The organism is Lysobacter korlensis (assembly GCF_042434515.1).
This window is the reverse complement of record NZ_JBHLTG010000008.1, coordinates 114,118-289,808: the sequence shown is the minus strand read 5'-3', so window position 1 is coordinate 289,808 and position 175,691 is coordinate 114,118. Positions and strand designations below refer to the sequence as shown.

Here is a 175,691-nt window from a genome sequence, read left to right as displayed (position 1 = left end):
GCGGTGATGACCAGGCGAGCTTTCGACACCTGCCGAGACTGCCGCGGAGTTTCCTATGTCTTGAGACATGCGTTTCCTATGTCCTGAGACCACACACTGTCAGCCCGACGAACGTGATGTCTTCAGACATAGAGGACAGATGTCGCGAGACATCCAGGACGCCCTCACCTTTGTGGTGGGGACGCCGGAGTCGTCGATGCGGTCTTCGCGGATGCGCCAGTGTCCGCCGACGGTGCCGGCTGGGCCTGCTTTGCTGCGGGCGGTGTAGGCCTCGGCGGGTGTGCGGCGTTGCAGTGAGCGGTGCGGCCGTTGCTCGTTGTAATAGGTCTGGAAGATGTCGAGTTGGGTCTGGAGGGCCTCGACGGTCAGCGCGGGTGCCTGTGCGGCGAGCCACCGCTTCAGGGTCTGCTGGAGTCGCTCGACCTTGCCTTGGGTTTGTGGGTGGTTGGTCGGCCGTTCTTCTGGGTGATGTTCAGCAGCCGCAGCTAGTTCTCGAACGCGTTCATGCCGCCGCGGACGCGGGTGGTGAACACCAGCCAGTTGCCGTCAGCCTGGATGCTGGAGGCCCGTCGTTCTCAGTGTTTCGGCAGAACTGGGCCAGCACGACCGGGCCGGTGACCACCGGATGCGCGGTGATCGAGATCGCGAGGCGCGAGTGGTCGTCGAGGAAGGTGAGGACCTCGACGCCCGTTCCGTCGGCGAGCTGTCCGCATTTGTTTCCCATTTATCCGTGGCGGAACGGCGGCTGAGCGGGCCTCCGGACGGGTTGGCTCTTCGAGCACGTGAGCGATGTCCGCTGCGATCGCTGGCTTCGAGATGTAGAACTCGCGGGTGATGGCTGGGGAGGAGTGGCCGAGCTGCTGGGATGCAGTCTCGGCGCGGAGGGGTACGTGGGCACGTCCCCGGCCGGCACGTTCCGAGCCAACGGCTACGGCCTCTTCGATGTGACGGGCAACGTTTGGGAGTGGACGACCGACTACACGCCCCGTCACTTCCCCCCGGATGCAGCCGACCGGGCGGTCGAGTCGGCCGCCCGGCCGAGCCTGCTCGCTCCTGGAAGGCCCAACACTAGGGTCGGCCGCACAGACCGTGATCGCAGATCAGGGTCTGCTTGGCCGATCGGTCGGTCGTTCGTCCTCCGATGATGTCTCACGCCGTGCCCGTAGAGAATCTGAGCTGTCCCGGCGTCCGAGACGTCGACGATCTTGCCTTCACCTGCTCGTCGGCGAGATCGTCGACACAAGTTCGGAGGGATGCGGCCTGAGGCCTCCGCGTCCGACTCAACGTGCCGCCCTTATTCCCTATCGCGTCCCCGATGCGGTGGCAACGTATGTCGCGATGTCGTCATGCACCTGCCCTGATCAGAGCAGGGCGAGGAACCGCTCTGCGTCGCCTACGCGGGGCAGGTTGTTGAACATGACGTAAGGCGACACTCGGCCGTCGACCATATCCCGCAGCCGGCGCAGCTCATCATCGGTGTGGACGTGCCGCGAGCCGGCAGTGCCGTGCAGGCGGTAATAGGTTCGCTCGGGCGTCACGGTCTCGGTCTGCATGGGGTCGACGACGTGAACAAGATCCAGCTCGGCGCAGAGTTCCGTGAGCAGCTGCGTGGGCCATTCACCACGGGGTTCCCACAGCAGCCGCCCGGCTGGCCGCTTCACCTGCGCCATGAAGTTGCGCAGCCGTTCAACGTTGTCGGGCGTCGGGCGAAAGCTTCTCGGACACTGAAGCAGTACGGCGGTGGCCTGCAGGATCTGGGCGCACTCGAGGGTCCGCTGCCATCCCGCAAGGACTGGAGGCGAGGTGCGGAACGCTCCGACCTGGCCACGCGCGCTGTCCGGCAGAGGCAGCTTCAGCCGCCGGTAGGTGGGGCTGTTGGACTCGTGGGTGACGATCTGCCACGCCTTGATCGTGAACTCGAAACTGGCCGGCACCTGGGTTCGCCAGCGCGACAGGACGACGTCGGACGGCGGTTCGTAGAAGGTGTGCTGCACCTCGACGACGGGGAAGCGACGTACATAAGAAGCCTGGGAGACCGTCCAACCACACAGCCCTACGAGAACTCCCACCCGTCTCTCCCTCCCCGGTGTAGCGAGCACGAACCAACGCCCGGCGCAGCATGACCGAGTTGGCCATGCAGTCGAGTCTCCTTCAAGAGACGCCTGCGGAGCGGCCACACCATCGGCAGTGTGTCATACCGCCACGGATCGACCGGCCGCTCCGTGGCATGTGCGGACGCCAACAGTGAGATTGGTTCGTGCGCACCGGACAGCGCCCAATTCGGAGCCTGGGAAAAAAGTCGCAGGGACTGGGAAAGGCGCCACGTTGAGCTACTGGCGATCCGCGCCACTCCAGGTTGTCTGGACAGCCCACGAATGTGATGTCTCAAGACATCGAGGACACCCCGGACCTGCAGCAGGTCCGGGTTCTTCGTGCTGCGAGTGGGTCGATGATTCTTTGGCGTCGGTGTCGGCGTCGGGGTCGAGGTAACGCCACTTGATTCCTTGGAGGCTCTGATCCACTCCAAGAAGTACGAGTCCATGCCAGCGAGCTATGAGCGTCGACTCGCGAGTTGCCTGGAGGAGTCGCATGCGGCGTCGGCGTTGAAGATGGCGAGGTTCCACGTGGCGACGCATACTCGGATTCCGGCCGGGGCGTCCAAGGCAGGGTGTCGGAACAGCTGCTGTTAGTTGCTCTGGTACTGTTTCGGCTAGTTTCAGAGCCGACTTGAATTAGCGAATGATGATCCGACCGAGACGCAGGACCGGATGCTTGACCTCCTGAAGTCGGCCCAAGCCCGTCGGGTGCTCATGGTCGTCACGATCATCTCCGCCATCACCCTGTTGATCGTGCAGGGCCTCGCCGCGTGGGGTCTTGACGAGGAAAAGGACCTGGGACGTGCGGCACTCGTAACGCTTCAGGTCGTCGCCTCGGGCCTCTTCGGCGGTGTTGCTGCCGCAGCGTTCATCGCCTTCGTTACGCGTTTCCTTTTCCGTCAGGATCGTAAGCTCGAGCAGACGACGGTCATCGATTCGCTCACATCTCGCCACATGCACTTAGCAGCGATTGAGGAGAGCGGCTTCTGGCTCCACAACGGGCACATCGGAAGGTGGGTCCGGACGGAGGTTCTTCCCCGATTTGCCATGGCGGCGCGTTCCGGAGCGCCGAAGACCGTCAAGTTCCTCTTGATCGACCCACGTAACAACTGGCTTGTGAAGGCGTACGCGGCGCATCGTGATCAGGTCGACGGCAACCCCCACGGCATCGACACGGTCATCGATGCGCGAGTCGAAGTGCTCGCAACGATCTTGCGGGCCGCCCATTATCAGCAACACGTCGCAGGTGTGCGAGTTGAGGTGTATCTGCGCTCCAATCTTGACTTGTTTCGAGTCGATACCTCGCAAAACCATGCCTTTGTCACGTTGACGCGAGATAAGGCGCCCTCGATCCACTTCTTCCACGATGCCGCAGACGGGGACCATTACTGGGCCGCGAAGTTGAACTTCGATCATGCGCAAGCGTTAGCTGACCGTGTCGATCTCGAGGTGCCGCTCGCAATTGAGCCGACGGAGCAAGACGTCGAGAGTTTCCTTGAATCCCTCGGCTTCGACGCCTACGCGCATCTGTCGAAGGACGTCCTCGCCCGCTCCCATTCCCCGTTCAATCGCACGCGGTGAGCGGAATCGCCTTCGAAATCACGCGAGAAAGCGGGTCGCGGCGCTGTTCGACCCCGCTTCCGACTTCGTCTGCAAGCAGGTCAATCCGACGGTCCTCACCTGGGGCAACCGGATGCCGGCGCACCACCGTGACATATCGTTATTGAATCGCGGATCCGCAGCCCGTCTGTATTTCTGTGAGGAGAACGCAACAATGCTCACTGCTCGCACAACGGCGCTCGCGGCCGCCCTCGAGAAGTTGTACCGCGACCGCAGCGCGGATATACCATTCCACGGTTGGCACCACGTTCACTTCGTGGCGAAGAAAGCAGTGGAGTTCGCCCGTGAACTCGATGTGGACGGTGAGCTGGTTGAGGCGGCCGCCTTGACCCACGATCTGAATTATCTGGTGGTGACGAACAGCGCCCCGGAAGTCGGGAGAGATCTGAGGATTTCCCACCTCGAGCGAGCGGGATTCTCCGCGGATGAGGTGGAGGACGTGGACAGCGTCGTCATGCAGCAGGACATGGCCAGACGTACCGCTGACATATCCGATGCCGCTAAGGCGCTCAGCGATGCGGACACCCTCTTCAAGGCATTACCGGTGACGCCAATCGTGCTCGCGAATCACTACCTCATCGAGAACGGTATCGAAATCGGCGAACTCGCAAGCCGGGTGGTCACTCAACAGCGGCCTTTGCTGGAACAGGGCATCTACTTCTATACCGACAGCGCCAGATCGAAGTACCTGAACTGGGCGCACACGAACGTTGAGCTCTGGGAGAACGTGCGTTCAGCACTAGGTGACGAAGACGTCAAGGAGATGTTGGAGATCGCGCGGCGCATGGGGGTGATTCACGGAGGCAGTGTGGCTGTCATCGACGCATCCGCTGCAGACAACGGGCCCACACCAGGCGACCGCGGGCTGTAGAGCAAGCGCCACCACGAACACGTTCGCATCCCTCACTCCGGCCGGATCTGCTCACCGGGTCGACACGAGAGCCGCTCAAGCCGACAGCCAGGGGCTGGTCAATACGTGGCGCGGAGCGTTGCCTCGCCGGGCATAGCGGTCAGCGCGCAAAGCCAGCGCCACGGAGCAATAGTGTTGCTCGGTCGGGAGGCACGTATGGCCTTCCGCCGTCGATCGTGAAGCTGCCAGGCCGGCCTACGAGATGGTCTTCCTGACCCTGCACATGTGTTCCGGTGATGGCGAGGGTCACACACGTTGACCACATGGGAATGGCGGTGGAGTGATAGGTTCCCGCCTCCTGCGTGTGTACGGATCCGAGCTCGTCCCTCGTTCGTCGCCCGTTCTGCCGCACCGAGTATCGCCAATCGGGTTCCTCGCATAACCGGTCCACGTTGTCCGGCCGGGGCGGCTCCACCTTGAAACCGTGCAAGGCGCGCGGTTCGGCGACGCTCGCGGCGGCGATCCGCGCGACATCGTAGCGGACCTCCGAATAGGTCCCGGCGACTACTGTCGAGTACAAGTGGAACCCGTGGCAGTGGATCATCGGATGGCCCGGTTTGGCTACACGCACTCGAGCTGGCCAAATGTGCAATCGGACGAGACCGAAGCTGCGGATTTCGAGGAGCTGCAAGATCAAGAACCCCGTCGGGTGCCAACGAGCACCAGATGGGAGGGCGAGTTCGACCAGCCGGCCGAGCCGTTCGCGCACGACTTCGGTCATCACCGCGGCGTACGACGTGAACGACTCGAAGTCGTGTGGAGGACGCTCGGTGCGCGGGGCGGGAAGTTCGTCTTCCACAGGTTTCAATCCATTCGGCGCTGCAGTAACCGCGCACCGACCCGTGACCACGCCTGCGCCCTGTTTCCTGGGGGCGAAGCAACGTGCGGTGCCGGCGCTGTCAATATCCAGGCCACGGTTGCGGCGTGACGTACGCCCTGACGTCGTTCTCCACTATCACCCTTCTGAGCACGCTCTTTCTTGGACCTTGTTCGAACTCGTAAAGCACTCCGTCGGCGGTCAGTTCGTCTCCAACCGATGCGTCGCCACGCAGTCTGAGGCCGGGAAACACCACTGTCGTCCGGCCAAGCGAACGGTCGTCGATCTCCACAACGCACGGTGTGAGGGATGCTCTCGTCACATCCAGTACGAGGCCGTGACATGTCACGGACGTAGCGCGGTCGGGCTGCCTGTCCCAATCCATGACATCCAAGAGCGGTGCCGGTGTCCGGAAGAAAAGGCAGATCAGCCCGAGTGGTGACCGTATTCGGATTCTCCACCCCTTGCCGTATTCGTGCACCCTGAGCGGGGGTGAGGTGGTGACCAGGAGCCCGGCACTCTGCACGACACGGTCGATTGTCTCTACTGGGGCCTCGATCACGATGTCGAAGTCATGTGGTTCGGCGAGGCTCTCGCACCGTTCGTCGACCAAGCCAACGGAACCCGTCAACCCGAACCTGACCGAAGAACCGTCCGGGACGACATGGTTCGAAATCCAATCAAGAAGACCCTGCACGCGTCGAGCCAGTGGACCATCGAGCCGCCGACTGAGCATGTCATGACAGTTCGCGGTCGCTACGGCGTCCGCTGTGGCGACTATGGATTTGGCAGCAATCAGCTGCCACCCCAGCGGCGCGCTCGCCGCCAGTACGTCGCGGCGAAAGGGGTGCGGCTGAGAGCGTCCGTGCACCCTCGAGTAGCGACGACCGTCTATCAGGTATCTGCCCCGGGTGTCGGGGAGGTAGGCGAGATCGCCGATCAGATGCCCGGATTCGGTCGCCGCGTGCACGGCGAGAAGGGCGCCATCGGAAAGGACGGCGTAGTCATAGACGTGGAGCAGTTCGACCGGAACATCACTGAAAGCCTTCACGGCATCGCCTGTCGCCTCACTCCCGGTGCAAGGGGTTCACGCACCACGCCCGTCCGAAAATACACTTACGCCGGTTCGGCAGGAGGACTCAAGGTTTGCCAGCGGGGTCACAGCGCCAGCCCTCCGCTCACCTTGGCGCGTGAACGCACGGGTGAACGTCTCGTCGGTCTCAACGCCGCTTGCAACGCGATCTCCTGCACGTTGGTGTGCGCTGCCGCGAGGCGATGGTGGGACTGATCCGGGCTCAGGCGGCGACATGATCTTCAAGGCAGTTCGCCGGGTCACATCCTGGGATACCCGACGAATCGATGCTCGCATCCGGCAATCGCGGCCAGCTCTTCGAGTTGCGACGCTCCACGACATTCGCCTCACAGTGGGCGAACCACGCTTCGGCCGTCGACCGTCGGCACGTCCCGGCGACCGGGGCTCGTCGCGGTTCACTAGGCTCGGGTGATGCCGATCCGGGTCCCAGAGACGATCAGAACATTTCTGCAGCAGCCGCATCCGGCCGTCATGGCGACCGTGACGAAGGACGGGCATCCGGTGACCGTCGCCACGTGGTACTTGCTGGAACCCGATGGCAGGGTGATGATCAACCTCGACGCCGGTCGCCTTCGGCTGAATCACCTGCGGCGCGACCCGCGCTTCGCGCTCGATGTGATGGACGGCGCGGACTGGTACTCGCATGTCGCGCTGCAGTTGGAGGTGGTGGATATCACCGACGACGCCGGGCTGGCGGACATCGACGCGCTTTCCCGGCATTACCGCGGGTCCGACTACCCGAACCGGCATCGCCCGCGGGTGAGCGTCCGTGCTGACGTGACGAAATGGATGGGCTGGGGAGCGCTCGGCGAACGATAAGCGGCCGTTCCCCGAACGCCCAGGTCATCCGGGCTCACCTCGGGACGATGGGGGTTCGGCGACACATCGGCGGCTGACACGGCCGCCATGTCTACGCTCAGAACATGAAGCCTTTTCTCCTGCTGGCCACCCGGGCAGAGGATCGGGCCGCGGATGAGGAGTACGAGGCGTTCCTCCGGTTCGGTGGCCTGCGCGAGTCTGAGCTGCGCCGCGTCCGGCTGGAGCAGTGCCCACTGGGCCGCGTTCGGCTCGAGGACTACTCGGGGCTGATCATGGGCGGCAGCCCGTTCAACTCGTCCGATCCGCCCGAAACGAAGTCGGACGTCCAGCGCCGAGTCGAAGGAGAGCTCGCCGGGCTGCTCGACGAGGTGGTGGCCGCCGACTTCCCGATGCTCGGAGCGTGTTACGGAGTGGGCACGATCGGAACGCATCAGGGTGCGGTGGTCGACCGCACCTACGGCGAACCCGTCGGACCCGTGTCGGTGACGCTGACCGACGACGGCCGAAGCGACCCGGTCTTCGGCGTGCTTCCACCGGTGTTCGAGGCGTTCGTCGGGCACAGGGAGGCCGTGCGCGAGCTGCCGCCCCACGCGGTGCGGCTGGCCTCCTCCTCCGACTGCCCGGTACAGGCGTTCCGGATCGGCTCGAACGTCTACGCCACCCAGTTCCACCCGGAGCTGGACATCGCCGGCATCCTGACCCGGATCGACGTGTACAAGTACGCGGGCTACTTCGCGCCGGAGGAGGCGGAGGCGCTCAAGGAACGGGTGGGCTCCAGCGCGGTCCGCCACCCGCCGGGAATCGTGCGGCGGTTCGTGGAGCGCTACGCGGTGTAGTTCGGCGACTGTCCCCGTGGGAGGGAACTAGAACCGGGAGAACTCGTCACCGAAGTCGACGATCACATCGTTGGATGTCGCCGTCACGAGGCCCGTCTGGAGGTCCTGAGTGACCGTGCCGCCCTCGAACTCGTTGGTCGGGTTCCCGCTCGCATCCGGGAACTCGTCGCTCGTCGGGTAGCCGAGCGAGCCGGACGGGCCGCCTGCCGAGTCGCGGTAGAAATCGTCGATATCGCCGCTCACCAGGAAGGCGCCGGTCTCTTCCCGGAAGTAGAGGTGTCCGAAGGGCTCACCGTCGAGCATCACCTGCCACGTCGCGCCGGCCGTGCCGACGACGGGACGCGTGTGCGGATGCTGCGGGTCGGGGTACCGCACCAGCGTGATCGCGAGCCCGCCCGCTTGGAGTTCGGACAACTTGTTGTACAGCGCAGGTGTTGCCCGGTCGAGCACGACGCAGTGCCGGTCGAGCCGGCGGAACGTGCGGGGTCCTGCGAAGTGGTCGATGAAGCCGGTGGGTACCTCCGGCGGGAAGTGGATGCCGTAGCGCGTCTTGTAGGCGATCACGGCCGCCTGCGTCCTCGGGCCGTAGATGCCGATGACGAAGTCCTGATGCATCGTGCCCGGCGACGTCGCGAATACCCAGTGCAGATCGAACAGCGCCTGCTGCAGCAGCTTCACGCTTTCGGGTGGGCTGCCCGGGCCGAGCTTGACCGCACCGGTGTCCGGGTCGTTGAGGATGTCATGGAGCAGCGTGTCCCTTGTGAATCTGGGCGATTCGAAGTCCATCTGGCACCCCCGGGTCGGTTCGGGACCCGCACACTGTATTTCCATCGGTGCGTCCACCGACAGGGGCTTTCGGCACGTGCTGCCCCTCGCGACGTCACCGCTCGAGCGGAATCGCCGCGGGTGACGAACCCGTCGCTGCCTCCGACCCGGGCAGACCGGCCACCGTGCTCCGCCGAGGCAGCACCTCCACCCACAGGGCGATGACCACGACGATGATGAGCGCCGTGCCGAGCAGCAGGTCACCGGCGCCGGCGAACTGGTCGAGGTCGATGACGACGTCCAGGTCGCGCGCCAGGGCGGCGAACGCGAGGGCCGTGACCCCGAAGACGTTGTTGGCCAGGAACAGCAGCACCCGAGCGGGCACCGGGTACTCGGGGGAGCCGGAGCGGGTCGGCTCCGCACCGGCGACGAATCCCCACACGAAGCCGAGGAGGATGAAGGCGACGGCGCTCGCGCCGAGCAGCACGCTCAGGGGGTTGGCGAGCACCTCGCGCCAGGCCGCGGCCTGGGCGAGCAGGAGCGCGACGCAGAGCGCCGCCAGCTGTGCGGCGCCGAGCCGGCGCTGGACTGCCAGCACGATCGCAAGGGCGACCGTGCCCACCCCCACCGCGACCGAGATGGCCTCAGACGACCACTCGATCGAGAAGGCAGCGATGTTGGGCGCGTTCGAGAGGACCACGATCACCCCGAACGCCAGCAGCAGCTCCGGCACCGCCCGCCGCCCGCGGGCGGCGCCCACCACGGCGAAGAGAAGGAACGCGATGCCGGCGAGCGTGCGGACGACGGTCGTCACGACGCTGCCACTGAGGGCGTCGATCGCGACGAACCCGATCGCCGCGACCTCCGCGCTGAGCGCCCACTGGGTGAGCACCTGCGCGCCGAGCAGCAGCACCACGACGGGTCCGAGCAGCGCCGTGAAGGCCGCCGCGACCGGGAAGAGGATGGCGTTCAGCCGGCCGAGCAGGTCGGCGGTCGTGACCGACGCGGTGTCCACGATTCTTGTCCTCCGGCCCGCGCGGCGGAGCATCGCCAGCCCGGCCCACCCCGCGGCGATGAGCGCGATCAGCCCGACCGAGCCGGGGTATGCGGACGGCGGCGGGGCCGTGGCCGCGTTCGACGCGTACCGGGTGACGATGTCCGCGGCGAGGAGCGCCGCGAGCGCCAGGAACGCCCACAGCAGGATCCCGGGCCGGCCACGGCGCTCGGAGAGCTGAGCCGGGCCGTCGGACGCGGTCGACTCGCCGGCGGTGACGTGCACGCCGGCGGCGCTGTCGGCGGCGAGTTCCGGTGCGTTCCCGCGGCGACCGGCCGACAGCTCGGGGAGCAGCCCGGCGCCGTCGTCCGCGGCGGACCTGCGCACCCGGAGGGCTCCCACGACGGCGAGCGCCGCCGTGACGGCGAGCTCAGCCACGGCCACCCCGGCCGCCAGCGCAGCCGGCGCCGCCAGCGAGCCCAGCGACGACATCATCAGGCTCGCGGTGGTCGGGCCGAAGTCGATTCCGAACGGGAGGCTCTGGGCGGCCGTGCGGGCGATCGACACGGTGGCTGACACCCCGACCAGAGTCAGCACGACGGCGAACTCGCCCCAGGCGAACCCGCGACGTCGTCGCACAAGCAGCAGGGCGATGATCCCAGCGACAGCGAGGAGCGCCACCAGCTTGCCTGGCACGAAGAGGCCGCCGCCCATCCCGTCGCCGCGGTCGAGGCCGCCGAGGAAGAGCAGCAGCAGCGCCGTGATCAGCGTCACGGGGATCGCGACCAGCCATCTCACGTGCAGCACCGCGGTCTGCACGAGCGCGACGGACACCACCACAAGCAGGAAGAACAGCGGCAGCAGGATCCGGGGGAGGGACAGGGTCACCGCCCCGGTGCTCACGGTCAGCGGAAGCAAAGCGCGCAGGAATGGCGACGCGACGATGATGGCGACGGCAAGGGTGAACGCGACCGTCGCGCAGACCACCACCGTCTTCAACCCCGCCGGCCAGCCGGTGTCGCGCAGTCGGCCCGCCCGGATCGGCTCAACGAGCAGCATCCCCAGAAAGCGGGAAAGGCCGCGCGCGACCCGGCTGTTCCGGATGCGGTTCATCGGCCCTCCATCCGCCAGAACAGCAGGAACGAGTCGACCAGCACGACGTCGGAGCCATCGCGAATCACGTGCCCGCCCTCAACCGTGGCCTCGTCGGGCAGGTGCCACTCGCCGGCGTCCTCGCCGTCGGCGGAGCGCAACGCCGCGCGACGGTCTCGGAGCGACACGGTGGCGCCCGCTTCCGGGGCCTCACCGACGATCGGCAGCCCCCCGCCACCGGCCGCTGCCCAGACTTCGGCGCCGTCGGCGTCGTAGCCGACCGTCTCCTCATCGGTCGCGAGCACCACACCGGCGGGCGTCACAGTCATCGAGCGGAGGATGCCGGCGAAGCCGTCGTCCCATCGCACCTCGCCGCTGGCCGGGTCGATCGCGAGCAGCTCGTTGTCGAACGTCGCCGCGTAGACGGCGGTGCCGTCCGCCGCGGCGGAGAGGGCTTCGATCATGCCGGCATCCTGCCGCCAGCGGAGCTCGCCCGTGGCGATGTCCAGGCCGCTCAGGCGTCCGCGCTCATCGGCGAGGACGACGACGGTCCCGGCGATGACGAACCCGCCGCGGGTGTCGGCGCCGAGGTCGGCGGACCACTGCTCCGCACCGTCTTCGGCGGCAAGCAGGGCAACCCTGCCGTCCCGCGTCGCGACCAGCGGATTCGAGCCGGCTGTGGAGGCGCTTCGGGGCGGTGCGAGGGCCAGCTCGTCGCCGCGCCAGGTCCATAGACGGCGACCGAGCGCATCGTATGCGTGCACTGCCCGCTCCGAGGTGGCGGCGAGCACGAGATCGCCCACGGCGGCGACACCGACGATCACGCCACCTGGATGCGCGGCCCACTCGAGCGTCGCCCGCGAGGGGCCGAGCCGCCACGCGTGCAGATCGTCCCCCCGGTCGTTCGCCACCAGCACGAGGCCCGCGTCGGAATGCGCGGGCGGGATGGTCACCGCGCCCTGCTTGACCGATTCGCCGAAGAACGGGTCGACGGCGACCGCATCGAGCGGTGTCACGTCCCCGGGCTGCACGGCCGGGGCATCCTCCGGGGCCGCCGGGTCGGCGGCCGGCGCCGCGGGCGCAAGCGGTGCGCTCGGGTCGGTCACCGCGCTCGTGACGGGCTCGCCGTTCTGCTCGCCGGTGGTCAGCACACGCCCTTCGCCCGGGCACCAGATGGAGGTGCCGGTCGACTCCAGCAGCGGACCCGACTCAGGCTCCTCCACGAGCAGGCTGCCGTCGACCTGCAGGCAGTCCTGCGCGATCTTCAGCCGCCCGCCGGCTGCGGTCTCCATGCTGGCGGGCGGCTCGCTCGCCCGGTATTCCGCGCGATAGGTCAGCACGCCGTCGCCGAATGCCGAGCCGCTGCTCGACCACTCGTCGCCGGCGGCGGCTCCGGCCGGCATCAGCAGCAGCGCGGGCTCGAAGGTGAAGCCGACCGGTCCGCCCCACGCGGCCACCTCGCTGATGCCGGAGTCGTCGAGCAGGTACAGGTCCGAGTACTGGGAGCCGTCCGCCGTGGTCAGCGTCTCGCGCCAGAGCTGCGCTCCGGTGACGCCCGCCTCCCCGAGCGAGCCGAGCACCGCCGAGGCGACGGCGTCGGGCGCGGTGAAGAGTCCCTCCACCCCGATGAGCCGGGCGTTCTCGACCGCGTCGACTGTGCCGTCCGCGTCCTGATACCGGGCGGCGTGGCCGTCGGGTGGGACAAACCGTGCCGCGTCGCCGCCGGCCAGGGCGGGCGCCGACCGGTCGACGACGAACAGGCTGCCCGCGAGGACCGCGAGCAGCAGGGGCAGGACGACCGCGGGTGCGACGCTTCGGCGCCGCCGGACGCTCGGGGGCTGCGCGCCGGCCGCAGGCACGGTGGGAGTCGCGCCGGGAGCCGATGCGCCGGGCGCTTCCGGGTCGCCGAGGTCGTCGTCCGATCGCACGACCGAAAGTGTATGGGGAACCTCGGGCGGCGGACGAGGGACCGCGGTCCCGAATCCACGGGACCCCTCGCACGGGGGATCCCAGAAGTGGGAATCGCCTAGGTCAACCCTCGGGGCTAGATTCAGCGCGGGGGGAATCAATGACCACGAGTCGCCGAGCGCCGTATGAGGGCACTCGCGCAGGAAAGCGCGCACACCGCTGGGGGATCGCGACGATCGGGGGCGTGCTCGCCGCAGCCATGACGATTCCCGCGCTCGTGCCGGTACAGGCGGCTGCCGCAGCCGAAGCCGAGGAATACCTCGTCAGCGTCGCAGGGGACGCCGAAGACTTCCGGCGCACCGTCACTTCCGTCGGGGGCGTGGTGGAAGACGTGTTCGGGCGGCTCGACGTGCTCGCCGTCACCATGCCGCCCGCTGCCGCGGCATCCCTGGACCGGCGTCCCGACGTCGAGGTCGAACCCAACGTCACCTTCCACGCACTGGACACTCGCGTGAACCCGCCCAGCTACGGCCTCGACCGCGTCGACCAGCGCAGGCTGCCGCTGTCGGGCAGCTACTCCTACCCGTCGACCGCTCGCGGCGCCGGCGTGCACGTCTACATCCTCGACTCCGGCATCCGGGCGGACCACGCCGAGTTCGGCGGCCGTGTGGCCGGCGGGTTCGGCGCGGTCGCGGACGGGCGCGGCACCTCGGACTGCAACGGGCATGGCACCCATGTGGCAGGCACCGTCGCGGGCTCGACCGTCGGCATCGCCCCGGCGGCCACCCTCATCCCGGTGCGGATCCTGGACTGCTCCGGGCGCACCAGCTCCGGGTGGGAGTTCATGGACGGAATGGACTGGATCCTCGCGCATCACCGGCCCGGTAAGCCAGCCGTGCTCAATATGAGCATCGGTGCGCAGGCGAGTTCCATGATCGACTCCGTCGTGGCCGACGCGGTGGCTGACGGGATCGTCGTCGTGGCCGCCGCCGGCAACTCCTCCACCAGCGCCTGCTACAGCTCCCCGGCGCGCGCGGCCTCGGCGATCACCGTCGCCGCGACCGGCATCACCGACGCCCGCGCCTCCTATTCGAACTACGGATCCTGTGTCGACATCTTCGCGCCGGGCGGCGACAACGGCGCCGGCATCCGCTCCGCCTACTCCACCAGCTCCACCGCGCTCGCATCTCTGATGGGCACGTCGATGGCCACGCCCCACGTCGCGGGTGTCGCTGCCCGCTATCTGTCGGCGTACCCGGCGGCGACACCCGCGCAGGTGACCTCGGCCCTCCTCGGCACCGCCACGACTGGCGCAGTCGCCTCCGCGGGCAGCGGGTCGCCGAACCGGCTCCTCTACGCCGACCCGGCCGGCTTCCCGGGATCCACCGGCGCGCCGTCCGACGGCTCGGCGGACACGCAGCTCACCGCGCCTGCCGCGCCCACCGGCGTCACTGCGGCCGCCACCGGCAACGATGACGAGGCGCTGGTGTCGTGGACCGCGCCTTCGAGCACCGGCGGCGCTGCGATCACGGACTACGTCGTCACCATCTCGCCGAAGCTGGCCACCGGTGCCAGCTCCCGCTCGGCGGGCACGGCCACGAGCCTGGTGTTCCCGGGCATCGACGGCGGACCGCACACCTTCACCGTGACCGCCTCCAACGGCTCCGCGGTCTCCGCCCCGAGCGTGAAGAGCAACGCCATCACGCTGAGCCCCGGCACCCTCACGTCGCCGGTCCCGGTCGTGAAGGGCACCGCGGCCGCCGGGCACCTGCTCGCCGCCGCGCCCGGCACCTGGGGTCCGGCGCCGGTCGCCCTCACATTCCAGTGGCTCCGCGACGGTGTCGCCATTCCCGCCGCCACCTCCTCGACGTACCGCGTCAGCCGCGCCGACGCCGGACGGCTGATCGCCGTGACGGTCACCGGCGCCAAAGCCGGGTACACCACCACCTCGACCACCAGCCCCGCCCGGGCGATCGCCCACCTGCTCACCGGCACACCCACCCCGGCGATCTCCGGATCGAACCGGGTGGGCCACACCGTCACGGCCAGCCCCGGCGAATGGGGCCCGGCTCCGGTGACCCTGCGCTACCAGTGGAACCGCTCCGGCAAGCCCATCCCCGGCGCAACGTGGTCGACGTACCGACTGACGTCGGCGGATGCCGGGCGCACGGTCACCGTGACGGTCCGCGGCTCGAAGAGCGGATACTCGTCAGCTTCGAAGACGAGCGCCGGCAAATACGTCACCAAGGTGCTCACCAAGAAGCCGACCCCGACGATCACCGGCAGCGCCCGGGTGGGCTCGACGCTGCGTGCGGACGCCGGCACCTGGGGCCCCAGTCCCGTCACCCTGCGCTATCAGTGGAACCGGTCGGGGAAGCCGATCGCCGGAGCGACCTCGAAGTCGTATCGGCTGACCGCCGGCGACGCGGGGAAGCGCATCACCGTGAAGGTGACCGGGGTGAAGTCGGGCTACGGCTCGGTGTCGAAGATCAGCGCGAGCCTTTCGGTGCCGACGGGCTGGCGCTGAGCCGCCCGCCCCGCCGACCCGACCGCGCCTCCGGGAAGGTGTGTGCGCACATCTGGCATCCAGCAGACATTCAGCCGGTTCCTGGCTTCTCGCAAGCGCATCCCAGCCTGCGCGCCTAGTGTGACGGGAGTTGACGCGCGAGGGAAGCAGGAAGCATGACTCCATCCCGACGTGGCGGGCTGCTCGACGTCATCGATGAGATCACGCTGACGCAGGTCATCGAGAACTTCTATGACCGCATGCTCGCCGACGAACGACTGGCGCACTTCTTCGCCGGCGTCAACCTGGTGCATCTCCGGGCACACCAGCGATCCTTCCTGCTGGCCGCGCTGAGCGGGCCCGAGCTGTTCAACGAACTCACGCTCGCCGCATCGCATCTGCCGCTCGGCTTGACCGACGACGACTTCGACCGCGCCCTGGGCCACCTGATGGGCGCGATGGCCGACGCGGGCGTTCCCGGCACCGCCGTCGCTCCGATCGCGGAGCGCCTGGAACCGCTGCGGGCGCACATCGTGGCGGCCGCGACACGGGGCCGGACCGCCTGAGCCGGACGGCGCGAGGAATCGGCCGGTCCTCGCGCGCGGATGCCATGTTCGGGCATACTGCCGACGAGGCATCGCGCCGCCGGAAACCCGAATCCGGCACAGGCCGACGGTGCGCTCGCCCGAGCCGAAGGAGCCGTCGTGCCCCCGTTCCTCCCAGATCTCATTCCTCCGCTGCTGATCGGCGGCGTCGTCCTGCTGGTGCTGCTGATCGCGCTCGTCGCGCTGCTGCGCGGCATCAAGGTGGCGAAGCCGGACGAGGCGATCATCGTCACGTCGAAGCAGAAGACACTCGGACCCGGCGATCCGGAGAACGCCGGCCAGCGGGTCGTCTTCGGCTCCCGCGTGTTCGTGAAGCCCATCGTGGAGGCGCACTTCAAGCTGAGCCTGCGCAGCCGCCAGCTGAACGTCCAGGCGACCGCGCAGACGCGCGACGCCATCACCATCCGCGTCAACGCGGTCGCGGTCGTCAAGGTCGGCGGCTCCGAGAGCATGGTCCGCGCCGCAGCCCAGCGGTTCCTCGACCAGCAGGACCAGATCGAGTCGTCCACCGAAGAGGTCCTGAGCGGATCGGTGCGTTCGATCGTCGGTCAGCTGACGGTCACCGAGATCATCACCAACCGGTCGGCGCTGCAGGAGCAGGTGCTCGAGGCGGTGCGGGAGGCGCTCGACGTGCAGGGGTTGCAGATCGACACGCTGCAGATCAAGGAGATCGACGACGACAACGGCTACATCCGCGACCTGGGACGCGCCGAGGCCGCTCGGGTGAAGCAAATCGCGGAGATCGCCGAGTCGCAGTCCCGGCAGGCCTCCGAGGAGGCGAGGATTGCGGCCGATCAGGCGGTCGCCGAGCAGCAGCGCAAGCTCGACCTGCGCAACGCGGAGATCCAGAAGGAGACCGACAAGGCCCGCGCCGAGGCCGCTGCCGCCAAGCCGCTCGCCGAAGCCATCGCTCAGCAGCAGGTCATCGCACAGGAGGAGATCAACGCCGGCAAACGCGTGGGGGTGCGCAAGCAGGAGCTCGACGCCGAGATCCGGGCGGTAGCCGACGCCGAGTCCTACGCCACGCAGAAGAACGCCGAGGCTCGCGCCGTCGCTGCGGTCGCGGCGGCGAACTCCGACCGCGAGGCGCGCACGTCGCTTGCCCAGGCGGTCGAGGCGGAGGGTCTCGCTGAGCGCAACCGCCGTATCGCGGCCGCGGAGGCGGTGCGCGCAGAGGGTGAGGCGGAAGCCGAGGCGATCCGCGCCAAGGGTACCGCCGAGGCCGACGCGACCCTCGCTCAGGCCGAGGCGCTCGAGGCCCGCGCCGCCGACCTGCTCCGCCAGCAGGTCATCGGTCAGCTGCCCGACATCGTCCGGGCGGCATCCGAGCCGCTCGCCGCCATCTCGAATATGACGGTCATCTCGTCCGACGGCAACGGCGCCGGCCAGGTGGGCGACGGCGTGGCCGCGCAGCTCGCCACGGCGACGAAGATCATCAGGGACTTGGTCGGCATCGACATCGCGGAGATCGTCACCGGGAGGGCGGCGGGCACCGCCGTCGGACAGGCCATCAATGACAGCAGACACAGTGGGGCGGGCCAGGCCGGCGGGAACGGGAGCGGCGACCGCAGCGGGCGATGACCGAGCGCGCCGCTCCCCGCGCTCACTTGCGGACTTCCGCCGCCGGCTCGCGCTCCGAAGCGGCAGAAGTCCGCAGATCATGGAGGCGCGTTCAGCGCAAAAGGCGGCGGACCACGGCCACCCCGCCGGCCAGCAGGGCGACCGTGCCGACGCCGACCCGCACCGCCGTCTTGCGGCCGCCATCCCAGCCCCCGTGCAGCGAACCGCTGGTCGATGCGGATGACGGTGCGAAGAGGTTCCCGGAGGTCCGCGCCACCGGCTCGTTCTTGGACAGGTGCGTGTTCTCCACCATCGCCGCCATGGAGCGCTCCATCATGCCGGGCGCGAGTTTGCCCTGCTGCACGAAGGAGCTGCCGATCGCTCCGACGATCACCTCACGCCGCGGCATCCGGGACAGGCGGAGGATCGTGCGGGCCACCTTCTCCGGCGGGTACACCGGCGGCATCGCCCGCGCCCTGCGGCCGGTGTAGTTCGCGGCATTGTCGAAGAACGGGGTGTCGATGGCGGGCGGCATCACCGTGCAGACGCGCACTCCGGCGTGTCCGCCGAGCCGCAGCTCCGACCGGACGCTCGCGCTCAGTGACCGGACCGCAGCCTTCGACATGGAGTACGGGGCGGTGTACGGCTGCGGGATGGGGGCGGTCAGGGACGAGACGTTGATGATGACGCCGGTACCCTGCCGCTTCAGCTGCGGCAGCACCGCCCTGACGCCGTACACGTAGCCGAGGATGTTGACGTCGAGCACCCGGCGGATTGCCTCGGTCGGCAGCTCGTCGATCGGTCCGAACACCCCGACCGCGGCGTTGTTGACCCAGACGTCGATCCGCCCGAAGCGCGCGACCGTCTGCTGCGCCAGTTCCAGCATCGCGTCCTCATCAGTGACGTCCACCGAGCGGGTCTCGGTCTCGGCGCCGAGCTCGGCGCACTCCGCCGCCACCGAGTCCAGGCCGTCCTGACCGCGAGCGGCCAGCATGAGCGCCGCGCCCGACTTCGCGAACCGAAGCGCCGTCGCGCGTCCGATCCCGCTCGATGCTCCCGTGATCACGACGACTGGCTTCCCGAACGACTCGCTCATCTCCTCACGCTAAGAAGCGGCCCCGGGAGGCTCAACACCGTGTCCGGAACGCTCAGCCAACGGCGAGGCCGTGCGCAGAATCGTTATCCGCGCCTTCGCGCCGTCCGGCGGAGCCGCCAATACGCTGTCGCTGTCCGCACCCGAAGGAGAGCCGTGCTCCGCACACCCGCCGTTGTCCTCGCCCTGCTCATCGCCGCCGGCCTCGGCGGCTGCGGGGTGGTCCCCGCCTCGGCGCCGCAGCCGTCGGCGGAGGAGGGCACTTGGACGGTGCTGACCTACTCCATCGCCGACACCGACCTCGAACCGTTCATGATGGACGATGTCGACGAGATGGGCGAGGTGGGCAGTTCCGAGCACCTCAACGTGGTGGCACTCGTCGACCGCGCCGAGGGTTACGACGACGAGCCGGTGCTCGGCCTCGAGGAGTGGGTGGGAGCGAAGACGCTCGAAGTGGTGCCAGGTGGTGCCGTGGTCCAGAACGATCACGGCGACCTCAACACGGGGGATCCGGCCGTGCTGGCCGACTTCCTGGCCGACGGCATCCGGGCGTATCCGGCGGACCACTACGCTCTCATCCTCTCCGACCATGGGGCGTCGTGGCCCGGCGTCGGTGGCGACGAATCCGCCGGGGCCGACACGCTCACGCTGGAGGAGCTCGACCGCGCGCTCGGGGACGGTCTGGCCGAAGCCGGAGTGGGGAAGCTCGACCTGCTGGGCTTCGACGCGTGCCTGATGGCCACCTACGAGGTCGCGAGCGCGCTGGCGCCGCGTGCCGACCGGCTGCTGGCGTCGCAGGAGCTTGAGCCCGGCCACGGCTGGGACTACGCCGCGCTGAGCGTGCTGACCGAGCCCGGCACGTCGGTGGATGAACTCGGGGCCGCGATGATCGACGGCTTCGAGGCGCAGGCGGTCGAGCAGGGCACCGAGCCGGAGATCACCCTCTCGCTGGTCGACCTCACGGCGCTCCCGTCGCTCGACTCGGCGGTCGCCGACTTCACGGGCGCCCTCATCGAGCGCGCCGGATCCGTTTCGCCGGCCGTCGGCCGAACCCTTGCCGAGACGCTCGGCTTCGGCCGCAGCCCCGACCCGGCCGAGGACAGCCACCTGGCGGACCTCGGCATGCTCGCCGCGGAGATCGGCGTCGACGCGCTCGACGTCGCGGACCAGGCGGACGCGGTGGTGCGTGCTCTCAACGACGCGATCGTGGACAAGGTGAACGGCCAAGCCCTCTCCGGCGCTACCGGGCTGTCCGTGTACTTCCCGCCCGTCTCGGATTACTTCGACCCGGAGTACGCGGGTGTCGAGTCGAACGGCGGCTGGGGTGATTTCCTCGCCGCCTACTACTCGGCTGGGCGGCAGATCCCGCTTGCCGAGCAGGCGCAGTTCCTTCCACGGGAGGCGGAGGTGGTCTTCGAGGAGGAGGGGCTGAGCATCACCGGCTACTTCGAGCTCGCTGCCGAGGACAACCTGGCCGAGGCGTTCATCCGCTACGGGATGGTGGAGTACGACGACTCGATCACCTTCCTCGGCGAGGAGCCGGCCGACATCGCGGAGGACGGCTCCGGGTATGCCTCCGGTCTCTACGACCTGAGCGCCCTCGTCCTGACCGACGGCGAGGACGAGGCGCTCGCGTACTTCGAGCTGCTCGTCGACGACGAGACGGGACTCGCCACCATCGATGTGCCGCTCGGCTACTCCGCGCCTGACGACAGCGCGGGGGACACCTACCAGGACGCGCTGCTGTCGCTGCTCATCGACCCGGAGGGCGCGGGGCTGCTGAGCGAGACGTACTACGCCTACCAGGAGGAGCTCGGCACGTACGGCGAGCTGACCGCGGATCCTTCGGGGCTGATCGCCCCAGAGGTGCTCAACGTGCTGGACGACGGCACGGAGGAATGGATCGCGACCACCGACGTCGGCCTCTGGGCGGATCTGCCGTCACTCCAGTACGAGTTCCGTCCGCTCGATTCCGCCACCCGGGTCTACATCGAGCTGTGGGTGCGCGACTTCGGCGGCAACACCGATGTGGTGAGCGCCGTGGTGCAGGTCCCCTAGCGGCTCAGGCGCGGGCCGCCAGCGCGCGGCCGGCCTCCTCCAGCCAACGCTCCGGCTCCGCCAGCGCCGCCTCCAGCGAACCGGCGTGGTCGATGAGGGACGTGGCGAGGCGCACGGATGCCGGCGGTTCGCCGGCGAGCGAACCGGCGACGATGCCGACCGGCACCCCGGCTGCCGCAGCCAGATCGATCACGCCGCCGACGACCTTGCCGCTGAGCGATGTGCGATCGAACCGGCCCTCACCGGTGAGCACGAGGTCGCACTCGGTCAGCGCGGCAGGGAGCCCGGCGAGCTCGGCCACCGTCCGTGCACCGGGTGCGATCGTCGCCCCCCAGGCGGCCGCCAGCCCGTAGGCGGTCCCGCCGGCGGCTCCCATGCCGGGCGTCGCCGGCTCCCCGCGAAGCAGGCCGGCGAGCCTCGTCAACGCCTCGTCGAGCAGCCCCACCTGCGCCGGGGAGGCGCCTTTCTGAGGCCCGAACACGTGCGCGGCGCCTGCTGGGCCGAGGAGTGGGGCGGTGACGTCGCAGAGCAGCGTGACGCCTCCCGGCGGCGGCGGTGTCAGCCCGTCGAGGTCCACCTCGGCCAGGTCGAGGAGCGCGCCGCCTCCGGGGAGGAGCTCCCGCCCGTTCGGCCCGAGGAATCCGGCACCGAGCGCTCGGAGCGCCCCGGTGCCGCCGTCCGTCGACGCGGATCCGCCGAGCCCGACCACGATCCGCTGCGCGCCGGCTTCTCGCGCCGCCGCGAGCACTTCGCCGAGCCCGACAGTCGAGGAGCCGAGCGGGTCGGGCGCGGCCATCAGTGGCAATCCGGACGATTCCGCGAGCTCGGTCACCGCGGTGCCGTCCGGCAGCAGCAGCCAGGATGCGTCGACGGCGCGTCCGTCAGGGCCGCTCACCCGGGTGACGCGCAGCTGCGCGTTCGGGGAGGCCGCCGCGAACGCGTCCACGGTGCCCTCGCCGCCGTCGGCCAGTGGCAGCAGCGACACCTCGTCGCCCGGCCGCACGGCGCTCCAGCCGCGAGCGAGCGCGACGGCCGCGTGCCGGGCGCTCACCGTGCCCTTGAAGGAGTCGGGGGCGACGATCACTCGCACGAGCTGGTCCTTTCCTGGAATGCGCACATCGTCAGTGGCCACGGAGGCGTTCTAGGTCGCGCCGCTCCCGCTTCGTCGGCCGCCCCGCCCCGCGGGTGCGGAGCACCGGTGCGGCGGTCTCCTCGCGCGGCGGGATCGGTGGGCTGCTGTCGATCAGCGCCGCGGCGGCGGCCGGCGCTCCGGCGCGCTTCCGCAGGATGCCCGCGACCGTCAGGATCCGCTCGCGGTCCGTGCGCACCCGCACCTCGTCGCCCACCTTCAGTGCCTGCGCCGGCTTCGCCCGTTCGCCGTTCACGCGGACATGCCCCGCACGGCACGCGGCCGTCGCGAGGCTGCGGGTCTTGTAGATCCGCACGGCCCACAGCCAGACGTCCACCCTGACCTGTGAGTCCTTGGCCTGCGCCTCCATCCTCCGACTCTAGCGACGCCGCCGGGACTCGCCGGCGGCTCAGTCCTCAGGTCCCTGGCCGCGGGCGAAGCGCTCTTGGTAGACCCGTTCGGCCTCGGAGAGGAGCGAGTCGGAGAGCTGGTCGACCTGCTCGACGTCGGCGAGCAGCGGCTCGCAGTCCGGGCCGCGGGCGACCATCCTTCCCCGCAGCACCCACGCGTGCCGGTGCGGGTTCTGCTCCTGCAGGTGCTTGTACTGGCACAGCTGCCGCGCCAGCCAGTCGCGGACCGGCCGGGTCCACCACGGCTCGGGATTCAGCGGGTTCACGGACAAGCCGGGCAGCTGCAGGCCGCTCTCGGTGTCGAGGCTGCCGGAGCCCACGTCCTTCTCGAACCCCTCGGAGTAGCGAACGTGGAGATCCGGGTTCGCCGCAACCAGTTCCTCGAGCTGCTCCAGGCGGTCGAGCATGCCGGCTACCTGTCCGTCCGGTCCTCCCGTGCGAGATCCGGGCCCTCGCGCTCGGTGATGTCGACCCCGGCGAACTCGGCGTCACCGCTCGTCGGCGACCGATCGTCGGTTCGGGCATCGTCGTCGGTGAGCGCGTCCTCGGTCAGCGCATCGTCGAAGCTCGCGGCCTCATCTGCGCCCGCGGGAACATTGGATCCACTCATCGGTCTTCCTCTCTCTGGTGCGGCTGGTCGGTGCCGGGATGATCGCGGAGGGTCGCGAGCACCTCGTCATCGCTGGTCTGTCCGAAGCGTTCGTACCACTGGCCCACCGCGAAGAACGGGGAGGGCGTTTGGAGCGCGATGAGCTCATCCGCCACATCCGCGAGGCCGTCGGTCCAGTCGCGTGGGGCCACCGGGACTGCGAGCACCGTCCGGCGAGCGCCGATCGCGCGGCTGACGAGACACGCGGCCCGGGCCGTCGCGCCGGTGGCGACCCCGTCGTCCACCAGCACAGCGGTCCTGCCGGAGAGGTTCAGCGGTAGGCGCCCCGCACGGTAGAGCGCGGTGCGCCGCTGCAGCTCCCGGAACTCCTGCCGCTCGATCGCCGCAAGCGAGCGCTCCGTGACACCGGTACCACGGAGACCCTTGGCGTCCACGACGCGGACGCCGCCCTCGCCGATCGCACCGACCGCGTATTCAGCATTGGCGGGGGAACCCAGCTTCCGGATCACCAGCACATCCAGGGGTGCGCCGAGCGCCCGGGCGACGGGTCCGGCGACCACGACACCGCCGCGGGGAAGACCGAGCACGATCGGAGCCGCGCCAGGCTCGGCGCGCGCCAGGCGCTCCGCGAGCTGCTCGCCGGCGTCGGTCCGATCCCGGAATCGCATGATGCCGTCCTCCAGTTCGAGCGTCGCCCGGCCCAGTCGGGTTTGCAACAGAACGGCGCCTCGCTCAGGCGATTGGAAGATGGCGGACGTCTTGGCGCGCCTCCAGGATTCGGGCGTACCGTGCGGAGCACCCGACCGGAGGAGGAATCATGCCGGCACGAGATGAGATGCCTTCCACCGTCGCCCGCTCGTCGGAGCGTGCCCAGGAGATCTGGGCGAAGACCCACGACTCGGCCGTGGGAACCTACGGCGAGGGAGAGCGAGCCCATCGCACCGCCTTCTCGGCCCTCAAGCACGAGTTCGAGAAGGTCGGCGACCATTGGGAGCCCAAGGAGCAGTGGGGACCGAGCGATCAGGGTGCCACCGATCGCAGTGGCCGCACCGCGGGAGGCGTGGACGCCAACGCTTCGAAGCGCCACCTGTACGACCTCGCGAAGCGCCTCGAGGTTCCGGGGCGGAGCCGGATGAGCAAGGACGAGCTGGTGGCGGCGATCCAGCGGGCCAACGCCCGGGAGACGCGGCGCGCAAGGGAGTAGGCGCGCCTCAGCGCGCTGGACCGCCGGCTCGTTCGGCCGCGTCTCGCACCCGGTCGGTCAGGGCACGCCACGGGCCGATTGCGCTTTCCGGCACGGTCACGGTGCGGTCGTTGACCGTGATGCGGTACACGAACCGGTCGGGCTTCGCCACGTCCGGCGCCGCATCCCACGGGCAGTCCTCGATGAGAGAGCGCCACGACTCGGCATCGTCGGCGGAATCGTCCAGATGCACATCCCAGGCCGTGCGCATCCCGGCGATTCCGCCACTGCGGACGACCGAGATCGTGAGCTCCATGGGAACCGCTAGCGCTTGAGGTCCCGCATCAGTGCAGGGAGGAAGGCGTCCACTTCGGCGCGGTTGCGCTCGCTGGCATCCTCGTCCCCCGGAAGCGACAGCTGGAACGTCGGATAGCTCGCCACGATCTTCACGGTGCCCTCGAAGGTGCCCGGCTGCCGGCCACGCATGAAGTTCGGCGCCGAGAGCACCTCGAGCAGCAGCAGCGCACCACGGCCAACGACGGATGTCGTGATGTGGTCCACGGCCGGGTCGTAGACGAGGTGGAACACGTGGTCGTCGGTGAACGCGGAGATCGTGAACGTCTCGCGCGTCGCCAGCAACGAGAAATCGACGGCCACGTACCGGATGGGGTCGGCCCGCACGCAGTAGGTGAGTTTCGAAACCAGGCGGTCCAGCAGCCCAGGGTGCGACTCGAAGAAGGGGTTGTCCCGGAACCGTTCATGCGACTCGAACAGCTGTGCCTTCAGCGCCGTGCCGAGGTCGTACAGTTCCACGGGTGCGTGTCCTCCTGTTTCCGGGACGATTCCCGTTCCCTTTACGATAAGGAGGGCGCGGTCGGCGCGCCAGTCGAGCTGAGCGGGAGACGGAACGGTCGAATGGGGAACCTGCTGTACGGCCTCGGGCTTGAGATCCCGTTCGAGGACCGGGCGCTGGCGCACCTCCAGCTCGTCATCACCGCGAAGCTGCGGCGTGGCGAGAGCTTCGTGTTCTCCTGGCGCGACGAGGCGTCCGGCGGCCGCAACACCATCTGGCTCGACCGGGCCGTTCCGTTGCAGTTCTCCTACGACGGCGGAAAGATGCCGGCGATCAACCGGCTCTGGATCGATGAGCTCGCCGTGTCGGCGTCGAGCGCGCAGGGGCTTTTCCTGACCCCCGAGCCGTCGCCGGACGATCGCTAGCGGGGGTCGCGTCCCCAGGAATCAGACGACGCCGACTTCCGCCCAGCCGTCGGACACCGCGAGGTGCTCGGCCGAGCCCTCACCGAAGCGCAGGGCGGCCGCATGGCGTGTGGCCTCGGCGAACCGGGCGAACCCGGCGTTCGCAGGGATCCTGGACAGCAGCGCGTCGTACCAGATCCGCCCCGCCCGCTCCCACGCGAACCCGCCCAGCGCCGTCGCAGTGAGGAAGAACGCCCGGTTCGGGATGCCCGAGTTGATGTGCACTCCGCCATAGTCGTCTTCCGTCTCGACGAATTCCCGCAGGTGCGCCGGTTGCGGGTCGCGGCCGAGCACGTCGTCGTCGTACGCCGTCCCGGGCGCCGCCATCGATCGCAGCGCCGCCCCCTGCACCTGGTCGGTGAAGAGACCGGCCCCGATGAGCCACGACGCCTGATCCGCGGTCTGGCCGGACTCGTGCTGCTCCACCAGCGCCCCCACCACGTCCGACACGGACTCGTTCAGTGCACCGGACTGGCCCTGGTACACGAAGTTGGCGCTGTGCTGCGTGACGCCGTGGGCCAACTCGTGGCCGATCACGGACAGGGACGCGGTGAAGCGGTTGAACACCACACCGTCACCGTCGCCGAACACCATCCGGGCTCCGTCCCAGAATGCGTTGTCATAGGCCGTGCCGTAGTGCACGGTCGCGTCGAGCGGCAGGCCGCGCCCGTCGATCGACCGCCGCCCGAACCCATCGCGAAGCAGGCGGGAAGTCGCGCCGAGGCCGTCGTAGGCCTCGTCGACGGCTCGGTCTCCGGTCGGGTCGTCACCCTCCCTCCGCACGATGCGCCCCGGCAGCTCCTCCGAGCCGACGGCGTCGGAGATGGTCCGCTCCGGAGTGTCCCGCTCCAGCTCGACCAGCAGGGATCCGGACCACCCATCCAGGGACAGGGAGATCCGGGCCGCGCGCAGCGGCACGTCGAGCGCCAAGGCGCGACGGGCGGAGCGGGCCGCCTCACGCAGCTCGGGCCGCTCGGCCGACGCGATTTTGGCCAGCAGGTACGGGGGGACGATGGAGTGCCGCATGCGTTCGACCCTAGGATCGCCCTCCGACGAGCGGCCGTCCCGCCCCGTGCGTTCGGCGGTTCAGGAGGTCGTCTGCAGGGACGCCTTCCAGCGCACCAGGCTGCGGACGGTGTCACTGACGTCGTCGGCGAGCCGCTCCATGACGTCCTCCGGCACGAAGTAGTTCACCGCGAGCCAGCCACGGACCCGCTCGGACTCATCGTCGGCGAGGCTCCGCAGCACGTCGCACGGTGTCGCCTCGTTCTTCGCCACGCACGCCCGCACGCCCTCGTCGGGATCGGCGGCGAGCGCGGCGTAGAGGTCGTCCGGTGCATGCAGGCTGCTGGCGACACTCTCCCGGATCTTCGGGTTCGCGTGCCGGGCGAGCAGGCGCAGGCGCGAGAGCTTCGTCTCGGTGATCTCGGGTGAGCGGTGCAGGGCCGCCGCTTCCTCGGCGTTCAGCATCGGGGGCGCGAGACGCTTCATGGCGGCCCGCTGCGCCGGCGTGTTGAAGCGGATGCACGACATGCCTCAACGTTAGGACGCGCGCCTCTGAGCTCGCCGGGCGACACGGCATCGTCGCGAATCGCGCCGGTCCATCACCAGGCGACGGAGGTCATCTCGCTGCGGTGCAGTGTCCTGGTTGCGGCGATCCTGCGCCGGAGCGCCCGCAGCAGCGGGTGCCGCTCCACCAGCGGAAGCGGCTGCGCCGCGCGGCGCATGTCCGCCTGGAACGCCGACAGCTCCTCGTCCAGCTCCTCAGCGGAGAGGGGAAGCGCGGCCAGCACGGGCAGCCGCAGGTAGGCGCGCCCGAGCAGCTGCGTGCTGAGGCTGCGGAACATGTCGGCGACGAGCCCCTCGGTCTCCCTTCGGCGCTCCCCGCCACCCGCCGATGCGGGCGCCTCCCCGGTCACGACGCCGGGCACACTGAGGCGATGGAGCCGCGCGGGGGACAAGGCGAGGCGAAGCGCAAGGTCGTATTCGGCCAGGGCGGTGTCGCGGTATCCGCCGACGGCGGCCAGCGCGCTCCTGCGGGCGACGAGTGTGCCCGACGTGATCCGCGAGCTCAGCATCAGGTGCAGCCGCAGCGTCGCTGTGCGGAGGGGCGCGGTGCCGGTGGGATCCGAGAAGGTGAATCCGCGCGGCGTCGTTCCGGCACCCATCAGGGGCGCGAACATGACGTCGGCGTTCCGGTCGAGTGCGCCGAACGCGCTGCGAAAGCGCCAGGGGAGCGCCGCGTCGCCGGGGTCGGCGCGCGCCACCAGTTCGCTGTCGGTGTGTTGCAGAAGCCAGTTCATGGCCTGCTGCCCTGAGACCGGTCCATCCGTGGCGTGGACCTCGACCCTGCGGTCATTCCCGGTCGCAGGGTCGACGCCGTCGCCCGCGATGATCACGAGCCGGCTGTCGCGGGGGAGCGCGGCGAGCGTGGAGCGCAGGGTCCGGGAGGCTCGGCCGGGATCGTGGCCGAGAGCCAGGATCACACTGAGGCGCGGCATGGCAGCTCCATCGGTGCGGTCCGCCGGGACGGGCGAAGCCGCCGATCGAGGATGCGGGTGCTCACGCGTCACGCGCCGTCGCCGCGGTGAGCGCATCGAGCGCGCCTCGCAGCTTCGTGCTCGAGGTCGACATGGTGTACGGGAAGTACTCGACCCGCACGCCGACCTCGGCGAAGCGGCGCTCCAGCTCCGCCCCCTTCGCGGTGCCCCGCCAGTCGTCGCCCTTGAAAAAGACGTCGAAGCGCAGCTCCCGCCAGACCTCCAGCTTGTCCGGCACGTCTTCGCAATGCACGTCATCGACGAAGTCGATATGGCGGACGATCTCCATCCGCTCCGCGATCGGGACGACCGGTGAGATGCCCTTCGTCAGGCGAAGCATCTCGTCCGAGACGACTCCGGCGATCAGCCGGTCGCAGCGGCGCTTCGCGTGCTTCAAGATGTTGAGGTGGCCGATGTGGAACAGGTCGAACGCTCCGGGCGCGTACCCGACGATCTCGCGCATCAGTACGCTCCCTCCGGCTTCAGCACCACGCGGATCGTCCGCCAGATGATCATCAGATCCACGGTCAGCGACCAGTTCTCCACGTAGTAGAGGTCGAGGCGCACGCTCTCGTCCCAGCTGAGCTCGCTGCGGCCACTGACCTGCCACATGCCGGTGAGGCCGGGCTTGATGTACAGGCGGCGGTGCACGTCGCGTTCGTAGGCGTCGACCTCGCGAGGCAGCGGCGGGCGCGGCCCCACGATGCTCATGTCGCCTCGCAGCACGTTCCACAGCTGCGGCAGCTCGTCCAGAGAGAACTTGCGCAGCACCCGGCCGAGCGGCGTGACCCGCGGGTCGTGCCGAATCTTGAACAGCACCCCGGCGCCCTCGTTCTGGTCGAGAAGCCCGGCCAGGTCGTGCTCAGCGGTCGCGACCATGGAGCGGAACTTGACCATCGAGAAGGTGCGCCCGTTGCGGCCGACCCGCTCCTGCCGGAAGAACACCGGGCCGGGGGAGTCGAGCTTGATCAGCGCGGCGATCACGCCGAATGCCGGCAGCAGCACCAGGAGGCCGAACGCGGACGCCACGATGTCGAGTCCGCGCTTCAGCATGTGCTTTCGGCCCTCGAACTGCGGCAGCTCGACGTGCATCAGCGGGAGGCCCTCGACCGGACTGAACGAGATGCGCGGACCCGCGACGTCGGTCAGCCGGGAGGCGAGCACCAGCGATGCGCCGGTGCGCTCGAGTTCCCAGGAGAGGCTGCGCACGTAGTCGTCGCTGCGGTGACGGGGACGGCCGGCCACGATGACGGTGTCGGCCTGATACTCCAGCACCGCATCCGCAACGTGGTCCAGCCCGCTGACGGTGCTGACGATCCGGCTTCCGAAACGGCGGGTCGGGAAGTCGCCGTCGTCGGCGGCGACGCCCACGATGTCGTACGGAGAGCAGGCGAGCCGGCCGATCTGCCCGAGCACGTACTCCACATCGGCGGAGTCGCCCACGAGGATCGCACGGGAGAGGTATGAGCCGTTGTCCCGCTGGCGGATCAGCCACCTGCGCCAGAGCCAGCGGTTGACGAGGAGCCCGAGCAGCCCGATCGGCAGTGCGAGGAGGAAGAACCCGCGGGTGGCCTGGGTCTGCAGCACGAGGAACGCCATGGCGAGCATGCCGAAGGCGAGCATCGTTGCGGACGCCACGCGCTTGTACTCCAGCGCGCCGGCGCCGATCACGCGGGTGCCCCGGGTCTGATGGGCGCCGAGCACGGCCATCCAGGCCAGCGCCACGACGGCCGACAGGGTCGCGTAGGCCACGGGGGAGGGAAGCCCCACCAGGCTCGGCCCGTCCAGGCGCCAGCCGATCGCCCCGCCCGCGAAGACCGCGGCCGTGATCACGGCGGCGTCGCTGGCGCGCAGCATGGCACGGTAGTGCTTGGCCCACCGCGCACCCGAGTGGATGCGGGGGGCATCCACCCGGGTGGGCGGGGTCTCAACGAGTCTGAGCGTCGTCCGTCCGCTGCGCGGTGCGGGTCGCTCGTGGGTCAGCCTGCTCATCGGGCAGCAGGCACAGCAGTGCTAGGCATCTCGAAAAACCTGTTCGGGTCAGGTTTGAAAAAAGGGTCCACAGGACTTACACGCAGGGGCTCGTGCAGTGTCTGTGTCGGGTTCACAGACTTCGCTCCTGGGTAAGGGGAGCGAGCTGAGTTGTGGGCCGTCCTCCGCCGTTCGATCCCGGATCCGCAGGTCCGCAGAAATGCCGACTTGCGAAAACCGATCCTGAGTGGCTTCGGTGTGTAGCCCAAAGATATCGGAGCGTCGGCCGAGGGGGGCCACCCCCACTTGGGGGGACAGTGCGCCACCGGGGGTGTCCAGGGGGGCGCTGGCTAGACTCGGAACGTGGATCCGTCGACCCCGGCAGCAGTCTCCAGCCGGGTGTGGACGGTGCCGAATCTGCTGAGCATGCTTCGGCTCGCGCTGGTGCCGGTGTTCCTCGCGCTGGTGCTCCTGGAGCGGGACCTGCTGGCGCTGCTCGTGCTGATCTTCTCGGTGGTGACCGACTACCTGGACGGGGTGATCGCTCGCCGCTTCGGGCTGGTGACGAGGCTGGGGCAGCTGATCGACCCGGCTGCGGACCGGCTGTTCATCTTCGCGACCATCCTCGGACTCGCCTTCCGAGACGTGATCCCGTGGTGGCTGTTCTTCGTCATCCTCGGCCGGGACGTGCTGCTCCTGGTGCTCGGCATCGCCCTCGCGAATGCGGGCTACGGCCCGCTGCCGGTGCATCACCTCGGCAAGGTGGCCACGTTCTGCCTGTTCTACGCCCTGCCGCTGCTCATGCTGGGGCGCGCTGTTCCGGCGGCGGCACTCGTCTCGGATCCGCTCGGCTGGGCCTTCGTGCTGTGGGGTGCGTTCCTGTACTGGTGGGCAGGGGTCATCTACGTCATCGAGGCCATCCGGGTGATTCGGCTTCCGGGAGGTGCTGGGGGTCCGGCATCCGATAGTCTGAATCGCTAAGGAGGTTCTCGATGGTCGATCCCCAGAGCCCGGCCGCCGGTCGTCCCCGCGAAAGCACGGACACGACCGCGCACTACAACCACGAGTTCGCGGCGCAGCTCGCGGCGATGCAGGGCGAGGCGACCACTGAGGAGCATGAGGCCGTCGCGGCCCTGCCCTCCGGGTCGGCGCTGCTCGTGGTCCGGCGCGGACCGAATGCCGGCTCCCGGTTCCTCCTCGACACCGACTCGACGACGGTCGGACGACACCCGGACGCCGGGATCTTCCTCGACGACGTGACGGTCTCGCGGCGGCATGCGGAGTTCGTGCGTCACGGGACCGCGTTCGAGGTGCGTGATCTCGGTTCGCTGAACGGGACCTACTTCGACGGCGTGCGCATCGACAACGCGCTGCTGCATGACGGCGCGGAGGTGCAGATCGGCAAGTTCCGGCTCACCTTCTACGCCTCGCGGGCCGACCGCACCCGCGGGCCGGCGCAGTAGTGGCCGGCACCTCCGCGGCGCGCGTCGCTCCTTCGGCGCCCGCCCAGAACGGCAATTCCCACCCGCTGAGCATCGGCCAGGTGCTGGCGCGGCTGAACCCTGAGTTCCCGGACCTCAGCCCGTCGAAGCTGCGGTTCCTCGAGGAGCGGCAGCTCATCACACCCGCCCGCACCGAGTCCGGCTACCGCAAGTTCTCCATCGCCGACGTGGAGCGGCTGCGCTTCATCCTCTCGGTGCAGCGCGACCATTACCTCCCGCTGAAGGTGATCCGCGGATTCCTCGACGACATCGACGCGGGCCGCGAGCCGAAGCTGCCCGGCGGCGCACCCGCCAACGTGCCGTCGATGCTGCCGGCTGAGCGGCGGTACACCCGCGACGAGCTCGTGCGGGAGGCCGGTGCGACCGTTCTGCTGCTCGGTGACGCGATCAGCGCGTCGCTGATCGCCCCGTCGGATCACTATGGCGAGGACGCGCTGACCGTGCTGAAGGCCTTGGTGGATCTGAAGCGCAGCGGCATCGAGCCCCGTCACCTGCGCGGATTCCGGGCTGCGGCGGAACGCGAGCTCGGGCTCATCGAGAGCGCACTGCTGCCGATGGCGCGCCGCAAGGACGCCGGCAACTCGGCGAAGGTCGCGGAGCTTGCTCGGGAGATCGCGGGTCAATTGGAAGTGGTGAGGAGTAGCCTGATCCGATCGGCACTCACCAAGATCCGTTCCTGACGACACGCCGAATCCGTATCCGGATGTGTTTGGCCGGAGCGGGCGGGCTGGGTACCGTGTCTCCAGCGGTTACATTAACCGTCAACTGAAACATGAAGGTTAGGAAGAGCAATGAGCGAACTCCGTTCCCCCGAGGATTCGCGCTACGACCTCGGGCTGCTCTTCACCGACGGACTTCCGGAGCTCGATGACTCCACCGGCTTCCGCGGCGCCGTCGCCGCGCGGGCCGCGGGGATCAGCTACCGCCAGTTGGATTACTGGGCTCGCACGGGCCTGGTCGAGCCGACCATCCGCGGTGCGGCCGGGTCCGGCTCGCAGCGCCTCTACGGCTTCCGCGACATCCTGGTGCTCAAGCTCGTGAAGCGGCTGCTCGACACCGGCATCTCGCTCCAGCAGATCCGGATCGCGGTGAACCAGCTTCGTGAGGCCGGGATCAACGACCTCGCGCAGACCACGCTCATGAGCGACGGCGCGAGCGTCTACCTCTGCACCTCGAACGACGAGGTCATCGACCTCGTCAGCCAGGGCCAGGGTGTGTTCGGCATCGCTGTCGGCAAGGTGCTTCGCGAGGTGGAGTCCAGCCTCGTCGAGTTCGAGGCGACCCCGGCGAGCGACCCCATGGACGAGCTCGCCGCCCGCCGCGCCACCCGCGCCTCCTGATCCTTCCGCGAGTCGCGGACTTCGGACGCGACTTTACGTCGACTCGCGTCCGAAGTCCGCGACTCGACGATGGGTCAGCCGGCGGTGATGGCCGCCGCGTGCGGATCCGGGATCTTCGCGGTGCGCAGCACGCGCTCGAGCAGCTGGTCGAAGTGCCGCGCCATCTCCTGGGCGCTGTCGCCCGGCCAGACGTGCAGGGGCTTCGCCGCGCCCTGCGCCTGCTGCAGCGACGTGCGCTCCGGCAGCTGCGGGCTCAGCACCAGCGGGCCGAACATGTCGCGCAGCTCCTTGATGCGGAACTGATGCTCCAGCGACTGCACTCTGGCGCGGTTCACGATGATGCCCAGCGGCTGCAGGCGCGGGGAGAGGCCGCGGCGGATCTCCTCGATCGCACGCAGGGCACGGTCGGCGGCGGCCACCGAGAACAGTCCCGGCTCGGTCACGACGGTCACCCGGTCGCTCGCAGCCCACGCGGTGCGGGTCAGCGCGTTCAGCGACGGCGCGCAGTCGATGAACACCAGGTCGTAGTCGTTCTCGACGACCGCGAGCGCCTCTTCGAGCTTCCAGATGTCCCGGATGCTGGGATGCGGCCCGTCGAAGTTGATGGCGGACGGTGAACCGATCAGCACGTCGATCTTGCCGCTGCGCCCTCGGGTCCAGCCGCTCGGCGCGATGGCGGCCCGGACGGTCTTCTCCTTGGGGCTCGCCAGCACGTCGGCGACGTTCAGATGACCGGCGACCTGGATGTCCATTCCGGTCGACACATCCGACTGCGGGTCCAGGTCGACGACGAGTGTCCGAAGGCCTTTCGCGAACGCGGCGGACGTCAACCCGAGCGTGACTGTCGTTTTCCCCACGCCCCCCTTGAGGGAGCTCACGCTCAGTACATGCACGAGTACGACGATACCTTCACTAGTCTGGAACGGCTAAACACCGCGCTCGGTGCGAGCCGACATTTCGAACGGTTGCGCTCACGCCGTCGCGGAACGTCGGAAGGACCGGATGTTCAAGAAGATCCTCGTAGCGAACCGCGGCGAAATCGCCATCCGTGCGTTCCGTGCCGCATATGAGCTCGGCGCGAAGACCGTTGCGGTGTACCCACACGAGGATCGCAACTCGCTGCATCGGCTGAAGGCCGACGAGTCATATCGGATCGGCCAGATCGGTCATCCGGTACGGGCGTACCTCGACGTGTCGGAGATCATCAGGGTGGCCAGGGAGAGCGGCGCCGACGCCATCTATCCGGGCTACGGGTTCCTCTCCGAGAACCCCGACCTCGCCGCCGCCGCGGCGGAGGCAGGCATCACCTTCATCGGCCCGAAGAGCGACGTGCTCGAGATGGCGGGCAACAAAGTCGAGGCGAAGAAGAAGGCCATCTCCGCCGGTGTTCCGGTGCTCGCCTCCACCCCCGCCACCCGGGATCTCGACGAGCTGATCAGCGGCGCGGAGGAGATCGGCTTCCCGGTGTTCGCGAAGGCCGTCGCCGGCGGCGGCGGGCGCGGCATGCGCCGCGTCAACACGCGGGAGGAGCTGCGGCCGGCGCTCGAGGCCGCGATGCGGGAGGCGGACAGCGCGTTCGGCGACCCGACGATGTTCCTCGAGCAAGCGGTGCTGCGCCCCCGCCACATCGAGGTGCAGATCCTGGCCGACGCCACCGGTGAGACGGTGCACCTCTTCGAGCGGGACTGCTCGGTGCAGCGACGCAACCAGAAGGTCGTCGAGATCGCGCCGGCGCCGAACCTCGACGAGGAGCTCCGCTCAGCGCTGTACCGCGACGCCGTCGCGTTCGCCAGGTCGATCGGCTACGTCAACGCCGGCACGGTCGAGTTCCTCGTCGACACGGTGGGGGAGCGGGCCGGCAAGCACGTCTTCATCGAGATGAACCCCCGCATCCAGGTGGAGCACACGGTGACCGAGGAGGTCACCGATGTCGACCTGGTGCAGTCGCAGATGCGGATCGCCTTCGGCGAGTCCCTGAAGCAACTCGGCCTCCAGCAGCAGCAGATCCAGCTCCGGGGTGCCGCTCTGCAGTGCCGCATCACCACGGAGGACCCGGCGGCCGGCTTCCGGCCGGACACCGGCAAGATCACCACGTACCGCTCGCCCGGCGGCGCCGGCATCCGCCTGGACGGCGGCACCGTGGCGTCTGGCGCGCAGATCAGTCCGCACTTCGACTCGATGCTGGCGAAGATGACCTGCCGCGGCCGCGACTTCAAGGCGGCGGTCGCGCGCGCCAGGCGCGGCCTCGCGGAGTTCCGCATCCGGGGGGTTTCCACCAACATCCCGTTCCTGCAGGCGGTGCTCGACGACCCGGCGTTCATCGCCGGCGACCTCAGCACCTCGTTCATCGACGAACGACCCGAGCTCGTGCGCGGGCGGGAGTCGAAAGACCGCGGCACCAAGATCGTCACCTGGCTCGCCGACGTCACCGTCAACAAGCCCAACGGCGACGGCGCCGGCGTGGTCGCGCCGGCCCTGAAGCTGCCCGAGGTGGACCTCACCGCCGAGCCGCCCGCCGGGTCCCGCCAGCTGCTGCAGAAGCTCGGCCCCGCCGGCTTCGCGAAGGAGCTCCGCTCCCGCACGTCGCTCGCGGTCACGGAGACCACCTTCCGCGACGCGCACCAGTCGCTGCTCGCCACCCGCGTGCGCACCAAGGATCTCGTCGCCGTGCTGCCGCACGTCGGCCGCCTCACCCCTGAGCTGCTCTCCATCGAAGCGTGGGGCGGGGCGACGTACGACGTGGCCCTGCGCTTCCTCGGCGAGGACCCCTGGGAGCGCCTGGACAAGATGCGCGAGGCGCTTCCGAACATCGCGATCCAGATGCTGCTGCGGGGCCGGAACACCGTCGGCTACACCCCGTACCCGACCGAGGTGACGAGCGCCTTCGTGCGTGAGGCGGCCACCTCCGGTGTCGACATCTTCCGCATCTTCGACGCGCTGAACGACGTGTCGCAGATGCGGCCGGCCATCGACGCGGTGCTCGAGACCGGCACCGCAGTCGCGGAGGTCGCCGTCTGCTACACCGGCGACCTGCTCGACCCGGCCGAGGACCTCTACACCCTCGACTACTACCTCCGCCTCGCGGAGCAGATGGTGGATGCCGGAGCCCACATCCTGGCCATCAAGGACATGGCGGGGCTTCTCCGCGCCGGCGCCGCCGAGAGGCTCGTGGCGGCCATGAGGGAGCGCTTCGACCTGCCGGTGCACGTGCACACGCACGACACCGCCGGCGGTCAGCTCGCGACGCTGCTCGCGGCCAGCCGTGCGGGCGCCGACGCGGTCGACGTCGCCAGCGCGCCGATGGCCGGGACCACGAGCCAGCCGTCAGCGTCGGCCCTCGTCGCCGCGCTCGCGCACACCGAGCGTGACACCGGCCTGTCGCTGCAGGCCGTCAGCGACCTCGAGCCGTACTGGGAGGCCGTCCGCGGCGTGTACCGGCCGTTCGAGTCCGGCCTGCCGGGCCCCACCGGCCGTGTGTACCGCCACGAGATCCCGGGCGGGCAGTTGTCGAACCTCCGGCAGCAGGCCATCGCGCTCGGCCTCGGCGACCAGTTCGAGAAGGTGGAGGACTGGTACGCCGCCGCCAACCGGATCCTCGGGCGGCCGCCGAAGGTGACCCCGTCCTCGAAGGTCGTCGGCGACCTTGCGCTGCAGCTCGCCGCCACGAATGCCGACCCCGCCGACTTCGAGCAGAACCCGGACAAATACGACATCCCGGACTCGGTGATCGGCTTCATGGCGGGCGAGCTCGGCGATCTGCCGGGCGGCTGGCCCGAGCCGTTCCGCACCAAGGTGCTCACCGGCCGCAAGGTGAAGCTTGGTGTCGAGCCGCTCACGGACGAGGACCACACCGCGCTGGCGGGCACTCCGGCCGAGCGCCGGGATGCGCTGAACCGGTTGCTCTTCGCCGGTCCGACGAAGCAGTACGCGGCGTTCCGGGAGCAGTACGGCGACCTGTCGCCGCTCGACACCGTCGACTACCTCTACGGCCTGAAGCAGGGCAGCGAGCACATCGTCGAGATCGCGCGTGGGGTCAGCCTCTACGTCGGGCTGGAGGCGATCGGCGAGGCCGATGACAAGGGCATCCGCACCGTGATGACGACCCTGAACGGGCAGCTCCGCCCGGTCTTCATCCGCGACACGAGCATCAAGGTGGAGGCCAAGGCCGCCGAGAAGGCCGACCCGACCGACAAGGCGCAGGTCGCCGCCCCGTTCGCGGGCGTCGTGACGCTCCAGGTGGCCGAAGGGGACGCCGTGACGGCCGGCGCCGGCATCGCCACGATCGAGGCGATGAAGATGGAGGCCGCCATCACCACCCCGGTCTCGGGCCGCGTCAAGCGCCTCGCCGTGCCGAAGACCCAGCAGGTCGACGCCGGGGATCTGCTGGTCGTGATCGAGCCCGCGTCAGGCTGACGGGCGCCGGTCGAGGAGCGGCACATCCGAAGGGGCCGAACTTCGCCGCCGATCCGCCGTCTTAGCGCTTCCTCACCGCAAATCCGCTGTGAGCTCGCTGTGATCCCAGCGTATTCACGGCGTCGACCACCAAGGTTCCTGAGGGGGCGCCCGATAGAATCTGACTGTTCGCTTTACGAAAGGGTCCTCCTTGCCGATTGCCAAGCGCAAGCGTCCCGAGTATCCGGGACAGGTTCTCGAATCCGACGCCGCACTCGAAGCCGACGCGGAACTGCCCGAGGATGATCACCACGGGGAGCTGATCGGCGGCTCAGACGCCCTCGCGACCACACTGCCGGAGAGCCTCCGGATCAGCGTCGACCTCCCGCCCGCAGTGCACGACGCGCCAGAGGACGAGGCCGCCGTAGCGATCCCCGACGTGCCGGTGGACCCGGTGTTCCTCGATTCCAAGCCCGACACGATGTCCGTCCCGATCATCCAGCCAACGGTCGCGGCCCCGGAGCCCACCGCGTCGCTGTCGACCGAGTCGTCGAAGCCGACTCACCTGGCGAAGCCGGCTCACCTGGCGAAGTCGGCCGAGTCGTCGAAGCCGGCCGAGTTGTCGAAGCCGAGCGATGCGGTCGCCGTCGAAGCGCCCGCCGCGGCGAAGACGAACCGCTCGCCCGAGCCGGCCGCCATGCTCACCCCCGACCGGCTGCTCGACCGCCGGAAGCGCGCCCGTCACGCTCCGGAGGGCGCCTGGCAGCGTTTCGTGTACGAGTCCACGTTCCGTTCCGTCCACCTCGGCGACTCCCGCAAGGCGCGAGAGCGGAAGGCGATCGAGGCTCGCATCGACAAGGTGCTCGAAGGCGGCACTCGGTTCGTGCCGGTGCTCACCCGGAAGGGCGGGGTCGGCAAGACCACCATCACGACCCTGCTCGGTATGGCCCTCGCCCACGTGCGCGAGGACCGGATCATCGCCATCGATGCGAACCCGGACCGCGGCACGCTCGCCGAGCGCGTCAACAAGCAGACGCGCAACACCGTACGCGACGTGGTGACCAAAGCCTCGTCGGTGCACAACTTCAGCGACTTCTCCATGCTCGTCTCGCGCGACGAGACCCGGCTCGATGTGCTGGCCTCGGACACCGACCCGCTGCTCTCCGAAGCCTTCGACGAGAATGACTACAACGTCGTGGCGGACCTCTGCGCCCGCTATTACTCCATCGCGCTCACCGACTGCGGCACCGGCATCGTCCATTCGGTGATGCGGGCGACGCTGCAGCGCGCCGATTCCATCGTCATCGTCTCCGGCGGCAGCGTCGACGAGGCGCGGCTCGCGTCCGAGACCCTCACCTGGCTCGAGGCCAACGGCTACGGCGACCTCGTCCGGAACGCCATCGTGGCGGTCAACACCGCCACGCAGGGGACCAACATGGTGAAGCTCGAGGAGATCGAGGACCACTTCCGCTCCCGGGTGCGCGACATCGTGCGGATTCCGTACGACCCGCAGCTCGCGGCCGGATCCGTCGTGAACTACCAGGACCTCAAGCCCTTCACGAAGGAAGCCGCGCGCGAGCTCGCCGCCCTGGTCGTCGACGGCCTGCCCAGCCGTCGCACCGCCTGACCGCATGGCAGTCCGGCCCATCCGCTTCTTCGGCGACCCCATCCTCCGCTCGAAGTGCGACCCCATCGCCCTGAGCACGCCGGCTGCCCGCGCCCTCGCCGAGGACCTCGTCGACACCGTCCGCGAGCCCGGCCGAGCGGGCGTCGCCGCCAACCAGATCGGCGTCGGCCTCCGCGCGTTCAGCTACAACGTCGACGGCGATGTCGGCTACATCCTGAATCCGACGCTCGTCGAGGTGCGCGGCGAGCCTGAGCCCGTCGATGAGGGCTGCCTCTCCGTCCCGGGCTTCAGCTTTCCCCGTCTCCGCTATCCCTTCGCCCGCGTCACCGGCACCGACGTCGACGGCAACGAGATCGAGCTTCATGGGGACGGTCTGATGGCCCAGGCCCTCCAGCACGAGCTCGACCACCTCGACGGCAAGCTCTACATCGAGGGCCTCGAGCCGGACGTCAAGCGCGACGCTCTGCGGGCCATCCGCCAAGCCGACTGGTTCCGGGTGTGACCTAGGCTCGACCCGTGCCTCGAATCCTGCTCACCGGGATGTCGGGGGCCGGGAAGTCCACACTGCTCGCTGAACTCCGGAGGCGCGGCCATGACACCGTCGATACGGACTACGACGGCTGGACCCTGCCCGACGGCACCTGGGACGAGGCGAGGATGAGCAGCCTGGAACTCGCCGGCCGCAGACCCGTCGATCAGCTTGCGGACGCGGTCGAGGCGCTCCCGGCGAGCTGAACGCCGACCGGATATCCCAGGGCCGGCGGGTCGCGCCGAACGGTCAGGGCCCGGTGCGGGGCCAGCCGGTCACCTCGAGGATGAGGTGCGCCACCTGCAGCGGGCGGAGTCCGTCCGTTGCGATCCGATGCGTCTTCGGCGGAGCGAGGTCGGCCAGACGCCTGGCGGCGGCATCGCTGCGGCGGACGTGCTCCTCCAGCTCGCGCCCGCTGTGTCGCATGCGCAGTCTGCCCCGCGCCACCGCATCGCTCGCGGTGAGCAGCACGCGGATGACCCGTGGATCGTCGCCCATGGCGGCGGTGAGCACGTCTGCCTCCAGCACGCTCACCGTGTTGGTGTAGATCACCCGCCGGTACCCGAGCGCCCGGTAGTTCGCCACACCGCGGCGAGGTTCCGTTCCGCGAGTCCGTGCTCCCACGGCGCCGGATGCGCGAGGTCGAGCGCGTCGCCCTCGATCACCGCGTGCGTGATCCCGCGCTCGGCGAGCACGGAGTGGAGCGCGAGTGCGGCCGTCGACTTTCCGACCCCCGAGCGGCCCCCGACAAGGACCACCTCGCTGCGGGCAGCGGGGCCCGTATCGGCTCGGTCCGCATGGGACCACGAAGAGTTCACGTTCCGGTCTCGCGCGCCCGCGGAACGGGCGCATGAGACCGGAACGGTGACTCTGTCGCGCTCAGTGGATGACCGACTGGCTGCCCGTCACGTCGGAGACGTTGGCGTACATGTCGTCGATCACGGACGCGAAGTCGGTCACGATGACGTTGCGCTTGATGCTCATCTTCGGGGTGAGGTGGCCCGTCGCCTCGGTCAGCTCGTGGTCGAGGATGGTGAACTTGCGCACCGATTCGGCGCGGGAGACGGTGGCGTTCGCCTCGTCGATGGCGCGCTGGATCTCCGCGACCACCTTGGGGTGCTTGGCCGCGTCGGCGACGGCCATGTCGGCCGCCTCGCCGTTGTTGTTCAGCCAGACGGGGAGCATCTCCGGATCGAGGGTGATCAGCGCGGAGATGAAGGGCTTTTTGTCGCCGACGACGATGACCTGGCCGACCAGCGGGTTGGCGCGGATGGGGTCCTCGAGTGCCGCCGGCGCGACGTTCTTGCCGCCGGCGGTGACGATGATCTCCTTCTTGCGGCCGGTGATCTTGAGATAGCCGTCCTCGTCGAGGGTGCCGATGTCGCCGGTGTGGAACCATTCCCCGGCCATCGCCTCCGCGGTCGCCTCGGGGTTGTTCCAGTAGCCGCCGAAGACGTTGACGCCCTTGACGAGGATCTCGCCGTCGTCGGCGATCTTGATCCCCACCCCTGGCAGCGCCGGGCCGGTGGTGCCGATCTTGAACTTGTCGACGAGGTTCACGGTCGCGGGCGCCGTGGTCTCGGTGAGCCCGTAGCCCTCGAGGATGCGGAGGTTGAGGCTGCGGAAGAAGTGCGCCAGGTGCAGGCCGAGCGGGGCCGAGCCGGAGACGGCGTAGACGACGTTGCCGCCCATGGCGTGCTTCAGCTTCGAGTACACCAGCTTGTCGAACAGCGCGAACTGCACCTTGAGCCCGAACGGCACGTGGCCGGCATCGAGCGCCTTCGAGTGCTCGACCGCCACGTGCGCGGCCTTGCGGAAGATCTTGCCCTTGCCGCCCGCTTCGGCCTTCTGCTCGGCGGAGTTGTACACCTTTTCGAACACGCGGGGGACCGCGAGCAGGAACGTGGGCTTGAACGAGCCGAGGGAGGGCAGCAGCTGCTTCGTGTCCGCCTGGTGCCCGACCTTCACGCCCGCGTGGACGCAGAGGATCGCGATGAACCGGGCGAAGACGTGGGCCGTGGTGATGAAGAGCAGCGTCGACGACCCCGGTGCGAGCACGTCCTTCATCGCGACCGCCGCGTTGCGGGAGGTCTCCACGAAGTTGGAGTGGCTGAGGATGACACCCTTCGGGCGGCCGGTGGAGCCGGAGGTGTAGATGAGCGTGGCGAGGTCGGAGCCCTTGGCGAGCTTCCGGCGGCGGTCGATCTCCGCGTCCTCGACGGAGGCGCCGGATGCGGCGAGCTTGTCGAGGTCGCCGAGGTCCACCTGCCACGCCTTCGTGACAGCGGGCACGTCGGAGGCGATCTCGTCGAAGCGGATGAAGTGCTCCGCGGTCTCGACGATGATCGCGGTCGCGCCGGAGTCGGTCAGGTTGTAGAGCACCTGGGACGGCGACGACGTCTCGTAGATGGGCACGAGCACCGCGCCGGCGAAGGCGGTCGCGAAGTCCACCAGCGTCCACTCGTAGCGGACCTTGCACATGAAGCCGATCTTCTCGCCAGGCTGGATGCCGGCGGCGACGAGGCCCTTCGCCAGGGCGCGCACCTGCGCGAGGAACTCGGCGGACGTGATGTCGCGCCAGCCGCCGGAACCGTCGGGCACCGAGAACAGGGCGGCGTCGGGGGCGACGGCGACGCGATCGACCAGGAGGTCGGTGATGTTCGCGTCCGGGTCGGCTTCAACAACGGGTGGGGTGAATGATTCGTTCACGGCATCTCCTTCGAAACCGGCTGTGGTTCCGCCAGTCTACCGGCGGCACCCCCTGCGGGGGCGGGCGGCGGCGTGAAGAGACCTTCTCCGATCGGGATGATCGGCGCCGATAGACTTCTCCATCGTGCAAGCCATCGGGATCGACATCGGCGGAACCAAGATCGCCGGGGCGGTGGTCACCGAGCAGGGTGAGATCGTCGCTGAGCAACGGGTCGCGACGGTCGCCGAAGATGCCGAAGCGATCGTCGACGCCGTCGTCGGCATGATCCAGTCGCTCGGCGCCGGCCGGGAGATCATCGCGGCGGGCGTCGCGGCGCCCGGCTTCATCGACGCGGCGCAGTCCGTCGTCTACTACACGCCGAACATCCCGTGGCGGAACGAGCACCTGCGCGACCGGCTGCTGGCGCGGCTCGGGATCGACGTGACCATCGACAACGACGCGAACGCCGCCGGCTGGGCGGAGTTCCGCTTCGGCGCCGGACGGTCGGTGAGCGACATGACGATGCTGACCATCGGCACGGGTGTCGGCGGGGCGATCGTGAGCGAGAACCGGCTGTTCCGCGGCGGGTTCGGCGCGGGTGCAGAGATCGGCCACCTCCGGGTCGTGCCCGATGGGCTGCCCTGCGGCTGCGGGGCCCGCGGCTGCATCGAGCAGTATGGATCGGGCCGCGCCCTGATGCGGATGGCGAACGAGATCGCGGACGCCGGCGGCATCGTCGGGGCCTCCCTGGCGGCGGAGCGGACGCGCGCAGGCGCGCTCACCGGCGACGTCGTCGGCCGCCTGATCGCAGAGCAGGATCCGGGAGCACTCGCCGCACTGCGGCAGCTCGGCTCGTGGCTGGGCCAGGCGTGCGCCTCCCTCGGCGCCGTGCTCGACCCGCAGCGGTTCGTCTTCGGCGGGGGCGTCGCCGCAGCGGGGGAGCTGCTGCTGGAGCCGATCCGCGAGGCGTACCTCGCGAACCTCCCTGCCCGGGGCTTCCACCCGGAGCCGGAGTTCGTGATCGCGGAGCTCGTCAACGACGCCGGGGTGGTGGGCGCCGCCGACCTCGCCAGGCTCCACGCGCTCGCGGGCTAGACTTCGAAGGTTCGCGGGAGGAGCGTCGTTGTTCTACTGGTTCATGAAGAACCTCATCGTCGGGCCGCTCCTGCTGAGTGCGTTCCGCCCGTGGGTGCGAGGCCTCGAGAACGTGCCGAAGAACGGCGCCGTGATCCTCGCCAGCAACCACCTCTCGTTCATCGACTCGGTGTTCCTGCCGCTGGTCATGGAACGACCGATGGTGTTCCTCGCCAAGAGCGACTACTTCACCGGCAAGGGGTTCAAGGGCTGGATCACCCGGGTGTTCTTCAACGGCACCGGCATGCTCCCGATCGACCGTTCCGGTGGGAAGGCGTCAGAGGCGTCGCTCAACACCGGCCTCCGCGTGCTGGCCGAGGGCAAGGTGCTCGGCATCTACCCGGAGGGCACCCGCAGCCCGGATGGGCGGATGTACCGGGGTCGCACTGGCGTCGCGCGCATGATCCTGGAGGCCCACGTGCCCGTGGTGCCGGTCGCGATGATCGACACCGAGAAGGTCATGCCGATCGGCCGCAAGCTGCCCAAGGTGCGGCGGGTCGGGGTCGTGTTCGGGGAGCCGCTCGACTTCTCGCGGTTCGAGGGGCTCGAAGGCGACCGCTTCATCCTGCGCTCGATCACCGACGAGATCATGTACGAGCTCAATCGCCTGAGCGGCCAGGAGTACGTGGACATGTACGCGACGAGCGTCAAGGAGAAGTCGAAGCCCCGGAGGGGTGGCGCGACGGCCGTCCGTCCCTGAGTGCCACGCTCCAAGGGCTCGGCGACCGGGCGGTCATCTGCCAGCGCGGCGAGCGGTCGGGCGATAGGCTCGCTCCTTGGGCGCGGCCGCGTCCGATGAAGCGAAATGCAAGGAATCCTTGAAGTGGTAGACCCGTCAGAGACCGTCGTACAGGCAGATCCCGCAGTGATCGCCGGTCTCGACTATTGGCGGACCCTGCCCATCAAGCAGCAGCCGGCCTGGCCGGACCCGGAGGCGGTGGGCGCCGCCTCCGCCGAGATCGCCACGATGCCGCCGCTGGTCTTCGCCGGTGAGGTCGATCTGCTCCGCGAGCGGCTGGCGAAGGCCGCGAGCGGTCAGGCGTTCCTGCTGCAGGGCGGTGACTGCGCCGAGACGTTCGCAGGGGCGACCGCGGATGCGATCCGCAACAGGGTCAAGACGATCCTGCAGATGGCGGTCGTGCTGACCTACGGCGCCTCCATGCCGATCGTCAAGATGGGCCGGATGGCGGGGCAGTTCGCGAAGCCCCGCTCGAGCGACACGGAGACCCGGGGCGAGGTGACGCTGCCGGCGTACCGCGGCGACATCGTCAACGGCTACGATTTCACGCCGGAGTCCCGCCAGGCCGACCCGCGGCGGCTCGTGCAGGGGTACCACACCTCCGCGTCGACCCTCAACCTCATCCGCGCCTTCACCCAGGGCGGGTTCGCGGACCTGCGGATGGTGCACAGCTGGAACCGGGGGTTCGCCGCGAACCCGGCCAACCAGCGCTACGAGGGCCTCGCCCGCGAGATCGACAAGGCCATCCGGTTCATGGAGGCGGCAGGGGCCGACTTCGACGAGCTGAAGCGGGTGGAGTTCTACTCCAGCCATGAGGGGCTGCTGATGGACTACGAGCGGCCGATGACCCGCATCGACTCGCGCACCGGCACGCCGTACAACACGTCGGCGCACTTCCTCTGGATCGGTGAGCGCACCCGTGACCTGGACGGCGCGCACGTCGACTACTTCTCCCGGGTGCGCAATCCCATCGGCATCAAGCTCGGTCCCTCCACCACCCCGGAGGCGATGGAACAGCTCATCGACAAGCTGGACCCGGAGCGCGAGCCCGGCCGGCTGACCTTCATCACCCGGATGGGCTCCAGCAAGATCCGGGACGCGCTGCCGCCGCTGCTGGAGGCCATCAAGGGCATGGACGCGAACCCGCTCTGGGTGACGGACCCCATGCACGGCAACGGCGTCACGACTCCGACGGGATACAAGACCCGCCGCTTCGACGACATCGTGGACGAGGTGAAGGGCTTCTTCGAGGCACACCGCGAAGCGGGCACCCACCCGGGCGGCATCCACGTGGAGCTCACCGGCGACGACGTCACGGAGTGTCTCGGCGGCTCCGAGATGATCGACGAGGCGACGCTTGCGACGCGCTACGAGTCGCTCTGCGACCCGCGACTGAACCACATGCAGTCGCTGGAGCTCGCATTCCTGGTGGCCGAGGAGCTCTCGAACGGCGCCGGCTGACACCGCGTCCGCGACTGCGCTGGTTCGGCAGGCTCGACCGGCCGCGCCGGGCGGCCTCAGGCGCCCGGCGGCCGGTACTTCACATCCGCGGCCTTCCGGAGCGCCTCCATGGCCTCGTCCACGGTGATCAGGACGGTGGTCTCGATCGAGCTGAGTGCGCCTCCGCTGCCGATCGCCACGGTCACCGCAGCCATGGAGACGTTGTCGGGGGCTTCCCAGAGGTTGTAGCCGTCGTGGGTTCCGAAGGCATACCAGAACCCGTGGAGCTTTCCGCCGACGGACTCGATGTATGTCTGCGCGGCGGCCCGGCGATCCTCGGGTTTGGCGATCAGCCGGGCCCAGGTCTCCGGCGTGTAGCTGAACTTGGTCAGGTAGAGCGGCATGGCAGACCCTTTCGCGAGGTTCCGGCGCCTTCGCCGACAGGGTAGACCGGTGGAGCGATGGGGGAGAGGGTATTTCGTCCCGTCCCGCGCAGGCCCGAGTCAGCCGAAGAGCTGCAGGTAGATCGCGACGTTGCTGCCCTTGGCCACGACGGCGCCCGCCTGCGGGTCGCTGCCCGTGACCTCCGCAGCGGGGAAGGGCGTGAAGATGGGGTTGTAGCTCACGGTGAGCCCCAGCTCGCCGAGCGTCGCCTCCGCCTGCTCGCGCGTGAGGCCGGCGAGCTCCGGGACGGTGACCGGTGCGGGACCCGCGGAAGCGACGAGCGTCACCTCCCCGCCGGGGCGGAGGCCATCGGGGATGTCCATCGCGAGGATCCGCCCCTTCTCCACCTCCTCGGAGTACTGCTCGTCGACGACCTCGCCGGTCAGCTCGAACTTCTGGAGGTTGGCGATCGCCTCTTCGATGGTCTGGCCGCGCACGTCCGGGACCTTGCCGGCCGAGACGACCAGCGTGATGGGCTGGAGCTCGCCGTACACTTCGTCGTCCGAGAGCGTCTTGCCGTCGGCTCCCAGCGCGTCGATCACGGTGCCCTGCGGCACGTCGCCGGAGAACTGCCGCTCCACCGGGTCGGCGAGCGTCCACCGTCCGTCGATCGCGGCCTCCGCCTCGTCCTGCGTCATCCCGCGGAAATCGACAAGCTGGATCGGCTCGGGGCCCGTCGACAGCAGCAAGGTCACCCGCGACCCCTTGACGACCGCGGTGCCCATCGCCGGGGTCGTCTCGACCACCTTTCCCACCTCGATCGTGGGGTGGGACGCCTCGCCGGTCTGCTCGCGCACCTCGATGCCCAGTCGGCTGAGGGTCGCTCGGGCCTCGGCGACCGACGTGTCCTCGAGCGACGCGGGGATCGTCACCTGTGCTCCGGGCCCGCTGCCGAAGTACCAGCCGGTGCCGCCCGCGACGGCGGCCAGCAGCAGCACGAGCGCGAGCAGCCAACGGCCGCGCCCTCGGCGCTTCGCGCTCTCGTAGGCCAGCGACGCCGTCGCGCCCGATGAGACCGCGCCCGTCTCGGAGCTGGCGACCGGCTTCGCGCCCAGCACCTGCGTCTCCGCGGTGGCCGCCTGCACCACCGGAAGCACCCGGGTGCGCTGGGCGGCCGGGATCGGCCCGGTCGGGGGTGAGGTGCGCAGCAGGTTCTGCGTCTCATAGAGCCGCTCCAGCATGACGCGGGCGTCGCGCGGGCGCTCCTCAGGGTCGCGGGCGGTGGCCCAGAGCACCAGCTCATCCAGCTCGACGGGCACCTTGGGGTTCTTCGAGCTCGGCGTCGGCACCGAGTCGTTGGCGTGCTGGTAGGCGATCTGCATGGGCTGCTCGCCCTTGTACGGCTGCTCGCCGGCGAGCATCTCGTACATCATGATGCCGACCGCGTAGATGTCGCTGCGCGTGTCCGCGATGCCGCGGGTGACGAGTTCCGGCGCCAGGTACGCGATGGTGCCGAGGAGCGCTGCACCGGTCGCCGTGTTCGCCGTTGCAGCGCGGGCGAGGCCGAAATCGCCGATCTTGATCCGGCCGTCGTCGGCCAGCAGCACATTCTCAGGCTTCAGGTCACGGTGGACGATGCCCGCTTTGTGCGCAGCGGCAAGACCGGACAGCACCGCTTCGACGATGTCCATCGTCTGCTCCGGAGTGAGCGTCTCGTACTCCTGCAGCAGGTCCCGAAGCGTGATGCCGCGCAGGTACTCCATCACCAGGTATGCGGACTCGCCGTCCTGGCCCTGGTCGAAGACGTTCACCACGTTCGGGTGGGCCAGTCGTGCGGCGCTCCGTGCCTCCTGGATGAACCGGTCGCGGAACTGCGTGTCGTCGGCGAGGTGGGCGTGCATCACCTTGATCGCAACGCGGCGCTCCAGTCGCAGATCGGTCGCCACGTAGACCGTCGCCATCCCACCGCGGGCGATCCGCGAACGCACCCGGTACCGGCCGTCGATGAGACGGCCGATCATCGGGTCCGTGGTGCTGGTGGTCACCTTCCGAGTCTAAAGTTCTCACCCGCTGATGCTGGACGGCACACGGCGGATCCGAGAACCCGGCGGCGTCAGCGGAGCTCGGCGTACCAGGCGCGGGCCGAAGCCGCCCACTTGGCGTAGGCGTCCGGATGCGCGGAGACCTGCACGGCCTGCGCGGCCTCCGTGAGGGCCATCGACTGCCAGCCCGGAACGTCGAGCAGTCCGCGGGTGATGCCGCGGTTGGGGTTCGACGGGCCGCCGAAGAACAGTCGCGCGGCGTGCGTCACGTTGAGCAGATCCTCCGCGACGCCCCAGCCGGCGCTCGGCCGCTGCTGGAAGACGCCGACCGAGTCCCGGTCGCCGTGGTTGATGTTGCGGAGGCTCGACTCCTGCATCGCGGCGGCCAGGGCGATGACGATGCCGTATTCGGGCACGCCGAGCTCGCGGCCCATCGCCACGATCAGCCGGGCGTTGGCGCGCATCTCGTCGCTGAGCGGCGTGATGCCGGCTTCCGCCGCGGCGACGTCGATCCCTGGGATCGTCAGCCTGCGGCCGACGTAGATGGTGCTCGACCACCCGAGCCCATTGGCATCGAGCACAGCCTGCGGGCTCACCCCGAAGCGGGAGGCGATCCCGGAGACGGTGTCACCGGCGCGGATGACGTACTGGCTGGCGATCGGCGGCGCGGGGCTCGCGACCACCGGCGTGGTCGGGCCCGACGGCGCGGGCGAGACGGAGGAGGCGGGCACCGGCCTGCCCGGGATGACGATCGTCTGCCCGGGATAGATGATGCTCGTCCATTTGAGGTTGTTCGCCGCGAGCAGCGTCGCCGCGGAGAAGCCGAAGCGCGCCGCGATGCTCGTGATCGTGTCGCCGGCGACGATCGTGTACCGGCCGGCCTTCACGGGGGAGGAGACCGGAGCGCCCGGAGCGGCCTGAGTGAGCCGGAGCACCTGTCCGGGGAAGATCAACGACTTCCAGCCGAGCCCGTTCGCCGCCAGGACCGATGCCGTGGAGACGCCGAAGCGGCCGGCGATGTCGGAGACGGTGTCGCCGCTCTGCACCCGGTAGGTGGACGGAACGGCCGCGGGGCGGAGATCGGCGCGCGTCGTTCCCGCCTCGGTGCGGTCGGCGGTTGCGGGGCGAATCGTGGTCGCCGGCTGCGTTCCGCCGGGCTCCGAGCGATCGTCGTCGGCCGCGATGGACGCCGGCTGGGGCGCGACGGCACCCGTGAGCGCCATCGACCCGGCGAGCACGACGGGCAGCGTGGCGAGCACGCCTTTCGCGGCGGCACGGCCGGCGCGGCGTGCCTCGGCGTCGGCGGTGTCGAATCCGGTGGGCGCGAGGCCGACGAAGATCTCCGCCGCCGTCGGGAAGGGCTGCGCAGTCGGAAGGCCGTGGTCCTCGGTCGCGGAAGCAGTCATGTGGATCCCCATTTCCACTCGGTGTTCCGCGGCATGCCGTTTCCCCCGGGCACGCCGCGCGGTCCACGCTGACACAGGCGCGTGCGGGTGTCAACCATTGAGGCTTGTGTGAGACGTGTGACGACGGAACAGCGCCACGCCGACGCGGCCGTCCTGCTCTCGCCTCCTCCGCCGCTGTTCTGGCACCCTGGAGGGGTGAACGCATCCGCTGAGCCCGTGTGGCTGACGGTTCCCGACCTCGTCGAGCGGCTCGGCGTCGGCCCGGGCAGAATCCACCGCCTCTTCGAAGACCGTGCCCTGCTCGCCGTCCGCCGGAACGGTGTGCTGCAGGTGCCCGAACTGTTCCTGTCGGAAGGGATGCCGCTCAGTGAGCTGCGCGGCACCCTCATCGTGCTGGCGGACAGCGGGTACTCCGACGATGAGGCCATGAACTGGCTGCTGGAGGAGGACGAGATGCTCGGCACCGCGCCGATCCACGCGCTCCGTGCCGGCCGTAAAGCGGAGGTCCGCCGCGTGGCCCAGACACTCGGCTTCTGAGCGCACTCGGATTCTGAGCCGGCTCGGATTCGAGCGCGCTCGGGATTCTCAGCGCTCGCATTCTGAGAACCGAGGCACGGCTGATGCCTGACTCGGTGCCGCGCCCCCGCGGGTGCGGTCAGCTGGTGCGCTGCGTGACGCGCTCGGCCAGGCGGCTGAGCTGCTCCCGCGCGGCCCGCGTGAGGGGCGCATCGGCCACGGCGCTCTGCGCCAGCGAGACGTTGTGCTCGATGATCCGCTCCACCTGCTCGACCGCGCCGCTGTCCCGGATGGTGGACTGGAGCATCGTGACCTGCTGCCCGTCGAGCTCCGGGTCGCCGAGCAGTTCGTCGAGCGCCCGGCGGGCGCCGCCCGAGAGTCGTGAGCGGGCCAGAGCGATGAGGACGGTCCGCTTGCCCTCGCGCAGATCGTCCCCGGCCGGCTTGCCGGTCTGCGCTGGGTCGCCGAAGACCCCGAGCAGGTCGTCGCGCAGCTGGTACGCCACCCCGAGCGGCCGTCCGAACGACCGCAGTGACTCGAGCTGGGGGAGCGAGGCGCCCCCGAGCGCGGCGCCGAGCGCGAGCGGCGCCTCGATCGAGTACTTCGCCGACTTGAAGAGGATCACGCGGTGGGCACGGCTCAGCTGGTCGGTCTCTGAGTGCTCGGCCCAGGCGGCCTCTTCGAGGATGTCGAGGTACTGGCCGACGGTCACCTCGGTGCGCATCCGGCCGAACTCCACCCGCGCCGCACGCGCCACCGACGGGTCGGCGAGCAGGGCCAGCCCGGCATCCAGCAGCTCGTCGCTCCAGCCGAGCAGCAGGTCGCCCAGCAGCAGTGCGCCGGAGCGTCCGAATCTCGCCGAACGGCCCGACCAGCCCGCCTTGGCGTGGAGCGACTCGAACCTGCGGTGCACCGACGGCAGTCCGCGCCGGGTGTCGGAGTTGTCCATCAGGTCGTCGTGGACCAGCGCGGCGGCGTGGAAGAACTCGAGCGCCGTGCATGCCTGGATCACCGCCTCGAATTCGCTCGAGCGGTCGTCGGTCGGCAGCGGATCGAGCGGGTCGACGAGGCTCCGCACCGACTGCCACCCCCAGTAGCAGAAGAGGGCGCGGAATCGCTTGCCGCCGGCCAGCAGATCCCGTGCGAACCCGCCGAACGGCTGCAGTTCGTCCGCGATCTCCGCGAGCTCCGACTCCCGGTCTGCGAGGAATCGATCGGCGGCCGTCTGCACCAAGTCGACTAACCGGGTACTCTCAGCCACCCGCCTAGCCTAGCGAGGAGCGGGGACCCTAGAATTGAGAGCTACCGGCCGGGTGGATGAAGGGTGAAAGAGGGAACGAAATGCCGTTGTCCGAACAGGAGCAGCGCCTCCTCGACGAGATGGAGCGCAGCCTCTACCACAACGATGCCGACTTCGTCGCGACGATGGGCGCTCGCTCCGGTGCGCGACCGAACTACACCTCGCTGGTCGTCGGCATCCTGGTGGCAGTCCTCGGGATCGCCACGCTGGTGACGGGTGTCATCGTGCAGCAGCCGCTCGTCGGTGTGCTGGGCTTCGCCATCATGTTCGCCGGCGTCCTCGTCGCGATCACGCCCCGACGCTCGGGCGGCAAGGCCCAGGCCAGAGGCCCCGCCCGGCCCACCAAGGGCACCCGCCGCAATTCCGGCGGGTTCATGGACTCCCTCGGCGAGCGGTGGGACCGCCGCCAGGACGGCCACGACCGCTGATCCGGGGCCGCTGATCCGGGCGCAAGCACCCGAGTTGCGGCGATCCGCCGCTTCTCTGCGATCCATCCAGCGACTTGCCGCAATTCGCGCGCCCGCGATGGGCGCGAGGTGGTCGCCGCTCCTCCACCGGCCTCCACCTGCAGCGCTGATCCTCCACCTCGCTCCGCCGCCGCGCCGTTTCCAGGGCTGACCCGACCGGGTCGGCCCTTTTTAGTGCCCTGACAGCTCCGGAACTCCCGTACCGCCCACCCGGGGCCGATGGTCCGGCCTGGGTCGGCTTCCGTCCGGGCAAGTGGCGGGGGAGGGGCTGTGGCCCCAGTTGGGGGGATGTGGGGCCGATTTCCAGGCTTCAGGGGTGGAAAGTGGTGCTGAGTGGAGTAAAGTGGAGGCATAACCCACCACCCGGGCCGGGAAGTGAGGGAGACACGACGTGTTCCTCGGTACTTACGCGCCCAAACTCGACGAGAAGGGGCGGATCATCTTGCCGGCGAAGTTCTGGGACGAGCTCTCCTCAGGGGTCGTCCTGACCCGCGGGCAGGAACGCTGCGTCTACGTCTTCAGCTCGGCCACGTTCCAGCAGCAGCTGGAGCACCTCCGGAACGCGCCGCTCACCAACAAGGCCGGCCGCGACTACCTGCGCCTGTTCCTCTCTGGGGCGAGCGACGAGGTGCCGGACAAGCAGCGCCGAGTCACCATTCCGCCGATGCTCCGCGAGTACGCGGGGCTCGACCGTGAGCTCACCGTGATCGGGGCGGGCAACCGCGCCGAGATCTGGTCCACCGAGGCGTGGAACGCCTACTACGCCGAGAAGGAAGAGGCGTTCGCGAACACCGAGGAGGAGGTGATCCCGGGAATCTTCTGACGCCTGACCGCTGACTCCCAGCCGATTCCGCCCTGACGCAACTTCCCCTGCGGCAGGTCAGATCCGGATGGGGATCAGCAGGCAGGGGTCGGGCGCCTGGCACCTCATGCAGAACGACATCCACATCCCGGTGCTGCTGGAGCGCTCGATCGAGCTGCTCGCCCCCGCCCTCGAACGGCAGGGCGCCGTGCTGGTCGACGCCACCCTGGGCCTCGCCGGTCACGCCGAGGCGTTCCTGCGTCGCTTCCCGGACCTCACACTGGTCGGTCTCGACCGCGACCCGCAGGCCCTGGAGCTCGCAGGCAAGCGCCTCGAGGAGTTCGCCGGCCGCGTCCACCTGGTCGGCGCCGTCTACGACGAGCTGCCCGAGGTGCTCGAGCGGCTCGGCATCGCCGGTGCCGCCGGGATCCTCTTCGACCTCGGCGTCTCGTCCCTGCAGCTCGACCGAGTGGAGCGCGGGTTCTCGTACTCGCAGGACGCCCCGCTCGACATGCGGATGGACGGCACCTCGCCGCTCACCGCGGAGCGCGTGCTCGCGGACTACAGCGAGGCCGAGCTGCGCCGGATCTTCTACGAGTACGGCGAGGAGAAACTGGCACCCCGGTTCGCCCGCAAGATCGTCCAGCGCAGGCAGGAGCATCCGCTCACCCGCTCCGGCGAGCTGGTGGAGCTGATCGCCGCCGCGACGCCGGCAGCCGCCCGCCGGTCCGGCCACCCCGCGAAGCGGGTGTTCCAGGCGCTGCGCATCGAAGTGAACGCCGAGCTCTCGGTGCTGGAGCGTGCCATTCCCGCAGCCCTCGACGCACTCGAGCTCGACGGCCGAATCGTCGTGCTGGCATACCACTCCCTCGAGGACCGCATCGTCAAGCGTGAGCTGGCGGCCCGCTCCGCCTCGACCGCCCCGCGCGGCCTGCCGGTGGAGCTTCCGGAGCATCGACCCGAATACCGACTCCTCGTCCGCGGCGCCGAGCTCGCGAGCGAGGAGGAGCGCGAGCGCAACCCGAGAGCGGCGTCCGTCCGCTTGCGCGCCGCGCAGAGACTGAGGAGAGCGGCATGAGCGCTGCACCGGTCCTCGCGCCTGCCGTCGACACGCTGCCCCTGACCCCGCAGCGCGCCCCCGAGCAGCCCGCACGCCCAAGCCCGACCCCCGTCCGGCCCGCGCCGGTCGAGGCGGCGCCGCGCGAGAAGCGCGCCGCCCGGCCGCGGATCCGCTACGCCATCGTGGCGGTGGCCGGCATCTTCGGCATCCTGCTGGCGCAGCTGCTGCTCAGCATGGTGGTGTCGGAGGGCGCCTATGAGATCCAGGCGCTGCAGAGCGCCAACAAAGAACTCGGTCGCGACGTGCAGCAGCTCACCGAGGCGCAGCAGCGGCTGAGCTCGACCCAGAATCTGGTGGCGAACGCCGCGGCCCTCGGCATGGTGAACGACCCGAACCGGGTGTTCCTGCGCCTGTCCGACGGTGCCGTGCTGGGCAGCCCGGTTCCGGCGAGCGCCGACAACGCCGCCGTCACGAACTCCGACCTGGTATCCAACGTGCTGGTCGAGGACCTCCCCGTCGCAGCGGCCGTGGCTGAGGACGGCAAGAAGGCGGCGGCTGACGATCCTGCCGTCCCGGGCGCGGCGGACGGACAGTCCGCGGACGGCGGCCTAGCCTCGAGCGAAGAGGGGCTGCCCTCGCCCGTCACCCGCTGATCCCGGCCCTGGGATCGCGCCGGCTGGAAGGACTCGCGTGAACGAACGGCGCCGTGCACAACGTCGTCTCACCGTCACGCTGCTGGCGCTGTTCGCGATCGTCGCCGTGTTCTCGGTGCGGCTCGTCGACATCCAGGTGGTGCAGGCCTCCACCCTGAACGCCGACGCCGCCGGGAAGCGGAGCATCAACGAGATCACCTACGGCACACGGGGCAGCATCGTCGACAGCGACGGGACCGTGCTGGCCTACAGCGTCAATCGCTACGACATCAAGGTCGCCCCGAACATCCTGCTGAAGCGCGGCGTGACGGAGCGGCTCACGAACAACCTGGCCGACATCGCCGAGCTGACCGGTCAGGATCCGGACGACCTGCTGAAGATCCTCACGGACGACCCGGAGTCGAACTTCGCGTACCTCGTGAAGGGGATCGACACCGAGACCTTCCGCGCGGTGCGCAACCTGAACATCGCAGGCCTCGCCTTCGAGCCGCGGCCGACCCGGCTCTATCCGAACGGAGCGATCGCGGGGAACCTCGTCGGATTCGTCGGCACCGACGGCGCCCAGGCAGGCACCGAGCTGATGGAGGACGAGTGCCTCGCCAGCACCAACGGCACCTCGATCTACGAGCGGAGCGCCGACGGGGTGCGCCTGCCGAATAGCACCGTGACGCTCGAGGAGCCCATCGACGGCGGCACCGTGCGACTCACGATCGACAGCGATCTGCAGTGGTTCGTCCAGCAGGCCCTCGCCGAGCAGGCGATCGCCACGAAGTCCGACTGGGCCACCGCGTGGGTGGTGCGAGTGAAGGACGGGCACATCATGGCGGCAGCCGACTGGCCGACCGTCGACCCGAACGACGTCAGCAGTGCCCCGCGCGACGCGCTCGGCGCCCGGGCGTTCACCACCCCGTACGAGCCGGGCTCCACCTTCAAGGCGATGAGCATGGCGATGCTGCTCGACGCCGGTGTGGCCGCGCCCGATACCCAGATCGTCGCGAAGGGACGCTTCGAGCTGCCCACGGGCGAGGTGATCAGCGACGCGTGGGACCACCCGGACCTCAACTACACCCTGGCGGGCACGCTCGTGAACTCGTCGAACACCGGTGTCGCCGCGCTGGTCGACCGGCTGTCGCAGGAGGCGCGCTATGAGTACATGGAGCGATTCGGGGTCGGTTCCCGAACGGCGGTCGGGTTCGCCGGCGAGTCGGCCGGCATCTCCCGCCCGGTGAGCGACTGGCAGGGCTCCGACCGGTACAACATCATGTTCGGCCAAGGTGTCTCTGCCACGACGGCGCAGGTCGCCGGGATCTACCAGACGCTCGGCAATGGCGGGGTGCGGATGCCGCTGACCCTGATCGAGGGATGCGAGCTGCCAGACGGCACCGTCCAGAAGGCGGAGCCGGTCGAGCCGGTCCGCGTCGTCTCGGAGTACGCAGCGGACAGCATCGTGCAGATCCTCGAGAACACGGTCACTCAGGGCGGACTCTCGCAGACGGTGCAGATCCCCGGCTACCGCATCGCCGCGAAGACCGGAACGGCCGAGGTCGCGCAGCCGGGAATCGGCTACGGCAGCGACCGGATCGTGTCCGTCGCGGGCGTCGCACCGGCCGAGGATCCGCAGTACGCGGTTATCGTGACCCTCGGTCTGCCGGATACGATTAAGACTTCGGCGGCGGCAGCCCCGACCTTCAGCAAGATCATGAGCCAGACGCTCACGACGTTCCGTGTGACACCCTCCACGGAGCCGGCGCCACAGATTCCCCTGACCTGGTGAGGCGAGCCAGGAGAGAATGAGGACATTGTGACCGACCGGATCCCTCCGGTTCTCCGTCCCGAACATCCTTCAGCAAGGCCACTCGCCGAACTCGTCTCCGAATTCGGGCTCGAGTATCTCGGCACCCTGGGCGGTGTCGACCTGACCGGGATCTCGATCAACTCCGAAGAGGTGGAGCCGGGCGACCTGTACGTCGCCGTGGCCGGGGCCCGCCGGCACGGCGCCGAGTTCGTCGATCGTGCGAAGGAGCGCGGCGCCGTCGCGCTGCTCACGGATCCCGCGGGCGCGGAGCTCGCGAAGGACTCCGCGCTTCCCATCATCGTCGTCGACTCACCGCGCGAAGCGCTCGGCGCGATCTCCTGCTGGGTGTACCGAACGCAGGAAGAGCAGGAGGACCCGGCGAAGATTTTCGGCGTCACCGGCACGAACGGGAAGACGTCCACCTCCTACCTGCTCGCCGGCATTCTGCGGCAGCTGGGCCTCGTCACCGGCCTCAGCACCACGGCGGAGCGGCACATCGGCGACCTCAAGGTCGTCAGCCGGCTCACCACGCCGGAGGCGAGCGAGATCCATGGGCTCCTCGCCCGGATGCGGGAGAGCGGCGTGCGGGCGGTCGCCCTCGAGGTGAGCGCCCAGGCGCTCAGCCGGCACCGGGTCGACGGCATCGTCTTCGACGTCGTCGGTTTCACCAACCTCAGTCACGACCACCTCGACGACTACGCCGACATGGAGGAGTACTTCTGGTCGAAGCTGCCGCTCTTCGACCCGGATCGCGCCCGCCGCGGCGTGGTGTGCCTCGACTCGGAGCCGTGGGGCCAGCGGTTCGCCGACGAGGTGCGCATCCCGTTCACGACCATCTCGTCGCGTCCCGAGGTCGAGGCCGACTGGCGGGTCGAGGTGCTGGACGAGCAGGCGACCCACACGGAGTTCCGGCTCACCGGCCCGGAGGGCCGCTCCATCACGACCCGAGTGCCGCTCATCGGCTGGCACATGGCGGCGAATGCGGGGCTGGCGATCGTCATGCTGGTCGAGGCGGGCTTCGACCTGTCCGCCATCGGACAGGCGCTCGACGACGACGGCGGCATCGTCGCCTACCTCCCCGGCCGTACCGAGCGGGTCTCCGGCGACCGCGGCCCCGCCGTCTACGTCGATTTCGGGCACAGCCCAGACGCGTTCCTGAACACGCTCGCCGCGGTCCGCCGGTTCACGCCCGGCAAGGTCATCATGCTGTTCGGCGCCGACGGCGACCGAGATGCGACGAAGCGGCACGACATGGGCCGAGTCGCGGCCGAAGGGTCCGACGTGCTGATCATCACCGACCACCACCCCCGGTTCGAGGACCCCGCCTCGATCCGCAAGACTCTGCTGGACGGGGCCCGGCTTGCCGAGCACGAGCCCGAGACCCACGAGGTGAGCCCGCCCGAGGCGGCGATCCGCTTCGCGGTGTCGCTGGCGGGCGAGGGCGACTCGATCCTGTGGGCGGGTCCGGGACATCAGGACTACCGCGACATCGAGGGGGTACGCACGCCGTACTCGGCGCGTGATCTCGCCCGCGAGGCGTTGCGCGAGGCCGGCTGGTGATCCCGCTGCAGCTCGAGGAGCTGGCCCGCATCACCGAAGGCCGGCTTCTCCTCCCGGCGGGGATCTCGGGCACGACCGAGGTCGCCGGATCGGTGCAGACCGACTCGCGGCTCGTCGAGCCGGGCTCGATCTTCTTCGCGCTTCCCGGTGAGCACACCGACGGCGCCCTGTTCGCCACGTCCGCCGTCGAGAACGGCGCGGCGGTCGTGGTTGCCGAGCAGGAGCTCGACCTCGCCGCTCCGGTGCTCGTCGTGACGGACGGCGTCGAGGCCCTCGCGAGACTCGCCTCCGCTGTCGTCGCCAGGGTGCGCGACGCGGGCCGGCTGAAGGTCGTCGGCATCACCGGATCCAACGGCAAGACCACCACGAAGAACCTCCTCGGCGCCATCCTGTCGGCGGAGGGTCCCACCGTGGCCCCGCGGGAGTCCTTCAACAACCACGTCGGCGCTCCGGTGTCGATGCTCCGGGTCGAGGCGGACACCAGACACCTGATCGTCGAGATGGGCGCCAGCAAGGTCGGCGACATCGCCCGGCTCGTCCGCATCGTCCGGCCGGATGTCGCCATCGTGCTGAAGGTCGGCCTGGCGCACGCCGGCGAGTTCGGCGGGGTGGAGGCGACGCAGCGGGCGAAGTCTGAGCTCGTCACCGACCTCGGCCCCGCTGACGTCGCCATCCTCAACGCCGACGACAGTCGGGTCGCCGCGATGGCGGAGCTCACGCGGGCGAAGGTGCGCTGGTTCGGGCTCGGCGAATCCGCGGACGTCCGTGCGGAGAACGTGCAGGCGAGCGCCGAGGGCACCACGTTCACCGTGGTGGCCGGCGCCGAACGCGCCGAGGTGCGTCTGAAGATCCTCGGCGAGCACCACGTGATGAACGCACTCGCCGCGCTCAGCGCCGCGACCACCCTCGGCGTGCCGCTGCAGCGCGCCGTCGCCGCCCTTCAGGAGGTGGCCCGCGCGGAGCGCTGGCGCATGGAGGTGCTGCAGCCGGGCGGCGGGATCACCGTGATCAACGACGCCTACAACGCAAGCCCCGACTCCATGGCGGCGGCGCTGAAGACGCTCGCGCAGATCCGCCGGCCGGGGGAGCGCACCGTCGCCGTGCTCGGGGAGATGGCGGAGCTCGGCGAATACGCCCGCGAAGAGCACGACCGGATCGGCCGGCTCGCCGTGCGACTCAACATCGACCGGCTCATCGTGGTCGGTGAGGCCGCCCGTGCCATCCACCTGGGAGCGGGCCTTGAGGGCTCGTGGAACGGCGAATCGGTCCAGGTCGCGGACACCGACGCGGCCTACGATGTGCTGCGTGAGGAACTGCGGGCAGGCGACGTCGTGCTCGTGAAGTCCTCCAAGTCGGCGGGCCTGCGCTTCCTCGGGGACCGGATCGGAGGCGCCACTTCGTGATCGCCCTCCTCGTCGCTGCAGCGTTCGCGGCCCTCTTCACGCTGCTGCTCACGCCGTTGTTCGCGCGGCTGTTCCGGCGTTTGCGGCTGGGTCAGTTCGTGCGCGCCGACACCCCGTGGGACCACGTCGTGAAGCGCGGCACGCCCTCCATGGGCGGCATCGTGTTCATCACCGGGGCGATCCTCGGCTACGTGGTCGGCAAGCTGACGGCGGCGCTCGTCGGGCGGAGCATCAGCACGCCCGAGTTCACCCTCTCCGCCGGGCTGGTCATCCTCATGATGGTGGGGCTCGGGGCGGTCGGCTTCGTCGACGACTTCCTGAAGGTCCGCAAGCAGAACAGCCTCGGTCTCGCCGGCTGGTACAAGATCATCTTCACGGTGATCGTCTCCGCGCTCTTCGGCTGGATCGCCATCTTCGGCAACGACGGGAACGGGCTCGCGCCGGCGTCGACATCGATCTCGTTCATCCGAGACGTCACGCCGAGCCTGATCAGCATCTTCGGCGTGACCGCCGGAACCATCGCGCTGCTGCTCTGGATCTCGCTGATCACGGTCAGCACCACCAACGCCGTGAACCTGACGGACGGGCTCGACGGACTCGCGGCCGGCGCCTCGATCTTCTCTATCGGGTCGTACATCATCATCGGGTTCTGGCAGTTCAACCAGTCGTGCCTCAGCGTCCGCGACAATGTGATCGCCGAGCGCTGCTACACGGTCTCCGACCCCCTCGACCTCGCCACCATCGCGGCCGCCATCGTCGGGGCCCTCATCGGGTTCCTGTGGTGGAACACCTCGCCGGCGCAGATCATGATGGGCGACACCGGCTCCTTCGCGCTCGGCGGCGCCCTCGCGGCGCTCGCAGTGCTCACCCGCACGGAGCTGCTCCTGCTCCTCATCGGCGGCCTCTTCATCCTGGGGCCCGCCTCCGTGATCCTGCAGCGGGCATACTTCAAGGCCACCAAGGGCAAACGGATCCTGCGCGCCAGCCCACTGCACCATCACTTCGAGATGAAGGGATGGGCGGAGGTCACGATCGTCGTGCGGTTCTGGCTGATCGCGGGCCTCTTCGTCGCCACGGGTGTCGGCCTGTTCTATCTCGAATGGCTGTCGAGCTGAGCGGCCGGCACGAGCACGGGCGCCGTCCGGAGAACCTGACCAGCTGGCACGCCGACTGGTCGAGTCTCCGCGTGGTCGTGCTCGGCGCGGGCGTCACCGGGTTCGCCGCAGCCGACACCCTCGCCGAGCTCGGCGCCCGAGTGCTGGTGGTCGCCGACCAGGTGGACGAGCGGACCGCCACGCTGCTCGAGGTGATCGGCGTCGCGACGGCGACGGTTCCCGAGGCTGAGCAGTTCGATCCCGAGCTGGTGATCGTCTCGCCCGGCTTCCGGCCCGGCCATCCGTTCCTCCGCTGGGCGGAGCGCAACGACGTCGCCATCTGGGGCGACATCGAGCTGGCCTGGCGGCTGCGCGACAAGGTCGGTCAGCCCGCCGAGTGGATCCTCGTCACGGGCACCAACGGCAAGACCACCACCACCCAGCTGGCGGCGACGATGATCCTCGCCTCCGGCCGTCGCGTTGCGCCCTGCGGCAACATCGGCATCCCGGTGCTGGACGCGATCCGCGACCCCGCCGGCTTCGACGTGCTCGTCGTCGAGCTGTCCAGCTTCCAGCTGCACTGGGTCAACCGGAACCCTGGCGGTCAGCTGGTCCCGCACGCGAGCGTGTGCCTCAACATCGCCGACGACCACCTCGACTGGCACGGCGGCGCGGAGGCGTACCGGGCGGCGAAAGGCAAGGTCTACGACAACACGAAGGTCGCCTGCGTCTACAACCGCGACGACGACGCCACGAGGATCCTGGTGGAGGAAGCCGACGTGGTGGAAGGGGCCCGCGCCATCGGCTTCACCCTCGGCGTGCCCGGACCGAGTGACTTCGGCATCGTCGAGGGCATCCTCTGCGACCGCGCCTTCCTCGAGGACCGGCGCAACTCCGCGCTCGAGCTCACCACGGTGCAGGCACTCGCGGCGTCCGGCCTCGCCGCCCCGCACTTCGTGGCGAACGTGCTCGCCGCGGCGGCGCTCACGCGATCGATCGGAGTCGAGCCGGCCGACATCCGGCGGGCGCTCGAGGGGTTCAGGGTCGACGCGCACCGCACCCAGCAGGTGGCGGAGACCGACGGCGTCCGCTGGATCGACGACTCGAAGGCCACCAATCCGCACGCGGCCGACGCCTCCCTGCGCGCCTTCCCGAACGTGGTGTGGATCGTCGGCGGGCTGCTGAAGGGCGTGGAGATCGGGCCGCTCGTGAAGACCCACGCGGCGCGGCTCACCGCAGCGGTCCTCATCGGCGCCGACCGCACCGCCGTGCTGGAGGCGTTCGCGCGACACGCGCCCGCACTCCCGCTCTTCGAAGTGAGCCAGGCGGAGACTGGGGACGTGATGCGCGAGGCCGTGCGGCTCTCCGCCGCCGTCGCCAAGCCGGGCGACGTGGTGCTGCTGGCCCCGGCGGCCGCGTCAATGGACCAGTTCACCGACTACGCCGATCGCGGCAACCGCTTCGCCGAAGCAGTGCGGCTGCACCTGGAAGGACCGGATGACGACGACGACCCGACCCGTCCGTCGACCGGCGGCCAATCGTCCGGCGGCCGGCCGCCCGGCGCCTGACCGCAGCGCGCAGGCCGCCGGTGGCACGCCTGTCCTCGAGGACGTGAGCGCGCCGGTCGCCGTCGTCCGCGTGCGGCGGCTGTTCTCGCCGGACACCTCCAACTACGTGCTGCTGCTCAGCACGACGGTGTTCCTCGTCATCTTCGGCCTCGTCATGGTGCTGTCCTCCTCGGCGATCGAGGACTTCCGCGACGCCGGCGCGGATCGCGGGCTCGGCAACTTCTTCAGCTCGTTCTCCCGGCAGGGCCTCTTCGCCGCCATCGGCATCCCCATCATGCTGATCGCCTCCCGGATGCCGGCCGCATTCTGGAAGAAATGGGCGTGGGCAGCTCTCGCGCTGGGGGTGCTGCTGCAGCTGTTCGTCGTGGTCGCAGGGGTCGGCGACTACAACCGGAACTGGATCGCGATCGGCCCGGTCACCGTGCAGCCGTCCGAGTTCGTGAAGCTCGGTCTCGCGCTCTGGCTCGCGATGATCCTCGTCAAGCGGCGCGAGTCGCTGACCAGCTGGAAGCCGCTGCTGGTCCAGGTCGGCCCGGTCGCGGCCGTGGCGATCGGCCTCGTGCTGGTCGGAAACGACCTCGGCACGACGATCGTGCTGCTGGCGATCGTGCTCGGCGCGCTGTTCTTCGCCGGCGTGAAGCTGCGCTACCTGACCGTCGCGGTGATGATCATGGCCGCCCTCGGCGCCATGGCGTCGATGGTCAGCAGTTCCCGCATGGAGCGCATCCTGCTGTGGGTCCACGGCTGCAGCGCTGACGACTACTCCAGCCTCTGCTGGCAGCCGCAGCACGGTCTCTTCGCGCTGGCGGCGGGCGGCTTCTTCGGCGTCGGGCTCGGCAACTCGAAGGCCAAGTGGTCGTGGCTGCCTGCGGCGCACAACGACTTCATCTTCGCCATCATCGGCGAGGAGCTCGGCATGCTCGGCGCGCTTGTCGTGCTGCTGCTGTTCGTCGTGCTCGCGGTGGCGTTCGTGCGGATCATCCGCTCCGCGCGCGACCCGTTCGCCAGGATCGCCGCGAGCGCCGTGATGGTCTGGGTGGTCGGGCAGGCGTTCGTGAACATCGGTGTGGTGCTCGGCCTGCTGCCGGTGCTCGGCGTGCCGCTGCCGCTCATCTCCGCCGGCGGGTCCGCGCTCATCTCGACGCTCCTCGCCATCGGGATCGTGCTCTCCTTCGCGAGGACCAAGGAACCAGTGTGACGGGCTATCTCCTCGCCGGCGGAGGGACCGCCGGCCATGTGAACCCCCTGCTCGCCGTCGCCGACCGGCTTCGCGAACAGCAGCCGGACGACACCGTGCTGGTGCTCGGCACCCGGGAGGGGCTGGAGGCCCGGCTCGTCCCGGAGCGGGGCTACGAGCTCGTCCCCATCCCGAAGGTGCCGTTCCCGCGGCGGCCGAACGCTGCCGCGCTGAAGTTCCCCGGAACCTTCGCCGGAGCGGTGAAGTCGGTGCGGCGGACGATCCGGGAGCGCGGCATCGACGTCGTCGTCGGCTTCGGCGGGTACGCCGCGGCGCCCGCCTACGTCGCGGCGCGCCGTGAGGGGATCCCCATCGTGGTGCACGAGCAGAACGCGAAACCCGGGTTCGCCAACCGTCTGGGTTCCTGGTTCACCCGATTCGTCGGCGTGACCTTCGACGGCACCCCGCTGAAGCACGCCCGCGTCGTCGGGATGCCGCTGCGCCGCGAGGTCGCGACCGTCGACCGGGCGGAGGCGCGGACGCTGGCCGCCGGCCTGTTCGGCCTCCAGCCCGCGAAGCGCACCCTGTTGGTCACCGGCGGTTCGACGGGAGCCCGGCGGATCAATGCCACGGTCGTCGACTCGCTGGAGCGCCTGCTCGCCACGGGCTGGCAGGTGCTGCACATCGTGGGGGAGCGGTCCGAGGTTCGCAATCCCGCCGTTCCCGGGTACGTGCAGCTGAACTACTGCGACCGCATGGAGGTCGCGATCGGCGCGGCGGACTTCGCCGTCTCCCGGGCCGGAGCGACGACCGTGAGCGAACTCGGCGCGGTGGGCGTCCCGGCGGTCTACATCCCGTACCCGGTCGGCAACGGGGAGCAGCGTTTCAACGCGCAGGGCGCGGTCGCCGCCGGCGCGGCAGTGCTCGTCGACGACGCGGCCTTCACCCCGGAGTGGGTCGACCGCTCCCTCGTGCCGCTCCTCGGCGACGCTGAGGCGGTCGCCCGGATGGCAGAGCGGGCGCGTGGGATCGGCGTCCGCGACGGAGCCGCGCGGGTCGTCGAGCTCATCGCCGAGGCCCTCCAGGATCGCCCGGCCCGGCCGAACTAGGATTGCTCGAATGATCACGCCCGACCTCTCGCTCGTGCTGCCGGAGACGATCCGGGCGGCGCATTTCATCGGCATCGGCGGATCCGGCATGAGCGCCATCGCACACATGTTCCTCGACGCGGGGATCGAGGTGAGCGGCTCGGACAAGAGCGAGAACCCTTACCTCGACCGACTGCGCGAGCGCGGCGCGACCATTACCGTCGGCCACGACGCCGCCAACGTCGGCGACGCCGACACCGTCATCTTCACCACGGCGCTGTGGGCCGACAACCCCGAATACACGTTCGCCATCGACCATGGCCTGACCGTGCTCCACCGCTCCCAGGCGCTCGCCTGGCTCGTGCGCGGGCGGCCGCTGATCTCGGTCGCCGGTGCCCACGGCAAGACCACCTCCACCGGCATGATCGTGACCGCCCTGCGCGGCCTCGGCGCCGACCCGAACTTCGTCAACGGCGGCGTTATCAGCTCGCTCGGCGTGAGCTCCTCGGCCGGCTCCGACGACCTGTTCGTGATCGAGGCCGACGAGTCGGACGGGTCCTTCCTGCTCTACGACACGTCCATCGCGCTCATCACCAACGTCGACGCCGACCACCTCGACCAGTACGGCAGTCAGGATGCGTTCGAGCGCGCCTTCGTCACCTTCGCCGAGCGGGCGCGCGACTTCGTCGCGATCTCCGCCGACGACCCGGGTGCGAAGCGCGTCACCCAGGCGCTCCGCGAGGCGCCCGCGGCACCGCGCATCCTGACCTTCGGCGAGGCGGCAGACGCCGACGTCCGCCTGCACTCGGTCGAGACCGACGGGCCGGTCAACTTCGCCATCACCTGGCAGGGCAGCGACTACGCCGGGGCGCTCACGGTGCCCGGCCTCCACAACGCGGTGAACGCCGCGGGCGCCGTCACCGTGCTCGTCGGTCTCGGGCACGAGCCGCAGGCGGTGCTCGATGCGCTCGGCGACTTCGGCGGCACCAAGCGCCGATTCGAGCTGAAGGGTGTGGCGCGCGGCGTGCGCGTCTACGACGACTACGCGCACAACCCGACCGAAGCCGCGGCCGCCGTCTCCGCGGCCCGCACGGTGGTGGGTTCCGGCAGGATCATCGCGGTGCACCAGCCGCACCTGTACAGCCGCACCAAGCTGATGTCGGGCGAGTTCGCGAAGGTCTACGAGTCGCTCGCCGACTACACCGTCGTGCTCGACGTCGACGGCGCGCGCGAGGACCCCGTGCCTGGCGTCACGGGCGCGCTCGTGGCGGAGCAGTTCAGCGACCCGTCGCGCGTGGCCTACCGCCCGGACTGGAACGAGGCGGCGCAGGAGGTCGCGCGGGTGGCCAGGGAGGGCGACCTGGTGATGACGCTCAGCTGCGGCGACGTCTACAAGATCGTGCCGCAGCTGCTCGACACCCTCGAGTCCACCGCCTCCTGACCCTCCCGGCCGGTCGCGAGCCGCAACCGTGGCCGAACGTTGCTCCGTGTCGGCTGGTTGCCGGTGCGCCGCGCCGGGGGCCGGAAGGTGCGGTGTCATCATGCTTCGGTGGACACCCGATCGCCCGCGCTCGTCAGGGCCGCGCCGTGAAGCGGCCGGAGGGCTTCGACGCGCCCGCCCGCACGTCGCGGCCGGCTCCGTCGCGGACGACGCGCGATCCGAACCGCAGCAGCGGGAAGGCCGGGCAGGCGGTGCCGGGCGCCACGCCGCGGAAACCGGCCGGAACCGAGCAGCCGGCCGGCCGGCCGAAGGGCAGGCAGTCCGCGCACCATCCAACGGGAACCCAGAAGCCCGACCCCGGCGCGAGCGGCGCGGCCTCCTCCAAGAAGCGGCAGGAGAAAGCCGGCGCGCCCGTCACCCGCACGACCTCCGGGCGGAAGCCGCACCCGCCGGCGCCGCGGAGACCGCGAAAAGCGGATCTCACGCCGATGTCCGGTCCGGCGGTCGGGCCGGCCGACGACGCCGCGGAGGAGCGGCGGCGGTTCCCGCGCCGGGCGCTCAGCACGCAGGCTCAGGCACGACGCGCCGCCCGGCAGCGGCGCCGCTTCGAGAAGGGCGAGATCCGGCGCTTCACCCGCCGCTCGCGCAATCGCAGGCTCGCCGTGATGGCCGGCCTCGTGCTCGTCGTCGGCATGTTCGGCGGCGTGGCGGCCGCGGTGTTCTCGCCGTTGTTCGCGCTGCAGCAGATCCAGGTCCGCGGCGTCGAGCGTGTGAACGCCGAAGAGGTGCACGGCGCGCTCGAGAGCCAGCTCGGCACCCCGCTCGCGCTGCTGGACGAGGGAGCGATCCGCGAGCGTCTGTCGGAGTTCCCGCTCATCCGGAGCTTCATCACCGAGCTGGTGCCGCCTGACACCCTGGTCGTCCGGATCACCGAGCGTGCGCCGGTCGGCGCCATCCCCTCGGACTCGGGCTTCGAGCTCACCGATCCGGCCGGGGTCGTGGTGCAGACCGTGCAGGAGCGCCCGGAGGGCATACCGGTGATCGACGTCGGCGATGAGGGCGTGCCGAGCACGGCGTTCCGGTCGGCGGCGGAGGTGCTGCTCGCGCTTCCGGACGATCTGGCTGCCCGCGTCGACACCGTGACGGCGCGCACGAAGGACGACGTCACGCTGGTGCTCAGTGGATCCGACCAGCGGGTGCTGTGGGGCAGTGCCGAGCAGTCGGTGCTGAAGGCGCAGGTGCTCGCCGCTCTGGTCGCCGATCAGGGCAACAGCGGACCGGGACAGTACGACGTGTCGGCACCGTCCATCGGGGTGTTCCGCCGGGACTGAAACGGTGAGTTTGGGATTTCCCCGAGTTCATTCCGACACGCGGCGCGCCTCAGTGCACCAGCCCGAAGCGATGCATACCTTCGGACTCAGCACATTGCATACTGAGTATAACTTTACACCTCAAGTAGAGGTTGAAAGTATCCAGCGGAGGCCGACGTGACAACCAACCAGAACTATCTCGCCGTCATCAAGGTCGTCGGCATCGGCGGTGGTGGCGTCAATGCCGTCAACCGGATGATCGAGCTCGGCCTTCGCGGCGTCGAATTCATCGCCATCAACACCGATGCACAGGCGCTGCTGTTGAGCGACGCGGACGTCAAGCTCGACGTCGGGCGCGAGCTCACCCGGGGTCTCGGCGCGGGCGCCGATCCCGAGGTCGGTCGCCGCGCAGCCGAGGACCACGCGGAGGAGATCGAGGAGGCGCTTGCTGGCGCCGACATGGTCTTCGTCACGGCGGGTGAGGGCGGTGGCACCGGAACCGGCGGCGGCCCGGTCGTCGCACGCATCGCGAAGTCGATCGGCGCGCTCACCATCGGTGTCGTCACCAAGCCGTTCGGCTTCGAGGGGCGGCGCCGGCAGGCGCAGGCCGAGGCCGGGGTCGCGGCGCTGAAGAACGAGGTCGACACCCTCATCGTCGTGCCGAACGACCGGCTGCTCGAGATCAGCGACCGGGGCATCTCGATGCTCGAGGCGTTCGCCACCGCGGACCAGGTGCTGCTCGCCGGTGTGCAGGGCATCACCGACCTGATCACCACCCCTGGCCTCATCAACCTCGACTTCGCGGATGTGAAGTCCGTCATGCAGGGTGCAGGCTCCGCGCTGATGGGCATCGGCTCCTCGCGGGGCGCCGACCGTGCCATCAAGGCGGCGGAGCTCGCGGTGGCCTCGCCGTTGCTCGAGGCCAGCATCGATGGCGCCCATGGTGTGCTGCTGTCGATCCAGGGTGGCTCGAACCTCGGCATCTTCGAGATCAACGACGCCGCGCGGCTCGTTCAGGAAGCGGTCCACCCCGAGGCGAACATCATCTTCGGTGCGGTCATCGACGACACTCTCGGCGACGAGGTGCGCGTCACAGTCATCGCGGCAGGCTTCGACGGCGGCGAGCCGGCGCCGAAGGTCAAGGAGCGCCGCTCGAACTTCGTCGAGAGCAAGCCGAAGCAGCTGGCGTCGGTCGCCGCCGGTTCGGCATCCGTCGCGATCCCAGAGAGCGCCGACCTCGCCGGCGCCACCGTCTGGCAAGAAGCGGAGATCCCCGCGCCGCTCGACCGCGACTTCGACGAGGACGACGACGAGCTGGACATCCCGGACTTCCTGAAGGGACGATGACCACTCGAACCGGCCGGCGCGCCCGCTCATGAGCGAGCTCGCCGACCGGTTGCACCAGGTCGACGAGCGCATCGCTGGGGCTGCGCGCGCGGCCGGGCGCGACCTGTCGGACATCACCCGGATCGTCGTCACGAAGTTCCAGCCCGTGTCGATGATCCGCGAGCTGCATGGGCTCGGAGTGCGCGACTTCGGCGAGAACCGCCACCAGGAGGCGGCGGAGAAGGCGTCAGAGGGCTCGGGTCTCGACCTGACGTGGCACTTCGTCGGTCAGCTGCAGAGCAAGAAGGCGCGCCAGGCGCTCGGCTACGCGCGCGTGGTGCATTCCGTCGACCGTGAGTCCCTGATCGCCGCGCTCGCGGGCGAGCACCCTGTGGTCGACTGCTTCGTCCAGCTGAACCTCACGGACGACCCGAACCGTGGCGGCGTGCGCCCGGACGAGGCGCCGCGAATGGCGGAGCTCGTCGCCGGCGCCGACGGGCTGCGTCTGATCGGCGTGATGGCGGTGGCACCGCTCGGCGTGGACCCCCGGCGTGCGTTCGCGCGGGTGCGGGAGACCTCCGACCGGGTGCGCGCGATCGTGCCGGAAGCCGATCGCATCTCGGCGGGCATGTCCGGAGATTTCTGGGAAGCTGTTGAGAGTGGCGCGACACACCTCCGTATCGGGACCGCAATCACGGGAAACCGCCCCGACCCGGCTTAATCTCGCAGAGGACGAACTGCACGGCCGGAGGAGAACGATGACGAACCCGCTGCGAAAGACGATGGTCTACCTGGGCCTCGCCGACGAGGAGCTGGAGTACGACCAGGCTCCGGAGACCCATGCCGCGCCTCCGGCGCCGGCGCAGCCGGTCGCGGTTCCCTCCGCCAACCGCGCGCCGGTGACGCCGTTGCGCCGCGCCGCCCCGACGAAGGCGGTTCCGGTCAACGACATGAACGAGATCCTGACGGTGCACCCGCGCCAGTACAAAGACGCGCAGGTCATCGCCGAGAGCTTCCGTGAGGGCGTTCCGGTCATCATCAACCTGTCGCAGATGACCGAGCCCGACGCGCGTCGGCTGATCGACTTCGCGAGCGGACTGTCCCAGGGGCTCTACGGCAAGATCGAGCGGGTCACGAACAAGGTCTTCCTGCTGTCGCCGGCACACGTCGCCGTGAGCGGCGAGAGCGCCGAGCTGGAGCCCGACGTGGACGCATCTTTCTTCGGGCAGTAGTAGCCTGCCTGAGTGCTCTTGACGCTCATCTCGAACGTCCTTCTGTTCGTTCTCACCGTGTTCCTCATCGCCATGTGGGCGCGGTTCATCCTCGACTGGGTGCGGCTTCTGGCGCGCCGTTGGCGTCCCAGGGGTTTCGCGCTGGTGCTGGCGGAGGCCAGCTACACCGTCACGGACCCTCCGATCCGGCTCGTCCGGCGTGTCGTGCCGCCGTTGCGCATCGGCGGCGCAGCCCTTGATTTCGCTTGGAGCATCGTTCTCCTGCTGGTGCTGATTCTCATGGCCGTGGTGCGTTCGATCGGTTGAGGCGCGGTCGCACGCTAGGCTCTCGTCAGGGAAGTGACACGTGCTCGGGCGATTGCTACGGTTAGCTATTCGTTCGCACACGGTGGGCCGAAAGTAGGGGTGTGGTAATGGCTTTGACGCCGGAAGATGTGGTCAACAAGCGGTTTCAGCCGACGAAGTTCCGCGAGGGATACGACCAGGACGAGGTCGACGATTTCCTCGACGAGGTCGTCGTAGAGCTGCGACGGATCAACGCGGAGAACGAGGAGCTGCGCCAGCGCCTCGCCGCGAGCGAGGCGCGCGTCGCTGAGCTTCAGCGCAACGCCTCCTCGCAGCAGAGTGCGCCGGCCCCCGCCCCGGCTCCCGCCGTTGCGGCCGCCGCTCCCGCGCCCGCCGCATACGCGCCGCCCGCATCCGACCGGGACTTCGACACCAACAGCACCAACAACCTGCTGCAGCTGGCCCGCCGCCTCCACGAGGAGCACGTCCGCGAGGGCGTCGAGAAGCGCGACGCGCTGATCGCCGAGGGCCACGCCACCGCCGCGCGCATCGTCGCCGAGGCGGAAGCCAAGCAGCGGGCCCAGCTCACCACCCTTGAGCAGGAGCGCTCGACCCTCGAGCGTGAGATCGACAAGCTGCGCACCTTCGAGCGCGAGTACCGCCAGAAGCTGCGCGGCTACATCGAGAGCCAGCTGCGCGAGCTCGAGACCTCCAAGGGCCAGAACCTCGGCTCGAACGGGGCTCAGGCAGGCGACAAGGCCGCCCCGGCCCCGACGCACGCCGCCTCACCGACCCCGGCTCCCGCCGGCGCCGGCGTGTTCGGCGGATCGACCCCTCCGGCGAACTACGCGGGCTTTGGCGGAGGCAGCTGAGCCGCGAGCGGAGTCTTCCGCAGAACGAGCACGGACACGTGTGTCCGTGCTCGTTCTGCTGATCTCTGTCGCTCTCGCGGTCTACGCGCTCGACCAGCTGTCCAAGTACTTCGTCGTCGAATCCCTGACCCCCGGCGAGGCCGTGCCGGTGCTGGGGGAGCTGCTTCAGTTCCGCTTCGTCCGCAACTCCGGCGCCGCATTCTCGCTCGGCGCCGGCTACACGTGGATCTTCTCCATCGTGGCGGCCGCCGTCACCGTCTTCATCGTGATCTTCGCCGGCCGGATCAGGTCGCTCGCCTGGGCGACGGTGTTCGGACTGCTCCTCGGCGGCACGGTGGGGAACCTCACCGACCGGCTCTTCCGGGAGCCGGGCTTCGGCACCGGGCACGTGATCGACTTCCTGCAGCTCTACGCGTTCCCGGCGATCTTCAACGTCGCCGACATCGCCGTGGTCTCGAGCATGGGCCTCTTCATCCTGCTCACACTCCTCGGTGTCGGGCTGGACGGCAGCCGGCATGGGAAGGCTCCGGCCCAGTCCGGCCCAACCGAGTCGAGTCCCGCCGAACCGGGCCCGGCGGCATGAGCCGCGGGCGCCGATGAGCGAGACCCGCAGCCTGCCGGTCCCGGACGGCCTCGCGGGCGAGCGTGTCGACAGCGCCCTCGCGAAGCTCCTCGGCTTCTCACGCAGCTTCGCCGCCGAGGTCGCCGAGGCGGGCGGGGTCGCGCTGGACGGGCGGGTGCTCGGCAAGTCCGACCGGCTGCTGCCGGGCGGCTGGCTCGAGGTGTCGTGGGAGCCGAAGCAGGCGCCGTCCGTGGTGCCGATCGCCGTGCCGGAACTCACCATCGTGCACGATGACGACGACCTCGTCGTGATCGACAAGCCGATCGGCGTGGCCGCTCACCCCTCCGTCGGGTGGGACGGCCCCACCGTGCTCGGCGCCCTCGCCGCGGCCGGCTTCCGCGTCAGCACCTCCGGCGCCGCAGAACGCGCCGGCATCGTGCACCGCCTCGACGTCGGCACCAGCGGCCTGATGGTGGTCGCGAAGTCGGAGCGCGCCTACTCGTCGCTGAAGCGGGCGTTCCACGACCGCGAGGTGGAGAAGGTCTACCACGCGGTCGTGCAGGGGCACCCGGACCCCCTCGCCGGCACCATCGACGCCCCCATCGGGCGCCACCCGAGCGCCGACTGGAAGTTCGCAGTCGTCGCCGACGGCAAGCCCTCGGTGACCCACTACGAGACCCTCGAGGCGTTCCCAGGAGCGTCCCTGCTGGAGGTTCATCTCGAGACCGGCCGCACCCATCAGATCCGCGTGCACATGGCCGCGCAGCGGCATCCCTGTATCGGCGACCTCACGTACGGGGCGGACCCCACCGTCGCCGCGAAGCTCGGCCTCACGCGGCAGTGGCTGCACGCCGTCCGGCTCGGCTTCCGGCATCCGGCGACCGGCTCCCACGTCGAGTTCGAGACCCGCTATCCCGACGACCTGCAGCTGGCGCTCGATCGGCTCCGCGGGGATTGAGCCGCCCGGCTCGTCATCGCGTCCGCGTCGTCGGCACGGCTTACGATTGACGCGCGGACGGTGGCGGGCCCGTCCGGCGCGACGGAGGACCTGTGGCATCGAACGACTCATTCGTGCATCTGCATGTGCACAGCGAGTACTCGATGCTCGACGGTGCCGCGCGCGTCAAGCCGCTGATCGCCGCCGCCGTCGAGCAGGGGATGCCGGCCATCGCGGTCACCGACCATGGCAACACGTTCGGCGCATACGACTTCTGGAAGACCGCGAAGGGTGCCGGAATCAAGCCGATCATCGGCACCGAGGCATACCTGACACCGGGCACGCACCGCAGCGACAAGACGCGCGTGCGCTGGGGGAACGGGGGAGAGGACGACGTCTCCGGCGCCGGCGCCTACACCCACATGACGCTCCTCGCGGCGACCACCGAAGGCATGCACAACCTGTTCCGGCTGTCGTCGCTGGCATCGATCGAGGGCTACTACTTCAAGCCCCGCATGGATCGCGAGCTGCTCAGCAGGTACGGCAAGGGGCTCATCGCCACAACGGGCTGCCCCAGCGGTGAGGTGCAGACCCGGCTGCGGCTCGGGCAGTACGAGGAGGCCAAGAAGGCCGCAGCCGACTACCGCGACATCTTCGGCAAGGAGAACTTCTTCGCCGAGATCATGGACCACGGGCTCGGCATCGAGCGCCGCATCATGGCCGACCTCATCCGCCTCGCGAAGGAGCTCGACCTGCCGCTGGTCGCCACGAACGACCTCCACTACACGCACGCAGCGGACGCGGCGTCCCACGCGGCGCTGCTGTGCGTGCAGTCCGGCAGCACCCTCGACGACCCCAACCGGTTCAAGTTCGACGCGGACGAGTTCTACCTCAAGTCCGCGACCGAGATGCGGCATCTGTTCCGCGACCACCCCGAGGCGTGCGACAACACCCTGCTCATCGCCGAGAAGTGCGACGTCGCGTTCAACGAGAGCGCCAACTACATGCCGCGGTTCCCGGTGCCGCCGGCGGAGACCGAGGACTCCTGGTTCATCAAGGAGGTCGACGCCGGACTGGAGCGCCGCTACCCGAACGGGATCAGCGCGGAGGTGCGCGCTCAGGCGGAGTACGAGAAGGGCGTCATCACCCAGATGGGGTTCCCCGGCTACTTCCTCGTGGTCGCCGACTTCATCAACTGGTCGAAGCGGAACGGCATCCGCGTCGGTCCCGGGCGCGGATCGGGCGCCGGATCGATGGCGGCATACGCGATGGGGATCACCGACCTCGACCCGCTCCGGCACGGTCTCATCTTCGAACGGTTCCTCAACCCGGACCGCGTCTCGATGCCAGACTTCGATGTGGACTTCGACGAGCGCCGGCGCGGTGAGGTCATCCGCTATGTCACCGACAAGTACGGCGACGAGCGGGTCGCGCAGATCGTCACCTACGGCACCATCAAGGCGAAGCAGGCGCTGAAGGACTCCTCCCGCGTGCTCGGCTTCCCGTTCGGCATGGGGGAGAAGCTCACCAAGGCCATGCCGCCCGCGGTGATGGGCAAGGACATCCCGCTGTCCGGGATCCTCGACAGGAACCACGAGCGCTACAAGGAGGCCGCGGACATCCGCGCGATCCTCGAGACCGACGCCGAGGCCAAGCAGGTCTTCGAGACGGCGCTCGGCATCGAGAACCTGAAGCGCCAGTGGGGTGTGCACGCCGCCGGTGTCATCATGTCGAGCGAACCGCTGATCGACATCATCCCGATCATGAAGCGGGAGCAGGACGGCCAGATCGTCACCCAGTTCGACTACCCGGCGTGCGAGTCGCTCGGCCTGATCAAGATGGACTTCCTGGGTCTTCGGAACCTGACCATCATCGACGACGCCCTCGACAACATCCAGGCGAACCGGGGATTCCGGCCGGTGCTGGAGGACCTCGAGCTCGACGACCAGCCGGCATACGACCTGCTCGCCCGCGGCGACACGCTCGGCGTGTTCCAGCTCGACGGCGGGCCGATGCGCGGCCTGCTGCGCCTCCTGAAGCCCGACAACTTCGAGGACATCTCCGCCGTCATCGCGCTGTACCGTCCCGGCCCGATGGGCGCGAACTCGCACACCAATTACGCCCTCCGCAAGAACGGGCTGCAGGAGATCACGCCGATCCACCCCGAGCTCGAGGAGCCGCTGGCTGAGATCCTCTCGACGAGCTACGGCCTCATCATCTACCAGGAGCAGGTGATGGCGATCGCGCAGAAGGTCGCAGGCTTCTCGCTCGGCCAAGCCGACATCCTTCGCCGCGCGATGGGCAAGAAGAAGAAGTCGGAGCTGGACAAGCAGTTCGAGGGCTTCTCAGGCGGCATGAAGGCGAACGGGTTCTCCGACGCCGCCGTCAAGACGCTGTGGGACATCCTGCTGCCGTTCTCCGACTACGCGTTCAACAAGGCGCACTCCGCCGCATACGGGGTGCTGTCCTACTGGACCGCGTACCTCAAGGCGCACTACCCGGCCGAATACATGGCGGCGCTGCTGACGAGCGTCGGCGACGCCCGCGACAAGCTCGCGGTGTACCTCAACGAGTGCCGCAGGATGGGCATCAAGGTGCTTCCGCCTGACGTCAACGAGTCGATCGGCTTCTTCGCCGCCGTCGGCGAGGACATCCGCTTCGGCCTCGGCGCCGTTCGGAACGTCGGCTTCAACGTCGTCGAATCGATCCGGGCTGCACGGGAGGCGAAGGGGCGCTTCGAGTCGTTCCACGACTTCCTGAAGAAGGTGCCGCTGCCGGTGGCCAACAAGCGGACGGTGGAGTCGCTGATCAAGGCCGGCGCGTTCGACTCGCTCGGCGCGACCCGGCGGGCGCTGCTCGAGATCCACGAGGACGCGGTCGAGGCCGCGGTGAGCGAGAAGCGCGCCGAGGCGAACGGTCAGGTCGGCTTCGACTTCGACAGCCTGTGGGACGAGCCGCAGGCGGCGCAGAGCGTGCCCGACCGGCCGGAGTGGAACAAGCGCGACAAGCTGGCCTTCGAGCGCGAGATGCTCGGCCTCTACGTCTCCGACCACCCGCTGGCCGGACTCGAGCTGCAGCTGGCGAAGCACGCGACCATCTCGATCGAGAACATTCTCGAGTCCGACGCCTCCATCGACGGCGAGACCGTCACGATCGCGGGACTCCTCACCAGCGTGCAGCACCGCACGGCGAAGAACTCGGGCAACCAGTACGGCATGGTGACCATCGAGGACTTCGGCGGTGAGATCACCGCCATGTTCATGGGCAAGACCTACCAGGAGTTCGCGCCGGCCCTGGTCAGCGACACCATCGTGGTGGTCAAGGGCCGCGTGAGCGTGCGTGACGACGGCATGAACATGCACGCGGTCAGCATGTTCACGCCCGACCTGGGTCCGGGGCTCGGCTCCGGGCCGCTCGTCATCTCGGTGGCGGAGCAACGGGCGACCACGGATGTGGTGAGCGCCCTCAACGACGTGCTGATCCGGCACGCGGGCGCCAACGAGGTGCGGCTGAAGCTGGTGAAGGGTGACACCGCCCGGATCTTCGAGATCCCGTATCCGGTGACGGTGAGCGCGGACCTCTACGGCGAGCTGAAGACCCTGCTCGGCCCGAACTGCTTCACCTGATCAAGCACCGATCCCTACAGCTCCGGCCCGAGCCGGTGGTACGTCCGCTCCGCGTAGATCAGCCCCTCGTCGTACTCGCCGAGCTCGCCGACCTCGACCTCGACCACGACGACGGCATTGTTCGCGACCGGCACCCGCTCGACGATCCTGCCGAGCATCCAGGCCGGCACCCCTTTCAGCAGCGGCAGGCCCTGCGGCCCCGGCGACCAGTGGTCGCCCACGAACCGCTCCGCCGCGGGGCCTGCCATCTTGATGGCGAGCTCCTTGTCGTCGACGCCGAGCATGTGCACGAGCACGTGCTCGGTGCCCTCCATGGCGGGCCACGCGGATGAGACCCGAGCCATGTTGAAGCTGACCAGTGGCGGCACCGCGGCGAGCGAAGACACCGACGTCGCCGTGAATCCCACCGGCGTCCCGTCCGGCCGGCGTGCCGTGATGACGGCGACCCCCGCGGGGTGGCGGCGGAATACCTTCTTGAACTCCTCGGTCCGCTCGATGTCCGCCGCGCTCGGGATGTCGCTCATGTCCCCATTCAACCGTGCAGGCCTCCTGCGCCTTCCCGCGACGGACCCGGAGGGCTCAGTAGGATTCCGGGGTATGAGCCGGGGAAGCGCGTGGACGTTCCTCACCAACCATGCCCACGTGCTGATCTGCGTCGCCCGGGACCCAGGCATCCGGGTCCGCGATGTGGCCGAAACGGTCGGCATCACGGAGCGAGCGGCCCACGGCATCATCTCCGATCTGGTCGAGGCGGGCTACCTGCGCCGGGAGAAGTCCGGACGCAGGAACGTGTACGAGTGCGTCGAGGACATGCCGTTGCGGCACCCGGTGGAACGCGAGCACCTCATCGGGGAGCTGCTGGCGACCTTGACCCGCGATGCACCCACGGACGTCCCCGCTCGGCACCGGCGCCGTGTTGACCCGAACACATGAACTGTGGTTCACTAGTTGCCGGAGGGGAGTAGTCCCCGACGCCGCCTCGTCAATACGGTCCGTCCGAACGGACCCGGGTCGGCGACGCCGCCGGGCGTGATGAGACCTCCACGAGAAACTCGTGGAGGTTTTGCATGTCTGTTCCCGTCTGGGCCTGGGCCGCCGTTCTCGGCGTCATCCTGGTCATGCTCTTGATCGACCTGGTCGCCCACCGGCGTGCTCACGTCATCGGAGTGAAGGAGGCCGCTGCCTGGTCGGTGGTGTGGGTCTGCTCCGGCGTTGCGTTCGGGGTGATCGTCTGGTCGACGTGGGGTGCCGAGTTCGGCCAGCAGTATTTCGCCGGCTACCTCATCGAGAAGTCGCTCGCCGTGGACAACGTGTTCGTCTGGGCGATCATCTTCAGCGCGTTCGCGGTCCCGCGGGCCTTCCAGCACCGAGTGCTGTTCCTCGGCGTGCTCGGCGCGCTCGTCTTCCGCGGCATCTTCATCGCCGCTGGCGCGCTGCTGATCGAGCAGTTCAGCTGGCTCCTGTACGTCTTCGCGGCCTTCCTGATCTACACCGGATACCGGATGGCGCGGACCCGCAACGAGCATGCGCATCCGGAACGGTCGCGGGTGCTCACGCTGTTCCGCAGATTCGTGCCGATGACCGACCTGTATGTCGGCCAGCGCTTCCTCGTGCGCAAGGCCGGGGTGGTGCTCGCAACGCCGTTGCTTGCCGTCCTCGTCCTCGTCGAGGTCACCGACATCGTGTTCGCCGTCGACTCCATCCCCGCCATCTTCGCGGTGACTGCGGAGCCGTTCCTCGTCTTCACCGCGAACGCCTTCGCGATCCTGGGGCTCCGAGCCATGTACTTCCTGCTCGCCGACCTCATCCACCGGTTCGTCTACCTCAAGGTCGGCCTCGCCATCGTGCTGATCTGGGTGGGCCTGAAGATGCTCCTCCTCGACGTGTTCTACATCCCGACTCTCGTCAGCCTGACGGTGGTCGCCGCGGTGATCGCCGTGTCCATTCTCGTGAGCTTCCGCGCCACGAAGGGGCAGGCCCGCTCGCCCCTGGCAGCCGAGCAGGCCGGTGCATTCCGGGTGGCGACGCCCGAGGAGACGGCGGAGCTCGAGACGCTGTGGACACGCCGCCGGCTGAGCGCGGCGCCCACGTCCGACGAAGCCGCGAGCGAGGGGAGCCGTCGATGACCACCCCCGACACTCGTACTCGCACCGGGAAGCCGATCGCGATCCTCGCAGGCGGTCAGGACGAGGACACTCTCGCACTGCTGCGTCACGCTGCGGAGACGGCAGGGGCGAGGTTCGTGCTGCTGCTGGTGCCGGTCAAGGCGGCCGGGTTCAGTCTCGACCCCGCGTTGATCGCCTTCCTCCATCACAGGCGCGCCGCCGAAGTCGAGCGTCTGTCTACGCTCGCCCGGCAGGTGCTGGGAAGCGAGGTGCGCCTCGAGACCCGCTGTCTCCCCGCGAGCGGAGGAGCGGATCGCATCCTGGAGCGTGCGCGCCGCGCGGCGGAGCGGGCCGGGGCCACCCGGCTCGCTCGGGAGGGCACCGGGGAGGGGGACCGCATCACGGTGGACCCGATCGCCGGCCGGAGCGCGGCAACTAGCATTGGGAGGTCATGATCGCGCTCCTCGACCTCCGCTCAGAGCACCACACCGGCGTCCGGCTGTCGCGGCTCCTGCCGCGTCCCAGCACCGACGTCGCGTCGGCGGAGGCGGCCGCCCACCAGCTCGTCGAGGATGTCCGGTCGCGTGGTGTGGAGGCGCTGCTCGAGCAGGCGGAGCGCTTCGACGGGGTGCGTCCGCCCGCCATCCGCGTGCCCTTGGCAGACCTCGACCGGGCCCTGCAGACGCTCGCCCCCGACGTCCGGGGCGCTCTGGAGGAGGCGATCGCCCGGGTCCGGCAAGCGAGCGCCGCCCAGGTGCCGCCCGAGCGCGTGACGCGGATCGCCGACGGCGCCGAGATCGTGCAGCGCTGGCAGCCCGTCTCCCGGGTGGGACTGTACGTGCCCGGCGGCAAGGCGGTCTACCCGTCCAGCGTCGTGATGAACGTGGTCCCCGCACAGGTCGCCGGTGTCGGCTCGATCGCCGTGGCGTCACCGGCGCAGCGTGCGTTCGGGGGAGCGGTGCACCCGGTCATCCTGGGGGCCGCCCGGCTGCTCGGGATCGAGGAGGTGTACGCGATGGGCGGTGCGGGCGCGATCGGTGCGTTCGCGCACGGGGTGGAGAGCCTCGGCCTCGATCCCGTCGACGTGATCACCGGTCCCGGCAACGTGTTCGTCGCCGCCGCCAAGCGCGCCGTGAAGGGCGTCGTGGGCATCGACTCCGAGGCCGGCCCGACCGAGATCCTGATCCTCGCCGACGACGCTGCCGACCCGCGCGTCATCGCCGCTGACTTGATCAGCCAGGCCGAGCACGACGAGCTGGCCGCCGCGGTGCTCGTCACCGACTCGGATGACCTTGCCGCCCGCGTCATCACCGAGCTGGAGCGGCAGGTCCCGGCGACGAGGCACTCGGAGCGGGTGCGCGCCGCCCTCACCGGGCCGCAGTCGGCGATCGTGCTGGTGCGCGACCTCGACGAGGGCGCCGACGTCTCCAACGCGTACGCTCCGGAGCACCTGGAGATCCAGACCGTCGACCCGGAGTCGCTGCTCGCGCGGATCGACAACGCCGGCGTCGTCTTTCTGGGCCGCTCCGCTCCGGTCAGCCTCGGCGACTACCTCGCCGGCTCGAATCACGTGCTCCCAACCGGTGGGCAGTCGCGGTTCTCCTCGGGGCTCGGCACTTCCACGTTCCTCCGCCCCCAGCAGGTCGTGCGCTACTCCGCGGACGCTCTCGCCGCGGTGCGCGACGGCATCCGGGCGCTGAGCGACGCGGAGGATTTGCCCGCCCACGGCGACGCCGTGGACGCCCGCTTCTCCGAGTAGCCCCGCCACGAAAGCGGCCCGAATCGGCATAACCGGGCCGCCGCGGCGGCCCCGTTATGCCGATTCGGGCCGTGTTGTGCCCGGGCAATCGTTTCTGGTGGCGGGTACGGCCGAGAGGTATTCATCGCATGGATACCCAGGTATACGAAATGCGCGCTGTGACAACCAGCCGGCGTTTGCGAGACTGAAAGCGCATCAGCAGCGACGCCCGTGCCGGTCACGAGTCTCGCCCGGCAGCGGGCGGGTTCTGCGGCCGAGCGTCGCGACGCGGATGCCCCGAAATAGAGGCGCACGCCTCCAGGCGGTCAAGCGACAGCCGCCGTCCAGCTCGCTGGACGGTCCTGGAGGAGGCGCCATGACGACCCAGACGACCCGGACCAGCAGGTGGCGCGACGCGCCCCGCGCCGGCACGTCCACCGGGTGCGGCTTCCCGGCTTCCGGGCGTCGCAATCAACAGCACCAGTCGAAGGAGACGACCATGCATCCGACCCAGTCCGAATCCGAAGCGGGAGCGGGCCGATGATCCCGGACCGGCTGATCGAAGAGGGCACCCTCAGAACCGACGGCACCCGCACTTCCGTCGAGGTCCGGATCCCGTGGTACCGGGCGATCCCGGCGTCGTGCATCGCGGACGTCGAGCTGACGGTGGACGGCGCATCCGCGCCCCGCGAATCCATCACCTGGACCATGAACGACCGCACCTTCACCCTCGACGAGCTGCCGGAGGAGACCGACGAGTGGTGGTACGTGCTCGATTCCGCGGTGGTGAGCGGGGAGTTGCCGGTCGTCGGCGACCGCGAGCACACCGTCGAGGTGGGCCTGAAGCTCTACATCCCGTACATCATCACCGACCACGGGGTCCTGCAGATCGAAGAGCACAACACCAAGACGATGAAGGCCGAAGAGACGAAAGCGGAGGCAATCGATGCCTGAGCTCGGAACCCCCATCCAGGGAGTGACCCTGTACAGCTTCACCCGAGCCTTCCATCGGCGCGAGTACGACCTCGAGGGGCTCATCCGCAAGACCGCCGAGTCCGGATTCGGCCCGGGGCTGGAGATCATCGGCTTCTCGGGATTCAAGAACTTCCCGAACCTCTCGGATGAGTACGTCGACTGGTTCCGCGGGTTGATCGACGAGACCGGGCTCGTGCCGACCTCGCTCGCGGTGAACACCGACGTCGGCATCCGCCGCGACCGGCTGATGACGGACGACGAGCTGGTCGAGTACATGGCCCGGCAGATCGATGTGGCCGCCAGGCTCGGCTTCCGGATCGCGCGCGTCCAGATCTCCCTCACGCCGGACTCGATGGAGCAGCTCCTGCCGCTCGCCGAGCGCCACGGTGTGACGCTCGCGCTCGAGGTGCACGCCCACCAGCACGCGCACCACCCGGCGATCCTCCGCCTCCGGGACCGCTTCGAGAAGCTCGGATCACCGCTGCTCGGCTTCACCGCTGACTGGGGCGCGACCGTCTCGGGCTTCGCGCCGTCGCTGCTCGAGGCATACCGGCGGCGCGACGCGTCGCCGGAGCTGCTGAAGGCCGTCGTCGACCTGTGGGAGCAGTACTACCGCGAGGGCCCGCCGGCGGATGAGCCGGCGCACGGCAAGCGGTTCGGCGCGTTCATCGGCCTCGCTGCCCGGCACGGCCGTCCGGAGCTCGGCATCGATTTCGCCATCAACGGCACCGGGCTGTTCGGCCCGGCACCAGTGGAGTCGTGGCGGGAGATCATGCCGTGGATCCGGCACGTGCACGGCAAGTTCTTCGGCATCGACGAGAACGGTGAGGAGCCATCGGTTCCCGTCCGCGAGCTCATCTCGCTGCTCGTCGAATCCGGCTACAGCGGCGCCATCTCGAGCGAGTACGAGGGCTGGCACTGGAACTACTGGGAGAACGCCTTCGACATCATCCGCGGGGAGCAGGCCGTGCAGCGCAGCGCCGCCGCGGACGCCGGCTCCCGGATGATCACCGACGCCGACGAGGCACGACGGGTGCTCGACGCCCACCTCGCCCAGCCCCACACCGTCTGACCGGCAAGGAGAACGCTATGACCACGCAGACCAGCACGGATGCCCCGGGAACCGGCATCGCCGGCACCGGCATCGACCTCGGGCTGACCCTCTACTCGCTCACGTCGGAGTGGGCGGCCGGTCACTACACGATCGGCAGCCTCCTCGAGACCGTCGCGGAGCAGGGCCTCGGCCCCGGAGTCGAGTTCAACGGCGCGCAGATGCTGCGCTCCTACCCGCGGGTGGAGGACGAATTCCTCCGCACCTGGCGGGACGGGCTCGACGAATACGGCCTGGTGCCGAGCGCATTCGGCACGAACCTCGACATGGGCCGCCGCAAGGGCGACGACATGAACCCGGACGAGGAGTTCGAGTTCATGGAGATCCAGCTGCGAACCGCCCACACCCTCGGCTTCAAGCGGATCGTCATCCGGTCCGCTGGGGCCGAGCTGCTGCGCCGGCTGCTGCCGGTGGCGGACGAGCTGGACCTGCGCCTCGGCTACGAGATCCACGCCCCGTCCGGTCCGAACGACCCGAAGGTGCTGCAGATCCGGGAGATGTACGAGGACATCGGCTCCGACCGATTCGGATTCACCGCCGATTTCAGCTCCACCATGCACAGCCTTTCGCCGACCCTGTTCCGCACGCTCCGCAGCATGGGCCTGAACGACGAGCACCTCTCCGCCATGCAGGACTTCTGGAAGCAGCCCCTTCCGATGCACGAGCGGAACTCGGGCTTCGAGGAGTACCTCCGCTCCGTCGGCGTTGACCCCAAGAGCCTCGGCCCGTTCTCGCGACTGGCGTTCAACATGCACGGCCTTGTCGCGCCCGAGGAGTGGCTCGACATCATGCCGCAGATGATCCATGTGCACGCCAAGTTCTACGACATCGATGAGCACGGCGACGAGCCGGCCATGGACATCCCGCGGATCGTCCGGCAGTTCGTGCAGGGCGGATACCGCGGGTACCTGTCCAGCGAGTGGGAGGGTCATGCCTTCGCCGATCTCGGCGAGTCGGACCCGATCGCACTGGTCAAGGGACAGCACAAGCTCATGCGGCAGGCGATCGAAGACGCCGCCTCCACCACATCCGGCACCTCGAAGTAGAGCGAGAGCGACATGGCAACTCACAACACCCTGTTCCAGGAGCACGACGTCCGCCCGCACCCTGACGGCATCGCGGTCTCCGTGCAGCTTCCCTGGTACCGCAGCCTCTGGCTCTCCGCTGTCGACGATGTCGCCGTGAAGATCGACGGCCGGGAGATCCCGCGCGAGTCACTCCGCTGGGAGCTCGAGGGCAGGTCGTACCGGATCGACGAGCTGCCGCAGCAGTCGGAGACCCTCTGGTTCCTCCAGGACCGCGCCGACGTGATCGTGCCGCTCGACGAGCAGCCGAAGCCGGGCGACTCGCTTCGGGTCGAGGTGACGCTCGAGCTCCGGCTGCTCTACATGCAGATCGCTCCGCAGCGCTACGTCCCCAACCGCGTCGTGGTCGAGAAGGAGGTCGTGTTCGCATGACGTACACGCTCGCCCCGAACATCGAGCTGCTCTTCACGGAGGCCGGTGACTACTCCGACCGGGTGCGCGCGGCCGCGGCATCCGGGTTCTCCGCGGTCGAGATGTGGGGGCCGACCGGTGTGGACGCGCCCGCGAAGCCGAAGGACCTGCCGGCGCTGAAGTCCGCGCTGGAGGAGACCGGCACGCAACTGACCGCGCAGCTGTCCGAGCCGCGCACGCAGTTCATGATTCCCCCGAAGGACCATTCCGAGTTCTACCGCAAGCTGGATGAGGGCGTTAGCATCGCCCAGGACCTGAGGTGCCCGCGTATCGTCGTCGGCAGCGGCACGGGGTTCGGCGGCAGCAAGCGGCAGACGCAGCTCGACGAGCTGATCGAGATCTACCGCAAGGCGATCGCCCAGATCGACGGCTCCGGCATCGTGCTCGTGCTCGAACCGGTCAACGTGCGCGTCGACCACCCGGGAGCGCTGCTCGACCGCACCAGCGAGGCCGTGTACGTCGCCCGTGGCGTGGACTCGCCGTTCTTCGGGGTGCTCTACGACCTCTACCACTCGACCGTCGAAGGGGAGGATGTCGCCGCCGAGTTGAAGAACGCCGGCGACCTCGTCCGGTACGTGCAGCTCGCTGACGCACCCGGACGCGGCGAGCCGGGAACCGGAGACATCGACTGGCCGGCGGCGCTCGCCACACTCCGCGCGTCCGGGTACGACGGACCGATCGGCCTCGAGTACTACCCGCAGACGCCGTCGGAGGAGTCCGTGCGCTACATCCGTGAGCTGGCGGCGTCAGCCTGAACGCGCCGGGACGGGCGGGACGCTGATCAGTCGGCGATCAGCGTCCCGCCGTCGACGACGATGTTCTGGCCGGTCGTGAAGGCGCCCGCCTCGGAGGCCAGCCAGAGCACCGTGCCGGCGACGTGGTGGGCATGGCCGAACCGGTGCAGCGGCGTGCGGGCGAGCCGGATCAGCGCCACCGCGCCGTTGTCGGTGATGGGCTTCGCGAAATCTGTGTCGATCACGCCGGGTGAGATCGCGTTCACCCGGACGTTCCGGTCGCCCCACTGGACGGCGAGATTCCTCGCCAGCTGCGCGTTGGCAGCCTTGGTGATCCCGTAGAGCCCGAGCATGCGGTTGCCGCGCAGCCCGGCGATGCTCGACATCACGAGAAAGGAACCCCCGCCGCCGTCCGCCATGGGCGGAATTGCGAGATTCGCCAAGCGGAGGACACCCCGCACGTGGAGGTCGAACATGGCGTCGAGCTGCTCATCGGTGCTCGTCAGGTGCGTGCCGCTGTCGAGCGCGACCCCCGCGTTCGCCACCACCGTGTCGATCCGTCCGTACTCGGACAGCGCGAACTGGACGACCTCTCGCAGCCGGCTCTCGTTGCGCGCGTCGCACGTGCGGCCGACGACGGGGAGTCCTTCGTTCGCCAGCGCCGATGCGACCCGCTCCGGCTGCTCCTCGGGAAGCCCGGTGAGCACGGTGGTCGCTCCCGCCGAGGCGAGGAGACGGGCGGTGGACAGCCCGATCCCGCGCGTGGCACCGGTCACGAGCGCGACCGTGCCGGCCAGGGAGAACAGCTCGACAGCCGACGGCGGCTGGAGTTCGTCCATGTTCGAACTCAGCCGCTCGTCGGAGCTTTGACGCCGGTGAGCCAGTCGAAGATGCGCTCGACGCTCGACCGGCCTTCCGCCGAGTGGGGCTGGTCCAGATGCCCGTGCGCGGCCTCCGGCTCGACCTCGACGAGCACGCGCCCGCCGGCGTCTCGAAGCTGACGCCCGAACGCCTCCCCGGACGCCCGGAGGGGGTCGGTGTCGGCGTTCAGGATGTACACCGGCGGGAACCCGGACGCCTCACCATGACCAGGGAACGCCACGGGGTCGGTGAGCCCCTCCTCTGAGCCGGTGAAGTTCAGGTTGAGCTGCCGCATCACCTCCAACGGCATGCCGCCATGTTCCTCGAGCTTCCCGTGCAGCTCCTCGGATGGCTCCGGCATGGTGGAGTGCAGCGCCGGGTAGACGATCACCAGGCTCGCCGGCAGGACGCCGCCGGCGTCCCGGAGTCGCGCGATGACGCCCGCCGTGAGATTGCCCCCGGCGCTCGCGCCACCGAGGTGCAGGCGGCCGACGGTCACGCCGAGCCGATCGATGTTCGCCACCGCCCACTCCCACGCCGCCAGCACGTCGTCCGACGGTACGGGGAACCGGACGCCGTTCAGAGCCTTCGAGTAGTCGACCGCCAGCACGCTCACTCCTCGAGCGGCGAGGGAGAGGGCGACCCAGTGCGACTCCGGCATGTCGAGGTGGCCGCCGACGAAGGCGCCGCCGTGCGCCCAGACGAGTCCCGCGATCGGCGTGGCGTCCGGCAGGCGGTACAGCCGCGCCGGCTGCTCGCCGTGAGGGGTCGCGATGGTCAGATCAGTGACGTTGACCGCGCCGAGCTCCGGATACGCGGAGATCAGGGAGGCCGTGTCGATGTCGGTCCTGGGATCCGGCTGTTCTCCGTGCGTCTCCAGATGCCGGATCATGTCTGGCACGGACATCCGGCGGATGTCTGTCATCGTGCGGCGGCGGGCGCTGCGGCAAGGGTGCGTATGAGCGCGTGCTGGCGGCGCAGCTGGTCGGAGGCCCGGTACGCGATCCGGTCCCCCTCGTACTCGCTCGACAGGTATCCCGTGTAGCCGGACTCGTCGACGACCTGCAGGATCTCCGCCCACGGGATCTCGGAGTCGACGAGATCGTCGTCGATGGAGTGGAACTTCGCCTGGAAGTAGACGACGTGGTCCATCACGGCCCGGAGATCCGAGACGGGGACCACGGGCGGATTGGGGAACGACGGACCGCCCCCTGTGCCGAGCCGAGACGAGATACCGGGCTCCGTGCGGCGGTAGTGGGAGCGCTGGAAGACGCCGGTGTCCATCAGCAGCCCGAAGTGCTTCGTGCCGGTGCGCTCGATGAACGCGACATAGTCGTCGACCGTCTGGGAGACGATCGGCGTCGGCCAGTGGATCTCGGGGCAGATGATGATGCCCTTCTCCGCCGCGAAGTCGAGGTTGCGCTCGACCACCTCGGACCAGATGGGGTCGGGCACCAGGTCTTCGGTCACCACGCCGATCTTCGGGCGCACGAACGAGAAGCCGAGCCGGGATGCGATCCGCAGGTCGAGGGCGAGCTGCTCGGTGCCTTCCTCGACGGTCATGCCGCGGTCCAGGTTGCGGCGGGTGTCGAGCCACGAGCCGTAGCAGGTGGGGGTGAGCCCGAGTTCGCCGACGAGCGCGTGCCACCAGTCGATCCACTCGGTCGAAGGCTCGGGGTAGCCGAGCACGTGACCCTCGCCGAGGATCTCGATGCCGGTGGCACCCAGGTCTTCGATGTCGCGGGCGCAGTCCTCGAGGTCCATCACGACCCCGAAGTCGCCGGTGTAGCTGTAGACGGAGACGCCCAGCTGGAACTTCGGTTCGGTGCTCATCGGACGATCGTCGCCTTTCGTGTCGCGGTCCAGGTCTGCGGCTGCAGCTCGATCGGGATGTACGACATCCGGAACATCAGCGAGACGGTCACGTCATGAATCCCCACGGAAAGTCCGCCAGGCTTCGGGACTCGGAGCGTGGCCGCCTCGGTGAGCGGCCAGCGCGCGGTCGTCGAACTGCGCAGCTCCTCAGCGGTGTAGTCGTGTCCCTCGATCGACCAGCTGATCGCGTCCCCGGCGAAGCGCTCGCCGTCGACCTCGACCTCGACCCCGTGGATGAGATTCGTCCAGGTGCCCCGGTAGTACGGGGAGCGGATGCGCAGCTCGAAGCCGTCCGCCCCGTTCTCACCCGGCCGGTTCTTGAAACCCCGCGTCTGGATCAGGTGTTGCTCGAGCACTCGCGCCTCCGCTTCATTGCGTTCTCCTGTCGACTCTGCCGGGAACGGCGCCGTCGGGCGACGTGGAATTCCGTATGCCGCCTATCCATGAACCCGATACCGCGTACGGAGCGGAGGGGGTTCAGACTGGATGCATGGATTCCGCAAGTGTCATCGTCGCCGGAGCTCGGACGCCCGTCGGCAAGTTCCTGGGCGGGCTCTCGTCGCTCGCCGCGTATGAGCTCGGTGGGCTCGCGATCGCTGAGGCGCTCCGGCGAGCGGGGATCGAGGGTGCCGAGGTCGACCAGGTCGTGATGGGCCACGCGGTCCAGGCCGGCACCGGTCAGGCGCCCGCCCGCCGAGCGGCCGCGCTCGGTGGGATCCCGGCCACGGTGTTTGCGACGACGGTGAACACCGTCTGTCTCTCCGGCATCGACGCGGTCATCCAGGCGGACCGGCTGATCCGGCTGGGGGAGGCGGAGATCGTCGTCGCCGGCGGCATGGAGTCGATGTCGCAGGCGCCGCATCTGCAGACCGTGCGGAGCGCGGTGAAGTACGGCCGCGCGGCAATGGAGGACTCCCTCGAGCATGACGGATTGTGGGACTGGCGCACGAACCAGTCGATGGGCTCGTTGACGGACGCGGAGAACGCGGTCGCGGCGGAGTTCTCCCGTGAGGAGCAGGACGCGTACGCGGCGGGGTCGCACCAGCGGGCCGCGGCGGCGCAGGCGGACGGCTCGCTCACAGCGGAGATCGTGCCGGTGCAGGTGGCCGCCCGCAAGCAGACGATCGAGGTCGCCGCCGATGAGGGCGTGCGACCCGATACGACGGCAGAAGCGCTCGCGAAGCTTCCTCCGGCGTTCTCGCCCGACGGCACCATCACCGCCGGCTCGGCGTCGCCCCTCTCCGACGGCGCAGCCGCCGTGGTCGTGATGAGTCGCGCTGAGGCGGAGCGGCGCGGGTTGTCCTGGCTCGCCGAGGTCGGCACCAGCGGCCAGGTCGCCGGTCCGGATTCGTCTCTGCAGCTGCAGCCGTCGCGCGCGATCTTCCGTGCGCTGGAGCGAGCAGGATTGTCGGTCGAAGATCTCGATCTGGTGGAGATCAACGAGGCGTTCGCCGCCGTGGCGCTGGCCTCCATCCGGGATCTCGGCGCCGATCCGGAGATCGTCAACCCGACCGGCGGCGCGGTCGCGCTCGGGCATCCCCTCGGCATGTCAGGGGCGCGACTCGTGCTGTCGATCGCCACCGCCCTCGAACGGCGTGGCGGCGGCACCGGTGTCGCGTCGCTCTGCGGGGGCTCTGGACAGGGAAGCGCGCTGATCCTCACCCGGCCGCGGGCGTAGTGGCCGGGGTCGAGGACACCCGACTTCCCGGGCTCGACGGGAAGGTCATCGTCCTCACCGGGGCGTCCGGGGGTCAAGGCGTCGCCGAGACTGCGCTGCTGACGGTGAGCGGCGCCACGGTGGTCGCGACGGACCTCAGCGCCGAAGCCGGCGCGGAGCTCGCTGCCGTCGTGGACCGCCATCCGGAGAACGTGGTCTACCGGCGGCTCGATGTCACCTCGCCGGGCGCCTGGTCGGACCTGGCGACCGAGCTCGCAGGCAGGCACGGGACGATCCACGGGCTGGTCAACAACGCGGGCATCCCGATGCGTGCACGGCTCGGGGAAGTCGCACTCGACGACTGGAATCGTGCGCTCGCCGTGAACCTGACCGGCGCGATGCTCGGCATCCAGGCGCTCGTGCCGCTCATGACGGCAGGCGGCTCGATCGTCAACGTCGGCTCGGCGGCGGCGGTCATTCCGCACTCGGCCGCCGCCTACACCGCGAGCAAGTGGGGGCTCCGCGGGCTCAGCGGCGTGGCGGCGACGCAGCACGGGCCGGCCGGCATCCGCACGAATCTCGTGAACCCCGGGTACATCGAGACTCCGATGATGGCGAAGGCGGCGGTTGGGATGCTCGAGGCCCAGCTCGCCCTCACGCCGATGGAGCGCGTCGGCCGCCCGGAGGAGGTCGCCTCCGTCGTGGCGTTCCTGCTCTCCGATCTCGCCTCGTATGTCAACGGCGCGGAGATCGCTGTCGACGGCGGCTACACCTCATCGAGCGGCGTCAAGTACATGGCTGACACGATCGACGGCGCCGCGCGGCAAGAGTGAACACCGGGCGGCTCTCAAGAGGGCGGACGCACCACCTCACCGGTTTCAGACGACCGGCGTCCAGCCTCCAGCACGTCGAGGACATGGATGGCATCGTCCACGCTGACCGGGAGCTCACCGGCCCCGTGAAGGGCGAGCGCCAACTCCCGGTAGAACTCGGTCCAGGCGCCGGGAACGGTCGGCACGGTCTCCGTGCCGCCGGCCAGGTGCACGGCACCCCAGTCCGACTCCGGCTCCGCACCCCAGGACGGCGATCGAGGGTCGCCGCCCGCGATCAGCGCCGGCTGCTGACCGTCGAACCCGTGTTTCACGAACGAGCCGCTCAGGCCCTGCACCCGGAACCGGGGTGACGGGTCGCTGCGCACGAGTGCCATGCTCACGTGCGTGGTCACGCCGCCCATATGCCGGAGTGCGAGGAACACGTCGTCGTTCACCGCCGAGGCGGCCCGACGCTTCGCCACCTCGCCGTAGACGCTCTGCACGGGGCCGAACAGCGCCACCGCCTGATCGACGGCGTGGCTGCCGAACCCGCCGAGCGCGCCATCGACGCCCCCGGGGATCGCCTCGCCGCGCCAGCCGGGGGCGCTGCCGGGGAACCAGCGATCCATCGACGTGTCGAAGTGGAACACCTCGCCGAGCAGGCCGCTCTCGAGAACCCTGCGCACGGTGAGGAAGTCGCCGTCCCAGCGGCGGTTCTGGAAGGGGACGATCGGCAGGCCACGGTCACGGGCGAGGTCCCGCAGATGCCGTGCGGCGGCGGCAGTCGTCGCGAGCGGCTTGTCCACGACGGTGCCGAAGCCTGCCTCGAGAACCTCCTCCGTCACCTCCGCGTGCGAGGCGTCCGGGGTGGCGACGACGGCCAGCACGGGGCGGTCGTCGAGCGCCGCCAGTCCGGCCACCGAGCTCACGATCTGCGCGTCCGGGAATGCCGCGGCGGCCTCCGAGCGCGCGGAGCTGGAGCGGGCGACGATCGCTCCGACCGCGAGGCCGTCGACCGCGTCGATGAGTCGCCCATGCAGGCTGCGGCCGCTCATCCCGAACCCGACCAGGGCCAGCCGAAGGGGCGCCGTCATGCGCCCGCGCCGTGGGGCGGCAGCGCACGGTCGTAGAGCTCTCTGTGCTGGAGCGTCATGTCGAGGGGCCGGTAGGCGCCCGGATCGAGATACTCGTGGCCGCCCCACTCGCTGGTGATCGCGCCATCGAAGCCGATCGCGCCCAGTTCCCGGCGCAGATCGGCGATCGGCCGCGAGACGCGGCCGTCGGCATCCTCGAGGTCCCAGAACTTCAGGTGCACGATGCTCACCTCGGGGAGGAAGTCGCGGAACTCCGCCACCGTCGAGGAGCCGAAGCGCATGAACGGCATGGCGAGGAGGGGGTGAAGCGATGGCGGCAAGCCGGCCTCCGCTGTGAGCCGAGTGAACTCGCCGCGCACCTGCCCGCTGCGGTCGCCCGCCCAGTCCTCTTCGAGCAGCCGGATCGCGGACTCGGGCACCGAGTTGGCGCGCAGCTCCTCCACGTAGGTGGCAGGCACGGCCGGCATGCATGCGCTGGAATCGAACACGAAGCCGAGCAGGCCGCCGCCATGCTGTGCGGCGAACTCCCGTTGCCGGTCCAACTCGGGGGAGTCGATCCGCACCGGTCCCTGCACCTCCTGGTAGAGCGGGATCCCGTGGCGCTCCAGATGGGGGAGCAATCCTTCCTGCATCGCGGTATCGATGCCGAACATCACCTTGACTGCTGGAAAGCCCAACTTCGCCGCGGATGCCACCTGGTCGGCGAGGTACTGAACGGTCTCGTCCATCGTGAGGAGGCGGTCCGGGTGCAGCGCCAAGTCGGCGTAGATGCCGAGTTCTGTCAACTCCAGATCGAGCCGATCGGCAAGCTCCCGGAATTCGGCCGCCTCGGCGTCGCCGACTCGGGGGAGCCCGGGGAAGTGCTGGAACCCGTCGATCTCGATCCGGCGGATGCCGCCCTCGGTCGCAATGGTCTCGACGATCCCATTCGGGTCGGCGCCGGCGACGAGCTCGGTCGTGAACGAGAACAGCGTCACCGCCCAGTTCGGATCGGCCAGTGTCCTGTCGGCAGTCACTTCGTCGCACCTTCAAGAGTTGCACCGCGCACCTGGAGCTCCCGGGATGCTCGGACCGGGAGCACGAGCGGCCCGGCCGGGCCGAGAATCAGGTAGGGGATACGCAAGCGCAGGGTCAGGTCGACGCGTACGCGCCGTCCGGTCGGGACCGCAGGGCCCGAGCGGATGTGCAGACGGACTGGACGCCCGACGACCCAATAGTCCTGCCAACGCCCCGACAACTGCTGCGGTGCGACCAGCGCGCCGTCGACCTCGAACGCCAGGGCATCGTCGTTCACGGACTGCCCATCGAGAGCGACGTCGACCTCCTCGACGCAGGACCACGGCAGGCTGCGCATCCACGGCAGGCGCAGGGTGAGCACGTATCCGCCTGGTCCGCCGGTCAAACCGCCTTCGGACAGCATCGCTTGGTCGAATCCCATGGTTCTCCTATCTGTCGGCTGAAATGCGGACGGCTCAGCGATCGAACTTCAGCAGCCGCAGCCGAGCGGCTCCGATTCGGTCGCGGGGAACGATGGTCAACCGCTCATCGCCATTCAGCACCCGGCCGTCCTGCCACACCCCGTCGACCAGTCGCAGTTCGCGCACCGAGTCGACCTCGAGCTCCGCATCGTCGCTGGAGAAGTCGATCAAAGCCCCCTGGCCGAGGATGAGGAATGATCCGTCCGGCTGCCCGGCGACGAGCCCGAAGACCCGATCGTCGCCTCGGGTGATGCCGTGTGCGGCTCCCTCGGTCTCGTCGGGCAGCTCAGGTGGCGGCGGCAGCACCACGCCGGCGTCGAGCAGCATCGTGGCGTACAGCTTCGGCGCGTTCCGCACCGTGACGGTGACCCCGTTGATCTCGGCGCCGGCGGAGTCGTCGTCGGGACGGAGCGCGAACGCGAACATCGAGCCCGATCGCTGCGCGTCGACGATGGCCTTCGTCGATGCGAGAATCGTCCGCGCGGCCACGCTGAACTGGCTGCCGGGCCGCCCGTCCTCCACGCCGAACACCTGATAGCCGATCCCTCCGTACTGGCCGATCGCCAGGAACGCGTCGCCGGCGCGGAAGCGCGCCTCGGGGATGAAGAGCGGGTTCCCGGGAACGGCGTACTGCTCCATAACGGCACGGGAGTCCGGCACGTAGATGTCGGGGGCGAGGAAGTCCAGGGATGGCGCCGCTGAGCGCCACACACCGAGCATGGCGGCGGTCGGGCCACCGCTCGGATACGTGCCGGGAAGGTCACCAGGGGCCTGCGGGCCGAGCCACGCGTTCGCGTAGGCCGGGAGCGGTAGAACCTCCTTGCCGGCGGAGGCGAGGCTGCCCACGTACGAGGCGAACGCCCACGCCATGAAGGCCTCGTCTGCGACGGGTTCGCCGTCTCCGAAGATATCTGCCCACGAGCCGCTCCGCTCCGTCGCCGGCATCAGCGCTTGCCGCGCGTCCGGATCGAAGGTGTCGGGAACGTCGCGCAGGGCGCGGCGCAGCCGCTCGGGCACCTCCGCGTTCCACGCGTCCAGCGCCGCAGGGGAGCGGTCGCGGGATGAGCCGAGCAGACCGACCTCGTTCTCGACCTGCATGAGGATCACGGTGTGCTCAGGGTCGGTATCGGCCAGGTGCGACATCAGCGCACGGTACGCCGCCGTATCGGCCTCGAGGAGGGCTGCGGAAAAGACTGAGAGCACGGGCCGGCTCATCGACCCTTCGTACGTGAACGGTGTCGGCACCCGCGGTTCCGCCAGCACCGCACGGGGGAAGCGCTCGCGATCGCTCCGCACCCACGATGGTGCGTAGGTGGAGCTCGCATTCTTGAACGCGCCGAACCAGATCAGTACCAGACGCAGTCCGGCCGAGCGCGCACCGGCGAGCAGCATGTCGACGACCGTGAAGTCGAACGCTCCCTCGATCGGCTCCACCTGATCCCAGCCGACCGTGGCGATGACGCTGTTGAAGCCGGAGCCGCGCAGCTTCTCCCACACGCCCAGCATGTGCTCGGGGTCGGACGAACTCGAATTGTGCAGCTCGCCTCCGATGGCGAGGAACGGCGCTCCATCGACCACAAGCCGGGCGTGGCTCGCGCCGTATCGCTCGAGGCGGGGCATGTCGATCGCCGCCGCCCGGGCCGCGCCGGCCTGTCCCGGATCCCGCCCGTGGTTCTCGTCGTTGAGCATGGTCGCCTCCTGCTTCGCTGCAACATCGACTCTGCCGGTATCTGCGCCCGGAGCGGTGCGTCGATCCGGTATGGCGGGTATCGGGAGTGGTGATGCTCCAGTCGGATCGGCCATCGGAAATCGCGATAGCGGGCATCACCATCACACGGGCCGCGAGCAGGTCGGCGAACCGGCGCCCGGACGTAGGCTTGACCTCGACGTCGGGGTCCCCGGGACCCGTCGGACGGGCTCGAGCCCGGTCCGCGCACACGGCCGCGTCGTCCGCCCGTTGGCGGCTTTCTTGGCCACGGTGAATCCTCTTGAACCTCTCGCAGGCCCGGTTCCGGGCGCTCATCTTCGCACTGTTGCTCGTATCGCTGCTCGGCGCGCTCGACCACACCATCATCGCCTCGTCGCTGGCTACCGTCACCGGTGAACTCGGCGGTGTGGAGCACATGAGCTGGATGATCGTGTCCTACACGCTGGCCGTCACCATCGCGATGCCCGTATTCGGCCGTCTCGGTGACCTCTACGGCCGACGTGGGCTGTTCCTCGGCAGCCTGCTGCTCTTCCTCGCAGCGTCGGTGCTGTGCGGCTTCACCCAGGACATGATCCAGCTCGCCGGCGCCCGTGTGCTCCAGGGCATCGGGGGCGCCGGTGTCCAGATCCTGTCGCAGACGATCGTCGCGGACGTGGTCGCACCGCGGCAACGGGCGAAGTATCAGGGCATCATCGGGGCGGCGTTCCCGATCGCCATCGTTGTCGGGCCGCTCGCCGGCGGCGTGATCACCGACACGATCGGCTGGCGCTGGATCTTCTGGATCAACGCGCCGCTCGGCCTCCTGGCCCTCCTCCTCGCGTTCCGCGCCATCCCGTCATCCCGTCGGCACGACCGTGGCGGCACCTTCGACGTGCCGGGGGCGGTCCTGCTCGGAATCGCCACCACCGGCCTCGTGCTCGCCGTGACGTGGGGCGGGAGCATCCTGGACTGGCTCTCTCCGCAGATGATCGCGATCGTCGCCGTCACGGTGCTCACCGGCTTGGCATTCCTGTTCGTGGAGCGCAGGTCGAAGCATCCGCTGGTGCCGCTCGGCATCTTCCGCAGGCGAGTGGTGCTGATCGCCACGATCCTCTCGCTCGTCGTCGGCGTCGGGCTGTTCAGCGTCGTCTCGTACCTGCCTGCGTTCGTGCAGATGATGTACCGCACCTCCGCGACGGTGGCTGGGCTGGTGCCACTCGCGACCGTGCTGGGCATGCTCGTGACGTCGCTCGCCTCCGGCTTCCTGGTCAGCCGCACCGGCAAGTACCGCGCATTTCCCATCCTCGGCACGGCGGCCGGGGCGGTGGGGCTGATCGCGATGGCGTTCATCAACAGCGACGTTCCGCTGTGGGTTCCGGCGGCGCTCATGGCGGTGGTCGGCCTCGGGACGGGTGGGTTCATGCAGCTCGTCATCGTCATCGTGCAGGGGGACACCGACCCCAGGTCGCTCGGGGCGGTGACCTCGGCGGTCCATCTCGTGCGTCAGATCGGGTCCACGGTCGCCACGGCGCTCGTCGGCGGGGTCTTCGCGGCACGCCTGGTCGAAGGCCTGCCTGCCCGGGTCGACTCCGGATCCCTCACGCCCGCGGTGCTCCAGTCGCTTCCAGCCGCCACGCAGCTCGACGTCGCCGCCGCATACAGCAGCGCCATGGCACCGGTGTTCCTTGGGCTGGGTGCCGTGTACGCCGTCGGGTTCGTTGCGGCACTGCTGCTTCCGCACACCGAGCTGAGCGACCGGCTCGAGCCGGACCCCGCAGAGTCGAACGCAATCGCAATCTGATCCACTCGAAGAGGAGACACACCATGGCTACCGACACCGCCACATCCGGCCCCCGCGTCGTCATCATCGGCAGCGGACCGATCGGCGCGACCTACGCACGCCTGCTGCTGGAAGGCCACCCGACCGCCACCGTGCTGATGGCGGAGCTCGGCCCTCAGTTGACCGAGCGGCCAGGCATGAGCGTGCGGAACATCACCGACCCGGATGAGCGAGCGGCCGCCCGCGAACGGTCGCAAGGTCCGCAGGCCGGGGACTCCCGCCACGAGCTCGGCATCCCCGCGTCGATGGTGATGGAGGGCACGCTCACGGCGCGGCAAGGCACGCATCTGATCGACTTCGGCGGCCCCGGATCGGGACACACGGTCGGCTTCCCATCCGCCGCCGTCTCGACCAACGTCGGCGGCCAGGGCGCGCACTGGACGTGTGCCGTGCCCCGACCCGCGTTCAGCGAGCGCATCGCGTTCATCCCCGACGATGAGTGGGACGACGTGATCGGCGAAGCGGAGGTGCTGCTCCACACGACCAAGAACGCGTTCGGTCTCTCGGCGATGGGGCGCGCCATCCGGTCGGTGCTGCAGGAGGAGTTCGCCGGGGACCTTCCCGAGGGCTATGGCCCCGGGGTCCTGCCCGTCGCGGGTGACGAGGCCGAGGACGGCTCGATGACCTGGGCCGGCACCGACTTCGTGCTCGGTCCGCTGACCGAGGAGGACTCTCCGCTCGCCGAGCGATTCGAGCTTCGTCCGCTGACGCTCGGCCGCCGCATTCTCCACACCGACGGACACATCACCGGTGTGCTGCTCGAGAACGCCGTCACGGGCGAGCAGCAGGAGGTCGAGGCGGACGTGGTGGTCGTGGCGGCCGACGCGCTGCGGTCGCCGCAGCTGCTCTGGGCGTCCGGCATCCGCCCCGAAGCGCTCGGTCATTACCTCACAGAGCACCCGGTCATCTTCAGCACGGTCGCGCTCGACGCCGGAACGATGTCGAGATTCGCGACCGAGCAGGAGCTCGAGGACGAGCTCGCGCGTCGCGCCACCAACCCGTCGGACCCCGTCTCCGGCGTCAACCGCGTGCCGTTCTCCGAGCCGGACCACCCGTTCGCCGCGCAGATCATGTACTCCGAGAAGGCGCCGATGCCGATCGACCCGTCGCACCCGCTTGCCGACAGCAAATGGGGGTACGCGAACGTCGGTTGGGGATTGCGGAAGCACCCGCGGTTCGAGGATGCGGTGACGTTCGCCGACGACGAGCAGGACTACCGCGGCTTCCCGAACATGACGATCACCTACGAGCTCACCGAACGGGAGCTCGCGGAAGTCGAGCAGGCGAAAGTCTTCCAGCGCCGGGCTGCCGAGGCACTCGGCACATTCGTGCCGGGCGGCGAGCCGCGTCTCATGCCGAACGGCACAAGCCTGCACTACCAGGGCACCATGCGCATCGGCGAGACCGACGACGGAACGAGTGTGGCGGACGGATGGTCGAAGGTGTGGGGCTTCGACAACCTGCTGGTCGGCGGGAACGGCCTCATCCCGACGGCGACGGCCGTCAACCCGACGCTGACCAGTGTGGCCATCGCCGTCCGAGGGGCACGCCGTCTGCTCCAGGAGTGGAACTCACCGCGATGACGGATCCGGTCGTCGCCGGCTTCAGCTCCCCGCCCGATGAGGCACGGCCGCGGGTGTGGTGGCACTGGATGAACGGGAACATCGACGAGCCGGGCATCCGCCTCGACCTGGAGTGGATGCAGCGCGTCGGCATCCGGGGCGCGCAGGTGTTCGAGGGCGGTATGAACGCACCGCAGCTGGTCTCGGACCGGCTGGTGTTCCTCTCCGAGCCGTGGAGGCGGGCAATGCGCACCGCCGCCGCGACTGCGGAGGAGCTTGGACTCGAGCTCACCATCGCGACGTCGCCGGGCTGGAGTGCCGCAGGCGGGCCGTGGGTGGAGCCGTCGGACGCGATGAAGAAGGTGGTCTGGAGCGAGACGATCGTCGCAGGCGGAGGGCCGCTCTGCTGCGTGCTTCCTGCGCTCCCGGCCGTCTCCGGCCGGTACCAGGACGTGCCGCGCTGGGGCTCGCCGAACGATCCCGAGTTCGCGCGAGACACGCGGGTGCTCGCCGTGCCGGCACTTGCCGACCATGACCCGCTGATCCCCGCATCGGCTGAAGTCGACGGAATGCCGACGGACGCCAGGACACTCTGGGACGGGCTATTCGCCGACGGGCTGGTGCTGCGTCGAGACCTGGACGGCGGCACGTCGACGGTCACCTACCGCTATGACGAGCCCGTGTCGATCGGCGCTGTGACGGTCGGACTTCCTGGCGCACGCGGGTTCGGCAGCGCTCCGCCCGCGGTCGCGACCCTCGAGGTCAGCGACGACGGGATCCGCTTCCGGACGGTCACGACCCTCCCGCCGTCCCAGTCGCCGGTCCGGTCGCGCAGCTTCGCGCCGGTCAGGGGCCGGTGGCTGCGCCTCGTGCTCGACTTCGCACCGGCGGGGTCGACGGTCCCGCCCATGGCACCCGGGGTGTTGCCCCTGCCGTTCCCGCCGCCGCGCCCCGAGCTCTCCGTCACCCAGTTCCTGCTGTTCGGTGGAGGCAGGGTGTCCGCGGTCGAGGAGAAGGCCGGCTTCGCCACGGCGCCCGACTACTACGGGCTCGACTCGCCCGAAGCTGCGACCGCCATTCCACGCGACTCGGTGCTCGACCTCACGCCGTACGTCCGCGACGGCGTCCTGGAATGGGATGCACCGCCCGGCCAGTGGCGGATCGTGCGTTTCGGTTCGTCGCTGACCGGCCACACCAACGGCCCGGCGCCGGCGGAGGCAACCGGCCTCGAGGTGGACAAGCTGGATGCGGGACGCGTCGAGCGGTATCTGGCTCACTGGCTGTCGCTGTACGAGGAGGCCGTCGGGCCTGAGATGCTCGGTGACCGCGGCATCCGCTCGCTGCTCAGCGACAGCATCGAGTCCGGCCCGCAGAACTGGACCGACCGGCTGCCCGAGGAGTTCCAAGCGAGACGCGGATATCCGCTCACGCCGTGGATGGTGGCGCTGGCCGGGTACACGGTCGGCAGCGCGGCCGACACCGACGCGTTCCTCTGGGACTTCCGCCAGACGATCGCCGAGCTGTACGCCGACGCGTACTACGGCACGGTCGCCCGGGTCGCGCGGGAACGCGGTCTCGCGTACTACGCCGAGGCACTCGAGGACCATCGGCCCCAGCTCGGCGACGACCTGCAGATGCGCAGTCACGCCGACATCCCCATGGGCGCTGGGTGGGTCTTCCCGCCCGACGCGGATCCGAAGCCTACCTACGTCGTCGATTTGAAGGGCGCCTCGTCGGTGGCGCATGTCTACGGCAAGCCCTTCACGGGCGCGGAGTCCTTCAGCGCGTTCGGGGAGCCATACGCGACTGCACCGCGTCATCTCAAGCACGTAGCGGATCTCGAGCTCGCACTCGGGGTGACGAGATTCTGCATCCACACCTCGCCGCATCAGCCGTCAGAGGTGCGTCCGCCCGGCATCTCGCTGAGCCCGCACCTCGGGCAGACCTTCACCCGGCACGAGACCTGGGCGGAGCAGGCCGGGGGATGGGTCGACTACCTCTCGCGGTCCTCCCATCTGTTGAACCAGGGCGTGCCCGTGGCTGATGTGGCCTACTTCATCGGCGAGGAATCGCCGGTGACTGGCCTGTTCGGCGACCGGCTGCCAGACGATGTGCCGGCCGGCTACGACTACGACTTCGTCGGCGCCGATGCGCTCTTCACCGCATTGACCGCGGATGAGTCGGGCAGACTGATGTCGGCCGGAGGAGCCCGGTATCGGGTGCTCTACCTCGGCGGCAGCTCGGCCCGGATGACCGTCCGGGTGCTCCGACGCCTGCTGGAGCTGGTCACGTCCGGCGCGAGCCTCGTGGGACACCGACCGCACGGGACGCCGAGCCTCCGGGATGATCCTGAAAGATTCGCCCAGCTTGTCGACGAGCTGTGGGGTGCGTCGCCCAGCTCGAGAAGGACCGTGGGGCGCGGAGTCGTTCGCGAGATGACCCTGTCCGAAGCGCTCGGAGACGCCCGGATCGATCCGGACTGGCGACCAGTGGCGGGCGTCCGGATGCTGCACCGACAGCTTCCCGACCGCGACGTGTACTTCGTCAGCAACACCACTCCGGAGGCGGTCAGCGCCACGCTCGACGTTCGGGCGGCAGGCGCAGCGGTCGAGTGGTGGAGCGCGGTGGAGGGCAGCCGCTGGGCTCTTCCGGCGACGTCGACGATGGGCCGAACCGCGACGCGGGTTCTCCTCGGCGCGCACGAGGCGGCTTTCCTGGTCGTCGGCGATGCGACGACCGATGAGCCGGTCCCGCTGTTCCGGCCTCTCGCCACTGCGGACGACGATTGGGTCGTGGAGGTGCCGGCGACCGGGACGAACCTGGGACCGGCCACGCTCAGCGACGTGCACGAAGCGATCGAACGGTCCAATCTCGGCGGCTTCTCCGGCACGTCGAGGTGGCGCAGCATCATTCGGTTGCCGGAGGGCGAACCCCGCGACGGTGGCCGGTACCGGGTCGAGCTGGGGGACGTTGGCGATATCGCCACGGTGAGGGTGAACGGCGCCGAGGCCGGGGTCCTCTGGACTGCTCCGTGGGGCATCGACGTCACCGCTCAGCTCGCACCGGGCGAGAACGCCCTCGAGATCGACATCACGAACCCGTGGTGGAACCGGATCGTCGCTGACGCAGCATCCGGCGAGCCGGCGACCCAGCTCACCGGACCGGTTCTCTCGCCCAGCGCGCCGCTGCGAAAGTGGGGGCTGACCGGCCCCGTTGTGCTGCAGCGAAGCGCGCCGCACGGCATCACGAACGCGAATTGACGGTATAGACGCACGCCGTGTGAGGCTTTCGGCAACGCGAGGAAGCCCTCCTCCGCGCGGTCCCGCCACAGGGCGCGGCCGAGACGAAGAAGTCACGAGAGGTCTGAAAATGACACAGCACAGTCGCATCCGTCGCAGTGCATCTCCCGGTGTTGTCCTGCTCGCCGCGCTCACCGGCGTCACGCTCGCAGGTTGCGCCGCCGGCGGATCGGGAGGCGGCAACGGCTCCGGCTCCGGTTCCGGTTCCGGAGGGGACGCCGAATCGTTCACCCTCGGCGTTCCCATCACGGAGGCCGGCGACAGCCCCTACCAGCTGATCGCCGACGCCTACATGGAGGAGAACCCCGACGTCACCATCGAGCTGAAGGAGCTGCCGAACGACGGCTTCGCCCAGGCGCTCAACACCCAGCTCCAGTCCGGAAGCGCTCCCGACGTCTTCTACGTGCAGCCCGGCTCCGGCAACACCCAGTCGGTGATCCCCTACGCCGAGACCGGCTACCTGGAGCCGCTCACCGGCACCGCGACCGAGGACATCGTGCCCGAGTCGTCGAAGGGTGACCTCTACTTCGAGGACGAGCTCTACGCTCACCCGCTCGACCTCTCCGTCATCTCGGCCGTGGTGAACCAGACCGCCGCCGAGGAGGTCGGGTTTGAGATGCCCGAGACGTTCGACGAGCTGCTCGAGTCCTGTCAGGCCGTGGCGGATGAGGGCAAGTCCGTCTTCGTCGTGGCAGGCACCGCGCCGCCCAACACCGGCCTCACCGCGATGCTGCTCGCCGCCTCGCGCGTGTACGCCGAGAATCCGGACTGGAATGCCCAGCGTGCCGCCGGGGAGGTCACCTTCGCCGAGGACCAGGGCTGGCAGGACACCCTCCAGGCAATCCTCGACATGAAGGACGCCGGCTGCTTCCAGCCCGGCGCTGAAGGCGGCGACTTCGCGGCCATCACGAACGGCCTGGGTCAGGGCACGTCGCTTGCCGGCTTCATCCCGTCAGGTGCCGCCTTCGGCCTCGGTGCCGAGGCGCCGGACTCCGAGTTCAACGTGCAGGCGGTTCCGGCCGAGGACCCGGCGAACACCGTCATCTCGGCGAGCGCCAACAACGCCCTCGGCATCAACGCCAAGTCGGAAAAGAAGGAGGCAGCCAAGGCGTTCTTCGAGTGGCTCGCACAGCCGGAGAATGCCGCGAAGTACGCCGAGGGCTCGGGCAACCTGCCCATCGTCGGGCTCGACACAGCGGCGCTGCCCCCGCAGTACGCACCCATCGCCGAGTACCTCGATGAGGAGCGTTTCATCTCGCTGCCGAACGCCACCTGGGCGAACGGCGAGGTCTACACCAACCTCGGTGTCGGCGTGCAGGGTCTGCTCACGGGGCAGGCGACCATCGAGCAGGTCCTCCAGTCGATGGACCAGGCCTGGGGCTGATCCGGCCTCTCGCCACAGATAGCAGGACCCATTCATCAAGGAAGATGACCGAGAAATCATGAGCATCAACGTCGAAATCCCGGTTCCGTCCAAAGGGACTGGTCCTGCTGAACCACCGACCGGGGCGGGGCTCGCGCGCTCGCGCGGGCCCCGCCGCCGGCCGGTCCTCTCCTACGGATCCTGGTGGTGGGCGCTGCCGTCCCTCACGTTCGTATTCCTGATCCACTACCTGGCAACCATCTTCGGCGGCTTCTACGCCTTCACCGACTACTCCGGCATCGGCGGATTCAACTGGATCGGCGTCGAGAACTTCGTCCGGATCTTCCAGGACCCGGCCATGGTCGGGGCGCTCCGGAACACGCTCGTCATGGCGTTCGTCTTCCTGGTGGTCACCAACGTGCTCGGTATCCTGTTCGCCCTCGCCCTCAACCGGCTGCTGAAGACCCGGTACCTCCTCCGCGTGCTGATCTTCGCGCCGGTGGTGCTCAGCTCCCTCGCGGTCTCCTACATCTTCAAGTTCATCTTCCAGTTCAACGGACCGCTGAACGGCTTCTTCGGCTTCCTCGGCCTGACCGACTGGCAGAAGACGTGGCTCGCCGATCCGACGTTCGCGATCGTGGCGATCCTCGTCGTGCTGATCTGGCAGAACGTCGGCCTCACCATGGTGATCTACCTTGCCGGGCTCGCCTCCGTTCCGGTGGAACTTGAGGAGGCAGCGGCGCTCGACGGCGCCGGCGTCTGGAACCGCTTCCGGAACGTGGTCCTGCCGTCGATCCAGCCCTCCGTCGCCATCGCGACGACCCTCACCCTAATCAGCGGGCTCCGCGTCTTCGACCAGGTCATGGCGATGACCGGCGGCGGTCCCTTCGGCGCAACCGACACCCTCGCCACAGTCATCTATCGCGAGACGTTCGCGTTCGGCAGGTTCGGCTACGGCTCCGCCCTCGCACTCACGCTGAGCCTGTTCGTCGTGATCGCCGCGGTCGGCCAGCTCTACCTCACCCGCGACCGGAACCGGAAGGCCTGACGATGTTCCGTTACACAAAATGGACGCTCGTCCGCGAGATCGTCGTCATCCTCGGCGCGATCGTCATGCTGCTGCCGTTCTACTTCCTCTTCTCGACGGCGCTGAAGCCGCGCGAGGAAGTGCTCACCACCCCGGCGATCCAGCCGCCCACCGCCCCGACGCTCGACGGACTCTTCGAGATCTTCGGCGGCACCGGCCGCTCGAGCATCTCGGTCGGCATGATGAACAGCGTCATCATCACGGCCGGTGCGATCTTCGGACTCGTGCTGCTCGGATCGCTCTGCGCCTACGTGCTCTCCCGCAAGTTCAGCCGCTTCAGCACGGTGGCGTACTACATGATCCTCGTCGGCATCATCGTGCCCGCGCAGCTCGGCACCATCCCGATCTACGTCGGTGCGAGGGCGCTGGGAATGGTCGGCAGCCTCTGGGGGATGATCATCCTCTACGTCGGCATGCTCATGCCGCTCGCGGTGTTCCTCTACGCCGGGTTCATCCGGGCGCTTCCGAAGGAATACGAAGAGGCATCGACCATCGACGGAGCCTCGAAGTTCCAGATCTTCGTGCGCGTCGTCTTCCCGTTGCTCGCGCCGGCGACCGGGACGGTCGCGATCCTCACGGGACTCGCCGTCTGGAACGACTTCTTCACTCCGCTGATCTTCCTCGACGGATCCGAGGCGGCGACCCTGCCGGTCGTCATGTTCGGCTACGTCGGCTCGATCGTGTCCCGCTGGGACCTGATCTTCTGGGTCGTCATCGTGTCGATGCTGCCGATCCTGATCTTCTACCTGTTCGCGCAGAAGAAGTTCATCCAAGGATTCAGCGGCGGCATCAAGTCCTAGGGGGAGCCACCATGAGCAGCAACCGCAGCGCCGACGTCGTGATCGTCGGCTCCGGCCCCGCGGGTTCCACCTTCGCGCGGGTGCTCGTGGACGAGTTCCCCGGGCTCCGCATCGTGATGGTGGAGGCGGGTCCGAGCACGGGTGAACCGCCCGGCCGGCACGTCAATACGATCTCCGACCTCGACCTCAAGGCCGCTGCGCAGCGTGCATCCGAGGGACCGGACCCGGAGCACCGGTCGGGGCCCCCGACCATTGGGCCCGGGCCAGCCCGTCCCGGCACGTTCCTGGTCGACCGGGACGGCGAGATGCCGGCGGCGGCGATGTCGAGCAACGTCGGCGGGATGGGGGCGCACTGGACCTGCGCGTGTCCGCCGCCTGGGGACGGCGAGCGGATCGACTTCCTGCCGAGGGCCGAGTTCGACTCGCTGTTCGCGGAGGCCTCCACGCTGCTCGGCGTCACCCAGACCGCGTTCGAGGACGCGCCACTCGGCAGGGAGCTCCGCGCCGCGCTGGGTGCGCACTTCGATGACGGGCGCGCCCCGGACCGGAAGGTGCAGCCCATGCCGCTCGCCGTGACGGTGCGGCCCGACGGCTCGCGCTACTGGACGGGCACCGACGTGATTCTTGGCGAGGTCGCGTCGTCACCCTCGTTCGAGCTGCTCGCCGAGACCCTCGCCACCAGGATCCTGCACGACGCCGGCCGCGCGACCGGGGTCGAGGTGCGTTCATTGCGAACGGGGGAGCGCTCGACGATCACCGCGGGTGCGGTCGTGGTGGCGGCTGACGCCCTGCGCACCCCGCAGCTGCTCTTCGCGTCCGGCATCCGTCCGGCCGCGCTCGGTCGCCACCTCAACGACCACACCCAGGTCATCGCGCTGGCTCGCCTCGATGACCGGTTCATCCCCACGGAGGCGCGGACCCGCCCGAAGCAGGCCGGCGGACCGCTCGAGGGGTACAGCGGCGTGAGCTGGATCCCGTACGACCGGAACAGCTTTCCGTTCCACGGACAGATCATGCAGATGGGCACGTCCCCGATCCCGCTCGGCGACGTCGAGGAGCCGTGGCCCGGCTCCATCGTCGGCATCGGGCTGTTCGCGACGAAGCACATCCGGGAGGATGACCGCGTCGAGTTCGATCCGGCCGAGACGGACGGGTACGGCCTGCCGCGGATCCGTCTGCGCTATCAGCTGGATGAGGTGGATCAGCAGACGATCCAGGACGCGATCAGCTGGGCGGACCGCATCGCGCACATGATCGGATCGCCGTTGGGTGGCCCGCCGCGGCTGCTCCCCGCGGGCAGCTCGCTGCACTACATGGGCACGGTGCGCATGGGCATTGCGGACGACGGCACCTCGGTGTGCGATCCGGAGAGTCGTCTCTGGGGACTCGAGAACGTCTTCGTGGGCGGCAATGGCGTGCTCCCGGCGCCCACCGCCTGCAATCCGACAGCCACGTCGCTCGCGCTCGCCATCCGCGCCGCGCGTGCGCTCGGCCGCGGCCTGAAGGACCGATCCGTCGATGCTGCCTGAGAAGATCCTCGAACCGGGAACGCTCCGGCAGCGCGACGGGAAGGTGTCCGTCTCGGTGCGGATGCCCTGGTACCGCGCCCTTCCTCTGTCCTCGGTCACGGACGTGTCGCTGGAGGTGGACGGCGTCCGGGTGCCGAGCGAGTCGCTCCGCTGGACCCTGCAAGGTCGGTCCTTCGCGCTCGACGAGCTCCCACCGCGCCACGACCAGTGGTGGTACGTGCTCGACTCTGCGAGGGTCGAAGGCGACCTGCCGGCCCTCGACCCGGAGGTCCCGCACGAGGTGCACGCCACCGTCGGGCTCTTCATCCCGTACATCGTCGTCGGAGACGACACCCTCAAGATCGTCGAGCACGACCGCAAGACCATGCACGTCGAGGAGGCCGGCTCGTGACGGCGACGCCGCTCGGCACACCCGTCCAAGGTGTGACGCTCTACAGCTTCACCCGCTTCTTCCACGATCGCCGTCTGGACTTCGACGACCTTGTCCGCGAGGTCGCACGCCGTGGCCTCGGGCCGGGACTCGAGATCGTCGGCTTCCAGAGCATCCGCGACTTTCCCCGCGTCTCCGAGGCGGTCGTGTCGCGCTTCCGCGCTTTGATCGAGGAGACGGGCCTCGTGCCGACGTCGCTCGCGACGAACGCGGACGCGGGCCTGCGCCGGGACCGCAGGCTCACGAACGACGAGCTGGTCGACTACATGGCGGAGCAGATCGTCGCCGCCCGCCGACTCGGCTTCTCGATCGCCCGGGTGCAGAACTCGCTGACGCCCGATGACATGGAGCGGCTGCTGCCCGTCGCGGAGCGCGAGGGTGTGGCGCTCGGAATGGAGATCCACTCGCACCACTCCGTGCATCACCCGCTGTTCGAGCGGCAGCTGGAGCGGGTCGTGAAGCTCGGCTCGCCGCTGCTCGGGTTCGTGCCGGACTGGGGCGCCACGATGGTCGGCGTGCCGCCGAGCCTCTACCGCAAGTACCGCCAGCGCGGGCTCAGCGAGGAGCTCCTCACCGAGATCGACTCGCTCTGGCACGAGGTGCACCGCGACGGCGCACCCAGGGACGAGGAGACGCAGGGTGCCCGCTTCGGCAGGATCATCCAGCTCGCTCATCGTCACGGCGCCGGCGACTACGCCATCGAGCTGGCCGTCAACACCGCCGGTCTCTTCGGGCACGCGCCAGTTGCTGAATGGGCGGACATCCTGCCCTGGGCTGTGCACACCCACGGCAAGTTCTACGAGATCGACGGGAACGGCGACGAGCCGGCCGTGCCGATCCCGGACATCCTCGACGTGTACGTCAAGAGCGGCTACTCCCGCAGCATCTCCAGTGAGTGGGAAGGCTTCCACTGGAACGACTGGGACGACGCGTTCGACGTCATCGTGGGCCAGCAGGCGCTGATGCGCCGCTCGGCCGAAGCGAGCGGTTCCAGGATGGTGGCGGACGCCGCCGAGGCCCGGTCCCTGCTCGGAGGCTCGGCAGTCGCCAGCACGGCCGCATCGTGACGGCTGCGTCGGAGAATCAGCGCCGGGCGGATCTCGGCAACGGCACCTATGTGAACCCGGTGCTCGCGGGCGACCACCCCGATCCCACCGTGCTCCGAGACGGCGACGACTACTACATGACGTTCTCGTCGTTCGAGGCGTACCCCGGGCTCGTGATCTGGCACTCCAGAGATCTCGTCAACTGGACGCCGATCGGGCCGGCCATCACCGCTCCGATCGGGAGCGTGTTCGCCGTCGACCTGTGCAAGCACGGCGATCGATATTTCATCTACATCCCGGTCATCCCCACGACCCTCGCGCCGAGCCCTGGCGGCCCGCCGCTGACCTACGTCATCTGGGCGGACGACATCCGCGGGCCTTGGTCCGAGCCGATCGACCTCGGAATCCGCGGCACCATCGATCCCGGGCACGTCGTCGGGGAGGACGGACACCGGTACCTGTTCATGAGCGGGGTGACGCGCATCCGTCTCGCGGACGACGGGCTCAGCACGGCCGGCGAGCTCGAGACGGTGTACGACGGCTGGCGGTACCCGGACGACTGGATTGTCGAGGCGTACGCGCTCGAGGGCCCGAAGCTCCTGCGCAGGGGTGACTGGTTCTACTTAATCAGCGCCGTCGGCGGCACCGGCGGGCCGCCTACCGGTCACATGGTCATCGTCGCGCGCTCCCGGTCGGTGCACGGCCCCTGGGAGAACGACCCGCAGAACCCCATCATCCGGACGGTCGAACCGTCCGAGGCGTGGTGGTCTCGCGGTCACGCGACGCTCGTCGAGGGACCGGACGGCCGGTGGCGGGCCGTGTATCACGGGTACGAGAACGGCTTCCGCACCCTCGGCCGCCAGTTGCTGGTGGAGCCGATCGAGTGGACCGACGACGGCTGGCCCCGCGCACTCGGCCGGGACCTCTCCGGCCCCCTGCCGATGCCGGCGGAAAGCGCGGGACGGCACGGGTTCGCGCTCTCCGACGACTTCAGCCAGGACAGCCTGGGATTGCGTTGGGCGTTCTATCAGCCGTCCGCGAGCGAGGCCGATCGAGCCACCTTCGGGAACGGGCTGCGGCTGACCGCGAAGGGGGACGACCCGCTCTCGAGCTCGCCGCTCACCGTGGTGGTCGGCGACCGGGCGTACGAGGTGCAGGTCGACCTGGAGCTGGACGGCGACGCGCAAGGCGGGCTGCTCCTGTTCTTCGACCGGCGCCTCTTCTCCGGTCTCGGCGTCGACAGTGAGCGGATGCTGACCTACCGGAACGGGATCGCATCGCACTGGCGGGAAGCCGCACCGGCGGTGCGGAGGTGGCAGTTGCGGATCACGAACGACCATCACATCGTCACGATGCACTACCGCGCCGGTGACGGAGACTGGGTGCGCCACGGGCTGCGCATGGAGACCTCGGGGCATCACGCCAACTCCTCGGCAGACCTCGCGAGTCTTCGACCTGCCCTCTTCGCGTGCGGCGACGGCTCGGTGACATTCCGGAACTTCCGCTACCGCGCCCTCTGAACGCGTCCGGGCGCAGCGCCCAGCAGCCAGCCGAAGGAGACACGATGCAGAGCTACAAACGGATCCCGGTCCGACCCACCACCCGCGTGATCGTCGACAACGATCACGCCGGCGACCCAGACGGCCTCGTCGCGCTGGCCCATCAGCTGCTGATCGAGGCGACCGAGGTCACCGCCGTCATCGGAACCTCCATCAAGACCCGCCCCGATTCGTACGTCGAGGCGGGATCTGCGCAGCGCGCCGCGGACGAGCTTCTCGACCGGCTGGCACCCGCGCATCGGCCGCCGACGTACCTGGACGCCTCGGCGCGACTGCAGGATCTCGATGACGTCCCTCCCGGGGCACAAGCCATCATCGACGAGGCGCTCCGGGCCGATGACCGGCCGCTGGTCGTGACGTGCGGCGGTCCGCTCACCAACGTCGCCGCGGCGCTCAAATCCGAGCCGTCGATCGCCGACCGGATGACGGTCGCATGGATCGGCGGCAACGGGTATCCGGATGGCGGATGGGAGTACAATCTCTCCATCGATGTGCCGGCCGCTCAGGTCGTCTTCAACGATTCGACGGTGCCGATCTGGCAGTTCCCGCAGCCGACGTACCGGCAGTGCCTGTGGTCGATCGCCGAGATGGAGTGGGAGCTCACCTCCGCGGGGGAGTTCGGCGCCTGGCTGTACGAGCGGTTCACTTCACCGCCCGACTTCGTGCAGCTGCAGGGCATTTGGCCGATGGGCGACAGTCCCGTGGTGATGGCAACCGGACTTGGCTCGGAGTCGAGCCTGCTCCGCACCATCGACCGCCCGTGGATCGCGGACGACCTGGCGTATCAGGTACACCCCGGTGGCGGGCAGATCACCCTCTACGAGACCGTCGACTTCCGGCTGATCATCGCCGACTTCGTCGCCCGCCTGCGTCTGGCGGACCGCCAGCGCTGAATGGCCGCGAGCTACCGCGTCACGCGCAGCAGCGCCTCTCGTGTGCCGCTCAGGCCGCCACCGACGTGGAACTCGAACGTGCCCGACTCCACCCGGAATCGCGCGTCGTTGTCCCAGAAGCCCAGTTGCTGCGCGCCGATCGGGAAGGACAGCGCCACGCTTTCGCCGGCGGCCAGCGTGGCGCGGGTGAACGCGCAAAGCCGTCGCACTGGTTGGGCAAGCGACGCCACGCGGTCCCGCAGGAACACTTGAATGACCTCGTCACCGTCGAGGTCGCCAGTGTTTGTCACCTGGACGCCGACGGATATCGTCGCGCCGTGCTGCAGGTCCCGAAGTGGAATGGTGTCGCGTTCCAGTCGGATGTCGCCATACTCGAACGTCGTGTAACTGAGCCCGTGCCCGAACGGGAACTCGGGGCCGAGTTCGAGGTCGAGATACTTCGACGTGTAGCGATCGTCGGTGTTGTCGGGCCCGTGGAGGCCCACGTCGCGGCGCTCCTCGCCGAGCACCGCCGCGGACCGTGCCGGCCGGCCCGTGTTCTCGTGGGCGTAGTAGATCGGCACCTGTCCGGGAGATCGGGGGAAGGACATCGGCAGACGCCCGGCGGGGTTCACCTCGCCGGTGAGGATGCGGAGGACGGCCGCGGGTGCCTCGGTCCCGAGGTGCCACGCCTCGAGCACCACCGGGGCTCGGTCGATCCACGCGCTCGTCACGAGCGGGCGACCGTTGAAGAGCACCACGACGGACGGCACGCCGGAGTCGGCGATCGCGGAGATCAGCGCCTCCTGGTCGCCCGGCAGACGAAGGTCGCTTCGTGAGCTCGCCTCGCCTGTGATCGCCGAGGGCTCCCCGACGGCGACGATCACGAGGTCGGCGTCGGCCGCCGCCGCGCGCGCCGCCTCGTGCAGGTGCGGGTCGCCGCCGAAGAAGTCGGCGCCCGGGGCGATCGCGAGGGACCAGTCGGGCTGCAGAGAGCGGATGGCGTCGGCGAGGGAGCCGGACGGCTCGGCATGCGACTGGACCCAGGCACCCAGGTGGTCGGTGCTCTCGGCGTAGGGGCCGACGAGCAGCACCCGCCTGGGACCGGCGGGAATGGGCAGGGTGCCGTCGTTCTTGAGCAGGACGATGGACCGCTCGGCTGCGGCGCGGGCGGCAGCCCTCGACTCCGGCGTCGGCGCGAGGACCTCCCTCGACTCGTCGGCGTAGGGGCGCTCGAAGAGGCCGAGCTCGGACTTGAGCAGCAGCACCCTGCGCACCGCATCGTCCAGTCGCGAGGCGACCACGTCCTGGTCAGTGAGCGGTGAGCGGCCGTCGACGCCAAGGGCATTGCCGCCCATCTCGATGTCGAGCCCAGCCGCGTAGGCCTGCGCGAGCCCGTCCCGCAGGTCCTCCGCAACCCCGTGCGCGATCAGGTTGCCCACCCCGTCCGCATCGCCGACGACAGCACCCGCGAAGCCCCACTCCTCTTTGAGGATGCCGGTGAGCAGACCCTCGTGTACATGCGCCGGCCGCCCCGAGACCGTGTTGAAGGCCGCCATGACGGTGCGCGCGCCGGCTTCGACGGCCATCCGGAACGGCTCCAGGTAGACGTTCCGCAGGCGCTGCACCGACACGTCGACGGTGTTGTAGTCCCGTCCACCCTCCGGCTGCCCGTACGCGACGAAGTGCTTCGCGCACGCGATCATCGAGTCCGGGTCGGAGAGAGATTCGCCCTGGTAGCCGCGCACCATCGCAGCGCCGAAGACGCCGTTCAGGTACGGATCCTCGCCGAATCCCTCGACGACGCGGCCCCACCGGGGGTCGCGGCTGACGTCGATCATGGGGGAGAAGGTCCAGGTGACCCCGCCCGAGGCGGATTCGCGGGCCGACACCCGGGCACAGACCTCCGCGACGGCCGGATCGAAGCTTGCCGCCAGCGCGAGCGGGATGGGGAAGATCGTGCGCTGTCCGTGGATGACATCGAGCCCGACCAGCAGCGGGATGCCGAGGCGTGTCTCCTCGACCGCGACCCGCTGAAGCTCGTTCGTGGCCCGCGAGCTCCGGGGCCAGAACACCGACCCGGTGCCCGACCGCACCAGCTCCTTGGCATCGTCGAGCTTGGGACGGTACGCGATCTGCAGCTGCCCGAGCTTCTCCTGCCGCGTCATCCGCGACAGCAGCTGCTCGACAGCCTCACGCATGTCTCGGGTCATCCGTGAGGCGTGCGGCCCTGCCGCCCGGCGGCGGCCTCAGTCTCGGCGAGGAGCTGCGAGTTGAAGTACTCCCGTTGCAGAATGATCTTGCCGTCCTGCACACGGAGCTCGTGCACGAAGCTCTGCGGGTACGGCTGGCCGAGGAACGTCGCCGCGTCGATCATCCGGCTCTTGACGAAGAACAGCGCAGGGTCGTCCGTCCCGTGGATCTCGATGTCGCGGTGAACGCAATTCGCGAACATGCCCGTGTTTCCGAGCGTGTTGGCCACGATCTCGTCGCGGCCCTCCCAGCGGGTCTTCGGCAGCTCCTTCGGGGCGAACGGGAGCTCCTTGACGCCCTCGTCGTGCCATACCGCCAGTCGCTCTTCGGGCTTGTCGAGGTCTGAGGTGAAGAACGCCTCGATCACGGCACGGTTCCGCTCGCGCAGTTCAGTCATCTCGTCGAGGGCCGGGGTGCCGGCGGTGCTCATGCGAGGGCCAACTCGGCGCGCATCGCGCGGCGTATGAGGGCGTGCTGCTTCTGCACCAGGACCAGCGGGTCCACCTCGCCCAGGTCGGCGAAGGCGTGGCCCTCCCACTCGCTCGACATGTAGCCGCGGAAGCCGCCCTTGACGAACTCGGAGACGATCGTCTCGTAGTCGATGGCCGGTTCCCGGCCGTCCTCGTCGATGTCGTAGAACTTCGCATGGACGTGAAGGATCTGCGGCATGATGTCCGACCACTCGTGCGGGTCGATGTGGCCGTGCATGTTGAACGCGAGGCGGGCCAGCGGACCGAGCGTCGCCGGGTCGATGCCGCGGCCGTTGAGGTACTCGATGAACGCGCCGGACCGCTCGTGCATCGGCGCGTCAGTGACCCAGAGGCTCTGCATCTGCTCAACGGCCTCGTCGTCGAGCCCCATCTTGCGCATGGCGCGGATCAGGGTGGGCGACATGCTGTGCATGGTCGAGGAGAAATCGGCGACGAAGCCGAGCAGCGGCGAATCGATCTCCGCGTAGAGGTCACGCACCTTCTGGATCTCCGGGCTGTTGGGTCCCATCGGAGCGTGGATCTCGTAGCCGAGCTTGAGGTCCAGCTTCTCCGCGACGGGAAGGATACGGCGGAGCAACTCGGGCTTGGCGCTCTGGATCCTCACCAGCGGGAAGTCGAGCGCCTTCGCGCCGCGGAGCAGCAGCTCGGTGAAGTCGAACTCCTCCTCGAGGGTCATGTCGCGGTCGCGTCGCCGGCCCATGTCGAGGTTCGCGCCGAACGAGCTCGCCTCGAACCCGTACTTGTCGAAGGTGCCCCGCCAGTTGCGGACGAACTCCGGCGACACCTCGGGATAGGTGCGGAGCGTCTGCGAGGCGACGATCTCGATCCCGGGGCCGATGCCCAGCTCGGCGACCCGGGCGAGGAGCGAGTCGAGGTCGTACTGACCGGCGGCGAGCTCGGCGGTTGCGGAGTAGAGGGTCAGGCCGAGCTTGAACGGCTCGGCCTCGGAGGACTCCGAGGAGGCGCGCGCGCTTGCGGTTGATGTGGTCGCCGGAGGTGCCTCGACCGGGGGAGCGTCCGTCGCGGTGAGCGTGCGCACCATGTGCACCTTGTTCGGCACGTAGAGGCCCGGTTTGATCTGCATGTACGGGATCCGCATGTCGGCGACGACGTCGATCTCGTGGGTGTCGCCGACAGCGGCGGGGGAGTCGAGCTTCGCGATCAGGAGGGCGTGGTCCTGCAGGTACCAGAGCTTGTCCCAGTGCTCGCCGATCTCATCGATCTCGAACCGCGACCCGTTCAGGGCGAAGACGAGTCGGTCCTTCGGCACCGGCTGCCCATCGATCGAGAGCTCGATCGTGTTGACGGAGGAGAGCCAGAGGCTGCGATACCAGGGCAGCTGCAGCGACAGCGCGACTCCCTCCGGGTGGACGCGCAGGCTGGATTCGTTGATGAGGCTGTCGTGCGTGGCCAAGAGTGCTCCTCGTCGAGACGGGCGCGCGAGGGATGCGGCGCGCTCCTTCAACCCTGCGGCCGGCGGACGGCGCGGGGAAGCGCGATTCAGCTATAGCCCCTATCAGGCCGGCGGATCAGCTGGGCCGGCGCGGGGGCGCGGGGGTGAGCCCGGCCCGGAGCACCGCCTTGCGGAGCATCGATCGGAACCAAACGTGGTCGCGCTCGAGCGTGTGCACGGGATGCCACCAGAGGGCCTCCGTCAGCGGCACCACGTCGAAGGGCACATCGATGATGCGCATTCCGGCGCTGTGCGTGGTCAGCTGCTTCCCAAGGGCTTCCTGCACGAACGCGACGCGGTTGCTGTCGGCGAGCAGGTACGGCAGCACGGTGAAGCTGTTGCTGACGAGCTTGACCTGAGGCTCCACCCCGAGGAGCTGCAGCTGCTTCATCGGAGGGGTGTACTCGCTTATGCCGGAGTAGGTGGAGATCCAGGGCATCGCAGCCAGCTGTTCCAGTACGATCGTGTCGCCGACCTCGCTGTTGTCGCCGTCGACCATGCACACCCAGCGGTCGACGAAGAGGTCGAGGTGCTCGAGGCCGGTCAGGAAGCCGTGCGGCATGAGCACCCCGTCGTCGTCTCGGACCGAGTCCGGCGCGTCAGCGACAACGGCGCCAGTCATCGGCCGGAACCTCAAGCGCACATTGGGAGCCGCCTCGCTCAGTACGTCGAGGAGCGACGGTCCGAGCACCGCGGTCACGTAGTCCGAGCCGTAGATGCTGAACTCCCGCGTGCTCGTCGCGGGGTCGAACTCGGCCTGCGCGGTGAAGACTCGCTCCACGCCGGCGGTCGCCGCGTAGGTGAGGTCGAGCAGCTGTTGCGCGAGCGGGGTCAGCTGAAAGCTGTTGCCGCGTCGCTCCAGCAGCTCGTCGTTGAAGTGCCGCCGCAGCCGCGCCAGTGCGGCCGAGAGGGCGGGCTGGCTCATGTGCATGCGCTCGGCGGCGCGGGTGACGCTCTTCTCCTCCAGCAGCGCACGAAGCGGCAGGAGCAGATTGAGGTCGAAGTTCCTCAGTTGCATGGGCTCAGGCTATTGCGGCGCCGGTGGCACGGCCACCGGCCTCCACCCCCTCTCTCGCATCGACACGGTCGATAGCGGGTATGACAACTTCCGCCTTCCCGGATCTGAGCACCCGGGTGACAGTTGAGTGCACTGTCCCGCCGACTCGGCTTCCTACGAAGGATCGACGATGATCAAGCTCCTCTCCCACCTCGCGCACCTCGAGATCACGACGCCGGACGTCGAGGCCTCGGTGCGTTTCTACGAGCAGCAGATGGGCCTCCGGGTCTTCGCCCGCGAGGAAGACAAGGTGTATCTCCGGGCGTGGGGCGACTACTACAACTACTCCCTCGTGATCTCCGAGGCCGCAGAGCCCGGGCTCGCCGTGATGGCATGGCGCACCTCCAGTGCCGAGGCGCTCGAGGAAGCGGCGAAGCGCGTCGAGGCGAAGGGCGTCGACGTCACCTGGATCGAGAAGAGCCCGGGCCACGGTCGCTCCTTCGTGTTCACCGGCCCCTATGGACACACCATGGAGCTCTTCTGGGAGGTCGAGAAGTACCAGGCCGACGGCGAGCACGCCTCCGTCTTCCCTGACCGCCCGGAGCGCCGCAGCCAGCACGCGGTGTCACCCCGGCAGCTGGACCACGTCACGGTCGCGGCATCCGACGTGCGCGGGTTCGCCGACTGGTACAGCGAGGTGCTCGGCTTCCGCATCATGGCGTACACGGTGCTCGACGAGGCGCCGGTCACGGTCTTCTCGGTGATCACGACGAACGAGAAGTCGCACGACCTCGGCGTCGTGCTCGACGGTTCCGACCGTCCCGGCCGCGTCAACCACATCGCCTTTTGGGTCGACTCCCGCGAGGAGCTGCTCCAGGGCGCTGACATTCTGATGGAGAACGGCACGCCGATGGAGTACGGGCCGTCGATCCACGGCATCGGCGAGCAGAGCTTCCTCTACTTCCGCGACCCGAGCACGCTGCGCGTCGAGGTGAACACCGGCGGCTACCGCAACTACGTGCCCGACTGGGAGCCGAATGTGTGGACCCCGTCCGCCGGCTCGAACAACCTGTACCGCAACGGCGCCATGCCGATGTCGATGACCGAGTCCTTCCCACCGTCTGACGCGCCGTCCGCGACGGAGGAGGGCATCCACCCGGACACCCGCGAGGCGCTGCTGAACCCGTACGCCAAGCAGGGGCGCGGTTAGAGCGGCGCACGAACCGGAAGGGACTCCCTCGGCGTGCGAGCGTTGGACCTGCTCGGTTGAACCGGACTCTTCGATGACGAGAGGTGGACACATGCGGGAACGGGCGTCGGTCGCCATCATCGGTGCCGACCCGCAGGCCCGCTGGTCGGTCACGATTCCTGCATCAGGCGCGCGTCCCGTTCGTGGACCTCGAGCGGACATCCCGTGAGCAAGAGCTGCCGGACCTCGGTGTGTTCGTGCGCGCGGCCGACGCCGATGTGTCAGTCGTGAGTTGAAGCGAAGGTTGACGACGCCGGAACCGTGGATGCGGTTCCCGCGGATGCGCCAGTACCGCCGACGGTTCCGGCTGGGCCCGCTCTGCTTCTTGCGGTGTAGGCATGCTGTGTGCGGCAGCTCAGGGATCGATGCGGACGTTGGGTGTTGTAGTAGCCGCGGTGCTCCTCGAGATGGGCGTGCAACGCGCTGAGGGTTCCGGAGATCCTGGTCATGCACGGCGGGCGGAGCGACCTGGCAACCGGTTGCTAGATCTGGCGTTGCAGTTTAGAGTGAAGCCACCTTCGCCGCTGTGTCCGTGTGGGTTCTCGAAGGTGCGGACGCCGGAGAAGGGGCACTGATGCGCTCGAACTCGGTTGGTAACCGCAAGATGCGGCGGGTCGTATTCTCCGCGAGTTCTCCGGGGGCAGCGCCAGCGCATCGCATTCGCTGGTGCGCTGGCACTGCGTCCGAAGCGACCGTACCCGGCGGGAGGGCCATTGAGCGAGACGCCATTGGACGAGTCCGCTGTCGGGGACGGACGTCCCGGCCGCGCCGCCAGGACCGCGGCGCCCACCATATACGACATCGCCAAGCTCGCCGGCGTCAACCCGTCCACCGTATCCCGGGCACTCAGCCGGCCCGGCCGGATCAATGTCAGGACAGAAGAGCGCATCCGTGCTGCGGCGAAGGAGCTCAATTACCGGGTGAATCCCATCGCGCGCGCACTGCCGACGGGCAGGACCCGCACACTCGGCCTCTTGGTGGCTGACATCACGAACCCAGTCGTCTTCGGGATCGTGCGCGGGGCCGAGCACGCTGCGACTGAGCGCGGCTACACCTTGGTGATCGCGGAGTCCGAGGAATCCGGCGAACGGGAGGCAGTCACGGCCGAGCGGATCCTTCCTTCGGTGGATGGCGTCATCCTCGCCACGACTCGACTGGGTGACCCGCAGATCCGGAGAATCGCCGAGCGGAAGCCCGTCGTCCTGCTCAACCGCGTCGTTGAAGGGGTCGAGTGCATACTGCCGGATCTCGAGGTGGGCGTCACGGCGGCCGTGCAGCACCTGAACGACCTGGGGCACCGCCGGCTCGTCTATCTCGCCGGGCCGGCCACCTCCTGGATCAGCCGCAAGCGCGGCGAGCTCATCACCGCCGCGGCGACCGAGCGCGGCATGACGGTGGAGCAGGTCGACGGGGGCACTCCGACCCTCGACGCCGGACGCGAGGCTTTCGACGAAGTCCGGGTCCGCGACGCCACCGCGGTCTTCTCCTACAACGACCTGATGGCCATCGGATTGCTTCGCGAGGCAGGTCGGCGTGGAACACCGGTGCCGGAGATCTTCAGTCTGATCGGGTTCGACGACATTTTCGGCAGTGACTTCACGGTTCCTCCACTGACGACCATCCGGTCGCCGCTGGACCGGGCGGGTCGCCGAGCTGTGCTCACCATCCTCGGCGAGGAAGACGAGGAGGACGCCGTTCTCCTCACTGAGCTCGTAGTCCGGTCGTCCACCGCCCCTCCCTCTGCCTGACGGTCCCCGCCGCTCCGCCGCCCGTACGCCGCGACCGCCATCAACCCAGAATCTTCCGTGAGGAGCACCCATGTCTCTGGAGCTCGACCCCGACCGCCTGTTCCCGGTGGATCGGCAGACGCGCACCGTCGCTCGCAATCTGTACGAGCGCGTCGCGGAGCTGCCCATCATCTCGCCGCACGGCCACGTCGACCCGGAGGTGCTGCGACGCGATGAGGCATTCCCCGACCCGGCCGACCTGCTGCTCTCGCGCGACCATTACATCACCCGTCTGTTGCACGCCGCCGGAGCTGAGCTCACCTCGCTGGGGGTGGGCCGTGCTGCAGGGGCGGACCCACGGGCGGCATGGCGGATCTTCTGCACGAACTGGCACCTCTTCGCAGGCACAGCCTCCGGGTATTGGCTCATGCACCAGCTGGTGACTCTCTTCGAAGCGGAGGAGGAGCCGTCAGCCGAGAATGCGGACCGTCTCTTCGACCGGATCGCGGCGCGCCTGGGGGCGCCGGGGTTCCTGCCCCGCGAACTCTTCGAGCGATTCCGCATTGAAGTTCTCGCCACGACGGACGACCCACTCGATGACCTGAGCTCCCACGCCGCCCTCGCTTCCGATCCGTCATTCCGTGGACGTGTGCTGCCGACCTTCCGCCCGGATGCCTACACCGACCCGGAGAACCCCCTCTTCCGGGAGAACGTCGAGCGGCTCGCTGCGCACGCCGGGAGCGCTCCAGGGAACTACAGGGCGTACATCGAGGCCCTCGAAGACCGCCGCCGTTACTTCATCCAGCACGGCGCGGTGTCAGCCGACCACGGTGTACGCGAGCCGCTCACCGTCGACCTCGACGACTCCGAGGCAGCCAAGCTGTTCAAACTGGCCATGCAGGGTGGTCTCTCCGCCGAGGAGGCGCGGGTCTTCAGCGGCAGCATGCTGTTCCAGATGGCCCGAATGAGCGTCTCCGACGGTCTGGTGATGACCATCCATCCCGGTGTCTACCGCAACCACAGCAGCGGCACGCTCTCGCGGTTCGGTTCCGACACCGGTCACGACATCCCCGTGGGGACGACCTTCACCGAGAACCTGCGCCCCATGCTGGAGAAGTTCGGTCTCGAGAAGGACCTCCACATCGTCCTCTTCGCCGTCGACGAGACGGTCTACTCGCGGGAGATCGCACCACTGGCAGGTTTCTATCCGAGCCTGTACATCGGCGCGCCCTGGTGGTTCCTGGACGCACCGGACGCGGTGCAGAGGTTCCGCTCCGCGGTGACCGAGACCGCAGGGTTCTACCGGGGCTCGGGGTTCATCGACGACACTCGCGCCTTCCTGTCGATTCCTGCCCGCCATGACATGGCGCGCCGCCTTGATTCGGCCTTCATCGCGCGTCTCGTGGCGGAAGGCAGAATCTCCCGGCCGATGGCAGAGCGGCTCATCACCGACGTCACCGATTCCCAGCCACGGAAGGTCTTCAAGCTATGACGCAGCAGTTGAACCGAACCATCTACGCGCAGCGGACGGGACGTCCAGCCCAGGCTGCGCCCGTGCGGATCGTCCACCTCGGACTGGGCGCTTTCCATCGTGCGCACCAGGCGTGGTACACCGAAAGCTGCACCGACGGCGAGGACTGGGGCATCGCGGCGTTCACGGGCCGCAGCGCGACCGCGGCGCTCGAGTTGCAGGCACAGGCGGGCGTTTACACCGTGCTCGAACGCGGGCCGGTAGACAGGCTGCATCTGGTCGGGCGGATCTCCCGCGCACTCGACGGCGCCAGGGTGGGGGAGCTCGCGACGTGCATCGCCGCCCCCGACACCTCGCTGGTGACCCTCACCGTCACCGAGGCGGGATACCGGCTGACCCCGGAGGGCATGCCGGATCGGGACGACGAAGCGATGGCGCACGACATCACCTGGCTCCAGTCCAACCTCGCCGCGTCGAGGATGGAGTTCGAGCCCGGCCCCCGAACCCCGCTCGCGCGCCTCTTGGCCGGTCTCGAGTCCCGCCGCCGCATCGGAGCCGACCCGATCGCGATCGTTCCGTGCGACAACATGCCGGAGAACGCAAGGCTCATCCGGACCGGCGTCCGCGCCCTCGCCGAGTACGGGAGCCCGGACCTCGCGGACTACCTGGCGTCCCGAGTGACCTTCGTCTCGACCTCTGTCGACCGGATCACGCCGGGGGTGAGCGCTGACGACATCGCGGAGGTCGAGCACCTGGCCGGCTACCGGGACGGCTCACCCGTCGTCACCGAGCCGTTCCACGACTGGGTCCTGGAGGGTGAGTTCCCCGCCGGGCGGCCGCACTGGGAGAGCGCCGGCGCACGCTTCGTTTCCGATATCGAGCCCTTCGAGCGGCGGAAGCTCTGGCTGTTGAACGGCGCCCATACGCTTCTGGCCTACGCCGGGACTGCCCGGGGTCACACGACCGTCGCCGAAGCCATCGCGGACCAGGATCTCCGGGGCTGGATCGAGGACTTCTGGGATGAAGCCGCGGCTCATCTCGACGGGGAGGGGCTCGAACTGGACGACTACCGGGCGGCATTGCTGGAACGCTTCGCCAATCCCAAGATCAGGCATCAGCTGGATCAAATTGGCGTCGACGGCGTCACCAAGCTGCGTGTCAGGATCGTGCCCATCGTCCGCGCCGAGCGCCGGCGCGGCCGCGCAGGGGAGGGAGCCGCCCGGGTGCTCGCCGCCTGGTCGGCGGCGGCGCGCGATCGACGGTTGCCTGCCGACCGGTACAGCGCAGATGTTGAGGGCGCATCGGCCCGGTCGGGCGTCGGCGCACTGCTCAGAGTGCTGGACCCACAACTTGCGGATGACGCTCAGCTCGTCCGTCTCGTGGAGGGCCTTGCGCGCGGGTTGGAGGTCTCGTCGGCGGCGCGCTGAACACGTCTTGGCAACCGCTTGCCAATCAGAATGGCCCCATGCTTCAATGGGCTGAGCCGGGTCGTTTTCCCCTTCTCAAGCCCCCAATCCGCACCGCCGCAGGAGGCCCTTCATGCTGAAGCCGAAGATGACGCCGACCCGAGAGCTCGTCAATCTCGACGGCTTGTGGGCGTTCGCCACGGATGCGATGGTGGGGGACGCGCCATGGACGGCGCCGCTTCCAAGCGGTCTCGAAGCCGCTGTCCCGGCCAGCTATAACGACCTCTTCATCGACCCGGAGATCCGCGACCATGTCGGATGGGTCTGGTACCAGCGCACCGTCCGCGTTCCGCGCGGATGGGACGGTGAGCGGGTGTTCGTCCGGTTGGATTCAGCCACACACCACGGCCGCGTGTATGTCGACGAGGCGCTTGTCGCCGAGCACTCCGGCGGCTACACGCCGTTCGAGGCCGACATCACGGAACTCGTGCCCGCCGGAGCGGAGTTCCGCCTCACGATCGGTGTCAGCAACGAGCTTACCAACGAGACGATCCCACCCGGCGAGCTCACGGTGGACGACCTCGGCGTCCGCCGACAGCGCGTCCGGGCCGACTTCTACAACTATTCCGGTATCGCCCGGTCGGTGTGGCTGCACAGCGTTCCCGTCGATCGCATCGAGGACATCACCGTCACCACAACGGTCGAGGGCTCGGCCGGCGTCGTGACGTACCAGGTCGATGCCACTGGGACTCGCGACGTGCGGGTCAGGATCGTTGACGAGTCCGGCGCTCAGGTGGGCGAGGCTACCGGTGCGAGCGGTCAGGTCCCCATCCCGGACGTCGTCTTGTGGCAGCCCGGTGAGGGCAGCCTCTACGACCTCGTGGCCGAGATCGTAGACGGCGATGCCGTAATCGACCAGTACCCGCTCCCGTTCGGCGTCCGCACCATCGAGGTGCGCGGTTCGGAATTCCTCATCAATGGCCGTCCGTTCTACTTCACCGGGTTCGGGAAGCATGAGGACTCGCTGGTCAGGGGCAAGGGTCACGACGACGCCTACCTGGTGCACGACTTCCAGTTGATGGGGTGGATCGGCGCCAACTCGTTCCGCACCTCCCACTACCCGTACGCGGAGGAGGTGCTCGAGTATGCCGACCGGCAGGGCATCGTCGTGATCAATGAGACTGCGGCGGTGGGGCTGCACTACTCCATCGCGGCGGGCATCACCGGAGAGAACAGGCGGACGTTCGCGCCGGACGCCATCAACGGGAAGACACAGGCGGCGCATGCCGAGGCCATCCGGGAGCTCATCGATCGCGACAAGAACCACCCGAGCGTCGTGATGTGGGCGATCGCGAATGAGCCGGCCACCCACGAGGACGGGGCAAGGGAGTACTTCGAGCCGCTGATCCGGCTCACCAAGGAGCTCGACCCGACCCGGCCGGTCACCTCGGTCAACATGTTTATGAGCACTCCCGAGACCGATCAAGTCGCTGACCTGCTCGACGTCATGTGCCTCAACCGCTACTACGGCTGGTACGAGAACACAGCCAACCTCGCCGTTGCCGAGATCCGGCTCGAGGCGGAGCTGCGGGGATGGGCCGAAAAGTACGGCCGACCGATCCTCATGACCGAGTACGGGGCCGACACGCTCGCCGGACTGCACTCGATCTTCGCGCCGCCGTGGAGCGAGGAGTACCAGGTCCAGCTTCTGGAGATGTACCACCGGGTCTTCGACCGAGTCCCTGAGTTCGTCGGGGAGCACGTCTGGAATTTCGCTGACTTCCAGACTTCCGCCGCCATCTTCCGGGTCGACGGCAACAAGAAGGGCGTGTTCACCCGCGACCGCAGGCCCAAGTCCGCCGCCCACGTCTTGCGTCAGCGCTGGACACAGGTCGGGAACGACAAGCCGAAAACAAGCTGACTGCGGTCCGAAGAAACAGGCATCGCAATGAAAATCGACAAAGCAGAAGTCATCGTCACCAGCCCCGACCGGAACTTCGTCACGCTGAAGCTGACCACCGAGGACGGTCTCACGGGTCTGGGAGACGCCACCCTCAACGGGCGCGAGCTGGCCGTGGTCAGCTACCTCCGGGATCACGTCGTCCAACTGCTTCTCGGGCGCGATGCCAGCCGCATCGAGGACACCTGGCAATTTCTCTACCGGAGCGCGTACTGGCGACGCGGACCGGTGACGATGGCGTCGATCGCCGCGGTCGACATGGCGCTGTGGGACATCAAGGGCAAGGCCGCCGGGATGCCGGTGTACCAGCTGCTCGGCGGCGCCTCCCGCACCGGGCTCCTGGCATACGGGCACGCCTCCGGGAAGACGAACGAGGAGCTCTTCGACAGCGTGCGTCGGCACCAGGAGGAGGGTTACCGCGCCATCCGGATCCAGGCGGCCGTCCCCGGCCTCAAGTCGATCTACGGCATCGCATCCAACGCGACGTTCGAGGCGATGCAGGGCGTCCGCTACGACCACGAGCCCGCCCAGCGTGGGGCCCTTCCGAATGAAGAGGACTGGGACACCCGCAGCTACCTTCGGCACATCCCCACGGTGTTCGAGGCGGTGCGGAACGAGTTCGGCCCTGAGTTGCCCCTGCTGCACGACGGACACCACAGGATGACGCCGAATCAGGCGGCGCAACTCGGCAAATCGCTCGAACCCTTTGACCTCTTCTGGCTCGAGGACTGCACCCCTGCGGAGAACCCGGAGGCGCTCCGGCTCGTGCGGCAGCACACCACGACGCCGCTTGCGATCGGCGAGATATTCAACACGATCTGGGACTACCAGCAGATCATCCGCGAGCAGCTCATCGACTACGTCCGCAGCGCAGTGACGCACACGGGCGGCATCACGCACCTGAAGAAGGTGCTGGAGTACGCGTCGCAGTACCAGATCAAGTCGGGCATGCACGGGCCGACCGACATCTCTCCGGTCGGCATGGCTGCCGCGATGCATCTCGGGCTGGCGATCCACAACTTCGGCATCCAGGAGTACATGAAGCATGGGGCGAAGACGGACTCGGTCTTCGAGCAGTCGTACACGTGGCAGGACGGATTCCTGCACCCGGGCGACAAGCCGGGCCTGGGTGTGGAGCTCAACGTCGACGAGGCGGGGCAGTATCCGTACGTGCAGGCCTACCTGCCGTACAACCGGCTCGCGGACGGCACCGTGCACGACTGGTGAGTGCCGATAAGCACGACCGCATGACGAACAGGGTTCGCCTCGGCACTATCGGCCTCGGTGCGCAGGGCGGGTTCTATGCCAAGCTCGTCGCTGACGGCCAAGTGCCCAACATGGCGATCGGGGAACTCTGCGACCGTGGCCCCCGCCAAGGCGCAGGCTCTGCTCGAGGCCTACGCCGGGGTGCCGTTCATCACGAACTATCGGGAGCTGCTGGACAGCGGCACTGTGAACGCCATCGTCACACGGTGCCCCCTAGAAGCACCCCGAGATGGGGATCGAGGCGCTGCGGCGTGGCATCCACGCGCTCGTGGAGAAGGCGGCCGGTGTCTACTCGAAGCAGGTCGATCTTCGCGCGGGTTGGAGGAGCCGGTGGCCGCGACGAACTAGAATGGCACTGTTCGGCCCCGAGGCCGGAGCGGTCGCGAGACGATCCGGGCTGGAAACCCCACCAGGACACTCACGACAGGGAACGATCTTGGCCGACGACGCCATGTCCGCGCGCGACCGCTTGACACTGTTCACGGCTGCAGCCGCAAGCCTCCTCGGCATCCTCGACACGACGATCATGAACGTCGCCATCCCTCAGGCGGCGGCCGCTGTCGGCCTGGCCCACGGCAGTGGGCAGTGGCTCGTCACCGTTTATGCGCTCACGTTCGGGGCCACCCTCCTTCTCGGCGGCCGCGTCGCCGACTACTGGGGCCGGAAGAAGGCATTCCTCCTCGGCGTCGGCGTGTTCGCCGCGGCGTCGCTCTGGGGCGGCCTCGCCAGCACCGCCGGGGAGCTCCTCGCCTCGCGCGCGGCGCAGGGAGCCGGTGCGGCCGTCATGGCGCCCGCTGCTCTGGCGATCGTCACGACGACCTTCCCGTCGGGGCGTGCGCGCGGAACCGCGTTCGCGCTGCTCGGAGGGATCACCTCCGCCGGGGCAGCCAGCGGGATCGTCCTCGGCGGAGTTCTGACCGAGTTCCTCAGCTGGCGCTGGTGCCTGCTCGTCAACGTGCCGATCGCCATCGTGGCCATTGCCGTCGCGATGCCGGTGCTGCGGGAGTCCACGGTGGACCGAGTGCCTCGACTCGACCTGCTCGGAGCGATCACCATCTCGTGCGGTCTCGGCGCACTCGTCTACGGGCTTGCGAGCGCCGAGCGCGGGTGGCTTGAAACCGGCGCCGTCTACTTCTCCGCCGCCGGCGCATTGCTGCTGGTCGTCTTCGTGATCGTCCAGCGCCGGGCCGCGGCGCCACTGCTGCCCCTTCGCATCCTGTGGCACCGCAGTCGTGGGGGAGCGTTCCTGGTTCAGGCACTGACTGGGGTGGGCATGGCCTCGACGACGCTCTACTCGATGTTCCATCTGCAGCATGTGCTCGGGTTTGCACCGTTCGTCGCAGGCCTCGCCTCGCTGCCGACGGCGATCGCCATCATGATCATGATCCCGATCTGGGTTCGGCTCATGCGTCGTGTCGGGCCGCGTCAGCTCCTCATTCTCGGCCCGCTCGTCGCGGCGGGGGGAGCCGCGCTGCTCTCGGGGGTCTCTGCGACGGGGAACTACTGGCTGGAGGTGATGCCAGGGCTCGCGGTCCTGGGCGTCGGTGTCGCAGCGGTCTTCGTTCCCGTGCAGAACGTCGCCCTCACCGGGGTCGAGCCGGAGGACGCAGGCGTCGCCGGGGCGGCATCCTCGGCGACCGGACAGGTGGGAAGTGCGCTGGGTCTCGCCGTGCTGACCAACTTCTTCGTGCTGGCGAGCGCAGGCGGCGATACCGCGGAAGAGCTCGTGCGGGGATATTCGGCGGTCTTCGTCATGGCTGCGGTCGTCTTTCTTCTCACCGCGCTGGTGGCGTTCGCGCTCATCCGGATCCCGCGCCCCCGTCTCGGCGTGACAGTCGATCGAGCAGTTCAAGACCTCGTCGCCCCCACGCGGTCTCGGTGAGCGCGTGCTCGACCAGCCCCTCGTACGCGAGCAGCTTGAAGGCGATGGTGGCGTCCCGATCCTCGTCGGCCGTGACCTGCAGTCGACGGACGAGGATCGGGTTGGTGAGCGATTCGATGCGGGCCAGCTCGCCGCGCCACTGTTCGAGCTCCCGCTCCCACTGCTCGATGTGGGCGCGGAAGAACTCTCGCGCCACGTCGGGGGACACCGTCTCGAGATAGGCCGCGCGGAGGTGGGCGGGGTCGCGCACCCGCTGGTAGTCCATCGGGCTGTTCATCCAATCGAGAAACGCCCGATCGCCGGCGTCGGTGACATGGTACAGCCGTCGGCGACCCCGTTCGCCGCGAATCTGCTCTTCGGCCTCGATGAGGCCGTCCTGCTCCATCTTCCGCAGCTCGGGGTAGATCTGGGAATCCGGTGCATGCCAGACATGCCCGACGGACTGCGAGAACTGCTTCTGCAGTTCGTAGCCGGACAGCGGTCCCACCCGGAGGATGGCCAGCAACGCGTACCGCAGGCTCATCGGAAATCCCTTCGGTGACGGTGGGTGCACACGCGGAGGCGTGGGCACCCACCGATTCTGACCTGTGGCGCTCCTCTCGCGGCTCAGGCCGGCTGATAGCCCGTGCGCCAGCCTCCGTGATAGCTCTGCCGAACCACGGTCGAGTACGGCACCGGGCTGACGACCGCACGCACCTCGAGCTGCTGGTGCGGCTCGACGGACGCCTTCTTGGTGCCGCCGTTCGGCTCGCCCCAGACGACGGTCACCTCGGCGCCCTCGGGCACGTCGGGGTCGACGGTGGCGAGCGAGAGGGCGCGCTTCTCGTTGGCGCTGTAGCCGGTGAACATCGAGAACCCGACGACGCTGCCGTCTGCGTCGGTGACGGAGTCGTAGTTCGCGGACCCGTAGTTCGCCAGCGGCAGGTCGAAGAACTTGTAGCTGTCGCCGTCCACGTCGAACAGGGACGCGAAGATCTTCGTGACATCCTCCGCGTTCCACGCCAGCGTCACCTTCTTGCGCTGCGTCGTGGGGTCGATCTTCTCCAGTGCGTCGCGCCCGATGAAGTCGTGGTCGAACTTCATGAACGAGCCGTAGCCGAGCTCCCACGGGGTCAGGTAGTAGTCCTCGATGTTCTCGGAGACGAACGAGCCGGCGAGCGTGCCGGTCGCCTCGTAGCCGTCGGCGGGGAGCCAGGCGCGGTAGTCGGCCTCCTCCGCGCCGGAGTAGATCGCCGGGAGCGGCGAGGGGATCCACCCGGACTCGAGCGTGTTCGAGGGGTACGCGCGGGAGCCGACCGGCACGAGACCGAACTCCGCGCCCGCCTCGACGATGGTGTCGCGCACCCGGTGGTGGTCCTCGTACGGGCCCCAGATCTCGAGACCCGGTGCGCCGGCCATGCCGTGACGGAGCGTGCGCACGTGCGCGTCGCCGACGTGCATGGTGGACATGCTGAAGAACTTCAGCTGCTCCAGCGGGCCGCCGTTCAGCTTCTCGATGACCTGCCACGCGTTCGGCCCCTGGATCTGGAACCGGTAGTACCGGCGGCTGACGGCGTCGCCGTAGGGACGGGACGGCGATCGGCGGTCGGCGAGGACCTCGAGGTTGCGGTAGCCGCCGGTCTCGCCGTGGTACATCAGCCAGTTCGAGGCGGGGGCGCGGCCGACGTAGACGTATTCGTCCTCGGCCTCGTGGAAGAGGATGCCGTCACCGATGACGTGGCCCGACGCCGTCGTCGGCACGTACTGCTTGGCGCGATTCACCGGGAAGTTGGCGACCGAGTTGATCGCCGTGTCGGAGATCAGCTTGATCGCGTCGGAGCCCTTCAGGAACACATTGTCCATGTGGTGCGACTGGTCGTAGAGCACCGCGGTGTCGCGCCACGCCTTCTGCTCCTTGATCCAGTTCTGGAAGTCGGCTGGCACGACGGGATAGATGTACGAGCCGATCTGCGAGTTGCGCAGCAGCTCGACCGGGTTGGTCTGGTCGAGCAGCCCTTGGAGATTGGCGGTCATGGAGAACCTCTCTGTTCGGTTGGGGGATACGTCGGCCGACGCATCCGTGGTCAGAAGACGATGGTTGAGCTGCCGTGCGGGATCACCCGGTCCTGGGCGTGCCAGAGCACCGCGCGGGACAGCACTGCGCGCTCCACGTCGGCGCCTCGGCGCTGCAGGTCGGCCGCGGTGTCGTCATGGGTGACGCGGACGACGTCCTGCTCGATGATGGGTCCCTCGTCGAGGTCCTCGGTGACGTAGTGGGAGGTGGCGCCGATGAGCTTGACGCCCCGCTCCTTCGCCTTCCGGTACGGCGCTGCGCCGATGAAGGCCGGGAGGAACGAGTGGTGGATGTTGATCACCGGTACCCCGACGCGGCGCAGAAAATCGCCGGAGAGGATCTGCATGTAGCGGGCGAGGACGACGAAATCGACGTTCCCGGCGAGCAGTTCGAGGATCCGCTTCTCTGCCTCCGCCTTGTCGGGACCCTGCGACGGGACGTGGAAGAACGGGACACCGAAGGCGCGGACGTCCTCGGCGGTCGTCGTGTGGTTCGAGATCACCATCGGAATGTGCACGGGCAGTTCGCCGCGGCGGTGGCGCCACAGCAGATCGAGCAGGCAGTGGTCGGAGGTGGAGGCGAGGACGGCCATGCGCTTCGGCACCGCCTGATCCGTCAGGGTCCACGTCATTCCGAGACTTGAGAGCGTGCTCGTGAGGTCCGCCTCGATCTCGGGGATCGCCGCAGCCAGTCCCGGGCGGTGGAAGACCACGCGCTGGAAGAAGTCGCCGCCCGTCGGATCGTCGGAGTACTGATGGAGCGTGACGATGTTGCCCTTGTGGCGCGCGGTCAGCGCTGACACGGCCGCGACGATGCCGGGCTGATCCGGTCCGGAGACGAGCAGACAGGCGTGGTCCTGCAGGGGGGTGATCGTATTCATCCGGCTGCCTCAGGATTCGGTCGCGGCGTACTCGCGTGCCCATTCGGACGTCGCGAGCAGTCCACCGAACGTGTAGAAGTGCAGTCGGACGTCGCCCGCGCCGCCGTCCTGAGCGAGCAGTCCGGCGAGGTCCGTGACAAACCGGTCGGGTCCCGCGGTTCCCATGAGGTTGGTGAGGGAGAAGCCGTACTTCTTCACGATCATGGCGTTGGCGCCGATACCGAACCGGCGGGCGAAGTTCAGCAGCCGCTTGACGCCGGCGGGGCCGGGCGTTCCGATGCGGATGGTGCAGTCGATGCCTCGGCTCCGCACGGCCCTGATCCAGGTTCTCACGGGGTCGGTGTCGAACGAGAACTGCGTGAGGATGACCGCGTCGATGCCCTGCTTCTTCAGCGAGGCGGTCTTGTTCTCGAGTGCCGTCCAGAGGGTGTCGTCCGGGATGTCCGGGTGCCCTTCGGGGTATCCGGCGATGCTCACCTCGCGGACGCCGAAGCGGGGGAGGACGCCGGAGCGGATCACGTCGTAGGAGTTCTCGTACGGGCCCTCCGGGCTCGTCGGGTCTCCGCCGACGACGAACACGCGCTCCGTAGCGCCGACGTCCTGAAGCCGGCCGAGGAACTCCTCGAGCTGCGCCTGCGACTTCAGCCGCCGGGCGGAGATATGGGGGATCGGCACGAACCCGAGCTCCTTGACGGCCGCGGCTGCGGCGACGCGCATCTCGAGGTCCTCGTTGCCGAGAAAGGTGACGTTGATGCGCGTTCCGGCGGGAATCGAATCCTTGGCTTCGTGAAGGCCGGGCACGTCCTTGCCCGTCATCTCCAGGGAGAAGTCGCTGAGAAGTGCGAGGGCGGCCTCGCGGTCCTGCGGGGCGCTCGAGTGCGGCACTGATCCGGTCCCTTCCGCGGAAACCTGTGGGGCTTCGTCGCATCCTCGATGGACTTTACCTATGTCCATAGGTAAAGTCCATCAGGCGCGCGAAACGGACGGAATACTCTGACTCCGAGCAATGACGCGGACATGAGGAACCGGAGCAAGCATGAGCCCCAACCCCGTATTCGACATCGACCGGCCGAGCCCCCGCGCGGGCCACGGCCCCGCGCGGAGACTCGTGATCGACAACGACTGGGCCGGCGACCCGGACGGTCTGCTCGGGCTCGCGCACCACCTGCTGTCGAGCGATCGCGTGGATGCGATCACCAGTTCCCTCACCTCGCCCATGTTCCCGGGATCCCACGACGGTGCCGCGCGTGGCCACCGGCTCGTCGAGGAGCTGCTCGATGTCGTCGATGCGCCGACTCGGCCCGCCCTGGCCGTCGGCGCCGAGAGCTCGCTCGACCGTGGTGGCGCCGCGTCCGACGCCTCGCGCCTGATCGTCGAGCACGCGCGCCGGGAGGACGAACTGCCGCTGACGCTGGTATGTGCGGGGCCGCTCACGAATGTGGCGGTCGCCCTGCGCGACGCACCCGACATCGCCGCCCGCATCCGACTGGTCTGGGTCGGCGGCTCGACACGGGGAGCCTTCGAGTACAACGAGGCGACCGACCAGGAAGCGGCCGCGATCGTCTTCGGCTCGGAGATCGCGATCGATCAGTACCCGCTGGAAGCGTACCGCGCCAGCACCTACTCGATCGCCGAGCTGGAAGCCGACCTCACCGAGACCACCCTGGGCTCGTGGCTGTGGGACGTGTTCGCTCAGTTCCGCATTCCCCTCGAATTCAAGGTCGGCGAGCTCTGGCACCTCGGCGACAGCCTGCCGCTGCTCGCGACGTCGCTTGCGGCGACTCCCGAAGGCCCCACCGTGCACCGGGTCGTGCACGAGACGGTGGACTACCGCCTCCTGGTCGGCGACATGCTCGCGAAGTTCCGGCTCCACGAGCGAGGCCGGGCCGCGTGAGCGCCGAAAGCCCCGCGGCCCAGGGCCGCGCGGTCCAGATGATCGCACCGAGGGCGAAGTACGTGGCGCTGGGCAGCTCCTTTGCGGCGGGGAGTGGACTCGGCCCGCCGGATCCGAAGAATGCCGAAGGCTGGTCCGGTGCCACCGCCTCGGCCTACCCCCGCCTGGTGGCAGACCGGCTGAATCTTGCGCTGGTCAACGCCGCCTGCGGCGGGGCGATAACGGACAACGTCACCACGACCCGCCAGGAAGCGCTGGACGAAACCGGCACGCGGATCGTCCCCCTCCAGATTGACGCGGTCGATCGGGACACGGATGTCGTCACGATCACGATCGGCGGCAACGACGTCAACTATGTCGGCTGCCTGATCGCGGAGGCGTACCTCGCCGCCGATCCGGAAAGCCCTACCAGCATTGCCATCTCCAAGTTCGGTGACATCACTCCGTGGTCCGACGATGAGGTGGCGAGGGCCCTTGACGGTCTGGAGGTGAAGCTCGCGGCCGTCGTCTCCGCCGTGCAGCGAGAGGCCCCGCGAGCCCGGATCCTCCTGGTCGACTACCTCACCATCCTGCCCGAGGACGGCGAACCGTGCCGGGCCATCCCCATCCCCCGGGAGCGGCAGCGGTTCCTGAGGCAGGTGGCTCAGCGGCTCAGCCTCGCCACTGAACGTGCGGCCCGGCTGACCGGCGCCGAGTTCGTCGCCGTATCGAACGAGAGCCGCCGGCATCACGCGTGTTCGCCCGAGCCGTGGGTCACCGGGTACCGCATCGCTGATGGCGTCGCCCCCATGCATCCGAACGAAGCGGGTCACGTCGCCGTCGCAGCCGCCGTCGTCCGTCAGTTGACGGGTGCGGGCACGGGCGCCGGTTCCTGACCCGGACGTTATCGCCCGCGCGCCTCAGGGGGCGGGGCGGGGGAGAGCAGGTCAGCCTGGCACGCCTGCTGAGAGGATCTGTGCGCGTACGGCGTCCATCGTCCGTGCGACGCTGAGCGTCGCCCGCCGGTCGTGCCGCGGATGTGTTCGGCGACCCGCGCCGATGGCGCGGACGACGGCGTTCAGCATCGGGACGAAGCCGTTGCCCTGTCGCTCCAGTTCCAGGCGTTCGGGCGGCGTGAACAGCGATGGGATGCCTGCGGTGTACAGCGACGCGGCCGTGCTCGCCCAGAACATGCGATCGATGGTGAGCCAGCCGCCGGAGCCCGAGACCGCCGCCGAGGGATCGATGAATTCGACGGCTGACGCCGCGAGCTGGGCGAAGCGTCCGTCGGCGAATTCGAGATCGATCACAGCGTGGACGTCGACGCCGTCCCGGACGCGACCCCGAGCCGTGATGGCCACCGGCTCACCGAGCAGCGACTGCGCGAGGGTGATCGCGTAGATCCCCTGGTCGAGCACCGTGCTCCCGCCAAGCTCCGCGCTCCAGCGGCTGCCCCCTGCGGGGAACGGCGTGCCGAAGCCGGCGCGCACGCTGCGCGGCTCACCGATCAGGCCGTCCCGGATCCGCTCGGTCAGCTGTGCGTGGAGCGGATTGAACTTCATCCACATGGCTTCCATGACGAACCGGTTCGCTCGCTCGGCGGCGTCGAAGAGCTGCTCGGCGTCTGCCGCCGAGACGGCCATCGGCTTTTCGACGAGCAGATGCTTGCCGGCGCTGAGCGCCTGCAGTCCGAGCGGGAGGTGGGTGGCGATGGGGGTGGCGAGATACACCGCGTCGACGTCGTCGCGCTCCAGCACCTCGGTGAGATCGGCGCTGGCGTGCGGGATGCCGTGGGCCGCGGCGAAGGCGGTCGCCGACTCCATCCGCCTGCCCCAGACAGCGGTGACCACGGTGCCGCCGATCGCTTGGAGATCCGGCCCGAGGCGGTGCGAGATGTCACCGGTGCCGATCACCGCCCAGCGCAGCGGAGGTGCCTCGCGGTCGTGCGGTGCGCTTGAGTTCGGCACTGATCCGGTCCTTTCCGCGCGCTAGCCCGGAGGGGCTTCGTCGCATCCAGCAGAGGACGTTACCTATGTCTGTAGGGAAAGTCCATCCGGCCTCCGGTTGGAGATCAGCCTTAGGCGCGGCCTAACCGGTGGTGACGATTTCCGAATGGCGGCCCTCGCCTCCATGTCCCATGCTCGGAAGTGACGGCATCCGTGCCGGCTTCGGACGGCGTTGTTCTCCCGACACCCCATCGCGGCCGATTGACTGTTTGACGGGAGCGCTGCATCGGAGGGGCGGAACATGGTTACCGGAACCGAGGTGTTGCCCGTCCGCATAGAGCACCATCGGGAGCCGATCGGCATCGGCGAGCCGGACCCGCGGCTGTCCTGGTCCGTCCGGACCGACGTTCCCGACTGGCGCCAGGCCGCTTACGAGCTCGAGATCGAGCCCGCGCAGGGCCGGGTGTGGAGTTCGGGGCGAGTCGACTCGGCCGAATCGGTCCTGCTGCCGTGGGGAGCCGCGCCGCTGTCGAGCCGCGAGCGACGGACGGTTCGGGTTCGCGTGTGGGAACAGGAAAGCGACGACCCCTCCGACTGGAGTGACGCCACGACGGTCGAAGCCGGTCTGCTGGAGGAGCCGGACTGGACCGCACAGCTGATCCAGCCGCTCCCGATGGCGGCTTCCGCCGATCGGGCGGCGCCCGCCGCTTTGCTTCGCCGCGAGTTCGTGCTCGAACGGCCGATCGTGCGTGGCCGGCTGTATGCAACGGCGCACGGCGTGTACGAGGCCCAGCTCAACGGCGCGACGGTCGGCGACGACGTGCTCGCGCCGGGATGGTCGAGTTACCCGCACCGGCTCCGCTACCAGACCTACGACGTCACCGAGATGCTCGTCGAGGGACCGAACGCGCTCGGTGTCCTTCTGGCCGACGGCTGGTACCGCGGCTACCTCGGGTTCGGCGGCAAGCGCGAGGTGTACGGCGACCGCACCGGCGCTTTCCTGCAACTCGAGGTCGAGCACCCCGACGGCACTCGGACGACGGTCGCGAGCGACGGCTCGTGGCGGACCGCCTACGGTCCGATCCTGAGGGCGGACATTTACAACGGTGAGACCCTCGATGTGCGAGCCGAGCTGCCGGGATGGTCGACTGCCGGGTTCGATGACGCCGCCTGGGCTGCGGTGGAGGTCGCCGCGCTCGACGTCTCGACACTCGTCGCCCCGACCGGGCCGCCGGTGCGCAGAATCGAGCGGGTCGCCGTCCGGGAGATCCTCCGCTCGCCGAGGGGGAAGACTCTTCTGGACTTCGGTCAGAACCTCGTCGGCAGGCTGCGCCTGAACCTGCCCGACGCGGAAGCGGGCACGGCGATCACCATCCGGCACGCCGAGGTGCTCGAGCACGGCGAGCTCGGCACCCGGCCGCTTCGGGCGGCACTGCAGCTGGACCGCGTCGTGCTCGACGGGCGCGGACCGCGCGAGTGGGAGCCGAAGTTCACCTTCCACGGCTTCCGCTACGCCGAGATCACCGGCTGGCCAGGCCAGCTGGATCACGGAGACGTGGAGGCGGTCGTCGTGCACACCGACATGCGCCGCACCGGTTCCTTCGCCTGTTCGGACCCCCTCGTCACCCGCCTGCACCAGAACGTCGTGTGGGGCATGCGCGGCAACTTCGTCGACGTGCCCACCGACTGCCCGCAGCGGGACGAGCGCCTGGGCTGGACGGGTGACCTCGCGGTGTTCGCGCCGACCGCGGGCTTCCTCTACGACACGGCGGGGATGCTGTGCTCGTGGCTCGCGGATCTCGCGGCGGAACAGGCCGACCACGACGGCGTCGTGCCGATCTTCGTCCCCTTCGCGGACATCGCGCCGCCTGGCTTTCCCCCGCTGCAGCCTGAGGCGGGCTGGGGTGACGCGGCGATTCTCGTTCCCTGGGCGCTGTACCAGGCGCACGGCGACACCGGGCTTCTCGCCGACCAGTGGGAGAGCATGACCCACTGGCTCGCGGCCTTCGAGACCAGGGCCGGAGCCGACCTGGACTTCCCCGAGGGCGGGTTCATGTTCGGCGACTGGCTCGACACCGCCGCACCGCCGGACAATCCCGCCGCGGCGCGCACGCCGTGGCAGTGCGTCGCGCTCGCGTACCTCGCCCAGTCGGCCGGCATTCTGAGCCAGGCGGCCGACCTGCTCGGGCACGACAGCGATGCGTACCGGCGCCTGGCCACTCGCGCTGCCGAGCGATTCCGCGCCGAGTACGTCACCCCAAGCGGCCGGCTGGCGTACCCGTCGCAGACGGCCTACGCCCTCGCGATCAGTCTCGATCTCCTCCTTCCGGAGCAGCGTGCCCATGCGGGCCGCCTCCTCGCCGAGCAGGTCCGCGCCGACGGATTCCACATCGCATCCGGCTTCCTCGGCACGCCCTACGTCTGCGAGGCGCTCGCCCGCTCCGGCGAGCTCGCCACGGCGTACGAGCTGCTGCTCCAGCGCGGTGTGCCGTCCTGGCTGTATCCGGTCACCATGGGTGCCACGACGATCTGGGAGCGCTGGGACTCGATGCTGCCCGATGGCACCATCAACGCCGGCGAGATGACCTCGTTCAATCACTACGCGCTGGGCGCGGTCGCCGACTGGCTTCACCGCACGGTCGCCGGCCTGGCCCCCGCGGAGCCGGGATACCGGCGGCTGCGCATCGCGCCGCGCCCGGGACCCGGCATCACGTCGGCCTCCGCCGAGCATGTCACCCCCTACGGCCCGGCCGCCGTCTCGTGGACGTTGGATGGTGCGACCTTCACCCTCGATGTGACCGTTCCGGCCAACACCACCGCCGAGGTGTTTCTGCCCGGTGAGGATGAGGTCGTGGCGGTGGGCTCCGGCCCGCACTCGTTCACCCGGCAGATCAGCGTGCCCGCGCCGGTCGAGAAGCCCGTGCCTATGTGGCAGCCCGAATGATCCCACCCATCCCGAAGAACGACGCGAGAAGGAGCAACGCATGACAGACCTCAAGTTCCCCCAGGAATTCCTCTGGGGCGTCTCCACCGCAGGCCACCAGAACGAGGGCGACAACACCACGAGCGACACCTGGTTCCTCGAGAACGTGTCGCCGACGGTGTTCCGTGAGCCCTCCGGGAAGGCGTGCAACAGCTGGGAGCTGTGGCGCACGGACCTCGACCTCATCACCGGGATGGGACTGAACGCGTACCGCTTCTCGGTCGAATGGGCGCGGATCGAGCCCGAGGAAGGCCGGATTGACGAATCCGCCCTCGACCACTACGAGGAGATGGTGGATGCCTGCCTCGAGCGGGGCGTCGCGCCGCTCATCACCTTCAGTCACTTCACCGCGCCGCACTGGTTCGCCAAGGAGGGCGGCTGGCTCGACGGCGGTTCGGCGGAGCGATTCGCGCGGTTCTGCGACGTCGTCATGGACCGCTTCGGCGACCGCATCGCGCTCGCGGTGACCCTCAACGAGCCCAACCTGCCGCGGCTTCTTTCCTGGATCGTGCCCGGCTTCGTGCACGAGCAGACCCGGGCCACCTTGAAGGCTGCTTCCGAGGCGGCGGGCGTAGAGCGGTATCGAGCGGGAAACGTGGTGCAGCCCGAGGACTACGACGAGCTCGAGGCCGGGCTCACCCGCGCGCACCTTGCGGCGAAGGCTGCGATCAAGGCCCGCAGGCCGGAGCTGCGGGTCGGCCTCTCGATCGCGATCACCGATGACGTCGCGGTGGGCGACGACACATCCCTCCGCGACCGCAAGCGAGCCGAGCTCTACGACCACTGGCTGCGACTGGCCCAGGACGACGACTTCATCGGCGTCCAGAACTATGAGCAGGTTGTCTACGGCTCGGACGGCCCGCTGCCGCCGGCGGAGGGGGCTGCGATCAATGAGATGGGCAGCGCGGTCGAGCCTGCCTCGCTCGGTGGTGCCGTGCGCTACTCCTACGAGGTGGCGAACGTCCCGGTGCTCGTCACCGAGCACGGCGTCGGCACCGGCGACGACTCGGTGCGCCTGAACTTCCTGCAGCCGTCGCTCGCCGGTCTGCGGGAGGCGATGGACGACGGGGTCCCGGTGCTCGGGTACTTCCACTGGACGCTGATGGACAACTTCGAGTGGGTCGGCGGGTACTCGAACCACCTCGGGTTGCACGCTGTCGACCGGGAGACGTTCGAGCGCATCCCCAAGCCGAGCGCGGGTGAGTTCGCCCGGCTCGTGCGAGAAAGCACCTCGGGGTGACATCGGAATCGCCAGCGCCGGCTTCTTCGTACGGCTGGCAGAGCCATGCGATCCTCGCGGCGAACCTGGATCATGCACTGTTCACCCGGAACCTGGACAAGCCGGTGGAGTACTTCCGCCTGATCGACGACATGGAGACCGATCTCGGCTGGACCGCCTCGTCCGCCCTGTCGCTGAGCTACACCTCGGATCGGTGCCGGTCCGGGACGCGGTCCCTGCGGCTCTCGTTCGAGCAGCGGAACGAGGACCACGTGCGCTCGGCGCGGGCGGCCAACGGGTCCTTCACCGGGCACGCCGTCCTCTTCGAGGTTCAGCCCTTCTCGGCGTTTGCGGCGCTGAGATTCGAGCGGCCTCAGGACTGGAGCGAGTACACGCGGATCAGCCTGTGGTGCTACGTGCACCCCACGGGCAATTTGGTCAACTCCTTCGCGCTGCAGTTCACCTCTGCCGGTGCACCCGCTGGTCCGCAGGACCCGATCGCGATCAACTACTTCGCTGACCTGCGGGAAGGGGAGTGGAACCACCTCACGTGGGAGATCTCCGAGTTCGCACGGGACAACGTCGTCGACGTCTCCGTCTTCCAGCCCGGCTGGGGACTCAACTTCCGGGACGCGGAGAGCAGACTCACGTACGACCTTGACGACCTGCGCCTCGAGAAGGTCGCAGCAGAACCGGTGTCGGGATGGGCGGTGCCTTCCGGCAGGGTGTCCTACAGCCACATCGGTTACGCCGTATGGGGCGAGAAGATCGCCCTCCTGGGCGACCCGGTGGACGACTTCCGCGTCGTGGACGAGGACTCGGGCGAAGCGGTCGCGACACTCCCCGCCGAGCCCGTGACGTCCCGGCGGGGGGAGTACTGGAAACTCGACTTCTCGTCCGTGATCCGGCCCGGGCGCTACCGCCTCGAAGCAGGAAGGGTGCGGACCGCGCCGTTCCCGATCTCCGCCCGGCCCTTGGACCACCTGGTCGACAGCCTCCTGAACGGCATCTACGCCATGCGCTGCGGCTTCCATCTGCCGGGAGTGCACGACGCCTGCCACCTCGACGTCGAGGTCTCCTACCGTGGCGAGCATCGCAGCGTCGCGGGCGGCTGGCACGACGCGGCGAACCTGAGCCAGGACCCCAACAACACCCACATCACCGTCTGCGCCCTGCTCGATCTCGCCGACGCGCTGGCGCCGCACGCGCCGGAGCTCGCCGAGCGCGCTCTCGAGGAGGCGCGGTGGGGTCTCGAATGGATCCTGCGCATGCGCTTCGGCCCCGGCCTGCGCTACCTGATGGGGGAGTACTCCTATTACACGGACGGGATCCCCGGAAACCTCGACGACGTGGTCACCGAGAACGTCGGCTCGGACACCTTCAAGAACCTTTCCGCGGCGCTGGCCGAGGTCCGCGGCGCACGTGCGCTGTCCGAGATCGACCCCGCGCTCGCCGCCCGGCTGCTGGCGGCTGCGAGGGAGGACTTCGAGACCGTTCTTCGCGACCGGCCCAGCGCACCGCAGGAGGAGGGTGAGCCAGACTGGGAGGTGGCCGCCTGGCAGAACGAGGTCGGCTACATGGCGCTGGTCGCCGCCGAGCTGGCCAGGTTCACCGACGACCAGCGATACGCCGGGGAAGCGGCGCGCCTGGGCAGGCTGCTCCTCGAGGTTCAGGAGTTCACCTTCGTCGAGGGCGCACCCATCACCGGGTACTTCTACGAGGACGCCGCGCGCACGCGGATCCTGCACGAGGCCCAGCGCACGAGCGGTGCCCCGCACAGCTTCGAGGACGGCGGGCCGCTCGCCTACCAAGCCCTGTGCGAGACGTTCCCAGACCATCCCGACTGGGTGGACTGGTACACCGGCCTGCTCGCCTACTCCGAGTACTACTGCAGGAAGGGCGCCGAGGCGGCCGAGCCGTTCGGTCTCGTACCGGCCGCGGTGTGGCGGAGAGCCGAACTCGACGGACCGCTGAGCTTCGACAAGAATGCCGAGTTTCTGGCGCGGCACGCCAACCCGGTCTTTCCAAGCATGCCGACTCCCGATCTCATCAAGAAGCAGATGCTCGAGCTCTACGAGGGCGGCGCCTACCTCTCTGCCGGACAGCGGCTCAGGACCTTCCCGCTCTACACCGACAAGGTGCGGCACGGCTCCTCGGCCGTCCATCTCACGAAGGCGATCGGGCTCGGTACGGCGGCGACGCTCCGCAACGATCCCCGCCTCTCCGCGCTCCTTGCGCGTCAGGTCCACTGGCTGACCGGTGCGAACCCGTTCTCCCGGTCGCTCGTCTACGGCGTGGGCTACGACTGGTGGCAGAATTTCACGGTCTCACTGCCGAACTTCGTCGGCGGACTGTCCGTCGGAATGAACACCTACGAGGGCGATGCCCCTGCCTGGGGGAACAACGCGGTGTTCCCGTACAAGGAGGTGTGGATCGTCTCGATGGCGCGGCTCGCTGCGGTCCTGGCGCGGCTGCCCGGTGCGGCGCTGGTGTCCGGAACGGCCATGGTCGAAGCGGTCCTCCGGCATCGGGGAACGGGAGCGGAAACGAGCGTGGAACCGGGGCCTATGCGCCTGTCGTTGCAGCCGGGGGAGTACGACGTTGAGTTCGGCGGGAAGCGCCAGCGTCTGGCCCTCGCGGACGGCGCAGCTGTGCAGTTCGACATCGATCCCAAGCAGGCCCTCGAGCTGCTCGTGGAGACGAGGCCGGCGCGGACGGGCGAGGTGCGGGTGAGGATCACCGTGGTGGGAGCCGGCGTGCATCGGCTCGAGCTCCGGGTCGGCAACGCGGACGTGCCTGACGCCGCGCTCGAGTGCGACCTCCCAGCCGAGGGAACACGCACCCACGAGTTCCTCTTGACAATGCGGAAGCGGGAGCGGCCGTGGGTCCTCGTCGTCGTTCCCGACGGCCGCGTGGACGCCGCTGTGGAGGCCTTCGGAACCGCGGAGCCGCTGCACGACCTGGCGACGGCCCACCCCTGAATTGGAAGCCGCATCCGGAGATACCCCCGGGGCATGCTGACCTCAGGAGGACTGCGGTGAGTTCCCGCCCTCGCCAAGTCGGAACCGCATCAGGTCCTCGCCTGCGACGACCTCACCCGGGAACTCGCGCGCGATCTCGGCGAGATCCTCGTTCGTCGCCCCCGAGTAGTGCGAGAGAACGACGCGGCCGACGCGCGCCGCCTGCGCCAGGCGACCGACCTGACTGGGCGAGAGGTGCTCTACGTCCATGTGTGCGCGCACCGGCTCGGGGACGGAGGCTCGATCGGCGGCGGTGACCATCTCGCAGACGAGGACGTGCGCTCCACGCGCGAGCTCCTCGACAGCCGCCGACTCCCCGGTGTCTCCGGTGAAGACGACAGACCCCGAGGGCGTATCGAACCGCAGGGCGAGCGAGGAGTGAGCCGGTTCAGAGAAGGTCGTCAGGGCGTAGTGCGAGTTCTCTGCCCCGATCACTGTGACGAGGTCGTCGGAGTACAGAACCCCGGACCGGACTTCCATTGCGGAGACCTGGTCCTCCACAGGAGACAGTCGGGATTCCTGACCGCGGATGGACGCGTTCGTCTCGGCATAGGCGAGTACTCCGCGTCGCAGAGCCGACGTGCCGGGAGGTCCGAAGAGCTGGATCGGCCCGCTCCGCATGGTGTGCGAAAAGCTCACCAGTCCGGGCAGCCCCGCCGTGTGGTCGTCGTGCAGGTGGGTGATGAAGACCTCGGAGACCTCTCGCAGCGAAACCCCCGCGGCGGCCAACTGCCGGCACACCCCGTCGCCGGCGTCGACGAGGTAGTGGCGGGAGCCGACCGTGACGAGACTGGACATCCCGCTCCGGGTGGCATGTCCACCCGGACCACCTGCGGTGCCGAGCAGGGTCAGCGTCGTCGAGGGCGTTTCATTCATCGTTATGGTCCTCCATGGTGTTGGCACGACGCTCAGGGGGGTCGACCCGGAACACCCGCAGCTGGAGCGCGAGCGTCGCGTAGTAGCCGACCAGTGTCGAGAGCTCGAACACGGCGGCCTCGCAGATCCGGGCGACGGCATGCTCCCACTCCTCATCCGTGAGGTCGCCACGCAGCAGTGCCTGCGTCACCTCGAGGAAGGGCAGCTCCTGCTCGTCTATCGTCGCGGGGACGCTGCCGCCCGCGAGCGCACTGAGCTCCTCCTCGGTGAGGCCCACGCTGCGGCCGACGCTCTCATGCGCCATCCGCTCGAAGGCGCTGTCCCACGCCGCGGCGACCAGGAGGATCGCGGCCTCCCGCACCCGCGGCGTCAGCGTTGTGCGGTACCGCACCGCCGCGCCGACGGACTGCAGTGCTTCGCCGAGCGGAGGTGACAGCAGCAGCGCGTTGAACGGCCCGTTCAGCGAGCCGTCGGGCGCAGTCAGGGCGAAATGCTGCGGGCCCTGCGCGCGCGGCCCGCCCGCGATGGAGTCGTAGAGCGCCCGCTGTTCCTCGTTGAGTCGCTCCGGCCGGAGCCGCTCGAGCCGCGTCACTGCGCCCTCAGCCGCATACTGATCTCCGCCGCCGTCGCTCGCACCCGCTCCAGCAGCGGGCCGCGAAGCGAGTCCACATCGTGTCGCGAGGTCGACACGGCGATGTTGATGGCCGCCACCGGAGCGCTGCCGGCGCCGAAGACCGGGACGGAGACCGACCGGAGACCCGCGGCGAGCTCCTGGTCCTGGATCGCGTATCCCTGCTGCCTGATGGTCGCGAGCTGCCGGTTCAGCTCCTCGCGATTCCCTACGGCGTTCGGACCGTGACCGGGGCGGAAGGCGTCGGCGCCGATTCGGCGGGTCAGCTCATCGGGGCTGAGGTATGCGAGCAGCACCTTGCCCATCGAGGTGAACACCGCCGGAAGGCTCGACCCGACCTGGATGTTCGCCGTGACGAGGTCGGCGTTCCGGATGCGCGCGAGATACAGCACGCGGTCGTCCTGCAGGACGCCGAGATTGACCGTCTCACCCGTGATCTGTGCAAGCGTGCGCAGCGGGCGCTCGGCGGACTGCACCAATCCGGAGCCGCGGAGCGCGGCGGAGCCGAGGGTGAGCACGGCGACCCCCGGGTGCAGCTGCCCGTCATCGGAGCGCTCGAGGAAGCCCGCCTCCTCGAGCGTCGCGGCGATCCGGAACGCGGTCGGCATGGGGATGCCCGTCCGATCGGACACGTCACGGAGCCGAAGCGACGTCGTCGTCTCGTCGAAGAGTCTCAGAACCTGCAGGCCCTTCGCGAGCGCCTCGATGCGGTACTGGCTCCGCTGCGCGTCCGTTGGGTTCGCTGAGTCGACGCTCACTGAAGTCTCCCTCCCGGCCGCGGGCTGCGACCCGAGTGCGGCTGAACCGATGGTTTGACAGCACGCACAACCCAATCTATGGTCGTTCAAAAGATAAAACAAGCTTTCGCAGAATGAAATAGAGACAGGAACGCAGAGTGGCGAACTTGGCAACGGACGAGAGCCGGGCGGCGACCTCCTGGCTCGGTCTTGACGGCTTCCGGGTCCTCATCGCCGGGGCGGGGGGAATCGGAGGGGCCTGCGCGATGGCGTACCTGGACGCCGGCGCCTCGGTCGTCGTGGTCGACCGCGAGCAGCGTGCGCTCGACGCCCTGGCCGCCAGCCCCCGCTTCGCCGAGCGCGGCGGCCGCACGCTGCAGGCCGATCTCGCGGAGCACGGCTCCGGTGAGCGGATCGTTCGGGAGGTGGTGGCGCAGCTTGGCGGCTTAGACGTCCTACTGCACGCGGTCGGCATCAACGACCGCCGCCCGATCCTCGACTTCACCGAAGACGAGTGGGAGCGGGTGATGCGCATCAACCTCTTCACCTTGTTCGGGCTCGCGCAAGCCGCCGGTCGCCACATGGTGGGCCAAGGTTTCGGCCGGGTGCTCGCCCTGTCGTCGGTTTCCGGCCTCCTCGCGCACCACTCTCACGGCCCCTACGCGGCGTCGAAGGGCGGGATCAACCAGCTCCTCCGAGTCATGGCGCGCGAGTGGGCCGAGAGCGGCGTGACGGTCAACGCGCTCGCCCCGGGCTACATCGAGACGCCGCTCACCGCGGGCCATCTCGCGAAGCCGGGCAAGCGCGAGGAGCTCGAAAGTCTGGTGCCAGCCGGTCGGCTCGGCACCCCCGAGGAGCTCACGGGTCCCGCGCTCTTCCTGTCATCCCGGCATGCCGGATTCATCACCGGCCACATCCTCTACATCGACGGCGGACGCACGCTCGTCTGAACGGAACAACGAAGGAGTTCTCATGACCGACCCAGCCGAGTGGCAACCGCAGATCTTCCCGCGCTTCGCGGGCAAGACGGTGCTCGTCACGGGCGCCGGCACCGGCTTCGGTGCGGAGATCGCGTTCCGTGCCGGGCAGGAGGGCGCCCGGGTCGCGGTGCACTACCGCTCGTCGAAGGCCGGCGCGGAAGCAACCGTGAAGCGCATCGAGGAGATCGGCGGTGAGGCGATCACCGTGCAGGGTGACATCGGCAGCTGGGCAGAGATCAAGCGCATGGCGGATGAGGTGTGGGCCGCCTTCGGGACGCTCGACGTGCTCGTCAACAACGTCGGCGACGTATCGAGTGAGCAGATGTCGTGGCGCGACCTGACACAGGAAGCGCTCGACGCTGTCGTCGACATCGACGTCAAGGGGACCCTCCTCATGACGCACGAGTTCGGCGAGCGGATGCTGGAGCAGCCGAACGGCGGCAGCATCGTCAACGTCGGCTCGACGGTCATCGTCCGTGGCTCGCCCCGGGCCCCTCAGTACGCCGCTGCGAAGTACGCGATCGTCGGCATCACCAAGTCTTACGCGAAGGTGCTGGCCCCGAAGGTGCGGGTCAACACCTTCGCCCCCGGCTTCATGGAGACCGAGCGGCTGCTGCAGCGCGAGGACTGGAAGAGCGGGCGCCGGGAGCAGCTCATCTCGCAGACACCGATGGGGCACATCCCGCCCCCGGAGTTCGTGGCGGGAACATGCCTGTGGCTCGCCACCGAGGAAGCGGCGCATCTGACCGGCGGGTACCTGCTCGCCGACGGCGGATTCAACATGGTCGGCGCCTGAGCCGGCACTGACAGTACCGACAGAGAGGAAATCAGCGATGAAGCTCATCACATTCGACGAGGGCCGGGTCGGACGCCTCGAGCTCGAGGAGGAGACCGTTATCGAGCTCGACGTCCCGTCGACCCGCGAGTACTTCGAGCGCGGCGGCCAGGTGTCCGAGACAGGGGAGCGGCTGAGGCTCGCCGACGTGAAACTGCGCGCGCCGATTCGGCCCAAGAAGTTCTTCCACACCGCCGGCAACTTCGTCGCGCACCACGAGGAGCTCGAGGCGGTGAACTGGTCGCACCCGGTGCACAAGGGCATCGTCTTCTTCCAGAACGTCGACGCGATCATCGGCCCGGACGACCCGATCGTCTACCCGAGCCAGCTCACCAACGAGATGGACTACGAGCTGGAGCTCGCCGTCGTGATCGGCAAGTCCGGCAAGTTCTTCGGCGCCGATGAAGCCGAGGACTACATCGCCGGGTTCACCGTCTTCAACGACATCTCCGCACGGGACATCCAGCGCCGTGAGATGGAGTCCGGGGTGTTCTCCTTCAGCAAGGGCATCGACACCTTCTGCCCAATCGGGCCGTGGATCGTCACGGCGGATGAGCTGCCCGACTACCAGAACCTGGCGATGGAGCTCCGTGTGAACGGCGAGGTTCGCCAGACGGGCAACACCGCCGAGATGCGGGTCACCATCCCGCAGCTCATCGCCTACCACTCGCCGCAGACCTACAGCGCGGGGGATCTGCTCACCACGGGCACCGTCTCAGGCGTCGCCGCCATCCAGAAGAACCCGTTCGACTTCTATCTCCAGCCGGGCGACGTCGTCGAAGCCGAGGTCAAGGGCGTCGGCGTGCTGCGGAACCCGATCATCAGCTGGGAGGACGCCTACGGCGAGCCGGCACCCGCGAAGGCCGACTTTTGAAACTCGCGAACGTCGGTGGCCGCGCGGTCCTCGTCGTTGGCGAGGGCGCGGGCATCGATCTCGAGCGGGCGAGCCAGGGGCGGATCGGACCGGATCCTCAGGACGTTGTGGCTCGCTGGGACGTCTTTCTCGACTTCATCAGCAGGCTGCGGTACAGCCCTGAGAACGCGGATGTCTCCTTCACGCCGGCCGACCTCGGCCCGCCCGTCCCGCGCCCGAGCCAGGTCTTCGCCATCGGCGTCAACTATCGCGAGCATGCGGACGAGGCGGGCTATCCGCCCGACTCTCTCCCTGTCACGTTCACGAAGTTCGCGTCCTGCCTGACCGGCCCGCAGGCGGAGGTGGCGCTGCCGACCGACACGGTCGACTGGGAGGTCGAGCTCGTCGTCGTGATCGGCCGGCGCGGCCGCAACGTGTCCCGCGACGCGGCGTGGGACCACGTCGCCGGGGTGACCGTCGGGCAGGACCTTTCGGAACGCACCTCACAGCTGGAGGGCAGCAAGCCGCAGTACAGCCTCGCGAAGTCGTTCCAGGGCTTCGGCCCGACCGGCCCGTGGCTTGTCACGCCGGACGAGCTGCCGGACCGGGACGACCTCGCGATCTCCTGCTCGATCGGAGACGAGACGCTGCAGTCCAGCCGCACCTCGCGGATGATCTACGACATCCCCGAGCTGATCGCCCGGCTCTCGGCCGTGTGCGAGCTGCAGCCCGGTGACCTCATCTTCACCGGGACGCCGTCCGGAGTCGGGAACGCCCGAACGCCGAAGCGCTTCCTCACGCCTGCGGAGGAGCTGGTGAGCTCGATCGAGGGCATCGGCTCCATCCGGACGACGTTCCGCACGGCCTGACCACCGATCAGTCCTGCCGTCGAAACGATCGCGAGAATGATGGAAACCGCCGGCCCTGCGCAGCTGCTCGACGCGGCGCAGTGGATAGAGCCGGTCGAGGCGTCCCCGCGTGAGCCCGGGAACCGCCCGGGATTCCTCCTGCGCCGGTCCTTCGAGGTCGACGGCGACGTCCTCAGTGCTGTCGTCTCGGCGACGGCGCACGGCATCTACGAGCTGTTCCTCAATGGGACGCGTGTCGGCGACGAGGAGCTGACACCCGGGTTCACCGCCTATCGGAAGCGACTCCAGGTTCACTCGTTCGACGTCACGCACCTCCTCGTTCCGGGAGAGAACGTGCTCGGCGCGATCCTCACCGACGGCTGGTTCCGGGGCCGGCACGGCTTCGAGCGCCGTGCGGACGGGTTCGGCACGCGCACCGCACTGCTCGCGGCGCTCCACGTCGATGACGGTGACGGAACGCGGATCGCCGTGGCGACCGACGGATCCTGGATGTCCCGGACGGGACACATCACCCGCGCCGACCTCATGGACGGGCAGGCGGTCGACTTCCGGCTGCTCAATGAGGGCTGGTGTTCACCCGGCGCGAGTTCGGACGCCTGGACCGCAGCTTCGCTTGGCTTGGGCGACCTGTACCAGGATCGCAACCGATTGGTGGCGCCGATCGCCCCGCCGGTTCGCCGGATCGAGGAGCTCCGCCCGGTCTCGACCACCACGCCGCGACCTGGGACGGCCGTCGTCGACTTCGGCCAGAACATAAACGGCTGGATTCGCCTGAGCGAGCTCGGACCCGAGGGCACGCGGCTGGTCCTCACCCACGGTGAATGGGTGGACGACGACGGGTTCATCTCGACCGATCACCTGCGCGCGTTCGACTTCGCGACGCACGAGCTGCTCCCGGCCGGGCAGGTCGACGACGTGATCTCGGCGGGACGGGACGGCGATGTCTTCGAGCCCCGGCACACGACCCACGGCTTCCAGTACGTGCAGGTCGACGGGTTGCGGGGCGACCTCGACCCGGATACCATCCGTGCCGTCGTCGTCCACAGCGATCTGGAGCCAGTGGGAGAGTTCGAGTGCAGCGATCCTCGTCTGCAGGCTCTGCACGAGGCGGTGCGCTGGAGCTTCCGCGACAACGCGTGCGACATCCCCACCGACTGCCCGCAACGGGAGCGATCCGGTTTCACGGGCGACTGGCAAGTATTCCTTCCCACGGCCGCGCTGCTTTACGACGTCGAGACGTTCTCCGAGAAGTGGCTCGCCGACCTGCGGGCAGACCAGTCGGTCGACGGCCGCGTTCCGACGGTGACCCCCAACCCGGCTGGCGACGGACCGTCGGGGAACGCATTCGAGGATCTGGCGACCGGATCCGCGGGCTGGGGCGACGCGGCCGTGATCGTGCCCTGGGAGCTGTGGCGTGCCTACGGTGACCTCGGGGTGCTCCGCCGGTCGCTTCCGTCGATGTGCGGGTGGGTGGACTACGCCGCTCGCAGCGCCGCGGAGGGTCGCCATCCGGATCGGGCCGCTGCTCGCCCGTCGCCCGCCCCTCACGAGCAGTTTCTGTGGGACACCGGGTTCCACTTCGGCGAGTGGTTGGAGCCGGGCGTTCCACCCCGGCCCGACCCCGCGGCGGATCACGGCATCGTCGCCACCGCGTTCCTCGCCCGCTCCGCACGGCTGCTCGCCCGGGTCTCCGCGTTGCTCGGCCGCGCCGACCTGGAAGCACGATACTCCGGCATCGCCGACGGCGCGCGGAGCGCCTGGCAAGCCGAATACGTCACGGCCGACGGCCGGCTCACCGAGGAATCGCAGGCGAACTACGTGCGCGGGCTGGCCTTCGGGCTGCTCGACCCCTTCCATACCGTGCGCGCCGCCGACCGCCTCGTGGACCTGATCGAGGCAAACGGCGGCAGGCTCGGAACCGGGTTCCTCAGCACCGGTCAGCTCCTCCAGGTGCTCGCCGACACCGGTCGCCTCGCGACCGCCTACTCCGTCCTGACCTCCACCGGTGTGCCGTCCTGGCTGGAGATGCTCGACCGTGGTGCCACCACGATCTGGGAGTGGTGGGACGGCGTGGACGGTGGGACAGCTCGCGGCTCGCTGAACCACTACAGCAAGGGCGCCGTCGTCTCCTTTCTCTACACCCACGTTGCGGGCATCCGGCTCCCGGAGAACCCGGCCCCCGACAGTGCCGCATACTGCGCGGTCACCATTGCCCCGCAGCCGGGCGGTGGAATCACCTGGGCGCGTGCGTCGGTGCGAACCCGCCGAGGACGAGTCGCATCCGCATGGTCGATCGACGACGAAGCGTTTCGGCTCGAGGTCGAGATTCCCGACGGCACAGCCGCGACCGTGGTGCTGCCGGACGGGCGACGCCACGTCTCCGAACCAGGGACGCACCGGTTCCGGATTTACTCGCCGACCGAGGAGGTGCGCCCGCAGCAATAGGCCACAGCTAACGCGCGTGGCGCAGTTCCGAATGGACTTGCGCCGTCCGCCCGGTCACGCTGGAGAAGCACGATCGCGGCATCGGGAGCGCGACGACGAAGTCCCGTACACAGCACACATCGATCATTGGAGATCAAGTGATTCGTCCCAGAGATTCGCGCCGGCTCGCCGGCTTCGCCGCGCTCGCGGCGACCGCTCTCGCGCTCAGCGCATGCAGCGGCGGCGGCAACAACGGCGGCAACAACAACGGCGGCAACGGCGGCGGGGAAGCCGACACATCCCGCCTCATCATCGGCCTCGAATCCGACCAGGCCGCCCTCGGCTACGACCCGATCCGCTACGCCAGCGGGCAGCGCTTCTTCTACGAGGGCATCTACGACTCGCTGTTCCGGCTCGACGAGGAGGGCCAGGTTGTGCCCGACCTCGTCACGAACTTCGAGTACAACGAGGACCAGACCGAGCTCACCCTCGACCTCGACACCAGTGCGACGTTCCCCGACGGATCGACCGTCACGGCCGACCTCGTCAAGCAGAACCTCGATTTCCGCGGCGACGCCGACCTCTCGGCCTACAGCGGCTTCGCCGAAGGCGGCGAGCAGGAGATCAGCGACGTCACCGTCGTCGACGACGACACGGTGACCCTCACCTTCGCGGCGCCGTCGCCCGGCTTCGAGGCGAACCTCGTCCTTCCCGCCGGCGCGATCGTCGGGCCGAGCGCTGTTGAGGACCGTTCCAGCCTCGACCAGGCGCCCGACGGGTCCGGCCCGTTGACGCTCGACGCGGGCGCCACTGTGAAGGGCAACACCTACCTCCTCACGAAGAAGGACGACCACCCGGAGGCGGGCGAGTACCCGTTCGACAGCTACGAGTTCCGGCCGATCATCGATCCCCAGGCGCGTGTCAACGCTGCGATCTCCGGTGAGGTGGATGTGGCTTACATCACCGCCGAGCAGCAGACCCAGGTCGAGTCCGCCGGCACGGGCCTTGTCGCCAACGGCGGCACGGTCCTGAACCTGCTGCCATTCGACAAGGCCGGCGCCCTGGCGCCCCAGTGGGGCGACCCCCAGGTCTGGAAGGCGCTGTCGATCGCGATCGACCGCGAGGCGTTCGTGGCTGCTGTCCACCCGGGCGACGTCCCGACGGTCAACGCACTGCCGGCTGACAGCCCCGGGTACATCGAAGAGCTCGAGGAGGAGTACGCCTACGACCCCGAGGAGGCGCGTGAGCTGCTGGCTGAGGCAGGCTACCCCGACGGGTTCGATTTCGAGGTCGTCATCGGCCAGCAGAGCCAGCGGGACTGGGAGACGATCCAGCCGTTCTGGCAGGAGATCGGTGTCGATGCCACGCTGAAGATGTCGTCCTCGACAGAGGAGACCTTCGCATCGGTGCAGAACACGCCGATCGGTGGCCCGATCCCGCTGAATTGGACGAACCCCCCGGGCAACGTCTTCGGCGTGCTGTTCGGATTCGCGAACTTCCACAAGGCGGAGAACCCCGAGATCCAGGCTGCCGTGGGAGCCTATGGTGCCGCCGCGGGCGACGAGGACGCTCAGGCGGAGGCGCTCACCCAGCTCAACCGCGCGATCGTCGAATCCGGCTGGCTCATCCCGCTCTACGAGCAGCTGGCGCCGTGGGCGTACAACGAATCGAAGGTCGCCGAGCCCCAGTTCCCGGGTGCCGAGACCTACCCGATCCTCTCGACGCTGACGCCGGCGTCCTGACCAACCGCCCGGTGCCGACGGAGACGTCGGCACCGGGCCACCGGAGTGATGATGCTTACATTCGCTCTCAAGCGGATCGCCTTCGCGATCGTCACGCTGCTCGTGGCGACGTGGATCGCGTTCGTGCTCGTGCACCTGAGCGGCTCGACGCCGGGTGGCGTCGCCCTCGGCTTCTCCGGAACGCCCGAGCAAGTGCAGGCGTACAACGAGGAGATCGGCTGGTACGACCCCTGGATCGTGCAGTACCTGGGCTGGATCGGCCAGGTGCTGCAGGGTGACCTCGGCGTCTCGCTGATCGACGGCCGGGATATCGGCGACGACGTGGCCAAGCGTCTGCCGGTGACTGCGGCGCTGGCATTCCTCGGGACGCTTCTCAGCGCCGTCATCGGCATCGTCATGGGCGTCGTCGCGGCAGTCCGGGGCGGCGCCGTCGACCGGGTTCTCACCGTGATCACCGGCCTCATGCTGTCCCTTCCCGCGTTCTGGGTCGGCGTGCTCCTCGTCTACCTGTTCGCCGTCCAGCTGCGGGTGCTTCCGGCGACGGGATTCGTTCCCTTCGAGAACAACCCCGAAGCGTGGGCGAGATCCCTTCTGCTGCCGGTCATCACGATCGCTCTCACCTCGGCAGCCGGGCTTGCTCGCCAGACCCGGGCGTCCATGGCCGACGCACTCACGATGGAGCACATGCGCACACTGCGTGCCGTCGGCACATCGACCCATCGCATCGTCTACGTCCACGCGCTGCGCAGTGCGAGTCTCCCCATCGTCGCGGGCATCGCCATCCACTTCATCATCCTGTTCGGCGGTTCCGTCGTCATCGAGGTGCTCTTCGCGCTGCCCGGCATCGGACAGGCGATGCAGGCCGCCGTGGGATCCGCTGATCTGCCGTTCGTGCAGGCCCTGGTGCTCGTCGCGACGCTGGTTGTGGTGGTCGTGAACCTGGCGCTGGAGTTCGCCACCCGTTTCCTCGACCCGAAACTGCGTGCCTCATGACCGAATCAACGACCTCGATCCTGACCGTGCGCCGCGAGCGGCGGGCCAAAGGACGCTACCGATCGCCCGCCGTCATCCTCTCCCTGGTTTGGCTCCTGGGTCTGCTCGTCGCCTCACTGGCAGGGCCACTGTGGCTTCCGTACGGGCCCCTCGAGCAGGATCTCGGCGCGGTGCTGCAAGGACCGTCCGCAGCCCATCCGCTGGGGACGGACGAGGTCGGACGTGACCTGCTCACCCGCCTTCTGACGGCAGCGGCGCCGACTCTCCTCATCGCGTTGATCACGCCGATCGTCGCCGTGGCGGTGACGGTGCCGATCACGCTCTGGGCCGCTCGCTACCCGCGTGCGGAAGCCGTCACCAACCGTGTCAGCGAGATCGTCCTCTCCCTCCCGGGCATGGTGATCCTCCTCGCCTTCATCGCCGCCGTCGGAACGAACATGCCGCTGGTCCTGGCGGTCTTCGGACTCCTGCTGTTCGGCGCCCTCTTCAAGATCTTCTTCGGGCAGGCGAAGTCCCTGCACAAGCAGCTCTTCGTCGAGGCCGCTGCAATCGACGGCGTACGCCCGATGGTCGCGAGCATCCGCCACGTGCTGCCCAACATGTCGACGACCGTCATCGTGCAGTTCGTGTTGCTGTTCGGTGCCGGCATCGGAATCCAAGCCGCCCTCGCCTTCATCGGCCTCGGGCCACAACCCCCGGAGCCCACGTGGGGCGGGATGATCCAATCCGCGTCGCGCTTCATCTTCCAGCAGCCCTGGATGATGATCCCCACCGGCGGCATCCTCGCGCTCACGATCATCGCCGCCAACACGCTGGCCGATGTGCTCGCCGGCGGAGCGGCGATGCCGCCGCCCCTCGTCGCCGTGAGGCGCAGGCGACAGGGTGGAGTGACGGGCGCCCCCGCCCTGCCGCCAAAGAAGACCCTGCCCATCCCGTCGACGGAAGAGGCGCATGCCGCCGCTCAGCCAACCGGGGAGGCGACCCGCGTGCCAGGGCAGGGAGAGCTACGCGTCGAGGATCTGGTGATCGCCGTCGACGATGGGCCGGAACTCGTGACGGGCGTCTCGTTCACGGTGCGTCCTGGAACTGTCCTTGGCCTCGTCGGGGAGTCGGGCTGTGGCAAGAGCATCACCTCCCATGCGCTGCTCGGGCTCCTGACTCCTGGCCTTTCCGTGCGGTCCGGACGCATCCTGTGGAACGGGGTCGACCTCGCCGACGCCGACGAGAAGACCATGCAGCGAGTGCGCGGCCACGACATCGCGTACATTTCACAGGAGCCCACCCGGGCGCTCGACCCCATGTTCACCGTCGGCTGGCAGCTCGAAGCCACGATCAAGCGGTTGCGTAAGGTCGGGGGCCGGGAGGCCAAGAAGATCGCGGAGCAGCTGCTCGTCGACGTCGGCATCGTCGACCCGCCGCGGGTCCTGCGCAGCTACCCGCACCAGATCTCGGGCGGCATGGCGCAGCGTGTCGCGATCGCCCTCGCGCTCTCGGGCACGCCTCGCCTGCTCATCGCCGACGAGCCGACGACCGCGCTCGACGTCACCGTGCAAGCGGAGATCCTCGCACTGCTGCGTCAGCTCGTCGCCGACCGTGGCATGTCGATCGTGCTGGTCACCCACGACCTCGGCGTCGTCGCGGATCTCTGCGACGAGGTCGCGGTGATGTACGCGGGGCACCTCGTCGAGACCGGATCGGTGCGCGACGTGCTGATGCGGCCGGAGCACCCATACACCATGGCGCTGCTCGCCGCCGACCCGCACGCCGCGGTGGAACTCGTGGGGGCGACCCACCTTGCCACCATCCCGGGTCAGGTCCCGGCGCCTGGCTCCTGGCCGAGGGCTTGCCGGTTCGCCGACCGCTGCCGATTCGTTCAGGATCGGTGTCTGGTCCCGATCCCACTGGAACCGCGCAGCATTGGCGAGGGCGATGTGCGCTGCATCCGTCACGACGAGGTCCGCGGACGCCAGGAAGAGTGGCGCGAGCCCGTTCCGGTAGGAGAACAGCTATGAGCACGGTGCCGAGCAGCCCCAGCCAGACCTCGGCTGCTTCCGAAACGCCTCTCCTCGAGGTGCGGAACCTGGTCGTCCAGTACAGTCGCAAGGCACCGCCGGCGGTGGAGGACGTGTCGTTCACCATCGCACGCGGTGAGACGGTTGGGCTGGTCGGCGAGTCCGGTTCCGGCAAGACCACGATCGGCAAGGCGATTCTCGGACTCCAGCCGGTCACGAGCGGCCAGATCATCTTCGAGGGCCGCGACATCACCACGGCAAGCGCCGCCGAGCGCCGCGCCCTGCACGGCGATCTACGCGCCGTATTCCAGGATCCGTACTCCTCACTGAACCCACGCCGGCCGATCGGCGATGCGATCTCGGAGTCGCTGCGGAAGGCACGCGTTCCGCGCGAGGAGCGGGATCGACGAGTGCGCGAGGTACTTTCGGCGGTCGGCCTGCCGCAGAACGCCGGCGACCGGTATCCGCGACAGTTCTCCGGAGGGCAGCGGCAGCGCATCGCGATCGCTCGAGCCCTGGTGACCGACCCGCGACTCGTCGTCTGCGATGAGGCGGTGAGTGCCCTAGATCTCTCGACACAGGCGCAGGTGCTCAATCTCCTCGCAGATCTGCGGCGCGGTGCTGACCTCGGCTACCTCTTCATCGCTCATGACCTCGCGGTCGTGGAGTTCCTCGCCCAACGTGTGATCGTGCTCAACCGCGGCCGCATCGTCGAGGAGGGGGCGACGGCGGACATCATGCGCAACCCCCAGGACCACTACACCCGCGTGCTGATGGCCGCGTCTCCGGTCCCCGATCCCGACGAGCAGGCGCGGCGCCGCGAGGCGTGGCGGGCGCTGAAGGCTTTTGTGCCGGCTGCATAGCGGCGGGGTCCGACAATCGCGACACCGGTGGCCGAACGGGCGACTGCAGGGACTCGCGGCGGTCAGAGCTCCGGTTGGCGCGAGACCGTGATGTCTGGCAACGGCGACAACGAGCGAGCTGTCTCGCGGAACGCCTTGACCATCGGGTTCGGGGCGTCCGCGAGGCTGCACAGGACGATCGTGGCGGGCTCGATGTCGTCGATCGCCACATAGGCGAGTTCGTCCCGTCGATAGTGCGACGCGGCGGAGTTCCCAGCGACGTTGACTCCCGCGCCCGCCGCGACGAGCTCGAGGATGCCCTCCACGCTGTCGGCCGTCGGTCCTCGTCTCGGGCGGGAGCCGTCCGGCCGCGGGTCGACCACCCACCAGTTCACGATCTCCGGGTGGCCGCCGGCCGCCGTGACGAAGACCTCGTCAGCCGTCTCGAGGATCGAGATAGACGACCGATCTGCGAGCGGGTGTCCGGCCGGGACGACGAGCACGCGCGGCTCGCTCCACAGCGGCTCCACTCGGATGCGCGGCGGAAGCCGCAGCGGCCAGGGCGCGAACACTACATCCGCGCGCCCGCTGTCGAGGTCGTCGATCACGTCGAAGAAGCCGAGACGCCGCATCTCGATGCGTGCCTTCGGCGTCCGCTGCAATGTCGTCGCGATCGCGTTCGTCGTGAGTGTGCCCGCGCCGGCGGCCACCACACCGACGCGCAGGCTCGGCGCCTCCAGGTCCCGGCGCGTCGAGCGTGCCCACGCGAGCACTTGATCGTGATCGTCCTGAACCCGGCGCGCGAGCGGAAGCAGGTCGCGCCCGAAGGTGGTCAGCTCCACCTTGCGCGGCGTCCGGTCGAACAGCCGCACACCGATCTGGTCCTCGAGCCGGCTGATCTGCTGGCTCAGCGAAGGCGGCGTGATCTGGAGTCGCGCCGCGGCGCGACCGAAGTGCAGCTCTTCGGCGAGCACACAGAAATAGCGGATGACGTGGATAGGTACATCCATGGCCCCATATTAGCCGCGCCCTAATGCCACGTAGGGATATCGAACTTCCGTGCCGAACATTGAGCGGTAAGGCTTGAGCACGGAATACGACCAGGCCCGGCCGGTGTGTTCCTCCGCCAGCCGGCGGTGCACGGCTTTCACAAGGAGGTAAAGCATGACCACATTCCCCGCTGACGACCCCGACAAGGTCCCGTTCGCCGGCATCCTTCCGGCGGCGCCCAAGCCGTTCGTGCTCGGCAACGGCGAGGGGGAGAAGTCCCTCGTCTTCGATCAGCTGTTCACCGTCCTGCTGTCTGCCGACGAGACCGAGGACCAGTACGGCATTTTCACGATGCAGGGGGGCAAGGGACAGCGCATCCCGGCGCACACGCACCTCAAGACGCACGAGATCTTCTACGTGGTCGACGGTGAGATCGACGTGTGGATGGACGACCAGGCCGACTACCACAGCAAGACCACGCTGGTCACCGGCGACTTCGCCTACGTCCCGGCCAATGTCGTGCACGCCTTCCAGATCCAGGGCCCGACCAAGGTGTTCGGGTGCGGCACCGCCGGCTTCGAGCGGTTCTTCCACGCCATCGGCCAGAAGACCGACCTGACAGAGCCCCAAGGCGTCTTCGTCCCGGACTTCTCGGTGCTGCGCGCGGCGGGTGAGAAGTACGCCACGGTCTTCATGCCCGAGTTCCAGTTCCGGGACTGACGCTTTCGTGGCTTCGAGGCTCGAGATTGACTTCGGGCAGCCGGAAGGCTTTCGCCCGCTGTCGCTCGATCTGCGAGTTCCGGAAGTAGCGGGTGACGCCTGTGCGCCCCTCGTCGTGTTCCTGCACGGCGGCGGGTTCCTGCGCGGCAGCCGCAAGGTGTTCACGCCAGGCATCGATGCGGCCGACTCGTTCGACCGCATCGTCGCGGCGGGGATCGCCGTCGCGTCCTGCGAGTACCGCCTGAGCGGGGAGGCGCGCTTTCCCGCCCAACTGGCCGACGTCGACGCCGCGATCGGCTGGCTCCAGGAGCACGGGGCCCAGCATGGAGTGGATGCTTCGCGGCTGGTGCTGTGGGGAGTCTCCGCCGGTGCGACGATTGCAGCGCTCACCGGCCTCCGCCGCAGGGACGTGCGCGGCGTCGTCGACTGGTTCGGACCGACTGACCTCTTCGCGATGGCCGAGCATCCGACCGGTGAACGGCCCGAGGAGACTCGCGAGGCGCGGTGGATCGGCAGGCCCGCGGCCGAGCTGCCCGAACGGGCGCGAGAAGCGAGCCCCGCCCTGCAGGTGCACGCAAGCGCGCCGCCGTTCCACATCGCACACGGCACCGACGACGAGCACGTGCCCATCTCCCAGAGTGAGGCGTTCGCCGCCGCGCTCGACGGCGCCGGTGTGCCGGTCGAGTTCTCGCGCGTAGCGGGCGGCCGGCACTTCTGGCAGGCAGTGCCCGACACTGCGCCGCTCTTCGACCGGGCCATCGAGTTCGTCCGCCGAGTCGCCGTGGAAGGGTGACGAGACCGACATGACAGTGACCCCCTTCAACGACGGCTGGGCGTACCGCAGACCGCTCGGCCCCTTCGTCGGCTTCGGTGGTGAGCAATTGGCCGCGCGGTCCGTGCGTCTGCCGCATGACGCGCTGCGCGACGCCGAGCGACGGCCCGACGTGCCGGGCAAGGGCGCGGGCGCGTACTACCCGCACGGCGCGTACACGTACCTGAAGAGATTCCCGGTGCCTGCCGCGTGGGAGGGGTGCCTAGTTCGCCTGGAGGTGCAGGGCGCGTTCCGGCGCGCGCAGGTCTTCCTCAACGAGGAGTTCGCGGGCAATCGGGCCGACGGGTACGCCCGCTTCTTCGTCGACCTCACGCCCTACCTCAGGTACGGGGAGGACAACGAACTGAGGATCGAAGTCCGGTCTGGCGAGGATTCCCGCTGGTATTCGGGCACCGGACTTCACCGACCGGTGCTGCTGCATGTCGACCGGCCAGTGCACATCGTCCCGGACGGCGTGGTGGTCAGCACCGTCAGGCTCGAGGAGGATCAGGCCGTGATCGACGTCGTGACAACGGTCGCGAACGCCGGCCTCAGCAGTCGCACCGTCACCGTGAGCACGACGATCACCGGTCCGGACGGCACCGAAGTCGAGCGCGGTGCGACGCCGTCGACGCTGGCGCCGGGGGAGCAGGCCGTTGTCCGGCAGCGCCTTTATCTGCAGGCTCCCGCCCTGTGGAGCACGGACAGCCCCGCCCTGCACACCGCCCGCGTCGCCCTGGGCTACGATCCGGCCGACGACGTCGTCGTGAACTTCGGCGTGCGGACGGTCACCGTCGATCCACGCAAAGGGCTTCGGATCAACGGGGCGCCGGTGCTGCTGCGCGGGGCCTGCATCCACCATGACAACGGACCCCTCGGCGCCGCCGCGATCGGGCGCGCGGAGGAGCGCCGGATCGAACTGCTCAAGCACGCCGGCTTCAACGCGATCCGTGGCGCCCACAACCCCCTCTCGCCAGCGATGCTCGACGCGTGCGACCGGCTGGGGATGCTCGTCATGGACGAGGCGTTCGACATGTGGACCCGGTTCAAGAGCCCGTACGACTATGCGGCCGACTTCTCGCAGTGGTGGGCGGCGGACCTCGAGTCGATGGTCTTCAAGGACCGGAATCACCCGAGTGTGATCCTCTACTCGATCGGGAACGAGATCATCGAGGTCGGCACGCCGCACGGCGCGCGCTGGGCGCGCCGGATGGCCGAGCACGTTCGGGCGCTCGACCCGACCCGGCTCGTCACCAACGGGATCAACGCGTTCCTCGCGGTGATCGACGAGGTTCCCGCGCTTCTGGAGGCGGCCGGCGGAGGTCTCAACGAGGCGATGGGCGGCACCGACGGAGCATTCGCCGTGGTGGCCGCGAGCGAGGCGGCGAGCGAACGCACCGCCGAGTCGAGCGCCGCGCTCGACGTGCTGGGCCTCAACTACGCGGAGTCGCGGTACCAGCTCGATCAGCAGCGCTTCCCGCACCGCGTGATCGTCGGCTCGGAGACGTTCGCGCCCCAGATCGGGACGCTGTGGCCGATGGTGCAGCAGAACCCGAACGTGATCGGCGACTTCACCTGGACCGGGTGGGACTACCTCGGGGAGGTCGGCATCGGAGCGACCGCCTACGCGGAGGATCCCGATGCAGTCGCGGCGCTCGAGCGAGAGTACCCGTACCTGACCGCTTGGTGCGGCGACCTGGACATCACGGGCTGGCGGCGGCCAGCGTCGTACTACCGCGAGATCGTGTTCGGTCTCCGAACGGAGCCGTATGTCGCCGTGCTGCGACCGGAGCACTCCGGACACACGATCACCATGCAGTCGCCGTGGGCCTGGAGCGACTCGGTCTCGTCCTGGACTTGGCCGGGCTTCGAGGGCGAGCCGGTGACCGTCGAGGTGTATGCCGACGCGGAGGAGGTCGCACTCCTGCACGACGCAGAGGAGGTCGCCCGCGGCCCGGTCGGCGAGCGCCGCCCGATGCTCGCGCGCTTCGACACCGTGTACCGCCCTGGGGAGCTCGTGGCGATCGCCTTCAAGGAAGGGGCGGAGGTTGGCCGGGCCAGTCTGTCCACCGCGGGTGACGCGCGGCTGACCGCACGCGCCGACCGTGAGCACCTACGGAACGACGACGCAGACCTCGCGTTCGTCGCGATCGAGCTCCGCGACGAGGCGGGGCGTCTCGTCGCCGCAGGGGACCGGACGGTGACCGTGGCAGTGACCGGCGCGGGGGTCCTCGCCGGGATGTGCAGCGCGAACCCGAAGACCCAGGAGCGGTTCGACGGGTCGACCTGGCGCACCTTCGACGGGCGGGCGCTCGCCGTCGTGCGCCCGACAGGGGCCGGCGAGATCCAGGTGCACGTCAGCTCCGCAGGACTGGATCCGGTGCTCCTCGCCCTGTCCGTCGCTGAACTCGCTTCGCATCGCGGATCTCCATCATCCCGATTGACGATCCATCCAAAGGGCTGAGTTCCGCTCGCCATGTCCACTGCTCGAGAGGAACCCTTCACCCATGAGTGAAATTCACGATGTCGACCTGAACGGCGGCGGTCACGACTTCCGCGTACGGGTCTATCCCGCCGAAAACCCGAACGGGGCGCTGCTCGTGTGGCTGCACGGTGGGGCGTTCATGTTCGGTTCGGTCGACATGCCCGAGTCGGACCAGGTCGGACGGCGCCTGAGCGCCGCCGGCGTCAGTGTCGTCGCGGTCGACTACACACTGGCGCCGCTCGACGCGCTCGAGTCGCTCGGTCCGCCGGACCCCGCGCTTGACATCCCGACGGCGGCGGAGATGCGGGCGATGGCCGAGGCGGCCGGGCCCCGTGTCCGCTTCCCCGTCGCGTCGCTGCAGACCGTCGCCGCCTTCGACTGGGCGGTCGCCCATGCCGCGGAACTCGGTGCCGACCCGGCGCGGGTGGCGCTCGGCGGGGCGAGCGCAGGCGGCAACCTCTCCGCCGGCGCCGCACTGCGGCTGAGAGACCGGGGCGAGGCCCAGCCGAGCCTGGTGGCCCTTGTCTATCCCGTGCTGCACTCTCCACTGCCGCCGGCGAGTGAGGAACTCGCGGCAAAGCTGGAGGGGCTGCCGTCCCACCAGACCTTCCCACCAGAGTCGAGCGCCGCGATCAACCGCAACTACCTCGGCGACGCCGAGGACGAGGACGGGTATGCCTTCCCCGGAGGCAGCGACCTCACCGGTTTGCCGGAAACCCTGATCGTGAACGCGGACCGCGACCGCCTCCGCGCGTCGGGTGAGGCCTTCGCGGCAGAACTCGCATCGGCCGGGGTCCACGTTCGCGTCGTGCGCGAGCACGGGTCCATGCACGGCTTCCTCAACGAGGTGGGCCACGCCGCCGCCGAGCGGACGATGGCGTTGATCGTGGACGCAGCATTCACCGCCCGGTCGGCGGGGAGCAGCCGCAGTATCCGCGCAGAGCGCGGCGACTCGACGGACTCATTTCCGCGAGGATCCAAGGCTTTCGGCCGCTCCTGATGAATGCGCACGTGCCGCATCGCGCGGCCTGGCTGACGGACCGATTCGCGAGGCGAAAAGCGCGGAACGACGCAGGTTCTCGATCCTCTGGCCGAGATGCGCCGGCGCATCCGGCAACCCGCACCGATCAACACGAAGGAGAGTGCTGATGAAGGCGATCGTGGTCCTGTTCGACAGCCTGAACCGACGCTTCCTGCCTGCGTACGGCGGCGACCAGGTCGAGCTGCCCGCCTTCGAGCGCCTCGCCGAGCGCTCCGTCACCTTCGACACCTGCTACGGCGGGAGCATGCCGTGCATGCCTGCCCGGCGGGAACTGCACACGGGTCGCTCGAACTTCCTCCATCGGTCGTGGGGTCCGCTGGAGCCGTTCGACGACTCGGTGCCGGAGCTGCTGCGCGATGCAGGTGTGTACACGCATCTGGTGACCGATCATCAGCACTACTGGGAGGACGGCGGGGCCACGTATCACAACCGGTTCTCGACGTACGAGTTCCTCCGCGGGCAGGAGGGTGACCGGTGGAAGGGGCACGTCGCGGACCCCGACATTCCCGAGAGCGTGACCTGGCTCAGGAGGGGAGCGTGGCGGCAGGACTGGGTGAACCGGGCGTACATGGCGACGATCGAGGACCACTCCCAGACGAAGACGGTGGACGCGGGGCTGGAGTTCGTCGCCACGAACGCTGCAGCGGACTCGTGGATGCTGCAGATCGAGTGCTTCGACCCGCACGAGCCCTTCTTCAGCTATGAGGAGCACAAGCGGCCTTCGGCCGCCGAGTACACGGGCCCGCACTTCGACTGGCCCGACTACCGCCGGGTCGTCGAGGACGAGGCGACCGTCGAGCATGCTCGCGAGGAGTACTTCTCGCTGCTCCGCTTCTGCGACCAGTCGCTCGCTCGCGTGCTGGACGCCATGGATGAGCACGACCTGTGGGAAGACACCATGCTCATCGTCTGCACCGACCACGGACTCCTGCTCGGTGAACGCGGCTGGTGGGGCAAGAACGTGCAGCCCTGGTACGACGAGAACATCCACACGCCGCTGTTCGTGTGGGATCCGCGCTCGGGCGCCGCGGGGGAGCGCCGTGACGCCCTCGTGCAGACCCTCGACCTCGGCCCGACGCTCCTGGAGTTCTTCGGGGTGCCGCTCACATCCGACATGGAGGGGCGCCCGCTGTCCACACTTCTTTCGGACGGCTCCCCGATCCGTGAGACTGGCCTGTTCGGGAGCTTCGGCGGGCACGTCTGCATCACCGACGGGCGCTATGTCTACATGCGCTCTAGCGCGACGGCCGAGAACGCTCCGCTCTACGAGCACACGCTGATGCCGACGCACCTGCATTCCCGGTTCACACCGGTCGAGCTCGCTGATGCGGAGCTGGTGCCGCCGTTCCCCTTCACGAAGAACGCTCCGCTGCTTCGGACGCGCGGCTTCGGCGTCGGGTCGCCGTACAACTTCGGCACCCTGCTGTACGACATCGAGTCGGATCCCGCTCAGCTCGAACCCCTGCGCGACCCCGACCTGGAGCTGCGGATGGCGGGACTGCTGGTCGAGGCGATGCGGCAGAACTCCGCGCCGCCCTCCCAGTTCGAGCGGCTCGGGCTTCCCGTTGAGGGTCCGGTCGGAAAGGAGCACCTCCTCGTCGAGCGGCAATGGGAGCAGGTGCAGCGGGGGCTCGGCGGCGTCGTTCCCGCCGACGAGTTCGAGGCGGTCCATCCGGGGGTGCACACGCCGATCGTCGAGCTCATGGCCGAGGAGGCGACCCGAGAGGCGCTCGTCGCCGTGATCCCCGCGGCTGCGCGGATGCTCAACTGGTTCGGCTCGCTCACCCCGTGGCAGCTCTCGGTCATGAACCCGGCGATCGGGGCGAGCTCCCTGAACGAACTGCAGCAGCGCCTCCGTCAACCCTGACGTCGACCCGCGTACCCGATTCCGAATTCACTCAGGAGTACTTGATGCACCGCTTGCTCAATGACGCCGGGCTTCGACGACCCGCGCACGCGCCTTCTAGAGTTGGCGGCATGGCCGGCGCGAGGGAAGAAGACCGGCGAAGCGTCGCGCAGAAGCTGTTCGCGATCCTCGATGCGTTCGACGGAGGTCCGACGCTCACCCTGACTGAGATCGCGCACCGCGCGAGCCTTCCGCTGTCGACGGCGCATCGTCTGGTCGCTGAGCTGACGGAGTGGGGCGGGGTGGTGCGCGCCGACGACGGCCGGTACTCGCTCGGACTGCGACTCTGGCGGCTCGGAGTGCGGCAGCCCACAGCCCGCCGGCTGAGCGCGCTCGCCCGGCCGTACCTGGAGGATCTCCTCGAGCTGACAGGAGAGCACGTGCACCTGGCGGTGCTCGACGGACTCGGCGCCACCTATCTGGAGCGATTGTCCGGCCGGGACGCGGTGCGGGTGCTCTCCGCGGTGGGCGCCAAGCTGCCACTGCACGCCACCGGGGTGGGGCTGGCGCTGCTCGCCTTCGCGCCGCCGGAGCTGCTGGACGAGGTGCTGGCGGCCGGGCCGGTGAAGTTCCAGCCGGAGACGTTGACGACCGAGAAGGAGCTGCGCGCCCGCCTGGCCGAGATCCGCGCGACCGACCTGTCCGTGTCGGTCAACGCGCTGACTCCCCGGGTGTTCTCCATCGCGGCACCGGTGCGCAATTCGTCCGGGCAGGTGGTCGCAGCCGTGTCGATCATCGCCCGGATCGAACGGCAGGCCGAGCCGCAGTTCGAATTCGGTGTCCGCATGGCCGCTCGCGGCATCTCCTCCGCGCTGGGCTGGCACCCCTAGCAGAAATTGCGCCCGAATCCTTCCACCCAATGGAAGACCTGCCCCGCGAACACGCGGCGTCGCGCAGGCTGATTCGGACCTTCCACAGACGAAAGGGTCGCACGCATGCGCCAGCACACCTCGGTCGCCGTCATCGGCGCCGGACCGGCAGGCCTGCTGCTGGGGCACATCCTGCATCAGGCTGGTGTGCCCTTCGTGATCCTGGAGCGAACCTCCCGCGAGCATCTGCTGGGCCGGATCCGTGCGGGGGTGCTGGAGCAGGGCTCCGTCGACACCGTCGCCGCCCTGGGACTCGACCGCAACCTGCGCACCCACGGCATGGAGCACCGCGGCATCTACCTGCAGTACGAGGGCGAGCGCGTGCATCTCGACTTCAAAGACCTCGTCGGCCGTACGGTCACCGTCTATGGGCAGCAGCCGCTGGTGCGCGACATACTGGAGGAGCACGAGCGGATCGGGTCCACGATCGTCTTCAACGCAGACAACGTGACGCCGCACGGGATCACCGGCGATGAGCCCACCATCACCTGGAGCGTCGACGGGGTGCAGCACCAGATCAGCGCGGACTTCGTCGTGGGTGCCGACGGCTATCACGGGGTCTGCCGGCGGTCTGCACCGGACGGGCGGATGACCGCCATCGAGCGCGACTACCCCTTCGCGTGGCTCGGGATTCTCGCCGACGTGCCGCCGTCCACCGACGAGCTGATCTACGCACTGCACCCGGATGGCTTCGCCATGCACTCCATGCGCTCGCACGAGGTGTCCCGCCTGTACCTGCAGGTCGATCCCGACGAGTCGATCGACGGCTGGAGCGACGAGCGCATCTGGAGCGAGCTGCAGGGCCGGATGGGCATTCCCGAATGGACACTGCAGGAGGGCGTGATCACCGAGAAGTCGATCACCCCGATGCGCAGCTTCGTGGTCAGCGAGCTGAACGTGGGACGGATGTTCCTCGTCGGTGACGCCGGCCACATCGTGCCGCCGACCGGCGCGAAGGGGCTCAACTCGGCGATCGCCGACGTGGTGATGCTCGGGCGTGCGCTGCTCGAGCACCGTGCCGGGAACTCAGCCGGGCTCGCGGCCTACAGCGACCGGGCGCTCAGCCGGCAGTGGAAGGTGCAGCACTTCTCCCAGTGGATGACGGAGATGCTGCACGTGCATCGGGAGGTCCCTGACCCATCCGCCCGCGACTTCCGCTACCGCAGTCAGGTCGCCCAGCTCGAGTACGTGAGCGGATCGATCCACGCCCGCCGTTCGCTTGCCGAGCAATACGCCGGCCTCCCTCTGGACTAGGAGCACCGAATGCCCGTCGACGCAACCACGCCCGACCTCACCCAGGCGCAGATCTCCGCCGAGATCGCCGAGCGCCATGCGCTGGAGCTGGAGCGCGCCGCGGCGGCCGGACGACGGATGCCGTCGCACCCTCCTCGCGACTTCACGCCCTACCGCAGCGCGACCCTCCGCCACCCGACCCACAAGCTGGTGCGGGCGGATCCCGAGGAGATCGAGCTCGTGTCGCCGGCGTTCGGCCACACCGACGTGATCCCTGAGGAGAGCGACATGACGATCCAGCACGCTGGGGAGCCGCTCGGCGAGCGGATCATCGTCACCGGCCGGGTGCTCGACGGCGAGGGCCGTCCCGTCCGGAACCAGCTGGTGGAGATCTGGCAGGCGAACGCCGCCGGCCGGTATGTCCACAAGCGGGACCAGCATCCCGCGCCGCTCGACCCGAACTTCACCGGCGTCGCGCGCGTGATCACCGGCGAGGACGGCGGCTACCGCATCACCACCATCAAGCCGGGCGCCTACCCGTGGAAGAACCACCGGAACGCCTGGCGACCGGCGCACATCCACTTCTCGTTCTTCGGCACCGCGTTCACGCAGCGGCTCATCACGCAGATGTACTTCCCCGGCGACCCGCTGTTCGCGCTCGACCCGATCTACCAGTCGATCGTCGACCCGGCCGCGCGCCGGCGTCTCGTCGCGGACTACGACCACGAGGTGAGCGAGCACGAGTGGGCCATCGGCTACCGCTGGGACGTCGTGCTGACCGGCCCGCGCTCGACCTGGATGGAGCCGGAGGATGCCGACCATGCCTGATCAGAACCCGATCGAGCAACCGGAATTCGGCCAGACCCCGTCGCAGACGGTCGGCCCGTTCTTCGGATACGCGCTGCCCTATGTCGGCGGCCCCGACGTCGTCGCGCCGTGGCACCCGGACGTCGTGCGGCTGCACGGCACGGTGTACGACGGTGCGGGGAAGACGGTGCCGGATGCGGTGATCGAGATCTGGCACGCCGACCGTGACGGCAAGCCGATCGACGTCCGCGGGAGCTTCGCCAGGGACGGGCACAGCTTCACCGGCTTCGGCCGCGCCGCGGTGACCGGCGACGGTCATTACTCCTTCACCACCCTCAAGCCCGGCCCGATGCGACCGGAGTCCGCGCCCTACATCCTGGTGACAGTCTTCGCGCGGGGTCTCATGCACCACCTCTTCACCCGCGCCTACTTCTCGGACGAGGGCGAGCGCAACGGCGCCGACCCTGTCCTGGGTCGGGTGCCTGCGGAGCGCCGGGACACGCTGCTTGCGCACGTCGACGCGCCCCGCAGCTACCGGTTCGACATCCGGCTCCAGGGCGAGGGGGAGACCGTGTTCTTCGACTACGGTTCGGCAGATGACTGACGCTTCCGACGCAGCCGCATTCGATTGGGGGCTCCTCGAGCCGCTGTCTCGGCACGCCGGGCCCGCATCCGACGATGCGCTGCTCGCCGCCCTCGTCGACGTGGAACGGGCGCTGTTGCAGGCGTGGGCGGACGAGGACGGCACTCCCGGACCCGCGGGCATCGCGGCCGACGCGTTCGATCCGGCGAAGCTCGACCGGGCGGCGCTTCGGGACGGCACGCGTGCTGGGGGCGTCGTGGTGATCCCGCTGGTGGAGCAGTTGCGGCGACAGGCGGAGGCGGCCGCCCCCGGCTCCAGCGACTGGGTGCATCGCGGCGCCACGAGCCAGGACGTGCTCGACTCCGCGCTGATTCTCACGGCGAAGCGGGCGATCGTGCACGCCCGAGGCGGACTGCTCGCCGCAGGCCGCCGGCTGGCCAAACTGGCGGATGAGGAGCGGTCGACGCTCACGGTGGCGAGGACGCTCGGCCAGCAGGCGGGCGCGACCACGTTCGGCGCGGCGGCATCCTCATGGCTCGACGGGATCACGGCGGCGATCCGCCAGCTCGAGAACCTGGACTTCCCCGTGCAGCTGGGTGGGTCGGTGGGCACCGGCGAGGCGATCGACGTCCTCGGCAGCGGGACCGCCGACTCCGACCGCCTCCGCGCCGCCACCGCCAGACTGCTCGAGCTCGACGATCCCGGAAACGCCTGGCACGCCGAGCGCAGCCCGGTGCTGCGGATCGCGCAGGCCGCGGCCACCGCCGTCGCGTCGCTCGGCCGGTACGGGCGCGATCTGGTCTTCCTCAGCCGGACCGAGATCGGTGAGGTGCGGTTCGCTGGCGGAGGCCGGTCCTCAGCCATGCCGCACAAGCGGAACCCCGTCGAAGCCGTGCTGCTCACCGCGAACGCGCTCCGCGCGCCAGGGCTGCTGGCAACCGTGCACACCGCCGCCGTGTCGTCGGATGCACGTCCTGCGGGGGAGTGGCATGCGGAATGGCAGGCGTTCCGCGGTCTGCTGCGCCTCTTGCTGGAGAGCGCCGCGGTCGCCGCGGAGCTCGACCCCGTCGTGGACCACGAGGCGGCCGAACGGAGCAGGCGAGCCGGCGGTTCGGAGCTGCTCGCCGAGCGTGCCTCTGCACTCCTCATCGGCTCCATAGGGCGAGACGCGGCGGACCGGCTCGTCCGCGAGGCACTCGACCGTCACCGCACGGGCGTGGCGGACTTCGCGGCGGCCGTCGCCCAGCTCGCCGCCGCCGAGCGGCCCGGACTGCAACTCGACCTGGGTGATGGGCCGACCCTCGCTGCGGCGGGCCGGGTCGTGGACGCATCCCTCGCCCGCTTCGCGACGCTCGAGGCGGGGGACGACCAATGAGCATCCCACGTCTCCACGGATCGGTGCTCCCTGTAGCGCCGGCCGCCGCAGTCAGCGAGCTCCTCGTGCTGCTGCCGTCACTCGGCACCGGCTCGGAACTGTGGGCCGGCGCGGCCGCCGAGTTGCGAAGGAGCTGCCCCTCACTGCGCATCCTGCGCATCGACCTGCCGGGGCACGGCGGAAGTCCCGCCGCCCGGGAACCGTTCACCGTCGGGGACCTCGCCACTGCTGCCCTCCGAGTCGTCGACGAGGTCGGGGGCGGAAGCTTCCACCTGGCGGGCGTCTCCCTCGGCGCGGCCGTCGCCCTGGAGCTGGCCCTCGGCGTCCCGGACCGGGTGCGAACGCTCGCCATGTTCTGCAGTGGCGCCCGGATCGGGGAACCGGCGGCATGGCGGGCCAGGGCCGAGCAGGTCCGGGGTTCCGGGACGGCGTCGCTCGTCACCGGCAGCGCGGGGCGCTGGTTCGCTCCCGGGTTCCTGGAGACGGACGCGACCGGCGCAGGCGCGAGACTTCTCGGATCGCTGCTGGACGTGAACGACGCCTCGTACGCCTCCTGCTGTGACGCCCTCGCGGAGTTCGACCGCACGCCCGACCTCGCCCGGCTCGCCGTGCCCACGCTGGTCGTGAGCGGTGAGCACGATCCGGTCACTCCGCCGGAGTCGATGCGGGGCCTGGCCGACGCAGTCCCCGGCGCCCGCTACGCCGAGTTGGAGGGCGCGTCGCATCTCGCGGTGGCCGAGCAGCCGGCCGTCGCGGCGGCGCTGCTGTCGGAGCTGATCGAGCAGCCGGCCGGGAACGGCGAGCACACCACGACGTTCGCACGAGGGATGACGGTGCGCCGGGAAGTGCTCGGGAACACGCATGTCGATGCGGCGATCGCTGGGACGACCGACGCGACCGCAGCGTTCCAGGACTTCCTGACCCGCTACGCCTGGGGTGACGTCTGGAGCCGCCCGGGGCTCTCGCGACGCGACCGGAGCATCGCCACCCTCGCGGTGCTCGTCGCCGACGGGCACCTCCACGAGCTGCAGATGCACCTGCGGGCCGCGCAGCGGAACGGTCTCACCCGGGACGAGATCGCCGAGGTGCTGATGCACGTCGCGCTTTACGCGGGGCTGCCTGCGGCCAACGCCGCGTTCGGCATCGCGAAGGATGTTTTCGCCGAGCCGGCCCCGGACGACACTCGAAATGAAGGAGCACCGAATGGATAAGACGGTTGCGAGCGCCGCCGAGGCGGTCGCGGACATCCCCGACGGAGCCTCGCTCGCCGTCGGCGGGTTCGGCCTGTCGGGAGTCCCCATCGCGATCACCCGGGCGCTGCTGGCACGCGGCGTCGGGGATCTCGAGGTGGTGTCGAACAACTGCGGCGTCGACGGCTGGGGGCTCGGCGAGCTGCTCGCGGCCGGGCGCATCCGCAAGGTGACCGCGTCGTACATCGGGGAGAACAAGGAGTTCGCCCGCCAGTACCTCGGCGGTGAGGTGGAGGTCGAGCTCACGCCGCAGGGCACGCTCGCCGAGCGGCTCCGCGCGGGCGGCGTCGGGATACCGGCGTTCTACACCGCCACCGGCGCCGGCACCGCGGTGTCCGACGGCGGGATGCCGCTGCGGTACGGCCCGGACGGTTCCGTGGTGAAGACCTCGGAGCCGAAGGAGACCCGTGCGTTCCCCGGAGACCGGCCGCGTGAATACGTGCTGGAACACGCCATCCGCACCGACTACGGACTCGTCCGTGCCGCGGTGGGGGACCGGCACGGCAATCTGCGGTTCGAGCGCTCGACCCGCAACTTCAACCCACTCGCCGGGATGGCGGGCCGGATCACGATCGCGGAGGTGGACCGGCTGGTCGAGCCGGGGGAGATCGACCCGGACGATGTGCACCTGCCCGGCATCTATGTGGACCGGGTCGTCGTGCTCAGCCGGGAAGAGTCGGAGGACCTGCCGATCGAGAAGGTCACCGTGCGCCGCCGGACCGGCGCCGAGAACGAGGGAGGTGCGTGATGCCCAGGACACGCGACGAGATGGCGGCACGCGCAGCGCGCGAGCTGGTCGACGGAAGCTACGTCAACCTCGGCATCGGCTTGCCGACGCTCATTCCCAATCATCTCCCCGATGGCGTGCACGTGGTGCTGCACTCGGAGAACGGGATCCTCGGTGTCGGCCCATACCCCTGGGAGGGTGAGGAGGATCCGAAGCTGATCAACGCCGGCAAGGAGACCGTCACCGTGCTGCCGGGCGCCAGCTACTTCGACTCCGCAGCCAGCTTCGGGATGATCCGCGGCGGACGCATCGCCACCGCCGTCCTCGGCGCGATGCAGGTCTCCGTCGGCGGGGACATCGCCAACTGGGCCGTACCCGGCAAGATGGTCAAGGGAATGGGCGGCGCCATGGACCTGGTCAACGGCGCCGAACGGGTGATCGTGGTGATGGAGCATGTGGCGAAGGACGGCAGCGCCAAGATCGTCGAGCACTGCACCCTGCCCCTGACCGGGAAGGCGTGCGTGGACCGGATCATCACCGACCTGGCGGTGATCGACGTCACCGCCGATGGGCTGGTGCTGCGCGAGCTGGCCGACGGGGTGAACGTGCAGGATGTCGTCACGGCGACGGGTGCGCCGCTCGCGATCGACCCGTCCCTGGAAGCGGCGGTCTGATGGCCGAGCTCCGCGATGCGGTGATCTGCTCGCCGCTGCGCACGCCGGTGGGGCGGATGGGCGGCGCGCTGGCACCGCTGACCGCATTGGACCTGGCGACGCACATTCTGCGGGAGCTGGTCACGCGTTCCGGCGTCGATCCGGACGCGGTCGAAGGTGTGGTGCTGGCCCAGTGCTACCCCACGATGGAGGCGCCGCCGATCGGCCGGGTCGCGGCGCTCGACGCGGGGCTGCCCGTCACCGCGACCGGGTACCAGCTGGACCGCCGCTGCGGATCCGGCCTGCAGGCCGTGCTGAACGCCGCGATGGAGGTGCAGACCGGTGTCAGCGAGGTCGTGATCGCCGGCGGGGTGGAGTCTATGAGCAACGCCCCCCTCTATACCGAGCAGGGGCGACGCGGTGTGCCGTCCGGTGGCTTGCTGCTTCAGGATGCGCTCAGCCGAGGGCGTGAGCGGGCCGGGGGAGGGAGCTACCCGACACCGGACGGCAACGTCGGCACCGCGGAGACCCTCCGCGCGGAGTACGGCATCTCCCGGGAGGAGCAAGACGCCCTTTCGGTGGAATCGCACCGACGTGCGGTCGCCGCACAGGAGTCGGGAGCCTTCGCCTCGGAACTCGTGCCGGTCGAGGTGCCCGGCCGCAAGGGCTCAGTTCCGGTCGACCGCGACGAGCACCCACGGGCCGACACGTCGATGGAGGCCCTCGCCAAGCTGAAGCCCGTCCTCCGCACCAAGGATCCCGAGGCAACGGTCACGGCCGGCAACGCGAGCGGGCAGAACGACGGCGCCGCCGCGTGCATCGTCACCACCCCGGAACGCGCCGCCCAGCTGGGTCTTACCCCGGTGCTGCGGCTGGTCACCTGGGCGGTGGCGGGCGTCGACCCGCGCCGGTTCGGCGTCGGTCCCGTCCCCGCCGTGAACAAGGCACTCGGCCGGGCCAGACTCGCGCTCGGGCAGATCGACCACATCGAGCTCAACGAAGCGTTCGCCGTGCAGGTCCTCGCCTGCGCCCGCGACTGGGGCATCCCCGGCGACGACCCGCGGCTCAACCCGCTCGGCAGCGGCATCTCCCTCGGCCACCCCCTCGCCGCCACCGGCGCCCGGATGCTCGCCACCCTCGCCGCGGCCATGCAGCGATCCGGTGAACGCTACGGGCTCGAGACCATGTGCATCGGCGGCGGTCAAGGCCTCGCCGCGCTCTTCGAACGGGCTTGAGAACGCCCGTATTCGCGTTGTCGATTCCCGGCATCAGACATCTGCTCTTCGCGTCGCGCGCGCGTGCCTGTTGGATGAGGAGGACGGCGTCCGCTGGTGCGCGCCCGTGAGGAGAGTTCAGGTGACATCGTCGTCGGCCGGTCTGACCGCCCCGTTCGCGCTCGCGCGCTTCCGCCAGCCGGATGGCGTGGCGTTGGGCCTCGTCAGCGGCGACCGGATCCGTGCCATCGGGCCTGACGAGCTGGGCGCGGACTACCTCAACGCATTCCTCGCGGCCCCCGATTGGGACCGGCTGGAGGCGCTGACCACCGGGGATGGCGACTGGCTGCCCCTGGCGGACGTGACCCTGACCGCTCCAGTCGAGCCGCGCCAGGTGCTGCAGACCGGCGCCAACTACCGCACCCACGTCATCGACCTCGTCGTCGCGGGCCGCCCCGCGGATGACCCGCGCACCGAGGAGGAGGCCCGCGCTTGGGCCGCCGAGATGATGGACACCCGGGCGAGGGAGGGCATCCCGTACTTCTTCCTCGGCATGCCGGCGTGTGTCGTGGGGGATGACGAGGCGCTGGTTCTGCCGTCGTACAGCGACAAGCACGACTGGGAGCTCGAGCTTGCGGTGGTCATCGGCCGCGAAGCGTTCCGGGTGAGCCGCGAAGACGCCCTCGATCACGTCGCCGGCTACACGATCGTCAACGACATCACCACCCGTGACCTCGTGTTCCGCAAGGACATGAAGGAGATCGGCACCGATTGGTACCGGTCGAAGAACGCCCCTGGCTTCCTTCCGACGGGCCCGTTCCTCGTGCCGGCACCGTTCGCGCCGGAGGGCGGCGAGTTCTCCCTGAGGCTGGATCTCAATGGCGACGTGATGCAGGACGCGACGACCGAGGACCTGCTGTTCGACCTGCCGGCGCTCATCGCCGGCGCCTCCGAGAACATGCCGCTGCTCCCCGGCGATCTGCTGCTCACCGGCAGCCCGGCGGGGAACGGCATCACCCGCGGCCGGCTGCTGCGGGACGGCGACGTGATGACCGCAACCATCTCCGGGCTCGGCACCCAGACGGTCCGCTGCGTTCAGGAGTCCCCGGATGCCTGAACCCACCGAGAACCCCGCCGAGCTCGACCGTGCCGACGCAGCGGGGACTGTCGCGCTCTCCTGCGAGACGTTCCGCAACTGGGGCCGGTGGGGCGAGAACGACGTCAAGGGCACCCTGAACTTCCTCGACGACGCCAAGCGCGCCGAGGCGGCCGGACTGGTGCGGCGCGGTGTCAGCTTCTCCCTCTCGCAGAGCTTCGACATGAACGGCCCGCAGCTCGGCTGGCGGCGGCGCACCAATCCGGTGCACACCATGCTCGACACCGGAACCGACGCCGAGCGGGGTTCTCAAGGCTTCCCGCACGGACTGGGCGGGGCTGACGACGTGATCGCCATGCCCCTGCAGTGCTCCACCCAGTGGGACGGCCTCGGCCACATCTTCGACCGCGGGTTCGCGTGGAACGGCCGCCGTGCCGGCGACGTGGTCACGAGCGACGGGGATCTCGTCACCGGCATCGAGCGTGTCGCCTCCGATCTGATCGGCCGCGGGGTGCTGCTCGACCTCGGCCGCTTCGCCGGAACCGGCGGTGAGCTGCCGGACGGGTATGCCATCACCACGGACGAGCTCGAGGCGTGCATCGCCGCACAGGGGGAGTCCTCGCGAGTCGGCCGCGGCGACATGGTCCTCGTCCGCACCGGTCGGCTCGCCCGCGCCCGCCGGGAGGGCTGGAACGGCTACGCCGGCGGGCCGTCCGCCGGCCTCTCGTTCACCACGGCGGGCTGGCTGTACCGCACCGAGATCGCCGCGATCGCCACCGACACCTGGGGATTCGAGGTGCGGCCCAACGAGTTCGACGATGCCTTCCAGCCTCTGCACCAGGTCGCCATCCCGAACATCGGCCTCACGATCGGCGAGATGTGGGACCTCGACGCACTGGCCGAGGACTGCGCCGCCGACGGCCGCTACGACTTCCTCCTCGCCGCTCCGCCGCTGCCGATCACCGGCGCAGTCGGCTCACCCGTCAATCCCCTCGCGCTGAAGTAGCGCCTCCACCTCCGGAAGGAACTCCAATGACTGCAGTTTCGCGCGTCGCGATCGCGGGAAGCGGCGCCGCAGCGCTGGCCGCCGCCATTCAGCTCGCCGACGCCGGCGTCACCGTCGACGTCTTCGAGGCCAACACCGAAGTCAGCGCCCACGGCTCGGGCATCACCCTGCAGGGAAACGCCCTGCGTGTGTTCGACCGGCTCGGCGTGTGGGACGAGGTGCGAGCGCACGGCTTCCCGTTCGAGGGGCTGACGCTCCGCGCCCCCGGGCCGGACGCTCCCGTCGTCGCCGAACTGCCCAACGTGAAGACCGGAGGCCCGGACTATCCCGCGGCCATGGGCATGTACCGGCCGGACCTGGCGAGAATCCTCCACGAACGAGCGGTGGAGGTCGGCGCGAACGTCCGCTTCGGCGCGAAGGTGACCGGCCTCGAGCAGAGCGAGAGCGGCGTCGAGGTCTTCGTCAACGGGGAGAGCGCCGGCACCTACGATCTCCTCATCGGCGCGGACGGCCTCAACTCCAGGGTGCGGGAGCTCATCGGCATCGACACGAAGCCCAAGCCGACCGGGATGGGCATCTGGCGCACATTCGTCTCCCGACCTCAGGAGGTCGAGCACAGCGAGCTGTTCTACGGCGGCCCCGTCTACATCGCGGGCTACACGCCAACGGGCGAGGACACGATGTACGCGTTCCTCGTAGAGAAGGCCGAGGACCGCTCGGCCGTGTCCGAGGACGAGGCGAAGCGGATCATGCATGACGAGTCGCTTGCCTACGGAGGCCCGTGGAACTCCGTCCGCGCGGATCTCGCGTCCGGGTCACGGGTCAACTACACCTGGTTCACATCGCATCTGGTCGACGCTCCATGGAACCGAGGCCGTGTCGTCATCATCGGGGACGCCGCGCACAGCTGCCCGCCCACCATCGCGCAGGGTGCAGCGCAGTCCCTCGAGGACGCGATCGTGCTCGCTGAGCTCCTGGTGAAGTCGGACGCGCTCGACCAGTCGCTGTGGGACGAGTTCCACGCCCGCCGGCTGCCTCGCGCGACCGCGGTGGTGGAGGCATCCGTGCAGCTCGGCCAATGGCAGCTGGAGGGCAATCGAGAGGCGGACGCAGGCGGCCTGATCTTCGGGATCGCGCAGAAGATGGCGGCGCCGGCGTGAACACCGACGTCCATGCTCACGTCCTCCTTCCGTCGCTGCAGGGGCTCGTCCAGGAACGGGACCCCGACGGGTTCCGGGCGGCGGGCGAGCTCGAGCTTCTGCGCAATGGCGGCCCCAGCTTGGCCGCCTCTGGGGCGATGATCCAAGAGCGGTTCACCCGGTTGACGGATCTGGCCGAGCGCCTGCGGGTCATGGACGTGCAGGGCGTGGATGTGCAGGTCGTGAGCCCGTCGCCGAGCCACTACTACCCATGGGCCGGGGAGCGGCTCGCGGTCGAGGTGGCACGCGAGGCGAACCGACTGACCGCCGACCACATCGCGGGGGCGCCCGACCGGCTGGTCGGGCTCGGACTGGTGCCCTTGCAGCACCCCGGGCTGCTCGTCGAGATCCTCGAGCACGCCGTGCTGGAGTGCGGCCTCGCCGGTGTCGAGATCTCCTCGACCGCCGGGGATGTGGAGCTCTCCGACGAGCGGCTCGAGCCGTTCTGGGCGCGGGCCGCCGAGCTCGGCGCGGTGGTGTTTCTGCACCCCTTCGGCTGCACGCTCGACGAGCGGCTCGACCGGTTCTACCTCTCGAACACGGTCGGCCAGCCGACCGAGAACGCCGTCGCGCTGTCGCATCTGATCTTCTCGGGGGTGCTCGACCGGCATCCCGGTCTGAAGGTGATCGCCGCGCACGGTGGGGGTTACCTGCCGACGTACATCGGCCGCTCCGACCACGCCTGGCGGGCACGCCCGGAGGCGCACGGCTGCGCCGACCCTCCATCGTCCTACCTGCGCAGGCTGTGGTTCGACTCGCTGGTGCACGATCCGGCCGTGCTGCGGCATCTGATCGAGGTCGCTGGCGCGGACCGCGTGCTGCTGGGCAGCGACTACCCCTTCGACATGGGATCGGAGGATCCCGTCGGAGACTTGCGGGCCGCTGCGCTGGGCGCTGAGGTCGAAGCGGCGATCCTCGGCGGGAACACCGCCGCCCTGCTCCCCACGCGCAGCGGAGTCCGGCCGTGAGGCTCGCCCGCTGGCGGCACGGCGAGACGGTCGCCGAAGGACTCGTTCTCGACGGCCGAGTGGTCGCATTCCCCGACGGGCGCACCATGCGCGAGGTGCTGGAGGCGGGGCTGGCCGATGCGCTGGCACGCTACCGCGACGTCACCCGCCACGATACGGCGCCGGAGCTGACCGAGGTGAGGCTGCTCGCGCCGCTGCGCCCGCCGAGCATCCGAGACTTCGTCGCGTTCGAGGAGCACGTCGAGGGGGTGACCGCCAGCATCGACGGCGCCAGCCAGGTCGTGCCCGAGTGGTACGAGTACCCGACGTTCTACTTCACCAACCCGCACTCGGTGATCGCGACGGGCGACATCGTGGCGCCGCCGGCGACGGAGCGACTCGACTTCGAGCTCGAGGTCGGCGCGGTGATCGGGGGAGTGCAGCGCAGCGACGGGACGAACCTCACGCCCGCCGCAGCGGCGGAGCACATCTTCGGGTACGTCATCTTCAACGACTGGTCGGCCCGTGACGTGCAGGGCCGAGAGATGAAGGTGCGGCTCGGCCCGTGCAAGGGCAAAGACTTCGCAACCACGCTCGGTCCGTGGATCGTCACCGCGGACGAGTTCGCCCAGCTGATCGACGGCGAGGGCTTCCTGCCGATCGGAATGCAGGTGGAAGTCAACGGCACCGAGATCGGCCGGGATCTGCTCTCGAACATGGGGTGGCCCTTCCCCGAGCTCGTCGCCTACGCCTCCCGCAACTCCCGCGTCGTGCCGGGCGACGTGCTCGGCTCCGGAACAGCCGGCAACGGTGGGTGCCTGGCCGAACTGTGGGGGAGACGAGGCGAACTCTCGCCGCCACCACTCAGCCAAGGCGATGAGGTGGTGATGCGGGTCGAGGGCATCGGGGAGATCCGCAACAGAGTCGGGGGCGCAGTGCCGGTGCCGGACATTCCGCGCGCCCGGCAGCGCCCGCGCAACCGGGCTCGGGAGACGGTGGAGGTCCGATGAGCTCCGCGCAGCACGGGACCGAACACAACCGTCGGGTGATCGAGGACTTCGCCCGGCTGTTCTATGCGGAGCGGGACGTGCCGGCCGCCTTCGCCGCGCACGTGGCGGAGGACTACATCCAGCACAACCCGACCATCGCCGACGGACGGCAGGCAGCGGTCGACGCGCTTTCGGACAAGTTCGCGACGAGCGGCGCACGCTTCGAGGTGCAACGGATCCTGGTCGACGGCGACCTCGCCCTGATCCACATCAAGGCATCCTTCCCCGGCCGTCCCGTCGCGGCCGTCGCCGACATCTATCGGCTGGAGGCAGGCAAGGTCGTGGAGCACTGGGATGTGCTTCAGCCCATGCCGGAAGGACCCCCGCAGAACGCGCACCCGATGTTCTGAGCCGGGTACCCGCGGCGGACCGATGGGTTCACCGGATCACGCCACCGCTGTGCACGCGACGGACCTCGACGCCTCCGCCGTCCCGGATCGCCGGATTCGTGGCGGCGATCTCCAACGCTGACTCCAGATCCGGGGCTTCGAGCACATAGACGCCCGCCACGACCTCTGCCGCGTCGACGAACGGGCCGTCGGTCACCCCGGTGGCGCGGATGGAGCGTGCAAGAGCGCGTGGAGTGAAGGCGTATGCGACGCGAAGTGCGCCGGATGCCGCCAGCTCCTGACCGTGTCCGTTCGGTTCGGCCAGCTCGTCCTCCGAAGCCGAAAGCGCGTGCGCAGAGTCGTCGGTATAGATGAGTACGGCGTACTGCGGCATTGTGCTCCAATCGTTCGAGTCCCGAACCGTCGCTGGTCCCCGCGAATCTACCGGTCGAGACCTCTCTCCGCCCAGGATGGGCTACTTCGGCGTCGGCGGGCTGGCGTGCCGGCCCGGATGCGCCGGATCGGCCCGCGCGAGAGGCTGGCGCGGACACGCCGGGTCCGGCGGATGCGGAAGCGGGCACCGCTATCCTGGAGGGGATGTTCTGCCCCTTCTGCCGCAACCCCGACACCCGCGTCGTCGACTCGCGGACCAGCGAGGACGGTCTCGCCATCCGTCGTCGGCGTCAGTGCCCGGAGTGCGGCCGCCGCTTCAGCACGACAGAGACCGCCAGCCTCAATGTGGTCAAGCGGAACGGCGTCATCGAGCCGTTCAGCCGCGAGAAGATCGTGAGCGGGGTGCGCAAGGCGTGCCAGGGGCGTCCGGTGACCGACACCGACCTCGCGGTGCTGGCACAGCGGGTGGAGGAGTCCATTCGGGCCACCGGCGCATCGCAGATCGAGGCGAACGACATCGGACTGGCAATCCTGCCGCCGCTGCGGGAACTGGATGAGGTCGCCTACCTCCGCTTCGCGAGCGTCTATCAGGGGTTCGACTCGCTCGAGGACTTCGAGTCGGCGATCACGCTGCTGCGGGTCGAGCGCGACCCGGCCGCGACCGGCGGACCCCAGTCGTAGTCCGTGTATCCGCTCTTCTTCCGGCTGATCCTCACCCGCTTCGACCCGGAACGCGCGCACCATCTGGCGTTCATGGTCATCCGTGCGCTCGCCGCGCCCGGCATCGGGAGGCTGCTGCACCGCTTCACCCGTCCGCACCGGTCGCTCACCGTCGAGGCGCTCGGTCTGCGATTCCCGTCACCGTTCGGCATGGCCGCGGGGTTCGACAAGGAGGGCAGCGGCA

The 175,691-nt window shown here is 69.1% G+C and carries 162 protein-coding genes and 1 pseudogene (1 of these 163 running past the window's edge); 109 read left to right on the top strand and 54 right to left on the bottom strand.

What is annotated here, in order from left to right:
• Positions 1-99: 99 nt before the first annotated feature.
• Complete coding sequence (locus tag ACFFGH_RS27820; protein WP_386674675.1) at positions 100-540, bottom strand: integrase core domain-containing protein; 441 nt, start codon at positions 538-540, stop codon at positions 100-102.
• Positions 503-724 carry a hypothetical protein gene (locus ACFFGH_RS27815; protein ID WP_386674672.1) on the bottom strand — a complete coding sequence of 74 codons (222 nt, stop codon included), beginning with the start codon at positions 722-724 and terminating at the stop codon, positions 503-505. Before ACFFGH_RS27815 ends, ACFFGH_RS27820 begins: the two co-directional genes overlap by 38 nt.
• A 58-nt stretch (positions 725-782) precedes the next feature.
• On the opposite strand from ACFFGH_RS27815, the gene ACFFGH_RS27810 reads away from it, so the two are divergent.
• The gene (locus ACFFGH_RS27810; RefSeq protein WP_386674669.1) at positions 783-1,145 is read left to right on the top strand and encodes an SUMF1/EgtB/PvdO family nonheme iron enzyme; all 363 of its coding nucleotides are present in this window, start codon (positions 783-785) and stop codon (positions 1,143-1,145) included.
• Positions 1,146-1,361: 216 nt separating this feature from the next.
• Here ACFFGH_RS27810 and ACFFGH_RS27805 read toward each other — a convergent pair whose 3' ends face one another.
• Positions 1,362-2,069, bottom strand: a complete 708-nt coding sequence (locus tag ACFFGH_RS27805) for a DUF72 domain-containing protein (protein WP_386674667.1) — start codon at positions 2,067-2,069, stop codon at positions 1,362-1,364.
• Positions 2,070-2,768: 699 nt separating this feature from the next.
• Here ACFFGH_RS27805 and ACFFGH_RS27800 point away from each other — a divergent pair.
• The gene (locus ACFFGH_RS27800; RefSeq protein WP_386674664.1) at positions 2,769-3,677 is read left to right on the top strand and encodes a hypothetical protein; all 909 of its coding nucleotides are present in this window, start codon (positions 2,769-2,771) and stop codon (positions 3,675-3,677) included.
• Positions 3,678-3,870: 193 nt separating this feature from the next.
• On the top strand, positions 3,871-4,587 hold the full coding sequence (locus ACFFGH_RS27795) for an HD domain-containing protein (RefSeq protein WP_386674661.1): 717 nt from the start codon (positions 3,871-3,873) through the stop codon (positions 4,585-4,587).
• Positions 4,588-4,726: 139 nt separating this feature from the next.
• Here the strand turns inward: ACFFGH_RS27795 and ACFFGH_RS27790 are convergent, their stop codons facing one another.
• Positions 4,727-5,425: a hypothetical protein gene (locus tag ACFFGH_RS27790; protein WP_386674658.1), complete on the bottom strand. Its 699-nt coding sequence runs from the start codon at positions 5,423-5,425 to the stop codon at positions 4,727-4,729.
• A 100-nt stretch (positions 5,426-5,525) separates the two neighbouring features.
• The gene (locus ACFFGH_RS27785; RefSeq protein ID WP_386674655.1) at positions 5,526-6,494 is read right to left on the bottom strand and encodes a hypothetical protein; all 969 of its coding nucleotides are present in this window, start codon (positions 6,492-6,494) and stop codon (positions 5,526-5,528) included.
• 453 nt (positions 6,495-6,947) lie between these two features.
• On the opposite strand from ACFFGH_RS27785, the gene ACFFGH_RS27780 reads away from it, so the two are divergent.
• Both ACFFGH_RS27780 and ACFFGH_RS27775 read left to right on the top strand, forming a co-directional pair.
• Positions 6,948-7,355 carry a TIGR03618 family F420-dependent PPOX class oxidoreductase gene (locus tag ACFFGH_RS27780; protein ID WP_386674652.1) on the top strand — a complete coding sequence of 136 codons (408 nt, stop codon included), beginning with the start codon at positions 6,948-6,950 and terminating at the stop codon, positions 7,353-7,355.
• Between the two features lie 104 nt (positions 7,356-7,459).
• Positions 7,460-8,191, top strand: coding sequence for a glutamine amidotransferase (locus ACFFGH_RS27775; RefSeq protein WP_386674650.1), 732 nt, complete (start codon positions 7,460-7,462; stop codon positions 8,189-8,191).
• 27 nt (positions 8,192-8,218) lie between these two features.
• Here ACFFGH_RS27775 and ACFFGH_RS27770 read toward each other — a convergent pair whose 3' ends face one another.
• The 3 genes from ACFFGH_RS27770 to ACFFGH_RS27760 all read right to left on the bottom strand — a co-directional run bounded on the left by ACFFGH_RS27770 (position 8,219) and on the right by ACFFGH_RS27760 (position 12,970).
• Positions 8,219-8,977 carry a hypothetical protein gene (locus ACFFGH_RS27770; protein WP_386674647.1) on the bottom strand — a complete coding sequence of 253 codons (759 nt, stop codon included), beginning with the start codon at positions 8,975-8,977 and terminating at the stop codon, positions 8,219-8,221.
• Between the two features lie 94 nt (positions 8,978-9,071).
• Positions 9,072-11,063 (bottom strand): hypothetical protein, encoded by a 1,992-nt coding sequence (locus tag ACFFGH_RS27765; protein WP_386674644.1) that lies wholly within the window; start codon positions 11,061-11,063, stop codon positions 9,072-9,074.
• A complete protein-coding gene (locus ACFFGH_RS27760; protein WP_386674641.1) occupies positions 11,060-12,970 on the bottom strand; it encodes a PQQ-binding-like beta-propeller repeat protein in 1,911 nt (636 codons plus the stop codon). Before ACFFGH_RS27760 ends, ACFFGH_RS27765 begins: the two co-directional genes overlap by 4 nt.
• Before the next feature lie 140 nt (positions 12,971-13,110).
• Here ACFFGH_RS27760 and ACFFGH_RS27755 point away from each other — a divergent pair, with 140 nt between their 5' ends.
• From ACFFGH_RS27755 to ACFFGH_RS27745, 3 genes are all read left to right on the top strand, one after another.
• The gene (locus ACFFGH_RS27755; protein ID WP_386674638.1) at positions 13,111-15,477 is read left to right on the top strand and encodes a S8 family serine peptidase; all 2,367 of its coding nucleotides are present in this window, start codon (positions 13,111-13,113) and stop codon (positions 15,475-15,477) included.
• Positions 15,478-15,632: 155 nt separating this feature from the next.
• On the top strand, positions 15,633-16,022 hold the full coding sequence (locus ACFFGH_RS27750; RefSeq protein WP_386674636.1) for a group I truncated hemoglobin: 390 nt from the start codon (positions 15,633-15,635) through the stop codon (positions 16,020-16,022).
• A 138-nt stretch (positions 16,023-16,160) separates the two neighbouring features.
• Entirely contained in the window at positions 16,161-17,642 is a 1,482-nt protein-coding gene (locus ACFFGH_RS27745) for an SPFH domain-containing protein (protein WP_386674633.1), read from the top strand.
• A 91-nt stretch (positions 17,643-17,733) separates the two neighbouring features.
• On the opposite strand, the gene ACFFGH_RS27740 is transcribed toward ACFFGH_RS27745, so the two are convergent.
• Positions 17,734-18,717, bottom strand: coding sequence for an SDR family oxidoreductase (locus tag ACFFGH_RS27740; RefSeq protein WP_386674630.1), 984 nt, complete (start codon positions 18,715-18,717; stop codon positions 17,734-17,736).
• A 153-nt stretch (positions 18,718-18,870) separates the two neighbouring features.
• On the opposite strand from ACFFGH_RS27740, the gene ACFFGH_RS27735 reads away from it, so the two are divergent.
• Positions 18,871-20,772: a clostripain-related cysteine peptidase gene (locus ACFFGH_RS27735; protein WP_386674627.1), complete on the top strand. Its 1,902-nt coding sequence runs from the start codon at positions 18,871-18,873 to the stop codon at positions 20,770-20,772.
• Between the two features lie 4 nt (positions 20,773-20,776).
• Here the strand turns inward: ACFFGH_RS27735 and ACFFGH_RS27730 are convergent, their stop codons facing one another.
• Genes ACFFGH_RS27730 through ACFFGH_RS27710 form a run of 5 tightly spaced genes read right to left on the bottom strand, consistent with a single transcriptional unit; the run spans position 20,777 to position 23,637 of the window.
• Positions 20,777-21,904: a glycerate kinase gene (locus ACFFGH_RS27730; protein ID WP_386674624.1), complete on the bottom strand. Its 1,128-nt coding sequence runs from the start codon at positions 21,902-21,904 to the stop codon at positions 20,777-20,779.
• Positions 21,894-22,271 carry an Hsp15 family ribosome-associated heat shock protein gene (locus tag ACFFGH_RS27725; protein ID WP_386674621.1) on the bottom strand — a complete coding sequence of 126 codons (378 nt, stop codon included), beginning with the start codon at positions 22,269-22,271 and terminating at the stop codon, positions 21,894-21,896. The genes ACFFGH_RS27730 and ACFFGH_RS27725 overlap by 11 nt, the downstream gene beginning before the upstream one ends.
• 39 nt (positions 22,272-22,310) lie before the next feature.
• Entirely contained in the window at positions 22,311-22,718 is a 408-nt protein-coding gene (locus ACFFGH_RS27720; RefSeq protein WP_386674618.1) for a DUF6098 family protein, read from the bottom strand.
• 5 nt (positions 22,719-22,723) lie between these two features.
• Positions 22,724-22,921: a hypothetical protein gene (locus tag ACFFGH_RS27715; RefSeq protein WP_386674617.1), complete on the bottom strand. Its 198-nt coding sequence runs from the start codon at positions 22,919-22,921 to the stop codon at positions 22,724-22,726.
• Entirely contained in the window at positions 22,918-23,637 is a 720-nt protein-coding gene (locus tag ACFFGH_RS27710; protein ID WP_386674614.1) for a phosphoribosyltransferase, read from the bottom strand. The genes ACFFGH_RS27715 and ACFFGH_RS27710 overlap by 4 nt, the downstream gene beginning before the upstream one ends.
• Positions 23,638-23,738: 101 nt before the next feature.
• Between ACFFGH_RS27710 and ACFFGH_RS27705 the strand changes: the two genes are divergently transcribed.
• Complete coding sequence (locus ACFFGH_RS27705; RefSeq protein ID WP_386674611.1) at positions 23,739-24,125, top strand: ChaB family protein; 387 nt, start codon at positions 23,739-23,741, stop codon at positions 24,123-24,125.
• A gap of 7 nt (positions 24,126-24,132) precedes the next feature.
• On the opposite strand, the gene ACFFGH_RS27700 is transcribed toward ACFFGH_RS27705, so the two are convergent.
• Positions 24,133-24,420 (bottom strand): protealysin inhibitor emfourin, encoded by a 288-nt coding sequence (locus ACFFGH_RS27700; protein WP_386674608.1) that lies wholly within the window; start codon positions 24,418-24,420, stop codon positions 24,133-24,135.
• Between the two features lie 8 nt (positions 24,421-24,428).
• A complete protein-coding gene (locus ACFFGH_RS27695) occupies positions 24,429-24,917 on the bottom strand; it encodes a hypothetical protein (protein ID WP_386674605.1) in 489 nt (162 codons plus the stop codon).
• 102 nt (positions 24,918-25,019) lie between these two features.
• On the opposite strand from ACFFGH_RS27695, the gene ACFFGH_RS27690 reads away from it, so the two are divergent.
• Positions 25,020-25,322, top strand: a complete 303-nt coding sequence (locus tag ACFFGH_RS27690; protein WP_386674602.1) for a DUF7882 family protein — start codon at positions 25,020-25,022, stop codon at positions 25,320-25,322.
• Between the two features lie 21 nt (positions 25,323-25,343).
• On the opposite strand, the gene ACFFGH_RS27685 is transcribed toward ACFFGH_RS27690, so the two are convergent.
• The 5 genes from ACFFGH_RS27685 to ACFFGH_RS27665 all read right to left on the bottom strand — a co-directional run bounded on the left by ACFFGH_RS27685 (position 25,344) and on the right by ACFFGH_RS27665 (position 29,893).
• Complete coding sequence (locus tag ACFFGH_RS27685) at positions 25,344-26,387, bottom strand: M4 family metallopeptidase (RefSeq protein WP_386674600.1); 1,044 nt, start codon at positions 26,385-26,387, stop codon at positions 25,344-25,346.
• Positions 26,388-26,447: 60 nt separating this feature from the next.
• The gene (locus ACFFGH_RS27680) at positions 26,448-26,894 is read right to left on the bottom strand and encodes a hypothetical protein (RefSeq protein WP_386674597.1); all 447 of its coding nucleotides are present in this window, start codon (positions 26,892-26,894) and stop codon (positions 26,448-26,450) included.
• 71 nt (positions 26,895-26,965) lie between these two features.
• Positions 26,966-27,862, bottom strand: a complete 897-nt coding sequence (locus ACFFGH_RS27675) for a glycosyltransferase family protein (protein ID WP_386674594.1) — start codon at positions 27,860-27,862, stop codon at positions 26,966-26,968.
• Positions 27,863-27,923: 61 nt separating this feature from the next.
• Positions 27,924-28,364, bottom strand: a complete 441-nt coding sequence (locus tag ACFFGH_RS27670; RefSeq protein WP_386674591.1) for an FAD synthase family protein — start codon at positions 28,362-28,364, stop codon at positions 27,924-27,926.
• Positions 28,364-29,893 (bottom strand): sugar transferase, encoded by a 1,530-nt coding sequence (locus ACFFGH_RS27665; RefSeq protein ID WP_386674588.1) that lies wholly within the window; start codon positions 29,891-29,893, stop codon positions 28,364-28,366. Before ACFFGH_RS27665 ends, ACFFGH_RS27670 begins: the two co-directional genes overlap by 1 nt.
• Positions 29,894-30,235: 342 nt before the next feature.
• Here ACFFGH_RS27665 and ACFFGH_RS27660 point away from each other — a divergent pair, with 342 nt between their 5' ends.
• From ACFFGH_RS27660 to ACFFGH_RS27645, 4 genes are all read left to right on the top strand, one after another.
• Entirely contained in the window at positions 30,236-30,853 is a 618-nt protein-coding gene (locus ACFFGH_RS27660; RefSeq protein WP_386674585.1) for a CDP-alcohol phosphatidyltransferase family protein, read from the top strand.
• An 11-nt stretch (positions 30,854-30,864) separates the two neighbouring features.
• Complete coding sequence (locus ACFFGH_RS27655; protein WP_386674583.1) at positions 30,865-31,335, top strand: FHA domain-containing protein; 471 nt, start codon at positions 30,865-30,867, stop codon at positions 31,333-31,335.
• Positions 31,335-32,054, top strand: a complete 720-nt coding sequence (gene ftsR / locus ACFFGH_RS27650) for a transcriptional regulator FtsR (RefSeq protein WP_386674580.1) — start codon at positions 31,335-31,337, stop codon at positions 32,052-32,054. The genes ACFFGH_RS27655 and ftsR overlap by 1 nt, the downstream gene beginning before the upstream one ends.
• Positions 32,055-32,165: 111 nt before the next feature.
• A complete protein-coding gene (locus tag ACFFGH_RS27645) occupies positions 32,166-32,714 on the top strand; it encodes a MerR family transcriptional regulator (RefSeq protein ID WP_386674577.1) in 549 nt (182 codons plus the stop codon).
• Positions 32,715-32,788: 74 nt separating this feature from the next.
• Here ACFFGH_RS27645 and ACFFGH_RS27640 read toward each other — a convergent pair whose 3' ends face one another.
• Positions 32,789-33,592 (bottom strand): ParA family protein, encoded by an 804-nt coding sequence (locus tag ACFFGH_RS27640; protein ID WP_386674574.1) that lies wholly within the window; start codon positions 33,590-33,592, stop codon positions 32,789-32,791.
• A gap of 124 nt (positions 33,593-33,716) precedes the next feature.
• Between ACFFGH_RS27640 and ACFFGH_RS27635 the strand changes: the two genes are divergently transcribed.
• From ACFFGH_RS27635 to ACFFGH_RS27620, 4 genes are all read left to right on the top strand, one after another.
• Positions 33,717-37,127, top strand: coding sequence for a pyruvate carboxylase (locus ACFFGH_RS27635; RefSeq protein WP_386674571.1), 3,411 nt, complete (start codon positions 33,717-33,719; stop codon positions 37,125-37,127).
• Positions 37,128-37,317: 190 nt separating this feature from the next.
• The gene (locus ACFFGH_RS27630) at positions 37,318-38,733 is read left to right on the top strand and encodes a MinD/ParA family ATP-binding protein (protein WP_386674568.1); all 1,416 of its coding nucleotides are present in this window, start codon (positions 37,318-37,320) and stop codon (positions 38,731-38,733) included.
• 4 nt (positions 38,734-38,737) lie between these two features.
• Positions 38,738-39,235 carry a peptide deformylase gene (locus tag ACFFGH_RS27625; RefSeq protein WP_386674565.1) on the top strand — a complete coding sequence of 166 codons (498 nt, stop codon included), beginning with the start codon at positions 38,738-38,740 and terminating at the stop codon, positions 39,233-39,235.
• Positions 39,236-39,249: 14 nt separating this feature from the next.
• A complete protein-coding gene (locus ACFFGH_RS27620; RefSeq protein WP_386674563.1) occupies positions 39,250-39,468 on the top strand; it encodes a hypothetical protein in 219 nt (72 codons plus the stop codon).
• 43 nt (positions 39,469-39,511) lie between these two features.
• On the opposite strand, the gene ACFFGH_RS27615 is transcribed toward ACFFGH_RS27620, so the two are convergent.
• The 3 genes from ACFFGH_RS27615 to ACFFGH_RS27605 all read right to left on the bottom strand — a co-directional run bounded on the left by ACFFGH_RS27615 (position 39,512) and on the right by ACFFGH_RS27605 (position 41,971).
• Complete coding sequence (locus tag ACFFGH_RS27615) at positions 39,512-39,847, bottom strand: hypothetical protein (protein ID WP_386674560.1); 336 nt, start codon at positions 39,845-39,847, stop codon at positions 39,512-39,514.
• The gene (locus ACFFGH_RS27610) at positions 39,811-40,080 is read right to left on the bottom strand and encodes an adenylyl-sulfate kinase (RefSeq protein ID WP_386674557.1); all 270 of its coding nucleotides are present in this window, start codon (positions 40,078-40,080) and stop codon (positions 39,811-39,813) included. Before ACFFGH_RS27610 ends, ACFFGH_RS27615 begins: the two co-directional genes overlap by 37 nt.
• A gap of 61 nt (positions 40,081-40,141) precedes the next feature.
• Complete coding sequence (locus ACFFGH_RS27605; protein ID WP_386674554.1) at positions 40,142-41,971, bottom strand: AMP-dependent synthetase/ligase; 1,830 nt, start codon at positions 41,969-41,971, stop codon at positions 40,142-40,144.
• Positions 41,972-42,095: 124 nt separating this feature from the next.
• On the opposite strand from ACFFGH_RS27605, the gene ACFFGH_RS27600 reads away from it, so the two are divergent.
• The 3 genes from ACFFGH_RS27600 (at position 42,096) to ACFFGH_RS27590 (ending at position 45,285) form a co-directional block, all read left to right on the top strand.
• Complete coding sequence (locus tag ACFFGH_RS27600; RefSeq protein WP_386674551.1) at positions 42,096-43,046, top strand: ROK family glucokinase; 951 nt, start codon at positions 42,096-42,098, stop codon at positions 43,044-43,046.
• Positions 43,047-43,074: 28 nt separating this feature from the next.
• Positions 43,075-43,785, top strand: coding sequence for a lysophospholipid acyltransferase family protein (locus ACFFGH_RS27595; protein ID WP_386674548.1), 711 nt, complete (start codon positions 43,075-43,077; stop codon positions 43,783-43,785).
• 123 nt (positions 43,786-43,908) lie between these two features.
• On the top strand, positions 43,909-45,285 hold the full coding sequence (locus ACFFGH_RS27590; RefSeq protein ID WP_386674545.1) for a class II 3-deoxy-7-phosphoheptulonate synthase: 1,377 nt from the start codon (positions 43,909-43,911) through the stop codon (positions 45,283-45,285).
• 56 nt (positions 45,286-45,341) lie between these two features.
• On the opposite strand, the gene ACFFGH_RS27585 is transcribed toward ACFFGH_RS27590, so the two are convergent.
• The 3 genes from ACFFGH_RS27585 to ACFFGH_RS27575 form a co-directional block, all read right to left on the bottom strand.
• Entirely contained in the window at positions 45,342-45,668 is a 327-nt protein-coding gene (locus ACFFGH_RS27585) for a GYD domain-containing protein (protein WP_386674542.1), read from the bottom strand.
• 99 nt (positions 45,669-45,767) lie between these two features.
• Positions 45,768-47,693 carry a Stk1 family PASTA domain-containing Ser/Thr kinase gene (pknB, locus tag ACFFGH_RS27580; protein WP_386674539.1) on the bottom strand — a complete coding sequence of 642 codons (1,926 nt, stop codon included), beginning with the start codon at positions 47,691-47,693 and terminating at the stop codon, positions 45,768-45,770.
• Positions 47,694-47,761: 68 nt separating this feature from the next.
• Positions 47,762-49,096 carry a LysM peptidoglycan-binding domain-containing protein gene (locus ACFFGH_RS27575; protein WP_386674536.1) on the bottom strand — a complete coding sequence of 445 codons (1,335 nt, stop codon included), beginning with the start codon at positions 49,094-49,096 and terminating at the stop codon, positions 47,762-47,764.
• Positions 49,097-49,291: 195 nt separating this feature from the next.
• Here ACFFGH_RS27575 and ACFFGH_RS27570 point away from each other — a divergent pair, with 195 nt between their 5' ends.
• Positions 49,292-49,633, top strand: a complete 342-nt coding sequence (locus ACFFGH_RS27570; RefSeq protein WP_386674533.1) for an Rv2175c family DNA-binding protein — start codon at positions 49,292-49,294, stop codon at positions 49,631-49,633.
• A gap of 118 nt (positions 49,634-49,751) precedes the next feature.
• Here ACFFGH_RS27570 and ACFFGH_RS27565 read toward each other — a convergent pair whose 3' ends face one another.
• Positions 49,752-50,873 carry a polyprenyl synthetase family protein gene (locus tag ACFFGH_RS27565; protein WP_386674530.1) on the bottom strand — a complete coding sequence of 374 codons (1,122 nt, stop codon included), beginning with the start codon at positions 50,871-50,873 and terminating at the stop codon, positions 49,752-49,754.
• Positions 50,874-50,953: 80 nt separating this feature from the next.
• Here ACFFGH_RS27565 and ACFFGH_RS27560 point away from each other — a divergent pair, with 80 nt between their 5' ends.
• From ACFFGH_RS27560 to murC, 12 genes are all read left to right on the top strand, one after another.
• On the top strand, positions 50,954-51,340 hold the full coding sequence (locus ACFFGH_RS27560) for an SCO2097 family morphological protein (protein WP_386674527.1): 387 nt from the start codon (positions 50,954-50,956) through the stop codon (positions 51,338-51,340).
• 430 nt (positions 51,341-51,770) lie between these two features.
• Complete coding sequence (mraZ, locus tag ACFFGH_RS27555) at positions 51,771-52,202, top strand: division/cell wall cluster transcriptional repressor MraZ (protein WP_386674525.1); 432 nt, start codon at positions 51,771-51,773, stop codon at positions 52,200-52,202.
• A 67-nt stretch (positions 52,203-52,269) separates the two neighbouring features.
• Positions 52,270-53,259, top strand: a complete 990-nt coding sequence (rsmH, locus tag ACFFGH_RS27550) for a 16S rRNA (cytosine(1402)-N(4))-methyltransferase RsmH (RefSeq protein WP_386674523.1) — start codon at positions 52,270-52,272, stop codon at positions 53,257-53,259.
• Positions 53,256-53,894 carry a cell division protein FtsL gene (ftsL, locus tag ACFFGH_RS27545; RefSeq protein ID WP_386674520.1) on the top strand — a complete coding sequence of 213 codons (639 nt, stop codon included), beginning with the start codon at positions 53,256-53,258 and terminating at the stop codon, positions 53,892-53,894. The genes rsmH and ftsL overlap by 4 nt, the downstream gene beginning before the upstream one ends.
• A 37-nt stretch (positions 53,895-53,931) precedes the next feature.
• Positions 53,932-55,668: a peptidoglycan D,D-transpeptidase FtsI family protein gene (locus ACFFGH_RS27540; RefSeq protein WP_386674518.1), complete on the top strand. Its 1,737-nt coding sequence runs from the start codon at positions 53,932-53,934 to the stop codon at positions 55,666-55,668.
• A gap of 27 nt (positions 55,669-55,695) precedes the next feature.
• Entirely contained in the window at positions 55,696-57,249 is a 1,554-nt protein-coding gene (locus tag ACFFGH_RS27535; RefSeq protein WP_386674515.1) for a Mur ligase family protein, read from the top strand.
• Positions 57,246-58,652 (top strand): UDP-N-acetylmuramoyl-tripeptide--D-alanyl-D-alanine ligase, encoded by a 1,407-nt coding sequence (locus ACFFGH_RS27530; RefSeq protein WP_386674511.1) that lies wholly within the window; start codon positions 57,246-57,248, stop codon positions 58,650-58,652. The genes ACFFGH_RS27535 and ACFFGH_RS27530 overlap by 4 nt, the downstream gene beginning before the upstream one ends.
• Entirely contained in the window at positions 58,649-59,767 is a 1,119-nt protein-coding gene (mraY, locus tag ACFFGH_RS27525; protein ID WP_386674509.1) for a phospho-N-acetylmuramoyl-pentapeptide-transferase, read from the top strand. The genes ACFFGH_RS27530 and mraY overlap by 4 nt, the downstream gene beginning before the upstream one ends.
• On the top strand, positions 59,752-61,314 hold the full coding sequence (gene murD / locus ACFFGH_RS27520; protein ID WP_386674506.1) for a UDP-N-acetylmuramoyl-L-alanine--D-glutamate ligase: 1,563 nt from the start codon (positions 59,752-59,754) through the stop codon (positions 61,312-61,314). Before mraY ends, murD begins: the two co-directional genes overlap by 16 nt.
• A complete protein-coding gene (gene ftsW / locus ACFFGH_RS27515) occupies positions 61,244-62,512 on the top strand; it encodes a putative lipid II flippase FtsW (RefSeq protein ID WP_386674503.1) in 1,269 nt (422 codons plus the stop codon). Before murD ends, ftsW begins: the two co-directional genes overlap by 71 nt.
• Complete coding sequence (locus ACFFGH_RS27510; protein ID WP_386674501.1) at positions 62,509-63,600, top strand: UDP-N-acetylglucosamine--N-acetylmuramyl-(pentapeptide) pyrophosphoryl-undecaprenol N-acetylglucosamine transferase; 1,092 nt, start codon at positions 62,509-62,511, stop codon at positions 63,598-63,600. The genes ftsW and ACFFGH_RS27510 overlap by 4 nt, the downstream gene beginning before the upstream one ends.
• 10 nt (positions 63,601-63,610) lie before the next feature.
• Positions 63,611-65,020: a UDP-N-acetylmuramate--L-alanine ligase gene (murC, locus tag ACFFGH_RS27505; protein ID WP_386674498.1), complete on the top strand. Its 1,410-nt coding sequence runs from the start codon at positions 63,611-63,613 to the stop codon at positions 65,018-65,020.
• A 133-nt stretch (positions 65,021-65,153) separates the two neighbouring features.
• Here the strand turns inward: murC and ACFFGH_RS27500 are convergent, their stop codons facing one another.
• Entirely contained in the window at positions 65,154-65,438 is a 285-nt protein-coding gene (locus ACFFGH_RS27500) for a hypothetical protein (RefSeq protein WP_386674495.1), read from the bottom strand.
• Positions 65,439-65,508: 70 nt separating this feature from the next.
• Between ACFFGH_RS27500 and ACFFGH_RS27495 the strand changes: the two genes are divergently transcribed.
• From ACFFGH_RS27495 to dnaE, 9 genes are all read left to right on the top strand, one after another.
• Positions 65,509-66,351: an FtsQ-type POTRA domain-containing protein gene (locus ACFFGH_RS27495; protein ID WP_386674492.1), complete on the top strand. Its 843-nt coding sequence runs from the start codon at positions 65,509-65,511 to the stop codon at positions 66,349-66,351.
• Between the two features lie 156 nt (positions 66,352-66,507).
• Positions 66,508-67,677, top strand: a complete 1,170-nt coding sequence (ftsZ, locus tag ACFFGH_RS27490; protein WP_386674489.1) for a cell division protein FtsZ — start codon at positions 66,508-66,510, stop codon at positions 67,675-67,677.
• Between the two features lie 28 nt (positions 67,678-67,705).
• Positions 67,706-68,377: a YggS family pyridoxal phosphate-dependent enzyme gene (locus ACFFGH_RS27485; RefSeq protein WP_386674486.1), complete on the top strand. Its 672-nt coding sequence runs from the start codon at positions 67,706-67,708 to the stop codon at positions 68,375-68,377.
• Positions 68,378-68,414: 37 nt separating this feature from the next.
• Positions 68,415-68,888, top strand: coding sequence for a cell division protein SepF (locus tag ACFFGH_RS27480; protein WP_386674483.1), 474 nt, complete (start codon positions 68,415-68,417; stop codon positions 68,886-68,888).
• Between the two features lie 12 nt (positions 68,889-68,900).
• On the top strand, positions 68,901-69,194 hold the full coding sequence (locus ACFFGH_RS27475; protein WP_386674481.1) for a YggT family protein: 294 nt from the start codon (positions 68,901-68,903) through the stop codon (positions 69,192-69,194).
• Between the two features lie 107 nt (positions 69,195-69,301).
• The gene (locus ACFFGH_RS27470; protein ID WP_386674478.1) at positions 69,302-70,045 is read left to right on the top strand and encodes a DivIVA domain-containing protein; all 744 of its coding nucleotides are present in this window, start codon (positions 69,302-69,304) and stop codon (positions 70,043-70,045) included.
• Between the two features lie 40 nt (positions 70,046-70,085).
• Positions 70,086-70,628, top strand: coding sequence for a signal peptidase II (gene lspA, locus ACFFGH_RS27465; RefSeq protein WP_386674475.1), 543 nt, complete (start codon positions 70,086-70,088; stop codon positions 70,626-70,628).
• Between the two features lie 13 nt (positions 70,629-70,641).
• Positions 70,642-71,565, top strand: coding sequence for an RluA family pseudouridine synthase (locus tag ACFFGH_RS27460; RefSeq protein WP_386674473.1), 924 nt, complete (start codon positions 70,642-70,644; stop codon positions 71,563-71,565).
• A 92-nt stretch (positions 71,566-71,657) separates the two neighbouring features.
• The gene (gene dnaE / locus ACFFGH_RS27455) at positions 71,658-75,170 is read left to right on the top strand and encodes a DNA polymerase III subunit alpha (protein WP_386674471.1); all 3,513 of its coding nucleotides are present in this window, start codon (positions 71,658-71,660) and stop codon (positions 75,168-75,170) included.
• Between the two features lie 14 nt (positions 75,171-75,184).
• Here the strand turns inward: dnaE and ACFFGH_RS27450 are convergent, their stop codons facing one another.
• Positions 75,185-75,694, bottom strand: a complete 510-nt coding sequence (locus ACFFGH_RS27450; RefSeq protein ID WP_386674468.1) for a flavin reductase family protein — start codon at positions 75,692-75,694, stop codon at positions 75,185-75,187.
• 73 nt (positions 75,695-75,767) lie between these two features.
• Between ACFFGH_RS27450 and ACFFGH_RS27445 the strand changes: the two genes are divergently transcribed.
• The 9 genes from ACFFGH_RS27445 (at position 75,768) to ACFFGH_RS27405 (ending at position 83,350) form a co-directional block, all read left to right on the top strand.
• Positions 75,768-76,103 carry a helix-turn-helix transcriptional regulator gene (locus ACFFGH_RS27445; RefSeq protein ID WP_386674465.1) on the top strand — a complete coding sequence of 112 codons (336 nt, stop codon included), beginning with the start codon at positions 75,768-75,770 and terminating at the stop codon, positions 76,101-76,103.
• 134 nt (positions 76,104-76,237) lie between these two features.
• The gene (locus ACFFGH_RS27440; protein ID WP_386674462.1) at positions 76,238-77,296 is read left to right on the top strand and encodes a TerC family protein; all 1,059 of its coding nucleotides are present in this window, start codon (positions 76,238-76,240) and stop codon (positions 77,294-77,296) included.
• The gene (locus ACFFGH_RS27435; RefSeq protein WP_386674459.1) at positions 77,293-77,730 is read left to right on the top strand and encodes a hypothetical protein; all 438 of its coding nucleotides are present in this window, start codon (positions 77,293-77,295) and stop codon (positions 77,728-77,730) included. The genes ACFFGH_RS27440 and ACFFGH_RS27435 overlap by 4 nt, the downstream gene beginning before the upstream one ends.
• Positions 77,727-79,034, top strand: a complete 1,308-nt coding sequence (hisD, locus tag ACFFGH_RS27430) for a histidinol dehydrogenase (RefSeq protein WP_386674456.1) — start codon at positions 77,727-77,729, stop codon at positions 79,032-79,034. Before ACFFGH_RS27435 ends, hisD begins: the two co-directional genes overlap by 4 nt.
• Before the next feature lie 519 nt (positions 79,035-79,553).
• Complete coding sequence (locus ACFFGH_RS27425; RefSeq protein WP_386674453.1) at positions 79,554-79,967, top strand: C-glycoside deglycosidase beta subunit domain-containing protein; 414 nt, start codon at positions 79,554-79,556, stop codon at positions 79,965-79,967.
• Positions 79,960-81,060 carry a sugar phosphate isomerase/epimerase family protein gene (locus ACFFGH_RS27420; RefSeq protein ID WP_386674450.1) on the top strand — a complete coding sequence of 367 codons (1,101 nt, stop codon included), beginning with the start codon at positions 79,960-79,962 and terminating at the stop codon, positions 81,058-81,060. Before ACFFGH_RS27425 ends, ACFFGH_RS27420 begins: the two co-directional genes overlap by 8 nt.
• Before the next feature lie 17 nt (positions 81,061-81,077).
• Entirely contained in the window at positions 81,078-82,145 is a 1,068-nt protein-coding gene (locus tag ACFFGH_RS27415; RefSeq protein ID WP_386674447.1) for a sugar phosphate isomerase/epimerase family protein, read from the top strand.
• 12 nt (positions 82,146-82,157) lie between these two features.
• On the top strand, positions 82,158-82,556 hold the full coding sequence (locus ACFFGH_RS27410; RefSeq protein ID WP_386674445.1) for a C-glycoside deglycosidase beta subunit domain-containing protein: 399 nt from the start codon (positions 82,158-82,160) through the stop codon (positions 82,554-82,556).
• On the top strand, positions 82,553-83,350 hold the full coding sequence (locus tag ACFFGH_RS27405) for a TIM barrel protein (RefSeq protein ID WP_386674442.1): 798 nt from the start codon (positions 82,553-82,555) through the stop codon (positions 83,348-83,350). The genes ACFFGH_RS27410 and ACFFGH_RS27405 overlap by 4 nt, the downstream gene beginning before the upstream one ends.
• 26 nt (positions 83,351-83,376) lie before the next feature.
• Here the strand turns inward: ACFFGH_RS27405 and ACFFGH_RS27400 are convergent, their stop codons facing one another.
• From ACFFGH_RS27400 to ACFFGH_RS27385, 4 genes are read right to left on the bottom strand one after another with little or no spacing between them, the layout of a single operon-like run.
• A complete protein-coding gene (locus ACFFGH_RS27400; protein WP_386674439.1) occupies positions 83,377-84,168 on the bottom strand; it encodes an SDR family NAD(P)-dependent oxidoreductase in 792 nt (263 codons plus the stop codon).
• A gap of 8 nt (positions 84,169-84,176) precedes the next feature.
• Positions 84,177-85,097 (bottom strand): alpha/beta hydrolase, encoded by a 921-nt coding sequence (locus ACFFGH_RS27395; RefSeq protein WP_386674436.1) that lies wholly within the window; start codon positions 85,095-85,097, stop codon positions 84,177-84,179.
• A gap of 14 nt (positions 85,098-85,111) precedes the next feature.
• The gene (locus tag ACFFGH_RS27390) at positions 85,112-86,023 is read right to left on the bottom strand and encodes a sugar phosphate isomerase/epimerase family protein (RefSeq protein ID WP_386674434.1); all 912 of its coding nucleotides are present in this window, start codon (positions 86,021-86,023) and stop codon (positions 85,112-85,114) included.
• The gene (locus tag ACFFGH_RS27385) at positions 86,020-86,421 is read right to left on the bottom strand and encodes a C-glycoside deglycosidase beta subunit domain-containing protein (protein WP_386674431.1); all 402 of its coding nucleotides are present in this window, start codon (positions 86,419-86,421) and stop codon (positions 86,020-86,022) included. The genes ACFFGH_RS27390 and ACFFGH_RS27385 overlap by 4 nt, the downstream gene beginning before the upstream one ends.
• A gap of 134 nt (positions 86,422-86,555) precedes the next feature.
• Between ACFFGH_RS27385 and ACFFGH_RS27380 the strand changes: the two genes are divergently transcribed.
• A complete protein-coding gene (locus ACFFGH_RS27380; protein ID WP_386674429.1) occupies positions 86,556-87,743 on the top strand; it encodes an acetyl-CoA C-acetyltransferase in 1,188 nt (395 codons plus the stop codon).
• Positions 87,743-88,555 carry an SDR family NAD(P)-dependent oxidoreductase gene (locus ACFFGH_RS27375; protein WP_386674426.1) on the top strand — a complete coding sequence of 271 codons (813 nt, stop codon included), beginning with the start codon at positions 87,743-87,745 and terminating at the stop codon, positions 88,553-88,555. Before ACFFGH_RS27380 ends, ACFFGH_RS27375 begins: the two co-directional genes overlap by 1 nt.
• Positions 88,556-88,569: 14 nt before the next feature.
• Here ACFFGH_RS27375 and ACFFGH_RS27370 read toward each other — a convergent pair whose 3' ends face one another.
• The 4 genes from ACFFGH_RS27370 to ACFFGH_RS27355 are packed head-to-tail and all read right to left on the bottom strand — an operon-like array spanning position 88,570 to position 92,795.
• Positions 88,570-89,628 carry a Gfo/Idh/MocA family protein gene (locus ACFFGH_RS27370; RefSeq protein WP_386674423.1) on the bottom strand — a complete coding sequence of 353 codons (1,059 nt, stop codon included), beginning with the start codon at positions 89,626-89,628 and terminating at the stop codon, positions 88,570-88,572.
• The gene (locus ACFFGH_RS27365) at positions 89,625-90,644 is read right to left on the bottom strand and encodes an apurinic/apyrimidinic endonuclease family protein (RefSeq protein ID WP_386674421.1); all 1,020 of its coding nucleotides are present in this window, start codon (positions 90,642-90,644) and stop codon (positions 89,625-89,627) included. Before ACFFGH_RS27365 ends, ACFFGH_RS27370 begins: the two co-directional genes overlap by 4 nt.
• Positions 90,641-91,066 carry a C-glycoside deglycosidase beta subunit domain-containing protein gene (locus ACFFGH_RS27360; protein WP_386674419.1) on the bottom strand — a complete coding sequence of 142 codons (426 nt, stop codon included), beginning with the start codon at positions 91,064-91,066 and terminating at the stop codon, positions 90,641-90,643. Before ACFFGH_RS27360 ends, ACFFGH_RS27365 begins: the two co-directional genes overlap by 4 nt.
• Before the next feature lie 34 nt (positions 91,067-91,100).
• Positions 91,101-92,795: a DUF5597 domain-containing protein gene (locus ACFFGH_RS27355; protein WP_386674416.1), complete on the bottom strand. Its 1,695-nt coding sequence runs from the start codon at positions 92,793-92,795 to the stop codon at positions 91,101-91,103.
• Between the two features lie 299 nt (positions 92,796-93,094).
• Here ACFFGH_RS27355 and ACFFGH_RS27350 point away from each other — a divergent pair, with 299 nt between their 5' ends.
• The 11 genes and pseudogenes from ACFFGH_RS27350 (at position 93,095) to ACFFGH_RS27300 (ending at position 108,201) form a co-directional block, all read left to right on the top strand.
• Complete coding sequence (locus ACFFGH_RS27350) at positions 93,095-94,594, top strand: MFS transporter (protein WP_386674413.1); 1,500 nt, start codon at positions 93,095-93,097, stop codon at positions 94,592-94,594.
• 23 nt (positions 94,595-94,617) lie between these two features.
• Positions 94,618-96,216 (top strand): GMC oxidoreductase, encoded by a 1,599-nt coding sequence (locus ACFFGH_RS27345; RefSeq protein WP_386674410.1) that lies wholly within the window; start codon positions 94,618-94,620, stop codon positions 96,214-96,216.
• The gene (locus ACFFGH_RS27340) at positions 96,198-99,455 is read left to right on the top strand and encodes a glycosyl hydrolase (protein ID WP_386674407.1); all 3,258 of its coding nucleotides are present in this window, start codon (positions 96,198-96,200) and stop codon (positions 99,453-99,455) included. Before ACFFGH_RS27345 ends, ACFFGH_RS27340 begins: the two co-directional genes overlap by 19 nt.
• Positions 99,456-99,564: 109 nt before the next feature.
• Positions 99,565-100,878, top strand: coding sequence for an ABC transporter substrate-binding protein (locus ACFFGH_RS27335; protein ID WP_386674404.1), 1,314 nt, complete (start codon positions 99,565-99,567; stop codon positions 100,876-100,878).
• A gap of 58 nt (positions 100,879-100,936) precedes the next feature.
• Entirely contained in the window at positions 100,937-101,905 is a 969-nt protein-coding gene (locus ACFFGH_RS27330; protein ID WP_386674401.1) for a carbohydrate ABC transporter permease, read from the top strand.
• A gap of 2 nt (positions 101,906-101,907) precedes the next feature.
• A complete protein-coding gene (locus tag ACFFGH_RS27325) occupies positions 101,908-102,744 on the top strand; it encodes a carbohydrate ABC transporter permease (protein WP_386674398.1) in 837 nt (278 codons plus the stop codon).
• A gap of 11 nt (positions 102,745-102,755) precedes the next feature.
• Positions 102,756-104,273, top strand: coding sequence for a GMC oxidoreductase (locus tag ACFFGH_RS27320; RefSeq protein WP_386674395.1), 1,518 nt, complete (start codon positions 102,756-102,758; stop codon positions 104,271-104,273).
• Positions 104,263-104,664 carry a C-glycoside deglycosidase beta subunit domain-containing protein gene (locus tag ACFFGH_RS27315; protein WP_386674392.1) on the top strand — a complete coding sequence of 134 codons (402 nt, stop codon included), beginning with the start codon at positions 104,263-104,265 and terminating at the stop codon, positions 104,662-104,664. The genes ACFFGH_RS27320 and ACFFGH_RS27315 overlap by 11 nt, the downstream gene beginning before the upstream one ends.
• A complete protein-coding gene (locus ACFFGH_RS27310) occupies positions 104,661-105,770 on the top strand; it encodes a sugar phosphate isomerase/epimerase family protein (RefSeq protein WP_386674389.1) in 1,110 nt (369 codons plus the stop codon). The genes ACFFGH_RS27315 and ACFFGH_RS27310 overlap by 4 nt, the downstream gene beginning before the upstream one ends.
• Positions 105,771-105,781: 11 nt before the next feature.
• Positions 105,782-107,269, top strand: a pseudogene (locus ACFFGH_RS27305) (family 43 glycosylhydrolase); the annotation flags it as partial.
• A 44-nt stretch (positions 107,270-107,313) separates the two neighbouring features.
• Positions 107,314-108,201 carry a nucleoside hydrolase gene (locus ACFFGH_RS27300; RefSeq protein ID WP_386674384.1) on the top strand — a complete coding sequence of 296 codons (888 nt, stop codon included), beginning with the start codon at positions 107,314-107,316 and terminating at the stop codon, positions 108,199-108,201.
• 11 nt (positions 108,202-108,212) lie between these two features.
• On the opposite strand, the gene ACFFGH_RS27295 is transcribed toward ACFFGH_RS27300, so the two are convergent.
• The 4 genes from ACFFGH_RS27295 to ACFFGH_RS27280 all read right to left on the bottom strand — a co-directional run bounded on the left by ACFFGH_RS27295 (position 108,213) and on the right by ACFFGH_RS27280 (position 113,395).
• Positions 108,213-110,381 (bottom strand): glycoside hydrolase family 3 N-terminal domain-containing protein, encoded by a 2,169-nt coding sequence (locus ACFFGH_RS27295; protein ID WP_386674380.1) that lies wholly within the window; start codon positions 110,379-110,381, stop codon positions 108,213-108,215.
• An 8-nt stretch (positions 110,382-110,389) separates the two neighbouring features.
• Positions 110,390-110,863, bottom strand: a complete 474-nt coding sequence (locus ACFFGH_RS27290) for a nuclear transport factor 2 family protein (RefSeq protein ID WP_386674377.1) — start codon at positions 110,861-110,863, stop codon at positions 110,390-110,392.
• Complete coding sequence (locus tag ACFFGH_RS27285; RefSeq protein WP_386674374.1) at positions 110,860-112,338, bottom strand: C-glycoside deglycosidase beta subunit domain-containing protein; 1,479 nt, start codon at positions 112,336-112,338, stop codon at positions 110,860-110,862. The genes ACFFGH_RS27290 and ACFFGH_RS27285 overlap by 4 nt, the downstream gene beginning before the upstream one ends.
• A gap of 115 nt (positions 112,339-112,453) precedes the next feature.
• Entirely contained in the window at positions 112,454-113,395 is a 942-nt protein-coding gene (locus tag ACFFGH_RS27280; RefSeq protein WP_386674371.1) for a LysR family transcriptional regulator, read from the bottom strand.
• A gap of 169 nt (positions 113,396-113,564) precedes the next feature.
• On the opposite strand from ACFFGH_RS27280, the gene ACFFGH_RS27275 reads away from it, so the two are divergent.
• A complete protein-coding gene (locus ACFFGH_RS27275; protein WP_386674368.1) occupies positions 113,565-114,584 on the top strand; it encodes a VOC family protein in 1,020 nt (339 codons plus the stop codon).
• Positions 114,585-114,844: 260 nt separating this feature from the next.
• On the opposite strand, the gene ACFFGH_RS27270 is transcribed toward ACFFGH_RS27275, so the two are convergent.
• A complete protein-coding gene (locus ACFFGH_RS27270) occupies positions 114,845-115,072 on the bottom strand; it encodes an integrase core domain-containing protein (protein ID WP_386674366.1) in 228 nt (75 codons plus the stop codon).
• A 264-nt stretch (positions 115,073-115,336) separates the two neighbouring features.
• Here ACFFGH_RS27270 and ACFFGH_RS27265 point away from each other — a divergent pair, with 264 nt between their 5' ends.
• The 6 genes from ACFFGH_RS27265 (at position 115,337) to ACFFGH_RS27240 (ending at position 124,335) form a co-directional block, all read left to right on the top strand.
• Positions 115,337-116,371 carry a LacI family DNA-binding transcriptional regulator gene (locus ACFFGH_RS27265; RefSeq protein ID WP_386674363.1) on the top strand — a complete coding sequence of 345 codons (1,035 nt, stop codon included), beginning with the start codon at positions 115,337-115,339 and terminating at the stop codon, positions 116,369-116,371.
• Positions 116,372-116,441: 70 nt separating this feature from the next.
• Positions 116,442-117,842 carry a glucuronate isomerase gene (gene uxaC / locus ACFFGH_RS27260; protein WP_386674361.1) on the top strand — a complete coding sequence of 467 codons (1,401 nt, stop codon included), beginning with the start codon at positions 116,442-116,444 and terminating at the stop codon, positions 117,840-117,842.
• A gap of 62 nt (positions 117,843-117,904) precedes the next feature.
• A complete protein-coding gene (locus ACFFGH_RS27255; RefSeq protein ID WP_386674358.1) occupies positions 117,905-119,248 on the top strand; it encodes a mannitol dehydrogenase family protein in 1,344 nt (447 codons plus the stop codon).
• Positions 119,249-119,360: 112 nt separating this feature from the next.
• Positions 119,361-121,148, top strand: coding sequence for a beta-glucuronidase (gene uidA, locus ACFFGH_RS27250; protein ID WP_386674355.1), 1,788 nt, complete (start codon positions 119,361-119,363; stop codon positions 121,146-121,148).
• Positions 121,149-121,175: 27 nt separating this feature from the next.
• Complete coding sequence (gene manD, locus ACFFGH_RS27245; protein ID WP_386674353.1) at positions 121,176-122,414, top strand: D-mannonate dehydratase ManD; 1,239 nt, start codon at positions 121,176-121,178, stop codon at positions 122,412-122,414.
• 475 nt (positions 122,415-122,889) lie between these two features.
• Complete coding sequence (locus ACFFGH_RS27240) at positions 122,890-124,335, top strand: MFS transporter (protein ID WP_386674350.1); 1,446 nt, start codon at positions 122,890-122,892, stop codon at positions 124,333-124,335.
• On the opposite strand, the gene ACFFGH_RS27235 is transcribed toward ACFFGH_RS27240, so the two are convergent.
• From ACFFGH_RS27235 to ACFFGH_RS27220, 4 genes are all read right to left on the bottom strand, one after another.
• Positions 124,253-124,858 carry a PadR family transcriptional regulator gene (locus tag ACFFGH_RS27235; protein ID WP_386674347.1) on the bottom strand — a complete coding sequence of 202 codons (606 nt, stop codon included), beginning with the start codon at positions 124,856-124,858 and terminating at the stop codon, positions 124,253-124,255. The two genes, ACFFGH_RS27240 and ACFFGH_RS27235, sit on opposite strands and share 83 nt — an antisense overlap.
• Positions 124,859-124,941: 83 nt before the next feature.
• Complete coding sequence (gene ligM / locus ACFFGH_RS27230; protein ID WP_386674344.1) at positions 124,942-126,348, bottom strand: vanillate/3-O-methylgallate O-demethylase; 1,407 nt, start codon at positions 126,346-126,348, stop codon at positions 124,942-124,944.
• A gap of 50 nt (positions 126,349-126,398) precedes the next feature.
• Positions 126,399-127,268, bottom strand: coding sequence for a formyltetrahydrofolate deformylase (gene purU / locus ACFFGH_RS27225; RefSeq protein ID WP_386674341.1), 870 nt, complete (start codon positions 127,266-127,268; stop codon positions 126,399-126,401).
• Between the two features lie 9 nt (positions 127,269-127,277).
• Entirely contained in the window at positions 127,278-128,153 is an 876-nt protein-coding gene (locus ACFFGH_RS27220) for a methylenetetrahydrofolate reductase (protein ID WP_386674338.1), read from the bottom strand.
• Between the two features lie 151 nt (positions 128,154-128,304).
• Here ACFFGH_RS27220 and ACFFGH_RS27215 point away from each other — a divergent pair, with 151 nt between their 5' ends.
• Complete coding sequence (locus tag ACFFGH_RS27215) at positions 128,305-129,162, top strand: nucleoside hydrolase (protein ID WP_386674335.1); 858 nt, start codon at positions 128,305-128,307, stop codon at positions 129,160-129,162.
• 62 nt (positions 129,163-129,224) lie between these two features.
• Positions 129,225-130,037, top strand: a complete 813-nt coding sequence (locus ACFFGH_RS27210; RefSeq protein WP_386674332.1) for an SGNH/GDSL hydrolase family protein — start codon at positions 129,225-129,227, stop codon at positions 130,035-130,037.
• A gap of 51 nt (positions 130,038-130,088) precedes the next feature.
• Here the strand turns inward: ACFFGH_RS27210 and ACFFGH_RS27205 are convergent, their stop codons facing one another.
• The gene (locus ACFFGH_RS27205) at positions 130,089-131,108 is read right to left on the bottom strand and encodes a Gfo/Idh/MocA family protein (protein WP_386674330.1); all 1,020 of its coding nucleotides are present in this window, start codon (positions 131,106-131,108) and stop codon (positions 130,089-130,091) included.
• 280 nt (positions 131,109-131,388) lie between these two features.
• On the opposite strand from ACFFGH_RS27205, the gene ACFFGH_RS27200 reads away from it, so the two are divergent.
• The 3 genes from ACFFGH_RS27200 to ACFFGH_RS27190 are packed head-to-tail and all read left to right on the top strand — an operon-like array spanning position 131,389 to position 138,270.
• Complete coding sequence (locus ACFFGH_RS27200) at positions 131,389-134,031, top strand: family 78 glycoside hydrolase catalytic domain (protein ID WP_386674327.1); 2,643 nt, start codon at positions 131,389-131,391, stop codon at positions 134,029-134,031.
• 40 nt (positions 134,032-134,071) lie between these two features.
• Positions 134,072-135,310: a glycoside hydrolase family 1 protein gene (locus tag ACFFGH_RS27195; protein ID WP_386674324.1), complete on the top strand. Its 1,239-nt coding sequence runs from the start codon at positions 134,072-134,074 to the stop codon at positions 135,308-135,310.
• Positions 135,307-138,270 carry a glycoside hydrolase family 9 protein gene (locus ACFFGH_RS27190; RefSeq protein WP_386674321.1) on the top strand — a complete coding sequence of 988 codons (2,964 nt, stop codon included), beginning with the start codon at positions 135,307-135,309 and terminating at the stop codon, positions 138,268-138,270. Before ACFFGH_RS27195 ends, ACFFGH_RS27190 begins: the two co-directional genes overlap by 4 nt.
• A gap of 42 nt (positions 138,271-138,312) precedes the next feature.
• On the opposite strand, the gene ACFFGH_RS27185 is transcribed toward ACFFGH_RS27190, so the two are convergent.
• Genes ACFFGH_RS27185 through ACFFGH_RS27175 form a run of 3 tightly spaced genes read right to left on the bottom strand, consistent with a single transcriptional unit; the run spans position 138,313 to position 140,574 of the window.
• Positions 138,313-139,185 carry an MBL fold metallo-hydrolase gene (locus ACFFGH_RS27185; RefSeq protein WP_386674319.1) on the bottom strand — a complete coding sequence of 291 codons (873 nt, stop codon included), beginning with the start codon at positions 139,183-139,185 and terminating at the stop codon, positions 138,313-138,315.
• Complete coding sequence (locus ACFFGH_RS27180) at positions 139,178-139,777, bottom strand: carboxymuconolactone decarboxylase family protein (protein WP_386674316.1); 600 nt, start codon at positions 139,775-139,777, stop codon at positions 139,178-139,180. Before ACFFGH_RS27180 ends, ACFFGH_RS27185 begins: the two co-directional genes overlap by 8 nt.
• Entirely contained in the window at positions 139,774-140,574 is an 801-nt protein-coding gene (locus tag ACFFGH_RS27175; protein WP_386674313.1) for an IclR family transcriptional regulator, read from the bottom strand. Before ACFFGH_RS27175 ends, ACFFGH_RS27180 begins: the two co-directional genes overlap by 4 nt.
• A 137-nt stretch (positions 140,575-140,711) precedes the next feature.
• Here ACFFGH_RS27175 and ACFFGH_RS27170 point away from each other — a divergent pair, with 137 nt between their 5' ends.
• The 9 genes from ACFFGH_RS27170 (at position 140,712) to ACFFGH_RS27130 (ending at position 152,124) form a co-directional block, all read left to right on the top strand.
• Complete coding sequence (locus tag ACFFGH_RS27170; protein WP_386674310.1) at positions 140,712-141,503, top strand: SDR family NAD(P)-dependent oxidoreductase; 792 nt, start codon at positions 140,712-140,714, stop codon at positions 141,501-141,503.
• Between the two features lie 22 nt (positions 141,504-141,525).
• Positions 141,526-142,329 (top strand): SDR family NAD(P)-dependent oxidoreductase, encoded by an 804-nt coding sequence (locus ACFFGH_RS27165; protein WP_386674307.1) that lies wholly within the window; start codon positions 141,526-141,528, stop codon positions 142,327-142,329.
• Between the two features lie 37 nt (positions 142,330-142,366).
• Positions 142,367-143,242: a fumarylacetoacetate hydrolase family protein gene (locus ACFFGH_RS27160; protein WP_386674304.1), complete on the top strand. Its 876-nt coding sequence runs from the start codon at positions 142,367-142,369 to the stop codon at positions 143,240-143,242.
• The gene (locus ACFFGH_RS27155; RefSeq protein ID WP_386674302.1) at positions 143,239-144,090 is read left to right on the top strand and encodes a fumarylacetoacetate hydrolase family protein; all 852 of its coding nucleotides are present in this window, start codon (positions 143,239-143,241) and stop codon (positions 144,088-144,090) included. The genes ACFFGH_RS27160 and ACFFGH_RS27155 overlap by 4 nt, the downstream gene beginning before the upstream one ends.
• A 36-nt stretch (positions 144,091-144,126) precedes the next feature.
• Positions 144,127-146,535, top strand: coding sequence for a family 78 glycoside hydrolase catalytic domain (locus ACFFGH_RS27150; RefSeq protein ID WP_386674299.1), 2,409 nt, complete (start codon positions 144,127-144,129; stop codon positions 146,533-146,535).
• A 137-nt stretch (positions 146,536-146,672) separates the two neighbouring features.
• The gene (locus ACFFGH_RS27145) at positions 146,673-148,256 is read left to right on the top strand and encodes an ABC transporter substrate-binding protein (protein ID WP_386674296.1); all 1,584 of its coding nucleotides are present in this window, start codon (positions 146,673-146,675) and stop codon (positions 148,254-148,256) included.
• A 51-nt stretch (positions 148,257-148,307) separates the two neighbouring features.
• Positions 148,308-149,249 carry an ABC transporter permease gene (locus tag ACFFGH_RS27140; protein ID WP_386674293.1) on the top strand — a complete coding sequence of 314 codons (942 nt, stop codon included), beginning with the start codon at positions 148,308-148,310 and terminating at the stop codon, positions 149,247-149,249.
• Positions 149,246-151,261, top strand: coding sequence for a dipeptide/oligopeptide/nickel ABC transporter permease/ATP-binding protein (locus ACFFGH_RS27135; protein ID WP_386674290.1), 2,016 nt, complete (start codon positions 149,246-149,248; stop codon positions 151,259-151,261). The genes ACFFGH_RS27140 and ACFFGH_RS27135 overlap by 4 nt, the downstream gene beginning before the upstream one ends.
• The gene (locus ACFFGH_RS27130; protein ID WP_386674287.1) at positions 151,258-152,124 is read left to right on the top strand and encodes an ATP-binding cassette domain-containing protein; all 867 of its coding nucleotides are present in this window, start codon (positions 151,258-151,260) and stop codon (positions 152,122-152,124) included. Before ACFFGH_RS27135 ends, ACFFGH_RS27130 begins: the two co-directional genes overlap by 4 nt.
• 62 nt (positions 152,125-152,186) lie before the next feature.
• On the opposite strand, the gene ACFFGH_RS27125 is transcribed toward ACFFGH_RS27130, so the two are convergent.
• On the bottom strand, positions 152,187-153,113 hold the full coding sequence (locus ACFFGH_RS27125) for a LysR family transcriptional regulator (protein WP_386674284.1): 927 nt from the start codon (positions 153,111-153,113) through the stop codon (positions 152,187-152,189).
• Positions 153,114-153,267: 154 nt separating this feature from the next.
• Here ACFFGH_RS27125 and ACFFGH_RS27120 point away from each other — a divergent pair, with 154 nt between their 5' ends.
• The 20 genes from ACFFGH_RS27120 to ACFFGH_RS27025 all read left to right on the top strand — a co-directional run bounded on the left by ACFFGH_RS27120 (position 153,268) and on the right by ACFFGH_RS27025 (position 174,415).
• On the top strand, positions 153,268-153,813 hold the full coding sequence (locus ACFFGH_RS27120; RefSeq protein ID WP_386674281.1) for a quercetin 2,3-dioxygenase: 546 nt from the start codon (positions 153,268-153,270) through the stop codon (positions 153,811-153,813).
• 7 nt (positions 153,814-153,820) lie between these two features.
• Positions 153,821-154,606 carry an alpha/beta hydrolase fold domain-containing protein gene (locus ACFFGH_RS27115; protein ID WP_386674278.1) on the top strand — a complete coding sequence of 262 codons (786 nt, stop codon included), beginning with the start codon at positions 153,821-153,823 and terminating at the stop codon, positions 154,604-154,606.
• Positions 154,607-154,616: 10 nt separating this feature from the next.
• Positions 154,617-157,088 (top strand): glycoside hydrolase family 2 TIM barrel-domain containing protein, encoded by a 2,472-nt coding sequence (locus tag ACFFGH_RS27110; RefSeq protein WP_386674277.1) that lies wholly within the window; start codon positions 154,617-154,619, stop codon positions 157,086-157,088.
• Between the two features lie 43 nt (positions 157,089-157,131).
• Positions 157,132-158,109, top strand: coding sequence for an alpha/beta hydrolase (locus ACFFGH_RS27105; protein ID WP_386674274.1), 978 nt, complete (start codon positions 157,132-157,134; stop codon positions 158,107-158,109).
• A gap of 148 nt (positions 158,110-158,257) precedes the next feature.
• Positions 158,258-160,018 carry a sulfatase family protein gene (locus ACFFGH_RS27100; RefSeq protein WP_386674271.1) on the top strand — a complete coding sequence of 587 codons (1,761 nt, stop codon included), beginning with the start codon at positions 158,258-158,260 and terminating at the stop codon, positions 160,016-160,018.
• 110 nt (positions 160,019-160,128) lie between these two features.
• Positions 160,129-160,887, top strand: coding sequence for an IclR family transcriptional regulator (locus ACFFGH_RS27095; protein WP_386674268.1), 759 nt, complete (start codon positions 160,129-160,131; stop codon positions 160,885-160,887).
• A gap of 105 nt (positions 160,888-160,992) precedes the next feature.
• Positions 160,993-162,180, top strand: coding sequence for a 4-hydroxybenzoate 3-monooxygenase (locus tag ACFFGH_RS27090; RefSeq protein WP_386674265.1), 1,188 nt, complete (start codon positions 160,993-160,995; stop codon positions 162,178-162,180).
• Positions 162,181-162,189: 9 nt separating this feature from the next.
• Complete coding sequence (gene pcaH / locus ACFFGH_RS27085; RefSeq protein ID WP_386674262.1) at positions 162,190-162,987, top strand: protocatechuate 3,4-dioxygenase subunit beta; 798 nt, start codon at positions 162,190-162,192, stop codon at positions 162,985-162,987.
• On the top strand, positions 162,980-163,570 hold the full coding sequence (gene pcaG / locus ACFFGH_RS27080; RefSeq protein WP_386674260.1) for a protocatechuate 3,4-dioxygenase subunit alpha: 591 nt from the start codon (positions 162,980-162,982) through the stop codon (positions 163,568-163,570). The genes pcaH and pcaG overlap by 8 nt, the downstream gene beginning before the upstream one ends.
• A complete protein-coding gene (locus ACFFGH_RS27075) occupies positions 163,563-164,924 on the top strand; it encodes a lyase family protein (protein ID WP_386674257.1) in 1,362 nt (453 codons plus the stop codon). Before pcaG ends, ACFFGH_RS27075 begins: the two co-directional genes overlap by 8 nt.
• Positions 164,921-166,135 (top strand): bifunctional 3-oxoadipate enol-lactonase/4-carboxymuconolactone decarboxylase PcaDC, encoded by a 1,215-nt coding sequence (gene pcaDC / locus ACFFGH_RS27070; RefSeq protein WP_386674254.1) that lies wholly within the window; start codon positions 164,921-164,923, stop codon positions 166,133-166,135. The genes ACFFGH_RS27075 and pcaDC overlap by 4 nt, the downstream gene beginning before the upstream one ends.
• On the top strand, positions 166,128-166,922 hold the full coding sequence (locus tag ACFFGH_RS27065) for a CoA transferase subunit A (RefSeq protein WP_386674251.1): 795 nt from the start codon (positions 166,128-166,130) through the stop codon (positions 166,920-166,922). Before pcaDC ends, ACFFGH_RS27065 begins: the two co-directional genes overlap by 8 nt.
• Entirely contained in the window at positions 166,922-167,575 is a 654-nt protein-coding gene (locus ACFFGH_RS27060; protein WP_386674249.1) for a CoA transferase subunit B, read from the top strand. Before ACFFGH_RS27065 ends, ACFFGH_RS27060 begins: the two co-directional genes overlap by 1 nt.
• On the top strand, positions 167,575-168,789 hold the full coding sequence (locus ACFFGH_RS27055) for an acetyl-CoA C-acetyltransferase (RefSeq protein WP_386674246.1): 1,215 nt from the start codon (positions 167,575-167,577) through the stop codon (positions 168,787-168,789). Before ACFFGH_RS27060 ends, ACFFGH_RS27055 begins: the two co-directional genes overlap by 1 nt.
• A 121-nt stretch (positions 168,790-168,910) precedes the next feature.
• On the top strand, positions 168,911-169,885 hold the full coding sequence (locus tag ACFFGH_RS27050; RefSeq protein WP_386674243.1) for a fumarylacetoacetate hydrolase family protein: 975 nt from the start codon (positions 168,911-168,913) through the stop codon (positions 169,883-169,885).
• Positions 169,878-170,870: a cyclase family protein gene (locus tag ACFFGH_RS27045; RefSeq protein ID WP_386674240.1), complete on the top strand. Its 993-nt coding sequence runs from the start codon at positions 169,878-169,880 to the stop codon at positions 170,868-170,870. Before ACFFGH_RS27050 ends, ACFFGH_RS27045 begins: the two co-directional genes overlap by 8 nt.
• Before the next feature lie 26 nt (positions 170,871-170,896).
• On the top strand, positions 170,897-172,030 hold the full coding sequence (locus ACFFGH_RS27040; protein WP_386674237.1) for an FAD-dependent monooxygenase: 1,134 nt from the start codon (positions 170,897-170,899) through the stop codon (positions 172,028-172,030).
• Positions 172,027-173,037, top strand: coding sequence for an amidohydrolase family protein (locus ACFFGH_RS27035; protein ID WP_386674234.1), 1,011 nt, complete (start codon positions 172,027-172,029; stop codon positions 173,035-173,037). Before ACFFGH_RS27040 ends, ACFFGH_RS27035 begins: the two co-directional genes overlap by 4 nt.
• Positions 173,034-174,026 carry a fumarylacetoacetate hydrolase family protein gene (locus ACFFGH_RS27030; protein ID WP_386674231.1) on the top strand — a complete coding sequence of 331 codons (993 nt, stop codon included), beginning with the start codon at positions 173,034-173,036 and terminating at the stop codon, positions 174,024-174,026. Before ACFFGH_RS27035 ends, ACFFGH_RS27030 begins: the two co-directional genes overlap by 4 nt.
• Entirely contained in the window at positions 174,023-174,415 is a 393-nt protein-coding gene (locus ACFFGH_RS27025) for a nuclear transport factor 2 family protein (protein ID WP_386674228.1), read from the top strand. Before ACFFGH_RS27030 ends, ACFFGH_RS27025 begins: the two co-directional genes overlap by 4 nt.
• Positions 174,416-174,443: 28 nt before the next feature.
• Here ACFFGH_RS27025 and ACFFGH_RS27020 read toward each other — a convergent pair whose 3' ends face one another.
• A complete protein-coding gene (locus tag ACFFGH_RS27020; protein ID WP_386674225.1) occupies positions 174,444-174,788 on the bottom strand; it encodes a YciI family protein in 345 nt (114 codons plus the stop codon).
• Between the two features lie 203 nt (positions 174,789-174,991).
• On the opposite strand from ACFFGH_RS27020, the gene nrdR reads away from it, so the two are divergent.
• Positions 174,992-175,468 carry a transcriptional regulator NrdR gene (nrdR, locus tag ACFFGH_RS27015; protein WP_386674222.1) on the top strand — a complete coding sequence of 159 codons (477 nt, stop codon included), beginning with the start codon at positions 174,992-174,994 and terminating at the stop codon, positions 175,466-175,468.
• A 3-nt stretch (positions 175,469-175,471) separates the two neighbouring features.
• Positions 175,472-175,691, top strand: the 5' end (the start) of a protein-coding gene (locus ACFFGH_RS27010) for a quinone-dependent dihydroorotate dehydrogenase (protein WP_386674219.1). 824 nt of this gene lie beyond the right edge of the window; only the first 220 of its 1,044 coding nucleotides appear in the window; it begins with the start codon at positions 175,472-175,474; its stop codon lies off the right edge, out of view.

Excerpts from the sequence above, each read along its gene's own strand:
- ACFFGH_RS27795 (WP_386674661.1), top strand. The coding sequence starts at position 3,871 with ATGCTCACTGCTCGCACAACGGCGCTCGCGGCCGCCCTCGAGAAGTTG.
- ftsL (WP_386674520.1), top strand. The coding sequence starts at position 53,256 with ATGAGCGCTGCACCGGTCCTCGCGCCTGCCGTCGACACGCTGCCCCTG.
- ACFFGH_RS27150 (WP_386674299.1), top strand. The coding sequence starts at position 144,127 with ATGATGGAAACCGCCGGCCCTGCGCAGCTGCTCGACGCGGCGCAGTGG.
- ACFFGH_RS27195 (WP_386674324.1), top strand. The coding sequence starts at position 134,072 with ATGACAGACCTCAAGTTCCCCCAGGAATTCCTCTGGGGCGTCTCCACC.
- ACFFGH_RS27470 (WP_386674478.1), top strand. The coding sequence starts at position 69,302 with ATGGCTTTGACGCCGGAAGATGTGGTCAACAAGCGGTTTCAGCCGACG.
- ACFFGH_RS27740 (WP_386674630.1), bottom strand. The coding sequence starts at position 18,717 with ATGAGCGAGTCGTTCGGGAAGCCAGTCGTCGTGATCACGGGAGCATCG.
- ACFFGH_RS27380 (WP_386674429.1), top strand. The coding sequence starts at position 86,556 with ATGGATTCCGCAAGTGTCATCGTCGCCGGAGCTCGGACGCCCGTCGGC.
- ACFFGH_RS27460 (WP_386674473.1), top strand. The coding sequence starts at position 70,642 with ATGAGCGAGACCCGCAGCCTGCCGGTCCCGGACGGCCTCGCGGGCGAG.
- ACFFGH_RS27140 (WP_386674293.1), top strand. The coding sequence starts at position 148,308 with ATGCTTACATTCGCTCTCAAGCGGATCGCCTTCGCGATCGTCACGCTG.
- ACFFGH_RS27400 (WP_386674439.1), bottom strand. The coding sequence starts at position 84,168 with ATGGACGAACTCCAGCCGCCGTCGGCTGTCGAGCTGTTCTCCCTGGCC.
- ACFFGH_RS27390 (WP_386674434.1), bottom strand. The coding sequence starts at position 86,023 with ATGAGCACCGAACCGAAGTTCCAGCTGGGCGTCTCCGTCTACAGCTAC.
- ACFFGH_RS27635 (WP_386674571.1), top strand. The coding sequence starts at position 33,717 with ATGTTCAAGAAGATCCTCGTAGCGAACCGCGGCGAAATCGCCATCCGT.
- ACFFGH_RS27130 (WP_386674287.1), top strand. The coding sequence starts at position 151,258 with ATGAGCACGGTGCCGAGCAGCCCCAGCCAGACCTCGGCTGCTTCCGAA.
- ACFFGH_RS27185 (WP_386674319.1), bottom strand. The coding sequence starts at position 139,185 with ATGAATGAAACGCCCTCGACGACGCTGACCCTGCTCGGCACCGCAGGT.
- ACFFGH_RS27800 (WP_386674664.1), top strand. The coding sequence starts at position 2,769 with ATGCTTGACCTCCTGAAGTCGGCCCAAGCCCGTCGGGTGCTCATGGTC.
- ACFFGH_RS27675 (WP_386674594.1), bottom strand. The coding sequence starts at position 27,862 with ATGCCGCGCCTCAGTGTGATCCTGGCTCTCGGCCACGATCCCGGCCGA.
- murC (WP_386674498.1), top strand. The coding sequence starts at position 63,611 with ATGATCACGCCCGACCTCTCGCTCGTGCTGCCGGAGACGATCCGGGCG.
- ACFFGH_RS27345 (WP_386674410.1), top strand. The coding sequence starts at position 94,618 with ATGGCTACCGACACCGCCACATCCGGCCCCCGCGTCGTCATCATCGGC.
- ACFFGH_RS27815 (WP_386674672.1), bottom strand. The coding sequence starts at position 724 with ATGGGAAACAAATGCGGACAGCTCGCCGACGGAACGGGCGTCGAGGTC.
- ACFFGH_RS27405 (WP_386674442.1), top strand. The coding sequence starts at position 82,553 with ATGACGTACACGCTCGCCCCGAACATCGAGCTGCTCTTCACGGAGGCC.
- ACFFGH_RS27410 (WP_386674445.1), top strand. The coding sequence starts at position 82,158 with ATGGCAACTCACAACACCCTGTTCCAGGAGCACGACGTCCGCCCGCAC.
- ACFFGH_RS27560 (WP_386674527.1), top strand. The coding sequence starts at position 50,954 with ATGCCGTTGTCCGAACAGGAGCAGCGCCTCCTCGACGAGATGGAGCGC.
- ACFFGH_RS27120 (WP_386674281.1), top strand. The coding sequence starts at position 153,268 with ATGACCACATTCCCCGCTGACGACCCCGACAAGGTCCCGTTCGCCGGC.
- ACFFGH_RS27315 (WP_386674392.1), top strand. The coding sequence starts at position 104,263 with ATGCTGCCTGAGAAGATCCTCGAACCGGGAACGCTCCGGCAGCGCGAC.
- pcaG (WP_386674260.1), top strand. The coding sequence starts at position 162,980 with ATGCCTGATCAGAACCCGATCGAGCAACCGGAATTCGGCCAGACCCCG.
- manD (WP_386674353.1), top strand. The coding sequence starts at position 121,176 with ATGAAAATCGACAAAGCAGAAGTCATCGTCACCAGCCCCGACCGGAAC.
- ACFFGH_RS27770 (WP_386674647.1), bottom strand. The coding sequence starts at position 8,977 with ATGGACTTCGAATCGCCCAGATTCACAAGGGACACGCTGCTCCATGAC.
- ACFFGH_RS27690 (WP_386674602.1), top strand. The coding sequence starts at position 25,020 with ATGGGGAACCTGCTGTACGGCCTCGGGCTTGAGATCCCGTTCGAGGAC.
- ACFFGH_RS27440 (WP_386674462.1), top strand. The coding sequence starts at position 76,238 with ATGTCTGTTCCCGTCTGGGCCTGGGCCGCCGTTCTCGGCGTCATCCTG.
- pcaDC (WP_386674254.1), top strand. The coding sequence starts at position 164,921 with ATGAGCATCCCACGTCTCCACGGATCGGTGCTCCCTGTAGCGCCGGCC.
- ACFFGH_RS27110 (WP_386674277.1), top strand. The coding sequence starts at position 154,617 with ATGACAGTGACCCCCTTCAACGACGGCTGGGCGTACCGCAGACCGCTC.
- ACFFGH_RS27750 (WP_386674636.1), top strand. The coding sequence starts at position 15,633 with ATGACTCCATCCCGACGTGGCGGGCTGCTCGACGTCATCGATGAGATC.
- purU (WP_386674341.1), bottom strand. The coding sequence starts at position 127,268 with ATGAATACGATCACCCCCCTGCAGGACCACGCCTGTCTGCTCGTCTCC.
- ACFFGH_RS27705 (WP_386674611.1), top strand. The coding sequence starts at position 23,739 with ATGCCGGCACGAGATGAGATGCCTTCCACCGTCGCCCGCTCGTCGGAG.
- ACFFGH_RS27450 (WP_386674468.1), bottom strand. The coding sequence starts at position 75,694 with ATGAGCGACATCCCGAGCGCGGCGGACATCGAGCGGACCGAGGAGTTC.
- ACFFGH_RS27715 (WP_386674617.1), bottom strand. The coding sequence starts at position 22,921 with ATGAGTGGATCCAATGTTCCCGCGGGCGCAGATGAGGCCGCGAGCTTC.
- murD (WP_386674506.1), top strand. The coding sequence starts at position 59,752 with ATGGCTGTCGAGCTGAGCGGCCGGCACGAGCACGGGCGCCGTCCGGAG.
- ACFFGH_RS27585 (WP_386674542.1), bottom strand. The coding sequence starts at position 45,668 with ATGCCGCTCTACCTGACCAAGTTCAGCTACACGCCGGAGACCTGGGCC.
- ACFFGH_RS27685 (WP_386674600.1), bottom strand. The coding sequence starts at position 26,387 with ATGCGGCACTCCATCGTCCCCCCGTACCTGCTGGCCAAAATCGCGTCG.
- hisD (WP_386674456.1), top strand. The coding sequence starts at position 77,727 with ATGATCGCGCTCCTCGACCTCCGCTCAGAGCACCACACCGGCGTCCGG.
- ACFFGH_RS27420 (WP_386674450.1), top strand. The coding sequence starts at position 79,960 with ATGCCTGAGCTCGGAACCCCCATCCAGGGAGTGACCCTGTACAGCTTC.
- ACFFGH_RS27360 (WP_386674419.1), bottom strand. The coding sequence starts at position 91,066 with ATGGGATTCGACCAAGCGATGCTGTCCGAAGGCGGTTTGACCGGCGGA.
- ACFFGH_RS27215 (WP_386674335.1), top strand. The coding sequence starts at position 128,305 with ATGAGCCCCAACCCCGTATTCGACATCGACCGGCCGAGCCCCCGCGCG.
- ACFFGH_RS27040 (WP_386674237.1), top strand. The coding sequence starts at position 170,897 with ATGACTGCAGTTTCGCGCGTCGCGATCGCGGGAAGCGGCGCCGCAGCG.
- ACFFGH_RS27495 (WP_386674492.1), top strand. The coding sequence starts at position 65,509 with ATGTCCGGTCCGGCGGTCGGGCCGGCCGACGACGCCGCGGAGGAGCGG.
- uidA (WP_386674355.1), top strand. The coding sequence starts at position 119,361 with ATGCTGAAGCCGAAGATGACGCCGACCCGAGAGCTCGTCAATCTCGAC.
- ACFFGH_RS27325 (WP_386674398.1), top strand. The coding sequence starts at position 101,908 with ATGTTCCGTTACACAAAATGGACGCTCGTCCGCGAGATCGTCGTCATC.
- ACFFGH_RS27275 (WP_386674368.1), top strand. The coding sequence starts at position 113,565 with ATGATCAAGCTCCTCTCCCACCTCGCGCACCTCGAGATCACGACGCCG.
- ACFFGH_RS27330 (WP_386674401.1), top strand. The coding sequence starts at position 100,937 with ATGAGCATCAACGTCGAAATCCCGGTTCCGTCCAAAGGGACTGGTCCT.
- ACFFGH_RS27485 (WP_386674486.1), top strand. The coding sequence starts at position 67,706 with ATGAGCGAGCTCGCCGACCGGTTGCACCAGGTCGACGAGCGCATCGCT.
- ACFFGH_RS27060 (WP_386674249.1), top strand. The coding sequence starts at position 166,922 with ATGCCCAGGACACGCGACGAGATGGCGGCACGCGCAGCGCGCGAGCTG.
- ACFFGH_RS27625 (WP_386674565.1), top strand. The coding sequence starts at position 38,738 with ATGGCAGTCCGGCCCATCCGCTTCTTCGGCGACCCCATCCTCCGCTCG.
- ACFFGH_RS27160 (WP_386674304.1), top strand. The coding sequence starts at position 142,367 with ATGAAGCTCATCACATTCGACGAGGGCCGGGTCGGACGCCTCGAGCTC.
- ACFFGH_RS27765 (WP_386674644.1), bottom strand. The coding sequence starts at position 11,063 with ATGAACCGCATCCGGAACAGCCGGGTCGCGCGCGGCCTTTCCCGCTTT.
- ACFFGH_RS27725 (WP_386674621.1), bottom strand. The coding sequence starts at position 22,271 with ATGGAGGCGCAGGCCAAGGACTCACAGGTCAGGGTGGACGTCTGGCTG.
- ACFFGH_RS27165 (WP_386674307.1), top strand. The coding sequence starts at position 141,526 with ATGACCGACCCAGCCGAGTGGCAACCGCAGATCTTCCCGCGCTTCGCG.
- ACFFGH_RS27780 (WP_386674652.1), top strand. The coding sequence starts at position 6,948 with ATGCCGATCCGGGTCCCAGAGACGATCAGAACATTTCTGCAGCAGCCG.
- ACFFGH_RS27290 (WP_386674377.1), bottom strand. The coding sequence starts at position 110,863 with ATGAGCACCGCCGGCACCCCGGCCCTCGACGAGATGACTGAACTGCGC.
- ACFFGH_RS27090 (WP_386674265.1), top strand. The coding sequence starts at position 160,993 with ATGCGCCAGCACACCTCGGTCGCCGTCATCGGCGCCGGACCGGCAGGC.
- ACFFGH_RS27300 (WP_386674384.1), top strand. The coding sequence starts at position 107,314 with ATGCAGAGCTACAAACGGATCCCGGTCCGACCCACCACCCGCGTGATC.
- ACFFGH_RS27680 (WP_386674597.1), bottom strand. The coding sequence starts at position 26,894 with ATGTCGTGCATCCGCTTCAACACGCCGGCGCAGCGGGCCGCCATGAAG.
- ACFFGH_RS27100 (WP_386674271.1), top strand. The coding sequence starts at position 158,258 with ATGAAGGCGATCGTGGTCCTGTTCGACAGCCTGAACCGACGCTTCCTG.
- ACFFGH_RS27270 (WP_386674366.1), bottom strand. The coding sequence starts at position 115,072 with ATGACCAGGATCTCCGGAACCCTCAGCGCGTTGCACGCCCATCTCGAG.
- ACFFGH_RS27280 (WP_386674371.1), bottom strand. The coding sequence starts at position 113,395 with ATGCAACTGAGGAACTTCGACCTCAATCTGCTCCTGCCGCTTCGTGCG.
- ACFFGH_RS27320 (WP_386674395.1), top strand. The coding sequence starts at position 102,756 with ATGAGCAGCAACCGCAGCGCCGACGTCGTGATCGTCGGCTCCGGCCCC.
- uxaC (WP_386674361.1), top strand. The coding sequence starts at position 116,442 with ATGTCTCTGGAGCTCGACCCCGACCGCCTGTTCCCGGTGGATCGGCAG.
- ACFFGH_RS27355 (WP_386674416.1), bottom strand. The coding sequence starts at position 92,795 with ATGCTCAACGACGAGAACCACGGGCGGGATCCGGGACAGGCCGGCGCG.
- ACFFGH_RS27775 (WP_386674650.1), top strand. The coding sequence starts at position 7,460 with ATGAAGCCTTTTCTCCTGCTGGCCACCCGGGCAGAGGATCGGGCCGCG.
- ACFFGH_RS27200 (WP_386674327.1), top strand. The coding sequence starts at position 131,389 with ATGGTTACCGGAACCGAGGTGTTGCCCGTCCGCATAGAGCACCATCGG.
- ACFFGH_RS27720 (WP_386674618.1), bottom strand. The coding sequence starts at position 22,718 with ATGCTCGACCGCCTGGAGCAGCTCGAGGAACTGGTTGCGGCGAACCCG.
- ACFFGH_RS27095 (WP_386674268.1), top strand. The coding sequence starts at position 160,129 with ATGGCCGGCGCGAGGGAAGAAGACCGGCGAAGCGTCGCGCAGAAGCTG.
- ligM (WP_386674344.1), bottom strand. The coding sequence starts at position 126,348 with ATGACCGCCAATCTCCAAGGGCTGCTCGACCAGACCAACCCGGTCGAG.
- ACFFGH_RS27025 (WP_386674228.1), top strand. The coding sequence starts at position 174,023 with ATGAGCTCCGCGCAGCACGGGACCGAACACAACCGTCGGGTGATCGAG.
- ACFFGH_RS27670 (WP_386674591.1), bottom strand. The coding sequence starts at position 28,364 with ATGCGCGAGATCGTCGGGTACGCGCCCGGAGCGTTCGACCTGTTCCAC.
- ACFFGH_RS27645 (WP_386674577.1), top strand. The coding sequence starts at position 32,166 with ATGAGCGAACTCCGTTCCCCCGAGGATTCGCGCTACGACCTCGGGCTG.
- ACFFGH_RS27700 (WP_386674608.1), bottom strand. The coding sequence starts at position 24,420 with ATGGAGCTCACGATCTCGGTCGTCCGCAGTGGCGGAATCGCCGGGATG.
- ACFFGH_RS27335 (WP_386674404.1), top strand. The coding sequence starts at position 99,565 with ATGACACAGCACAGTCGCATCCGTCGCAGTGCATCTCCCGGTGTTGTC.
- ACFFGH_RS27755 (WP_386674638.1), top strand. The coding sequence starts at position 13,111 with ATGACCACGAGTCGCCGAGCGCCGTATGAGGGCACTCGCGCAGGAAAG.
- ACFFGH_RS27665 (WP_386674588.1), bottom strand. The coding sequence starts at position 29,893 with ATGAGCAGGCTGACCCACGAGCGACCCGCACCGCGCAGCGGACGGACG.
- ACFFGH_RS27075 (WP_386674257.1), top strand. The coding sequence starts at position 163,563 with ATGACTGACGCTTCCGACGCAGCCGCATTCGATTGGGGGCTCCTCGAG.
- rsmH (WP_386674523.1), top strand. The coding sequence starts at position 52,270 with ATGGGGATCAGCAGGCAGGGGTCGGGCGCCTGGCACCTCATGCAGAAC.
- ACFFGH_RS27020 (WP_386674225.1), bottom strand. The coding sequence starts at position 174,788 with ATGCCGCAGTACGCCGTACTCATCTATACCGACGACTCTGCGCACGCG.
- ACFFGH_RS27435 (WP_386674459.1), top strand. The coding sequence starts at position 77,293 with ATGACCACCCCCGACACTCGTACTCGCACCGGGAAGCCGATCGCGATC.
- ACFFGH_RS27370 (WP_386674423.1), bottom strand. The coding sequence starts at position 89,628 with ATGACGGCGCCCCTTCGGCTGGCCCTGGTCGGGTTCGGGATGAGCGGC.
- ACFFGH_RS27445 (WP_386674465.1), top strand. The coding sequence starts at position 75,768 with ATGAGCCGGGGAAGCGCGTGGACGTTCCTCACCAACCATGCCCACGTG.
- ACFFGH_RS27235 (WP_386674347.1), bottom strand. The coding sequence starts at position 124,858 with ATGAGCCTGCGGTACGCGTTGCTGGCCATCCTCCGGGTGGGACCGCTG.
- ACFFGH_RS27395 (WP_386674436.1), bottom strand. The coding sequence starts at position 85,097 with ATGTCCGTGCCAGACATGATCCGGCATCTGGAGACGCACGGAGAACAG.
- ACFFGH_RS27105 (WP_386674274.1), top strand. The coding sequence starts at position 157,132 with ATGAGTGAAATTCACGATGTCGACCTGAACGGCGGCGGTCACGACTTC.
- ACFFGH_RS27125 (WP_386674284.1), bottom strand. The coding sequence starts at position 153,113 with ATGGATGTACCTATCCACGTCATCCGCTATTTCTGTGTGCTCGCCGAA.
- ACFFGH_RS27065 (WP_386674251.1), top strand. The coding sequence starts at position 166,128 with ATGGATAAGACGGTTGCGAGCGCCGCCGAGGCGGTCGCGGACATCCCC.
- ACFFGH_RS27055 (WP_386674246.1), top strand. The coding sequence starts at position 167,575 with ATGGCCGAGCTCCGCGATGCGGTGATCTGCTCGCCGCTGCGCACGCCG.
- ACFFGH_RS27135 (WP_386674290.1), top strand. The coding sequence starts at position 149,246 with ATGACCGAATCAACGACCTCGATCCTGACCGTGCGCCGCGAGCGGCGG.
- ftsW (WP_386674503.1), top strand. The coding sequence starts at position 61,244 with ATGACGACGACGACCCGACCCGTCCGTCGACCGGCGGCCAATCGTCCG.
- ACFFGH_RS27045 (WP_386674240.1), top strand. The coding sequence starts at position 169,878 with ATGCCTGAACCCACCGAGAACCCCGCCGAGCTCGACCGTGCCGACGCA.
- ACFFGH_RS27655 (WP_386674583.1), top strand. The coding sequence starts at position 30,865 with ATGGTCGATCCCCAGAGCCCGGCCGCCGGTCGTCCCCGCGAAAGCACG.
- ACFFGH_RS27295 (WP_386674380.1), bottom strand. The coding sequence starts at position 110,381 with ATGCGTGAGGCTGTCGAGCAGCTGCTGTCGCGGATGACGCGGCAGGAG.
- ACFFGH_RS27415 (WP_386674447.1), top strand. The coding sequence starts at position 81,078 with ATGACCACGCAGACCAGCACGGATGCCCCGGGAACCGGCATCGCCGGC.
- nrdR (WP_386674222.1), top strand. The coding sequence starts at position 174,992 with ATGTTCTGCCCCTTCTGCCGCAACCCCGACACCCGCGTCGTCGACTCG.
- ACFFGH_RS27575 (WP_386674536.1), bottom strand. The coding sequence starts at position 49,096 with ATGACTGCTTCCGCGACCGAGGACCACGGCCTTCCGACTGCGCAGCCC.
- ACFFGH_RS27480 (WP_386674483.1), top strand. The coding sequence starts at position 68,415 with ATGACGAACCCGCTGCGAAAGACGATGGTCTACCTGGGCCTCGCCGAC.
- ACFFGH_RS27425 (WP_386674453.1), top strand. The coding sequence starts at position 79,554 with ATGATCCCGGACCGGCTGATCGAAGAGGGCACCCTCAGAACCGACGGC.
- pcaH (WP_386674262.1), top strand. The coding sequence starts at position 162,190 with ATGCCCGTCGACGCAACCACGCCCGACCTCACCCAGGCGCAGATCTCC.